Source organism: Helicobacter winghamensis ATCC BAA-430 (genome assembly GCF_028751035.1).
GTDB classification, from domain to species: Bacteria; Campylobacterota; Campylobacteria; order Campylobacterales; family Helicobacteraceae; genus Helicobacter_D; species Helicobacter_D winghamensis.
Genome location: NZ_CP063533.1, coordinates 1 through 230,686 on the forward strand (window position 1 = coordinate 1; position 230,686 = coordinate 230,686).

Consider the following 230,686-nt stretch of genomic DNA (forward strand, 5'->3'; position numbering starts at 1 on the left):
TTGCATTTAGTCCTTTTACAACTAAAAAATGAGCTTACGCCCTTTGAATTTGATAATTATATCAGTCAATTATCCTACAATGAAAAATATTCCCGCGATGATAGAGTTGTCTTAAACGCACCAAATGTTTTTGTAGCAAGTTGGGTAAAAACCAAGTATTCTAATAAAATTGCACATCTCTTTGAAATCCATAGTGGTTTCAAACCAGAAATTATCGTTGAAGTGTTAAATCCTAATAAAAAGAAAGATAATAAAGCTAATATCCGCAAACAAAACACTGCATCAAATCTCAATCCTTCTTTTACTTTTACATCCTTTATCGTTGGAAACTCTAACACTTTTGCCTTTAATGTCGCAAAAGCTGTGGCACAAAACCAAAGCACAAGTTATAATCCTCTTGTAATTTATGGAAATACAGGGCTTGGCAAAACACATTTACTAAACGCTATTGGAAATGCAAATATTATTGTAGGAAAAAATGTAATCTACACTACAAGTGAGCAATTTTTAAATGATTTTCTACTTCATATTCGCAATAATACTATGGATAGATTCCGCGAAAAATACAGAGCTTGTGATTATTTACTAATTGATGATATCCAATTCTTAAGTGGAAAAGATCAAATCCAAGAAGAATTTTTTCATACTTTCAATGAGCTTAAAGAAAATCATAAACAAATCGTGCTAACTTCAGATCGCCCTCCAAAAGATATGAATGGTTTAGAAGAACGATTAAAAACGCGTTTTACTTCAGGATTACTTGCAGATATCCAACCTCCAGAGCTTGAAACAAAAATTAATATTATCCGCGCTAAATGTGAATTAGATGGAATCCATTTAAGTGATTCCATTATTAATTTTATCGCCGCAAATATTAATGACAATATCCGTGAAATTGAAGGTGTTTTAGTTAAACTCAACTTCTCAATGAATGTTACAAATATCCAAGAAATTAGCCTTGATTTTGTTAAAGATATTTTAAAAGAATATATAAAAGAATCTAAAGAAAACATAGATATGGAAACCATCATTGAAACAGTTGCAAAATATTACAATCTTAAACCTTCTGATATTAAGAGTAAAAGTCGTTCAAAAAATATCGTAACAGCGCGTAAAATTGTAATTTATCTAGCACGCACACTTACACCAAATTCTATGCCCTATCTTGCAAACTATTTCGGAATGAAAGACCACAGCACCGTAAGTAAGGCAATGAAAAGTATCCAAAATGAAATCAACGAAAACCAAAATTTCAAAACCATTATAGAAGAAATTAAAAATAAGATAAAATAGCAATTTTTAAACACTATACAAACAAACTTTTGCTAAAATTGTGCCTTAATGTGAAATTCTAAACAACATTTAAACTAATTGAAAAAACCTATTTTAGAGGCTTGTAGAAGTTATTCAACAATTCAACCGCTCTACTAATACTTCTAAAATTTAATAAAGATTAAGGAGCTTTATATGAATATCACAATTTCAAATAGTGTCTTAGACAATATCTTCACTTCTTTACAACCTTTTTTAGATAAAAAAGATTCCAGCCAAATTACTTCACACATCTATTTAGAGACTAGAAACAACCAACTTATTGCGAAAGCAACAGATTTTGAAATGGGACTTTGTGCTATAACTGATTCTGTTAATATCTTAGAAGAGGGAATCGCAACAGTTAATGGTAAGCAAATCCTAGATATTATCAAACGCTTAAAAGAAGGTGATATTAATCTTTACACAAATAACGAAAACCTTCACATTAAACAAAATAAAAGCTCCTTTAAACTTCCTATGTTTAATGCACAAGAGTTTCCAACTTTCCCAGAATTTGAAAATTTACCTAAACTAGAAATTAATTCTTTAGAGCTTATCACTTCAATGAAAAAAATCTTTCCAGTTATTGATATGAATAACCAAAAGCGAGAATTAAATGGCGCACTCTTAGATATTAAAGAATATTCTTATAATTTTGTTGCCACCGATACAAAACGCCTTGCAATTATTAAATTTGACAAGCCATCAGGTAAAAATCTTTCTTTAATCTTTCCAAGAAGAGCTATTACAGAAATCCAAAGATTATTTTTTGATAATATAGAATTATTCTACAATGAAAAAAATGTTATCATTAAATCACAAAATTACATTTTCTTTTCTCATTTAATTAATGGAAAATTTCCAGATTATGAAAAGATTTTGCCAAAAGAAATGCAAACAGAACTTAATATTCCAAAAACTAATATTATTGAAGGAATCAAGGTTATTAACTCTGTAACAAATGATGTAAAAATTACATTTAAAGCACAAGAAATTTTATTTGAATCTCTAAGTCAAGATAATTCTGAAGCAAAAACACAAATTGAAATAGAACTTCCTATCAATGAAGAAATTGAAATTGGTATAAATTCCCGCCATATTTTAGATTTTTTAACACAAATTGATACAGCAACTTTCACTTGGGCTTTAAATGGTAAAAACGCACCATTTGTCCTAAAAAGTGAAAATTTTTCAACAGTTGTTATGCCAATTATACTTTAAGGGGATTTATGGAAGATTTAGAATACACCGGTCAAAGTATTAAAGTTTTAAAGGGCTTAGAAGCTGTTAGAAAACGCCCCGGAATGTATATAGGTGATACAAGCACAAATGGTTTGCATCATCTAATTTATGAAGTTGTGGATAATTGTATTGATGAAGCAATGGCAGGATATTGCACCAAAATTGATGTGATTTTAACTAAAAATGGGGGAGCAAAGATTACAGATAATGGGCGTGGAATCCCTGTTGATATACATCCCACAGAAAATATTCCAGCAGCAACCGTTGCTCTAACAATTTTACACGCTGGGGGAAAGTTTGACCAAAAGACTTATTCTGGAGGCTTGCATGGTGTTGGAGTTTCCGTTGTTAATGCACTTTCAACTTCTTTACAAATGACAATTTATAAGCATAATAAAATCTATCGTCAAGATTTTTCACAAGGGATTCCACAAAATGATTTAGAAATCATCGGTGAAACTAAAGAAAATGGAACAACTATTGAGTTTATCCCAGATTCTAGCATTTTTGAAGTGGTAGAATTTGACAAAGAGATTCTAAAAAAGCGCTTCAAAGAACTTGCTTATTTAAACCATCAAATTACAATCCATTTTAGCGATGAACGCGATGGATTTAGTGAGATTTACCACTTTGAAGGTGGCTTATCACAATTTATTACAGATATTAATAAAAAGCCAGCTATTGTAAGTATTTTAGGTTTTGAAGGTAAAGATGAAGGTGTAGAAGTAGAAGTTGCACTCACTTATAATGAAGGCTTTGATGAAAAAGTGTTAAGTTTTGTAAATAACATTAACACAAGTGAAGGTGGAACACACGAAGCAGGTTTTAGGGCAGGGCTTACAAGAACTATTATGAACTACATTGAAGCTAATGCCAATGCTAGAGAAAAGGATTCTAAAATCACAGGCGATGATATTAGAGAAGGGCTTGTTGCTATTGTTTCAGTTAGAGTGATTGATCCACAATTTGTAGGACAAACAAAAGGAAAGCTTGGAAGCACTTTTGTAAAACCTATTGTGCAAAAACTCACTTATGAAAAGATTTCAAAATATTTTGAAGAAAATCCTAATGAAGCAAAAGCAATTATGCAAAAAGCTTTGCTTGCGGCAAGAGGTAGAGAAGCAGCAAAAAAGGCAAGAGAGCTTACGCGCAAGAAAGAATCCTTTAGCGTAGGAACGCTTCCGGGAAAACTTGCGGATTGTCAAAGCAAAGATCCAAGCATTAGTGAATTGTATTTAGTAGAGGGAGATTCTGCAGGAGGTTCAGCAAAACAAGGAAGAGATAGGGTTTATCAAGCAATTTTGCCTTTACGGGGTAAAATTTTAAATGTGGAAAAATCGCGCCTTGATAAGATTTTAAAAAGTGAAGAGATTAAAAACCTTATCACCGCCCTTGGTTGTGGAATCGGAGAAGAGTTTGATATTGAAAAAGCAAGATATAACAAAATTATTATAATGACGGATGCCGATGTAGATGGTAGCCATATCCAAACACTTTTAATGACTTTCTTTTTCCGCTATTTAAAGGGTATTATTGAAGCGGGGTATTTATACATTGCCCAACCACCACTTTATCGCTTCAAAAAGGGCAAAAAAGAGATTTATCTTAAAGATGAAAAAGCTTTGAGTGAATATTTAATTGAAAATGGAATAGAAAACTTTGAATTTAGTGGAATTGGGAATAAAGATTTAATGGAATTTTTCAAAATCACAGCGCATTATCGCACAACGCTACAAAATCTTAAAAAACGCTTTTCTCTTATTGAAATTGTGAAGTTTTTAATTGAAAATCCAGATTTAATTGGTGCGAAAAATTCTGATTTAGTTCAAGCTATTAAAGAAAAAATTACTGCGCTACATTTTAATATTTTAAATGAAATGATTGATGAAGAAAAAATCCATTTGTATGTGCAAACTGATGCTGGATTGGTGGATATTAAAATTGATGATGAACTCTTTACTCACCCACTTTTTGAAGAAGCGCGTTATGTATATGAAAAAATGCAAGAAAGGGATTTAGATTTTTTAAATGGTGAAGATCCTATTGCAATGCTAGAAAAAATAGAAGATAGTAGCAAAAAAGGGGCATATATCCAACGCTATAAAGGTTTAGGAGAAATGAACCCTGAACAATTATGGGAAACAACAATGACTCCAGAAAATCGCCGATTAATCCGTGTGGAAATTAAAGATGATGGCACTGCAAGTGATGTGTTTTCTTTGTTTATGGGTGATGAGGTTGAGCCACGCCGTGAGTATATCCAAGCTCATGCAAAAGATGTTAAACATTTAGATGTTTAGGATATTTTAATGTATATTTTAGGTGGAATTATTGACTTTTTTACAAGTTTAAATGGAATCTTCTATACCCTTGCTTATTTAGTAGGTGGAATCCCTTTTGGGCTATTATATGGGAAGCTCTTAGGTGGTGTAGATATTAGAGAAGTAGGCAGTGGAAGTATAGGAGCTACAAATGTTTTGCGCGCATTAAAACAAAGCAATCCAAAGCTTGCTAAAAAAGTTGCAATTCTTACAATGCTAAGCGATGCATTAAAAGGTATGGTGGTTATTGCCATTGCAAAACTTGCAGGTTTAGACTATGAAGCACAATGGATGCTTGCATTTTTAGCTGTCCTTGGGCATTGCTTTAGCCCATTTCTAAAGTTTGAAGGGGGTAAAGGTGTGGCAACAACGGTTGGTGTGATTGCTGTATTTTTACCAATTGAAGCAATTTTAGGATTAATTGTTTGGTTTTTAGTAGGGAAGTTTTTAAAAATCTCTTCCCTTGCTTCTTTGTTGGGATTGCTTATTGGAATTAGTTCAAGCTTTATCATTCACCCAGAGGTTCCATATATTAGCACACATACGCCTTTGATTTTAATTTCTATAATTGTGATTTACAAGCATATTCCAAATATTGTGCGTTTAATTCAAAATAAAGAGCAAAAAATTATTTAATCCTATTAAAGCTTCTTTACTTTTGAGTAATTTTTGTCGCCCTTTCTTACTTCCTTGTTTCTTTTTGTGATAAAATCACATTCTAAATTTTCAAAAGGAGTTTCACACATGGATTTTTTAGTAAATCTTAGTGAAGGGTGGCAATTTACCATTCAACTAATTGTTGTTTTGATTTGTCTTTTTTATGGGGCGAAAAAGGGCGGAATTGCCTTAGGATTATTAGGTGGAATCGGACTTTTAGTCTTAGCATTTGGATTTAATGTTGCACCGGGTAAGCCGGCTGTTTCTGTTATGCTTACGATTTTGGCAGTAGTTGTTGCAAGTGCGACATTACAAGCAAGCGGTGGTTTAGATGTAATGCTACAAATTGCAGAAAAAATCTTGCGTAGAAACCCTAGATTTTTGACTATTTTAGCACCATTTGTTACTTGCTTTCTTACAATTTTATGTGGAACAGGGCATGTTGTTTATACAATGATGCCAATTATCTATGATATTGCAATTAAAAATGGAATTCGTCCAGAACGCCCAATGGCAGCTTCTTCTATTTCATCACAAATGGGGATTATCGCAAGCCCGGTGTCTGTTGCTGTGGTTTCACTCACCGCATTTTTGCTAAATGCGACAAGTCCATTAGCAGGATTTGATGGTTATGTGGATTTGCTTGCAATTACGATTCCATCTACATTATGTGGTGTTTTGATGGTTGGAATTTTTTCTTGGTTTAGGGGCAAAGATTTAGATAAAGATGAAGTTTTTCAAGAAAAATTAAAAGATCCAGAGTTTAAAAAATATGTCTATGGAGATGCAAAAACACTTTTAGGTGTTAAACTTCCTTTTAAAGATTGGCTTGCGATGTGGATTTTCTTAGGTGCAATTGCTATTGTTGCTATTCTTGGTGCTTTCCCAGAGCTTCGCCCAGCTTTTGAAGTAAAAGGCGCATTAAAGCCTATGAGTATGGTTGATACTATTCAAATGTTTATGCTTTTAGCGGGAGCGGCGTTGTTAATTTTTACAGATGTCGATGCAGGTAAAATTGGTAAAAATGAGATTTTCCGTTCTGGTATGATTGCGCTTGTTGCGGTGTTTGGAATCTCTTGGATGGCAGATACAATGTTTGCTGTGCATACGCCGATGATGAAAACAGCACTTGGTAGCGTGGTGCAAGAACATCCTTGGACTTATGCGATTATGCTTTTATTAATTTCTAAATTTGTTAATTCTCAAGCAGCAGCAATTGCAGCATTTGTGCCATTAGCATTAGGAATTGGTGTGCATCCAGCAATTATTGTAGCCTTTGCACCAGCTTGCTATGGATATTATATTTTACCAACCTATCCAAGTGACTTAGCAACAATTCAGTTTGACCGCTCAGGCACAACACATATTGGAAAATTTGTTATTAATCATAGCTTTATTTTGCCCGGATTAATTGGGGTTTTCTCATCTTGTGTGTTTGGTTATATCTTTGCAACATTTGCGGGGTATTTGTAAAATTAAAAGTTGGAATCTAATTTAAGATTCCAACTTTAAGCAGTTTCTTTTACTTCACATTATACACTTCCACATAAAATTACAAGGCAAAATGATGTGGATTAAAACAACTCTTTTTTCTCTTTTTGTTGCGCTTAGTTTTAGTGGTTGTTTTTATCAAAACTCTTGTGGAATTTCAAATTCTTATTGGGATGAGAAAAGTTATTATTATGATGCAGAGGGCAGATACCACGAAGTCTGCCCAGATAATATCATTTACAAAGATAAAGTTTTAAAAGAACAAGAGCAAGAAGAAGTTTGGTGATGCAGACTTTAGAGCAAGTAAGGATTGCACGCAATCGCGTATTGAGTTTCAAGCACATTTTGCCCTTACAAGAGAAGTTAGAATTACTAAATACTATTCCAAAGTCAGAATTATCAGATGTTAAGATTTTTTATAAAGATAGCATTTGTATTGAGATTCCACATATTAGCGTGCAATCTTTTAATTTAGTTTGTGAAGTGGCTAGAGCATTGATTCCTTGGCGCAAAGGTCCTTTTAAAATAAATGATTTAGAAATTCTTAGTGAGTGGGATAGTGCGATAAAGTATAATTTGCTAGAGTCTCACTTGGATTTAAAAGACAAAATTATCGGCGATATAGGCTGTAACAATGGTTATTATATGTTTAGAATGCTAGCGCAAAACCCTAAGCAAATTTTAGGTTTTGATCCTATGCCTTTATGTTTTTTGCAATACAAGTTTTTGCAGTTTTTTGCTAAGGAAGCGCGTTTAAACTTTGAGCTTTTAGGGATTGAAGAGTTAGGATTTTTTACAAATTCCTTTGATATAATGCTTTGTCTTGGTGTGTTATACCACAGAAAAAGCCCACTAGATTCCATAAAGTTGGTGTTTAATTCTCTTAAAAAAGGCGGTGAAGCGGTGTTTGATAGCTTAATTATTGATGGGGAAGGAGAAATTGCTCTTTGTCCAAAAGAGCGTTATGCAAAAATGCCAAATGTTTATTTTATTCCGACACTAAACACTTTTAGAAATTGGTTAGAATCTTGTGGATTTAAGGAAGTTCTGCATATTGCAACTCTAAAAACTGCTTTTGATGAGCAAAGGAAAACAGAATGGAGTAACGGAGAATCCCTAGAAGATTTTTTAGATTCCACAGGAGAGAGAACCATTGAAGGTTATCCTGCCCCTAAAAGAGCGTATTTAAAGGCTAAAAAAGTTTAGCTCTATTCTGCCATAAATTCTGTGCCAATCCCCGCACTTGTAAAAAGCTCTAAAAGCAAGGAATGTGGAATCCTACCATCAATAATATGCGCCTTTTCTACTCCATTTTTAACACAATCTAAGCACGCTTCAACCTTTGGAATCATACCACCATTAATTGTTCCATTTGCATAAAGTTCTTGTGTTTGGGAGATATTTAGCGATTCTATAATCTCCCCATTTTTATCTAGCACGCCCTTAGTGTCTGTTAGGAAAATCGCCCTTTTTGCGCCTGTTGCGATTGCAATGGCACTTGCAGCAGAGTCTGCATTTATGTTAAATCCGGGGTGTCCTGCCTCATCACCACAAGCAATAGGTGCGATAACAGGCACTAGATTTTGTTCTAAAAGATTATTGATAACTTTACCATTTGTTTGGATAATCTCACCAGTGTAGCCGTATTTGCCACTATCTTTTGGGATTGCTTGAAACAACGAAGCGTCTTTGCCGCTAATACCTAGGGCATTAACGCCGTGAAAGTTTAAAAAGGCTGTGATTTCTTTATTAATTTCGCCACTTAATACCATTTCAACGATTTTTAGCGCGTCAATACTTGTTACACGCAGTCCATTGACAAACTCACTTTGAATTTTTAACGCATCAAGGAGTTCATTAATGCGCTTGCCGCCGCCGTGAATGATGATTGGCTTAATCCCTAGCATATAAAGCATTACAATATCAATGGCAAATTGCTCCTTTAACTCAGGGTTAATTTGCGCCGCACCGCCGTATTTAATCACGATTTTAGAACCGCGAAAAAAACGGATATAGGGAAGAGAATCTAAAAGGATTGAAACGATTTTAGAATGGTTATGCATTTTACCTCTTTTGTGATAGAATGTAAAATTATAACTAAAAACAAGGCTCATCAATGCAAGAAAAAAATTTAAGAATCGTATTTTTAGATGCTTTAACGCTAGGACAAAACTCTTTAAAAGAGCAATTAATAGCAATTAATCCACATTTTAACTACAAAGAATATCCTATAACAATGCCAAATGAAGTGTTAGAACGATGTTTAGGAGCAGAGATTATTCTAACAAACAAAGTTGTATTAGATCGCACACTTTTAACAGCGTTAAAAGATACATTAAAACTTGTATGTATCACAGCAACAGGAATGAATAATATAGACTTAGAGGCTGCTAGTGAGTTTGGAATCGTAGTTAAAAATGTAGCAGGATATTCCACACAAAGCGTGGCGCAACACACGCTAATGCTAGTCTTAGCCTTAAGTGGCAAGTTATCTTTTTATGATTCTTATTGTAAAAGTGGAGAATATGCAAGAAATCCTTTATTTACAAATCTTGTGTATCCTTTGCGATTAATTGCAGGAAAAAAATGGGGAATCATCGGCTTAGGAAGTATAGGGGAGCGTGTAGCAGAGCTTGCAAGTGCATTTGGGGCAGAAGTTAGTTATTATTCTACAAGTGGTAAAAATAACAGCGCGAAATATCCTAAAAATAATTTGGAATCGCTTTTAAAGGAGTCGCAAATTATCTCTATCCACGCTCCACTAAATTCTAACACGCAAAATTTATTAAACGCTAGCAATTTAGGGCTTTTACAAAATAGTGCGATTTTGATTAATGTTGGTAGAGGTGGAATCGTAAATGAAGAAGATTTAGCAAAAGAGCTAAAAAAACGCGAAATTTACGCAGGCTTTGATGTATTCGCTAAAGAGCCTATGGAGCAAAATCACCCCTTGCTTGATAAAGAGTTTTCAAACAAACTTGTGCTAACACCGCATAATGCGTGGGGTTATGAAGAAAGTAAAGAGATTTTAATAGATGGAATTTTAAAAAATATTGTGGAGTTTATGCACTCTTAAAAAGTTGGAATCCTTTTTTAGATTCCACTTCATTAAATTTTTAACTTTTCATAAACAAACACAAAAACTTCTTAGAAATTTAAAAATTCTTCTAATTTTTCTCTAATTCGTTACTAAATGTAACTTTAAAAAATAAAATTTTTATAAATTTAAGATTTAATATAAATATTAATAAATCCCTATAATATGCAATTAATTTTTATATTTTTCTTTGTATTATAAAAATGATTTTTATTTCATTAAAAAAATAGTAACAATGTTACTTTTATTTTTAAATGATTTATTATATAATGCTTAATTTCCAATATTAAAATTAACATTAAAAAAAGGAGAAAATATGGAAAAATCATTAGACAATCATTCTAATATTCCTGCGGGGGGGGGGGCATTTAAGAGACATTTATTAGCCCCATTTACTAGCAAGGCAATTTATTATAGTGTTCTTGCAACTTCACTTTCTACTTTTATTTTTCACTCATCAGCTTATGCAAATGGATTTGGAATTAATGAAAAATTTAGTCTTGATAAAATTAATGCGTATCAGGATATAAGCAAGACTATGGTTAATGAAACTGGAAAACAAAATGCAGCGGATGCAACTAAAAAAGGGGAAGATGGCACCGATGGTGTTGGGCATATTAGCGAGGTTGAATTAATAAAATTGAGAAATAGACATTATATAAGTGGTTCTACAGACGATAAGACAAAAGACCCATATGTATATAAAGAAATTTATAAAGGTAATAAATTCTTAAAATATTTTACAGTAAAGCATAGACCTGAATTTGGGCAACAGCAGTATGATCATGTTTATGACGATGGAGTTATAAGGCTTGAAGGTGATACAGCAATTAAAAATGGTGGAAAATGGAATTCAAATTTTGATTATGCAGATAATGATCATGCGAGCTTAGATATTGACAAACGCATTGAAGGAAAACCTGGCAATTATGGAAAAAATGGCAACTCGGGTAGTTCTGGAGAAAATGGGGAGACAATTGTAGAAGAAAAACATATTAAACTCACTGGAATGGATGTAATTAATAGTGCTGGGCAGATGATTGCACTTAACCTTACGGGTGGTAATGGAGCCAAAGGAGGGAATGGAACAGAAGGAGGCAAAGGCGGAGATGGTGGAAATGCTATTAATAAAGTTGATAGCAATAAATATAATCCAAAAAAAGGAGTATCACAAGGTGGTTTTGGTGGAGATGCTGGTAGGGGTGGCAAAGGCGGACAAGCTGGTAAAGGTGGAGCAGGGGGAAATGCAGAATTAATCTTTGCTGATTTTAGTAAAAATACAAATAAAGATAAAGTTGTAAATATTAATATAGATTCCATTACTCTTAAAGCTGAAGGTGGTGATGATGGAGAAATGGGGCAACATGGAGAGAGTGGAGAGAGTGGAGAGGAAGGTAAAGCAGGAAAGCAGAATGCGTGTCCTACGAGCAATCAAAATTGTTCATATAGTAACATGCCAGGTGATATTAACACAGAAGCGGGGCGTGTGCCAACTCCCCCCTCCAAGCCTGATGATGTAGAATCCAATCCCAACAAAGCCATCGCCAATGCTTTTGTATTAAATAATCTCACTGCTAACATTGGTGCTTTAAATAACACTGGCACAATGAACATTAATACTTCTGCAACTAAAGCCAATGATTCTGAAAGCTTTGGGATTAAAGCAACAGGCTCTAATATTGTTTTAACTTCAAATGTTAGTGTTAATTCAACTGCTAAAAAATTCAATGACCCAAAAGATACAGGAGAATCAGAAGTTAATGATAAATCTGGAATCCTACTTGATAATTCCCATATTTCTTTTGCGCACACTAAAGATAATGATGGCTTTAAAACTTTAAAAACTTCTGCTTTAAATACCAAAGGAAACTCTAGCATTACCTTTGCAGTAAGTGCAGATGGCATACAATCTGATAAGCTTGAAATGACTGCTAAAGATAAAATAACAATTGAAAATAATAATAAAATTGGAATCAAAGTAGATGAGAGTAAATATTTTAATCATCTAGCTAGTGGTGGAAATGCTATGCTCGGTGTGCAAAGTGAATTAATCACAGGTATCTCAAAAGCAGACTCTGAAAAATTCCAATTAGGAAAAGAACAGGGAGTTGCTGATACAACTTTAGCTAATGGAGCTGATGTAGAAGATCACGCTAGATATAAGTTTTCTCAAGAAACTAAATTTGATAATGATAAAATCATCTATATAAGAGGCGATGCGATTAAATCTGAACAAGGAGCAGATAAAACAGGTGGTAAGTATGAGCTAGCTGATGGTAAAAGCTCCATTTTAGATTCTTTAGCAAGTAGTGGGAATCTAGGCTCTATCACTAATAAAAATCTAACTGCTTCTAATGGAGTTAATGCCACAGAAAATGGTGGAAATGCTTCTTTATTTGGTAAAGGTGGTGATGGGCAAAATGGTTCTAATGGTGAAAGTGTAGAAGCAAATGTGCTTAAAGAAAAAGCAAATGCTACTCTATCAGGCACTACAACAATCACAGCTCTTGCTGGTAATGGTGGTAAGGGTGCTAATGGTGGTAAAGCAGATGGAATTGATCACGATTATGCTGAAAAATATGGAATCTTTACAGGGACTGGTGGTAAAGGTGGTGATGGTGGAGATGCAACTCTAACAGGCTTTAAAGCAGATTCTAAAGTTGCTTTAAATAATGTCAATCTAACACTTGAAGCAACTGCTGGTAAGGGTGCTAATGGTGGTAAAGCTGGAGAAACAATTAATGATAATGCTGATCAATACAAAGGCTTTGATTTAACAGAAGAAACAAAGCAAGCAATTAAAGATGGCAAAATCAAACTAGAAGATTTACTTGCTAATGTTCAAAGTGGTGGAGATGGCTTAAATGGTAAAAATGGTAATGCTAAAGTTGTAGGAATTGATGGAGAAGCTTCTGAGATTTCTATTGATGGTCAAAGTTCTATTGTAGTAACAGCCAAAGCTAAAGCTTATGATAAAAATGCAAATTTAGGAGTTAATAGATTCTTTAGAAGTGCTACTGCAAATACTGGTGGTGTTATGGTAAGTGCAGTAGGAATTGATGCAAGCGGTTCTACATTAGATATTAATGAGAAATTAAATGTAAGTGCAAATGCTTTTGTGGATAAAGATAAAGCTGATGATAAAGCTGTAGTTGATGCAGCCTATGCTTATTCTATTTATGCAGATGGTTCAACAATAAATGTTGGGGCTGATGTTACGCTAGATTCTAAAATAGGTATCACTACAAATGGCAATGCTACCAATATAGAAGAGCTTGTTGTTGAAAATCAAGGAAGTGGTTTTATGATGAATAATTCTAGCTTGCTCTTTACTGCAATGCAAGGGGATAATACACTGCTTCCAGATGGCAACAGAAGCAATAAAGTAACTAGGGCAGAAAATGGAAGAACAACCTACCATACCTTTAGCACAGATCGCTATGAAGCAAGTGGGAAGAATAAATATGTCTTCTATACAGATTTAGATGATGTAAATAGTGATAAACAAACAGGGGATAGTCTAAAAGTTACAGATTCTGTAGATTTTACAAATCTTAGTGCAATGGATATTAAAATAGGACAAGATAAAACCTTTGATAATCTAAGAAAGATTCCACCAAGATCTACACAAAAGATTGAAGGAAAACATACTCTTATTGATCTCTCAGGAGTAAAAGATAAAAGCTCTGCTGATTTAACACAGGCTTTAGGATTAGATAGTGAGGGTAAAACACAAGCAAAATGGAATACAGATGTTGGAATTTTTAAATACAAATGGACTGCAGATATTCAACAAGATGCAATAAGTAAAGATGTTATTCTAACAGGACTAGCAGTTAATAATCAACTTCCTTCTAACTCTGTGTTGGTTTCACTAGATAATTCTTTCTTGGTAAATAGAATGTCCTTTTTAGCAGATTCTCAACTCTCTGAAAGATTTAGAATCTTAAAAAATGATGGATTAACACAAGGTAGAAGTGGTATGTGGCATCAAGTATATTCTTCAGATGTAGATTTTACAACTGGAGGAGATTTAAATCATAATATTAATACACACCATACAATTAATAAATTTGGATTTGATCATGTTGCAAATTTCAAAGGATATGATGTAATGCGCGGTGTTTATTTTGGATATGGTTTAGTGCAAGCAAAATATGATGATAACATTGGACATAATAAACTTAAAAACACTAGCTTAGGAATGTATGGGGCAATTGCTACACATTCTGGATTCTATTATGAAGCAGATATTGGATTTGATCTTTATAAATCAGAGCTTACAGCATACATTGATGGTGGAGATGATGAAATGAATGCTGATGCTAAAGCAAGATCTTTAGGAGTATCTCTAGCAGCTGGTAAGAAGTTTAATTTAAAAAATGATTGGTTGGTAGATACAAATGTTAAAGTAGATTATACTCTCTACCACGGCAATGACTTTACAACTTCTAATGATTTAAGAGTTAAACAAGGTGGTTATTATAGTCTTGGGGCTATTGGATCAATTTTAGTGGGTAAATATTTTAATAGCGGTAAAACCATTGCTTATAGTAAGTTTGATACAGGATATTATTATTATTCTTCACATAATGGAAAAGGTTTTATCACTGATCTTATCTCTCAAGGCTCATTTGACTTTGATACTCCAGAGTATAACTTGTATTATGGAAATATGGTTTTAGGGCTTAAACATAGAATTAATGATATGTTAGAACTCTCTTTGGAAGGCAATCGTTATTTCCTAAGAGGAGCTAATAATCTTAATATGGGAGTAAGAGGGGAGTTACGCTACTTATTCTAAGTTTTAGAATAAGATTAATTCCTTTGTCATTCTTGTATTAAAGCATTTGAAATCCAATAGCTGGATTTATTCTACTCTCTTTTATACCACTAGGGATATTCCTTGGTGGTATTTAGTTTTTGTATAATCTTAGCTTTAATTTATCTAAACTTAAAAAAACTTTCAGTAAAATCATGGGCTTTTATTTTATCAACTCACACACGCTAGTCCTAGTTAGGTTGCGCATTTGCGTTAAGGAGCGTGGAGGGAAAACCAAAACACAAATTAGGAGAAAATTATGGTAACAATGAAAGATCTTTTAGAATGTGGTGTGCATTTTGGACATCAAACAAGGCGTTGGAATCCAAAAATGAAAAAATACATTTTTGGTGTAAGAAAAAATATTCATATTATTGACTTGCAAAAAACTTTGCGTTACTTCCGCTACACTTATAATATTGTGCGTGATGCAGCAGCAGAGGGAAAAACAATTATGTTTGTAGGGACAAAAAAGCAAGCAAGTGAGACGCTAAAACAATATGCAGAAAGCGTGCAAGCTCCCTATGTTAATTACCGCTGGCTTGGTGGAATGCTAACAAACTTCTCAACAATTAAAAAATCTATCCGCAAGCTTGAAATCATTGAAGAAATGGAATCTAGCGGGCAAATTGATCTTTTAACAAAAAAAGAAAAATTAATGATTTTGCGTAAAAAAGAAAAATTAACACAATATCTTGGTGGTGTGCGTCATCTTAAAAAAGCTCCGGATATGATTTTTGTGATTGATGCGGCAAAAGAAAAAATCGCCGTTGCGGAAGCTAGAAGACTTGGAATCCCTGTTGTTGCACCACTTGATACAAATTGTGATCCAGATATGGTAGATTTTCCAATTCCGGGGAATGATGATGCGATTCGCTCCATTCAGCTTTTCTGTAAAGAAATGGCAGAGGCAATTACTGAAGGGCGTGCGATTGCTGGTGGTGAGGCAGTTGCTGGGGAAGTTTCTGAAGAAGTAGTGCCTGCAAGCGAAGAAGAAAAACAAGAAGTGATTCAAGAGGCAATGACTGAAGAAGACTTTACAAAAAGTGTAGAATAAGGAGAATTTTATGGCAGAAATTAGCGCGCAATTAGTAAAGCAGCTCCGCGATATGACAGATGCAGGAATGATGGATTGCAAAAAAGCTCTTGTAGAAGTTGGTGGCGATTTAGAAAAAGCTGTGGAATATTTAAGAGAAAAAGGCTTAAGTAAAGCTGCTAAAAAAGCAGATAGAGTTGCAGCTGAAGGTGCTATTAGCATTCAAGTTTCAAGTGATTTCAAAAAAGCAAGTATGGCAGAGATTAACTCTGAAACAGACTTTGTTGCAAAAAATGATGGTTTTAAAGAATTGAGCGCAAAAACCATTGCAATGGTACAAGATTCTAACATTTCAACTGCTGAAGAATTGCATTCTTTAGAGCTTGATGGTGCTAAGTTTGAAGAATATCTAAAAACACAAATTGCAAAAATTGGTGAAAATATCGTTGTTAGAAGAATTGCAAAAATAGAAGCACAAGGTAGCGGAATCGTAAATGCCTATGTGCATTCAAATGGGCGTGTGGGAGTTATTATTGCGCTTAAATGCCAAAATGAAGCAAATGCTGCGAAGTTGGCAGATCTTACAAAAAGTCTTTGTATGCACGCAGCAGCGATGAAGCCACAAGTAATTTCTTATCACTCTTTTGACAAAGGCTTTGTGGAAGCTGAAAAAACTGCAATTATTGCAGAACTTGAAAAAGAAAATGAGGAGCTAAAAAGACTTGGTAAGCCATTGCATAAGATTCCACAATACATTAGCCAATTAGAGCTAACAGATGAAATTTTGGCAAAGCAAGAAGAAGCTTTAAAAGCAGAGCTAAAAGCACAGGGTAAGCCAGAAGCAATTTGGGATAAAATCTTGCCAGGACAAATTGAACGCTTTAAAGCAGATTCTACGATTTTAGATCAAAGATTAACGCTACTTGGGCAATTCTTTGTAATGGACGATAAAAAAACAATCGCACAAGTGTTAGCAGAAAAATCAAAAGAATTAAACGATTCCATTGAAGTTGTAGAATATGTGCGCTTTGAGCTTGGCGAAGGTATCGAGAAGCAAGCTTGTAGTTTCGCAGATGAAGTTGCGGCACAACTTGGCTAATTAATTTATGCTAGTAGCTAAAAATCTTTCTTTTGGCTATGAGCAACAAATTTTAGAAAATGTTTCTTTGGAGTTAGGTGCTAAAGAGACGCTTTCTATTATGGGAGTTAGCGGAAGTGGTAAAAGCACGCTTTTGCATATCCTGTCAAGCTTTTTAAAACCACAAAGCGGTGAAATTAGAATATTTAATGATAATATTTACACGCTTCCTTCAGATAAACTTCTTGCTCTTCGCCGCAATGATATTGGAATTATTTTTCAATCCCATTATTTATTTTCTGGTTTTAGTGCGCAAGAAAATTTAGAAGTTGCCGCACTTTTAAGTGGCGAGAAAATCGATGGAGAAATTTTAAGCTTATTTGGTATTTCTGAGATTTTATCACAAAGTGTAGGCACGCTAAGTGGCGGACAGCAACAACGCCTATCTATTGCTAGAATTTTAACCAAGCGTCCCAAAATAATCTTTGCTGATGAGCCTACTGGAAATTTAGATAGAGAGACTGCATTTAGCGTAATGCAACTTCTTTTTGATTATGTAGAATTAACGCAATCTTTGTTAGTTTTTGCAACGCATGATCCTGTTTTGGCGAAAAAGGCAATGTATGCTTATAAGCTTGAAAACACTGCATTAAATACACTTAGTTAAGGTTATAACTTAGAACTTATGGAACTTTTAGCATACTTAACAGAGGGTAATGTTGCAAACTTCTTGCTTCTGCTTTTGCGCTTTGCTGGAATTATTGCATTCTTTCCCTTTTTTGAAAATCAACTCATTACTGCGCAATTAAAGGGTACTTTGATTTTCTTATTAACGATTTTTTTTATTCCACTGCTTGATGTTGTTCCACCATCAGAATGGACAATTTTGCGTTTTATTGTGGCTGGGCTTTCAGAGGTTATGTTAGGATTTCTTGCTTCAATGGCATTACAAATTGTTTTTGGCATGATTTCTTTTGGTGGGGAGCTAATTTCTTTTGCAATGGGTTTAACAATCGCAAATGCTTATGATCCTGTAACAGGGGCTCAAAAGCCTATTGTAGGACAGCTTTTAACGCTTCTTGCGCTTTTGATTATGCTAGGGCTTGATTATCATCATCTCTTTTTTTATTTTGTGAGCGAGAGTGTCAAAGAGATTCCATTAGGTGGTTTTATGTATTCTCAAAACTATATTGAATATATTATCAAGTCTTTTTCTCATATTTTTGTAATAGGGCTTACAATGTCCTTTCCTATTATTGCATTAATTTTATTAAGTGATATTATTTTTGGAATGATTATGAAAGCGCATCCACAATTTAACTTGCTAGCTATTGGGTTTCCTGTTAAGATTGCTATTGCATTTGCGGTGCTAATTGTGATTGTTCCAGCAATCATCTTGCATTTCAAAAGAGAGTTTTTAAGCGCATTTGACGCATTAACGATTCTTTTTCAAAACAGCTTTTAGACTATTTTAGAATAATCTTTCCTTTTTTTGTTTCAATTCTACCTTGTGTTTTTAGCTCTCTAATTGTACGCGAAAGAGATTCTGGACTTGTGTTTAGGTGTTTTGCAATTTCGCGTTGTGTGAGTGTATTTAGATTTTGTGTGTTTTCTTGTAAAAAGGACATTAATTTATCTTTTAGGCTTAAATGGGATTCCATAATTAGTGTTTCTAGGATTCTGATTTTTTGACAGAGTGAAGCAATAAGTTGTTGGCAGAAATGTGGATTTTCTGTGCATTGTTTTTGAAAAGCTTCAAGACTGATTTCTAAAACTTCGCAATCTTCGGTGCAAATTGCACTTGCAGGAAAAGGCTGCTTTAAGAGACTTGGCATTTCTGCTAGGAAGCTTGGAGAAGTAATATAATGTAGTGTTTTTTCTCTGGGCGCTATATCTTTAATGGGTTGTATGGACTTGTAGATTCTAACTTTTCCATTTAAAAGAATAAAAAGCTTTTTTGGATTTTCCCCTTCAAAAAATAAAATCTCATCTTTATTGAAAAATCTCTTGTAGCCTATGTTGTAAAGTAGTTTAAAATGTTCTTCCATATTGTTCCTTTTATGTGATTGCTTCATTTGGATCTATTTTATCTAAAAACTTAACTATTATCAACTTTTAAGCATTTAGGTTTAGATAATATTTCAGGATTTTATGCAAAGGTTGTAGATGGAATCTCTTTATCCTTATTTTTTGATTGTGCATTTAATGTGTGCGATTATTTTTTTAGGTTATATTTTCTGCGATGTAGTTTTTTTGAGTTTGATACGCAAGAAGTTAGGTGATGAAATTGCCAATAAAGTTTCAAGTGTTATTGGGGCGAGAAGTAAGTTTATGCCCTTGTGTTTTTTGCTTTTACTTTTAAGTGGTGGGGTAATGCTTTCTCAATATATTAATTTTGAAGTTGGATTTTTTAATACACAATTACAACAATTTTTAGTGATTAAAACAATCTTAGCATTTATAATCGGCGGAATGATTGTTATATCTTTGACTTATTTTTATTTGCTAAAAAAGCCAAATCCTTTAAAGAAGATTATACATCCTGTGGCACTTGTGCTTGGGGTTTTTATTATTTTATTGGCAAAATTAGCTTTTTATTAAGGAGATAGAATGCAAAGATTTGATGTGATTTGCAAAGAAGCTATTGATATTTTAATGGATATTTTTTATGCAAAGATTCGCAACAATAAGAATGGTGTGGGAGAGATTTTTAATAATGCTATTGGTAGAAGTGATGAAGCGTGGGAGATACATAAGCGTAAGATTTCTAATTTTTGGCAAGGAATGTTGCTTGGGGAAGGTAATTATTCTGGAGCGCCTTTAAAGACGCATTTGGATTTGCCGCCATTTCCTAGAGAGTATTTTGAAATATGGCTAGAATTGTTTGATGAGAGCTTAAGAGAGATTTTTAATGATACTATTGCAGAACAAATTTTAGGGCGTGCGCAAATGATAGCGCAACGCTTTAAATTTATGCTTTATGAAAGTAAGCACTAAAGGCGTGGAAGCCAAAATGGAATATTGTTTTGTTCTTGTAAAACGCTCGTAGCACTTCCGTGTCCGGGTAAGACAAGCATATTTTCTTGCAAGGTTAAAAACTTCTCTAAACTTGCTTTCATTGCTGTGTGTGATGAATAGGGGAAGTCGCTTCTGCCAATGGAGCGGTTAAAAATAAAATCCCCGCTAAACATTACTTTGTTCCCATTAGAAAGTGATTGTAAATCAGTGTTGGTCTGCGTGGAGTGATTTTTGCAATCTTTATGGGAGAGAATAACAATGCTACAACCGGGCGTATGCCCTGGATAGCAAACAAAAGTAATATTAAAATCTCCATGGGTAAAGGTGTTTTTACGCCCTAAATTGTCTGTATTGGAAGTTTTTTCACAGATTGTGTCCTTTTCTTTTGCGCCAATTAAAAGTGTGGGAATAGAGTTTGGTAGCCCTGTGCTAAAACAATCTTGTGCCAGCATAAAAGCATCTTCATAGGGGCAAAGCAAAGGAATATCTTTAAAATGCTTTAATAATTCTGCATTGCTCCATACATGATCAAAATGCCCGTGTGTGTTTAAAATTGCAAGAGGAGCAGTCTTTGTGCTTTCAAGTGCGTCAATCACCCAAGAGCTTGCGCCAATACCCGGATCAATGATTAAGGCTTCTTTTTTTGTTTTGCTAAAGGCTAGATAACAATTTGTTTGGTATTCCCCAAATGGCTTACAGAGAACATAAAAAAAATCGTTTTCAAAAACTTGCATAAAAATCCTTTTTTAAAGCATAAATAATTGTGGTAAAATCTTTGCAAATCTTAACGCAAAATTGCTAAAACAATACAAAAGGTAAAAAATGGAGTTTGTTGCACAACGCTTTTATCCGACAGAACCAGATTTTAGAAATCCCTTTAGCAGGGATAGAGATAGAATTATCCATAGTTCATATTTTAGGCGTTTGGAATATAAAACGCAGGTATTTTTAAATCATAGTGGAGATTATTTTCGCACGCGCTTAACGCATTCTTTGGAAGTAAGTCAGATTGCACGCACTTTAGCGGCGCATTTGGGATTGAATGCGGAGCTAGCAGAGGCAATAGCCTTAGCGCACGATTTAGGGCATACCCCATTTGGGCACGCAGGAGGAGATGAATTGGATAAAATTATGCGTAAATATGGATATAGCAATGGATTTGAGCATAATTTTCAATCTTTTCGTGTGGTAACAAAATTAGAAAAGCGCTACAAGGATTTTGATGGATTAAACCTTACTTTTGCCACACTAGAAGGGATTTTAAAGCATTCTTATCCTTATGAAAAACCCTTTTTAAACGCAAATCTTAAGGAGACTTTCAAGCTAGAGTTTCACCCAAGCCTAGAGGCGATTCTTGTAGATTTATCTGATGAAATTGCCTATCTTAGTCACGATATTGATGATGGAATTAAATACAGATTAATTACTTTTGATTCCCTAAGAGATAGTGCGCTTGTAAATAGAGCAAGAGAGTATGTAGAAAGGAAAGAAAAAATTGAAAAAAAGGATTCCATTTTTAGGCATCGCTTTACTTCACGATTAATTACTTTGCTTGTTTATGATATTGTAGAAAATAATGCAAAATTTCACCAAGAGACTCCACAATGCTTTCAATATGATGCAAAAATGCCTTTGCCAATTATTCGCACAAGAGAAATGGATAAAGAGATTAAAATTCTAAAAAAGATTTTGTTTAAATCGCTCTATCGCCACGAAGAAATCGCTAGAAAAATGTTTATGGGAAAACGCTGTGTACGAAAACTTTATGAATGTTTTAATGATGAAATTGCCTTGTTGCCAAAAGATTTGCAAGAGCGCATTGTTAGGGGAGAAAAAACACATCGTGTGTGTGCGGATTATATTGCATCTATGACAGATAGATATGCGGTTTCTTTGTATAAAGAGCTTGGTTTTTAAGGGAATTGCAATTAATCCCCTTAATTTAACTTGTTTTTTGGAATTTGTTTTTTAATAAGTTCTAATGGAGAGTTTTTGGTTTTTGTAAATTCTAAAAAGGCTTCAAATGGAATCTTAAGTGTAATCACTCCATAAGAATAAGGCATAAGTTCATAGGGCTGATAAAGAAATAAAACTTCCCCATAATCCAATAAAATAGAGTTGGAGATATTGAATTCTTCATATTTTATTAGTGGTTCGCTACGCATTTCTTTTGCAAATTTTTGATATTCTTTCCATAAAAAATCTTTGAGCGGTTTGTTGCTTGGCGTTAGAATATCAGCTAATGGAATGATATCCCCATTTTTTGATATTGTAATTCCACTTCTTGTGTGATTACCATGTGCTCCACCTGTGTATATGTAATTGTAAGTATCAAAACTTAAAAATTCCTCATCAAAATAATATAAAAAATCGCCACTTTGTTCTTCAAAAGCACTAGAAGAGAGAATTGTATCAATAGATTCTGTATCTTTTAGTAATGATTTTTTTGCTATTTTGTTAATCTCTGAAATTCCATTTTTGCAATTAAATTTTATACCATACATTTTTTCTAATATCTTTTGTATGGTTGGATCTTTAGAGCATTGAAATTTTGTTGTAATGGTTGCGCTATTATTGGATTTTCCCGTATAAGTAAAGTTTGCGACTTGTTCTTGTGTCTTGAAAGATTGTTCAAGTTTCAAATTTAAATGCTGAAATTTACCATTCTTTAGGATTCCAATAATTTCTGCATTTCTAACTTTTAAGGATATGTTTTTACATTTTAGTTCACCATTTTTTAATGGCTGTATAATTCCATCTTTTTTGTTTTCGCATCTCCCAAAATCAAATGAACCTGCATATAAAATACCTTTGTTATTTTTTGATACAAATAATTTTTGCTTTTCATTTTCTATTTTGTATGTATCGTAGGTAAAATCAATAGGTTTTGCATAAGAGCAAATGCCTAATACTAATGTGGTTGTTATAATTTTTTTCAAAAAAGTTTTTTCTGCCATTTTTTTGTTCCTTTCTTTAAAAAGAGATAGGGAATTTTACTATGATTTTAGAAGCAATGGCAGCAAAAGCTTATTTTTTATATGCATAATATAAAAATGCACCCATTCCTATAACAAACACAAATGCTAAAAACACCACCAAAATACTATCTAATACGCCCATTATTCTTCCTTTTGCGTGCTTGTTTGCTCTGTGATTTCACGCTCTCTTAGTTGTCCGCAAGCTGCGCTAATGTCTAATCCTTTAGATTCTCTAATGGTGCATAAAAGCCCTTTTTTGAGTAAAAATTCCCTAAAGGCTTCTACTTTTTCTGCGCTTGGTCTCTTGTAAATGCTGCCTTCGTGGGGATTAAAATAAATCAAATTTACTTTGGCTTTCAGTTTATTAAGTAAAGCTACAAGTTTTTTTGCACTATCTAATCCATCATTTAAGCCATCAATCACAAGATATTCAAACATCACTCTTTTGCGACTATCAATAGGGAATTGCACTACTTCATCAATCACGGCTTGGATATTGTAAGCCTTATTAATAGGCATTAGCTCGCTTCTTAGTTTATCATCAACAGCGTGCAAAGAAATTGCAAGTTGCACGCCAAGATTTAGTGTGCCTAGTTTTTTAATCTTTGGCGCGATTCCACTTGTGGAAATAGTTTGGCGGCGTGTAGAAATACTTAACCCATCAAGCTCGGCTAGGATTTTAATCGTATTTGTAACATTGTCTAAATTGTCTAATGGCTCTCCCATTCCCATATATACGATATTTATTGCTTTGTTGTGCGGAATGTTTTGCGCTTTTTTAATTGCTAAAACTTGATACACAATTTCTCCCGTGCTAAGATTTCTCACAAATCCGCCCTTAGCGGTTAAACAAAAACTACAGCCCACTTTGCAACCCACTTGGGAAGATAGACATAGGGTAAATTTATCTTCTTTCATTTTTAAAAACACCGCTTCATAGGTTAGATTATCTTGCGCTTGGAAGAGATATTTCACGCTTCCATCAAGGCTTTTTTCTTGCTTGCAAATTTGCGCACTTGTGGTGGTGAAAGTTTCTTTCAAATAGGTTTTTAACTCTTTTGGGAGATTATCCATTGCTTCAAAATCTTCTACATAACGGATATAAAGCCAGTGGTAAATTTGCTTTGCACGGAATTTTTGGAATCCTGCACTTTCAAGTTTTAAGCCTAGCGCATTAAGAGAGTAGCTAAAAATATTGTCTTTCATTGCTTGCCTAGTGTGGAATCTAATTTATCTTTGATATAGGATTCTAACTTTTGCATTGCCGTTTTGTGGTTGGCAAAAAATTCTTTTTGTGCGTCTTTGTGGATATAATTCGTGCTACAAAAGATTCCAATTGCTGGTAGTTCAAAGGTTTGTGCTACTTGCAATACGCTAAAAAACTCCATATTTTCATATAGGATCCCAAGTTTTACCATTTTTTCTGCAAGCTTAGAATCGGTACTAATGTAGTTGCTAGAGTTAATGATTTTTTGTGTTTTAGTTAAATTTTGCGTGAGCGGATTAGAATCTTTTGCCATCGTTTCACGTGAAACATTTGTTAAAAAATTATCCAAAGGTGTGTAGGATTGCCCTTGTAAAAACGAGAGTTCAATATTGCAAGCACTTGCTGTTTCAAAGACTTCTAATAAAGGTTGTACGCTAGAATAATTCCCGCAAGTGCCAACAAATACGATTTCATTGGGCTTATCGTATAGGATTGAGCGTGTAAGGTGGATAGCGGAGTCTATCAATCCCACGCCTATACTTTTTGCAAAAGCAAAGTTTTCTATTTTTCCTGCGCAATAAATCAACTTACACTTCCTTGTAATATAAATGCGATTCGTTTTTCTTAATGGTTTTTTGCTCTGGGATTTGTAAGACTTGATAGAATTTTGATTTTTCTAAAAAGGCAATTTCTATCACATCGCCCACTTTCACATCACGACTTGCTTTTACGCTTATGCCTGCAATTTTGACAACACCATTTTCAATCATATCTTGGGCGATTGCACGCCTTTTTACAATATTTACCGCATTTAAAAACTTATCCACTCGCATTGTTATCCTTATTATTTGTGGAATTCTAGCTAAAATAATATTAATTTGTCTAAGGGTATAATGCGATTGACATTTACACAGGAGATTTAAAATGCAAAAAAACTTCAAAAAAGTGGTTCTAGCATATAGTGGCGGATTAGACACAAGCGTGATTTTAAAGTGGCTTGGTGATACCTATGGTTGTGAGGTGGTAACATTTACAGCTGATATTGGGCAAGGTGAGGAAGTAGAGCCTGCAAGAGCAAAGGCGCAAAAACTTGGAATCAAGCCTGAAAATATCTTTATTGAGGATTTAAGAGAGGAATTTATCCGCGATTTTGTATTCCCTATGTTTAGAGCAAATACAATTTATGAGGGGGAGTATTTGCTTGGAACAAGCATTGCGCGCCCACTTATCGCAAAGCGTTTAGTGGAGATTGCTAAACAAGTTGGGGCTGATGCGATTTCGCACGGAGCAACAGGCAAAGGAAATGATCAAGTGCGCTTTGAAATTGGTGCATACGCATTAAACCCTGATATTAAAGTGATTGCCCCTTGGAGAGAGTGGGATTTAAATAGCCGTGAAAAGTTGCTTGCATATGCTGAAAACGCTGGAATTCCTATTGAAAAAAAGGCAAACAAATCGCCCTATTCAATGGATGCAAATCTTTTGCACATTAGCTATGAAGGACAGATTTTAGAAGATCCTAGCGTTGCGCCTGAAGAGGATATGTGGCGTTGGAGCGTTTCGCCCAAAAATGCTCCAGATACTCCAACAATTCTTACAATAGAGTTTAAAAACGGAGATGGAATCGCAATTAATGGAGAGAAACTAAGTCCTGCAAGCTTTTGGGAGAAACTTAACAAGCTTGCAGGAGAAAATGGAATAGGGCGTTTAGACTTGGTAGAAAATCGTTATGTGGGAATGAAATCACGCGGTTGTTATGAAACTCCGGGAGGGACAATTTATTTAAAGGCACACCGCGCCATAGAATCGCTATGCCTTGATAGAGAGGAAGCGCATTTAAAAGATGAGATTATGCCAAAATACGCAAGTTTAATTTACAATGGATATTGGTTTAGTCCAGAGAGAGAAGCCTTGCAAGCATTGATTGATAAAACACAAGAAAAAGTTGAGGGAATCGTGCGTTTGGAGCTTTATAAAGGTAATGTTACTATTTTAGGCAGAGAGTCTAAAAACTCACTCTTTAATGCAGCTTATAGCACTTTTGAAGAAGATTCTGTGTATAACCAAAAAGACGCTGGCGGTTTTATCAAACTTAATGCTCTAAGATTTATAATTGCTGGAAAAACACGCAAATAATGCAAGCTTAGTGAGTATGCAAAAGAGAAATATGGCGATTCTTTAGAGTTTTTGTGGAGAAATTCTAAGAATGCCATTTGTGCATTGTAGCACATCTGCCTAGATACTGCCCTAAATCAAGCCTATATATCTCCATCTAACTTGCACCCAAAGAGATATTCAAACTCTACGCTACCATCTGTTATCATCATCAAATAGCGTGAAAATAGTTCATTCACACGCATTTTTAAGAATCCTAGCCTTGCATTACTCGCATCAATGCTATATATCGTGCCACCGCCATTTATATCATAGATATGTGCGTGGTGTGTCTTTGTGTATGCCTCATAGCTATCGCGGAGTTTAAGCCACGCTCTTTGCTCTTCTAGCAGTGTGTCTTGCTCTTTTTTTCCACTTTGAATATTGGGCTCGTGGGAGAAAGCCCCTGTCGGTGTGGTTTTGCCTTTCTTTTTGAGTTCAGTGCGGTAGAGTTTGTAGTATTTGTTTAAAAGCTTGTCATACTCATTATAGCCATAATTAAGTGAAGCTAAAATGCCTTGTGTTGAGCCTAGCACTTCGCTTAAGGTTCGCATTTCACAATTAATTTGCGTTGTTTCAAAGAGATAGGTTTGCTCTTGCTTGTTTTTAGGATTGAAATCAAAATTAGCCATATCGCATTGCTTGTTGATATACTCTTGCTTGTCTTTGCTTACATTATATTCCTTAAACAACTTTTGCAAACTCTCATTAGCAAAAGTCGTATTTGCAAACGCCATAAACGCCAAAGGCACTAGAATCTTAGCCCTTGTGTAAGCCTTAAATAATTTTATAAAAACACTCATAAATCACCGTCTTTGTTAATTTTGTTAATTGAGATATTATGCAAGATTCCTGTAAAATGCCTTTTGTGTCAAATATTTAGTATAATTTGTGTTGCTTCTTTCAAATCTTTCGCCCTATGTGTTGCGTTTGGTGCTTCATTGCCCCCGACTAGAATGCGTGTTTTTACGCCCACTTTAAGTCCTGCTTGCATATCTGTATCTTTATCACCTAAAATATAGGAATTGTAATTTTCAAGGTTTAGATTGAAGTCTTTTAAGGCTTGTTCTAGCATTTTAGCATTAGGCTTGCGACAAGCACAATGCTCTTCTTTGGTGTGTGGGCAGAAATACACACCATCAAAGCCTATGTTTTTAGGTATAAAACCACTTTCACGCAAAGGAATCATAAGGCAAGATTTAATACAGCTTTGCATAAAAGAAGTAAGAATTTCAAAGTCTTTTTGTGTAAAAATTCCACGATTAATGCCCGATTGATTGGTAACCACAAAGCACAAAGCATCTTGCTTTTTAAGCTCTAAAAACAGCTCCATAAAAAAGGGCGCAAAATAAAAGGTATCAATCTTATATCCATAAGGCGCATCTTCAAGATTTATCACATCATCGCGGTCAAAAAACACAACTTTGCGCTTTTTAGGTTCCAAACTCATCGCGCAAATACCCCAAAAAGTTTTTGCATTTTAATGCCAAAAAGATAAAAAAGCGGAGTGTTTGCAAAAGCGAAAATAAACTTCATTAGGTAGTCTCCAAGCATTAGCATTAGTACATTTTGCCAAGGCATTACAAACAAAAACGCAATGTGAAAGAAGATCATCGTGTCAATAAACTGCGAAAATGCTGTGCTTCCAGCACTTCTTAGCCACCAAATTTTAGGAAGCTTAGATTTAATCCAGTAAAACGCATAAACATCGGCTTGTTGAGAGATGAAAAACGCGCTCACGCTTGCAATAGCGATTCTAAACTCTGCTAAAAACATTGAAGGGATAAAGGCAAAAAGGATTCCAAATCGCACGACCTTTAGCACTTCTTGCTTGGTGTAGCGTTCTGCTAGAATGTCGGCTAAAAGAAAGGTGAAAGGATAGGTAAGCGCTCCATAAGTGAAAAAGTCATTTAAAGGAAATTGCACAAGGTAGTTTGATGCAACAATAAGTGCGGTAAAAACAGCCACAGAGAAAATCATTACAGCATTTGACATTGGAATCCTTTTTGGAAATTCGTTGCGTATTGTATGGTTTTGGGCTTTAAGATTCCATAAGTCTTTAAAAGTTTGTAAATGCTACGCCAAAAAATCGCTCTCCAAAGGATCCCGGAGAGATAAGCGATCGGATCTTGCCGCTTTGGTACATATAGGTTTCTAAGCCAAATTTTTCAATATACCACGCACACATTTTATCTAGCCCCATTTCCACTAACGCTCGATTTTGACGATGGATAAATAAAGTTTTGCCAAAGCGCAAAAAAGCTTGCTCCCAAAGTGTAAAATTAACATCATAGGTTATATCCATAAGCGCGAAGTTTTTTAAAATTTCTTGGTTGTAGTTTTGTGTTGTGGAATCCAAAAAAAGATTTTCTGTTGTGTGGTTTTGATAAAAGCGTAAGGAAAAGGTGTTACGTGGCTCTAAACTGCCATAATCAAAGCTTAAAAAAAGCCATTTAGGTGCGGAATTTGCCAAGGATTCCACAAAACTAAAGGAGTGTAAAGGGATCTCACCCTTTGTAATATGAAACGCCCTTGCAATCTCAAGCGCTTCTTTGCTGGCTGGCTCAAAGGTAAGCTTTAGGCTGTCTTTATCAACAAAAGCCATTTTGTCATTCCAAACTAACTCGCAAGCAAAGGCGTCTAAAAGCTCATTGCTAACAAAAAGAATGCAGTCATATTGTGCGTCTTTTAGTGTTTTAAAATCACAAAAAGTATGAAATGCTAAATTAGGATTCCGCCTTTTAAAGGTGTCTTGTTGCAAGTTTTGCAAGGAAACTAGCGGTTCAAGCGTGGCAAAATCTAGTGTTTGTTTGGGATTAAAAGCATTAAAAAACTCTGCAATATCTGCGATTAAATCCCCTTTTTCACTACCAATTTCTACAAGCGCAATTTTGCCCTTTAGAGATTTTAGGATAGAGTGCAAATAAAAGCCTAAAGTATAGCCAAAAAACTTTCCTGTGCTAACGCTTGTATAAAAGTCTAAATCCTTGCCAACGCGCACTTGTTGATAGTAGCCTTTTTTACCAAAAATAGCCCCATTGCCATAGAGCCATTCTTGCATAAAATTACCAAAGGTTAATTTATTGGAATCTAGCATTATTGATAGAGTTTTTCATCTAATTTTACGATTCCATTCTCTCCACAAACGCGACAATTTGGATTGCGTTTAATGGTGATGGTTCTAAACTCTAGTGAGCGCACATCGCAAGTTAAAAGCTTGTTAAATAGAGGTTCGCCAACGCCTGTGATGATTTTTATCACTTCGCTTGCCTCAATACAGCCAAATAATCCAGCAGTTGCGCCTAGAATCCCAACGCTTGCACTTGTTGGCATTTCGCTTTTTGGGGGTTCGTTAAACAGACAAGCATAGCACGCACTCTCTTTTGGCTTCACACTCATTGCCTGTCCGCTAAAGGCAAGCGCACTTCCGCGCACTAAGATTTTATTTGCTAGCACGCACGCATCGTTGATTAAAAACTTTGCATTAAACACATCAGTGGCTTCCACTATAATATCGTAATTATTGATATATGTTAAGATATTTTGTGGTGTTAGGTATTCTCTAAAAACTTCTAAATTTAAGCTTGGATTGAGTAATCGCAATTTTTCAAAGGCGGAATCGGCTTTATTTTTGTTTAAGTCTTGTGTGTTGTGTAAAATTTGTCTTTGTAAATTACTAGTATCTAGCACATCTCCATCACAAATTCCTAAATTTCCCACGCCTGCTGCTGCAAGATAGTATAAAATCGGTGAGCCAAGTCCGCCAGCTCCAGCTACAAAGACGCGCGCATTCTTGAGTTTAAGCTGTCCTTCTTGCCCAATTCCAGCAAGTAAAATATTGCGTTTATAGCGTTCTAATTCCTCTTGTGTAAATTCCATTATAATCCTTTTTTGTATTTTTCATACCAAACTTCAAGCGCAAATAAGCTCCAAAGCATTTTTGCGCGCTTTTCTTTTGGATAAAGATGAGGTTTAAAACAAAGAGAATCTATTATATTTTTTTCTAAAAACTCTTGCGCGATTTTAGTGTGTGCGAGTGTGTCAAAAATAAGCGCTTGCAACTCCCCATCAATCCACATAGCTAAAGGCACTTCAAAGCCACGCTTTGGCGCATTGCAGACTGCTTTATTAAGGTGCTTTTCCGCAAGTTTTCTTAAGAGATATTTGGTAGTTTTTCCTTGCACTTTTAATCTGTCATCTAAGCGCGGAGCAAACTCTACAAGAGCTTTAGAGAGAAATGGAGAGCGCCCTTCTAGGGAATGAGCCATTGTCGCAATATCCATTTTAGGAAGCAAATCGCAAAGCAATAAATGTTTTGCGTCTAAAAGTAGCATTTTGGATAATGGGGATAAGTTACTTTTAAAAATGGATTCCACATTTTCTTTAAAACTAGAAAGGGTGGCAAAATTATAAAATCCTACAAAAATATCCGTTGTTGCACGCAAATAATATTCTGTTAAATCCCTTTTATATGCGTTTGCCATTTGTAAAAGGCGGTAAAAATAGTTATACAAAGATTGTTTATTGTTAGGGTTTGGGAGCAAGTTTGCAAGCGCACCAAAAGGGAGAATCTTATTAACTAGCAAATGTCCAACATAGCGACGATAACCGCCAAAGAGTTCATCTGCGCCATCGCCATTTAAAATCACGCTTAAATGCTCTTTTGCTGCCTTTGCCACATAATAGCTAGGGATTGCGGAGCTATCAAAAAAGGGACGACCATAGTTTTGTAAAATCTTTGGAGCATCATCTTTTAAATTTGTGCTGATTTTTAGCGTTGTATGTGCAGTATTGTAGCGTTTTGCAGTTGCTTCTGCAAGGTTGGACTCATCAAAGCTAGAGTTTTCAAAACTCACTGTGAAAGTGCGGAGCTTTGGTGTAATTTGTGAGCTTAATGCGACAATTAGTGAGCTATCAATCCCACCGCTTAAAAATGCGCCAACTTCTAAATCAGAAGATTCTATGCGATTTTTAATGCTTTGCTTAAGTAAGGCTTCACAGGTTTGCAAGGCTTCTAATTCGTCTGTGATTTTTGGGGCTTTGTAGCAAGCTTCTAAGTCAAAATAGGGCTTAATTTCTAAGGAATGCGTGTTTAAATCTAGGATTCCATAGTTTGCATTTGGAAGTGAAAAAGTGTTTTTATAAGGTGTGCCATCATGGTAGAAAAAGCCGCTTTTAAGATAAAAATTTAATGATTCAAAGTTGATTTCTAAGGGGCTTTCAACTAGAGCTTGGAGCGTGTTAAGTTCGCTCACAAAGGCAAATTGTTTGGAATCTTGATAGAAAAACAAGGGCTTTTTCCCCATTCTATCGCGCGCAAAATAGACTTTTTGTGCGGTTTTGTCATAAAGAGCAAATGCAAACATTCCATCAAAGGCGTTTAAATCTTGCAAAAATGCTTCACCATACTTTGCAAAAAGTGCCAAAATCGTTTCTGTATCACTATGTGTTTTAAAAGGAAAATCAAGGGTTTTTCTAAAATCTAAGTGATTATAAATTTCTCCATTAAACACTAGACATAGGTTGCCATATTGCATAGGCTGGTGAGCTAAGGGGCTTAAATCTTGGATGCTTAAGCGCGCGTGAAAAAATTGCAACAAGCCCCATTTTGTGGAATCATAAAATGCTCCTTTGGAGTCTGGTCCTCTATGGCGCATTAATGGGTAAATGCGTTCATTGGGAAGTTTTTGTCCATTTATTGAACCAGCGATTCCGCACATTTAGAGTCCTTTAAGTGATAGATGCGCACGCTATCTCCGCTAGCGCATACATTTTGGGGAAGTTTTTGGAAAATCATTAAAGAAATAATATTACTCTTTAGATAATCAACGCTTAATAATAGCGAATTTTGCCCTAAATTAATTTGTGTTAAGAGTGTATTTGTGCCGTTAATTGTCGTATTAAAATTTAACTTTGTGTTATCAAAAAAGACAAAAACACTAGTATTTTTTAAAGATTTGCCATTTTCTGGATTTAAATTTGCAAAAAGATTAATGTTTGCAAGAAGTGGTAAAACGCGCATGGGTAGCACCCAATACACTTGCGCATTATGCGCTAGAGAGATATTTTTATAACCTTGCGTTAAGGAATCTAAAAATTCTTTTGAATCTGCATTTTTTAGCATTAAAGAAAAAATACGATTCCACACTTTAGGATCAGTGTTTTGCAGATATTGAGCAAGTAGCATTGAAAAATTATAAAATAATTCTTTAGAATCACTTAACAAAATCTTGGCAATGGGGTAATTAACCGCCCCAGAGTGCCGTCCTCCGTCTAAAAAAACCTGTGCTTTTGTGAAATAACGTAACGCATAACCATAATCCCACCAAGAAAAGATAAAGTCATTTGTGCTAAGTTTGGAATCCAAAACTTTAAAGGCTTGGATTTCTTGTGCTGATAAAATAGGTTTTGGGATAGAATAAGTGATTGTTATGAGCGATAAGGGCAGAATAATAGAGCTTGTAAATATGCAAAGTTGTAAATAGCGGTAGCATTTCGCATAAAAAAAGAGCAAAGATAGCGCAACTCCAAGTGCTATAAGTGGCACTAAAAAGAAGCTAAAACGCACGCCAAGTTTAAGGGAGAAAAATCCCAAAAAACAAAAAGGAAGCAAAAAAAGGCTAAGATAAAGCAAGGGTTTATTAGGGTTTTGGCGCGAAATTAAAGCTTTAAAAAAGATAAAAATAGCATTATAAAGCAAAATCCCAAAGCCTAAAATTCCAAGTGTGAAAATCAAAATTCCACCACTTCGCGCAACTAGCACAGATAGCGTTGTGGGGCTTGTTTCTAAAATCGCATTAACAACAGAAGCAAACACAAGGTTGCTTGCGTGCTGAGTTGAACCAAAGATATAGGCGTTAATTTGCGCAATTAATGGGTTAAACAAACCAAAGGTAGTGGCATAAATAATAGCGATTCCAAAGTAGAACCAAATACCTTTTGGGTAGAGTCTAAAGGCAAGAAGCAAAATAATGAGTGTTAGCAGGCAAAAAGGCGATGGCGTTAAAATCACAAAGAAAACGCTAGCCAGCATTAAATGAGTTTTAGAAATCACGTGCAAACGCAATGCGCAAAGAATCTCCACACATAAAAATAGCAAAAATCCTAGCAAAAATAAATTTTGGATTCCATTGTGCCAATTAATTGCAAGAAAGCCAAAAAGCACGAATAAAACAAGGGATAAAAAGCGTTGAGTTTGTATAAAGCGTAGCAAAAAAAGCAATGCGCACAAAGGAAGCGTTAATAAAAGCATATCTGTATCAAAATACCCCGCGCCAACGCGCTGATAAAAGCTTGGCAAAAACAAGGCAATTAGGCTAGCAAGGAAAGCGATAAAGGCTAGGGAGTTTTTAGAAAAATAGCGTTTTTGCGCCAAGAGATTAAGGTTAAAATAAGTTAGAGCGTAAAGGGTGGGTGCAAGTGTCGCGCTAAAAATCACGCTTGAAAAACCTAGAGAGAAGCTCAAGGAAGTGCATTTTGCAAGGATTCCACCTAATAGGGACAAAAAAGGAAGCGTAGAGAGTGCGTGAAAAATTCTCTGAACGCTTGGAGCATTTAAAATCTCTAAAAACTCTCTTGTGCCTTTTGCGTAATGGTAGGCGTCAAAGGAGGTGAGAATTAGAGTATTGCTTATGAAGTTTTTAGGATTGTCTAAAAGAAGTTTAAAGTCTAAATAATGGAATCCAAAATGAATACTACAAAGAATAGTGATAAAAAGGAAGTGGATAGAGAATTTGTTTAGAATGTAAAAGTTGGAATAAGATTTTAGCATATTGTGAGAATTGCGTTAAAAATCTCTTTAAAGAGATAAGGCTCCCAAAGGAACCTTGCAAAAAAAGCCATTATCTTTTTGAGAATTGAGGGCTTCTTCTTGCCTTGCGCTTTCCGTATTTTTTACGCTCAACAACTCTAGAATCACGCGTTAATAAGCCTTTTGGCTTAAGGATTGCTCTAAAGTTTTTGTCGTAGAGCGCTAGAGCTTTAGAGATTCCGTGGCGTAATGCTTCAGCCTGCGCAGAGTAGCCACTACCTTGAGTTTGTGCAACGATATCTACGCTTTTTTCTTGTTTTGTTAGCAATAAAGGCTGCATAACTTTCATTTTGATAGCTTCGTGCCCGCCAAGCCAGTCGTTAAGATTTGTTTCATTAATGCTAAGTTTTCCAGTCCCCGGAGCTAGCCAAACTTTTGCGATTGCTGTTTTTCTTTTACCTGTTGCATAAATTTTTGCCATTCTTCAATCCTTATTTTGAAACTTGTGCGCTATGTGGGTGATTTGCATCACAATAAACTTTTAGCTTCTTAAGCATTGCGCGTCCTAATTTTGTCTTAGGAAGCATACCTCTAACTGCTAGCTTGTAAAGTTTTTCTGGGTGTTTTTCTAACATTTCTTTTAGTGTTTTAGATTTTGTGCTTCCAAAATAGCCAGAATGTGTAAAATACTCTTTGTCCTCTAGCTTCATACCGCTAAACTTAGCCTTTGGCGCATTAATAACAATAACAAAATCTCCACAATCTACATTTGGTGTATAGAGTGGCTTGTGCTTACCTCTAAGCAGTGTCGCGATTTCTGTTATAAGACGACCAAAAGTTTTTCCCTCTGCATCTAAAACAACCCATTCGCGCTTAATTTCATTGGCTTTTGCCATTTTGGTAATATTCATTGCGTTGCCTTTCCTAAAAATATTTTACTTAAAAAGTCCAAAAATCTCTTTTGGAATAAAGGCGGAATTATAACTTAAATACATAAAATATAGCTTAATTTAAGTTTTAATTAATTAGATGTTATTGCGTTATTTGATTATTTTCATCTGTGGAATCCTTTTTAAAAGGGGGTCCTTTTTGTAAAAGTGTGGTGAGTGTGGCAGCTTTTTGTGGGTCCATTTTTGAGAGAATCTTGCTTGTGATTTTTGTATCTAGCGCAAAAAGGATTGTGGCGGCTTCATCATCTGGCAGGCTCTGTAAAATCGCTGCGGATTTAGAATCCTTCATTGTGGTATAAGTTTCGCTAATTTTGCTCTGTGTGATGCCTTTTATCTCTTTTAAAATTTCTTCGTTGCGTTTTAGTAATCTTTCAATTTTTTCTTGGCGTTCTTGGATCTCTTTTTGAGTGTTGGCAATGGCCAATTCACGCTTTTTTAGATCTTGCTCTTTTTGATCAAGCACATTTTGAGTGGCACTTTGCAGGGCTTGTAAGGCTTGCTGTTGCTCATCAATCTTTTCAAGTTCTCTTAAAATTTCACTTTTGCGCTGTTCGAAGATAATATTGCAATCAATCACTCTATTGCCTTCATTTGCGCTAAGGTAAATGGGGGCAAATGCGCTTAAGAGAATAGAATAAAGGCGTTTCATTATAGATTCCTTTCGCGTTTGTTTGTGTGGAGCATTACGGAGATTTCATCTAGATCTTTACTCTCTTTAATGCGTGCTTTTTCAAGCAGTTTTTTAACTTCCAAGCCATCTAAATATTTTGCTTTTTCATATTCTATATTATGTAGCTTGAAATGTTCTTGCAACTCTCTTTTTTGTTGTCTTAATATCGCTAATTCTTGCATTTTAAAGTCAATACTAGAGCGATATTCTTCTTTATGGTGGGCAAAAGTTAAAAAAGCTTGGTAGATTCCACTTTGTGGTTCTTTTAGTGTGGCAAACTCTGCTACAAGTGCATCAATTTCACCTTGTTTTGCTAGGATTTGTTGTGCGTTTTTTTGTAGCATCAACTCTGCTTCATCTACCTTTCTTTTGCGCAAAAGTACAAGTTGTGTAAATTTTGTTTTCATTCTCTAAAAATTGTGTCGTTTCTGTCAGGGCTTGTGGAAATCATCGTAATTTTCACACCAATAAACTTTTCTAGGGCTAAAATATAATCTTGCGCGTCTTTTGGAAGATTTTCAAACTCCCTAACACCAGCGGTTTTATCCCAGCCTTTAAAGCTTGTATAAAGTGGCGTAACTTGTGATAAATCACTTGGAAAATCTTCTAAAATCTCGCCATTTTTGTCTTTATATCCTGTGCAAACTTGAATTGTCTCAAAGCCATCTAGCACATCAAGTTTCATCATTGCAAGCGCACTTACGCCATTAATGCGACAGGCATATTTAACCGCCATTGCATCAAGCCAACCACAACGCCTTGCGCGCCCAGTTGTTACACCAAACTCACCGCCTTTTGTGCGGAGTGTTTCGCCAATTTCACCTAACTCTTCTGTAGGAAAAGGACCATTGCCTACACGCGTGCAATAAGCTTTTGTAATGCCAATTACTTCGCCTAGTTCGCGTGGCGCAATCCCTGTGCCATTACAAGCTCCTGCTGCTGTGGTTGTAGAGCTTGTTACAAAGGGATAAGTTCCAAAGTCAATATCTAGCATACTGCCTTGCGCGCCTTCACATAGGATTTTTTCGTTATTATCCATTGCCTTCCATAGCATTGCAGTAGTGTTTGCAAGGTAAGGCAAAAGTGCCTTTGCATAGGAATCTAACTCATTCCTAATAGAATCAAGGCTAAAAGTTGGAATCGTATTTTCCTTTGCGTTTAGGGCTTGGAGCTTATCAAAGACTTTTTGCGCTAGAGTTTGCGTGTCTTTTAGCTCTTCAATGCGGATTCCATTGCGTGAGATTTTATCAGTGTATGCTGGTCCTATCCCTTTGCCTGTTGTGCCAATGGCAACTTTAGCCTTTTCTTCACTAAGTTTATCTAATAATTCGTGGTAAGAGAGAATCAAATGTGCCTTGGTACTAATAAATAATCTGCCCTTAAGTCCGCCGTGCATACTTTCAAATTGTGCCATTTCAGAAATTAATGCCTTTGGGCTAATAACAACTCCATTACCGATAATATTTTTACAGCTTGGATAAAGAATGCCAGAAGGAATTAAATGCAGGGCGTATTTTTTGCCATCAACTACAATTGTGTGTCCTGCATTATGTCCGCCTTGATAGCGCACAACAAAATCATAATTGCGTGCTAGCAAATCTACCATTTTGCCCTTGCCTTCATCGCCCCATTGAATTCCTACGATTAAATCTGCTTTACTCACCATCACTCCTTAATAAATATTGAATTAAATCATCTGTGTAAATTCCAAATCCACAAGCATTTTGCTCTAAAATCGCGTATTCCCCGCCTAAAATTAGTGTGGAATTTTCTGCAAAAAATCTAAAAAACAAACCTGTGTAATAGCTCATCGGTGCATAATATAAAGGGGAGATAATGCAATTTGCATAAGGAATTTCTTTTGCAAGCTCTAAGAGTTGTTCTAAGGCATATTTTAGATTCTGCTCTAGTGTGTTGTAGTGTTGTAAAAACTCTTGCAAGGATTGCTGATTATGCACATATAGAAGTTCTTGCATAATAGGGCTAGAATTGGAGATGGCTTCTACATCAATGTTTTTAAATGCAACAAGCGGAATCTTAAAAATTTCTGCACAAATTTGTGGAATGCGGACATTTGCGAGTTGCAAAAATGGCTTTTGTTTAGGATTTGGGTTGATAGAATTTAAAAAGTTAGAATCCAAAATATCCAAAGATATTTTAATAAATGGCGTGATGTCGCAATTTTCTAGATTTTCCACGCCAATTTGGTGGATTTCAGTTGTGGGATAAATAAAAATGGGCTGAATATAAAACCAACGCTTGCTTAAAGCATTTTCACGCAAATGTGGAGCTAAAAGGCGGATTGTATCAATAGTAGAATCATTGCGCAAGGCAATTTGATGATTATATTGATTATTGGTTCGCACAACTTCTCTGCTTTTTATATCGCGCTGGTATTCTAAATAAGCAAAGGCTGGAGTGATAATCTCTTCGTATCCATTTTTGTATAAAATTGTGCTAGCAAGGGTTTCAATCTCGCGCTTTAAGCGCGCACTTTTACCAAAGTAAAGCTTACAGCCCTGTGGAATCTCGTGGCTTAAAATCACAAATTTCCTTCAATATTAATCTAAAAGGGAGCATTGTAGCATATTTTAAATGAAACTTTTAGCTAATTTTTAAGGTTCTATCGCTAGAGCTAAAATAAAACTTCTTTTTGTAGAAAATTCTTGTAAAACTTCTTTGCTAGAGTCGTGGTAGATTCCAAAAACATCTACAAAATAATAGGTGATGGTTTTAGACTCCGTTGTTTGTGTAAGGGTTGGGTTAAATTGTTTAAGGATTGCAATGTAGCGATAATCTTCAATTTGTATGGAAAATTCTGTGAAATCTGCAGGAATCAATGTTTTGTCTATGAGCGCAGTCTTTAGGGCTTCTTTCACGCTTGCTAAATGCAAATCAAGCCACAAAATGCGTGGGTTTAGGCTCTCTAGTGTGTGGATTTTTTGCTCAGATTTTGTAGAAAGAATTAAAACAAATGCGCCTAAAATCACAAATAAAATTAAAGGAAGTAGAATAATTCCTTTACGCATCATAGCTCTACAACCACGCTACTAACACAATAAGCATCCTTTTGCAAACAAAGGCGCATATAAATCCCTAAAGCGTGAGATTTGAGGCTAAAGTGGCTTAGATTTTCCACAAGCGTAATGGAGCTTCCATTTTGTTCTAAAATAATAGAATCGCTAAAATGCAAGTGCGTAGGAGTCTTTAAAAAATAAAGTTGGGGAGAGAGTTTTGTAATAGGCTGTAATCTTAGCGCATTTGGAAGTTCTAGAATGATAGAATCTGCATTTAAATGTAAAATTCTGCCTTGAAAATTTGGGTTATAAAAATCTTGTGGAGCAATAAAGTTTTCTGTAACCAAAAGGGCAGTTTTTGGAAGTTTGAAATTGCAAGTGTTTGGTGTGTTGGAAAGTTTTAAAAAATCTAGAGTCAATGTGCTGTCTGTAATCTTTAAGCTTTTTGGATTGAAAACGCCGTGAAAACACGGAATTGCAAAATCTTCATGTAATGTAAAAGATTCCATTTTTTCATAGAAGACAAGAGTTTTTCCAATTAAATTTGTTGGAATTGTGGAGATTTTTGCGTTAGGCAGAATTTGTAAGCTTGTTAGATAGGTATTTTCAAGCAAGCGCTTAATTTGTAGAAGTGCATTTTGTGCTTCTAGTTGTTTTTGAAAGTTTTGATGGTTTAAATTATAATTTTTATAGACTCCTAGAAGTAATTTTGTGCTAAAAATTCCAAAAATTCCTAGTAAAATCATAGCAAGTAAAACTTCTAAAAGGGTAAAAGCATTCCTGTTTTTAAACATTAGTGTGCCTTTGTGGCATTGACTTCAAAAAGGGGAGTAAGTGTTGGAATGTTGGAATCCAAAATGCAATTTGGAGTTACTTTGTTACAAAAAGTTACAAATTCATAAGAAAAATCCTGTGTGTTTTGTGAGTTTTTACTAAAATTTTGTCTAAAATTTCCCAAGATTCCAACAATGATTACACTTAAAATTGCCATAAAAACCAAAAATTCTAAGAGTGCAAATGCTTTCATGAAAAAATTATATAGACTTGTGCTTAAAAAGTAAAATTTAGTTTAATTTATGCTAAGTTTAATTTCTAGAATCAAATAAATTTTCTAAGGAATTATCTTTTGAAATGCTTTAAGAGTGATTGTATAGTGTTTTACACGCTGTTTTTAGATGAAAAAGAAATGCAAAGTCAAGCAAATAGTGAAAATTTGCGTGACTTTTTAGAAGAGAAAATTTGTGTGGTGCTAAATCTACCAAGAGAAAAGGAATATTTTTTACGCTATGCTTTATCTGAGAGCGGCAATGCTTATCATTGCGTGCTATTGGATAAAGAAATTTTGGCAAGCTATGTAAGTGATGCGACAGAGTATTTAAGTCATCCTTGTTTTTTGTGTGGAATTCAGAATGGCTATGTTTTAATAAAAGATTGGAATCTAAATTGGGTATTTATAGGATTTAAAGAACAAAATATTGTAGATTTTTACGCGCTAGATAGTCTAGGGGAAATGTGCGAAAAGTTAGAGCTTTTGAGTTTAGATGGAATTTGGTTGTGGGAAGTTGGAGAGATTACAACTGACGAAAAAGAGAGTTTAAAAAAGTTAAAATTTAATCTACACTTTATGGTGCAAGATTTGGAAAATATGGAGTTGCCAGAGACTTGGAATTTCAATCCCATTGAAAAATCTTTGCCATTTTTAAAAATGCGTGTGGGAATGGCTTTGGGTTCTTTGGCGGCTGGGGTTACATTAGGATTAGTGTTATGGGGTATTTTAGCTTTTGTAGGATTGCTTGAGCAGAGAAAAAATGCAAATTTGAAAATGCAAATTAATGCACTACAAAATGAGCTTGAAATACTGGGAAAAAGTCGCACTCAAGCACAAAACACACTTATAAGTCTGCAAGAAAAATTACAAAATTTACAGGTAGTTTATCACGCAAATGTGGAATCATTAAAGAGCTTTAGAGAGACAGATTTTCAAGTGGCGCAATCTATCAGCGCGCTAAATCCTTATTTAGAAAAATTCAATGTCAAAATTGCATATTTTGGAGTTGAAAAAGATGGTGTTATGCTGCTTTTGATAGGGAAAAATGCGCTAAAGATTTTAGAGATAATAGAGGAGGAATCTTTGGGTAAAGTGCATACAATGGGGGAGTATGGCGAATTTGTGTGGAGCGTGATTAAGCAGTGAGAAGCTTTGGTTTGCAAATAGAATCCTTTTTACAACTTCGCTCAATGCGCGAAATGGTGTTGCTTTTAGTGCTGCTTTTTGTACTAGGGTTTGCATTTGTCGTGGTGATATTTTTTGAAAGAACACAAAACGCAATTACAGAAAAAAAGGCGTTAAATATGGAGTTAAACCATGCATTGTATGCCTTGCAAAATGAAATTACATCGCAGAAAAATTTAAATGTCCAAGATACGGAAACAATTCATAGAGAAATCACATCAATGGAACAAAAAATAGCGCAGCAAGAGGAGCGAAAAAGGCTTGCATTAGAAAAATTTGGTGTGTATTTTTTAAGAGAATTGACAGATGTTAATGCTCTTTATGGTGTAAAAATCGCGCAAGAAAATAGACAGATTAGCCTAGAAGCAATGGGAAAATATAGTGCCATGCTTGATTTTTTGAAAGCCTTACAAGCTCAACCTAAACTCTCGCTTTTTGCAATGCAACTCTATCCTAATTCAGTTTCAAGGGATTTAGTGCTGTATTTAGTCTTGCAAATTCAAGGTGGCTAATGCGTTTATTTGCGATGGTTTTGCTGACTCAAATGCTTTTTAGCGATCCATTTTATTATGGGGATATGGAATTTAGAAGAGGTCTAAAACTTTTTGGAATCTTGCATACTAAAGCAAATATTAATGGAGAGTGGGTGGAGATTAATGCAAGTTTTGCGCACGCAAATGAAAGTTTTAAACTCTTGGCATTGCAAGATTCTTGTGTGATTTTAGAAAATATGGAATCCAAAAAGAAACAAAAGCTTTGTAAGGATAAGCCTAAATTTATTAAAGAAAGAGGAAAGGGAAAGTGAAGCGGTTTTTGGTAATTTTTCTCTGTGTTTTTGGTGGGGAGCTTTTGGCGTGTAAAAATCGCGTGTTTAATTTAAGTGTGCAAGAATATGCAGTGAGTGTGCAAGAGATTTTAAGCGAGTTTTCAGGCGTTTGCCATTTTAGTGTGGTGTGGAATGAAGCAGAAGTAGAATCGCGTTTAAATCAAAAGTTATCAATGGTTAATATTAAAGATAAAGATTTAAATTTTATCTTAGAATTGCTTTTTAGTGCGGCAAATTTACATTATGATTTTAGTGGAGATGTTTTGCTTCTAAGTGTGCAAAAAACAAAGACTTTTAAAATCAACTATTTAAGCACAAATCGACAAGGGATCAGTAATACAGCAGTTTCTATTAATAATGAAGAAAGCCAAAGTGTTACAGAAAATGTGCAAGATAAAGTGAGTCAATCTGGAATTGTGATTAAAAGTGAGGATGGTTTTAACTTTTGGGAACATATTAATACAGAGATTTTGGCACTGCTTGGAGAGAGTGAAAACAATGGGAGAGTGATTATTAACAAAGGGGCTGGGCTAATTAGTGTAAAGGGAGATAAAAAGTCTCTTCAAAAGGTGGAATCGTATATTGAGGCTTTACATAAAAGATTGCAAAAACAAGTACTAATTGATGTGCAAATCCTAAGTGTGCGTCATAATAATGTTAAAACAATGGGAATAAATTGGGATTCTCTCTACAATCTCCAAAATCTTATGATTCCGCCATTTAGCGAGAGTGCGACACTTGGCGGAAATGGAGAGATTGGTAGCACAAGTGGAATAAGTATTACAGGTGGCAGCAAAGGAAGTAGCGTGCAATATGGGCTAAATATCTTTTCAGCCGGGCTTAGTTTGAACCGTATTGTGGAGTTTTTGAAAGGTTATGGGGAAGTGCAATCTATCTCAAATCCCAAGGTGCTAACGCTAAACAATCAACCAGCAATGATTAGTGTAGGTGATATTTTGCGCTACAAAAAGAGTAATATTTATCAAAACACAAACGCTCAAACCACGCTTACAAATACAAATAACGAATACCCTAGCATTTTTGCAGGCGTTTTGCTAGATATTACACCTTTGGTTTTTGAAGACTCCATAATGCTTAAGGTTAATCCATCTATTACAAAAACAAAGGATATGCAGACAAAAATTGCTGCAAGTGCATTTGATGCGCCTCCAAATCTTACTACAAATCAATTAAGCTCTATTGTAAAGGTTAAAAACAATCAAAAGGTAATTTTAGGTGGGCTTATCGCGCAAAATACAGCCAAAGAAAGTAATAAAATTCCACTTCTTGGAGATATTCCACTTATTAAACCACTCTTTTCTTACACGCACGATTCCATTAGCACAGAAGAGATTGTCTTTATTATCACACCACGCATTATTGAAGAAGAAGAGTTGAGTTTAGCAAAACTTGGATATACGCTAATAGGAGATGAATAATGTTGCGCTTTGCTATTTTTTGTATGAGTTTTGGAGCTTTGGTGCTGATGCTAGAGTATTTTTTTGGAGTTAAGAAGTTGGAATCTCAAATGATGAAGCAATCACAAATTCCGCAAGAAAAGCCTTGTTTTTATGTGAAAGTAAATACGCTTAATGTAAGGCAAGCTCCAAATATACAAGCACAAATCTTGCAAACCTTGTCAAAGGACACAAAAGTGTGTGAATATTTTGGCGTAGAAAATGGATTTTTGCGTCTTTCTAGCGGCTATGTTTCTGCAGAGTATTTAAGCCTTAAAAGAATGGAAAAATCAAAAGTTACAAATATTTCAATTCCTAAAAAAGAATCTAAAATCCTGCTGACAAGCACGCAAAAAATGCCCCAAAAAGATAATTTACAGCTTGCACGCCTTGCCATATCTAATCAGGATTATACAAAGGCTAAAACGCTTGCTCTAAAAATCAATCAAGAAAATCCCAAAAACATTGAAAGTTGGGAGATTTTTACTAAGGCTTTGTATTTGGAAGGAAACAAAAATGAAGCAATGTTGATTTTACAAAAAATCCTAGCGCAAAGCCCCAATAAAACACTTTTGGAATTATTAGAACAAATGCGCAAAGGAGAGAGAATTTGAAGCTAAATAGTGCGCAAATGCGCTATTTTGGCGCAATGATCTTAGAAGAAAACAAAGAATGCTTACGCGTAGCACTTCTAAAGCAAGAGAGTAATCCACACAAAGACACTTTAAGAAGCCTTTTTAAGCCATTAAATGTAGAATTTACAGAAATTAAGGAATCTAAATTTTTAGAACATTTAGAAGAGATAAAACAAAGAGAAACTTTAGAAAATTTATTAGATAAAATCAATCAAGAAATCAAATTTGATTCTAAAGGGCAAGGCTTAAATAGTGGAAAATCTAGCGTGCAAGAGTTGGTGCATTTTATCCTACAAAGGGCTGTGTTAGAGCGCGCAAGCGATGTGCATTTTGAGTTAGATTTACAAAATATGCGTATTAGATTCCGTATTGATGGAGTTTTGATAGAAAGATTTTGCTTAGAATCGTGGGTATTTGCGCCACTTAGCACTAGTATAAAACTTCTAGCACATTTAAATTTGACAGAGTCTAAACTCTCACAAGATGGACGTTTTAGCCTAAACTTAACAGATGATAACAATTTACAAAAAACTTTTGATTTTCGTGTTTCAACGCTTCCTTTGGTGCAAGGGGAATCTATAGTGCTTAGGATTTTAGATAAGCATAAAACGCTTATGCCATTAGAATCTTTAGGCTTTGGGGGGCAAGAATTAGAGCTTATTAAAAGCCTATCCACACTCCCCTTTGGATTAATTTTAATCACAGGTCCAACAGGAAGTGGAAAAAGCACAACAATGTATGGAATCTTAAATATTTTAAAAGGACGGAATCTAAAAATCATCACACTTGAAGATCCTGTGGAATACCGCTTGGAGCATATTAATCAAGTGGCAATGAGCAAAGAAGTGGAGTTTGTAAGTGTGCTACGCAATGTGTTAAGGCAAGATCCTGATGTGATAAGTTTAGGCGAAGTGCGGGATAAAGAGAGTTTGCAGCTTGCCATTCAAGCGGCTTTTACTGGGCATTTAGTCTTTGCGACATTGCATACAAATGACGCGTTAGATTCTATTGTGAGATTGTTAGATATGGGTGTGGAGGCGCATTTTATCACGCAAGCCTTAAGTGGAATCTTAGCGCAAAGATTGCTTAGAAAACTCTGTGATTGCAAGCAAAAAAAGGGGGAAGTTTGGACTCCAAAAGGTTGTGTGAAATGCAATTACACAGGCTATTTTGGGAGGATTGCTATTGTTGAGGTAGTGCGTGCTTCTAAGGAATTAGAAAGTTTTATAAAAGGTGGAATCCAAAAAGCAAAAATGCTAGAAATACTAGATTCCATTACGCCAAATTTTACTCTAGAACAAAAAGCTAGAGAGTTAGTGAAACTAGGAATTACCGATGAATGTGAAGTGTATCGTGTGGTGAAAAATGCGCTTTTTAGTTAAATATAAATCTCAAGGCAAGATTTATACAAAGGTTTTTAAAGCGCACTCGCAAGCGGAGCTAGAGCGGAATTTAAAAGGTATTATAGTATTAGAAATTACTCCAAAATCAAATCTTTTAGAGCTTCAAAGAAAGATTGGAGCAAAAGATTTATTGAGCGCATTTTATGAGTTTAAATTAGGCTTAAAAGCGCGTTTGCCCTTGCAAACTTTGCTAGAAAATCTCCAAAATCATTGCAAAAACAAAACACTTAAAATCCGATTCCAAAAAGCACTTTTGGCATTAAATTCTGGGAAAAATCTTGCACAAAGCTTTAAAGAAGCAGGATTTTCAGATTTTATTTGTGCGATGCTTTTAATTGGGCAAAAGGCAAATCTGCTCTTAGAAGTTGTAGAGCTTGTGATTTTACGCCTTAAAAATGATCAGAAAAATCAAAAAATCTTAACAAAGGTTATGTTATATCCTAGTGTGGTTTTTTGTGTGATGGTTTGCGTATTTTTAGGCGTTACACTATTTGTGCTTCCGCAATTTGAAGTGCTATTTAGTGGAGTGGATGCAGAGCTTCCTTTTGTGAGTCGGAGCTTGCTTTTTATGCGTGGATTGGTGCTTGACTTTGGTCTTTTGACTTCGGGCGTTTTTGTTCTATTGAGCGTGATATTTTTTTGGGCTTATAAAAATATGGAATCCTTAAGGTGGCGCGTGGATTTTTTACTTTTAAAGATTCCATTTTTAGGGTGGGTTTTAAAGGATTTTGAAAGAGTGCAATTTCTTTTAAGCTTCTTTTGGCTGTATCGCTCTAAAGTCCCATTGCAAGAAGTTTTAGAGATTTCTATTAAAGCATTGCACAATGCATATTTAAAGCATAAAGCAAGCGGAATCTTTAGTAAAGTTTCACAAGGAGTGGAAATAAAAGATGCGCTTGGCGTGATGTTTGATGGATTTGGTGTGCAACTTTTAAGTGCAACTCACAATGAAGCAGGATTTTTAGAAAGTCTTGAAGTGTTGCTGGAGTTGTATCAAGAAGAATTGCAAACGCATTCAGAAGCACTTTTAGGAGCGATTGAGCCTGTGATGATTCTTGTGCTTGGAGTGCTTGTTTTATGGCTTGCGCTTGGAATCTTTTTGCCGCTTTGGGAGCTTCCTTTGCAAATGCAAAGCCTATAAGAGTCTTTATAGTCTTGCGCTAACTTGCTCTTTTGGTAAAATTCCTTTTAGATCATACACAACAACTTTTCCACGATTGTTAAAATCTAGTGCTTTAAACTTATCGTGGGCTACGGCTAAAATCACAGCTTGATAATCTTGCAGGCTAAATTTGTTAAAATCGCTCAAGGTTAGTCCATACTCGTGCTTGACTTCTTCAGCGCTCGCCCAAGGGTCATACACATCAACTTGGCATTCAAAATCTTTAAGTTCTTTAACAATATCCACAACGCGCGAGTTGCGGATATCTGGGCAATTTTCTTTGAAGGTTACACCTAGAATTGCAACTTTTCCTTTAACAATTTGATGGGAGTTTTTCACCATCAGCTTAATCACCTTATTTGCAACTACAATCCCCATATTGTCGTTAATATGACGCCCTGCTAAAATCACTTGAGAGTGATAACCTAGCGATTCTGCCTTGTGTGTGAGATAGTAAGGATCAACGCTAATGCAATGCCCGCCAACAAGCCCCGGACGGAATGGTAAGAAATTCCACTTGCTCCCTGCTGCTTCTAAAACATCAAGCGTATCAATGCCAAGTCTATCAAAAATTAACGCAAGTTCATTAACAAATGCAATGTTAATATCGCGCTGGGAGTTTTCAATCACCTTTGCTGCTTCGGCAACTTTAATGCTAGAAGCCTTATGTGTGCCAGCGGTGATAATGCTAGAATATAGTGCATCTACTTCATCAGCAATAGACGGAGTTGAACCACTAGTTACTTTTTTGATATTTGGCAAGCGGTGTTGTTTATCACCCGGGTTAATGCGTTCTGGAGAATAACCACAAAAGAAATCTACATTAAATTTTAGCCCACTCTCTTTTTCTAAAATTGGCACGCAATCTTCTTCGGTGCAACCCGGATAAACTGTGCTTTCATAGATCACAATATCTCCTTTGCTTAGCACCTTTCCTACACTTTGGGAAGCCTTTTTAAGTGGTGTTAAGTCTGGTTTATTGTAGTTATCAATGGGAGTTGGCACAGTTACAATGTAAATTTGTGCTTCTTTTAAGTCGTCTAAATTTGTGGTAAATTGCAAATGTTTTGCTTCTTTTAACTCCTGTGCATCCACTTCTAGAGTGCGATCGTATCCACTTTTTAGCTCATCAATACGCTTTTGATAAATATCAAATCCTATCACTTTATAGGTTTTTCCAAATTCTACTGCTAAGGGAAGCCCAACATAGCCAAGTCCAATAATCGCAAGAGTTTTCATCTCAATCCTTTAAAATTTTTAAAATTTTATCTAGTTTTGATAAATAAAGGGTAAAGAGCATAAATTATAAACAATGAAATATGAGGCTTTAGAAAATGATTTATAAGTTGTGCTAGAATTTTACTTTTAGCATTTGCGCGGAAAATTTGAAATTCAAGGAAGTAAATATGAGAAAGTTAATTTTTGGATTCCTTAGTGTTTTAGTATTTAGTGGTTGCGTAACGACAACTTTACAGACAAAAGCAACAATGTCGCAAAGTGTCTTTATAGAACCTGTAAATGCAATACAAAAAGTTATTTTTGTATCTGTTAAAAATACAAGTGGGGAACAGATTAATTTGCAGCAGAGCATAGAAGCTAAACTTTCACAAAAGGGCTACAAAATCACGCAGAACCCTGATGAAGCAACCTTTATTTTGCAAGCAAATATTTTGTATTGCGATATTAAACAAGAAAACAATGCAAAGGATGCTGCGATTTTAGGAGGGGCTGCTGGAGCTGGAGTAGGTGTATATAATCATTCTAGTGCAACAGGTGGCGTTGTGGGTGGATTAGCTGGGGCTGCTGTTGGGGGATTGCTTGGAAAATTGACAGAAGATAAGATTTTTCAAATGCAAGTAGATATTAACATACGCCAAAAGAAACAAGAAGTCTTAGCAAACAGTGCGCAACGCGTAGGGCAATCTAGTGTTTCTAATCAACAAAGGGCAGGGTTTCTCAATAGTTTTGGCGGAAATGTGCGTGATACACAAGGTGGAGGAAGATTATACGATAACATAGACAATTATAATCAGCAAGTTTATGAACGCAATTATATAGAGCATCAAACAACACTTTTTGCCGAAGCAACAAAGCTAAATCTAACGCTTGAAGAAGCAATTCCGGTTTTAGAAGATAAAATTTCTAATCAAATCTCTGGAATTTTCTAGGCTTTTGCCTAGTAATTTTTAACTCTCAAAATTTAATTTTTAACACAAAAAATCTCAATCAAGCTTTATTGATTTTTAAGAAATTTAAGATTATCATATATGAACAAATGCTCATATATTAAAGAGTTAATTTTGGATCCCAAACCTTTAAGGATAAACAATGCCAGAGCTTGACCTAACAAGAAAAGAAGATTTAAGTAAAATTGCAAATAGCCTTCCTAAAGAGGAATTACTCTATGATTTAGCGGAGTTTTTTAAGATTTTTGGGGATTCCTCACGCATTAGGATCTTATCAATTTTACGCGAAGATAAACTTTGTGTGAATGAGATTTCCTATCTTTTGCAACTCTCTGCTAGTGCTGTTTCCCATCAGCTTAGAATCCTTAGACAAGCACGCCTTGTGCGTTATCAAAAAATCGGTAAAGAAGTGTTTTATAGCCTTGATGATGATCATATTGAAAAAATCCTAGATCAAGGGCTAGAGCATATAAAAGAGATGTAAGGGGGAAAAATGGAATGCTGTTGTAGTGGCTCTTGTGGAGTGAAGCCTGTTAATAAAAATACTGAAAAAGTCTTGTTTGGTGTGGGGATTTTTGGATTTCTTGTAGCATTTGCTAGTGAGTTTGAACTTTTAGAATTAGCGGAGTTTTTGCAGATTTTTCTTTATTTAGCAAGCTATTTTCTCTTAGGATATGGAATCTTAAAAAAGGCATTTTTTGGGCTTTTAAGGCGTGAATATTTTAACGAAAATAGCCTAATGGCAATTGCAAGTTTGGGAGCATTTTACATTGGTGAAGGTGCTGAAGCGGTGGCGATTTTGCTGTTTTACCGTGTGGGGGAATTTTTAGAAGATTTAATTGTAGAAAAATCCAAAAAGCAAATCCGCTCTCTTGCAGACTTAAAGGTAGAGAGTGCAAGGGTTTTACAAGATGGCAAACAAGTGCAAATCGCCCCAGAGAGTATTAAAAAAGGTGATGTTTTAATTGTTTTTGCAGGGGAAAGAATTTTAGCCGATGGTGTGGTAATAAAGGGTGATGGAAGTGTAGATAACTCCGCATTAAATGGAGAATGTGTTCCACAAAGTGTAGGCATTGGTGATAGGGTGTTATCAGGCGGAATTAATCTTGGTGGGGTCTTAGAGATTCAAGCAACACAGAGTTATGCAGATTCCACATTTAGCAAGGTTTTAAAACTTATTGAAGAAGGCAATGTGCAAAAAAGCAAGAGCGAAGAGTTTATCACAAAATTTGCGCGTTATTACACGCCTATTGTTACGCTACTAGCATTTTTAGTTGCCTTACTTCCGCCACTTTATTTTTGGGCTTTGGGTGGGAGCTTCACGCAAGAATTACAAACTTGGCTGTATCGTGGAATCATCTTTTTGGTGGTTTCTTGTCCTTGTGCGCTTGTGATTTCTATCCCTTTAACTCTATTTGCGGCACTTGGTAGAGCATCAAAAGAAGGGATTTTAATTAAAGGTTCAAGCTATTTAGAAGCGTTAAATAATGCAGGGGCGATTGTGTTTGACAAAACAGGCACACTTACAAAAGGCGCATTAACGCTTAAGGAAGTCCAAATAATAGGGGATTGCACGCAAGATTATGCTCTAAATCTAGCAGTCGCACTAGAGTCGCACTCTAATCACCCTATTGCAAAGGCGATTTTACAAGCTAGCACACAAGAGACTGCGCCTATTGTGCTAGACTCTATTAAAGAAAGTGCAGGAGGTGGGATTTTAGCAAGCTATCAAGGGCAAAGCTTAGCATTAGGTAATGCGCGGTTTATCACAGAGATGACGGGAATGCAAATTGTGGAATCCAAAAATGCAAAGTGTGAGATTTTTTTAAGTTTAGGAGAAAAAGTTCTTGCTTCTTTTGTGTTTGAAGATGTATTAAAAGATGAAGCTAAAGAGACGGTTGTAGAGTTAGAAGGGCTTAAGAAATTTATTTTAAGTGGTGATAGAGCAGAAGTTACACAGGTAGTGGCACAAGAAGTTGGAATCGCAAATTACTTTGCGCCCTTGTTGCCAGCGGATAAGGTCGCGCATTTAAAAGAAATTCTAGCAAGCAATAAGGAGTTTGGCAAAAAAGTAATTTTTGTCGGTGATGGGATTAATGATGCGCCATCTTTAGCATTAAGCGATATTGGAATTGCTATGGGAAATGGAAGTGATGTAGCATTAGATGGGGCAGATATTGTGATAATGCATAATGACTTAAAAAAGATTCCATTTATTTTACGGCTTGCAAAAAAAACTCGCTTAATTTTATGGCAGAATATCATCTTTGCTTTAGGTGTTAAGGTAGTGATTATGGTGCTTGGTGTGTTTGGAATCGCAAATTTATGGATCGCGCTTTTTGGTGATGTAGGTGTGGCGCTTTTAGCTCTGTTTAATGCAATGCGTGCAATCCGCTAATGAAATGTTAAGGTGGCAAATGTTTCCTAGAAAATATCATCGTTTTGTCTTTGCTTTTTTGATGTCTGTGTTTATGAGCTTTATAATGTCAGGGGTTATTACATTTCTAAACTTAGGATTCCACGAGGATTTTTTTACACAATGGCTTTTGGTGGCTTTTCCTAAGTCTTGGGTAGTGGCGTTTGGTGTGGCAATTTTTGTTGTGCCTTATGTTGCAAAACTTACAGAAGCACTAATGCGAAAGTAGAAAAAATGAAGTCGCCAAAATTAATCTTTGAAAAAGAAAATTTAGAAGAGAATCTAAATCCGCTATATTATAAGCAAAACATTGAGCAAGAAGAATTTGAAGCTTTTAAAGATAGTGTTTTAGAATATCTTACAAGGATTTATAATCACAAAGATACAAAGGCTGAAACTTGGCTTGTATCAAATGCTTTGTTACCATTTTTAGAGAATGTAGGCTTTAAAGGTTGTGTTGAAGCGCAATACCACCAAAATAAAACAAACAAAAATAGCACCATAGATTTAGTGCTTAAAAATAGCGATAATAGCGTAGAAGTGATTTTTGAAGTAAAAATACCAAATAATCGCAACGAAATGTTTAGCACGCAAAATACTACCGCTAAAGCAATGTGTGAAGCCATACTTTACTACATAAGAGAGCGCAAAAATGGCAATGTAGATTTAAAGTTTATTATTCTTACTGATTTTTTTAATTTTTATATTTTTAAAGCAAAAGAGTTTGAAAAACTTTTTTATAAAAATCCGCATATCAAAAAAATTTATAACAATAAAAATCTTATTTCTAACAATAAAGATTTCTATGATGAATTAGAAAAATTGCTGCATTCTGAAAAGTTTTTTAGTGGAATCACTCCGCCAGAAGATGATGATAAAGGATTATGGGGAAAATTTCTTTATGGCTTACACATTGATTTAAGACTCTTTGAAAACGATTCTAAAAAATATAAAAATATTTTTAAAGTTTTTCATAGGGATTATTTGCTTTCCGAGTATCGTCCAGATAGTAACCGCATAAATCAAAGATTCTTTGATGAGCTGCTTTTTGTGCTAGGACTTAAGCAAGATTCTAAAACAAACAAAATAGGAATCGACACAGCACAAAACATCTCTTTGATTAGAATAATCCAAGAAAAACTGACAGAAAAGCTAGGAGATTCCACAGAACTTTTTGATAAATCTATGGAGTTGTTGATTATATGGTTAAATAGAATCTTATTCTTAAAGCTGATTGAAACAAATTTAAGCCACTTTAATGGTGAAAATGGATTCCAACCTTTTTTAACTAAGGAGAAAATTAAAGATTTTAAAACTTTAGAGCATTTGTTTTTTGAAGTGCTAGCTAAAGATTATGCAACGCGCAAAGAAGATAAGGGCTTTAATTATATCCCCTATCTTAACTCATCTTTGTTTCTTAGAAAAGCATTAGAATCTCATTTCTCCATTAAAGACTTGGATAATTTTGACATAACGCCTTATAGAAACACTCAAGTGCGTGATATAAACACACATAAGAAAATCACAGAGAAGCTTCCATTTTTAGCATATCTTTTTGACTTCTTAAACGCTTTTGACTTTGGCAAAGACTTTGAAAAAAGTGAGCAAGAGAAGCAAACACAAGAAGCACAAGAAAAAGGGAAAATTAGTGATAGCGATAATGCTATGGATTCTAGGGTTTTAGGGCTTGTGTTTGAAAATTTAAATGGCTTTAAAGAAGGGAGTTTTTATACTCCGGGCTTTATCACAGAATATATGTGCAAAGAATCTTTAGAAAAAATCATTTTAGATAAGTTTAACAAACTCTTTAGCGCAAACGCGCAGGATTTAGAAAATGCTAGGGAATTTCTAAAGCTTGAGTTAAAAAGCGGCAACACACAAGCAAGGGATCAGCTAAAAGAAGCACTTCTTTCTATAAAAGTTTGCGATCCAAGCGTGGGAAGTGGGCATTTTCTAGCTTCTGCTTTAAACTATCTGTGTTATTACTTTGATTATTTTAATCTTGTAGATTTAGAAAATATCAATTTAAGCGTAGAAAACGACACACTAAAGCAAGGATTCCACTATAAACGCCCAAACGATGAAAAAGAGCAAAATCACAAAAACCAAAAAGCCCTTTTTAATCTTAAAAGGCAAATCATAGAATCCTGCCTTTTTGGCGTGGATATAAATCCTATTAGCTGTGAAATCACGCGTTTAAGATTGTGGATAGAGTTACTAAAAAATAGTTATTACATTTTTGAAAAGGGCAAATTAGATTCCAACATTCACAAGCTAGAAACCCTACCAAATATTGATATAAATATTAAATGTGGGAATAGCCTAGTAGCGATTCTTGACACAAATATTACTTTAGAAAACTTTACTGAAAAGCTAGATGAAAAATACAAAAAAGCACAAAAAAGTCAGAATTTATTTGTAACAAAGAGTTTAGAAAGCTACATTAACGACATTAAAAAGAAGGCAAGCATTAAATTTAGTGAGTTAAAAAATAGTGTAGAAAATTATAAAAATGAAACAGATAAAGAAAAGGCTTTATTTTATAAAAAAGAGTATGAGCGAGCATACTTTTATCTTAAGGAGCTTTTTAAGCGTAATTGCGATGAATATAGCAACTTTTATCGCGCGCTAAAGGATTTTTTCTATCAGTATGGTTATGTAAATTTTTTGAACTTAGATTTAGAAACAAAAATAACCTTAGAATCTTATGTAGAAAGCTTTGAATTTCATAAAAGCGTAGATTATGAAAGAGAAAATCATAGAAAAATTAAACAAAAGGAATTAGAAAATCTTTTAAATCTTTTAAAAGATTATGAGAATTTTCAGCAATTAGATTCTTTTGAATGGCGATTTGCATTCCCTGAAGTGCTAGATTCTAATGGCGACTTTCTAGGCTTTGATTTAGTCATCGGCAATCCGCCTTATATCCGCCAAGAAGAGATAAAGCACCTAAAGCCCCATCTTCAAAAATCCTTTAGAATCTACAAAGGCACAAGCGATATTTACACCTATTTCTACGAGCAAGGACACAAGATTCTAAAACATAATGGAATCTTAAGCTTTATCACAAGCAATAAATACTGCCGAGCAGGATATGGCGAGCCTTTGCGAGAGTTTCTACTTGAAGCTACAGCCCTGCTTTACTATATAGAATTAAATGGTATAAAAGTCTTTGACTCCGCCTCTGTTGATACAAGTATCCTAAGCTTTATCAAAACAACGCTAGATTCTAAGCATACATTCTACTACGCACACCCCAAAGACTACGATACTAAAGCTAATGTCCCACTACAAGAATACATCATACCACAAAGCCTTTTGCAATCTAGCTTAACTAAAGAAAGCTTTATTTTCCAAGACAGCACCAAAGCCGCCCTTAAAGCTAAAATTGAAGCAATCGGCACACCATTAAAAGAATGGGATATTTCTATAAATTATGGAATCAAAACAGGCTATAACGAAGCCTTTATCATAGATTCTAAGAAACGAGATGAGATTTTAAGCAATTGTAGTAATGAAAATGAAAGGCAAAGGACAAGTGAGCTTATAAAGCCTATTTTGCGTGGCAGGGATATTAAGCGGTATAGCTATGAGTGGGCAGGATTGTGGATAATCAATACGCACAATGGCTATACAACTTGTCATACAAACCCTACCACTTGTCATACTGAGCGTAGCGAAGTATCTAGCATAGAATCTAAAAAAGATTTTTCGCCTTTTTCAAAGGCTCAAAATGACAAAGTAAAAAAGACTAAAAACGGCAATAAAAACAAACAAAGTGAAGTTTCTTTAGAAAATGACAAAAAACAGAAAATCCCGCCCATTGATATAAACGATTATCCAGCCCTAAAGGCACATTTAGACACACATTGGGATAAAATCGCCAAAAGAGCTGACAAAGGCACAACGCCTTATAACCTTAGAAATTGTGCGTATTTAGAAGAGTTTGAAAAAGAAAAGATTGTGTGGAATCCTGTAAGTGGAGAGTATTTTTTCACCCATATTAAAGAAGTAATGTATTTTAACAACTCGCTTTTTATGATGACAGATTCTACTAACAATGCTAATTTGCAACCCACCCATAATAACAAATTGCTTTACATTCTAGGACTTATGAATAGCACATTATATAAATGGATTATCACACAAATGACAAATTTAGTAGAAACAGGAAAATACGCTTATGGTGCTAAAGATAAGATAGAAAAGCTACCAATTCCTAAAGTGGATTCTAAGACTGAAGCGGAGTTTATACAAATCGTGCAAGAGATATTAGAATCTAAAAAGCAAGGCATGGATACAAAAGGGCTAGAATCTACACTTGATACAATGGTTTGCAAACTCTATAACTTAAGCCAAACTGAAGCAGAATCTGTTCTCTCTCTCTCTCTCTCTCTCTCTTAGTAGCTTTATTATTCGTTGTTGCTTTGCAGAGCAAAGCGCGCAATCTTGCAAACTTTGTGCTTGATAATTTTGAGAAAGAGTTATGCGAAGCCTTTAGATTCTGCGAGGGGCTAAAACTCCCACAAAGGGTGTATCAAGGGAAGATTATCTATCCCGAGACTTCACAAGGTGTGTATTTTATGTATGATAATAAAGGAATATATATAGACAAAACTGCTTTTATGATAACAACCAATTCTAACCCAAAGTTTTTATTAGCCTTGCTTAATAGCAAAGCACTCACTTTTTATTATAAAAAATTTTGCGGTGGTTGTATCTTAGGCAATACGGCATATCAATACAACAAACACGCATTAGAAAGACTCCCTATACCACAAATCACAGAATCTAATAAGCCCCTGTGCGATGAGATTATAAAATGTGTAGATAAAATCCTAGAATCTAAAGCAAAAGATTCTACACTTGACACAAGCAAGCTAGAATCTAAAATCGACTCTCTGGTCTATAAACTCTACAACCTAAGCGATAATGAAATAAAGATTATAGAAAACTAATGCTAAAATTCTAAGAAACAATAGATGAAGAATAACGACAAGGATTTAGGAGTTTAATTTGGCTTGGTTATTAATTCTCTTTGGTGGGTTTGTGGAGATACTTTGGGTAAGTGGGCTTAAGCATTCTACGACTTTAATGGGATATTTTTTTACCATTGTTGGGATCTTAATTTCCTTTACTTGTATGATTTTAGCAATTAAGCGTGTGGAAGTTAGTGTCGCTTATGCTGTGTTTGTCGGGATTGGTGCGGCTGGAGTTGTGCTAAGTGAAATCTTTATCTTTGGTGCTAGTGTTTCAATGCTGCAACTTGTGTTAATCGTGCTTTTGCTAGTTGGCGTGGTTGGGCTAAAACTCGTGAGCAAAGAAAGCGATGCGCAAGATTCTAAAGCTATTGATGAGATTGCCGAAGCTTTGGGAATTGATGCGCTAGATGATCAAATTGAAGCAGGGCGGAATCTAAAATGAGTTGGGCGTTTTTAATGCTTGCTGGGTGTATAGAAGTGCTTGGTGTTATTATGATGAAAGCCTATGCTGTTACTGCTAAAAAGCTTTATCTCTTAGGTGTGGCATTCTTTTTTGTCCTAAGTCTTGGGAGCTTGTCTTTAGCCTTGCGCGAGATTCCTATGGGTATGGGGTATGCGATATGGACAGGAATTGGCACTGCTGGGGGTGTGCTAGTTGGAATTATTTTTTACAAAGAGTCGCGTAACTTTTGGAAGCTCTTTTTTGTAGCTCTTATTGCGGCTTGTAGTGTAGGGTTAAAGCTTGTTAGCTAAACGCAAAAAGGCGCGTGGTGTTTGCGTTAATCTGCGTGATTAATTGCTCTTTTGGAATTTCTAAAATCTCTTGCATTTTCTCTAACACTAAAGGAATATAGGAAGGCTCATTGCGCTTGCCTCTGTGTGGGTGGGGTGTGAGATAGGGAGCGTCAGTTTCAAGCAAAAGGGATTCTAAAGGAATTTTTGGCAGGATTTCTACTAATTTGCGTGCGTTTTTGAAGGTTAAAACTCCCCCGATTCCATAATAAAAATTAAATGGCGCAAGTTTTAAGAGTTGAAAATCTGCATTAAAGCAATGCAAAACACCGCCCACTAAGTCTTTTGCATAAGTTTGTAAAATCTCTAAGCTATCATTTGAAGCGTCTCTTATGTGCACAATTAAAGGTTTTTTAAACTTAATGGCAAGCTCAATTTGCTTTATAAACACGCGCTTTTGTATGGCTTTAATTGCTTCTGTGGAATCTGTGTTGAAGTCTTCTAGTTTTTCTTCTAAGCAGTAATAATCTAAGCCACATTCCCCGATAGCCACGCATTTTGGATTACTTAAAAAGGATTCCACAAATTTAGAATTATAATTGTATGCAAGGTCTGGATGCACACCGCTTGCAAAATACACATTTGTATGTGTGTTGGCTAGATTTTGTGCTTTTTCTAAGTCCTTTGGATCTGCTGCTGGGATAATAAAGTGTGAGATTCCAGCATTTTGTGCGCGTTCTAGCATTACATCAAAATCTGTATCAAAGCGCTCGTCATCTAAATGGCAATGTGTATCACAAAGTTGCATAATAATCCTTTTATGTTACAATTTGCACATTGTATTAGATTGTAGCTTAAAGGTTAGAGATGTTTACAGGGCTTGTGCGTGAGTTTGGCAGGGTGGAGAGTTTGCAAGGCTCAAGTTTGCGGATTTTAGCAAAGCATAAGCCTAACATTGGTGATTCCATAGCGGTAAATGGTGCGTGTTTAACGGCGATTGAAGTGTTTAATGGGGGCTTTGTGCTAGAGCTTAGCGAAGAAACTCAAAAGCACATCGCGCTAGAATCCTATCAAGATTTGGTGCATATTGAACCTGCAATGCGCTTAAGTGATAGGCTAGATGGGCATATTGTGCAAGGGCATATTGATGGAATCGGAACAATTACAAAAATCACTCCACACTCTATCGGAACAGATTTTTTTGTCAAAGTGGATTCTAAAGTTTTAGCTCTGTGCGTGCCTAAGGGAAGTATTGCTATTAATGGGATTAGCTTAACGATTAATGAAGTTTTGGATTCCATACTGCGCTTAACAATTATTCCACACACTTTGCAAACAACACTTTTTAAGAATTATAAGGCAGGAGAGAGAGTTAATATTGAAACAGATTGTTTAGCGCGAATGGTGCAACACTTTTTAGCTTATAAGCAAGATTCTAAATTAAGCTGGGAAGCAGTGGATAGAATCTTGGGGAGTTATTAATGCCACCAAAAATACCACTTAATCAAAAAGCCGTTGCCTTAGCTTATGAACAAAACAAACAGCGCGCACCAAAGGTGATTGCTAAGGGAGAAGGGTTTTTGGCTGAAAAAATCATTGAAAAGGCAAAAGAATTTGATATTCCACTCTTTCAAAGCAAGGCTTTAGTGGATTCTTTGATTCACTTAGAATTAGATGAAGAGATACCGCCAACTTTGTATAAAGCGGTTGTGGAAGTCTTTATTTGGTTGTATCAAACAGAGAAAAAGGCGCAAATGAGTAGCTAATTTTTTAAGCAAAAGTATTTTACAATGCGCAGTTTATTTTAATTAAAGGCTAGAAAGTTGTTTGGTGTTATTACAGAAAGTTTCCAAAATGCAATTAGTAAAATTAGATTCCAAGATGACGAAAAGGCGTTAAAGCGTGCATTAGATGAGCTAAAAAAGGCTCTCTTAAAATCTGATGTGCATTATAAAGTGCTAAAAGAGCTTCTAGCAGAAGTTGAGAAGAAAACAAAGTTAGCGGGAATTGGTAAGGATAGCTTTTTAAATGCGTTAAAAGAATCGCTAAATACGATTCTAACAGCACCGGGGAATTATGGATTTATTTTTGCACCAAAGCCACCAACGATTGTTTTAATGGCAGGCTTGCAAGGAAGTGGAAAAACAACAACAACAGCAAAACTAGCAAACTACCTAAAAGGTAAGCAGAAAAAAGTTTTGCTTGCCGCTTGTGATTTGCAAAGGCTTGCGGCAGTGGAGCAGTTGCGCCAGCTAGCAGCGCAGGTGGAAGTGGAGTTTTTTCACCTTGAGGGAAAAAGTGCGGTAGAAATTGCCACAGAAGCTAAAAAAAAGGCAATTGATGGCTTATATGATGTGCTATTGGTTGATACAGCAGGGCGTTTAGCGATTGATGAAGCATTAATGCGAGAACTTCAAAGCATTAAAAGTGCGATTAATCCAAATGAAGTGCTTTATGTGGTGGATAGTTTAAGCGGGCAAGATGGGGTAAAGAGTGCCGCAACATTCCACGAAAAAATGGATTTAAGTGGCGTGGTTTTAAGTAAATTTGATGGTGATAGTAAAGGTGGAATCGCACTATCTATTGCTCATCAACTTGGGATTCCATTGCGTTTTATCGGCGTTGGAGAAAAGATTGCAGATTTAGAAGTGTTTATTCCAGAGCGTATTGTGGGACGATTAATGGGGGCTGGAGATATTCACTCTCTAGCTGAAAAGACTGCTGCTGTGATTAGCGAAAAGGAAGCAAAAGATATTTCTAAAAAAATTAAAAAAGGAAAATTTACCTTTAATGATTTTATTGCACAACTTGATAATATTAAAAAAATTGGTTCAATGCAGTCCATTTTATCAATGCTTCCGGGTCTTGGAAATATGGCAAGTGCGCTTAAAGATGTGGATTTAGATAATTCTAAAGAGATTAAACAAATGCGTGCAATGGTTTCTTCTATGACGCCAAAAGAGCGTGATAATCCAGATTTGCTAAATGGAAGTCGCAAAAAACGCATTGCAATGGGAGCTGGATTAGATGTAAGTGATGTTAATCGCTTTTTAAAGCAGTTTGAGAATGCTGCAAAGATGGCAAAAAAGTTCTCAAATAAAGGTGGAATGGGCGATTTAATGGGCTTGATGAAAGATGCAAGAATGGGGCAATTAAGGAGATAACTCTCCTTATCCCAAAAACATTTAATTTTTAAGCGTAAGTTTGTGTAAAAGTGAGTAGAATTTCACTTTTACACAGATTTATCTGTAATTTTTAAGATTTATTTTAAGGAGCATATTTTGGCAACCGTTATCCGCTTAACAAAAATGGGGCGCAAAAAAAAGCCATTTTATAGAATCGTTGTAACTGACAGCAGAAAAAAACGCGATGGAGGTTGGATTGAGTCTATTGGATATTACAATCCTTTAACAGAGCCATCAACAGTTAAATACGATGCAGAGCGTTTAAAATATTGGGTTAGCGTTGGCGCAAAAATGAGCGATCGCGTGCAGGCAATCACGAAATAAATGGTAGAGAATTTTATAGAATCTTATGTTAAAAAAATCGTAGCAGAACCGGATAGAATCCGTGTGACTAAGCGTGAAGCTGATACGAATTTTTATGAAATTGAGATTCTGACTTCCTTGCAAGACGCTGGGAGATTGATTGGCAAAGATGGAAAAATGATTAGCGCAATCAAGACATTTATCTCTGGTGTTAAGGCAAAAGATGGAAGTTCTTATCGTATTATAGTTAAGCCACACTAATGCGAAAGATTCCAAAGGATTGGGTGGCTGTTGCAAAGATTGGACGCTCACTTGGCTTTAAAGGAGATGTTGTTTTGCATCTCTTAAGTGATTTTCCGGAATCTTTTAAAGCAGGAAATGTTTATCACTCACAGGTAGGGGATTTAACCTTAGAATCCTACTCTTTACAAAAATCCATCGCAAAATTTCAAGAAATTAATTCTAAAGAAGAAGCAAAACAAATCGTAAATTGCATTTTGTATTCTACACAAGAAGAAAGCAAAGAGCAGTGTAAGCTAGAAGATAATGCATTTTTTTGGTTTGAGCTTATAGGGGGATTAATTGTAGAAAGTGGCGAAGTTTTAGGGGAGATAGGTGAGATTGATCGTTTTTGCAATCAAGATTACTTGCATATAAAAACAAATTCTGTGCTTGTGGCACAAGGGCTTCCTAAAAGTTTTTTAATTCCTTATAATACGCGCTATATTCTAAAGGTGGAATCTAAAATGGATTCTGCTAAAGTTATCCATACGCAATTTTGCAAAGATATTTTAGAAAATAGCTAATGCGCTTTACTTTTGTAACACTATTTTCACAGCTTATTGAAGGCTACTTTAGTGATTCTATTTTGCGCCGTGCGATAGATGCGGAGTTAATAGAAGTAGAGTTTGTCAATCCGCGCGATTTTAGCACAAATAAGTTTTTAAAAGTTGATGATTATCAAGTAGGCGGTGGTGCTGGATTGGTGCTTGAGCCTTTAGCCTTGAGTTTGGCATTGGATTCTATAAAAAGACAGAACCCAAAAACGCATATCATTTTTCTAACGCCTTGTGCTAAAACATTTTTGCAAAATGATGCAAAACGCCTAAGCCAAAGAGAGCATATAACTCTTGTGTGTGGGCGCTATGAAGGATTTGATGAACGATTAATTGAGCTTTATGCTGATGAGGTTTTTAGCATAGGGGATTTTATCTTAACAGGTGGTGAGTTAGCAGCATTATGTTTATGCGATAGCATAGCTAGGCAAGTTGGTGGTGTGCTTGGAAATCAAGACTCTTTGTTGGGTGAGAGTTATGAAAAATATTTGCTTGAAGCTCCAAATTTTGTAAAACCACATAGATTTAAAAATTTAACAATTCCTTCAGAGTATTCAAAGGGAAATCACGCTAGAATTGCAGATTTAAAACTAAAAGCCGCAGAGGCAAAGACTAAGTTTCATAGACCAGACCTCTATGTGCGCTACAAACAAGGGTTAAACGATGAGAAATAAATATATTCAGCATTTTGAGGATGCACAAATTGCAGGTAAGGAAGTTCCTCAATTTAAAGCAGGAGACACGCTAAGAATAGGGATTAGAATCTCTGAAGGAGATAAAACAAGAATCCAAAACTTTGAAGGCGTGTGCATTTCTTTGCGTGGTGTTGGGACAGGCAAGACTTTTACGATTAGAAAAATCGGAGCAAATGGCGTTGGCGTAGAAAGAATTTTTCCAATCTACTCTGAAAGCATTGATAGCATTAAAGTGCTTAAAATTGGTCGCGTTAGACGGGCTAAACTTTACTACTTGCGCACAAGAAGTGGAAAATCTGCGAGAATTAAAGAGATTAGAAAATAATCTCTTGCTTTTCTTGCGCTTTGCAAGGCAAAACTCATAACTTTCTTTTTAATTTTTCAAAAACTTATTTTTTTGGCTGTCAAATCATTATTAAAATGTTTCAAATTGTAACCTATTATTAAAATTTTATAGATTTTTCTAATACAAAAAGTAAAAAAATTTTTAATTAGATACAATGAATTATCTTACATTTTAAGGAGAAAATATGAAAATTTTAATGGCGTTATTGCTGGCGGTTTCTTGGATATTTGCTGCAGTAGATTTAAATACCGCAAGCAAGCAGGAGTTAATGAGCGTAAAAGGGATTGGCGAGATTAAAGCGCAAGCAATCTTGGATTATCGTGCAAAACAGCCTTTCAAGTCTGTAGATGAGCTTGTGAATGTTAAGGGATTTGGAGATAAGAGTGTAGAAAAAATCAAAAATGAATTTAGTGTTTCTGAAGTAAAAACAGAAACAAGCGTGGAATCTAAAAAATAAGAATTTGTAAATTCTTTATAAAACGCAAAAGTTGGAATCCGATTTTAAGATTCCAACTTTGAATCTAAATTGATTTAGCGTAGGCTCTCTATATATGCACCAATATCGTCCATATCACGCTTTGTATAGCGTTGAGCGATTTGGTTTTTTACAAAACGCGATTGCCCTTCAAAACTTTGGTTTGCATAGGTTTTAATCTCATCTGCAATATCGCTAGCTTTCCAAGTGTTGATAGGTTTTTGGCTTGCAACAGAAATTTCCCCCTTTTCTCCATGGCAACTTGCACAATCTCTATCATAGAGTTTTTTTCCATTTTCTAAATTTGCTCCACGCTTGTTTTCACTCACTTCCCCTGTGCCTAGCATACTTGCTAAAAAACTGCGTTCTTGTGGTGTTAAATCCGCATCTTCGCGCACAACTTTGATATTATCATTCCCTAAATTTTTAGAATATTTTTTCATAATTGCCTTGATTTCTTCTCCAAATTCCCCTTTTAGTTCAAAACAAATGCATTCTCCAGCATACAAAGTCCCACTTAGTGCAAATGCGCAAGCTAGCGTTGAGAGTAATTTTTTCATCGCAAGATTCCTTAAAAATTAAAATGATTTGTGCAATTTTGCCTAAAATTTATTAATTTTTGGATTAAAGTTAAAAGCTGCTTTAGCTAGGATTGTCTATAATTGCATTTGCCTAAGTGGTTCGTGTTTCTTTCACTTTGGGGTCCAACATATTTGAGTGTTGCTGATTGCATAGTTGGTTCTGTGTGATGGCATTTTCGCTATGAGTTTCTTAAGTTGAGACGAGAATCTGCCGCCTAATGAGCTGCTTGTGGTTGGAATCGTTGCCTATTTCGGGCCGCACAAAAAAGTAACGGCTGCTTGGGTGTTTGATTTTTAAAGTTTTAATGGGAGTTTAAAATTTTAAAAATCAAAATATTAAGGCAAAAAATGGAAATAGTGATTGTAGGAAGTGGCGGAAGAGAGTATTCTATTGGGCTTGCGTTGCAGAATGAATGCAGAATAGATGGAATCTATTTTTATCCCGGAAATGGAGCTACTAGTAAGCTTGGTAAAAACATAGATTTTAAAACACAAAAAGAGTTTGTGGATTTTGCTTTAAAAGAGCGTATAGGGCTTGTTATTATCGGTCCTGAAGCTCCATTAGTGGAGGGCTTGGCAGATGTTTTAAGAGAGAATGGGATTGCAACTTTTGGTCCGAGCGCAAAAGCCGCTAGGCTAGAGGGATCAAAGGCTTATATGAAAGAATTTGCAAAGCGTTATGATATTCCAACGGCCAGTTTTATCCAAACGCAAGATTATGAGGAAGCCTGTGCGTTTATTGAAACGCTAAATACACCTATTGTAGTAAAAGCTGATGGTTTGTGCGCAGGCAAGGGTGTGATTATTGCTCAAAGCTATGAGGAAGCAAAACGCGCTGCAAAGGAAATGTTAAGCGGAAAGAGTTTTGGAGAGTCTGGCAAAACGATTGTTATTGAAGAGTTTTTAGATGGCTTTGAACTCTCTGTTTTTGCGATGTGCGATGGGAAAGATTTTATCATTTTGCCTGCCGCACAAGATCATAAGCGATTGTTAGATAATGATAAAGGTCCAAATACTGGAGGTATGGGAGCTTATGCTCCTTCGCCGTTGGCAAGTGAAGAAATTATCGCAGAAGTAAAACAAAGTATTATTATTCCAACACTTGATGGTATGGCAAAAGATGGAAATCCCTTTAGTGGGACTCTTTTTTGTGGAATTATGGTGGTAAAAAATAAACCTTATTTATTGGAATTTAATGTGCGTTTTGGTGATCCAGAATGTGAGGTGTTAATGCCACTTTTTAAAGAAGGATTATTGGATTGCTTCCTAGCTTGTGCTAATGGAGATTTAAAAAGCGTGCAATATGGACTAAGTGATGAGATTTGTGTAGGGGTTGTGGTAGCTTCTAGGGATTATCCTTATAAAAGCTCTAAAAAAGAAAAAATCCAGATTTTAGAGGCACAAAATACGCAAGCGCATATTAGTTTCGCGGGTGTTGGTAAAGAAAATAATGATTTATTGGCAACTGGTGGAAGGGTTCTTGTGTGTGTGGGCAAAGGGAGCAATGTGCAAGAGGCGGTTAAAAACGCATATAAATGCGTGGAATCTGTGAAGTTTGCAGGTATGCAATATCGCAAAGACATCGCTTATCAAGCATTAGGATACAAATGAATTCTGAAAAAATAGAAGCAATTCTAGCGCGCGAAGAGATACAAACGGCAGCACTATGGAAGCGTATAGTAGCGCACATTATTGATGATCTACTTGTAAGTATGGTGATTATTGGAATGTATTGGGATGGTATTGTTCAAAATGCTGGCAATCCAGAAGCAGTTTTAGGAATTATTTCTAATTCTTGGATGATTTTATATGTGGTGCGGATTGTGTATCATTGGCTTTTTGTGCGCTATTACGGAGCAACTATTGGAAAAATAGTAGTGAAAATTAAAGTGATTGAAGTAGGGCTTTTAGACAATCCTAGCACAAAACAAGCTCTTGTGCGATCATTGCTTAGAACATTGAGTGAATTCTTAATGTATTTGCCATTTTTGTATATTTTGACAAATGCTTTGCGGTTAGGATTGCACGATAAGATGGCAAACACCATTGTTGTAGAGTTAAAGAGTTATAATGTTTAAGAGTGCTAAAAAAATAGGAATTGTAATTTCTTTAGCAACAACTTTTGTGCTAAATTCCCTTGAAGCGCGCCCATCAATCAAGCAATTTGACGCCAAGCAAGAAGCTGTTTTTGAGTTTTTAGCTGATGATATGGAATATAATCAGTCTATTGTAGTAGGAAAAGGGCACGCAACGGTAATCAATCTAGATTACTACATTAGTGCAAATCAAGCAACTTATGATACAAAAATGCGAGAGATTATACTTAGTGGGGATGTCAATGCCTATAAAGGTAATGCTCTGTATTTAAAAGCGCAAGAAGTAAAAATCAAACTCCAAGAAGACTATTCTTTTTTAGAGCCTTTTTATCTGCAAGATTCTACAACAGGCTTATGGGTGGAAGCAAAAAACGCGGAGTATGATCAAGAAATTTACAAGATGCAAGATGCGTCAATCTCTACTTGTAGCGTGAATAATCCGATTTGGAAACTTAAAGCTAGTGAAGGCAAGTATGATATGAACAAAGAGTGGCTAACGCTTTGGAATCCGCGCTTGTGCGTGTATGATATACCTGTGCTTTACCTTCCTTATCTTTCTTTTTCGGCTGGTTATAAGCGAAAAAGTGGATTGCTTTATCCTGTGCTTGGAAACTCTAATGATGATGGAGTTATTTATTCTCAGCCCATTTATTTTGCTCCGCACGATTGGTGGGATATAACACTTACGCCAACGCTGCGCGCTAAAAGGGGTGGTGGTGTGTATGGAGAGTTTAGAGTCGTAGATGATAAAGATCAAATGTTGTGGGCAAACTTTGGATATTTTGGCGATTCTAATAGTTACCAAAATACTTATGATTTAGAAAATCAAGAGCATTTTGGATTCCAACTAGAATACACGCGCAAGGATTTATTAACAAATGTCCAAAATTACTTTTATGAAGATGGATTGTATGCGGATATTTCGCAAGTGTCTGATGTGGATTATTTTAGGCTAACCGATGATAAAGCAGAAAAGCGTGCAGACTTACAAGGGAGTCTTTTAACTTCAAGGTTAAATTATTTTTTAAAAAGTGATTCTGATTATGTTGGAATTTATGGGCGTTATTATTCGGATTTGGAATCAACAAGCAATACAAAAACGCTCCAAACCTTGCCGCAGGTGCAGTATCATCGCCAAATTGACAAGCTTTTTATTGATGATTTGTATTATAGTTTTGATTATCAAATCAAACATTTCACGCGCCCTATTGGTTATCGTGCAGTGCAGCAAGAAGCGCAATTACCAATTCTTTTTACTCAAAATCTAGCAAATGATTATTTAAATGTTTCACTTTCTCCGGTATTTTATGCAACGCAGGTAAATTACAATAATGTGGATAATGGACTAAACTTGAAAACAGGGCGTTATATCACGCAACATTATCAGTTTAAAGCAAACACAGATCTAGTAAAAGAGTATGAAAATTTTGGACACACTTTAAACTTAGAAGCACTTTATACAATGCCGGGATTTAAGGATAAAAAAGGAGATTTTACAACCTTTTTCACACTTCCGGGGGATTCTCAAGAACTAAGGCTTAGCGCTTCACAACATTTTTATGACACAAATAATATTTTAAAGCTTTCGCATCGTATGCGCCAGTATTTTTACTTAGAAGATGGGCATAAAGTTGGAGAGTTAGAAAATGAAGTGCAATATTTTTATGATTATGAATGGAGTTTTTTAAGTGATATTTTTTATGCACATTCAGAAAATAGAATTTCAGAAGCTACACACAAGATTAATTATGATGGGGAATATTTACAAGCATATTTTGGACATTTTTTCCGCGATTCTTTTGCTAAGGTAGATTGGAGCCGTGGGCGTTATGGTGAGGCAAGTTATATAATGGCTGGTGCTAGTAAGGAATTTGCAAATTTAAATCTTTTTGCAAGTTTGGGCTATGATTATAAAGAGGATTATTTTAAAACTTGGCAAGTAGGCTTTGAAACAAGCGTGCGGTGCTTCTCTTTTGGGCTAAAATATGTAAGTGAAGTTTATCCAATGCTAACAACTCGCGGAGCAGAAGCAAGAGATGATAAATATGTGCTTTTAACCATTAGATTTATCCCTCTCTTAAGCAGTGATGTTAAGGTGGGGCGTTAATGCAAAATTTACTCAATACAATTTCTAATAATCAATCAAATAATGCTATGCACTCCACAAGGCGAAAGATTTTGTTTGAAAACCGCGATGATGCACTTCAAAAGTTACTTAGCAATATGCCTCTTAGTTTTTTTGAGCGGCAAGATTGTATTGTAGTTGGAATCTCTTTTGAAGGCATTTACTTTGCTTATCGCCTAGCACAGACGCTTAAAGCTCCTTTGGCATTTCTCTTTACTTCCCCTATTTTAGCGCCAAATAACCTAGAGTGCGAAATTGCAATGGCAACAGAAACGCACGATGTTGTGATAAATGAACCGCTTGTGCGTTCTTTTGGAATCAGTTTGGATTACATTTATGGGGAAGTGCAAAGGCAGTATGAAGATAAAATGCTACCTTTAATTTATCAATATCGCAAAGGTAATCCCCTAATCTCTTTTAAGGGTAAGCGCGTTTTGATTGTAGATGAAGGTATTGATAGTGGATTGACAGCCTTTTCAGCAATTAAATCTGTGGTAACTTTGCAAGCAAAAACCGTGCATTTTGCTTGTCCTGTTGCCCCCTATGATGTTGCAGAAATTATGGAAGAAGCAACAGATGGAATCTTTTGTCTTTATAAATCAAAAGATTTTGTAGATATTGGATATTATTATAGGGATTATCCACCTATTGAAACAACGACTATTGAAGAGGTTTTTAATAAGATACAAGGAGAGTAAATGCGGGAAATTAACCTTTCGTTTTTAGATAAAGAAGAGCAATATATTTTTGATTATGTAGCAAAACAAGCCAGCGGAAGCGTGTATTACAAAAGCGGGAATAATGTGCTTTTAGCAACGCTTGCAGTGGATTGTGATTGTATTGTTGAAGAAGATTTTTTGCCTTTAACTGTGCAGTATATTGAAAAAGCTTATGCAGCAGGAAAGTTTCCGGGAGGTTATATTAAAAGAGAAGCAAAGCCCGGAGATTTTGAAACGCTTACAGCAAGAATTGTGGATAGAAGTTTGCGTCCATTATTTCCAAAAGATTATTGCTACCCCACACAAATTACGATTATGGTGTTAAGCGCAGATAATGATGCAGACTTGCAACTCTTAGCCTTAAATGCAGCAAGTGCAGCTTTATACACTTCAGAGATTCCATTAAATTTTGCTGTAAATGGCGTGCGTATAGGTAGAATCGGAAATGAATTTGTGGTAAATCCAAGCTTAAAAGAAATGGAGCAAAGCACGCTAGATTTGTTTGTAAGTGGTGTCAATGAAGATTTATTGATGATTGAAATGCGCACATTTGGTGGTGTGGATATACAAACTCCTAGTAATCCTTTAAGCTTAGTAACCACACTAATGGAAGATAAAAAGGCGGAATTTAGCGCAAATGAACTTACAGAAATAGAGTTAATGCAAGCTTTAGAGATTGCTAAAACACATATTAGCAAAAAAAGTAAGCTTGTAGAAGAGCATTTTAAAGCGTGCATAAAAGAGCCTTTAGAGCTAACGCAAGCACGCAAAAACTATATTTGTCAAAGTGTGCAAGAGTTTATCAAGCAAGGTTATTTAGGCGGGCTTAGAGAAATCCTTGCAGAACTCTCTAAAACAGAACGCCACAGCCGATTAAAAGCCTTTGCTAAACAAATCGTGCAAGATTATGCAAAGAGTAATCCACAAGATATAGAATTCCTAGAACAACGCGTTAATGAAACGCTAAATTTACAAAAACGCGCAATGCTGCGTGCAATGATTTTACAAGAGGGTATAAGGGCTGATGGGAGAGGGCTTAAGGAAGTGCGTCCTATTAGCATAGAAACAAACATTTTGCCAAAGGCACATTCTAGTGTGCTTTTCACGCGCGGACAAACTCAAGCACTTGTTGTATGCACGCTAGGTGGGGAGATGGACGCACAAAGCTATGAGCTACTCACGGATAAAGGCACTTCAAAAGAGCGTTTTATGGTGCATTATAATTTTCCACCCTTTAGTGTTGGAGAAGCAATCCCTATTGGAGCAACAGGTAGGCGCGAGCTAGGACACGGAAACCTAGCTAAAAGAGCGTTAGAATGTAGTGTGATAAATGGAGATCAAAAAACAATCCGCCTTGTATCAGAAATTTTAGAATCCAATGGTTCAAGCTCAATGGCTAGTGTTTGTGGTGGCTCTCTAGCACTAGCAGCAGCAGATATTGAATGCACTTCTTTAATTGCAGGTGTGGCAATGGGGCTTGTGTGCGAGGGTGAAAAATACGCTGTTTTAACTGATATTATGGGCTTAGAAGACCACGATGGGGATATGGATTTTAAAGTTGCTGGAAGCAAGAGTGGAATCACGGCTTTACAAATGGATATTAAGCTTGGGGGCTTAAGCACAGAGATTTTAGAATGCGCTTTGTTGCAAGCAAAAGAAGCGCGATTCCATATTTTAGAGATTATGGAAAGCGCAAAGGAAAAAATCGTGCTAAACACCGTGGCACTTCCTAGCTCACAGACTTTTGCAATTCATCCTAGCAAGATTGTAGAAGTGATTGGACAAGCAGGTAAAACCATTAAAGAAATCATAGAAAAATTTGAAGTAGCGATTGATTTAAATCGCGATAATGGAGAAGTTAAGGTAAGTGGTGGAAATAAAGAAAAAGTAGATGCGGCAAAAGAATATATCATAGGAATTACAAGCGCTAGTAGCGATAAGCCTAGCATTGCCGAGCTTTATAAAGTGGGTGATGTGTATGAGGGAAGAGTAAAAAAAGTCGTGGATTTTGGGGCATTTGTGGAGTTGCCACACAATTATGATGGGCTTTTGCATATTTCAAAAATCACAAGCAGTCGTGGTGCGCAAGCAAGTGATTATTTGAGTGTGGGGGATTTGTTGCGCGTTGAAGTGTTATCGCTTAATAAAAACAAAGTTGAGCTAGGATTGCAAGAGAAGTTGAGTAAATAAGTTGCATTTTTCACATTTGCTAGGCTTGTTTTGGGCTTAAATTAAAGCAAAATTTAGCTAAATGCGTTTATAATCACCCCTTACAAAGTGTTGAGTAGGGGACAGATCCGAAAAGACTTTGAAATTTTAAGGAGAAAGTTATGAAAAAATTACTTCTAGTGTTTTTTGCATTAGCTGGCGTGGCGTTTGCTGCAGAGGGAAATGAAATGTTGTTGTCGTATTCGGCAATTGCTGCTGGTATTGGCTTAGGTATCGCTGCTCTTGGTGGTGCTATTGGTATGGGAAGCACAGCTGCTGCTACAATCTCTGGTATGGCTAGAAATCCGGGCGTTGGTGGTAAATTAATGACAACAATGTTTATTGCATTAGCAATGATTGAAGCACAAGTTATTTATACGCTTGTTGTTGCATTAATTTTGCTTTATGCAAACCCATTTTTAGGCTAATTAATAGTTTATCCTTAGGCTTCTTGCCTAAGGCTTGCGCTGGTGGTGGAATGGTAGACACACCATCTTGAGGGGGTGGCGGGGCGACCCGTGCGAGTTCAAGTCTCGCTCAGCGCACCATTTATTACTTCTTTTTGTATTACGCTTTTATTCCTGTTTGGGTATTTGTAAAAATCAATAAAACTTTCTTAATATTTTTATTATCTGTTACCAAATGTAACTTCTAAATTAAATTTATAAAATATACTTAATCTTTTTTATAAAACTTAATAAATCCCTATAATATGGAATTAATCTTTATATTTTTCTTTACATAATAAAAATGATTTTTATTTCATTTAAAAAATAGTAACAATATCACTTAAATTTTAAAAGGATTTATTATAAAATGGTAAGGTTTAAAATCAAAATCACACTTCAAACAAAGGAGAAAAATAATGGAAAAAACATTGAATAATCATTCTAATATGATTGATATTCCTGCGGGGGGGGGGGCATTTAAGAGATATTTAGCTCCATTTACTAGCAAGGCAATTTATTATAGTGTTCTTGCAACTTCACTTTCTACTTTTATTTTTCACTCACCAGCTTATGCGGAATCTTTTTCAAATAATGAAAGTTCTATCCCACAGATTGTTGCATTAAATGTTACACAAAATCCTTTGGTAAATCCTGCTCAAAACCTTAAAAATTCTAAGGTTAAATTAGATTCTAATTTAAAAACAAATAGAAATAATACTGGACAACTTAGGACTTTTTCTTCTGTAAAAGCTACAGAAAATAAACTTGAGATTGACAATAATACTCAAAATATAACTTATACGGGTGAGACAAAATTAGATGAATTAAATTTCAATATAGGCGGTTTGCACGAAAGTAAAATAGAGAAGAAAGTTACTTTTGATAAATTGACAATTGATAGATTGACAACTGCGCAAGCTGGAATTCCGGGATTGGATCCAAACAAAAGCAAGGAAGAGAGAAAACAAATTATTGAAAGCTGGATAAACAATTTGCAGCCAAATCAATATGGGCAGTATCCAAGTATAGATAAGTTTGCGCAATTATCTCTTGAGGGAGAAAGTTTAACTATTAATAACAATATTGACAATCAAGGTGATGTGAATATTAAAACTAAACATTTAGATATTGCCGGAGATGTAGCAATAAATTATGGATATTTGAGCATAGAATTTGATGAAGGGAGTCTTGGAAGGATTAATGCAGGCAATAGAACAAAAATAGAATTTGGTAAAACAGATGTTTTTTTTGATAATTCCCCTAGTTTTTCAATTATTACCAAAAAAGGCGAAATTGTCTCAGATGTTATCAGTAAAAATGGTGGTTCTTTGAGTATATGGATTGGTGATGAAAAAAATGGTGGCGGTAAAATGACAGGGGATATAATATTTGAGGGTTATAAAGACTCTGATAGGTGGGTAATTTATAATAAGTTTGTCAATGTTGATTCTGCAAAACCATATTTAAAAGAATATGGAGAATGGGTAGGGAGTTATTATGGTATTGGTTCATTTTTGAATTTAATGACACTAGGAGCTTTAAACGGGAGTAGCATTGAAGGAAATATTGATTTAAAAGGTGATGTTTCAAGTTGGATAATGTTACATAAAAATGCGCTAATGAGTGGAGATTTAAAAGTTGCAACAACAGGCAGTCATAAAAGATCATATTTTGGTTATCCAATTCTTTATTTTACAGGCGATTCTGAAATATCAGGAGATATTACAGTTGAAAAAAATGCCACTTTGCAAATGACAACTAGTAGAGTTAATCCTATGATGCCACTTTTTGCAGGATTGGGAAGCAAAAATCTAGTCTCTGGAAAGATTACAAATAAGGGAGAAATGCGGCTTGATAGTGTTAGGGGAAGTAATTTTACAATTCAACAAACTATTGATAACATTGGTGGAGTTCTTGGTATTTATGATGATGTAGAAAATAGCTTTGCAGGAACTACCTTTAAATTCCTACGCGGAGATAGTGGCACTGATGCACACTTTAAAAACACAAATGGTGGAAAAATAGCAATAAATCGTTGGGATTTTAGAGAAGATGAAGGTAATGGCAGAATCATTATTGATACTGATGGGCAGAATAAGAGAGAAGAGAATCTTAAAAATGTAAAGTTTGGAGAGTTTCAGCATTGGAATAGTAGTTTTATTCCCCCTACTGCAGACAATCCAGTTATTCTCTTTGGCGATGATAAAATCTTCGCTAAAGGCTCTTATGTCCAATACCTTGTTTTAACCCCTGAAGAAGAAAAGGATCTTAAAGATGGAAAAATCAGTATCTATGATAAAGACGGCAGACATAATGTAGCAGGACATTTTATTGAAGGGGGAGCAGGAGCTAATGGAGAAAGTAACTTTGCAACCTTACTCCATGAAGGAAAAGTCATTAAACTTAGTGTTGGTGGTGGAGATACTATTGCACCTGTTGTTCAAGCAGATGGTTTAATTGGTGAATTAAAAGTTAATGATGATACTCCCGGCTCCACTATTGGTTCTAATCAAATTAATGCACTAAATACTAATATGACACAAACCTTTAACACCCTTAAAGAAATCTCTACTAAAACTTTTAGAACAGAGCATACTAATCTCTCAAGCTATAATACTCTAAAAGAACAAGTAGCTTATGCTCTTTATAATCATTCTAAAAATGCTTCAAAGAATAATTCTTTAGATAACAATCCTACAAACAAGAATCTTTCTAGTAATAATTTAAAAAATCATACCAATAATAATCTCTTGAGTTATAATGCAAAGAATTCTTTAAATGATAATATAAATCTATTGGATAATACTAGTAACCCAGGTAATACAAATATTGCTAGTAATGTAAGTAATATAAATGCTTTGACAAATCCTGCAAGCAACACTTCAGGGAATAACACTTTAAGCAATGTTTCAAATAACACTAACTTAGAAGCTTATGCCACAGATGAACAAATTACTACTTATGCTACTTATGCACAAGCTGGTGCATCTGATGCTTTACTCTATGATGAAATCAATAAAGGCTATACAGATTTAGATCTCTTAAGAGCCTTAGATGATATTTTTATTAAGCAAAATAAAAAAGAAAGTGATCTTTATACTTATGCAGTGCCTTATTATAATTACATTAAAGATAAATCTTTAGGATTAGGCACCACAAAAACAAATAGTTATGGATTGCTAGCTGGAGGACAATTAAATTCTAATTATGGAGTTTATGGCTTTTATATTAATTTAGAAAACTCTAAGAGAGAAAACAACACAACAAGCACAGATACAGATAGCACAAGTTATTTAGCAGGATTAACTTATTACAATGCCTTCCATAGATTTTCTAATAAAGAACTCTATGTTAGTCTTAATACAATGCTAGGAACTACAAAGAGTGATGTCTCTATGATAGATAGTGATTCTTATAAAGATGATTTTGACTTTGATTCATTAAATTATGGAGCAGAACTAAGAGCTGGAGTTAATATTTATAATGTCTTAACTAATAGTTATTGGACACCAGAGTTAGGTTTAATCTATACAGGAATGGCAGTAGATTCTTATGAGATTAAACATACAAAGCTTACAGAATATTATGATAAAACAACAATTAATCTCTTAGAAGGGGTTGCAGGATTAAGATTCCATCACGCTTATAATCAAACTACACGCTTTAATGCAGCACTAGGAGCTAAGTTTAGACTCTATGATGATGCAAAAAGTCAAATGAAAATTGCAGGAGAGACATTAGCAAATCCTTTGTTTGCTACAAGAGATATTAAACTTCCAGATACTTCTTATTATGTGCAATTTGGTCTTGTTAAACTTCTAGGAGATAATGTAGAGTTAAGTCTAAACTATCAAGGAAACTTTGCAAAAAGATATTCAAGGACATACTGCCTTTGCTAGAATTGGATATTGGTGGTAAGGAGAGAAAATGCAAAGAATAATACTAACTTTACAACAAGAGAAACAAATAAAACAAAACAAAAGTCTAAGCTATCAAATACAGCAGGCTTTACAACAAAATAAACAAAGCAAACAACAAATAAAACAAGTTAAACAAATCAACAAACAAAACAAAAAGACTTCCTATGAAGTCTTTAAAACAACACTAACTTCTTTTTTAGGATTATGTTTATTAGGAAGTTTAAATCTTGCACAAGCAAAAGACAATTTTAATCCTAGTAAAGAATATAAACAAAATTGTTCTATCTGTCATGGAGCAAATGGATTAAAAGCTCCACCTGGAGGTAGAGAAACACAACTTATTGGTGCAATGCTAAAAGATTATGTGTATCAAAGACTTATTGATTATGCAAGTGATAAAGGAGGAACACCGGGAAATAACTTTATTATGTTTGCAGTAATGGATGAATACCAATACACTAAAGAAGAAATCAAACAACTAGCAGAGTATATTACAGATTTAGGGCATAAGGAGATGGAGTAGGGGATAGCACCAAAAAGGTGCTATTGGAATTTAAATTAATATTTTAAGAAATATTCTTGGATTTTCTTAGTATCACTTGTTTTTGTAAGTGCAAGAGCTAAAAGGATTCTAGCTTTTTGTGGATTTAAATCTTCTGCACTAATAAATCCTAATTTTGCATCCGCATCACCTACTGCAACGCGTCCTGCAACAACCCTTGAGCTAACTATTACGCTAACATCTTGTTTTAAAAGCTCTTTTAGCACTTCTTTTTGGTTTTGGTGGATACTTCCAGCACCGCTTCCTGCAATTACTAAGCCCTTTGCGCCATCAGCAACAAGAGCCTTTGCAGCAGCACCGCTTCCGTCATTTGAGTAAGTATAAAGAATATCCACTTTTGGAAGTGATGTAAGCTTGCTTACATCAAAAGGAGATTTTTTGGTGTGTGCTTTTGCAGCATTGTTATAGAAGAAAACTTTACCATCTACAATGTAGCCCAAATCGCCAAAATCAGGAGATGAAAAGGCATCAACATTTAAGCTATGTGTTTTAACAACGCCCCTAGCACTTTGGATTTTGTCATTCATTGCAACCATTACGCCTTTGCCTTTGCTTTGCTTATCTGCTGCAAGTGCTACTGCGTTATAAAGGTTTTTAGGACCATCAGCACTTATTGCAGTTGATGGACGCATAGCGCCAACTAAAACAACAGGCTTATCGCTTTTGATTGTTAGATTTAGGAAATATGCAGTTTCTTCCATAGTATCCGTTCCGTGTGTGATAACAACGCCATCAATTCCACTTGCAAAAAGTTTGTTGATTTCTTTGGCAAGTTTTAGCTGAATTTCATCAGTCATATTTGAGCTATCAATATTTGCGATTTGCTGTCCAGAAATCTCTGCTAAATCTTTAATTTGTGGTACTGCTTGAATTAGCACATCAACACCAACAACACCAGCTGTGTATCCTGTGGTTGCAACAGAGCTATCAATTGAACCTGCGATTGTTCCACCTGTGGCAAGAATCGCGATTTTAGGCTTTGCATAAGCCATACCCACTCCTAAAAACAAAAAAGCCATCATACAAAGTAAAAGTTTCTTCATACGATCTCCTTATGAAAAATTTATCCAAATGGATTTTAGATTATACAACTAAAAGATTTTTTTGTCTGTTAATTTTAGGAATTTTGTTAAATCTTAAGAAACTTTCTTTAAGCAAAAAATGGCGATAAGTCTGCTAAAATGCCGACTCTTTTCGACCCTTTCATCTAGTGGCCAAGGATAATGCCCTTTCACGGCATAAACGGAAGTTCAAATCTTCCAAGGGTCGCCATTATTTCTTGTTTCCTGTGAATTTTTCCATTGTAACGCTTGTGTTTGAGCTAATATCTTTACGCTTAATTACCTTATAAAATGTCATATAAAAAATCTTACAATCTAACAAAAAACTAAGATTATCCACATACCAAACATCTAATTTAAACTTCTCTTCCCAAGAAATCGCATTGCGCCCATTTACTTGCGCCCAGCCTGTGATTCCGGGGCTAACTTCGTGGCGGCGTGCTTGCTCTTTAGAATAAAGTGGCAAATACTCCACAAGTAAAGGGCGTGGTCCTATAAAGCTCATCTCTCCCTTTAATACATTAAAAAGCTGTGGAAGCTCATCTAAGCTACTTTTGCGCACAAATTTGCCAAAGCCCTTTAAGCGTTGCTCATCAGGGAGCAGCTCACCTTTGCTATCGCGCTCATCGCTCATTGTGCGGAATTTGTAGATTTTAAAGATTTTGCCATTTTTTCCAGGTCGCTCTTGAGCAAAAAATACAGGGCTTCCTAGCTTTATGCGGATAAGCAAGCCAACAACACAAAGAATCGGCGAGAAAAGAAGCAACAAAATTAATGCTAAAGCTCTATCAAAAATAGGCTTTAAAATGCTTGCATAAAGGCTTTTATTTTTGGATTCCATATTTTTAGGGCTTAAAACCTCATCATAAAGGCAAAGATATTGTTGCACCACAGATTCCACGCTAAATTCTTTGCAAACTTTCTTGCGGCTTGCAATGCCAAATTTTTCTTGCAAATCCTTATCTTTGCAAAGTTTTTCTAAAGCTTGAGTTAGGGCTTGTGTGTTAGCAACTTCTACTAAAAACCCATTTTCACCATTGCTTACCACTTCGCGACAACCCACAGCATTTGTGGTAATAATAGGCTTTGCCATACTTCCAGCCTCCAAAAGTGTGCGAGGAATTCCCTCTCTATAACTTGGTAACACAAACACATCGCAAGCCCCGATTAACTCCCTAATATCCTTGCGTTCCCCTAGATAAATTACAGCATTTGAAGACTTCAAAAAACTTTCATCAATGGGGGCGACATTTCCCAAATCCACACCGCCAACATATAAAAAAATAAAATTTGGATTCCGTTTTTTTAAAATCTCAGCACTTGCATAATATTCTCTAACGCCCTTGTGTAAAATAGCGCGCGCTACCATTAACACAAGCACGCAATCTTTAGGAATGTTAGAATCTATGGAATCTAAAAGCTTCGCACGGATTGTATTGCGTTCATCAACACAATAGGGCAAAAAGGCTTGTGTATCAATACCAGAGCCTTTAATAAGCGTCGTTTTATCCGCACCAACTAAGCCCTTTTTGACAAATAAATTTAGGTCATCTTGGTTTTGAAAAAGCACTTTTTTAGCAATTTTAAAAGAAATGCGATTAAGTGTTTCAATAATGAAGCGGAAAATTTTAGCCTTAATATTGTCTTCTACATAGAAGCTTCCAAGTCCTGTAAGGCTGTTTATCACATAAGGAATTCCAGCAATCTTAGCAGCAAATGCGCCAAAAATATTTGGCTTTAGCATAAAAGTATGCACAATATTGGGGCGTAATTGCTTTAAAATTTCAGCAATCTCTTTAATGCTACTTAACGCGCTAAATGGGTTTAAACTACTGCGATTAATAGAATATTCTACGGCTTGAATGCCTAAAGGAGCGAAGCTATCAAAGCATTCCCCCCTTGGAATTAGGGCGATAACTTCGTGTCCTTGCTTTTTTAGGGCAAGCATTACAGGAAGGCGGAATCTAAAAAGATTAGAATCAGTGTGCGATAAAAATACGATTTTCATACAAAGCCTTTAAAATTTGCAAGCATTATAACATTAAAAAGACAATAAATTTAAGCGTGCAATTATGCTATAATGCGCCACTTTTAAAGGAGTGATATATGGAAGATGAACTCATAGAAGAGGAAGAGGATTTTTTAAATAAACCCGATAATGACGCGGTTATCCAAAAAACTTGCTTAAACATAAATCCTGCAAATGGTGTGATTAAAGAGCAAAGATATGGCAAGGCAAGCGTTTTGCTAGAAGTTACAAATAAAATGGTGCTAGATAAACAGGGGCTTGTGCATTCTGGATATTTGTTTTCAAGTGCCGCATATTGCGCGCTTTTAGCGGTAAATGAGCCAAATGGAATTATGATAGGAGCGGAAGTGAAGTTTTTAGCGCCCATTGAGCTTAGCAATGAAGTCTTATTTCGCGCTGAAACTTTGCAAGAAGATACCAAAAAGCGCGAAGTTAAGGTAGAAGGCTTTGTGCTCGATATTAAGATTTTTGATGCGATTTTTTATGTGGCTGTGTTTGATAAGCATGTGTTAAGCTTGCATATCACCAAAGAAATGGAAAAGAAAATGGGCTAAGGCTATGCGCATAGATTTACATAATCACACAAGCTTGTGTAACCACGCTACTGGCACAATGGAAGAGTATGTTTTAAAGGCGATTGAAGAAAATATTCAAGTTTTTGGCTTCTCTTGCCATAATCCTATGAAGTTTGACCCAAAATACAGAATGCGTTTTGAAGAATTACCTTTGTATTTGGAATCCGTTTTGTCTTTAAAGGAAAAATACGCTGGGCAAATTGAGATTTTAAGCGCGCTTGAAATTGACTTTTTGCCACCTTTTATGGAGGATTTTTTGTTTGAGATTCCACTAGATTATAGGATTGGGGCAGTGCATTTTCTGGGGGATTGGGGCTTTGATAATCCAGAGTTTATTAGAGAGTATGCAAGGCGTGATATCAATGATTGTTGGGTGGAGTATTTTAGGGCAATACAGGCTTTATCAAAAAGTGGAAAGTTTGATATTGTAGCACATATGGATTTATTAAAAGTGTTTAAATATTTTCCTACAAAGGATCTAAGAAAAGAGATAGAAAGCACGCTAAAATCGATAAAACAAGCAAATATGTGTGTGGAGATTAACGCCTCTGGTTTTCGCAAAGAGATAGGGGAGCAGTACCCTAGCAAAGAGATTTTAGAAGCTTGCTATGCCTTAGAAATTCCTATTACTTTTGGGAGCGATGCACACGCGTTAAGTCAAATCAACTTTAAACGCAAGGAAATTGAAGCATTAGCCAAAGAAGTTGGTTACACAAAATGTGCCGTGTATCGCCAAAGAGAAAGAGAGTTGATAGAGTTTTAATGCGTGTTAAAAATTGAAAATTAAGTAAATTTGCGCTAAATTCTTAACTCTCATTTGCGGAGGGTATATGTCACTGGTGGGCATCGTGGGCTTCAAACCCATTTGAGCGGATAGGTGTCTATTTGCTGGGGAGTTCGATTCTCTCACCCTCTCGCCACTTCATTTAAGGACTTTATCATAAAAAATTACAAGAAGATATTTTCACAATTCAATCAAATAAAAATGCTTGTTATAGGAGCATTGGTGCTTGTTGGAATCTTAACGCTTTTAGGGGAAGCTGTTGCGTTTTTAGGCTTTTTGCCGCACGCGCAATTTTGGCTTTTGGGATATTTTGGCTATGTTTGGGCATTTGGCGCGGCTTTTGTGCTTTATCAAACAAAAGCGATTCCAACTTTTCAAAATCCATTAGAAAAGGGATTAGGCTTAACCATTATAGCCTTTGCGCTTCTTGTGCTTCAAGGGCTTTTCTTTGAAAATGCTGGAATTTTAGGTGTTGCGTTTTATAATGTCTTAAAGCCTATTATCACTTCGCTTGGGGTTTTTATCTTAAGCCTTTTAATGCTTGGATTTGGTGTGGTTTTATACACAGAAAAATCGCCAAAAGAGCTTTATAGCGTTGCGCTAAATGCGCTTAAAGATGATTTAAAAAAAGACTTAAAGCACGCTAAAATTTCAAAAGATAAATTGCATAAAAACACAGAAAAGCTAAAGATTTTTTGGTTAAAAACAAAGGCATTTTTTGCACTGCCTGTTAAAAAAGATTCCATCGTAGAATCTAGTGATTTTAAGCTTATAAATGTAGAATCAAATATGGAATCTAAAAATTTACAAGAAAAAAAAGATGAGTTTATAGAAAATCAAAAAGAGATTTTAAAAGAAACACAAGAAGTAGCACAAATAGAGCAAGAATTGCGCTCATTAACGCTTGATGAGCTGATTGAGCAGAGTAAAAACAATCCACAGCCAAAAGAAAACATAGCTTTTAATTTTCAAGACAAAGAAGAACAAGATGATTATGCTGAATCCCAAGATGAATCTAAAGTTGAATTTGAAGAAGGGATTGATGAGTTGCGTCAAGATATAGAACTTCCTATGCGTGAAGATAATCCTTTAGAAGAGATTTCTAAAGAGCCAGAAGATGAGGAAATCCGTGTGATTAACGCGAAAAATCTCCCACAAGATAGTTTTGATGCAACGCAATTTCAAATACAATCTATGGCAAGCTTGGAAAACTTCAAGCGTTTTGAAAAAAGCTATTACAAAGAAGAAAAAGAGGAAGAACCCATAAAGCTCATTAAAAAAGAAAGTATTGGTGAACTTGGTGGAGAGTTAGAACAAACTCCGCCACCCAAGCAGGAATTTGCTCAACAAGAATCATTACAAAAGGAAAGCTCAAGAAAACAAGCTATTAAGTCTTATCCAAAAAATCTCTATGCCGCAACTCCTTTTAGCGCATATTATGACAAAGAGCCTGTTGGGACACACGATCGCCTTGTAGATGCAAGCAATTTTCAAAAGGAGTATCCAGACAAGAAAAACACACTCCCTAAAACAATTTTTTATTATGGAGATAAAGTAAGCACTCATCCTTTGTCGGAAAATTCAGAAAATATGGAATCTAAAAACGCTGAAGTTAAAAATACTGAAATTACAAATCAAACAGCGCAAACTTTAGAAAATACGAAATCTGAAAATATAATTCCACAGCAAGAAATACCGCAAGCCACTATTCAAACTCCACAAATCCAAGCAACGCCACAGATCCAAGAAATTGTGCCACAACCTGAAATAATCCCGCAATACAGCACAATTCCCAATACGATTCCAACTTTTGGCTATGGTTATGCGCATTATCAAGAGCCGATACAACAAATCACACAACCTATTGTGATAGAACAAACTATGGAATCTAAAATTCTAACCACAGCACCACAACAAGTTGCAAAGCCGCAAGAGCCACAAGTAACGGAATCCATACAAGCACAACAAGCCCCTATCCAAACTCCAAAACAAGAAATGCCACCCGCTCAAATACCACAGCTGCAAGAGATTGCACCGCAGCCTGTAATCCAAACACAATCTGTCCAAACACCGCAAGTGCGACAAGAGCCACAACAAAGCGTAGAAATTGTAAAAACACTAGAGGAAAATGCAGCTCTTTTGGAAACTTTAGAAATGGCACAAACTCCACAAATGTTAGAATCTAAAGATTATGAATTACCTAAATTAGAGTTTTTACAAGAGCCAAAAAGAGCGCATATTGAAATTGATGAGAGTGAAATTGATAGAAAAATCAATGATTTATTAAATAAAATGCGTGTGTTTAAGATCGAAGGCGATATTGTGCGCACTTATTCAGGTCCTATTGTAACAACTTTTGAGTTTCGCCCAAGCCCAAATGTCAAGGTTTCACGCATCCTAACTTTGCAAGATGATTTAGCGATGGCTTTGCGCGCTAAAACAATCCGTATCCAAGCACCAATTCCGGGAAAAGATGTTGTGGGGATTGAGATTCCAAATGCACAAGTTGAAACCATTTATTTGCGTGAAATTTTAGAAAATGATTTGTTTAAAAACTCTCTCTCGCCGCTAACTTTAGCATTAGGCAAGGATATTGTAGGTAATCCTTTTGTAACGGATTTAAAAAAGCTTCCCCATTTGCTAATTGCTGGAACAACAGGCAGTGGTAAGAGCGTGGGGATTAATGCGATGATTTTATCCTTGCTTTATAAAAATCCACCCGATAAGCTTAAATTGATTATGGTGGATCCTAAAATGGTGGAATTTAGCATTTACAATGATATTCCGCATCTCTTAACTCCCGTGATTACAAATCCTAAAAATGCGATTTTTGCCCTTGATGTCGCGGTTAAAGAAATGGAGCAACGCAATGCATTAATTAGTGAAGCAAGGGTTAAAAATATTGATAGCTATAATCAAAAAGCAGAGATTGAAGGCTTTGAACCATTTCCTTATATTGTGATTATTATTGATGAGTTAGCCGATTTAATGATGACAGGAGGCAAAGAAGCAGAGGCTTCTATCTCGCGCCTAACGCAAATGGCACGATCAAGTGGAATCCATTTAATCGTTGCTACACAACGCCCAAGTGTTGATGTAGTAACAGGACTTATTAAAGCAAATCTTCCTTCACGCATAAGCTATAAAGTGGGGCAAAAGATAGATTCTAAAGTGATTTTAGACTGCCATGGAGCAGAGTCGTTATTGGGCAATGGGGATATGCTTTTCGCGGTGGGCGGTGGAAATGTAACGCGCTTGCACGCCCCATTTAGCACAGAAGAAGAGATTGAACGCATTGTAGAATTTATTAAAGCGCAATGCTCTCCACAATATGATGAACGCTTTTTGCAAAAAGAAGAGCGCGCGCAAGTGCAATCTAACGGAGAAGCTGATGATCTTTATGAAGAGGCAAAGCGTATTATGTTAGCAGATGGTAAGACTTCTATTAGTTACATTCAACGCCGCCTAGGAATTGGATTTAATAAGGCAGCAAATATCGTAGAGCAAATGCAACAAAGGGGATTTTTAAGCAAAGAAAATTCTAAAGGAGTGCGTGAGATTATTGGAGAGTAAAATCATTATGAAATGGTTGTTTTAAGAAAAGTTTTGTTAGAATCAAAAATTGATTAAATTTTAAATTTGGAGCACAAAGAGAATGAAGGTCAATAAAGTAGATAGCGCAAATGTAATAGCACAGGCTACAATCCCAGCAGATTTGCTCAATAAAAAGCTGGATAAAGTTACAAAGGCGGCAAGCAAGAATTTAAAGCTAGATGGATTCCGCAAAGGAAAAGTTCCAGCAGTAGCAATTAAACAGCGTTATGGCAAGCAACTTGAAGAGGATGCACAAAGAGAGTGCGTGCAAGATTTACTGCAAGATATTTTAAAAGAGTTAAATGTTGAAGCGACTATGCTTCTTGGTGATCCGCGTATTACAAAATTTGAGAAAAAAGACAATGGAATCGAGCTTGAAGTGGAAATTAGTTTGGCTCCGACAATCAAGCTTGATGATATAGATTCTTGTATCCCAGAAGTAAAAATCCCAGAAGTAAAAGATTCTGATATTGAAGCGCGATTAGAAGAAATCGCAAGTGCTAGAGCACCATTGGTTAAAATTGAAGATGGTAGACGCAAACTAAAAGATGGAGAGTTTGCCAAAATTGACTTTGAAGGTTTTATTGATGGAAAACCATTTGAAGGTGGAAAATCAGAGGGATATTTGCTAAAAATTGGAAGCAAGTCTTTCATTGAAGGTTTTGAAGAGCAATTAATTGGAATGAAAAAAGGGGAAGAAAAAGAAATCAATGTAACTTTCCCAGAAAACTATCAAGCTAAAGATTTAGCAGGCAAGCCAGCAGTGTTTAAGGTAAAATTGCTTGAGATTCAAACTAAGGGCAAGATTGAAATTGATGATAATTTTGCAAAAACTCTATTCCCAGATGATAAAGAAGCAAGTGTAGAGAGCCTAAGAGCGAAAGTAAAAGAACAACTTCAAGATGAAAAAAAACATGAAGCCTATAATAATGAGCTTAAAGAAAAACTTGTGGATAATTTAAATGCCAAGATTATATTTGACTTGCCAAAATCCATTGTAGAACAAGAAATGGATTTATTGCTTAGAAATGCGTTTATGACGTTATCTAAAGAAGAGCAAGAAAAACTAGCAAAAGATAGAGAAGCAATGCAAGCAAAACGCGAAGAGCAAAGAGAAAATGCGCAAAAAAGCGTGCGTGTAACATTGCTAATTGATGCGATTGCAAAGCGTGATAATATTCAAATCCCAGATAATGAGGTGATTAATACAATTTATTATGAAGCAATGGCAATGCGTCAAGACCCTAAGGCAATGTTTGAATATTATAAAAACAATAATTTAATTCCAGCAGTTAAAATGGCAATGCTTGAAGATAGAGTTTTAACAGCACTCTTAGATAAAAAGGCGTAGTATGGGTTATTATGTGCCAACAGTGATTGAAAAAACTGGGCGCGGTGAAAGAGCGTATGATATTTATTCTAGGCTTTTAAAAGATAGAATTATTCTCTTAAGCGGACAGATTGATGATGGATTGGCATCATCTATCGTTGCTCAATTACTATTCTTAGAAGCCGAAGATCCAGAAAAAGATATTTATTTGTATATCAACTCCCCCGGTGGTGTAGTAACAAGTGGCTTAAGCATTTATGATACGATGAATTATGTCAAGCCCGATATTAGCACGATTTGCATAGGGCAAGCAGCAAGTATGGGGGCATTTTTGCTAAGTTGTGGCACAAAAGGTAAGCGGTATTCCCTGCCAAACTCTCGCATTATGATTCATCAGCCTTTAGGGGGAGCGCAAGGACAGGCGACAGAGATTGAAATCCAAGCAAAAGAAATTTTACGCTTAAAATCTAGTTTAAATGAAATTCTAGCAAGCAATACAAATCAGCCATTAGAAAAAATTGCAAAAGATACGGATAGAGATTTTTACTTAAGCGCAAAAGAAGCGCAGGAATATGGTTTGATTGATAGTGTTTTGGAAAAAAGTTTAAAATAAGGAGTGTGTCGTGAAAGATGATTTTGGTTCCTTTGATGGATTGCAAAGTTTTGAAGCTAATGGCATTGAGGAATCTAGTTTAGGGAGCGCAAGCTCCTTTTCATCTTTTGGAATGGATACTGAATCTTTGCAACCATCTATCTCAACTCAAAGCGCTGGAACGAGTGGCAATGCAAACTCTTTAGAAGAGTATGGTTTGCAAGTTATTCAAGAATTGAGTGCAAATGGGATTTTGCCCACACCTTATAATTATAGAATCTATTTTGAAAAACTTTTAGAAGACAAATCTCAAGCCTTTAGAGATGATGCTTTTCAGTATGTAGAAGTAGATCAACGCCCAGAAGAAAAGCAGGCTGCTTTGGAATCCAAAGTGCTAAAAACACAAAGTTATATGGCAAGCACTCTCAATCAAGTGGAAGCTTTGCTGAAAAATTTAAAATTGCTCCAAAATATCTTGAAAAAGCACGAAAAAGAAGTAGAAACCACAACTAATGCCATTGCTTTGCAAAACATTATTACAATTTTTCAAAAAGAGTTAGATAAACTTGGCGAAGTTGCCGGGCATCAACTCCAAGATATTAAAACAATGCACGAAAAAACACTTGCTTCTATTCAGGGAATTAGCGATGAGGTGATTTGCAATAGTGTATATGGAATCTATAATAAACGCTTTTTAGAAAAACGCGTGTTAGCTGAAGTAAATTCTGTAAATGTAGGTGGATATAAATCATCACTTTTGCTTGTGCGTGTATCAAAAAGTTTGCAAAGTCGCATTACTTCGGATAAAACAGCAGTGGTGATTAATCGCTCATTATCAAAAATGTTGCAAAAAGTTGCTAATCGTAGTGATATTGTTGCCTATTATGAAGCAGGGATTTTTGGAATTTTATTAAGTCATAGCGATAAAGATGCGGCAAAACGCTTTGCGAACCGCCTGATTGAAAAGGTTGTTGGAATCAATATTATTGTTAATGATGAAGAAATTCCTTTAAGTGTTTGCACTGGCATTGTTGAGATTAATGAATTTTCTAAACAAAAAGAAATTATAAAAAATGGGCTTGAGGCGTTAAAAAAGGCTTCAAGTGGCAATGTTTCTTTCATGGTTTTTGGGGAGAGTTAATGTTAGAAGTTATCACTTATCCCAATCCTTTGTTGCGTCAAATCTCTAAGTCTGTGGAAGTTTTTGATAAAGGATTGCACACGCTTTTAGATGAAATGTATGAAGTAATGCTTGCAAAAAATGGTGTTGGAATCTCTGCAATTCAAGTAGCAAAGCCTATCCGAGCGCTTTTAATTTGTATCCCAGATGAAGATGGCAATCAGCATAAAGAAGATTTACTAGAAGTGATTAATCCAAAAATCATAGAAAGAGACGGGGAAATTCTTTTTAATGAAGGTTGCTTAAGTGTGCCAGAATTTTATGAAGAAATCAAACGCGCTTCAAACATAAAAATCGCCTATCAAGATCGTTATGGAAATCCACAAGAAATTGTTGCGCAAGACTATCTAGCAGTTGCCTTTCAGCACGAAATTGATCATTTAAATGGGGTTTTATTTATTGATAAACTTTCCATTGTTAAGCGCAAAAAGTTTGAAAAAGAGCTAAAGCAAAGGCAAAAGCACTAAATCTCTTTTAATGCTGCACTTAAGTCAATATGGCAATATCCATTAGGATTCTTAGCAAGATATTTTTGATGGTAGGCTTCAGCGGAATAGAAGTTTTCTAACAGGCTTACTTCTGTAACAATTTTTTGAGAAAATTGCTTTTGTAAATTTTCCACAAAACCTTTAATTTCTTTTAGCATTTGTGTGTCTTGCGTATAAATACCGCTTCTATATTGTGTGCCAATATCGTTGCCTTGATAATTGAGTGCAAAGGGATTAATGATACTAAAAAAGCGTTTAAGCAACATTTCAAGGCTTAAAAGAGTAGAATCAAAAGAAATCTCTACTGCTTCTGTTGCCTGTGTTGCTCCGCTACAAACTTGTTGATAGCTAGGAGATTCCACCTTAGAATTTGCATAACCCACTTGTGAATTAAGCACACCCTTAAGCAAATCAAAATACCCTTGCACACCCCAAAAACATCCGCCTGCTAAATAAATTGTTTGTTGCATATGTTTTTCCTAAAAATTAAAAAAATAAAAATTTACTATTCTTTCATATTTTTTACAATATCAATAAGTGGTGTTATATCATAATCTTGTATTTTTTGCTCTAAGGTATCAAAATAGGATTCCATATTATCCAAGGTTAAGATATGTGTTTTATTTTGTATGGCACTAAGTTGTAAGGAGTTCATATCGTTGGCATAATGGATGGTATCACCAGCGTAATTTGCGATATTGTCTGCATAATCTAAAGTATCAAATCCATAGACTGTAACATTTTTTAAATCTTTTGTTTGGTGAAGTAGATAGTAAATAATTTTCTTGCGTTCTATAAATGCTTTGCTATTAATCTTAAAATGGAATCTTGAATAAGGTGGAAGAATTAAATGAAATTTTGTATACGGGTGTTCTTTTATAAAAGACAGAGTAAAAGAGTTTAAAAGTTTTTGTTGTTTGTTTGTATCAATTTTATCTGTATTAAATTCTACAGGTTTTGCTTGCGCAAAGCCTTTAAGATTCTCTTTGAAAATATCAGGGTTAAATTTTATCCAGTTTTCAAAACCGCCTAGTCTTTGGATATGTTTTTCTTCTTTAATCCATTGTAAAAGTGTTTCTAAATCTTTTTTTCCGATACATTTTTCCTTTCTGCTAAAAGTTAAAGCACAAATAATAAATCTATCGTTTAAATAGGCTTCAAAATCATTTAGCAAGGAATCATCATAAAGAAGCTGGAAATTTGGCTTAGTTGTGACTTCATCACTAAAGGCATCTAGGGAATAAATAATTGTTTGTGGATTCCTGTTTTGGAATAAATATTTTAAAATTATTGCTCTTTCTTTAATGCTGCTAGCTGCTGGTGAAATATTCACCCATTTGCCTCCTAGCTTCTCACTTGCTTCTTTAGCAGAAGTATTTTGTAGCATAGAGCTGCCTAAGATATAAGAATCAAAATCATAGTGTTTAATGATTCCCCTAGCCCCCACGCGCATTTCGCTAAAAAATCTTTCTTCTTTGAAATAGCTTTTGTGAAAAATTTGCAAAGGATCATAGAGATAAATTAATCCCAAAGATAAACAAGTTAATGTTATAAACAATATCAGTGTGTAAAAGACAAATTTAAAATTGCTCATAAAATCCCTAAAAATTAAAATAAATAAACTCTACATAAGGTGTTATGCTAAGAGTTACAATAGCAACATAAAACAAAACACTAACAAAAATGACATTTTTCCAAGACGGCTTAAAGTTATGTAGAAGCTCAATGCTGTTTTTGACGCACAAAACAATAATAAACGCAAAGATTAAAAAGAAAAGAGTTTCATTTCTTCCATCAAGATTTGCTAATAATTTTGGAATATGCCTTGCCTTCTCCGGCAACTCTACCCATACAATCCCAAACATTCCTGCTAAAAGATTAAAAGCTCCTTGGAGATTCTCTGCTCTAAAAAACACCCAAGTCATATTTAAAAAGTTAAAGGTAAGAATCCAGCATAACACTTTATACAAACGACTTTGTAAAAAAGTAGCCTTGTGTAAATTTAAAGATTCTAAGATATAACCATAAGCTCTATGCAAACACATCGCAAGTCCGTGTAATGCTCCCCAAATAATAAATCCAAAATGGAATATAGAGATACTCTTTTAAAAATCTCCCTAAAGTAATATGCCATTTTCTCCAAAACTCTGTAATGCTTAAAGACTTATAAGGGGAGTTAAAATTAATTGGCAAAAGGATTCCAAAAAGCAATCCTAATCCTATTGCCATATCACAATACCCACTAAAATCAAAATACAGCTGAAAGGTATAAGATAAAGAAGTCGCCCAAGACTCTGCAATATTTAAAAACCCACCCTTCTCTACAATGCTAAATCCATTATTAGCCCATTTTGCAAAACTATCTGCAATAAAAACTTTTTTAAATAAACCCATAGAGAAAATAAATACACCCTTAGCAATTTTATCCCATTGCACACTTTTAGATAAAGACTTAAATTGTGGCATCATTTCTTTATGATGCACAATAGGTCCTGCAATAAGCTGTGGAAAAAAGCTAACAAATAAGCAATAATCTAAAAAATCAATTTTAAAATGACTTGAAAAGATGGAATCGTAATTTTCTTCTAAGTCTTTAATATCAATTCTTTTATAACAATCCACCAAAAATGCAATTTGCTGAAAGGTAAAAAAGGAAATAGCTAAAGGCAAAAGAATATGGGGCAAAGGAATATTAAAATCTAAATGTAAAAGTTTAGAGAATAAATTAAAATTTTCTAAAAAGAAATCTGTGTATTTGAAAAATCCAAGTAAGGCAAGATTAAAAAAGATTCCAATATAAAGATAGAATTTATTATGCCCCCCCCCCCTATTATTTTTAGCAAAATTCTTTAGCATTAGTGAAGTGATTCCATAATTAATTAAAATGGATAATAACAAAAGCCCAAGATATTTAATTTCCCAAAAGGCATAGAAAAACAAACTTCCAAGCACTAAGAAAAGTTTAGCTAAAAAGTTTTGATTAAAATATCTTAGTCCATAAAAGCCTAAAAGCATAATAGGCAAAAAGGCAAAGATGAAGATATAGGAGCTAAAGAGCATAGGCTATCCTTAGAAAAATTTGGATTTTAACATATTTTACTTAAAGTATTAATAAAGTATTAAAGGATAAATCCACCACCAAGCACTTTAGAGCCATCATAAAGCACAAGAGCTTGTCCGCTTGCCACACCATAAACAGGCTCTTGCAAATGTGCTACAATCACTTCTTTTTGTGCTTCTTTAATCAATTCAATTCTAGCTTTTGCTTTGTGGCTTTTGTAGCGGATTTTTACTTCGCATTCTAGGGTATTGTTGTCTTTAAAATATTCTTTTGGCAAAGAGAAATTTGTCGCACGCACTTCCTTTGTAGCTAGAGCTTCCTTATTGCCCACAACAATAGTGTTATCTTGGGGATTGATTTTTAGTACATAATGTGGAGTTAGCGCACCCTTAATTTCAAAGCCTTTGCGCTTTCCAATGGTATATTGCATATAACCTTTATGTGTGCCAATCACATTCCCTTGCGCATCTAGGACATTGCCTTTAGATTCTGTTTTATAGTGCTTATTTAGCACATCAATATAAGAATTTTCTACAAAGCAAATCTCTTGAGAGTCTTTATAGGTTTCTAGTGTGCCAAGCCAAGAGAGTTCCTTTAAAGCGATAGGCTTAATTTCTTCTTTAATCTTATCCCCAAGTGGAAAAATAATTCGCGAAATCCACTCTTGCTTTAATCCAAAAAGAAAATAACTTTGATCCTTATGTATATCCGCCCCTTGTGCAACCTTACCATCTTTAATTTGCGCATAATGTCCTGTTGCTACATAATCAAACCCCATTTTATCGGCTAAATCAAATGCGATTCCAAATTTTACAAAGGGATTACACATCGCGCAAGGATTTGGCGTTAAGCCCTTTTTGTAAGATTCCACAAAATAATCATAAACTTTTTCTTTAAACAACTCCCTTTCATCAATGATAGAATATTCTATGTTTAAATGTTTTGCGCATTTTTCAATATTACGCACAAAATAGGCGTGCTTTTCCTCTTTATCGTGGAGTTTTAAATACACTCCATAGACCAAATAGCCTTGTTTTTGTAAAAGATAAGCACAATAGCTAGAATCCACACCACCGCTCATTAATAATAAAACTTTTTTCATTTTATTCCTTTGTGTATGTTAATTTTTTTTGCAATAAAAGTTGATTGTCTGTATATTTTGCAAAGTAAATATCAAGGGCAAAAATCTCTCCACTTCCAAGTCTTGCAAAAGGAAATTTTTTGTAATAAAAGCTCTGTTCTTGTCGTGTAGCATTACGGAAAGTTGCCTTGATTTGGACACCTTTTAGATGTGCTAGAGTGTTAGAATCTTTTGCAATTATTACTCCAACACTAGGATTAACATAGGCTAATTTTATATGTTTAGAGTTGGAATCGCTTTTAAAACACAGACTCAAATTTTCTTTAACAAACGCATAATAACAGCTTGCACCATAAACGCTCAAATGCGTATCCGTGCTATCAATCACGCTGAGAGTAAGTAAGTGTTGCTTTGCGATAAACGCTTTAATCCTATCGTCCATAAGCGGAATTTTAGCCAAAAAGGCTTAAGGGAGAGTCGCATTCGCCTTATCAATAAGTGGTGTTATATCATAATCTTGTATTTTTTGCTCTAAGGTATCAAAATAGGATTCCATATTATCCAAGGTTAAGATATGTGTTTTATTTTGTATGGCACTAAGTTGTAAGGAGTTCATATCGTTGGCATAATGGATGGTATCACCAGCGTAATTTGCGATATTGTCTGCATAATCTAAAGTATCAAATCCATAGACTGTAACATTTTTTAAATCTTTTGTTTGGTGAAGTAGATAGTAAATAATTTTCTTGCGTTCTATAAATGCTTTGCTATTAATCTTAAAATGGAATCTTGAATAAGGTGGAAGAATTAAATGAAATTTTGTATACGGGTGTTCTTTTATAAAAGACAGAGTAAAAGAGTTTAAAAGTTTTTGTTGTTTGTTTGTATCAATTTTATCTGTATTAAATTCTACAGGTTTTGCTTGCGCAAAGCCTTTAAGATTCTCTTTGAAAATATCAGGGTTAAATTTTATCCAGTTTTCAAAACCGCCTAGTCTTTGGATATGTTTTTCTTCTTTAATCCATTGTAAAAGTGTTTCTAAATCTTTTTTTCCGATACATTTTTCCTTTCTGCTAAAAGTTAAAGCACAAATAATAAATCTATCGTTTAAATAGGCTTCAAAATCATTTAGCAAGGAATCATCATAAAGAAGCTGGAAATTTGGCTTAGTTGTGACTTCATCACTAAAGGCATCTAGGGAATAAATAATTGTTTGTGGATTCCTGTTTTGGAATAAATATTTTAAAATTATTGCTCTTTCTTTAATGCTGCTAGCTGCTGGTGAAATATTCACCCATTTGCCTCCTAGCTTCTCACTTGCTTCTTTAGCAGAAGTATTTTGTAGCATAGAGCTGCCTAAGATATAAGAATCAAAATCATAGTGTTTAATGATTCCCCTAGCCCCCACGCGCATTTCGCTAAAAAATCTTTCTTCTTTGAAATAGCTTTTGTGAAAAATTTGCAAAGGATCATAGAGATAAATTAATCCCAAAGATAAACAAGTTAATGTTATAAACAATATCAGTGTGTAAAAGACAAATTTAAAATTGCTCATAAAATCCCTAAAAATTAAAATAAATAAACTCTACATAAGGTGTTATGCTAAGAGTTACAATAGCAACATAAAACAAAACACTAACAAAAATGACATTTTTCCAAGACGGCTTAAAGTTATGTAGAAGCTCAATGCTGTTTTTGACGCACAAAACAATAATAAACGCAAAGATTAAAAAGAAAAGAGTTTCATTTCTTCCATCAAGATTTGCTAATAATTTTGGAATATGCCTTGCCTTCTCCGGCAACTCTACCCATACAATCCCAAACATTCCTGCTAAAAGATTAAAAGCTCCTTGGAGATTCTCTGCTCTAAAAAACACCCAAGTCATATTTAAAAAGTTAAAGGTAAGAATCCAGCATAACACTTTATACAAACGACTTTGTAAAAAAGTAGCCTTGTGTAAATTTAAAGATTCTAAGATATAACCATAAGCTCTATGCAAACACATCGCAAGTCCGTGTAATGCTCCCCAAATAATAAATCCAAAATGGAATATAGAGATACTCTTTTAAAAATCTCCCTAAAGTAATATGCCATTTTCTCCAAAACTCTGTAATGCTTAAAGACTTATAAGGGGAGTTAAAATTAATTGGCAAAAGGATTCCAAAAAGCAATCCTAATCCTATTGCCATATCACAATACCCACTAAAATCAAAATACAGCTGAAAGGTATAAGATAAAGAAGTCGCCCAAGACTCTGCAATATTTAAAAACCCACCCTTCTCTACAATGCTAAATCCATTATTAGCCCATTTTGCAAAACTATCTGCAATAAAAACTTTTTTAAATAAACCCATAGAGAAAATAAATACACCCTTAGCAATTTTATCCCATTGCACACTTTTAGATAAAGACTTAAATTGTGGCATCATTTCTTTATGATGCACAATAGGTCCTGCAATAAGCTGTGGAAAAAAGCTAACAAATAAGCAATAATCTAAAAAATCAATTTTAAAATGACTTGAAAAGATGGAATCGTAATTTTCTTCTAAGTCTTTAATATCAATTCTTTTATAACAATCCACCAAAAATGCAATTTGCTGAAAGGTAAAAAAGGAAATAGCTAAAGGCAAAAGAATATGGGGCAAAGGAATATTAAAATCTAAATGTAAAAGTTTAGAGAATAAATTAAAATTTTCTAAAAAGAAATCTGTGTATTTGAAAAATCCAAGTAAGGCAAGATTAAAAAAGATTCCAATATAAAGATAGAATTTATTATGCCCCCCCCCCCTATTATTTTTAGCAAAATTCTTTAGCATTAGTGAAGTGATTCCATAATTAATTAAAATGGATAATAACAAAAGCCCAAGATATTTAATTTCCCAAAAGGCATAGAAAAACAAACTTCCAAGCACTAAGAAAAGTTTAGCTAAAAAGTTTTGATTAAAATATCTTAGTCCATAAAAGCCTAAAAGCATAATAGGCAAAAAGGCAAAGATGAAGATATAGGAGCTAAAGAGCATTTACGGAATATCCTTGTTTTGAGATTTTTACATTAATTGATCAAGCCTGTCTTTTTTCGGGGCAATTTCTGTAATTTGGATTCCAAAGTTTCCATCTACAATGACGACTTCCCCTTTTGCAATCACCTTATCATCTACAAGCACTTCTAAAGGGTCGTTTGCTAGTTGATTAAGTTCTACAACGCTTCCTATATCCATTGCAATCACATCTTTAAGTAACATTTTTTTCTGCCCGATCCTAACTTTTACTTGCAAACGCACATCTAAAAGCATTGCCATATTTTTCATTTCAGCATTATTTAGCTCCACTTTTGCCTGCGCTTCACCATTTCCTGTGCTACTTTCTTCTAGGGCTTGGTTTGCATTTGGGTTAAAGTGGTTTTCAAACGCGCTAGAAAATCCAAAATACAAATAATCTTGTACAGAGCCTATATTAAAAGAAAAAGTATAAAATCCGCTGTAATTTCCAAGTCCTAAATCTCCATCAGGGATAAAGTTAATATTGCTAATGCTAAAACTTAGCTTTGGAAGCTCTTTTTGCCCGCCAAGAGAAGTGGAAATAGCACCAAAGATATTAGAAGCAATCTCTTTTGTTGCGTCCAAATCGTCCGCTTCCATTGTTTCTTTGCTCTCTCCTTCTCCCCCTAACATCATATCAGCTAAAGCAGTTGCAACTTTGGGTGAGATGAAAAATGCTAGGCTTGAGCCATCATCAGTGCTTATATCAATCTTTGCCATAGGGGGATTTATGGAATCGCTTTTACCATCTTGTGCTTCTATGTGGCTAACTTCTGGCGTTTGTCCTAGTAAGCCTTCAATAGTAGCGGTTGTTTCTTGGATAATGAGTTTTAAAAAATCATTAAGCATTTTTACTCCTCTTCTAATTCGCTAGCGCGCGATTTTCTTTGCACTTCAAGCATTTCTAAAATTTCTTTAACTTGGTCTTTTTCTGTTTTTATCATCTCTTTAACTTCAATGGTTTTACGATAACGATGTAGCCCAATACTAGCTAAAAACTTTTCTCTACCATCAACATTGATAATTACTGTATCATCAGCAGGGCGATCTAGTCGCACAATATCACCCACTTCTAAATCAAGAATTTCGTGCATTGATAGCTTTGTTTCTCCAAGAACGGCAGCAACATTGACTTTTGCGCCCCCTAAGAGTGCTTGAAGCTCTTTATTTCTTGATTTTTTCGCACTGGTTTCACTTAGCATTATATCCCTGCTCGCAAGGCGTGATAGCACGGATTCTAGGGAGATAACAGGATAGCATAAGTTCATCATTCCGCTACTATGCCCGATGATAATCTCCATAACTACCATAATAACAATTTCATTTTGTGCAACAATTTGCACAACGTTTGGGCTAGATTCCTTTACATCAACGGTTGGAAAAATCTCTGTAATAGGCGCCCACGCTTCTTTAAGGTTTTGCATCATTTGGCGTAAAATTGTATCAAGTAAATTTAATTCAATATCACTAAATTCTCTTGTGGATTCATAAGGATCGCCTTTGCCGCCTAAGAGCCTATCAATCATAGGGAAGGCAATACTAGGGTTAATCTCTAAAACACCTGTGCCATCAAGGGGTTTCATAGAAAACACATTGAAGCTTGTAGGGCTTGGCAAGCTCATTAAAAATTCCCCATAAGTCATTTGATCCACGCTGTGAAGTTGAATCTCGACGATGGAACGCATAATTGCAGAAATTTGACTAGAGAGACTTCTTGCCATCTTATCGTGGATTCCGCGAAATGCTCGGAGTTGCTCTTTGCTAACGCGATTTGGGCGTTTAAAGTCATAAAGCGTGATTTGCCTTTGCTGAACAACAGCAGGTTTTTCTAGTGTTTCTGGCTCTCCGCCTTCATCATCTACAACTTCTAATAACGCATCAATCTCTTCTTGACTTAAAATATCAGCCATCTAACCCCCTTTCTTCAAGGTATTGTCTAACCCTTCTAATCACTGCTCTGTGGAGTTGAGAAACTCTAGCTTCACTCACTTCTAAGACTTGACTAATCTCTTTAAAGCTAAGTTCTTCATAATAGTAGAGTTGCACCACAAGCTGCTCATTAGGCGTTGCGTGCTCTAGGATTTGTAAAATTACAGAGATTAACTCTTCTTTTTCAATACTTTCAAGTGTGCCTTCCTTTTGTTCGCCAAGTTGATCATCAATAGGCAGGACACTATAAATTTCACTTGCCATTCTCGCTTCTTTGATTTTTTCTTCATTCTCACCTAAAAGCTTGCTTAAATACGCATTATCAGGTTCTTCTTGGTGTTCATTGTAATAAATGGCAATTTCTTTTTCAATGCGTTTAACTAAGGTGCGCATATTGCGCGAGAGTGGATCAAGAGAACGGAGATAATCTAGCATCGCCCCTTGCACGCGTGGTCTTGCATATCCCCAAAAGGAATCATTTAGGCTATTATCGTATTTGCGTGCAAGTTTGATTAACTCTTCTGTGCCTATGGAGATTAAATCAGAGAAATCTACACTTGCTGGCAAGCGTTCTTTTAAGCGGAAAGCCATTGTTTTAAGGGCTGGGAGATAATCTAGCGCCAAGGAATCTTGATTGCGTTTAAGTGCATCTTGATAACCATTAGAAGTCATCGGCATAGTCGTTTCTTTCTGCCTTGTTGGCTTTATTGCGCAAATCTTCTTGTTCCTCTTCGCGCATTGTTTTTTCCATTGTTCTTAGGAATCCGCGGATTTTGTTTGTAGCTTTTTCGCGTTTATCAAACTCGCTAATATATTCTTCTAAAAGTGTATTGTAGGTATTCTTTTTGCTAGTGCTTTCGTGCGTATTGATAAAGCTGACAAAGAGCGATACGCTAATAAGTGTAATTAAATAAAATCCCATTGTAGAAACAAGTGTGCCAGCTACAATCATTGCAGGATCGTCAAACTTTAAAAAGGATAATAAAAGCCCAATAAAAAATCCATTAACAATCGCGAAACTTAAAAAATTATCCATTTTCAAAGACATCTTGCTTCCTTACATTTCCTAAAAATGTCCCAAAATTTTTTTTAGGAATTTTCCAAATCTTTTATCCTCTTGCACTAGCACATTCCGTTCCATTTTTTTAGCTAATGCTCTTGCGATTTCTTCTATCTCCATTGAAGGCGTTGCGTTTGGCTCTTCTTTGACAAAAATACTACGATTTTTGCTGTAATGGTTAATCAAAGTTGCTTTTGTAATCTTGCCAATATATTCAAGGTTAATTTTGCTTATGTTACTTTGAGCAATTTTTTGCACCTTTTTAAAAATCATTTGTGCTTCATCATTATTTTTTGCCATATTAACAAGCATAAAAATGCGTTCTTTAAAGTTTGCAGCAAGTTTGATTGTCGCATACGCATCAGTAATTGCTGCTGGATCTGGAATTGTAATTACAATGGCTTCATCGCTATTTTTTAAAAAAGTCTGTGTGTATTCGCCAATGCCAGCCCCTGTGTCAATAATTACGAAATCAAGACTATCTAAAAGCGCGGAATCTTCAATAAGAGCTTCAAACATAAACTCACTTTTGTAACGAAAAATATCTGTCCCAGAATCTCCGGGTATTAAATATAATCCGTGTTCAATGGGGAGAATAATATCTCTTAAACTTGCTTGATTTTTAAGAACATGTAAAAGATTTTTTTCACAACGCACGCCAAACATAATATCTAAATTTGCAAGTCCAATATCTGCATCAAAGATTCCAACTTTAAAGCCAAGTTGCCATAGCTTATAGGCTAAATTTGCGCTAAATGTGGATTTGCCAACACCACCTTTTCCGCTTGTAATGGTGATAAACTTCGTGCTAGTTGCTTTTTTAGAATGGATTAAAAGCTCTAATTCTGCTGCTTGATTTTTCATTTAACGAGTCCATCTAACAAGCAATCAATCAAAAAATCACTTGTAGCAACGCTTAAATCATTTGGCACTTCTTGCCCTGTGGAGAAGTAGCTTACAGGTTTTTTGGTTTCATAAATAAGTGAAAACACATTGCCATAACTATGCGTTTCATCAAGTTTGGTAAAAACTAGAGTGTCAATTCCAAGTGTTGAAAATGTGTGGTAAATATCCTTTAAATCTTCGTATTTTGTGGTAGCACTCATTACTAAACTTACATCAATTTTTGTGTTTGGATCAGCATTAACAAAGCTCTTTAGCGATTCTAATTTTGCTCTATCGTGCTGAGAGCTTCCTACTGTGTCAATTAAAATATAATCACAATATTTTAAAGAATCTAGCGCGCTTACAAACTCTTCCGTATCAACCACTGTATCAATGCTCAACTTCATTTTCTTTGCATAAAACATTAGCTGATCCACTGCACCGATTCTGTAAGTATCAAGCGTTATGATTCCAACTTTGTAATTTTTATTTAATAATCTAGAATAACGCGCTGCAAGTTTGGCTAGAGTAGTGGTTTTTCCTACGCCTGTGGGACCTACTAACATTATAATGTTTTTTGCATTGCTGCTTAGTTTTTCTGATCTTGCAACTACCATTTTGCGTAAAACTTCCCTAAAATAGCGTTTGATTAGCACAGAGTTTTCACGCATTTTAATAGGCATTAGCTCTAGTGTTAATTGCATAATCTTTTCTAAATGTTCTTTTGCCATTCCGCTTGCTTTTGTGATTCTATAAATCTCTGCAAATTCATGTGGAATAATAAGCCCATCTCGCTTTGGTCCGCGTTCTTCCCAAAACATATTTTGTATAAGCTTTAACTTGTCATTTAAGCGATCAATTTCACCTTTAATAAGACGCAAATCATCAGTTTGAAGCTCTTTTTTATTTTGCGGGGTGGAATCTTTTGAATCTTCTTTTTTAAATTCTATTTGTTTGGGTTGTGAAGTTTGTATTTTTGTGGGAGCTTGATTTGTTTTTTGCTCTCCATAAGGGAATTTTGCTGGGATTTTTGATTCCACGCCCGCAATTTGTGAGATTTGACGCACCGCATCAGAGAGCTGCAAAGATACATCTTCTGGGAGTGGTGGCATATTTTGTGCAATGCGTTTTCGCTCAATTTCTTTTTGTGCGATTAACTCTAGGCGTTCGGCGATATTGTTTGTTTTTGGTTTTTGTTCATCTTGCCGTTTTGCTTTGGCTTGTTTTAAATCTTCTTCGCTAATGGCAACAGAAACTTCATAAGTGCCATCATTTAGCTTTTTTTGTGTGATGATTGAAAACTCATCACCTAACTCTTTTTTGGCTTCTGCTAGGGCTTGCGCTCCTGTTTCTGCGGTAAAAGTAAATAATTTCATAGCATTCTCCAAGCTTTAATTGCAATGTATGAGCGGAATCCAAACACTTTCTCGCTCACTCCAAGCCCTGTGTGGAATCTCTAAACTCCCCATAACAATGCGCTTATCCTTAAAAGCGATAATGTCTAAATCTAGCGTGCGTGGCGCATTTTTAAAAGGGCGTTTGCGTGCTCTCCCAAAATAGCGTTCTAAATATGCGCAAAAACTCCAAAAATCCGCTATTCCAAGCCTTGTTTTTATCCAAATTATCATATTATAAAAGTCTGGTTGTTGTGTGTAGCCAAAGGCTGGATTTTTTAGGATCGGTGAAGTGGAAATTATAACATTTTTACAAGAGAGTTTTTTAAGAAGCTTCCAAAAACGCACTAAAGTTTCCCCACAATTCCCTCCAACTCCTAAAATCACAAAATTTTTAAGTTCGCCATAAGTCTTAAAAATCCTATAAGGATTAGGCTTGCGGACTTGTGTAAAGCGCGGAGTTTTAGCGGTTTTAAATTTTGAATTCCAACTTTTTTTATGTGTTTTTGGAATAAATTCTATTAAATCTTTGCCTAGCGACTTTTGTATATAGGTTTTTACGCCATAATAATGTTTGCTTTGGGTATTTTGACTAGATTTTACAAGCATTACAAAGTCTTTCCTAAAACTCTTGCACCACAAGATTCTAGCACAACTAAATCTTCAATGCGCACGCCATAGTGCTCTGGGATATAAATGCCTGGCTCAATGGAAAACACCATTCCTTCTTGTAAGATGATTTTAGAGCGCGGCGAGATGTTTGGAAGCTCGTGAATATCAAGTCCAATTCCGTGTCCTGTGGAATGGACAAAGTATTTTCCAAAGCCTGCCTTTTCAATTACATTGCGTGCTAGCGCATCAACTTCACTGGCTAGCATTCCGGGCTTTGCGCCTTTGATAGCTGTTTCTTGTGCTTTTAGGACAATATCGTAAATCTTTTGAAGGTTGGAATCTAAAAAGTGTTGTTTCTTGCAAAAAGAGATTCCATCTTTGCCAAAAAATCCTGTGCGTGTCATATCTGAGCAATAACGCTTATATTTAAGCCCTGCATCAAAAAGTAGCAAATCTTTCTTTTTGAGCTTATCTAAACTAGGGAGAGCGTGTGGTTTAGCGGCATTGCCATTAATACCAACAATGGGATTAAAGCTTAAATCATATTTTCCTTTGTTACTTAAAAAGCCTTGTGCCTTGAAGTGCAAAAAGGATTCTGTGGAGTCTTTGCCCTTTTTGCTAAGGAATTTTGCAAACCTCTTAAAAGCCTTAAAATTTAGATGTTGTGAATGCTCTAAAAGTTCGATTTCATCAGCTGTTTTTACCATTCTTTTTTCTTGATGGAAATTTGGTTTTGGAGTAAAATTGATCTTAATATTGTGCTTTAAACGCTCAAAGACAAAGACAGAAAATTCTTGTGGATTATAAATTAGCGTTGATTTTTCGTGCTTTTTTAAGATTGTGCGTGCAGAGCGGATAAGATCGTGGGTAATAATAAGAGAGATTGCGTATTTTTCGTGCTTTAGATTTTCTTTTGCTTCTGTTGCATAACGCCCATCGGTAATAAAATATCCTTCATCGCCAAAGGCTATAAATAATGCATTATCACAGCTGTAACCCACTTCAAAATAAAGGGCATTTTCGTCTTTTATGATAAAGTTATCCATAATGCCCTCCTATATAGTTATTGTTGTTCTTGCGCAGTTTGAGCCTGTGCTACTGCTTGTTTGCGCGCATTTTTAACTGCATTTATTTCTCCTACAATTTGTGTTAGTCCATTAAGTGCTAAGTGGTAGCCTAGTGGTCCAAATCCCGCGATAACTCCAGCACAAACCGCTGCCGTTAAGCTTTCTTGACGGAATTTTTCCCTGGCGTGAATGTTGCTAATATGCACTTCAATAGTTGGAAGATTTACTGCTGCAATTGCATCGCGGATTGCAACAGAAGTGTGAGAATACGCTGCTGGATTAATGATGATTCCATCAAATTGCCCGAAGCATTCTTGGATTTTATCTACAATTTCACCTTCAAAATTGCTTTGAAAAAAGCTCACCTCTATGCCCATTTGTTGTGCTTGAGTTTGGATATTTTCGTGGATTGTTTCAAGTTTAACAGGTCCATAAATGCGTGGATCTCGCACGCCTAGCATATTTAGGTTTGGTCCTTGGATTACCATTACTTTCATTCTTTACTCCTAAGATAAAAATTGCTAGATTATAGCAAAAAGATTCTAAAATATGGAATCTTAGGGTAAAAGCTAGTAAAATAATAGAGTTAAATTTATTAAGGAAGTAAAATGAAAATTGCGTTAATTTGCGATTCCTTATTGCTAGATAGAAGTTTGGAAATGTATTTAAAAGAATATTTAACAAGCTATAAAATGTGTGATTTTGCGGTGGCAACGCAGCCTGTGGAATCTCAAAAGCCTGTCTTTTTAATTGGCAATATGGAAGGGGCGCATTTAAAGATTCCTTTCACAAAAGAGCTTTTATTAAAAGAGCTGGAATCTTTTTATTATGCGCTAAATGGAGAGAGTAAAAGTGCGATTTCTCCAAGATTAGAAAGAGAAATTGAAGAGATTAGGGCATTTAATCAAACAAGCGCAAGTATTGTAGAGCCTTTAAAAATACAGAAACAGACAGAAAATATGAATTTGGATTTCAATATTTTAGAGGATTTAAACATAAAGCTTGAAACGATTTTAAGGCGTTATGCAGAAGAGATTAAAGAAGTTATTTTGGAGCATTCAAAGGAAAAACGTGGCTAAGATTCCAACTTTAAGAGTGATTGGTGGAATCTACAAGGGGCGGAATTTGCAAATGGCGCCTTTGGAAATCACACGCTCTTCAAAGGCAATTTTAAAGGAATCGCTTTTTAACACGCTAAGTGCGGATATTGTGGGGGCGAATTTTGTGGAGTTTTTTGCTGGAAGTGGAAGCATAGGGATTGAAGCATTAAGTCGTGGTGCGAAGTTTGCGCTATTTTTTGAACAGAATAAAAAATCTTTTGCAGTGTTAGAATCTAATTTGGTAAATATTTGCAAAAACCCATCTTCTTATAAACTTGTTTTTGGAGATACTTTTAAGGAATATTTTGTGGCTTTAAAAACACTAGAAACGCCTAGTATTGCTTACATTGACCCACCTTTTGAAATGCGTGAGAATATGCAAGATATTTATGTAAAATGTTTTAAAATGATAGAAAATTTGGATTCTAATATTTTTAATTTGGTTGTTTTAGAGCATCATTCCACGCTCATAATCCCAGATAAAATAGGATCATTTGCGTATATTAAAACCAAAAAATTTGGCAAAAGTAGTTTAAGTTATTTTGGATAAGGTTGGATTCAAAATTAACTAGGCGAAAATTTGTATAGTTTATTGTGGTTTTAAGGCTTTAAAAAGAGATTTTTAAATAAAGAGAATATAAAATGCGCCACGGTATTTATCTAAAAATTTCAAGGAATAGTGTATGTATAAAAATTTATCGCTCAAAGCAAAAATAATGACACTAGTTGTTGGTATGTTGATTGGGCTTATCGTGGCTGTTGGAATTGTGATGTATTATGAAAAAAGTATGATTGCCGATACGCGTATTGCAATTCATGATGGCGTTAGTCAAGAGGTTGAGCAAAAGCTAAAGCTTGCTACGGATTCTTTAGCAAATACCTTGGGAGAGTTTGTGCGAGGTCTTGATGAAGCAACACAAATTCAAATCATTGCAACAGGTATTGAAAAATTCCGTTTTGAAAATGATAAAAGTGGATATTATTTTGCCTATAAAGAACATATTCCAGTAGCTCATCCAACGCGTAAAGATTTAATTGGAAAATCTTTGTATGAAGCAAAAGATGTTAATGGAGTGTATTATGTCCGTGAGCTTTTTGAAACCGCAAAAACACAGGATAGAGAAACAAAATTTGTGTATTTTACCTTTTCAAAACCTTTGCCAGATGGCACACACGGAACAGCACAAAAAATCGGTTACGCTGTGATGATTCCAAATACAAATAATATTTGGCTATCCACTGGAGTTTATACAGATACACTTGCAACCCATACAGAAGAGATTTCTAATAGTATCATTGATGATATTAATGCAACACTTTTTAAGGCATTTAGTATTGGAATAGTGTGCTTTTTTGTGATTGTAGTTCCACTCCTTTGGGCATTTTATGGTAATCTTGTTTCAAGTGTGCGTGTTTTGCAAATCAATTTGCGCAATTTCTTTAACTTCATTAATAATGATTCTACAAACACAACACTTGTGTCTTTGAATTCCAAAGACGAATTTGGCGCAATGGCAAAAGAAATCAACACAAATATCCAAAACATTGAAGCAGGGCTCAAACAAGACTCCCTAGCCATTGCACAATCTGCACAAACAGCAAAAGCAGTAGAAAGTGGAGATTTAACAGCTAGGATTATAGAAAATCCTCATAATCCACAATTAATAGAATTAAAAAATGTGCTCAATAATATGCTAGATGTTCTACAAGAAAAAGTAGGCTCTAATATGAATGAAATCCATAGAGTCTTTGAATCTTATAAATCCTTAGATTTCACAACAGAAGTGCAAAATGCTAAAGGAAGTGTAGAGGTTACTACAAATATTTTAGGTGAAGAGATTAGAAAAATGCTAGCTTCTTCTGAAAGCTATGCAAAAGAATTAGTAGAACAAACAGATGTTTTACAAGAATCTATGAATAAACTCTTAGATGGTAGCTCATCTCAAGCAAGCTCACTTCAACAATCAGCAGCAGCTATTGAAGAGATTAGCTCATCAATGCAAAATGTTAATGATAAAACTACAGAAGTAGCAAGACAAGCAGAAGATATTAAAAACATTGTAGGAGTCATTAAAGATATTGCAGATCAAACAAACTTGCTTGCTCTTAATGCTGCTATTGAAGCAGCAAGAGCAGGTGAGCACGGAAGAGGCTTTGCAGTTGTAGCAGATGAAGTAAGAAAACTAGCAGAGAGAACAGGAAAATCACTTAATGAAATTGAAGCTAATGTTAATGTGCTAGTGCAAGGTGTTAATGATATGAGTGAATCTATTAAAGAGCAAACTCAAGGTGTCAGTCAAATCAATGAAGCTATTGCTCAATTAGAATCTGTTACACAAGATAATGTAAGTGTTGCAAATCACACTAGTGATATTTCAACAAATGTTAATAAGATTGCAGATGATATTTTAGGAGATGTGAATAAGAAGAGGTTTTAGGGGAGTAAGGGAGTTTTTATAACTCCCATTTTTTGAAATTGATTGCATTAGAACCATAAATTATCTAGCAATCGCACGCCTTCGATGCGTGCTACAATTAGCACTAGTGTGGAATCTTTTTTAATCTTTGGTAATTCTTTTAATTCCCTATCTACAATCACTAAGTATTCTACTTCCACATTTTGTAAGACTTCTAGGGCGGCATTTTTTAGTATTTTAGAATCTGTAATTCCTTGCATTATTGCCCTTGTGATTGTATTTAAAGCACTAGAAATTTTTAGAGCTTCTTTTTTGCCGTTTGCGCTTAAATATGCATTGCGTGAGCTTAATGCTAGCCCATCTTGTGTCCTAATAATAGGGCAAGGTACGATAGCAATAGGTAAAAATAAATCCTCCACCATTTTTTGAATAATTAAGAGTTGCTGTGCATCTTTTTGCCCAAAAAACGCCTTTGTAGGTTGTGTAAGATTAAAAAGTTTTGACACCACTTGTAACACACCATCAAAATGCCCCGGACGCGTCGCTCCTTCTAACACGCTTGCCATATTTTTGGGTGCGTTAAATGTAGTTTGCAATGTGGAATCTAGCGGATACATTTGCGCAATTTCAGGCATAAAAACTAGCTCAACACCTGCTTTTTGGCAAACGCTTAAATCCGCTTCTTTTTTTCTAGGGTATTGCTCGAAGTCTTCGTTAGGGGCAAATTGTGTAGGGTTAATAAAGATTGAGACAATAGTGCAATCACATTGTTCTTTGCTTTTTGTAATGAGTGATAAATGTCCATTGTGTAATGCCCCCATTGTAGGGACTAAACCTATGGTTTTGTTTTTTGCTTTAATTTCTGTGATATATTGACGCAATTCTATTGTATTTGTGATGACTTGCATTTGCATTCCTTGATTTGGTGTTTGCAATAAAGGCGCAAATTATGCAAGTATAAAGTTAAAAAATAAATAAAACTTCGTGTAAATATGCTAGAATGTATTAAACAAGAGTGAATCAGTAGGGATAAAAATTAAGGAATGCTATGCAGGGATTGAAAGATTTAATAAAAGTTTCAGAAGCGGATTATTTAAGTATTTATGAAAAGGTAATTTTATCACAAACAAATGAGAGAGAAGAGATATTAGTGCCTTATATGTCAATGGGCAATTTTGCCTTTGAGGCGGCGATTAATGAGCGTAAATGTCTAGTTTATGATGATAATCCACTTATTAAAATTAACTTTGAATCGGAATTTTTTTATCCGAGTTTTGCAGGCATTAGGAATCGCTTAGGTGAAATTAAAATCAAGAGAAATTTTGCAGATTGTGGAGTGAGACGGTTTTTGGATCCCAAAACTTATGATGAGGTGATGAGCATTAGAGAGTTTTTAGATTCCTCTCCTAGAGATGCTGTGAATTTGTGGATTAAGCGTTTAGTTTCTGAAGTTTTAAAAATGCCACAAATTATAAACAATACCATTTCAACGCCAGAATATTTTGATGTTAAAGAGCGTGTTCTGCGCACATATAAGGCGGTTTTGTCTAATATTGATCCTATGAAAATTTTAATTTTGCATTATTGCATTCCGAGTTTTTTTGATAACGAAAGTGCAATAGAAGCAATGTTAAATGGTAAAAAAGTAAAAATGGCATATTATGCGCCTTATGTGTTTAATGCAGAAATTTACTTTGAGCAACATTTGCTAAAAATGTGGTTTTCAAATATTAGCAAAGAGCGTTTAAAGGCAGCGCAAGTGAGCAACGCTGAATATGAAAATAGAGAGAAAAAAGATTTTTTGTTTTTGCACAAAAAGTTAGAGAGTGGGGGAGTGATTTTTGTAGAAAAAGCAAAAGAGTATAACTTAGATGGATTTTTTAAGCTTGCATTATTCTATGGGTATGAGAATCTTAAAGCTTTTTGTGATACAAAAGGCAATGCAATTTACTTATTCCGCAAACTAGGTGCTTAAGCTTTGATTAAATGTTAAATGCTATAATTCTGATTCCTTTTTTTAAGGCTCGATAGCTCAGTCGGTAGAGCAGGAGACTGAAAATCTCCGTGTCGGTGGTTCGATTCCGCCTCGAGCCACCACTTTTGAACTCTCCCCTTTGAATATTATATCAGCAATTCTCAATAATAGTGTGTTAAATTTAAAGCTATTTTAGAATCTATTGAATATTATTTTGATAGCCACGATTACAAACAAGTCGCTAAAGGCTCCACAATAGGGCGTGAAAACTTTTATAAAAAGGTGAAAATATAAGTCATTTAAGAAAACACAGCTGGTTTTTATGTGTTAGAATTTATCGTAGATTTTTAAATGTGGCTTCTCGCTATAAATTTTGTTCTAATGTAAATTATAAATAATAAACAATGCTTTAAAAAACAGAAATTACAGAAATTTATGAGAAAAAACAATCTGCGCCACCGCCAAGAGATGAAGAGTTTTGGAATCTTTTAAAGTCTTGCAGGTTAAGTAACTAGAATTTATTGCGTTACTAAAAAATTTATGGGAAGATTAAGCAAGTAAAATTAAAAGAGAGTCTCCGCAGGGGAGACTGAAGCCTAGAAGCTTGGTAAAATCGCACCTTTATAAGTATCCATAATAAACTTTCTTACTTCTTCGCTTTGAAGCGCACTAATAAGCTTTTGGATATTTGGATTGTTTTCATTTCCAGCTTTTACTACAAGAATGTTTGCATAAGGAGAATCTTTGTCTTCAATAGCAATTGCGTCATTTAGAGGATTAAGTCCAGCAAGTAATGCAAAGTTTGTATTAATCACAGACGCACTAACATCCCCCAGTGCTCTTGCTAGCTGCGGAGCGTCCATTTCTTTAAACTTTAGTCCTTTTGAATTTTCTACAATATCCTGCACGCTCGCAAGTTCTACACCATCTTTAAGCTTGATTAATCCATTTTTTTCTAAGATTCTAAGTGCGCGTGCACCATTGCTAGGATCGTTTGGCAGTGAGATTAGATCCCCTTCTTTGAGTTCATCTAAATTTTTAATGTTTTTAGAGTATATACCCATAGGCTCAATGTGTATTCCAGCAACACTAACTAAATTTGTCTTATGCTCTTTATTAAAGGAATCTAAATAAGGCTTGTGTTGAAAGAAGTTTGCATCAAGTGAGCCATCATCTAGGGATTTGTTTGGCGTAACATAATCTGTAAATTCCTTAATTTCAATTTCGATTCCATCTTTTGCCAAAAGTGGTTTGATTTGTTCTAAAATCATTGCGTGTGGCTCTGGAGTTGCGCCTACGATGATTTTTTCTGTTCCTTGAGAGTTAGCACTAGTTTTAGATTCCATATTAGATTCTGTTTTAGAATCACAACCGCTAAAAATCGCTGCTACAAGCAACGCACCAAATGTTAATTTGCTAAATAATGCGAATTTAAACATATCTGCCCTTTTTTTGAAAAAATTAATGTTTTAACTTTCTGTATAAAAAATCTCCAAGACTTTGGATAATTTGCACTAAGAAAATTAAAACCAAAACAGTGTATAACATAATATCACTTTGAAAGCGATAATAGCCGTATTTAATTGCAATATCTCCAAGTCCTCCACCACCAACTGCTCCTGCCATCGCACTAAAACCTACAACTAAAATTAAAGCAAGCGTGATGCCGCTAATTATGCTAGGCAATGCTTCAATAAGCATAATGCGAAAAATAATTTGTAAGTTTGTTGCCCCAAAACTAAGGGCTGCTTCAATTACTCCTTTATCCACTTCCTTAAGTGCGTTTTCAATAATCCGCACAATAAAGGGAGCTGCTCCTATGCTTAAAGGTACAATTGCCGCTGTTGCTCCTATGCTTTTGCCTACAAGAATTTGCGTCAAAGGAAACAGAACCACCATTAAAATCAAAAAAGGAAAAGAGCGCAAAGTGTTTGTAATGCTATCTAGCACCCTAAATACAAGCGCATTAGGTGATAATCCATTAGGCGCACATAGCACAAGCAAAATGCTAGGAAGTATCGCTAAAGCCGTTGCAATCAGTGTTGCAACCACACTCATATACAAAGTATCAAAAGTCGCTTCTAAAAGTAAATAAAACATTTTGCTATCCATTTATAATCTCCCATTTTGCGCCTTGTGTGTCTAAATAGTTACAAACTCTCTCTTTTGCGCTTTGTCGAATATTAATCACAAGCACACCAAGCGCTACGCCATTAAAAGATTCTAAATTCCCCCACACAATGCTAAAGTCCATCTCTAACGCTCTTGCCATTTGCGTGATTATAGGGTTTTGCGCAATATTTTTAGGGAAGTAAATGCGGATATTTAGCCCACTTTGTGGCAAAATTTCATTTTCTCCTAAAAACTCTCGCATTTTAGGATCTGGCGATAAAAATAAATCTTCTATCGCTCCACTTTTTAAGACTTCTCCATTCTCCATAAATGCAGCTTCTTCACAGAGAGTTTTCACCACTTCCATTTCGTGTGTTACAAGCACGATGGTAACGCCTAATTCTTTATTAATGTTTTTAAGCAATTCTAAAATAGCCCCTGTAATGTTAGGATCTAGCGCACTTGTTGCTTCATCACTTAGCAAAAGCATAGGGTTTAAAACTAAGGCTCTTGCGATTGCCACGCGTTGTTTTTGACCACCACTTAGTGCGTTTGGATAGGCATTTGCCTTATCTTTTAAGCCCACAAGCTCTAAAAGATTCTTAATTTTTTGGTTGTCAATTTTAAGATTTGCACATTGCAAGGGTAAAATAACATTTTCCCATACACTTTTGCGCTGCAACAAAGAAAAATGTTGAAAAATCATTCCAATTTTTTGACGCAAGGCACGCAAATCTTTTACATTAAGTTTTGAAACCTCTAAACCATCAACCTCAATAGAGCCACTATTTATAGACTCTAGTCCATTAAAAGTCCTTAATAATGTGCTTTTTCCCGCCCCACTATGCCCCATAAGACCGAAGATTGAGCCTTTTTTAATGTTAAGATTAATATTTTTTAAAACTTCTAAATCCCCAAAGCGTTTATGGAGATTTTTCACCTTGATTAAATCCATTTTTTTCCTAAGTTTGATAAAATTTTGCAATTCTAGCAAAAAATAAGGATTTTTTGCTCTAAGTTCCCAAATGCTCAATGAGTTGATATAAATCTAATTGCTTTATATGCCTTAGCAAAATTTTTGTGATACTCACTAGGCTTAAAACTTTCCTCTGTGTTTTTTAAGCTATCTTGATGTTTAAAATAATAAGCTCTATCATTGCTATACACGCCATTTTTATCAATCCAAACAAGTGCATTAAAACCAAATTCCTTTTTTACACCCTTAGGCTTTGCTAGCATATCTCTCCCACCAAGACTAAGATACTTAACCCCACTTAAGCTTAAAGCATAAAGCGTAGGAAAAATATCTTTAGTGAGAACCCACTCTGTTTTTATCATAATACAGCCCATCGCGCAAATTCTGTGGCAAATAGAGATAAAAAGGCACGCTATAAGCAAAAGCTCTCTCAAAGTTGGAATCCATTTTTAAATCCCTGAAACGATGATCACTTGTGGCAGCAATGATGATTTTATCTCTTAGCGCGTCGCCTTTTATTTTGTCTAAAAACTTACCAAATTCATCATTTGCATACGCGTAGGTTTTTAAAGCATCTTTTGGATTTTCAACAATAAACTTTTCAAGAAAACTTGCTTCTAGCGCATTTTCATCAAAGAGATTTTTCCTTGCTTTTGTGAATATAAGGTCTATGTGTGGAAATGTTTAAAGAGAGAACTAAAGTTGGCTTTTAGCATTTTTAAACAGGGAATAAATTTTTTCATACATAAACTCATCAGCGATTCCATATTTATGCTTTGTAGCCCTAGAGTGCGGAAACTCCTGCATTAAGCTGTTTTCATCAATGACTCTATCAGCACCTTGAAGCTTGAAATAATTGCCCAAGTTATACCACGAAGCGTTACCACTATACACAAAAATAATCTCATACCCCGCATTTTTATAAAGCTGTAAAGGTGTGAAGCTTAAAACTTGCTTTTGATACAAGCCATTAGAAACAAGATTTGGGCTTAAAAACGCTAGCTGATTTAAACTTTCAATTGTAGAGTTTCCCGAAGATAAAAATCGCCTCCAAAGAAAATCCCCTTCAAAATGTCTTTGTAATCTTCCTAGAAAATTATGCTTTTCATTGCTAAATTCCAAAATATTTAAACCAAAACTCTCCATAAGATTGACATAAATATGATACTTGGCGTGATTTTTGTGGTTTTTAGTTGTATCAAAAATGCTAAAAAGTTTTTGCTCTAAACTCTCAATCGCACCCGAAGGGATTTTTGGTAGCTCCAAGCTTTCCTTGTATTCTTTATGTGCCCATAAAAAAGCCATCACAGGATTTGTTGAAATTTCATTAAAAGCCTTTGTAGTGCTGAATTCATAACTAGAAGCCCTTAGGGCGTTGTAAGTAAAATGTCCCCGTAAAGCCACAACATAAAGATAAACTAGCACAACATTTAAGCAAATAAGCAAAACTAAAGGAAGCTTGATAGGACGAAGCTCAAGGCGCATTATTTTAGCACTAAGCCAAAAACAAAAAATACCAAAAAGCACAGAAAAAATTAAAATCTTAACAACAGAGTAATCGGCAAATATGATAGAGAGAATAGCGTTTGTATCATCATCTTTTAAACCAAAGATAAAAATATCAATCTTATTCCCATACATTTGAAAATAGTAATAATGAATAAAGGTAAAAATAACAACAACAAAGGCTAAGAAAGCCACATAAAAACTAGAAAATAAGCATAAAGTTTGGCAACTAACTCATAATGCCCCCCCCCCCCACTAATTTGCTAAATATTCCTTTAAAATGTGTCAAAATCGCACATAAAAACAGGGGTAAAAAGCAGCACTAAAGGTTCTCATATCGTGCCCTAAACCATAGATATAAACCCCAAAAAAGTCTTGATTTTCACCGCTTAAACCTTGAAGTATAAAAAAGCGCGTTAGAGTCAAAATTCCCATAAAAATGAAGCTAAAAACAAAGAATTTGTAGTAAAATTTTTCTCATTTTTTAACTTTTTAAGATAGTATTTGTTCTTAAATTTGATAGAATTTTGAAATTCTAGCAAAAAAGAAATTAAAGGTAACCGCCGTGCGTAAAATGCTATTGAAAATCTTTGCTACAATTTTTGGATTAGCGTTGTGTGGAGTGAGTTTAAATGCACAACCTTGGGTAATGTTTAATGATATGGATGACACTTATTTATATGATCAAGCAAGCGGACAAGTGTATATTCGCGTGAAAAAAGGTGGCAAAAATTATGAAGATACTTTCGTAAAAATGGGTGTTTTAGATTCTATTAATGGCAAGAAAAATATTAACGAGAAAAAGTTTGCAACAGAGTCAAAAAATGTGGAATCCAAAATTGATACACAAGAAGAGCAAAAAAAGCTTTTAAAGCAAGCCCAAGAGTTACAAAGAAGCATTCAAGGCACACTTTTAGGCGGAGAATAGCCTTGATAACACACGCAAAATATAGCTTGCGTGTGTTAAAGCTTGTGTGCGGTGTGAGATTGCATTTTTTTCATTACTGCTAAGTTCAGCTAGAGTTTTGTTAAAGCCTTGTGGAATAAACATAGGATCATAGCCAAAGCCATTATTCCCCCTTGGCACACTAATTACATTCCCATACATAAAGCCGTGCGCGCTAAAATCCCCTTGCACACTAGAGATTCCAATGCACGCGCAATAATGCGCTTTTGAAGTTTTACTGGGAAGTTTTGCAACTTCAGCGCAAAGCAAGTTTAGATTATCCACCGCATTACCACCGCTATATCTTGCACTATGGATTCCAGGCTTGCCACAAAGCGCATCAACACAAATCCCACTATCATCAGATAGCACAATATCGTTAGGGCTTAAAATGCCATTTAGCGCGTTAAAAACTGCCCTAGATTTAATCAGTGCATTTTCCTTAAAACTCTCTCCATTTTCTATAATATCAAAGGGTGTTATTAGTCTATCCCACGCTAGAATCTCTAAGTCTAATTCTTTGCATAAGGGGCTATAAATTTCTTTAATTTCTCTAATTTTATCTGCATTTGAAGTTGCCAAAATTAAGCGCATATTGTTACCTTGTAAGTTTTTTAGCTAGAATTTCAATTTTAGAATTTTAGCAAAAGGATTAAAAAATGGCAAAAGACTCTTTGGTAAAACAAAGTTTGCCACTAAGTTTAATACTAGGGACGCGCTTTTTTGGGCTGTTTATCGTAATGCCTGTACTTTCACTATATGCGCTCTCTCTTCCGGGAGTTAGCCCCATTTTAGTTGGAATCGCAATGGGTGGATACGCGCTAACACAGGTGCTTTTTCAAATCCCTTTTGGATTTTTAAGTGATAAATTCGGGCGTAAAAGTATGATTGCGCTAGGGCTTGTGATTTTTGCGCTTGGTTCTGTAATTTGTGCTTTAAGCGAAGATATTTATATGCTAATTTTAGGGCGATTACTGCAAGGTGCTGGAGCGGTTGGTGGCGTGATTAGCGCGATGATTGCAGATTTAGTGAAAGAAGAGAATCGCACAAAGGCTATGGCGTTTATGGGGGCAACGATTTCTTTAAGTTTTACCGCTGCTTTAATCCTAGGACCAATTCTGGCGGTAAGTTTTGGTGAGCCTAGTTTGTTTTGGATTACTGCATTTTTGGCACTTTTTGGCTTAATTTTACTCTTTGTTGCTGTGCCAAATGCACCAAAAATCACTTATAGCTTCACGCATAAGAGTGGCGAATATAGTGCGATTTTGAAAAACAAAAATCTACAAATTATGAATTTAACAAATTTTTTACAAAAAGGTTTTATGACCTTAGCACTCTTGGTAATTCCTATCGCACTTGTAAAGGGCTTTGATATGCCCAAAGAAGACTTATGGCAAGTGTATATTCCAGCAAGTTTGCTAGGCTTTTTTGCGATGATTCCAGCGGCGATTATTGCGGAAAAAAAGGGCAAGTTTAAGGCGGTTATGATTGTTGGAATCTTATTTTTTGTGCTGTCTTATTTGCTAATGTTAAGCCACAGCAAAGCGGTGTTTATCTTTGGCGTGCTTGTGTTTTTTGCGGGGTTTTCTATCCACGAACCCATTATGCAAAGCCTTGCGAGTCGCTATTGTAAGGCTTATCAAAAGGGAAGTGCTATGGGGGTTTTTACCACCTTTGGTTATCTAGGCTCTTTTTTTGGTGCGCTTTTAGGTGGGCATTTGTATGAGTTTTTTAGCATTTTATCTATTGTAATTTTTGTAGTGATTGCCTGTTTTATGTGGATTTTAATTTTTGGGTTTTTAGCAAATCCAGCAATGCAAAAAAATCTTTATCTACCCCTTGCAGATTCTACCACAAATGCTTCTTTAGAATCTTTGGCACAACTTAGCGGGATTTTGGAATGGTATATTAATGAAAGTGAGCGTGTAGCGGTGATTAAATACGATAAGCATATTATTGATAAAGATGAGGTTTTAGAGTTTATTAACACACATTTAAATGAGCATTTTGCAAAAGGGGAGTGATGGCAAAGGAAAAAGCGGTAGAAATTAGCAAAAAAATCTTAAAAATCACAGGGCAGACCAACGCGCAACTAGGGCTTATTAAAGAAGGAGATAAAGTGCTTTTAGGTTTAAGCGGGGGTAAGGATTCCATATTGCTAGCCACTTTGCTTGCTAGGCTTAAAAGATATGCCCCATTTAACTTTGAGTTTAAAGCACTCACTGTGGATTATGGGCGTGGTGGCGAATATGAGTATATCTTTGAATATTGTGAGAAACACGGAATCCCTTATGAACTTTACCGCACAGATATTTATAAGATTTTAGAAGAGAATAAAAGAGAAGGGAGTGTGTATTGTAGCTTTTGCTCGCGTATGCGACGCGGAGCTTTATACACCAAAGCTCTAGAGGGCGGATATAACAAGCTAGCCCTAGCTCATCATTTAGATGATGCGGCAGAGAGTTTTATGATGAATTTAACTTATAATGGCGCATTGCGTTCTATGCCACCAATTTATAAGGCAGAAAATGGAATTTTTGTAATCCGTCCTTTGATTTTTGTAAGAGAGCGGCAAATTATAGATTTTATTGCAAAAAATAATATTTACATTGCCCCAGATTGCAACTGTCCGATAATGTGGCAAAAGGACGATAAGCGCCCATTTGCAAGAGAGAAAACAAAGCAAATGTTAAAGGAAATGGAGGAAGCAAATCCAGATTTTTTCACTTCCTTAAAGGTTGCATTAAGTAATGTGCATTTGAATAGTTTATTTGATATGAAATATTTAGATAAACAAGATTAAAATTGGGATTCCTTGTCAATTTGACGAATTGGCTTTTCAATTTCTTTTGTGTAAAAACCATCACAATTTATTTTTTGTAGTTTGAAACCTGTTTCAATCATTGCAAAAAGTTCAGGCTTTGGAGGCAATTCTATTGTGAATGTATTTATGGGTGGAAAGGTGCGCTTTATAAAGAAATTCTATGTGATGTTTGTGATAAATTGAAAGTAAATTACAATAAAACATCATCAATACAAATCGTTGAAGAAAATTTATTTGCAAAAATATTAGAAGATTATATAAATAATTTATCTCCAGAAGATATGAAAAAGATTGGAGAAGAGTTTAATGTTTCTTTTAGCACTAAAGCGTCCTTAACTGCTAGTTTGCAAGTAATAATGAAAGCAAAAGATTTTGCAGCTTATAAATTGATGGTTATTGTAGCCAATGCGTTTTGGAAATTTATTTTTGGGAAAGGCTTATCTTTTGCAACTAATGCAACATTGACTAAAACTTTATCTGTATTCTTAGGTCCTATTGGTTGGACTGCTACAGGAATTTGGACTGCTTTTGATATTGCTAGCCCTGCTTATAGGGTAACAATTTCAGTAGCGATTTAAGTAGCGTATTTAAGACAGGATTTAAATCAAAAGAAAAATGCAAATTAGTATATAATTCTTATTTGCCATTAGCTTATAAATTCCATAATCTCACACGCAAAAGATTCTGAAGTTTTTGGCAAATAGTGTAAAAATTGTTCTAAAAATTGCTTGTTTAAAAATATTTCTCCACAAAGGACGATACCTTGCGTGTGGTAGTTTTCATTCATATCGCGACTAAGATTTGCAAAAAACTCTGCTAAAGAATCTAAAATCCCAAAACAAAGTAGTGGAGTTTCAACACCCGCAAGCTTAAAGCTCATCACAGAGCGCAGAGTTTGAAGTGTGTTAAGATGGATTCTACCCTCACTATCGCGCTCTAGGCGAAAATCAATGCGCGGTCCCTTTTGCCCCATAAAGCTAGCAGCACTTTGTAAGACTTGCCTATAAGCGTGTTCTAAATCTGCTTCACTTCCTAAATCTAGCAAGATCCCCGCCATTCCCACTAAATCTAATAAATTTTGAGAGATTATGGAATCTTTGGGCAAAGATTTTAAATGCGTAATTAGGCTTTTATTTTCTTTTGTAAAGTTTTTAAGTAGGCTTTGCGTGGTTGCACTAAGTGTTTCTAAGGTGGCAATAATCTTGCTTAAATTAGATTCAAAGCTAAATTCTAAGGCTTCTTTGAAGCTTGTATCAAAATATACTAAAAAGCGCGTGTTTTGCTTGCCTAGATAGGCTGCGTTTGTGCGTTCTAAGTTATTGTTTGTGATAGTGTTTTTAAGCGCGTGTAAATTAGCATTTGGAGAAAATGCGCTAAAGGTGTGCGTTAGGATTAGCCCATTTTTTGCCACGCTAATGTGTAAGGGCTGTAAGCTGGATTCTACAAATTCGCAGATTCCATTCTCTGGCCTTTGTTGTGTTTTTTGCAAGGGTAAAAGATACACGCCTTGATACTCGTTTAAGAATTTACTTAAAAGCACCAAATATGGCTCAAAGGGCAAAATCACATTCACAAACACGCTAGGAAAAAACTCGGAAAAAACGCTTTTTGGATTAAGGGTTATTAAGGGTTTCTCTAGCGTGGCTAGGGCTTGTAAGTCCTGCTCTTGTGCTTTGAAAATGAGTTTTGTATTTTCTAAAGAAAAGGGCATAAAGATAAAATCATCTCTAAGTGTTACATTAAGGGCTTTGCGGTTTTCATCAAGCAAGATAACGGCATATTTACCAAAAAGAGTTTTTAAGAAAATTTGCTCCCCATTTTTTAGCAATTTCGCATTTTTTTCTAAGGCTTGCTTTAAGTCTGTAGAGCTGCTTAAATCATACTTTGTGGTATTTTCTAAAAGCGTGATTTTTTCTTGTTTGTAATAGATAAAATCCCTCCATAAATTACAAAAATCTTTAGAATCTTTGCTTGTGAGATTGTGGAGTTCTAAAGGAGTTAAAAAGTGGCTTTTAAAGTTGAAATCCTTTTTTAAAATTCCTTGCGTGCTAAAAGATTCCATTAACACAAGCCCTTTAAACGCCCATTGTAAGGACAAAGGAATATATTCTTCTAAAGTTTTGCTAAAGTCTAAAATCTCTTCTTGTGTGCCTTGTGCTTCAAGGCTAAAGGTAAAGGGTGCTCCTTGCACGCATTGCCCTTTTAATCCCTTATTTTCAAGGGCTGCATACAGAGAATTGATAAAAAAATCCTTTACAAGATTTGTATTTTTAAAATTTGCGATATTTTCAAAAACAAAGCTTGCAATCATTCATAGCCCCTATAAGAAAAGCGTGCAATCTCTTGCAAATCTCTGTTATCTATCTTTTGTGCCTTTACGCCAAGTGCTTCTAGGTGCTTGATTACTTGAGCTTCCATTAGTTTCGCACCTTGTAAAACTTCTTGCGTTAAATCAAAAGTTGTATTTTCACCAATGATAAAGGGCTTGATTCCTAGAATTTTTGTTGGTGGTAAATCGCCTAGCATTTCAATCATTTGTAAAGTTTGTAGCATTTCCACTTCGTGCGCACTTCCTGCCCAAGTAATGGCATTTGGAATAGCATTGAAGTCAAAAAAATATACATCGCCAACTTTGGCATCGTTTGCATCAATGGAATCTATAATAAGCACAGAATCGTATTCTGATATTAGAGGAATTAGGTGCTGTGCCATTGTTCCACCATCAATAATATCCACAGAATGTTCCCCACTAAACTTATAGTTAAGCTTTAAAAGATTGGATAAATGCACGCCTATTCCTTCATCGCCAAAGAGAATATTGCCTATGCCTAAGATTAGTATTTTCAAGGAATCCCTTATTAAAAAATTAAGGGATTCTAGCAAAAAATTAATAAAAAATTGAAGGGCTAAATACTTTTATGTGTTTGTATTACCATCCAAAATCAGCACCGCCTTTGCCTTCTTCTATTTTATAGTTTGCTTCTACTCCGACATTTTGGCGACCACTTGAATTTTGAATGGGTCTGCAAATATCACCAGTTTTTACGCTTCCGCTTGTTATTTTTGCGTAGCTTTGTTTGGGGTTAGTTCTTACGATGGTAATATCACCAGTTTTTGTTTCTATTGCGCCAGCACTTTCTTTTGTGTAGCTGTTTTTTACTTTTTGTCCGAGACTAAAGCATTCCAAGCTTAGACCTTCTGACATTTTTTGTGAAAACACTGCTTCATTACCAGCCATTGCAGCAATTTTTGGAGGATAAATTGCAAAGATAATATCATTTGTAATTTGGTCTGCAATATCTTGCATTGCGGCATTTGTCCTGCTTATGGAGCCATCTTTTAAATTTACTTTTAAAGCCAAAGTATTTGCAAATTTAACTTGTTTTGTTGCAAACATTAAAACTTGATATTCTACAAGTACTTCGCTTCTTATTTTTTCTTTTCCTGTTATTGTATCAATTCGCTTTTGACTTGCCGCATCCTTTACGCTGAATAATAGAATATAATCTGTTCCAAGAACATTTTTTAATTTTAAAATTTCATCACTAGCAGCATCCCCGCTTGATACAACAGCTTTCTCCATTTCGTAATAACCGCTATTTTGGCGATCAAGCACATTAAAGCTTCTAGAGTTTAGAATGTTTGCTGTGATTTTTTGTTGTAAATCATCCCCAATTGCTTTAAAGTTTGGGCTATTGCTAAAAATTGTTATACTTCGGCGATTCTTCGGATCTAAGCCGGGCACTTTATAGCTCTTTGTAGTTTTGGTGTCAATGAGTTTGACAACAATTTCATAGCGGTCGCCAATTTGATTTTCACTAACAATTTCGTAGCTTGAAAATTTCCCATTTGTGGCTACATTAATATCTTCTTCAAGGCTTTTATGAACGCTGCTAGCTCCATTAACGCTTTGGACGGTGGAGCTAGTGTTTTGGGAGCCACTTATTTTTCCGCCCCATTTACTCATTGCATTGAAGATTGCTTGTTGTAATGCTGATTGATGTGTTGTTGCTACGCCCTTTCCGGTCGCCGTTCTAGTGGTAGTTTTTGTGACAACTTGTGCATTGACAAAACTACAAGTGGTTAGAGTGATTAGAAATACTAATAAAAGCTTTTTCATTGAATACATACCCCTTTCTTAGTTAAAAATCGTCGACTTCAAGATTGGATGATTTTTTTATGCCACCTTGTAATTTGGTATTGTTTTTTGGTGTAGTTTCTGACTTAATTGATGCAGGTGGCTCACTGAATCTTTTAGTATTGCTATCAATACTATCTTGTGAATAGTATCTTATTACACCAACAATTCTTCTGTTTCCATCATCTACTTCCCAAATCCTAGAATCTTCAAGCCCTTTTAAGCTCATAGCCGTGTAGTTTTTGAAGTTTTCCGCCATTATTTTGGTGAGTTCAGTTGTTCTTTCGGTTGATTTTTTTGTGGTTTGGAAGTCATCGCTTGGATTTTTTGATATCTCTATCGCATTTTGGATAATTTTTTCTTGCAAGGTTGAATCTTTACTAAAAGCTGTCATATCTGATTTTAAAAAACTAGAAATGAGAATATCTGCTCTATTTCTTGCTCTAGTTTCAGAGGCAATTGCTAAATCGGTATTTAGTCCTTCTTGTTTCACAAAACTATCAAAGCCAAATGCCATAATGCTCTAGGTGTGCATTCTTCGTTATAAAAATATTTAATACCGAATTTAGATAGCAGCTCATTATTATCAAAAGAGTCCGATATGTCGTCCGGATTTTTACATTGTGCTGTATTGGCAGTCTTTTTGGATTGATAGCCTTGTTTTAAATCTCTAGCAAGCTGTTGAGATCTCTCTGTGGTGTAGGCAAGAACTCCAATTTGAATTTCTCCTTCTTTGCTATCTGTTAGTATGATATTTTCATAAGGAATTAAACCAGCAATGCTGTCTCCAGCCTGTTTAATAACATCTTGCGAAAGAGATTTTTTAAAGACAGTATCCTTTTCTTTGGCGGATAGTGTTTTGGTGTCCACTCCTGCTGCTTTTTTAGCATCATTGGCTAAATTTCCTGTGACATTTTCAGCTCCTAAATAGGTTTTAGCTGCAGCATCAACGAGATTTGCTGCTGTATCAATTAATCCAGCATAAAATGCTTCAGTGTTTGCTTCTTCTTGGAGTTCATCCATTTTGGCTTGCGCTTTGCTTAATAGTTCTTTGTCTTGTTTGTTTGCTGGCACTGTTTTTTGATAAAAACTCAATGCTTCTTGCGCTGCCATACTGCCAGATTTTGACAAAATAACATTTGCTTTTAGGCGTAATAATGCTTCCGAATAAGCATTGGCTAAATAGTCGTAATATTGCGGATCATCAGGTTTTGCATCAATGCTTGCTTTAGCGGTATATACTTCACCAACGATACCTTGTTTCTTTAATTTCTTTTTAAGATCTCTTTTAGAGCGAGTAAGCACTGTGGACATATCTTGCTGTTTGGGCTTTGTAACACTTTGCTCTGTTTTTGGGGCATCTATGATTTCTTCTTGCTTTGCACCTTCATTTTCGGCATACAATAATGACGCTGCGAGAATTGATGAAATGAAAATTTTTTTCATTCTTTTTTCCTTTGTTTGTTTTTTTGTGTTTTTAATTATTAGGGAGTTTAATGTTTTTGTTTTAGGCTTTTTAGCCTAAAACTTTATTTTTTGTTGTCTTTGCTGATTCTTTCGCGACCACTCCATACTTTCATGCCATTTGTAGCATCGACTAGTGTCATCATATAGGTATAATCTATATGTGTTTTCCCATTTTCTAGCTTTGTGTTGCGTGATAGAATGCGTCCTTGTAGAATGTAATCGCGTCCCTTGATTGTTCCGCTTTTTGCGATTGTTCTTTGATCAAATTCAGCATTATCGCGTAAATCTTCGCGCTCACTTGCAAGATCAATAGCATCTTGTCCTTCTGCTCCAGTTACTACAAAAAATCCACGATTAAGAACGGCTTCTTCAATGTAGCTAGTTAGTTCTCTTGTGTCAAGACGAATTGTTGTGTCATTTTTCACGCCATCAATTTTGATGGAATAACGGTTTTTAGGATTTAGAGATTTTATAAAAGGTGCGCTGTAAAGTTTGTCGAGCATTTTTTCTGCTGTGTTTTCAATATCAACAGCATCAATGCCTAAACTAAGACTTTGCCCTTTGCTAGGACTGCCTGTAACACCGCTTGAGTAATTGACGCCCCCGCTGCCTGTTGCGCAACCTGTTAAAACAATAGCTCCTGCTACACTAAGAGATAAGAAAAGTTTTTTCATTTTAATTTCCTTTAAGATAAATTTTTACACTCTTTGCTTTTTTGTGATTTGCTGAGTGTTTGATCTTGATAACATATCCATCATTTAATTGAATCATTTTGAAGTCATCTTGAATGTTGTTTAGACTAAAATCATCTTTATCTAGCCATTCCAACTTATACAAGAGTTGTTTTGTAGAAGTTGGAGAGATTTCTAAAAAAAATTCAATCAACCCACTAGTTGGGTTCTCTCTGATGGAAAATGCACTAATTTGACTGGTATCAAAATCTGTTGCATAAACATAATTCTGATATTTTTTCTTAAGAATAGCCTGCTGTGCTGATTGAGCACAGCCAAAAAACACAAGTGTTCCAAAAATTGGAAGAAGTATTCTTACAACAAAACGACTCAACATTGCCGTAATTATCTTTGTGTTGTGATTGTAATGGCTGGTTGATTTTGGTTAAGTGAGCGAACAATTACTAAGGCATTTTTGCCGCTATCCACTTCTTCTTTTGCGATGATTTTTCCATTTGCATCTTTTAATTCAACCAAGCCATTATTATCCATCATAACAGCATAGGCTTTTTTGGGAAGAGTGTCCCAGCTTCGCGTATCAATGGCAACTTCATCTGCCCCTAATGCGCTACTTGCTTTTCCAAACAATGTTCCGCCCAATCCCCCGCCTAAGCTAGAAGCTTTTTCGGCTGCTTGTCCTGTTAAGACGGATTTTAGGGCCGAACTAACAATATTTGTTACAATAATACTATGTTTATTATTGTTGAACTCTGCAGAGATTACACTATCAAAATTGCTAACCATTTCTAATTTCTGATCATTAACGCTAACATTTTCATAGCTTGACTGATTGTATTTAAGAACTGGAAAACCAATGGTAGGTTGTGTTGCAACTCCATTGATTGAAAAAGGAATCGCAACACCCATAGATTCCTTTGTTGCTCCGCGTCCATCCTCATAAACTACGAAAATCTTTTTGCTGCCTCTCATTCCTGTTTCAAAATATTGAAGTTGTTTTTTGAATTCTTTTGATTTTGGATAAGTTCTAACAAGTTCTTTTAGGTAATCTCTAGCGCGATTGTAATCGTTTGTTAGAAACCTGTTCATGGCTAACATATAAGTGGTATATGGATTTACAAAATCCTTATTTGCCTGATATTCAATGGCATTTGGATCTTGATTGTCATCATATGCTTGATTGACTTGTTCTAGCGCTCCATTTACTTGGGATTCTATGCCTGGAATTCTCTCCTTTGCTTTTTCTAGCAATCCTTTTGAAGTTTCAATTTGTTTTTTAAAGACATCTCTCGCTTTGTCTTGAAGTAAGCTAGCTTGGTTAAAGCTTACTCTAGCTTCTTCATCGTTGCCTAAATCTAAATAGTTTTGACCAATCATTGTGTCAATCATAATTGCTTCATAAAGACTTCCTTCATAATTACTAAAAGATTGTCCGCCAACTAATTGTTTCATTTTGTCGGCGACTATACTTGCAACGCTTCTGCTGGATAACTCTTCGTATTTATTCTTAGCGGCATTTAAAAATTCATTTGACAACTCATATTTTTTGCAAAATCTAGCAGTTGTCCCTGCGTTTATACCATTAAAAATGGTGTCGTCATCATTTTCAATTTTTTTCTTAAAATCATCAAAGTAAGAATTGTCGCAATATTTTGCATTAACTCCTAAATCCTTTGAATGCTGTGGTTGAGAACCGCCACAACCTATTAGAAAAACACTTGTCGCTAGCGTGCTTGTGCATACAAGAGACAGCGCAATTTTTTTCTTCAACAATGAAGTTTTAGAGATCATTATTGACTCCTTTTAAGATTATATAGCACATTATAGGTTTATAATGCCACACAACTATGAACGATTACATCCTTGGTTTCTCCTAAATGTTTGTAAAAGAAGCAATGAGCAACTTTATACATTCTTTTAAGATTTTCCTAATGCTAAATTATAGTGTGTTTTGAGTTATACTCAAAAAAAAAAAACAAGTGGCGACACAAAAAAGATTAGAAATTGAGAGATATTATAATCTTTTGAGAAAAGTTTAGTGGATTTTTATAATTTAAAATAATGTAAAGAATAGGAGAGATTCCTATTCTTTCTCAAACTTAACACCGCTTAAGATAGTGTCAATTCCGCTGCCGGGATAGCGTGTGGCGTTCCAAACTGCCATATAAATGTGAATGGGGATAAAAATCACAAACGCCCAAGTCAAAATATGATGGAGCAAACGCACATTTGCAAGTCCGCCACATAGCACTTCAATAGGGCGCATAAGTGGCATTATCATTCCGCCAAATCCTTCGTGATAAACGTGCGCATATAGCACTAGCCCTGTTAGAGAGATTGCAAGGATTAGCAATAGCACGATGATATAAGTTACAAATTGCAAAGGATTATAGGAGCCTTTTAGGTGCGGATGTCCCCCAAAAAGCATATATGCCTTAATCACGCCAAACCAAGTGAGTGGATTAATAAAGTCTAAAAATGATCTTCGCTCCATCACACATTCTTTGGTAAAAAGCAAATAAATGCGAAAAATCGTAACGGCAATTAGCACAAATCCAAAAATCAAATGCCAACTGCGCATTAGCGCATAAAGAAAACCTGTTGGCTCTCCGCTAAAATTGTTTGGGGCTAAAAAGGGATAGCCTAGATAAAAACCTGTGGCAATCAAGGCAAAAATTGCAATAGCTCTAACCCAGTGAAAAATCCTTGTGAGCTTTGAAAACTCCATTATGGGTTTGTATTTTGTTTCCATAATCGTCCCCTTTAGATGCTGCAATTCATTGCAATGGGATCAAGTTTATATTGACTAATTTCATTGCCTTTTGTGTCCATTAAATGCACTGCACACGCAATGCAAGGATCAAAAGAGTGTATAGTGCGGATAATTTCAAGTGGTTGTGTTAAATCTTGGATTTTTGTTCCAACAAGTGATGCTTCATAAGGTCCCATTTGGTTTTTAGCATCTTTTGGTCCTGCATTCCAAGTGCTAGGAACAACAGCTTGATAGTTTGAGACAACACCATCTTTGATTCTAACCCAGTGGCTTAGTGTTCCGCGTGGCACATTACCGATATAACGCCCTTTGTATTCTTTGTTATTATCAATGCTATAAGGCGCGCAAGTTGTTTGATCTCCTGTTTTTAGATTTTCCACCAAAGAATTAAAGGCTTCGATTCCATAATCTGCTGAGAGTTTGCACTCAAGCACCCTAGCTGCTGTTCTTCCTAGTGTGCTAAAGAGTGCTTCTAATGGCAAGCCTGTGTCTTCTAGGAATTGTGTTGCGATTTTTGTAATACGTGGATTTTTTGCAGCAAGTCCTACGACAATCGCCGCTAAAGGTCCCACTTCCATTGCTTCGCCATTGTAGCGTGGGGATTTAATCCAGCTGTATTTACCATCAGTGTCTAGAGCTTTTGTGCGGATAGGATTACCATCTGGTCCAATTGTGTCTTTATCGACAAAGCCTGTATAGTTTGGCTCTGTTTCTCCATCATAAGGGTGCAGTGGCTTGCTGTTGGCATACCAAGAATGTGTTGCTTCTTCTGTGATGAGATTTTCATCTAAGTCTAAGAGTTTTGAAATATCTCCATTTCGGACGATACCTGTGCTATAAAGTGTTTCGCTGTGATTTACTGGAATCTCGGCGTGGCATAGGAAATTACGCACTCCGCAACCTTTAAGCACGCTTGGTTCATTTTTATATACTTCAGCTGCCATTACAACATCGGCATAATATGCACGATTGACAAAATCTGCAACTTCTTTGTATTTGGTTAACCAATCCCCAAGCCTTGATGGATCTAAAATATCTGCTACACAAGTTACTCCACCAACGGTTAAACTCTGTGGATGTGGTTGTTTTGCTCCAAAGATTGCCATCATTTTTGCCGCAACTCTCTGCACTTCAAGGGCTTTTAAATAATGTGATAGCACAATTAAATTTTGCTCAGGAGAGAAACGATAAGTTTTATGCCCCCAATAAGCATTTGCAAATGGTCCTAAGCCTTGCTTCGCACTTGCAAATTTTTTGACTCTCTCTTGCACATTAGTAAGTTCATCGGTTCCTGCCACAATTGGATTTTTAGAGTATTTAAAGGCAAGTTCGGAAGCTTTTTTTGGATCTGCTTTGAGAGCAGAAGTAATATCACACCAATCAAGTCCGTGCAAGTGATAAAAATGCACCAAATGGTCATGTAAAACAAGAGAGATATTCATTAAAGAGCGCACCATTTCAGCATTAAATGGGATCTTGATTCCAAGAGCGTCTTCTACGGCAGTGATTCCAGCCTTATAGTGAGAGTATGTGCAAACTCCGCAAATTCTTTGTACCATAAAGCCCACATCCCTTGGATCACGATTTTTAACAATTACTTCTAGCCCGCGCCATAATGTAGAGCTAGAATACGCATCGGTAATTACATTGTTTTCATCAACAATAACTTCAATCCTTAAATGCCCTTCAATTCTTGTGATAGGATCTACAATGATTCGTTTTGTCATAAGCCCTCCTTTTATTCTTTATCTTTTTTAATATTACTTAATACTGCGTGTGCTGCCATACCAATAGCTGCAGCTCCTAGAAGCGTGATTCCAATAGTATCCGCTGTTCTATCTGCCCCACCTAGCATTGGCGTGTCATAAAGCTTGCTTGCAAGTGGTTCTTCAAATGGACCCATTGTATCCCAGAAGTTTGGTTCGCTACAACCTATGCAACCATGTCCTGCTTGAATAGGCCAGCTTGTGTGTGAGTTAAAGCGGAGTTTGGAGCAGTTGTTAAATGTATAAGGACCTTTACAGCCTACTTTATACAAGCAATAGCCATTTTTCGCTCCCTCATCGCCAAAAGTTTGCACAAATTCCCCTGCATCAAAATGTCCGCGTCTTTCACATAAATCGTGGATTCTAAGCCCATAAGCCCATTTTGGACGATTGTAAGCATCAAGACTTGGTAATGTTCCAAAGAGAATAAAGTGTAATACATTGCCTACAATGTTTTTTTCGCTTGGCGGACAGCCCGGGACATTAATCACTGGCTTATTTGTTATTGCACTTAGTGATTTAGAAGCTGTTGGGTTAGGATTTGCTGCTTGGATTCCGCCAAAGCTAGAACAGGTTCCGATGGCAAAAATCGCTGCTGCGTGTTCACTCGCTTCTTTTGCGCTCTCTAATCCTGTTTTTCCGTGCGCTCCGATTGTTAGATATTGTCCTTCTAATGCAGTTGGAACACCGCCTTCTACCATTAGCACATAGCGCCCCTTATAGCGTTCAATGGCAGATTCCAAGTTTTCTTCAGCTTGATAGCCCGCTGCTGCCATTAGTGTTTCGTGGTATTCTAAAGAAATGTAATCAAAAATAAGGCTATCAATCCCAGGTCCATCGCTTCTTAGTAAGCTTTCACTGCAACCTGTACATTCTGCTAAATGTAGCCAAATTACAGGTAGTCTATCAGCAACTTCTGCTGCCTTTGCTGTTAGTGGTGCAAAGCTTGCTGGCAATGATAGCATTGCAGTCATTGCTCCTGCCCACTTCATAAAATCTCTTCTTGAAACCCCTTTTTCTTTGAGCATTTTTTTAATGCTATTACCTTTTTTAAGTGCTGGAAACTTCGCAAGTTTTGCTAGTCTTTCCTCGGCTTGCTTAAGTAAAAGATTGTCTTTTTCTATCATCTTAACCTTCCTTCACATTGAGAGTTGAAAAATTGCTTAGAATTTACTCTTTTTTTTCTTAATTTATACTACAAAAAGTTAATAATTTTTTAAATTGAGAAAAGTTTAAGGCTTTAGTGTGATTTTATGTGTAAGAATGTGGTTTTCTAATGTCTCATCATCAAACACTTTATCATACAATTGTGTTGCGATTCGCCTTTTATCATTTGTCTGTATATCGCCATTTATCGTGTTAATAAACTCCCTAAAATCCGCATTTTTATTCACTAGCATATCAATAGTTCTAAAATCTAAGTTTCTTACCACAGAGGGCAAAAGCACTTGTGATTCCGTAGGCTCTAACTCTAGCTTTATAAGCCCAATGCCAAAGCTACTATGCAGCCGCCTTAGCTCATCAAACACTTCAGAATCTAGCTCTTCATACACCACTAAATACCCCTCATTTGCAAAGCTAGAGTTACTCACCGCTTGAAAGTAGCTCTCTTTCAAATTGCTAAAATCAAGTGAAACTTTTAGCTCAAAGGAGTAAATCTTAAAATCACGGCGGTTTAGATTCTGACTTAGCTCTAGCGTTTCTCTCTCACTATAATCATTAAATGGGAAATGCACACCCACAATATCAGGGTAGTTCCACTTATCCTGCCCACCTTGAGATTTTTTACTCTTTTCGTGCTTAATCGTCTTTGCATACACATCAAAATAATCTTTTGCAAACCGCACAAACAATGGGTGCAAATCCCGCTCGTGAAAGCCCCTGCCTTTTTGCTTTTCATAGTTTGTCTTGCTTGTCTGTATTATAGATTCTAATCCCTTTTGCAGTTCATTCTCTCTCGCCCTTAACCAAAAGGTTGTAGGCTTACTTGAAGCTTTCATAAATATAGAATCTTGTCTATCGCGTATATCTACATAAAGTTGTGCTGACATTGTCATTTCCGGCGTTTTACCAATACTTGCTAGATTTTTATCTAAGCCTTTTTCTACTGCTCTATCCCAAATTTGCGTAGCTTTAAGCGGAGCAGTCGCACTCTCTAGCACAGCCCTTGCCACTTCCAAGTATGTCATTTTCTTTTGCATTGTTATCCTTAAATAAGCATTGTTAAGAATAGTTACATTATAGCATTTTGAAAATTTATTTTTATATTTACCCTTCGTTATTTAAATAGGGACGATGATATTGGCGTAATTTATCACAAGGAGTTGGTTATGACAGAGTTTGACCCAATTGATGAAAAAGTCGTTTTTGAAAAGCTTAGTAATCTTATCAATGGTATGGATTGCTCTAAGCAGAGTTTAGAGCAGCATAAAGAGCAACAAGGCGTGATTTATGCTAAAGATAGGCAGAGTATCCAATCTTCTAGCACGGATAAAAGGATTTGCTTTGCAGATAGAATCCTAAATGGTGGAATCTTACAAAACGATGGGAGCTATATGAGTGATGATAAGCAGTTTGTATATAGCCTTGATGTTAGCGGGGCTGGGCTTTTGCGTATCACTTCTGTGTGTAAAAAGACAAGCTTTACCCTAGTAAATTTCTCGCAAAAAAATGGCGATTTTGGAATCTATTTGCGTGAAAAGCCTTATAAGGAAATGGGCTTTGTGTATTGCAACACTTTTAATGTGCATCCTTATATTAAGGCATTTAAGGAAATCGCCCCCTATATTGCAAAGCGAATTTATAAGCCTGATTTCTTCACAAAGGCAGTGGTGAATGACTATAAAAGTATGCTTGCAAACCTACTTGGACCATTTTATGAGCCAAAATCATTTGACAAAGCGGTGCAAGAGATTAGCCTAAATCCCCAATATCTTTATCTTCTTAATGTCGCTATGATTGAGAGTATGAAGTATTTCACTAAGGATAATGGGCTAGTAAAAGAGCTATATATCTTTGCGAGTAACCCAACACCTCCAGATAGCTTCCGCGCGCAAACACTTCTTAGCACGATGAAAAGTCTCAATCGCAACATCACGCAAGGAAAGCCAGAACTTGCTATCAATCAAGTGGTGTTTCATAGCTTTGCCTTGGGCGAAGAGGTGGGGTTTTTACAGGAATTAAGCAGGGATAGCGGTGGGAAATACTATAAAGTGGATTCTACTTTAGCGTTTAAAAGGGCGTTATTAAGCCACCTTGATAATGGCAGAATGCCAGAGCCAAAAGAGCTAGGCGATGATGCGAGTATAGTGCCTAGCAAGCCAGAAAAAATCCACGATGATAATCCACCAAAAGATGTGTGATGAAATATTAGAATCTAGCTAGATTCTAAGTCAAGTTACTTTGTAAAATTGTGTTTAAGAGCTTTAAATCGTTGATTTTAGATTCTATATCTTTAAATTTAGAATCTAACTCGCTCTTGCGTTTTATGCTTAAATCTATGAAGCTAGATTCTCTCTCAATGCCTATAAACTGCCTGTGTAAAAGATTTGCGGCAATGCCTGTGGTGCTAGAGCCTGAAAATGGATCGCAAATTATAGAATCTTCATTGCTTGCCATTAAAAGCAATCGCACCAAAAGGGCTAAGGGCTTTTGTGTGGGGTGTTTGCCAAAGGTCTTTTCCCAAGGAGCAATAGCTGGGAAGCTCCACACATCACGCATTTGCTTATCATTGTTTAGTTTTTTTAGAATCTCATAGTTAAAAATATGCTTATGTTTATGGCTTTTTCTAGCCCAAATGATTTGCTCAGTAGAGTGCGTGAGGTAGCGACAGCTAAAGTTTGGCGGGGGATTAGTCTTTTGCCAAGTAATGATATTTAAAATCTTAAAATCAAGCTTTTGTAATGCCCTGCCAAGTGAAAAAATATTATGATAAGTCCCACTTATCATAATGCTGCCTGTGGGCTTTAGGGCTATTTTTGCATTTGCAATCCACTCCGTATTAAACCTATCAATTTCATCAATATTTTCTCCCCTGTCCCATTCGCCTTTATTCACACTCACAATCTTGCCACTTTGGATACTTAAGCCACCATTTGAGAGAAAATAAGGTGGATCAGCAAAAATCACATCAAAACTCTCTTTCATCTGTGGCAAAAGGGCATTACAATCGCCTTGATAAAGACTAAATTTAGAATCTAGGCTTGTAAAAGTGGGGGTTAATGTGTGGGATTTAGCGGTCATTTTGTGCCTTTTTAATAAAATCTTTTACATTGCTAAGATTATACATCTCTACGCTTTTATAGGCTTCTTGCAATTTATTTTTGCTGCTGTGCCAACCTTGCCCATCAGTAATCCATACAAAGTTTTTATCAGCAAACCTATCAAATTTTGGGGCTAACTCTTGGTATGCCCTAGCTGTTTCATTAAGCTTACTACCGCCACTCGCATAGAAATTACACTCAATAAAATAGCTTATATTTTTACCAAAAATTACAAAGTCAAATCGCTTTTTATCATCTCCAAAGCTTCCCTGCAAATCGCTAAACTCTGCGATATTCACTTGTTCTTTAAAATGTAATTTAGCCTTTGTAAAAAGATCCCTTAAATAAGATTCCATAAAAGCACCACCACGATTTTTTCTTGCATTGCTATCTAACCCCACTTCAATGCCAAAAACAAAGTCATTTAAATCTTTCATCTTACTATTACCAAAGATAGAATCTAGCCCACTCTCACAGATAAATTCATAAATCCCCTTAGGGTTTTGCAAATACGCATTGATAGGTGTTTCATTGCTATTAGAATCTAATACAAGTTCTCTTTCATTGCGAATTGCTAAAATCAAAGGCAAAACATCAAAAGCCTTAGCATACTCATCAAAAAGCAAAGTAATCTTATCTTGCAAACTATCCTTTGGCACACCTAGCAAAAGATTTAAATGATTAAGGCTAATGCTTAACTTATCTTTATTTGCTAGGCACTTCTGCCAATCTACAAAAAAGCCCAAATCTCTATTTGTCGCTCTAAGCGTGCTTAGAAAAGTTTCAAATGCTAATGTGTTTTTCACAATTATTCCTTATGTGTTGTGCGTTTAGATTCATTCACCCAAACACTCTCTTAAAGATAGAATCCACATTTTTTGTGTAGTAGCTAAACTCAAAGCATTCGCGGATTGCCGCTTCGCCGATAAGCCCCACAAGTTCGCTATCTCCCAAAAGATATTGCAAATATAAGCTCTCGCCCTTATCATTTACCGCCGCTTTGCCTTCCTGCATAACACCATTTTGTAAGTCTTGCCATACCTTCATCGCATTTCTTTGCACGATTTTATAGGCATCTTCGCGAGATACACCCTTTTTAGGAAGCTCTAGCAAGATTCGCTGTGAGAATACAAGCCCGCCGGTGAGATTTAAATTTTTCATCATATTTTTTGGATACACCACTAGCTTTTCAAGTAGCCCCTTTAAACGCATTAGCATAAAATCCGTGGTGATAAAGCTATCTGGCAAAATAAATCGCTCCACGCTACTATGGCTAATATCCCGCTCGTGCCACAACGCGACATTCTCCATTGCCGGCATTGCATAAGAGCGGATCATTCTGCAAAGCCCTGTGATGTTTTCGCTTAAAACCGGGTTTCGCTTGTGGGGCATAGCAGAGCTTCCCTTTTGTCCGCTTTCAAAATACTCTTCTGCTTCATAGACTTCTGTGCGTTGCAGGTGTCGCACTTCCACAGCGATTTTCTCACAGCTACTAGCAAGCAGGGCTAAATCACTCATAAGCCTAGCGTATCTATCCCTTTGGATTACTTGATTACTCACAGGCGCAGGTTTTAGCCCTAGCTCTTTGCAAACTAGCGTTTCAAGCTCCATAGGTGTGTGGGCGAGATTGCCCATAGCCCCGCTGAGTTGCCCCACAGAGATGACTTCTAAAGTGGATTCTAACGCTTTCAGGTGCCGTCCTAGCTCATCATACCAAATCGCTAAAACTAGCCCAAAGGTGATAGGCTCTCCGTGAATTCCGTGGCTTCGCCCCACCATTAGCGTATCTTTATGCTCGTAAGCCCTTGTTTTTATCGCTTCTCTCACTTGAGCTATATCATCTAAAATAATCTTTAAGCTATCTCGCATTTGCAACGCCACTGCCGTGTCAATACAATCGCTAGAGGTTATCCCATAATGCACCCAGCGAGATTCTTCACCTAAAGATTCTGCCACAGAAGTGGTAAAGGCGATTAGATCGTGTTTGGTAACCGCTTCTATTTCATCAATCCTAGCAATGTCAAATTTCGCATTTTTACATATCTTTTCACAATCGCTATCAGGGATTAGCCCAAGCTTATTCCAGCCTCTAACTAACGCCTTTTCTACCTCAAGCCACGCGGAATACTTTGCATTTGTGTCCCATAATCTTTTCATCTGCTCTCTTGCGTATCTCTCTACCATTTCAAATCCTTCATTTTGTTTATGTTAAAATAATACTAACATAACCCCCCTTAAAAGTTAGAAAATGCCCTATATCTACAAAGAATTTAAAATAAATTCCCCAATAAAAGCCTATGCGTTTTTAATGCAAGCACTCAATCTCTCAATGTCTGATGCACAACGCTACATCAACAAAGGAAAGGTGCGTTATCAAGGTAAAGTGCTGCAAGAGAAGGCAAAGGTTTTGAATGATTGTGTGCAAGTGCTTATTTTTCAACCCGATTCCATAGGTTTAAAACCGCTTTTTGAAAATGAAGATTTTGCGATTTTTAACAAGCCCTCTAAAATGTTAATTCACCCAAAGGGGAGATTTGAACATCATAGTTTGATTGATGAAGTGCGTGCGTCTTTAGGTTTAAAAGCGAGCCTTGCGCATAGGATTGATAGGGAAACAAGCGGGCTGGTGCTTGTCGGCAAGCATAAAAAGAGCATATCTGAACTTGGGTTGATGTTTTTAAATAACAGCATAAAAAAGGAATATCTAGCCCTAACGCGCGCAAAAGTTGGAATCCAAAATGTAAATTTTAAAGATTTTTGTCTCTCTTTGCCTATTGCTATACAAGAAAAGGGTGGAGATTTATGCGTGCGTTCTGTGTCTTTAAAAAACGCTCAAATGTGCCAAAAATTTAGGAATCTAAAATTTAAAGAAGCTAAGAGTGAGTTTGAAATACTAGGAATTTTAGAAAATACCTATAAAAATGTTAAATTTTTGCTTTTTAAAGTCTTGCCAAAAACAGGAAGAACACATCAAATACGCGTGCATTTAGACGCTTTAGGATATCCTATTTTGGGCGATCCTTTGTATGGCGTAAAAGATGTGCATAGTAGGGAGTATTTAGACGGGGAATTTATCATGCAAAAGTTGGAATCTAAAAATGCATTAAGCAATGAAAAACGCCTGGAATACTTCGGTGCAACGCGTTTAATGCTCCACGCTTATGGTTTAAAGTTTGTTTATAAGGGTAAGGAATTTGCCTTTAGAAGCACTGAAAATTTTGAGATTACTCAAAGTGTTCTAGGTTAATGCGATTTATGCTATAATCTAACAAATTTCAATTTTAAAGGATATGTGATGATGCCAAGTGTTCAGCAATTACTGATTGTTTTGTTAATTATTGTCGTGCTTTTTGGTGCGAAAAAGATTCCAGATTTAGCAAAGGGCTTGGGTTCTGGAATTAAAAACTTCAAAAAAGCGGTGAAAGAAGATGATGAAGAAGTTGCGCAAAATACCAAGATTGAGCAAGACAAAGTAACAACAGTGCAAACAGATTCTAAGCCTAATGAAACTGCAAAAGTTTGATTAAAAGCAATGTATCACGCAATCAAAGAAATCATTGATGGCACGCTTGGGGTTTCTAGTGTGCTAGAAAAGCCACGAGATAAGAGTTTTGGACATTTTGCTTTGCCAACTTTTAGTTTTGCTAAGACATTGAAAAAAGCACCGCAAATCATTGCACAAGAGTTCGCGCAAAAGTTGGAATCGATCCCGCAAATTGCAAGTGTTAGTGTGGTTAATGGCTATGTTAATTTTAGTTTAAGCAACGCATTTTTGGGACAATGTGCGTGGGAGTTTTTACAAGATGATTTTAAGGAATCTAGCAAGCTAGAGTCCAAGAAGGTGGAATCTCGAAATGAAAAGGTTTTGCTAGAGTATGTCAGTGCAAATCCCACCGGTCCTTTACATATAGGACATGCTCGCGGGGCTGTGTTTGGCGATAGTTTGGCGCGCATTGGACGCTTTTTGGGCTATACAATCCACACAGAATATTATATTAATGATGCAGGCGCGCAAATCCAAAAGCTTGGGAAGTCCATTTATTACGCGGGGCGCGCTTTAGTTTTTAGTGAAAGTAGAGAGTTGCCTAGTGAGTGCTATCAGGGGGAATATGTTTTTGAACTTGCAGAATGTGCTAGAGCTGAGCTTGGGGAGAGTGTTTTTGAGAGTTTGGAATCTTTAGAAAAACTTAGTGTTTTTGGCAAGGATAAAATGCTTTTAGAAATAAAGAGCAATTTGGCACAAGTTGGAATCGTTTTTGATTCTTATGTGAGCGAAAGAGAGCTTTTCTCTCAATTAGATTCCACGCTAGAGTCACTAAAGGCACATAATGGAGTGTATGAGAGTGAAAATAAACTTTGGCTAAAATCCACAGAATTTGGTGATGAAAAAGATCGTGTGATTGTTAGAGAGAGTGGGGAAGCGACTTATTTAGCGGGAGATATTATTTATCATAAAAATAAATTTGAGCGTGGTTTTTCACATTATATTAACATTTGGGGTGCGGATCATCACGGCTATATCGCAAGAGTTAAAGCAGCTTTGGAGTATTTGGGATTTGATAGTCAGAAGTTGGAAGTGTTGCTTGCGCAAATGGTGGCACTTTTAAAGGATGGAATCCCATTTAAGATGAGCAAGCGCGCTGGCAATTTTATCTTAATGAAAGATGTTGTTGATGAGGTGGGTGCTGATGCGTTACGCCTTATGTTTTTAAGTAAAAAACCAGATACGCATTTAGAGTTTGATGTGGAATTGCTAAAAAAGCAAGACTCTAGCAATCCTGTGTATTATATCAATTATGCTCACGCTAGAATTCACACGCTATTTTCTAAGTCAAACTTTACTATGGAATCTCTTAAGGCACTTTCCTTAGAACAATACAAGGCATGGGATTTGCAAGAGAGTTTGCGTGATTTACTAGTTTTAGCACTTGGGATTGAAAAGGTTTTAAGTGATGCGTTTTCCCAGCGATTAATTAATAAGGTAGTGGATTATTTATACACACTATCTGCAGACTTCCATCGTTTTTATAATGAAACAAAAATTTTAAATACAGATCAAGAAGAACAGATTTTAAAAGTGCTTGTTGTAGTGGCGCATTCTCTTGCTTTGGGATTAGATTTGCTAGGCGTTAAAGCAAAAGTAAAAATGTAAAGGAGAATTTTTGAGTAAGGCGGTAATTTTTCCGGGTCAAGGAAGTCAAAGCGTTGGAATGGGTAAGGATTTGTTTGAAAATAGCGCGGAAGTTAGGGCGTTGTTTGAACAAGCAAGCGAGATTTTAAAAGAAGATATGCAAAAACTTTGCTTTGAGGAAAATACGAAATTAAATTTGACGCAATACACGCAACCTGCGATTTTGCTTGTAAGTTATAGTGTGTTTATGCTAGCAAAAGAAAAGTTGCAAAAAGATGGAATCGCTTTTGGGCTTGGGCATTCTTTAGGGGAGTTTAGCGCGTTATGTGCTAGCGGTGTGCTAGGGTTTGAAAAGGCGATTGCCCTTGTGCATAAACGCGGAATCTTAATGGAAGAAGCGTGCAAGATGAAAGCAGCTGGAATGATGGTTGTGCTAGGTTTAGAAGATGGAGTTTTAGAAGAGTTTTGTGAGAAAAAGCGCAATCTTGGGTTAAAGGTTTGGTGCGCAAATTACAATGGTGATGGACAAATGGTTTTAGGCGGAAGCAAAGAGGATTTGCAAAGCTTAGAAGTGGAGTTAAAAGGACTTGGTGCAAAGAGAGCTTTAATGCTTCCTATGTCTGTAGCAAGCCACTGCCCTGTGCTTGATAGTATGTGTGGGGAATTTAAAGTCCTGCTTGAAGATGCTCTTGGTGATTGCTTTGCTTTTCCTATTATTTCTAATGTGAGTGCAAAGCCATATCACACAAAGGAACAAGCATTAGAATTGCTAGCAAATCAGCTCATAGCACCTGTGCTTTATAAGCAATCTATCCGCGAAAATGATCGTATAATTAGTGGATTTGTAGAATGTGGTGGCAATGTGCTAAAAGGACTAAATAAGCGCCTAAGTCAAAAAGATACGATTTCTCTACAAACTTACGCTGAAATTCAAGATTTTTTACAAAAGGATTAAAATGATAATTGGAGTCATAGGAGCGATGCGTGAGGAAATCACACCACTTTTAGAGCATTATAAGGACTATGAAACTCTTGCATTTGGGGGTAATACTTTTTATAAAGTGGCATTAGGGAGTAAAACGCTAATTATCGCTTGTAGTCGTATTGGCAAGGTGCATTCAGCCTTAACTGCTAGCACGATGATTTTACATTTTGGTTGTGAGAGAATTATTTTTAATGGTGTTGCAGGTGGGATTAATCCTAGTTATAAAATTGGGGATTTAGTGCTTGCTAGCAAACTTTGTCAGCACGATGTGGATATTACGATTTTTGGGCATCCTTTTGGGTATTTTTCTGAAGGTAAGGTTTTTACAGAATCTGATTCTGTGCTAAATGGACTCGCAAAGGCTGTGGCAAAAGAGAATGGGATTAACCTTTATGAAGGGATTGTTGCAACAGGGGATCAGTTTATTGGCTCCAAAGAGCGTAAAGAGTGGATTAAAAAAGAATTTAACGCTGATGCTATTGAAATGGAGGGAGCAAGTGTGGCTGTGGTGTGTGATAATCTTAATACGCCTTTGTGTGTAATCCGCGCTATTTCGGATAATGCAGGCGATGAAGCTTTGGTGAGTTATGAAGAGTTTTTAGAATCTAGTGCTAGAGTTAGTGCTTCGCTTGTAATTAAGATGATAGAAAAACTATAAAGGAGCTGTGTTATGCGTTTAATTTTAGTGCGTCATGCAAAAGCGGAAGATAGGGAAAAATGGATTGATAAAGATGACTTAAAGCGACCTTTGACAAAAAAAGGCGTAAAACAAGCAAAAAGAATTGCAAAATATATTGGCAAAAAGTATCCAAATGTTGATGCGGTTATCTCATCTTTAGCGTTGCGTGCGTGCGATACAGCAAAATATATCACAAAAAAGCAAGCACATTGCACCTTTATTCCAACGCCAAATATCAACCCAGAAGAAGGGATTGAAGGCTTTTTGCGCAATAAAGATAAAATGGAAGAGGATTGGCAGACGCTTGTTGTGGTAGGACACGAGCCAAGTATTAGTGAGTTTGTGCGATTTATTTGCGCAAAAGGGACGCTAAATTTGCGCGTAAGCAAGGGTTGTGTGGTGGAGCTTGAACGCGAAAATGAAGATAATTGGGTGTTAGTTGGGTTAAATAATTTTTAAGGGTGTGAAATGTTTTTGGGGTATTTACCAGATTGTGCAAGTAAATTTAAGAAAAACGAAGTCTTAAGCAAGGTTTTTGGCTATCTTTTTGATGCGCTTGATACAGAAAGTGAGATGTATAAGCGCATTTGTTCTTTGGAAGCTGGAGCACAATTTGAAGTGCATTTTGATGGTGGAGCAAGGGCGATTGAGCAAGCTTATTACACAAAATCGCCAAAAGAAGCCTTTTATGAAAGCCATAGTCAAATGGTTGATTTTCAAATGGTTGTAGAAGGCAGAGAAATCTTTTTTGTCGCGCCAAATTCATTATGCGAGATTAAAACTCCTTTGGATTCCAAAAAAGATTTGATTGAGTATTATCCTAGTGCGTTTATTTCCAGTGTGCAGTTGTTTTCAGGGAATCTTGCGGTTTTTGAATCATTTGACACACACGCAGGTGGAATTGCAACAGATTCTAGTGTAACACTGGTTAAAAAAGTGGTTGTCAAAGTCCCAAAAGAATATGTAAAGCTAGGTTTTTAAGCCATTAAGATTTATTTTCTATGGCTTTGAGACTTCTCTTGCTCTCTCTTTGCATCTTCTACGCCCTTTTTCCATAGGCTGTGGCGATGTAGGACATATTTTGCGCTGATTTTGCCACTAAACATTCCACTAAGCAATGGGCGGTTTTCTTTAAAGATAAACGCTGCTAGGTGTCCAATGATTGCAAGAATCATTAAAAACATTCCTAGATTGTGGAGTTGTGTCGCCCAAAACATTACGCCTTCGCTTAGGTTTAGTCCGCTTAAATTTTTATAAGTTTTAATTAAGCCTGTAATAATAAGAAGCAAAATAACAAATGCGATTCCAACATACGCTAGGCGTTGCTCTGGTAAATACTTTTCGCTAGGTGGTTCTTTGGTTTTTAAAAGCATTGCTTTAATCACAGCGATACTTCTTGAAAAATCTCCCTTTTTTGGAAGAATATCAAATTCCTTGCGACCGCTATGAAAAACAATGTGAAATAATACAAAAAAACAAAGAATTGCTGCAAAAACATAATGAATGATTAAGGAAATGTGATAATCCCCACTCCAGCCCATAAGTGGAAGTTCGTTGAGCATATAGCGTTTTGCCACTGGCATTTGTAGGATTCCACTAAAAATTAACCCAAAAATACTTAAGGCAACACCCCAATGCACGATTCTATTTTGTAGGCTTTGTCGTTCAATTTTGGCATTATTTTGCATTTTTATCCCCTTTGTTTGATTTTGCTATGGCAATTCCCCCAGCAATCGCCCCAACAACAGGGGCTAAAAGCACACTTTTAATGAGTGCCGAATCGCTACTTACGAAGTTTTTAACTTCTAGGTTTAAATGTGGAATTCCAACTTTTTGTGGTTTTTCTTTGGTGAAGCTATACTTTTGATTAAGGGCATTATCTAGTATTTCAAAAGGGATTGGCGAAACATAAAGCGTTGAAGTTCCGCCATTTTGGGTATCTCCATAAATATAAGTGCCTTGCATTTGCGCTTTTTGCTTATAGGATTCTGCAATTTCTTGTGATTTTTTGAAAATTTCATCTCTTTTACCAAAGGTAATTGCACCTTTAGGGCAAGAAGTTTCACAAGCTGGTGCTTGATTTTTTGCAAGTAAGTCCGCGCAAGAATCACATTTATACATTGCTCCACCACCGGCTAATTTTGGGGCGATTTTTAAATAGATTCCAACTCCGGCTTGTCTTTGTGGAATCCCCCAAGGACAGACATCACGACATTTTGCGCCACCAAAGCAAAAGGTATCATCAATGCTAACTGCGCCATTCTCATCTTTACTAATCACTCCAAAAGGGCAGATTTTTTGACAAGTTGGGTCATCGCAATGCATACAACGCCTAGGGATAAAGACTTCTTGTTGGCCTTGTGGTGTATCTAGGATAAGATTTTCTATGTAAGTCCAATTATAAGGCGTCAAACGCGAGATATTATCGCGATTTTTAGAATAATCTTCATAGATTTTGCGCGGAAAATAATAGGGAATATTAGAAATAGGATTTGGGAAGTTTGGCAAATTTTTGTTTTGACAGGCTTGCACGCATTTTGGAGTGCCTAAATCCTTACAGCCATCGCAACGCCCTATATCAATAATAGAAGCAGTTTTATAGGTGGGCTTAGTGGAATCTGTATTTTGTGGAGTTTCTTTGGCATTAAGACTCATTGCGCCAACGCTTGCGATTCCTATAACTTTGAAAAAATGGCGGCGATTGATTTGTTGCATTGTTTTGCCTTTTGTTTAATTTTATGCAATTATATGTGGAGTTTAGATAGAATAAAGTAACAAAGTTACTCTATTAATTAAGGTTGATTTTGAACGCTACAATTAAGAAATTAATGGAATCTTGGGGAGTTTCATCAAACGACTGCGCGGTGTATGCGCAAAAGATTTATACAAAAAATTTTCCCAAAAATTACAAAATTTTTAGCGAAGATGATGAGTGTCGTGGGCTTGTTTATATTTTAGATGGTGCATTACGCGCTTATATTGTCTCGCCTAGTGGAAAAGAAATTAATCTATTTATTTTGCAAAAAGATGAGTATTGTATTCTCTCTGCTTCGTGTATGTTAAAAAACATTTGCTTTGATGTAAATTTGGAGTTTGTCAAAACTTCTAGTGTGATGATTTTGCCTAGCAAAACCTTTAATATTCTTTGTGAAAAATACCCAGTGGCTAGAAAGTTTCAAGTAGATTTGGTGAGTGAGCGTCTCTCACGCGTTGTATTTACTCTTGGTTCTTTAGCATTTGATACATTGGGCGATAGGATTTTAGAGTTTTTAAAGACACGCTTGAGTGAGAGTTTGCAACAAGAGTCTAAGACGCTCTATGTAACACACGAAGAGATTGCAAATGCACTAGGGAGTGCTAGAGAAGCTGTTTCAAGAATGTTAAAAGAGCTTGAAAAGCAAGGTAAGGTTAAAACAGGGCGTGGAATCGTAGAGTTGTTGTAAGTTATTTGATAATTTTTATTGACAAATAAAAATAATTTTTGTAGTATAAGCGACTTTTTTATAGGACAAAAATTTATAGCTTTTAAGGAAAATCAATGTTTGAAAAGTTATTAAAAGATAATAATTTAAAAATTACTCCCCAAAGACTTGCAATTTTAAAAGAGATTCAAAGGTTTGGACATATTGGTATTGATGAGATTTACGAAAACATTAAAGAGAGTAATCCATCAATGTCGCTAGCAACGGTGTATAAGAATCTCACCTTTATGCAAGAAGCTAAAATTATTGATGAAGTGAAGCTTCCTAATCAAAAGCAACGCTACGAACTTGTGAAAAATCCGCATATTCATCTTGTTTGTGAAAAATGTGGGAGTATCACAGATATGGAAATGAAAGATTCTTTAGAGGCATTTAAGAAAGAATGCGCAAAGCAATCGCATTATTCGATTAAGGATACTTCTGTTGCAATGCTCGGCGTTTGTCCGAAATGTCAAAACCTAGATTAAGATAAGTCTATGGATTTAGAATTTTATATTTTAACTCCGCAAGATTCCAATCTTCAAGCGTATCAATATCTTGAACACGCGATTGTGGCAGGATAAAACTCAAAGAGTTTTCAAAAATATTTTCTCTCTCTTTCCAAATTTTTGCCTCAGCAAAATAAAATTGTCCCGCATCGTGATAGACTTTTTCTAAGTCTTGGGAGCGTTTGTTAAAATGCTTTTTAAAAAGCATTGTATTTTTGCCCTGCGTAAGAGTAAAGGCGCGAAATGGGGAATAATCATACTCCACAGCGCTAAAGCAATAGCAATCTTGCGCATTTTCTTTTGCCTGTAAAAAAGCATTTTTAAGCGTGCTGGAATCTAAAAGTGGTGCAGTAGCGTATAAACAGCATACAAAGGATTCCGCCTTTAAGTCTAAAGCTTCTATGGTGTGTAAAATTACTTCTCTAGTGCCTGTGTAATCATTGCTTAAATATTTTGGGCGTTTTAGTGCAGTTACGCCTAGTGTTGTCGCATAATTTAAAATCTCTGTATCATCACTTGAAACAATAATTTGAGAAAAGATTCCACATTTTAGAGCGTTTTGAATGCTATAAGCAAGAATGGGCTTGCCACAAAACTCTTTTAAATTTTTACGCAAAATCCGCTTGCTCCCACCACGCGCTGGAATCACACAAACACAAGACATTTTATGTTCTTTTTTGAATGGAATCTTTTAAAAGATTAATCACTTTTTGTTGTTCTTGTTCGCTTAGAGTTGGGAAAAGTGGTAGCGTGATAGTATTTTTATAATAGGATTCCGCATTTTTAAAATCCCCTTTTTTAAATCCAAAGCGCGCATAAAAGGGCTGCAAATGGATAGGGATATAATGCACTTGCGCACCAATGCCCGCATTTGTGAGTCTTTTAAAAAGCTCTTTGCGCTTGATTCCACTTTTTTTATTTAGCACAATCACATAAAGATGAAATGCGCTGTAATTATAGGATTCTACAAAGGGTAAGGTTAGCTCTAAATCCCTTAAGTTTTCATCATAGATTTTAGCTAGAGTATTGCGCTTTGCAACATAGCTTTCAAGGCGTGTGAGTTGTGAGAGTCCAAGTGCGGCGTGAAGCTCACTTAAGCGGTAGTTAAAACCTATAATTTGTTGTTCATAATACCACGCCCCTTGCTTTTTGTGCTCAAAGTCATTGCAATCCTTTGTAATTCCGTGGCTTTTTAGCATTTGCATTTTCTTTGCATATTTTACATTATTTGTGGTTGCGATTCCACCTTCTGCTGCGGTAATGATTTTTACAGGGTGCAGGCTAAAAATGGTAATATCACTAAAGGCGCAAGAGCCAATGGGATAGGTGCGATAACTTCCACCAAGTGCGTGAGAGGCGTCTTCAATGATTTTAAAGCCATATTTTTTTGAAAGCTTAAAAATACTTTCCATATCACAGCTTTGCCCTGCAAAATGCACTACAACAAGCACTTTAGGAAGCTTGTGCTTTTTGGTGCGCTTAAGTTTAAGGCTCAAAGATTCTACGCTAAGATTGTAAGTTTTAGGGTCAATATCTACAAAATCCACTTTTGCTTCACAATAGATTCCACAATTTGCGCTTGCAACAAAGCTATTTGTGCTAGTCCATAGCCAATCTCCCTTTCTTAATCCAAGTGCAAGCGCGGCACAATGCAAGGCAGAAGTTGCGCTATTAAAACTTATGCTAAATCCCGCTTTGACTTTCTTTGCGATTTGTGTTTCAAACTCTTGTGCTTTTGGTCCTTGCGTGATGAAGGGAGATTTTAGCGTTTCTACAACTGCATTAATATCAGCTTCTAAAATTTCTTGTCTGCCATAGGGTATCATAGTAACTCCAAAAGTTCTTGTGGGCTTAACCATTGCGTGTTTGAGCCAGAATCATAGGAAAATCCGCGCGGGACAAGTTTGCCTATCTCACCTAGCGCATTTTTGCTAAAGTCTGTTAAGAAGCTAAATTGAATGGTTGGAGCTATCACATAATGATCGCTAAAAGCATAGGTAATATGGCTATCATCACTAGGACACATTGTTTCGTGGATTTTCTCACCCGGGCGGATTCCAATGATTTTATGTGGTAAATTTGGTGCTAGAGCTTTTGCCGCTTCTGTAATTTTCATTGAAGGAATCTTAGGCACAAAGGTCTCCCCGCCCTGCATTCTTTCAAAGTTTTTTAGCACAAAATCTACGCCTTGCTGCAAAGTAATCATAAAACGCGTCATTTCAGGGTCTGTGATGGGAAGCTCTTTTGCGCCTTCTTTAATGCACTTTTGAAAAAAGGGAATCACAGAACCACGCGAGCAAATCACATTCCCATAACGCACAACAGAAAAGCGTGTTTTACGCGTGCCTGCAATATTATTTGCCGCAACAAAGAGTTTATCGCTTGCAAGCTTTGTTGCACCATAGAGATTAATAGGGTTTGCTGCCTTATCGGTAGATAGTGCAATCACCTTATCTACTTCATTTGCAAGGGCAGCATTGATAACATTTTGTGCGCCATTGATATTTGTTTTAATGCATTCCATAGGATTATATTCAGCCGCTGGAACTTGTTTAAGGGCGGCAGCGTGGATAATATAATCAATCCCTATTGTAGCTTCTCTTAAGCGAGCTTCATCACGCACATCACCTAGAAAATAACGCATACAAGAAGCATTGTAAGTTTGCGCCATTTCATATTGTTTAAGTTCATCGCGAGAGAAAATTACAATTTTTTTAGGCTTATATCGTTCTAGCAAGGTTTTTGCATAACGCTTGCCAAAACTTCCTGTCCCCCCTGTGATAAGAATGCTTTTGTTATTAAACATCTCAATCCTTCTGTAAAAAATGGATTCTATTATAGCAAGTAATATCTTTATTAATTTAAGGTTTTGTAAAATAAAATTTGTATCAAGTTTTGCTAGGGAGTGTGATTTTGAAAAAATTCTGCGTTTTGTTGTTGGGCTTTTGTGCTTTTGTGCGTGCAGATAGTGTTTTGGATTCCATACATTTAAAAGCACTTTTGCAAAATGTGCGTGAAAATCCACTCATTGAAGCTAGAAATACGGAATCCAAAGCGTTAAGATCTGAGAAAAAGGCACTTTATGGGGAGTATTTGCCAAAGGTTGCGTTAGGCTATGCTTATCAAAACACGCTAAACCCTGATATTTTCTACCCAAAGCGTGTTGATGGAATGTTTTTAGAAGCGCAATGGTTGCTTTTTGATGGATTAAAGCGCGAAGGTAAGCTAGAAACAGCAGAATATAAAATCAAGGCTAAGGAAGCACAAGCAAAAAGCACAAAAGACAAGTTAGAATTAAAAATCATACAAGAATATTTTAATGCCTTAAGTGTAGAAGGCAAACTAAATGCGCTAAAACATCAGCAAAAAGAGCTTAAAGAGAGTATAGCAAAGTATGAAAAATTCTACGGAGTAGGGCTTGCAACACTGGATACGCTAGAGGCTATCAAGGCGCAAAGCTATCAAAATTCTTATGCGATAGAATCTCTAAAGCTTGCCTATAAAGCGCATTTAGAACAACTCTCGCTTTTAAGTGGTGTGCAAGTAACTTTGCTTAATGCAAGGGCAAAGTTACAAGAAGTTTCTTTGGAGATTCAAAAACAACAAAGAGAAGATTTGCAAGCAAATTTTTATGCAACAAAGGCAATGGAGAGTGCAAAGTCTCAATACACTTATTTTCCACAAATTGCGCTAACTAACCGCTACACGCGCTATAACTATCACAATCGCAATATTCCACTCTTGCCCTTTAATATCCCCTTAGAAGATCCAAGTTATCAAAATATTTTTGGAATCTCTATAAGCTTTACACTATTTGATAGCTTTGCAACTTTAAGGGCAAGAGAAAGTGCGAGACTAAATGCATTAGCAGCAAATCTTAAATACGCATATTTAAAAAACTCACAAGATAAAGAGTTAATCATTGCCAAAGAAGCATTAAAAAGCGCGAAAGAAAAAATCACTTGGGCAAAATCAGGCGTAAAGTCTGCTTCTATTGCATATTCTTATGCAAAAGAGAAGTTTAACGCACAACTTATTGATTATACGCAGTATTTAAATGCGTTAAGTACGCTTTTAAATGCGCAAAGCTTTTATGATGAAGCTCGATTTAATTATGAGATTAAAAAGGCGGAGTTTCTTTATAAAAATGGAAATGCTCTAGCGGAGTTTGTGGATTAAAAATATTTAACTTTTTTAAAGTTTCGCCGATTTTGCTTAAAAGAGATTTAGTTTTATCTAATCATAAGGGATTAGCAATGCAGATTGAAGCAAAACTTAGTGTGGATAATTCAAGTGCTTTGCAGTTAAGGAGCATGAGACTCACACCGCAAGAACTAGAAGAAATAATGAGGCAAGAACAAGAGCATTTAGAGCGTAGCAACGCTGCGGCAATGAATGCTAAGGTTAATCAGATTTTAGGAAGTGATTATGGGCTAGATGCGAATAAGCTTAATTATTTTACTTCAAACTTCTACTCACATAATGTATCGTACGATAAATTTGGGAACACAATCTTTGGCTCTGCTTATAATAGCTTCTTAAAAAACGGAATCTCAGGGTTTTATGGAGATGTTTTAAATACTGCTGGAAAGTCTAGTTATCTTGATACACCTATTGGGAAAATGGAAGTTTTTTGGACTTAGATAATATGAATGGCAAGTATAATGCCGGAAAAATTAGCAGTATGGGCAAGCTTATTAATTTAGATGTTAACCAAGATGGTTTCTTAGATGCTGATGATGAGTATTTTGACAAATTAAAGCTTAAGGGTTATAACTCTGAAGGCGAAGAAGTGGTGCTAAAGCTTAGTGATGTGTATAATGCGTTAGATTTGACAAGATTTGTTAATACGCAAAAGGATATAGACGCTGAGATTGCAAAATATGGACACAGTAAGCTAAAAAATGGAACAAGTTTGTTTCGCCCAGAAGAAAGTTATAAAAGAATAGATGAAAAGGGCATTAAGAATTTAAAGCTATTCTTTAAAAACAATGGCACAGAAGATGGCTGGATAGATTTAAGAGAGAGTTATAAAGACGAGTTTGGATTAGAACGCTTTGTGTATGCGGATATAATGGAATCCCTGAAGTTTTCCTATAAGAAAACAGGGGCAAATAAAAGGATGCATTTAGAAGAATTGCGCTTTAGTATTTATGATGGACGCAATGAAACTAACAAGGCAACCGCTTCTAGTCATCTTAGTGATATACGGAACCGTTTCAATGCAATGTATAACGACTATTACAGGCAGGATAATAAGCAATCTATGGATTTAAATGGCAGAGTTAATTTTAGAGAACCTGCTAATAAACTTGCCATTCAAAGAGAGTTTCAAGTAGTTACGGGGACGAAGTTTAGCGAAGCGAAGTTTAAAGAGTTTTATCAAGGCTTAAATGATCCAAAAACAGCAGAGCAATACGCGTATTCTCTAAAGGATACGGATTCTGTTGTGGCAATGAAGCTTCACGATAATGGAAAATTATCTTTTGTTTTTGATTCTGGGAGAAGTGTGAGTGTTGATATAAGGGATATTTTTGTAACTGATGGTGAGTTTAATCTCACAGAAAAGCAGCAGAGATCTAGTACAATGAGCGATGCAACAAGTCTAAATGAAGAGGAGCTAAACAAGCTTGACTTTACACAAGTTGGAGTGCAAACGGATAATGGAATCATATCTTTAGCAGATTTAGGCATACAATTTATCCAAAAAGATATGCTTGCAAATGGACAAACAGGCTTCACACTTGTAAAAGGCGATGGTTCTACGCTTGCTGCTTTGGATTTATATAGAATTAGAAGTGTAGAGAGTATGCTTTTATTTAGTGAGTTAAGCGAAAAAGACAAATTGCGTCCCAAGTTTGAAAAAGAAGCATAGGAAAGTTTTAAGAGAAAAGCATTACAATGCGTCAAAGAATAAGGGGGAATTTAGCATTGTAAGGAAGGCTTTTGAAAACTTGGATTTGTGGAATTTTGAGTGTTGTAGTATTTGCGCTTGGGCTAAAGGCAGAATCGCAAATACAAAAAGAAGTCTATGCAACTTTTGAAGTGCAAGCAACACAAAGTGCGCTTTTAGCTCTTAGTGCAAATGGAGTTGTGGATAGAATTTATGTAGAAATTGGGAGTGTTGTTAAAAAAGGTGATAAACTTTTAGAATTAAGGGCAAAAGATTTAAAAGAAAATGTGCAAGTGGCTAAGGCAGGCTTAGAAGCCTTAAGAGTAAAGCATAGTTTTCTATCTAAACAATTTAAGCGCTATGAAAAGTCTAAAGACGCGTTAGATTTAAACACATTTGAAAAAGTTCAAGCAGAATACAAGGCAAGTGTTTTTGAGCTTCAACGCGCAGAAGCAAACTATGCATTACAAAAAGAATTGCTAGAAAACACGATTCTTTATGCGCCCTTTAGTGGAGTGATTAGCCAAAAGTTTGTGGAAGTTGGTGATGGAGTTGGGGCTATTTCAAGCAAGGCATTTGCCCTAGAATCCTTAGAGAAAAAGGCAATTATCCATTTTGATTCACGCTATTTTGAAGTGGTGCAAGTGGGAGACAGCTTTGCCTATAAGATTGATGGAATCTTGCAAGATTCTAAACTCACACTTCACAAGATCTACCCTAGTGTGGATAAAAATACCAAAAAGGCAATAGCGGAAAGCTTAATAAAGGAATCCAAAATCCCATCAGGTATCTTTGGCGATGGAATGATTTATCTCTCGCCTAAAAAGTCTAATAAAAAGCCAAAAAGAGTGTTGTAATGTCAAAATTTGCTATCACGCATCCTATTAGTGCCTTAATGTTTGTATTAGCTCTTGTGTTTTTTGGGAGTGATGCACTAAGGCGTTTAAGCGTTTCGCTTTATCCTAATGTCGATGTGCCTGTAATTACAATCACTACCGTTTATCCCGGAGCAAATCCAGAGATTGTAGAAGGAAAGGTTACAGATAGGATAGAAGAAGCAGTTAGTGGAATAGAATCGCTTAAGAAAATCACTTCCACAAGTGCTGATAGTGTGAGCATTGTTGTAGTGGAGTTTGAGTTAGAAAAAGATATTAATATTGCCGCAAATGATGTGCGCGATAAGATTTCTACAATTAGTTTTGGAAGCGAAGTTAAATCTCCCATTGTGGAGAAGTTTGATGTAGGTGGTGCACCGATTGTTTCGCTCTTTATCACTCCCAAAAAGCCTATAAAAAACACGCAAGAGCTGTTGGAATTAAATTTGCACACAGATTTAAATGTTAAACCCTTAATTCAGCGGATTAAAGGTGTGGGGAAAGTCAATTTAGTTGGGTATTTAGAAAGAGAGATTAAAATTAGTCCAAATCCTAGCGCATTAAACAAATATAATCTTAGCTTTAGTGATATTGCACGCGCGATTAATGCGCAAAACATTGAAATTGATGGAGGTCGGCTAATCAATGAAAAAAGAGAGTGGAAAATCTTAACAAAAGCCGATGCTACAAGTGTGCAAGACTTAGGAAATATCCTTATCGCACAAGGGATTAAACTAAGCGATATTGCAGTTATTTTAGATTCCACAAAAGAACAAAGAAGCTTTTCAAATCTTGCAACACCACAAGGAAGTCATAGCGGAATCTTACTAGAAGTGCAAAAAATCACGGGGGCAAATGAGATTGAAATTGCTAATTCTTTAAAAGCCATTTTACCGGAGTTGCAAGCAATGGACGAGAAGTATGAATTACATCTTGTGCGTGATACGACAAATTATATTAAAGATACGATTGCTGCTGTGGAGTTTGATTTAATTTTAGGAGCGTTTTTAGCTGTGTTTGTGGTGTTCGTATTTTTGCGCAATTGGCGCATTACCTTTATTGCAAGCCTTAGTATTCCTACTTCTGTAATGGGTGTTTTTGCGCTGATGTATGCCTTTGGTATGACGCTAAACCTTGCAACAATGATTGCCATAACTCTTGCTATTGGAATTATTATTGATGATGCTATTGTTGTGATTGAAAATATTTATAAAAAAATTGAAAATGGAGAAGAGCGCAAAAAGGCAGCTTATGATGGGGTAAAAGAGATTGGATTTGCTCTTGTGGCGATTTCTTGTATGCTACTTGCCGTGTTTATTCCTATTGCAAATATGAGTGGGGTAACAGGGCGGTTTTTTACTTCTTTTGGGATTACACTTGCTGGTGCGATTGTAATTTCTTATTTAGTTGTGATTACCTTTATTCCAATGCTAAGTGCGCGTATTGTGGATACACAGGCAGTAAATAGTAGATTTTATCTTTGGAGTGAAAAATACTTTAAGGCTTTAGAGCAATTTTATCTATCTGTGTTAGGGTGGGTTTTAAGGCATAAAGCACTTGTAATAGGTGGAATCCTAAGCGTATTTGTGGCTTCTTTGTTTTTGGTTGCGCGTTTAGGGATTGAGTTTTTGCCATCAGAAGACAAGGCGGAGTTTGATATTAAGCTAGTTAGCAAGCCAGGAATTTCTTTGCAAGAAATGCAATACCAAACTTTAGAGATTCAAGAACATTTGCAAACTTTAAGTGAAGTGGAATATAGTATTTTAAATATTGGATTTACTGCGGAGCAAAAGGTGTATGAAGCCAAGATTTATGTGCGTCTTAGCCCTTATAACAAGCGCGAACGCTCGCTTAAAGAGATTATAGAGTCTTTAAGAGGAGATTATAAGCCTTTTTCTGAGAGGTTTAAAATGGAGATTGCTATTATTGAAATTCCACAAATTAGTTTGGGTGAAGATGATTCTCCTTTACAAATGGCAATTTTCTCACAAAATCCAAATGCGCTTGCAAGTAGCGTGCAAAAGATTCAAAACTTAATGGAGCAAAGTGGCAAATACCTCGATATTCACACAGATGTTAAAGCGCAAACACCTCAAATTCGCCTTAAAATTAATCGTATTTTAGCTGCACAATATGGCTTTAGTGCTAAAGAGATTGCCATTGCTTTAAATAGTGCTTTTAGTGGCGTGCAGGAAGTTTCATATTATAGGGAAAATGGGAAAGAGTATAACATTGTATTGTTGAGTCCTAAAAAGGATTCCATTGTTGATATTAGTTATCTTAGTTTAAGAAATGCACAAGGGCAAAATGTATTTTTAGATGGGCTTGTGGAGATTGAAGAAGTAGCGGCAGTTACAAATGTGAAGCGTTATGATAGGCAACGCAGTGTGATGGTGTATGCAAATTTAAGTGAAAATGTGAGTTTAGGGGAAGCTACAAATTATTTAGAGCAAAATAAAGCACAATGGCTAGAAGATGGTGTGCATTATAAAGTGGAAGGATATGCAAAATATATGCAAGAAACAAATGCCGCCTTTGTGGTAGCTATGGTTTCAGCTTTGTTTTTGATTTATTTCATTTTAGCCTCCTTGTATGAGTCGCTTTTAGAGCCTGTGATTATTATGATAACCTTGCCTTTGAGTTTTACAGGGGCTTTTTTGGCGTTGTTTTTAAGTGGAGCAAGTTTGAGTTTGTTTAGCATTATGGGGCTTATGCTTTTAATGGGGCTTGTAGGTAAGAATGCAACGCTTATCATTGATGTGGCAAATGAGAAGCGCGAAGAGGGGATGGATATTGATAATGCAATTTTACACGCAGGTGTGCTTAGATTGCGTCCAATTTTAATGACAACCATTGCAATGGTGTTTGGAATGTTACCTTTAGCGCTTGCTGGTGGAGCTGGAAGTGGGATAAAATCGCCAATGGGGATAGCGATGATTGGGGGATTGCTTGTTGCAATGGTGTTAAGCTTGCTAATTGTGCCAGCGTTTTATAAGATTTTAGCACCACTTGATACGCGTTTAAGAAAATGGTATGCATAAACCTAGAATCACTCTTAGGAGTAATGCATTCCTAAAGATATGTTATTAAATGTTATTATTGGGAAATGCTAAAAAGACTCTAAAATGCTAGCTTCTATGGAGTCAAAAATGGACTCTTGCTCTGTTTATTGCACATTCCACTTGACTTTACAAAAAAACGATACAATGCCCTCTCCAAATTCAAAATAAAGGAAAAAAATGACAAAAATGACAAACTAAACAGAATCTAATGATAAATCTAACAATGGGCGAGATTTTCTTAAAAATTCACTGCATTTAGCGGGTGGATTAGCATTTGTTGGTATGGGAGCAAATACACTTTTAGCACAAGATTCTAAAGCTTCTAAAATCGCTTCAATCCCATATCCTAGCGGAGCAAACCTTGCAAACAATCCCCGTTTTAATACAATCCCAAGTGTAAAGCTAAATAATGGAATCTTTATGCCAATTCTTGGGTTTGGCACACTCAAATTAGGTAATCAAAAAGAAACGCAAAAATATGTAGAACAAGCATTAGAAGTGGGATTTAGACTTTTTGATACCGCACAAAGCTATGGCAATGAAGAAGGCGTTGGAAGGGCGATTAAATCTAGTGGGATTAGAAGAGAAGAGAAGAGATATTTATCACTTCTAAGCTTTTTAAAGCCTATGCGACAGAGGATAAGGCAGGAAAAGCCTATGATGAGAGCTTAAAGAAATTGCAAATTGATTATGCGGATTTATATCTTATCCACCAGCCTGTAAATGACACTTATGGTGCGTATAGGGCGATGAGTGAGCTTTATAAACAAAAGAGAGTTAGGGCTATTGGCGTGAGTAACTTTAGCGATGCTAGACTAATGGATTTTGTGCAAAATTTTGAAATCACTCCGGCTGTAAATCAAATAGAGTGCCACCCACATTTTCAGCAGATACAAGCCCAGCTATTTTGCCAAAAACTTGGAGTGCAAATGGAAGCGTGGAGTCCCCTAAAACAAGCATGAGATAATATATTGCAGGATAAAACTTTGCGTGAAATAGGTAGCAAATACAACAAAACTCCCGCACAAGTGATTCTAAGATGGATAGTGCAAAGAGGCATTGTAACCATACCAGCTAGTAAAAATATAGCCCATATGAGAGAAAATTTTAATATTTTTGATTTTTCATTAGATAGGGCGGATTTGCTTAAGATAGCCGAGCTTGACACACCGCATAGAATGCTTGATCACGCCAATCCAGATACGATAAAATGGTTCAATGAAAGAGAAATCGGCACAACTTTGAAAAGATAAGAAAGATTGGAATATTAGAAACTAGATTAAAGAATCCCAAATGGGATTCTTTTAATTATTTTAGTGTGAAAAGAATGTTCTTGCCATCTTGATAACTTAAGATTTGGAAAGTTCCATTTTCTGAAATTAACAAGCTTCTAGCATTTGTAATTGTTTGTGGGTAGCTAATAGTTTTTGTTATGCTCTCACTTTGTGGATTAATCACAACAATCACATTGTGGTTTTTGCTAAGTGCATAAAGTTCTCCTTTGTGATACACCATAGAAGTAATGTATAAATCACCGAGTGTTTTGCCTTCTTTAAGTGTTGCATTTGGGATAAATTCTGCGGATAGGATTCTATCTTTTAGAGAGAATTTACTAATCACAAGTGTTTTGGCATTTTTGTTATTTGGTGTTGTTGCAAGATAGAAATACTTGCCATCACTTGCTATGCTTGCAGTGTGGAAAAACTTGGATCTTACCGTATCTAAACGACCTCTGCCTAAGCCTTCACCTTGTCCTTCAAATTTATCTGCACCTTTGATAAAGTCTGCGTATTGCTTAACTTCAGACGCATTTGGGTTTTGTTGGAATCGTAAAAAGGATTTGTTAGATCCCATTAAGATATATTTGTTATCCATATAAGGGATAATGCCGATGATTGGATCAATCGTTGCTGAAAAATAAGGATCTAGCTGGAAGCTTGATTTTTCTTTAAACGCATCATCTAAGAAAGCAACATCAAATTTTGAGCTCACAACATACTCACCATAAATGTAATTTAATGTATTAATAGGCTTTGAAAATTCAATGTCTTTGCTTGTTGCAACTTCTAATGCTTCATCAACATTTAAAGGAGCATTTTTGCTATCGTTGTCAAATACGATTCCAAGTTTTTGGCCTGCAGGAGCAAATGCGTAATCTGGTGCTTTAACATCTCTTGCGCCTAAAAATGAGAATCCCTTAAGCTTGCTATTCCAATAATCAGTAGACCAAATGATATATTTAGGATTTAAACTAAATCTTACTGGATCTCCTTGCCCTGCATAAGGTGGAATCCCGGTGCTTACAAAGGCTTGAAAAACATTTGAAGCAATGATAAATGTTGTAATAAGCACAGCAATAAATGAGAATTTTGTCCAATCTCTAATTTTTTTGCCAGCCATTTCTGTATCAAATTCTCCAAATTTTGGAGCAAATGCGAAAATTACACCTAGTAATAAAACAACTGCCCAAAACACAACTTCTGCCCAAAAATAAGTATGGATTCCAAAAACAGCTAGCCCAAACCCTTGATCCAAATCACGCATAGCGTGGTTTCCAAAGTGTGCAAGAGATTGATACAATCCAAATGCAGTAACAATTAATAGTGCAGAAACATATTTGCCTTTAATTCCATATCTAATGATAAAAAACGCAATCACACCGATATAAATCATTGCTTGGCGTTGTCCCCAGCATAGCGTGCAAGGGCTATCCCCTAGCATATAGCCAAACACAAGATTTGCAATACCCACAGGTAATAAAATAATTAAAAATCCTGCTAAACACATAAGTGTGTAGAAATTTTTTGCTTTTACATTTTCAGTCATTGTTCACCCTTTAAAGATTCATATTTGTAAGCAATGCACTTGATTTATGCGCAATGTAAAGCACAATCATAATTACCCACGAAATCATTACAAGATTAAAAGCCAGTTTTTCTTTTTCTGGTTTTTTGATGATTAAAATCATCGCAATTAAAACCATCAGAAGTTCTAAAAACTCCATAGCGACTCCTTGAAAAATAATGTTGATAAAGATCAAACGAGACGAAATTCTAGCAAAGAGTCCATTCTTGAAGTGTTAATTTTTTAAACTAAGAATGATAATTAAGAATGTTGTAATTTTAAAACACTTCATAAAGTGAGTTTGCTTTTTTCATCCACTCTTCTAGCTCTCCCCATTTCTTCTCTTGGATTAGGGCTTTTGCAAAGGCTAATTCTGCTTCAAAACAATCAAGGGATTTTAAAAGCTCTTCTCTGTTTTGCTTAGAAACATCGCTCCACATTCTAGGCGAGCTTTTTGCAATCCTTACCATACTCTTAAATCCTCCACCTGCAAGGGCTAGAATATCTGTTGGGTTTTGCTGGGATAACACAGTGTTTGCAAGTGCATAGCTAATAATGTGGGGTAAGTGGCTAATGAAGGCTGCGTGGTTATCGTGGGATTTGGAATCCATTTTGATAATGTGCATTTTTAAAGCGACAAAAATTTCCTTTGCCATCGCCACTTGCAGCTCTCCGCTTTGTTCTAAATCTGTTAAAACAATGATATGGTTGGGTAAAAGCTCTTTAAAAGCGGCTTTTGGTCCAAAATTTTCTGTGCCACTCATAGGATGGGCGCAAACAAAGTTTTTGCGAATCTCACTAGGAATGCTTGTTGCAATTAAATGCTTAGTGCTACCTAGATCGATGATTGTACAATGGGGTGCAACGCCAACAAGTTCTGGGAGTAAATGCAAGATTGCCTCCACGGGTGTGGCTAGAAAAATCACATCACAATGCTTGATTTCTTCTAAGCTTACGCCCTCATCAACAAGTCCCAAAGAGAGTGCTTGTTGTAAATGAATAGGATTATTATCTAATCCTACAATGCTTTTAAACATTTGTGTTTCTTTAAGTGCTAGCCCTAAAGAGCCACCAATTAGTCCTAGTCCAATGATACCTGCTTGCATAATTTACCCTAAAATAAAATTTTAGTTGCATTATAATATTGTTTTTATCTATAAAAGGTTAGAATCACAGGATTTTTTGATAAATTTTAAAGTAAGGCTTTTTGTAATGCTTTTTCCTAAAACTCTATTATCATTAACTCCCCTTTGTTTGTTTTTTTCTATAAGCGCGAATGCTATGAGTTTGCCAAAAATTAAAGAGGTGCATTATGAGGGATTAAATCATATTTCACCTTTGATTGCAAATGAAATTGCTAAGGTGCGTGTGGGAGAGCCATTGGATATTGATCGCATAGATGCTTCGGTGCGTGATTTTTATGCGCAGGGATATTTTAAGGATATTTGGGTAACGGAAGAAAATGGAATTTTAACTTACCATTTTGTGGAAAAACCAGTGATTGCAAGTTTGATTGTTAGTGGATATGGAGCTGGGAAGGAACAGCAACAACTTGATAAAGAAATTGGTCTAAAAAAGGGCGATGTGTATGATGAAAATAAAATTGCAAATGTGCGTCGTCAAATTGTTAGATTGCTTGAAGCGCAAGGCTTTTATGATAGTGTTGTTGAGGTTAAAACAGAAGAAATCTCAAAAAATGCATTAAAAGTTACACTTGAGATTAATAAAGGCGAGAATATTATTATCAGAGAGGCAAACTATTATGGAAGAGACAATTTGTCTGTATCGCGCATTGAAGCAGCAATAGCAAATAAGGAAAAAGATTTTATTGGCTGGATGTGGGGGTTTAATAATGGAAAATTACAAATTAATGAGTTGGAATCCGATCGCTTAAGAATTCGCGATTTGTATTTGCAAAAAGGATATTTAGATGCAGATGTTAGCGTTCCATTTCTAAAAACGGACTTTACAACTTACAATGCGATTTTAGATTATCATATTAATGAGGGTGAGCGTTATAGAGTATCTGAAGTGGAGATTATTCTGGAAGAAGATGTAATTGAAACAGAGAAGCTTTATGATGATCTCAAGCTTAAAAAAGGAAAAGTCTATAATATTGCAAAAATGCGTGATGATATGGAATCTATTCGTTATAGAATTGGAGATTTGGGCTATGCTTTTGTGCGTGTTACTCCAGATTTAGATAAGAATCAAGAGGAAGGAAAAGTTAGACTTGTTTATTATGTGCAACCAGGTAAAAAAGTGCGCGTGAAAGATGTTATTATCTCTGGGAATAATAAAACGCTTGATAGGGTTGTGCGCAGGAATGTTTTGTTGGCTCCAGGTGAAGAATATGAAATGAGTAAAATTCAACGATCCAAGAATGCTCTTATGCGTACAGGCAGTTTTGAGAGTGTTGATATTCAAGAAGAGCGTGTAGATGAAGAAAATGTTAATTTGCTTGTGAAAGTAAAAGAAGGTAAAACTGGGGAATTTGCATTTGGTTTGGGATATGGAAGTTACGATGGTTTGATGGGGAGTGTTTCTATCAAAGATCGTAATATTTTTGGAACAGGATTGACTGCTGGGGTATATTTGGATAAAAGTGAAGTCTCTACGGCATATCGTTTAAATCTTTACAATCCAGCAGTCTTAGATAGTGAATATTCCTTGGGGACAGATGTCTATCAAAATGACTATGAAAATTATGACTACACAGAGACTTCTACTGGATTTAGCGTTGTTGGAGGTAGGAGAATTTGGGAAGATTTGGAATTGACACTTGGATACACTTTTCAAGAGACTAAATTGAGTGATTTTGATAGCAAATCATTAGAAGAGCTTTATCGTAGGTATTATTATCCTGGAACCTATGTAAAATCCTCTATCATCCCTGGTTTTAGTTTTGATAATACCGATGCATATCTTTTTGCTAAAAATGGGATTAGGGCATCTGGAAATATAGAATATGCTGGAGTTGGAGGGGACGCAGAGTTTATTAAATACCAAGGAAGTTACAATTTTTACAAATCTATTGAAGAATGGGTGGATATTGATTTGATTTTTAGATATCGTGCAAGAGCTGGTTATGTGCAGAGTGAGGGATATTTGCCCATTAGTGAAAAGTTTTATTTGGGGGGTATAAATAGTGTGCGTGGATTTGAAAGTCGTTCTATTACCCCAAGGGATAAGTTTGGTTTAAGGATTGGTGGAAAGCAATATTTTTATAATACTGTTGAATTAAGTTATAACCCTTTTGAAACTATACAGATGCGTTTTACAGCATTTTATGATTATGGAATGATTGGAAATAAGAATATTAATGATATGCAGCGTAGCTCTGTCGGTGTTGGAATAGAATGGGTTTCTCCAATTGGTGTGATTAATTTCATTTTCCCAAGAGCATTGGATGACAAAAAAGGTGATGAGACTTCATCTTTTGAGTTTTCAATGGGACAGAGGTTTTAATGCCTGAATCTTTACAGGAAGTTTTTGCTAAAAACTCTAGGGAGCAAAATGCAGTTGTTAAGACGGAAATACCGCGTGTAAGCACAGATGAGATTCTGCGCTTAATGCAAAATGCTTCCTTAAAAGAACTTGGCAAAAAGGCTTTAGAAATTAAGCGTAAATTACATCCCGATAATTTAACCACTTTTGTTGTAGATAGAAATATTAATTACACAAATATTTGTTGGGTGGATTGTAAATTTTGTGCATTCAAGCGACGAATTAATGAAGAAGGCACTTATATTTTAAGTTTTGATGAGATTGATAAGAAAATAGAAGAGCTTTTAGCTATTGGCGGCACACAAATTCTCTTTCAAGGAGGTGTGCATCCAAGCTTAAAAATAGAATGGTATGAAGATTTAGTGCGCCACATTACTAAAAAATACCCACAAATTACAATCCACGGATTTTCCGCAATTGAGATTAATTATATTGCAAAAATTTCTAAAATCTCTATTTCTGAAGTGTTGCAAAGGCTTCAAAAATGCGGGCTTGCTTCAATCCCAGGAGCTGGAGCGGAGATTTTAAGTGATAGGGTGCGTGATGTGATAGCCCCCAAAAAGTTAGATTCTGATGAATGGATTGAAGTGCATAAAGAAGCACATAAGCTTGGAATCAAAAGCACAGCGACAATGATGTTTGGAAGCGTGGAGAGCGATGAAGATATTGTAGAACATTGGGAGAGGATCCGTAATCTTCAAGATGCAACAAATGGTTTTAGAGCATTTATTTTATGGAGTTTTCAGCCGGCATTTACGCCTTTGCAAAAAGAGATTCCAACTTTGCATAAAGCTTCTTCAAATCGCTATTTACGCCTGCTTGCTTGCAGTAGAATCTTTTTAGATAATTTTCAAAATATTCAAAGCAGTTGGGTTACACAAGGCTCTTATATTGGGCAACTTGCTCTATTGTTTGGAGCAAATGATTTAGGTAGCACAATGATGGAAGAAAATGTTGTGGCAGCTGCTGGGGCTAGAAACTCTATGAACCAGCAAGAAATGATTAGTTTAATCCGTGATGTAGGGGAGTTTCCGGCAAAGAGAGACACAGCTTATAATATTTTGGAGCGATTTTGAAAAAGATCTTTGTATTGTTTTTTAGTTTGTTTGTGATGAAAGGGGTTTTGATGGCAGTTGAGATGAAAAGTTTGCAGATTAATGGCGTGGAGATTCCTGTGGTTTTTGAGCAAAATACACAATTGCCGCTTTTTTATGTGCAGCTTGTTTTTAAGGGTGCCGGGGGCGTTAGTAATGGCAGAAATCTAGGATTAGCCGATGTTACAAGCTCCATTTTAAACGAAGGTACAAAAAAGCTTGGAGCAACAAAGTTTGCACAAAAGTTAGAAGAAAAAGCACTTTCTTTAAGTGTTGGAAGTGGCTTAGAGACGCTAAGTTTTACGCTTAGTGGAATGCAAAGTGCGCAAAAAGATGGAATCCTTTTTTTAAAAGATTTGCTAAAAGATCCTAATTTCACACAATCAACGCTAGATAAGGTTAAAGAAAACTCTTTAATTACAATTTTAGAAAAAGAAAATGACTATGATTATCAAGCGCACCGCCTATTACAATCGCTACTTTTTAAAGGAAGTGTGCTAGAGTATCCTTTAAGCGGAACGCAAGAGTCTATTGCAAAGATTACACTAAATGATGTGGAGAAGTTTTATAAAAATTATGTGAATTTGGAATCCTTAATCTTAGTTGTGGGTGGTGATGTAGATTTTAGCGCTCTTGCTAAGGAATTAGAAGGGGCATTAAGCAGTCTTCCAAAAGGTAAAAAGCAAGAAATTACAAAAAGAGAAGCAAGTCATTCTAAAGCCTATAAACGCGTATTAAAAGAAACACAGCAAGCCTATATTTATTTTGGCGCGCCTTTAAGAGTTGAAAACTTACAAAAAGAGTTGGCTTATATTAAAGTGGCTTCTTTTGTGCTTGGCGGAAGTGGCTTTGGTAGTCGTATGATGGAGGAAGTGCGTGTGAAAAGGGGTCTTGCCTACTCTGCTGTGATGCGTCTTAGCGCAACAAATAGACAGGCATACGCATTGGGATATTTGCAAACAAGTTTAAAAAATGAAAAAGAAGCACAAAAAATTGTCTCTGAAGTTGTGAGTGAGTTTGTAAAAAATGGAATCACACAGGCAGAATTAGACGAAGCAAAACGCTATTTGTTAGGAAGTGAGCCTTTGCGCAATGAAACGCTATCTCAACGCTTAAGCGTAGCATATACAAATTATTACGATGGGCTTCCATTGGATTTTAATGCGCAGGTTTTAAAAGAAATTTCCGCACTCAAACTTAGTGATGTGAATGCCTATATCAAGGCACATACAGAGATACAAAATCTAACCTTTGCTGTGGTGAGTGCTGATATAGAAGAATAATGGCGTTGGAGTTTTGGCAGAAGTATAGCAAGACGCCTTTTGGGGCGATGTTACAAGTCTTGCCAAAGGGCTATACAAACACCTTTTTAAGCGAAAGTTTAGAAGTAGCCCAAAATGTAGTGTTAGAAGTTGAAATTTTAAATTTTAAAATGACAAATCCAGCACGCGTGCTGTGTTATGCTCCAAAGTTTGAATGTGAATTAGAGTTAATTATTTTTCACGCAAAACCCTATCATAAAAGTCAATTTAAGCCTGCAAGCAAACTTATTGTTAGTGGAAAAGTCCAAAAATATGGAATCGCTTTTTCGCTTATCCAACCAAAAGTTTTAAAAGCAGTAAATTCTATCGTGCTAAATTTTGGTGCAGTAGGTGGCAGGGAACGCTCTCTTAGAGAGTTTGCAGAATCTGTTGCGCTAGAGCCTTTAAGGGAATTTTATCCTAATATTTCGCCTTTTATATTGGAATCTCTTTATAAAATTTATCATCCAGACTTTTATTTTTTAAAAGATTTTAATGCAAGTAGTGGTTATTTTGGTCAGTATTTAGAGGCAATAAAATTTATGGAAATCTATGAATATATGCGCCTTTTAAGGGAGAAAAAACTCTATTTTAAGGCTTTAAGACAATTAAATGGTGAGATTGAACATTGGATAAATTCTTTGCCTTTTGTGCTTACAAAAGGGCAGAAAGAAGCAATCAAAGATATACAAAATTCTTTAAAGGGGGAGTTTGCTGCAAGGCGTGTGATTGTAGGAGATGTGGGTTGTGGTAAAACAATGGTAATTTTAGCCTCTGTCCTTATTGCATATCCTAGCAAAAGTGTGTTAATGGCCCCAACTTCTGTGCTTGCAAAACAACTTTTCAATGAAGCTCAGAAGTTTTTGCCAAAGACACTCAAAGTGGGATTACTCACGCAACGCAACAAAATTAATGTGCAAGATTGTGATTTTTTAATTGGCACGCACGCTTTATTGTATCAAGATTTAAGCAATAGAGCTTTAGTGATGATTGATGAACAGCATCGCTTTGGGACAGCTCAAAGAAGCGCACTAGAGAAAATGTTTAACACAGAATCGCAAAAGGCGCATATTTTGCAATTTTCAGCAACTCCCATTCCGCGCACACAAGCAATGATTGCATCAAATTTTGTAGATTTTAGCTTTATTAAAGACATTCCTTTTAAGAAAGATATTACAACACAAATTATTCACGAAGAAGATTTTAAAGGGTTGCTGGAACATATTCAAAAAGAAATTCAAAAAGAAAATCAAATCATTATTGTTTATCCTTTTGTGGAAGAAAGTCAAATGCTAAATTACACGGCATTAAAAGATGGAGAGGAGTTTTGGAATAGGCATTTTAAAGCAGTATATAGCACACACGGCAAGGACAAATATAAAGAAAGTGTATTAGAGGAATTTAGGGAAAAGGGTAGCATTTTACTTGCTACAACAGTGATTGAAGTTGGAATCTCATTGCCCAAATTAAGCACGATTGTGATTGTGGGAGCAGAAAGATTGGGGCTTGCAACACTTCATCAATTACGCGGAAGAGTCAGTCGCAATGGCTTAAAAGGGTATTGCTTTTTATATACTAAACAAAAAACTACAGAGCGGTTAGAAAAATTTGCAAAAACACAAAATGGTTTTGAAATCGCGCAACTGGATTTAGAGTATCGCAACAGCGGAGATTTACTAAGTGGAATCCATCAAAGCGGAAAACAATTTAACTGGATAGATTTAAGTGAAGATGAAAAGATCATAAAAATGGCAAAAGAAGCGTTATTAATGCTATAATTTTTAAGAAAACACAAGGAAATATTAATGTATTTAGAAAACCCTGTTTTTATGCGTTGTTATATAGAGCCTAATATTTCAGGTATGTCAATTATTTTACGAGGGAATCGTGGAGTTGCTAGAGTGTGGAGAGAGCCGATAAGCTGGATTTAAAAAAATTTTCTAAAATCTTATTTTCAAAAAAAGTGCACAAGGCAAAGTGGATATGCCTTACCTAGAGCTTGTTTTAACTGCAAAATGCACTTTGCGCTGTGAATCTTGTAATAACTTAATGCAGTATTTTTCGTCTAAAAATCAATACACTTGCACGCTAGATGGGATTTTAGAGAGTTTGGATTGTTTGTTAGAGAATGTTGGGAGTATCCAACGCTTGCGCATTATCGGCGGAGAGCCTTTGATGTTTAAGGATTTACCACAATTAGTAGCCGAACTAGAGCAAAGGAAAAAGTGCGATCCTTTGATATATTAACAAATGCTACCATTGATTTTAAGAGGATTTACTGCAGGCAATCAAAAAGGCTAAAAAGTTCCGTAAAGTTAGCATTTCTGACTATTCTGCTGCTCCAAATTTGAAGATCCCATTGAAGCAAGAGAGCATTAAAACACTCAAAGCTTATAAAATTCCCTATTCCTTTTTGACAGGGGGTATTTGGTATAAGGTAGAAAAGGTTTATAAAAGAAATCGCACAAAAGAGGAGATCGTCGCAAATTTTCACGCTTGTGGAATGTCTTGCGTGAGTTTAATGAGTGGCGATACAAGAGAAAATGTAAGAACAAATGAGAGTAAAGCTTCTGCTGGGGGGAGAGCTATTTTTGTGTGTCCTGTTGCAAGCTCTTTGTCTAAGCTTAAAGGGATAGATGAGTTTAGCGGAGATTATATTGCTTTAGAAAATGGGAATTTAAGAGATAGAATTTTAGCTTTCTATGCACAAGATTTCTTTAAAGCCTGTGATTATTGTCAAGACTAGTCTAAGCCTAAAGGGAAAACCCAGCAACAATCCAGACAGATAATGCTCTAGCAGTTGGGCAAGATTAGGGACTAACCCCTATCTTTTAAGCCTAGCTTTTCAATTAAACCTGCATAGCGTTTGAAGTCTGTGCGTCTTAGGTAAGAAAGTAATCCTTTTCTTTGGGAAACGAGTTTTCTTAAACCTAAGCGGCTTGAATGATCTTTTTTGTTAATTTTTAAATGCTCTGTTAGAGATTTAATTCTATCGCTAAGTAGCGCAACTTGAACTTCTGTGGAACCTGTGTCTTTAGGATTTCTAGCAAAAGCAGAAACAATTTCTCTTTTTTTCGCCGAATCTTGAGCCATTTTGACCTCCTGATTGGTATAAAATTAAAAGTGGAAATTCTAGCATAAAAAAGTAAAAATCTGCTAAAATTTTGCAAATTGCTTGATTTTATTAGGCAAAAACTACTAGAATTACGGATTAATTCTTGCGCGTTTGGAGTAGATTTGGCAATAGCAGAAAAAAAACCTTCGCTTCTTAGTAAAATTACACCTTTTTTAAGCTTTTTAACAGGTTCAAAAGATTTAACGGTTGTCTTTTTTATTATTGCAATTTTAGCGATTATTATTGTTCCCCTTCCTAGCGCGTTGTTGGATTTTTTTCTTGCAATTTCTATCGCACTTTCTGCACTTATTATTTTAATTGCTTTGTATGTGAAAAAGCCCACAGATTTTTCGGCTTTTCCTACGCTTTTGCTAATTATTACGCTTTTTAGACTTTCTTTAAATATTGCCACAACAAGAATGATTTTAAGCAATGGGCATTTAGGACCTGAAGCGGTTAGTGATATTATCACAGCATTTGGACAATTTGTTGTGGGAGGCAACTATGTAATTGGAATCATTTTGTTTGTTATTTTGGTTATTATTAACTTTATGGTTGTAACAAATGGTTCTACAAGGGTTTCAGAAGTTAAAGCGAGATTTACCCTTGATGCAATGCCGGGTAAGCAAATGGCAATTGATGCGGATTTAAACTCGGGGGTTATTGGACAAGATGAAGCAAAGGCTAGGCGTGATGCACTAGCTGCTGAAGCAGATTTTTATGGTTCAATGGACGGAGCTAATAAGTTTGTTAAAGGCGATGCGATTGCTGGGATTATTATTACGCTTATTAATATTATTGGAGGATTTTTAATTGGCGTGTTTCAACGCGATATGACTTTAAGTGATGCGGCATCAACTTTTACGATTCTAACTATTGGCGATGGGCTTGTTTCACAACTTCCTGCATTAATTGTTTCTACTGCAACAGGTATTATTGTAACACGCTTTAGCAAAGAAGGGGATAATTTCGCTTCTGGGATTATTGATCAATTAATTAATGAGTCAAAAACGTTGTTAATTGTGGGTTGTATTTTGATTCTTTTTGCTATGGTTCCGGGTTTGCCAACGCTTTCTTTAGGTTTTGTAGGCTTGCTATTTTTGGGACTTTCTTTGCTTTTAAGCAAGCAAAAAGACGGAGAGGTTTGGCAATATGTGGAATCACTTTTGAAAAAAATCAAAAAAGAAAATAAAACAAAGCTTGAAGGTGGAGTTGATATAGAAAATCTACCACAACGCAAGGCGGCGCAAGAAGCGGCTGCAAGAGCTACCCAACAGCCTCCAAAAGAAAGTGAAGAAGAGCGTAGAAAGCGTGATGAGGCAGAGATTGATAATGCTCTAAAAGTTAAGATTTTGCGTGTAGGGCTTGGGTATCAGCTCATTAAATTTGCAGATCCTGCACAAGGTGGGGAGCTTGTTAATAAAATCCGTCAAATCCGTAAAGCAATGGCAACAGAATATGGAATCTTGGTGCCTATGGTGCATTTAAGAGATGATTTAAACTTGCCTCCTGATGAGTATCAAATCTTGCTAAAAGAAATTGAGATTGGACATGGCAAGATTATGGTAGATAAGTATCTAGCAATTGCTTCAAGCGGTTTTGCAGGAGAATTGCAAGATGGAGTGCCAACCAAAGAGCCAGTATTTGGGCTAGATGCTTATTGGATTGGTGAAGATAAGAAAGAAGATGCAATTATTGAGGGCTATACAATTATTGATGGCGCAACTGTGATTAGCACGCATATCCAAGAGCTTATCAAACGCCACGCTGAAGAGCTTTTAACACGCCAAGAAGTGCATAATTTATTAGGAAAGCTTGGGCAAGATTATCCTGTGTTAGCTGAAGAGATTAAAGGCGTAGGCGTAGGGACAATCCAGCACATCTTAAAAGAGTTGTTACACGAGCAGATTCCTATTAAGGATATGTTAAGCATTGCAGAAGCAATTGCTGATGGCTATCCCGCATATAAGGGAGATTTACCAACACTAACAGAATATGTAAGAGCGTGTTTGAAGCGTCTAATAACACATAATTTTCAAAGTGATGATGGGACTTTGCGCTATTTTATTCTTTCGCCAACGCTTGAGCAATTTTTGCTTGAGCGATTACCAGATGGGCAAAAAATGGGGCAACGCTTGCGTTTAAGCCCTACAGAGTCGCAAAGTTTGCTAGATGCGATTAATATTGCTCAGCAAAAGGGAGCATCTCTTGGGGCAGTGCCTACGATTATTGGCGGGATTCCAATGGTGCTAAGAAAACCTTTAGCAACCTTTATGGAGCAGTATGGTTTTGGGCGAAATATGATTGCTTTAAGCGTGGCAGAGATTGATTATCAAACAAAATATGAAGTCTTGGGTGCAGTAGATTTTCCAGTGTAAAGGTGTGAAATATGGAAGTGTATCATTTATCCCATATTGATTTAGATGGCTATGGTTGTCAAATGGTTAGTAGGGAGTTTTATAGGCAAGCTTTTAAAGAATGTAATTTGCATTTTTATAATGCAAATTATGGCAAGGAAGTGGCAGCGCGTTTAGAACAGATTTATAAGAGTATTAAAGCCCAAAGCATTGGAAGTAAAGCGCATATTTTAGTGAGTGATTTAAATTTAACGCTTGAAGAGTGTGAGCGATTAACACAGGTTGTGCTGGAGCTTAATCTTAGTGGTTTTAGCGTAACTTTTGAGCTATTAGATCATCATAAAAGCGGACAAGAATGCGCACAAAAATATGCTTGGTATGTGCTAGATACTAAACGTTGTGCGACAAAAATTGTATATGATACACTTTTAATGCGTTATGGACTAAGTGATTCTACAAGGGCGTGGTTAGAATCTATGGTGGCGATGATTAATAGTATTGATTTATGGCTTGAAAATGGGTTTGCCTTTGAGTTTGGCAAGGTGGCAATGCGCTTAATTGTGGAAGCAAAAGAGTTAAATCGTTTTATGTTTGATGATGAAGATAGGACTTATAAGCTTGCTTTACTTAGTGAGTCAGCAAGGTTTCTCTCACAAGATAATGGGCATATTTTGCTAGATAATGCGATTTTAGAGATGAAAAAATGCTTTTTGAAAGGAAGTTTGCTAAGTGATACGCTAGATAATTTAGCTTCAAGGTATCAATGCGAGCTTTTAGCACAAAAGGCGGAATCTTGTAGCGTGTATTGGGGAGGATATTGGGGGTTTTTGAGTTATAGCATTGGGAATATTTCAGTGTTGGCAAATTTGTTTTTAAAGAATAATCCACAATTTGATTTTTTTATAGATGTAAGCGCTAGGGGGAATGTGAGCTTGCGTGCAAATAACGCGTGTGATGTGAGTTTGCTAGCAAAGAAATGTTTTAATGGTGGCGGACACCCTAATGCAAGTGGTGGCAAGATTGAAGGCTTTAAAGAAAGCTTTGTGTATGCAGACATTAAAGAATGTGTGCAGAATATTTTAGAAACTTTGGAGTAGTAATGGAAAAGATTAAAGAATTAGAAGAAGAGATTGAAGAGTTATCCATTCAGCTTAGTGATATGCTTTGTGTGGCGTTGCTTTTAAGTGGTGCAAAGGAAGAGAATATTCAAGATGCATTAGATGCATATATTGATAACCTTGATGATGAGAGCATAGAGTATGGCGTTAAAGAGATTTTACAAAATATTGAGAATCTAAAAGCCACGCATCCAGCGTTATTTAACAAGGATAAGGTGTGCAAGTAAAGCGTATTGCGATTTTATTTAGTGGGAATGGGAGTAATTTAGAAGCATTGATTAGAGCCTTGCACAACAAGTATTTTTGCGCTAGAGATTTACAGGTTTTAGAAGCGCAAGAATTTTTAATAGGTGGAATCTCAAATGCGTTTATGGAATGTGAAGAGTGTAAGGGCGCATTTAAGATAGAAGTCGTGCTAGCACTAAGTAATAAAAAAGATGCTTATGGCTTAGTGCGTGCTAAAAATCTTGGGATTAAAACACAGGTTTTAGAAAGTGTGGCGTTTAAAGATAGAGCGGAGTTTGATAGAGAGCTTGTTGGGATTTTAAAGCCTTTAGAGTTAGATTTATGTGTGCTAGCTGGCTTTATGCGGATTTTAACTCCCATTTTTACAAGTTCTATTAAAGCGGTTAATATTCACCCCTCACTTTTGCCACTTTTTAAAGGCGCACACGGAATTACGGAATCCTATCAAAGTCCAATGCAGCTAGGAGGTGTTAGCGTGCATTATGTTAGCGATGAACTAGATGGTGGGGAGATAATCGCACAAGGCGTGCTTGTAAAGAAGCAAGGGGAGAGTTTGGAGTCCTATGAAGCTAGGATTCATAAACTAGAGCATTATCTCTATCCTTTAGCGGTGTTAGAGGCACTTTAGAGATTAAAATTGTGATAGAGTTTTAAGATATGGGCTTCATCTAGCATTTTTGGATCAATTTTTTGTGTATCAAAACCAGTCTTTTTAAATTCACTAAGCGGGATAAAATCTTTTGGCGGGGTAATTTGTTTTCTTGACTGCTTAATATAAGGAAAATGGTAATGGCAGAGTTCTGAACGATAATAGTTTGTGTTTTTGCCTCCCGCCACTCTTTCGTAGTATTTAATTTCACCACCTGTTTCTACTATCCAAGGAAGCCAAGAGATAAAGCGATTTCTTGCTAAAGATTGATCGCAAGCTTCATGCAATCTATTTACAAAAATTTCATCTTTGTAAATATGAAAATCTATCCTAGAGAGATGCAAGACATCATAAGCCTTTTTTGGGAGATAGAATTGCTTATAAAGTTTTTTTGCATCATAAATATGATCAACATCAATTTTAATAAACCACTCCCCTTTGGGTATAAAACTAAAGACATATTTGTAGTATTTATAGAGTTTGTTGTGTTCATTTTCTGGGTTTGTTATCTGCACTTCATAAGGATATTTTACTGGTATAAAAGAAGGGTATTTTTTGCAGAAATCTAAGATAATCTCCTCGCTTCCATCGGTGCAATCATTGTATCCAATAACTCCCCTTTGAATGGCTGGCAGGAGAGATTCAAGGCTAAATTGTAAAGTGCTTGCTTCATTTTTTACTCGGATGTAAGCCCAAGGATTTAAGCGTGATTTAGGATTTTTTGAGTTTTTATCAAAATCAAAATAGCCTTTGTGGGGGGGGGGGGATTTTCAGAGATATTTTTGTTGATTGTAATAAAATGTTGATTTTCTATTGCATTAATTTTTTCTAGGACATTGGCGGGTATATGAGAATCAAGTCTGTCTCTAGGGATAAAAATGTGGTTGTCGCAAATTTTTTTGCGCAATGCTCTCTTTTTTTCTCTGTCAAAAATGAAAGCACTAAGAAATTCTGCTAGGATTTTTCTAAAATAAAATTCAAACATTTGAAGCCCTTTATGAGATGTGGTAGAATAAAAATATAGATTATTATAGTATAGTATAGTATCACTTGGGCTTAAAAAGTCCTAAAGCAGGAGTATCAATGGGAATGACTGGGTTGAAGGTGCGACTCCCTAAAATTAGTGTTTGTATGATTGTCAAAAATGCGGAATCCACTTTAGAGGAATGTTTGGAATCCTTAAGGTGTTTTGATGAGATTATCCTACTGGATAATAAAAGCACAGATAACACACTGCAAATCGCACAAGAATTTAATAAAACTTATGGAAATCTTAAAGTCTTTGAGAGTGAGTTTATTGGGTTTGGAGCGTTAAAAAATCTAGCATTAAACAAGGCTAGCAATGCTTGGGTGTTTAGTATTGATGCTGATGAGGTGCTTGATAGGGCAGTATTAAAAGAGCTTGGGGGCTTGCAATGGAGCGAAAATTTAATCCTAGCAATGCCTAGAAAAAATCTGTATCGTGGAGAGTGGATTAAGGCTTGTGGTTGGTATCCGGATTTTGTTAATAGGATTTTTAATAAAACACACACACAATTTAACACAAATTTGGTGCATGAAAGTTTAGAGATTAAAAAAGACACGCAAATTACGCGTTTAAAAAATGGTCTTTTGCATTATGCTTATTATGATATGGAAACTTTGCTTACAAAAATGCAACACTACTCTATGTTGTGGGCAAAGCAAAATCTCCATAAAAAAAGTTCAATGTTTAAGGCGATTTTGCACGGGGGCTTTAAGTTTATGCGGGATTATTTTTTTAAAAAAGGATTCCTATATGGTTATAAAGGCTTTATAATTAGTGTTTGTAATGGGCTTGGAGCGTTTTTTAAATACGCAAAACTTTATGAATTGCAAAATGGAATCCCAAAAAGTGTTAGTTTAATTATCACAACTTACAACCAAAAAGAGCGTTTGGGGTTAGTTTTGGATTCCATTAAAGAGCTTGAAATATTGCCTAATGAAGTGCTTGTGGCAGATGATGGTAGCAAGGAGGACACAAAAGAGTTGATAGAATCTTATAGGGTGGATTTTCCTTGTATATTAAAGCATATTTGGCAAGAAGACAAGGGGTTTAGGCTAAGTGCTATAAGAAACAAAGCGATTTTAGCAGCAAGTGGAGAGTATATTATTATCGTTGATGGCGATATGGTGCTAGAATCGCATTTTATTAAAGATCATTTGCGTTTTGCCAAACCTAAGAGATTTTTACAAGGTTCAAGGGTGATTTTGGATTCTTTGCAGACAAAAGATATATTAGAGCAGGGGGGGGGGATTTATAAGGTTTATGGGCATAAAAGTTTCAAATCTAGGCGTTGTTGGTTGCTTTCTTATTTGGTGTATGCAAATTCGGCAATCTCAAAGGATTTTTTTAAAACGCGTGATTTTATTAAAGGAATTAGGGGCTGTAATATGAGTTTTTATAGGCAGGATTGCTTGGATATTGGCGGATTTAATGAGAGATTTATTGGCTGGGGGAGAGAGGATTCGGAGTTTGTCGCAAGGTTTTTGTTTAATGGGGGGGAGCTTAGGCGATTGAAGTTTGCAGGAATTGCTTATCATTTATATCATTTAGAGAATAATCGTGCAATGTTGGAATCTAATCACAAAATTTATATTCAAACTATCAAGGAGCAAAAAACGCAATGGGAGTAATTAAAAAGATTCTCTTAACCATTGGCGATATTACCATAAAAGGTGGGGCGGAACGGGTTGTTGTAAATCTTGCCAATGCCTTTGTGGAGTATGGATATGATGTTGAGATTTTAAGTTTTTATAAAGGTGGTAGCAAGGAATCTTACGCGCTAGATTCCAAAGTAAGGCTTAGATATTTAAACACAACTTCAATGGATAACAAGCGCAAAAGCCTTGTGTATAGGCTGTTTTACAAGATTTATGAGAGCTATTGGTTAAATAAGAATTATAGGGATAAGGATTTTATTCTTTTTAATAACTCTCCACATTTTCCCCTGTTTAAGCGCAAAAATACGCATTATGTAAAGATTATACATACTATTTCTAAAGGGAGATATTTAAGGCGATATAATTTTTTTGACACACTTGTGCTTGTATCTTCTAGAGAGCTTGAGTTTTGGCAGGGGAAGCATAAAAATGTGCTAACGATTCCAAATTTTTTGCCAAATATTCCAAGGGAAAACACAGATTATGCGCAAAAAGTTGTGCTTAGTGTGGGGAGAATGACGGACAATGATGAAAAAGGCTTTAAACGCCTTGTAGAAATATGGAATCTTATTGCACAAAAAGATTGGAAGTTGTGTATCGTGGGGCAGGGGGAGAGTAGAGATGAGATTGTAGAAAAGATTAGGGAATTTGATCTTTGGGATTCTGTGATTTTAGAGGATTTTACAGATAAAATTAGTGAGAAATATCTAAGCTCTAGCGTATATGCGATGACAAGTTATGTAGAGGGGCTTCCTATGGTGTTACTAGAAGCAAGCTCTTATGGATTGCCTTGTGTGGCGTTTGATATTAGCAGCGGACCTAGCGATATTATAGAGAATCAAAAAAGCGGATTTTTAATTGCTGATGGGGATTTGCAAGAATACGCAAGGCAATTGGCGCAATTAATGGAGAGTGAGAGTTTAAGGGGGAAAATGGGAGAGAGTGCAAAGCAAAGGGTGCAAAAGAAGTTTTCTAAAGAAGTGGTAATACAAGAGTGGGAGAAGTTTTTGGGTTTTTTAAAGATTTAAATAGTGTGTAGAGCTATGAAAAGAGTGTGGATATTTTGATAGATGGGATCTTGGGGTTTGTTATGGAATTTATTGTAAACTTAGTTTTGTTTAATTAAAATTCAGCAAAAAGCAGATCGGAGATGGTTTAATGATTTTTAGAAAAATAAAGAAGATTGTCAAAAATGAGTTAGATTTACTTAAAGCAAAATTAGATTTAAAATATAATGAAGATTCTGTCCTATCTTTTAGAGATTTTATTCTACAAAAAAAAGAAAAACTACCAATACAGAAACACTCTTTCTTGCTTTTTTCTTATGAGAAACACTTGCCAGTTTTTGGTGTTTCAAATTTAGGGGATTACATTCAAACAATAGCAACAAAAAAAGCTTTGGATTCTCTCTTTTTAGAATGTTCTTACAAATTTCACGATAGAGATTCCTTATTAAGCTATAGTGGGGGGGGGGGTAATTACTCCTGTTGTTATGCAAGGTTGGTTTGCGCATTCAACGCATTTTATTCCTAATAATGAAACTTTGCCAATTTTTGTTGGAACGCATTTTAGTCAAGAGATTTATAAATTTTTAGGATATTTTAATGCTTATTATCCTTGGTTTTTTGAAAACAAGACAATAGGTTGCAGAGATCTTTCAACTTTGGAGTTTTGTAAGAGTTTAGGGTTAAAGGCTTATTTATCGCGTTGCCTTACTTTAACATTGCCTAGGCGAAATCAAAGTATTGTGGGAAATACGATTTATTTGGTGGGTGTTCCTAAAGAAATGTTGCCATACTTGCCAAAACATTTAAGAGAAGATGCGCAGAAGGTAGAACAGCAAAACATAAAATGTGAGAACTCTTTAGATTGGAAAAATATTTATACGCAAAGTGAAAGTTTGTTAGAGGTTTATAAAACTCAAGCTAAACTAGTAATTACTTGTGCATTGCATTGTGCGGCACCATGTTTAGCTATGGGGATTCCTGTGGTTTTGATTGCAAAAGATAAAGAAAGCCTTGATCGTTTTTCTGCTGTTAAAGGGATTTTACCTATTTGGACATTTGAAGATTTAAAGGCTGGCTGTGTCAATTTTTCTCCTACAAGTTTAGATATAGAATCTTTGAAGAAAGATATGCTAGAGAACTTAAAGTTTAGCACGCAAAAGGAAATGGGAGAAAAAATTGATGAAGAAAATCTTTGTGCAATTAGAGAAAGAATAGCAAATTTTAAAGTTTCTAAAACTAGTGATTCTATGTCTTTTGTTGATGAGAGTGCGGGGGGGGGGGCATTTAGAGAAACAAGTATAAATACTTGGAAAAGTAGCTTTAATTATGATGTAGAGTTTAAGCAAAGATCACAGATATTATTAGATTTGCTATCTCAAGAAGAAAAGAAAAATTTAAGATCTGTTCTAGATTTAGGATGCGGGATACAATATTTTAAAGATGTTTTACGCGAAAATGGACTAGCTCCTATATATTGTGGGGTTGATTTATATCCACACAAAGAAGATAATATTCTTTGTGATTTCAATAAGGGTGAATTTCCAAATTTTTCTAAACAAGGTTTTGATTTAATTGTCTGTGCTGGATTGTTTGAATATATTGTAGATTTGCAGGGTTTGGTCAATAAGATTTGCGCTTTATCTCCCAATCATATTTTATGTAGTTATAATTTTGATGGCATCAGCTTACAGAATTCTATTTGGGTAAATCGTTTGGATCAGAAAAGTCTTTTCAATTTATTTTTTCTTAATGATTATTATTTAAATGATTACAAAACCCATAGAAGAAATAATCCTACGGGTTATTTTTTGTTTTGTAAAAAAGAAAAGATGGGAAGATAGTTGTTTTATCTCAAACAAGAAATTTTATTTTATTGGGTAAATAAACATTTAATAAACACGGAATGAAGTTTTTTAAAGCATTTGATTAAATTTTTGTGTGCTAAATTTCTCAAAGTTTTTTTTGATTTTAAGCGCCTTTAAAAACACGCTTAATGCTCCCTTTTTATGCTTTCTAGCAAAAAGGATTGTTTCCCCTAAAATACAGCATAGCCCGAAGAGATCTTGTGGAATCTCTTTTGTTAGATTTGTATCATTTTGTGGTGTGTGAATGAGAGAGTGCAGGGCAAAATAACCTGTTAGTTTTGTGGAGAGCTTAAAGACTTCAAAGCCTAAAGATGCGAAGTGTAAATACTCTTTAATAGAAGCTTTGGATTCTAATAATTGCGTGCTAAAGCTTGGAGTGATTTTAGCATAATGCCACCAAAGATCATTGATATTTTCCCCCTTGCTATTTACATAGCTTTGTAGGAATTTCCACGGCTTTTCGCCATAGTGGATAATCTTTGGATTCTTATAGCTTTCCATAAATTCCGCCCTAGTGCAGTTTAGGCGGTGCTTTTGCTCATCTTTACAAATCGCAATACAAAAGCTAATAGAAGAAAAATTATAGGCAATGGGGAGCTTTAAAAGCTTTTCTTTAGGAATGGTAGCATTTAGCAAATCTTGATCGGCAGCTTTTATGTAATAGCATTTTTTGGCAAGGTTTTCGCATTTTTCTTGGATTTTGTGTTGTTTGTAGTTTTGTGTGTTGATTAGCAAAAATCCGGAGTTAAAATAATTATCATTGAAGTTTAAAATCATTTTTTTGCCATTTTCTTTGTATTTGATTTTGCGCTTTTTGGTGCCCGGATCATTGATAGCCGCTACAACAAAGTCTTTTAAATCTATAGCAAAAAGCTCTCTTAAATCACAAAGGCAGAGCATATCGGAGTCTAAATAAAGGCATTTTGTAATGGAATCATCAAGGTAGGAATCTAATTTTAGGCGGTAATAGGGGAGATGATTGCTGTGAGCAGCACCTGAGATTGGGAAGTTTTCAAACTCTTTGTCGTTAATAATATGCGTTAGAATCTCGCAAGGATAGATTGTATTAAGGGTGTTTTGGAGTTCTGTGAGTTGGTTTTGAGTGGTGCTAGAGATGGAATCGCTTAGGATATGAAAAATATATCCCTCTTGGGCTTCTTGTTTGGAAAGCTTACTAAAATCAATGTTTTGATATGCGCTAAAATAGCTATTTTTGAGGGCTTTAAAGCCTTCTTTTTGACAGAAATCTTTAAAGGTGAGTTTGGGATTTGTGTTATAAATAACACTTGTGATTAATACAGAAGCATATTTGATATAGTTTTCATCAGCACTTAAAATAATATGAAACATTGGAATCCTTTTGTGAAAATTATAGCAAAATATGATAGGATTATGATTTTAAAGGCAGTTTGCGCCAAGTTAGTTTATAAAGTGAGCAAGATGAAAATCTTATTAGTTATTGATGATGTAAGCATTTTTGGGGGAGTAGAAAGAGTTGTTGCTAATCTTGCCAATGCGTTTTTGGAGCAAGGCGATGAAGTTTGCGTATATAGTCTATTTTGTAAGTCCCAGAGCTTACCTTATGAGTATCCTAATATTGTTTTCCACTCTCATACTTCAACTATTGACCTTAAAAAGCCTAAAAATAAAATGGGTAAAATTTTGCGTGAAATTTTACGCATTTTTGTTCAACCTGTTAATGCATTAATAGAATGTAAGAATGCTTGGAGTTTTAAAAAGTTTATCAATGAATATCAACCCAACTTTATTCTTTGTAATGAATGGACAAATGCACTTGTTAAAACATTGGCAAAAATGCCAAATAGCGTTAAAGTGGTGCATTGCTCTTTTGATGCTTATTTGCAATGCGGCTTAGAGTTAGCGGGTTTTAAAAATGTTGCTTTATTGACTTTTCAAGAGATAGAGCAATTTCAAGCAAAATACCCTTCAAGCAATTTTTATGTGATTCCTAACTTTTTGCCTAATATTCCAAACGCGCAAACAGATTATACACAAAAAGTTGTGCTTAGTGTGGGGAGAATGAGCCTTGATAACCAAAAAGGGTTTTTGCGTCTCTTGGAAATATGGAATCTTATAATGCGGGATTCCGCCTTTAAAGAGTGGAAACTTCATATTGTGGGGGGGGGGGAGTTAAAGCCACAAATTGAAGCGAGAATTAAAGAGCTAAAGCTTAGTGATTCTATAAAGCTTAAGCCTTTTACAAAAGAAGTGGAGAAAGAATATTTGAGTGCTAGTATTTATGCGATGAGTAGCCATTTTGAAGGCTTGCCTATGGTGTTATTGGAGGCTAGTTCTTATGGGCTTCCTTGTGTATCTTTTGATATTAAAACAGGTCCTAGAGATATAATAGAACATCAAAAAAGTGGATTTTTGATTACAGATAATGATTTAGAGGATTATGCAAAGCATTTAAAAATCTTAATGCAGGATAGCAATTTAAGAAAAAATATGGGTATGCAATCCCAAAGAATTGCGCGTGAGAAGTTTAGCAAGGAAGTGGTAAGGCGACAATGGGCGGAGCTGTTTGGCAAAATAGGATAAGAATATGCAAGCTAGAGTTTCTATTATTATTCCTGTTTATAATGTTGAAAAATATATTGCAAAATGTTTAGAGTCTTGTATTCATCAAACTTTAAAAGAGATTGAAATTATTATTGTGGATGATTGCGGAAATGATAGAAGTATAGAAATAGCAAGGGAATATGCAAGTAGGGATTCTAGGGTAAAGATAGTTTATAATAAAGAGAATTCCAAACCTTTTGCTTGTAGAAATCTTGGGGCAGAGATTGCTAGCGGAGAGTATTTGTGCTTTTTGGATTCTGATGATTTTTTGGATTTAAATGCATGTGAAATTGCCTATAACGCTTCTAAAGAAAGTTATTATGATTTGGTAAGTTTTGGGGCATATTATTTGAAAAATGGAAAGAAGACGCCTTTTATTGAGTATGATGAGATAAATTTTGAAAATGTGGGATCTTTTTGTAAATGGTATTATGGGTTGAAATATCCCGTGTGGAATCTTTGGGGCAGGTTAATCAAAAGGGAGAAGTATTGTTTGGCTGTGGAGCGATTAGAGGTTGATGGCGTTAAATTGATGATTGCTGAAGATGCGTTAGTAATGTTTGCTGTTTTTAATTTGTGTGATACCTTGGCTTTTATTTCTGAAGTTTTATATGGATATTGCTACAATGAAGAATCTCTCACAAATTGTGAATCTTTGGAAAATTTAAAGAATAAAAGCGATGGATTTTTTCATATTATAGAAATTATGGAAAATTTTATTGCAAATAATTATTGCGATAAAAGATTGGCGAAGTATTTTTTGTTACAAATGAAACAAGAACATAGAATCATAAAATATAGATTAAAAAAATATAATAAATCATTAACAATATTTGATATTATTTTTAATAAAATCAAAGGTAGATTTTATATTTTTAGAAGAAAGATGAGAGTTAAATTTATGATATAAATCTTTTATAAATATTATAAAATTTAATAATTTTTAAAGGAATTTTTATAGGGTGTCTAAAGCACTCTTTGATAAAAAGATATGGAATCCTTTTTTGAATTTCTTTATAAATATTTAATTCTTTTAGTTCATTAATAATATTGCCAAAATCTCTAGTAACAAAACTAGAATCAAAGTAATTATAAATAATATAATCTTGTAAATTGGCAGATATTTTCTTTTGTATTTCTAAATTATTTATAAGTATTTTAGAAGCCTTGTAAATATTGATTCCAACTTTAGCTTTACAATATGCTTTAAAGTATTCTTTTGTCGTTGGGAGATTTGGGATATATTCTTGGGTTGGATTGTCTGTTGCTGTGGTGATTGAGTTAGGGCGGATTCTGTAATGATAGCCTTGAGCATTGTGATAGTAAAACTTGCCTTGTAACATAAAAAGAATGCTTCCAAAATCCGTATCTTCAAAAAGGATTCCGTGATAAAAGCGAAGATGGTAGAGGTTTAGCATTTTTGCATTAAAAGTGCCTGACCAAGCAAACCAAATAGGATAGTGCTTTAAGAGCGATTTAAAGGTGTTTATTAGGGTGTCACAGGAATTGGTGGGCAAAGGTTTAAAAGTGTTAAATTTGGAATCGTAAATGTTTTGTTGTGTAGATTCTATATATTCTATTGGGGCATTTCCTATGATTGTGATTTCCGGGTTTTTAGTAAAAATATTGAGATTATTTTCAATATAATCTAGGGATAAAAAATCATCAGAATCTACAAATTGCACAAGCGTATCTGGCAACTCTTGAAGAATTAGGGAGTGAATATTTTGTAAATCTGTGGTGATAAAATTTGCTCCCCCATTATTATGTCTTGTAAAGTGTTTTTCAATCGTTTGAGTTGGGATTGTTTGAAAATCTGTGTGGGTTGTAAAAGCTTGCGTTAGGGACTTAAGGGAAGTGCTTTGTAAAGAGTTTTCTAAAAGTTGCCTTAGTGGAGTGTTTTTTAGAAGTTCTAATCCCATATTTCTAGCACTGCTTAAACCGCCATTAGGCTTTGAGATTACAAGTATTCTCTCATCTTTTGTCGCATAATTTAGGGCAATCTCTAGGCTGCCATCTGTGCTACCATCATCAACTAAAATAATGTCAAGATTTTTATAAGTTTGGTTGATAATAGAATTTAAGCATTTTTTTAAATAAGGCTCAACATTGTAAATAGGAACAATGATTGAAATGCAAGGATTGTATGTATTTGCCATCTATATGCTTACTCTGCCACGGCGCAAGCTCTAGTTTCGCGGATAACGCTAACCTTCACTTCGCCCGGATACTGCACGCTAGATTCTATATCCTTTGCGATGTCTTTAGCTAAGAGATAGGCTTCATCATCATTAATGTCTTCGGATTTTACAATCACGCGCACTTCACGCCCAGAGTTAATTGCATAAGCGTGCAAAACGCCCATTTTAGAAGTAGCGATTTTTTCAATTTCGCTCACGCGCCTTAGATAGTTTTCTAGCACTTCGCGCCTTGCTCCGGGACGTGCTGCTGATAGTGCATCTGCTGCACAGACAGCTGCTGCTTCAACACTTTTAATCTCTTCATTGCCGTGGTGAGAGAGAATTGCATTTAAAACCACAGAGGGTTCATTGTATCGTCGTGCAATTTCTGCTCCAAGCTCTACATGGGTGCCTTTAAATTCATGTGTGCGAGATTTGCCTATATCATGGAGCAATCCTGCCCTTGTTGCAAGCAAGCAATCCCCACCGAGCTCAGCAGCAATAATACCAGCAAGGTTGGCAACTTCTAAGGAATGTGCGAGTGCATTTTGTCCATAACTTGCGCGATAACGAAGCCTACCAATGAGTTTTTTGACTTCTGGATGGATTCCATTAATGCCTAGATCTAACACTACTTGTTCGCCTTCTTTGTAAATGCTTTCTTCAAATTCATTGAAGCATTTTTGATAAATTTCTTCAATGCGTGCAGGTTGGATTCTGCCATCTTCCAGCAAGCGATTTATTGTTTCTACTGCAATCGCGCGGCGGTAGAGATTGTGTGAGCTTACAATAATCACATTTGGCGTATCATCAATGATAATATCCACGCCACAAATCATTTCTAAAGTTTTAATATTGCGCCCTTCTTTTCCTATAATGCGTGCTTTTAGGTCATCGCTTGGCAAGACAATACTTTGGATTAAGCGCTCCGCTGCAAACTCTCCTGCAAAGCGTGAAGTTGCCATGGCTAAGATATAGTTTGCTTTTTCTTTGGCTTCTTGTTTTGCCTGTGTTTCTTGCTCTCTAATAATTCTTGCAGCTTCTAGTTTGGATTCTTCTTTTATGTGTTCTAAAAACATTTGTTTAGCTTCATTTTTGGTGAGATTTGCCACTTTTGAGAGAGTTTGTGTAAGTCCTTCAAGCTTAGTGTTATAAGCTGTCTTTAGTCTTTTAAGGGATTCTTGTTCTTCAAAAAGTGCATTGCGATCTTTGCTTAACAAATGTTTTTCATGTTCAATCTTGCATACTTCCTTTTCTAGGCGTTGAGATTGCGCCAACTTTTCTTTTTCAAAGAGCAAGAGATTTGCTTCGTGTTCTTTGAAAAGCCTATTGCTTTCTTTGTCAGCATTTAGCTTGGCTTCTAGCTCAATATCCTTTGCCTTAATTTTAGATTCTTGGAGTAATTTTTCTGCTTCATATTCTATTGCTTTTGCTTTAGCATTTGCTTGTTCTATTTGGACTTCTAGTTTTGCGCGTGAGAGTTTGCGTGAAATAAGATAGCTACCTCCGCCGGCGACTAGAGCGGAGAGAATAGAGCTTGTAAGAACCCATATTACCATTATTAATATCCTTAAATTTTAGGCTGGCAAAAGGAGAAATAAAACAATCTGCTTGTAAATCATAAGGCTGTGTAATTGCGCATTGCGCTAGATTTAATGCACGGCATATAAAAATTGTTTGTGGTTTTGTCTTTAAAGTGCTAAAAAATCTATCATACATTCCTTTGCCAAATCCTATGCGTTTAAATGTTTTATCAATTCCAATCACAGGGACAATTGCATAATCAAGTTTTGAGATTTTAAAGGATGAATTACTAGGTTCATAAACTCCAAAAGCCCTTTTTTGTATTGGAAGTCTGTATTTTACAATTTTAAAACTGATACCCTGCATAAAAGGTAAAAAAATTTGCACCTTTTTTTTTCTTTTGTAAATGTATAAAAGTTTTTTGCTGTTAAATTCTATGGGTAAAGGATAGTAAAACAAAAGATTAACAGGTTGTTTCCCTTTGTGTTTAGAAAGTAGGCGTTCAAGCTCTGTTTTTAGAGCATTTTGGATTCTGTAATCTAGCCGCAATGTGTTATTTTGGTGTGAAATTTTTGTAAGATTGTCTTTAAAAACTTTGCGATAATTTGCCTTTAAATCAGACATTTTTTCTCTTTGTAAAAGTGTAAAATAGCGTAAAAAACACGCCACATTGTAGCAAAAATAACAAAAAGTGCATAAGATAAATTTGCGATTCCTTTTGTGTGATATTGTTGGAATCTAAAATCGCATAAAACACAAAAGCCATTCCGAGTCCTATTAAATAGCCGATTTGTTTGCGTTTATCAAGCCAAGATAACACAGATTTTTTTGCAAAAATAAGTGTTTCAGCTCGTCCTAAATAATCCCCAAAAATAAAGGTGATTTGATACAGGCAATACACCAAAATCGCCCCAAAAAATGTGTTTGGAAAGAGCAAATACGCTAAAATATAGCAAAAAGGAATCAACTCAATGCCTAAGAGAATCACTTTATAGGGCTTTTCTTTTAGGATTTTTGCATAAAAAAAGGTCAAAATCCAAGCTCCAAGTGCAAGTGTGATTCCGCCCATGGAGTAGATTTTAGGATTTAAGGGAGCATAGATAATAAACACACTTCCCAAAGAACAGCCCAAAAACAGAGCATTTAAAAGCTTATATAAAAGATAGAATCGTAAATGTATCGTGCGCATTACCAAGTGTATTTCACGCCCCCACCAAAGGTGCGTTCAAACTCATAAGGATAATACGCACTACTTACAATAATAGCATTTTTGTGATTTGTAAGATTATTTACATACGCATACACTTCAAAATCTTTAAAGGTATAACTTGCACTAAGATTTAGACTTTGGTAATTTGGTGATTTGCCTTGTGTGTTGTCAAAGTCGTTGTAATCATACATTTTTGAGCCATATTTATAATGCACGCCTAGATTAAGGTTTGTTAGTGGCAAGTAATTTAGGCTTGCGGTAAATGTGTGTTTAGAAACGCCCGGAATTTCCTTGCCATCAAACTCGGCACTTTTAATTTTGGATTCCACATAGGCATAGCTTAGCTTAGAGTAGAGCAATGAGCTATATTGTGTAGTAAATTTCATCTCTCCGCCAATTCTTTGGGTTTTGCCTAAGCTTTGGTTTGCACTAACCCCTGTAAGTTTGCTAAATCCAAAAAAGGCTTCATCTTTACCTTGAATGATAAAAGCATTTGCGCCGATGGTATGGATTCCAAAGATTCCTTTTGTGCCAATTTGATAAGTATCAAAGGTGGCGACATCAAGGTAAGGATTAGCAACAGGCGTGAAGTTTATGGGGTCATAATACAATAGCCAATCCACATTTGGGACATTAAAACTTCGCGCATAGGACGCAAAAAGTGAGATTTGGCTATTAAGTGCGTAATTATAGCCTAGCTCTCCGCCAAAGAGATTGTGTTGCTTGCTATAAATATCGCTTTGCTTTGTGATAACGCGCTGTGTTGAAACGCCGGCATTAAAGGTGGAATCGCCAATGTATTTTTCGCCATTAAGATATAAAAGTAGCGATTCTACTTCTGCTTTTTGTCCTGAATTTTCGCGTTCATTTGCGCGCATTGCTCCGCCAAATTCTACAAAAAAGGAATCGTTTTTAAAATGTGAGTTAAAATCCCCAAAAACTCCCTTGCCCTCGTATTTGGAATCAAAATTGACATAACGGCTTGCGTTGCGACTTCCGCCAAGATTAACATCTGTTACAATACCCAAGTCACTAAAGCTTGTAAAGCCGGTAGAATAGGTTAAGTCCCAGCGTTTTTGGTGTGTGTGTCCATTGCCCGGAAGTGTCGGGTCGCTTTCAAAGGCTTCTTTAGAGATGGGGTTTGCGTATTTGATTCCGTATTTTGCGTAGCTTAGGTTTGCTTTTAAAAGCAAATCATTGCTAGGGTAGAAAAACGCTGTGATTCCACCATTTTTGTTATAGCTTCCGCTTTTTTCATCGCTAAGATCGTTTAGATAACGCTCCCCTTGTGTGTGTTGATATTGTCCATATGCTCCAATGTTCAAAGTATCTTTAACAGCGCGTGTGAAAAATTGTGAATTTAGCGTTCCATAGCTTCCATAGCTTAGGTTGAGCGTGCCACCACTTTTGCGCGTTGTTGTGATTTTTAAGATTCCACTTACCGCGCCACTTCCATACTTTGTTGTGCCTTTTCCGCGGATAATTTCTATTTTTTGGATAGAATCTAGCGGAATGCTACTAAGTGAAACAGCGGCGGAATCTATGTTTTCAAATAAGATTCCATCTACAACAATGGCAAGGTTCTTATGCCCGTTTTGCCCAAAGCCACGCAGATCAATGTTTTGTGTGTAAGGGTTGCCATAGTTAGAGCGGATTGTGAGTAGAGAATTTGTATTTAAGAAGTCGTAGATATTTTGAGCATTAGAGAGTGTAATGCTCTGTGCGTCAAACTCTTCTTTAAAATCCGTATTCTCCACAAACTCTTCGGCGTGGATTACAGAAAGTTTAAGATCCTTATTTATGGAATCTGATTTTTCAAACAATGCGGTATTTTGACTTTGCGCAAGTAATGCAGTATTAAGTGCCAAAATCGCCGCAAGGGAAAAATACTTCTTTCTAAATCCCTTTGGATAAAGATTTCTGTGGTTTTTTTTTTCATTTATAATAACTCCTTTCGTCAGTCTTCCAAACTAAATCCACAACAAAAGATTAGAATCCAAATTTAGATTCCAACTTTGATTGCCTATAACAATAAAGGATTAGGAATAGAGTCTCCAACAGAGCAAATTATATAACAAATTTTTAAAAAGTATTGACAATGTTAGCAAAAAAGAGTAGAATTCCAACTCATTTTTAATTTTTAAAAATGTGCTGGCGTAGCTCAGTTGGTAGAGCAGCTGCCTTGTAAGCAGCAGGCCGGGGGTTCGAGTCCCTTTGCCAGCTCCATAGAATTTACTAAATTTTTCAGTGTTTGACCAGTTTTAATAATTTTTGGGGTGAGATACTCAAGTGGCCAACGAGGGCAGACTGTAAATCTGCTGTTTCTGACTTCCGTGGTTCGAATCCACGTCTCACCACCATAGCCATGCGGGAGTAGCTCAGTTGGCTAGAGCATCAGCCTTCCAAGCTGAGGGTCGCGGGTTCGAGCCCCGTTTCCCGCTCCATACTGGGAGCTGATTCTACATTTTTCTTTATCAGCGAAACACTTCTTTATTTGGATAAATTTTTATATTTTTGGAATTTTTTTGCCCATATAGCTCAGTGGCAGAGCACTTCCTTGGTAAGGAAGAGGCCGGCGGTTCAATCCCGCTTATGGGCTCCAGTTTTTCAAGGGTTGCATAATTGTAAGTGTGTAAATTGTGCAAAAGTTATGATGGAATTGTAGAAAATGTACGATTCTTAATTTTAAAATTGGTAAAAATAGTGTAGAATATCTGCTATTTTAAACTTAAAATTTTAGGAGAGGCTTATGGCTAAGGAAAAATTTAACAGAGGAAACAAACCTCACGTAAATGTTGGGACAATTGGGCATGTTGACCATGGTAAAACAACTCTAAGTGCTGCAATTTCTGCTGTTCTATCGCAAAAAGGTTTGGCAGAGTTGAAAGACTATGATAACATTGATAATGCTCCAGAAGAAAAAGAGCGCGGTATTACAATTGCAACTTCTCACATTGAGTATGAAACAGAAAAAAGACACTATGCGCATGTAGATTGCCCTGGACACGCTGACTATGTTAAAAACATGATCACAGGTGCCGCACAAATGGATGGAGCAATTCTTGTTGTTTCAGCAGCAGATGGTCCTATGCCACAGACAAGAGAGCATATTCTACTTTCTCGTCAAGTTGGTGTTCCTTACATTGTAGTGTTTATGAATAAGCAAGATATGGTAGATGATCCTGAGTTATTGGAGCTTGTAGAAATGGAAATTAGAGAATTGCTATCAAGCTATGAATTCCCAGGTGATGATACTCCAATTGTTGCAGGTTCTGCGCTTAAAGCTTTAGAAGAAGCAAAAGCGGGTAATCTAGGTGAGTGGAGTGAAAAAATTATGAAACTCATGGATGCAGTTGATGAGTATATTCCAACTCCAGTGCGTGAAACAGACAAGACTTTCTTGATGCCAATTGAAGATGTATTCTCAATTGCTGGTCGTGGAACAGTTGTTACAGGAAGAATTGAAAGAGGTATCGTAAAAGTTGGTGATGAAATCGAAATCGTTGGAATTCGTGATACACAAAAAACAACAGTAACTGGCGTTGAGATGTTTAGAAAAGAACTTGATCAAGGGGAAGCTGGAGACAATGTGGGTGTACTTTTAAGAGGTACAAAGAAAGAAGAAGTAGAAAGAGGTATGGTTCTTTGTAAGCCAGGTTCAATTACTCCACACAGAAAGTTTGAAGGTGAAATCTATGTTCTTTCAAAAGACGAAGGTGGAAGACATACTCCATTCTTTAATGGATATAGACCACAATTCTATGTAAGAACAACAGATATCACAGGCTCTATCCAATTGCCAGATGGGGTAGAGATGGTAATGCCAGGTGATAACATTAAAATTACAGTTGAGCTAATCAACCCAATTGCACTTGAAGATGGAACACGCTTTGCGATTCGTGAAGGTGGTAGAACTGTTGGTGCGGGTGTTGTTACTAAGATTATTGAGTAGGCATAACAATGGCTAAAGGTAATCGTGTAAAAATTGGACTTAAATGTTCTGAGTGTGGTGATATTAATTATAGCACAATGAAAAATGCTAAAACCACAACAGAAAAACTGGAGCTTAAAAAGTTCTGCCCAAGACTAAACAAACATACAATTCACAAAGAAGTTAAATTGAAAAGCTAAGGGTTGCTCCCTTAGCTAACATTATATTTATAGGTCAGTAGCTCCAATGGTAGAGCGTCGGTCTCCAAAACCGAGTGATGGGGGTTCGAGTCCCTCCTGGCCTGCCATTTTGGAATAAAGAGAGACAAATTTAGCAATGAAAAGACTAATTACCTATTATAGACTATCCAAAGAAGAATTATCCAAAGTTATTTTTCCTACAAAAGAACAAGTAAGAAATGCTTTTATTTCCGTGATTCTTGTTGTAACGGTTATTGCTCTATTTTTGGCATTGGTAGATTTCATTCTTGGTAGTTTTGTTTCTAGTATTTTATAAGTTAGGATTTGTTTATGGCGTTGTATTGGTATGCGATTCAAACATATTTTGGCAGCGAACAAGCTGTGAAGCGTGGAATTGAGAATCTCGTAAGAGAGCACCACTTAGAGGAGAGAATTACAGATATTGTTGTTCCCACAGAAGATATTATTGAAGTCAAAAACAATAAGAAAAAAATCAGTGAGCGCAGTCTTTATCCCGGATATGTTTTTGTGAAAGTCGATTTAGATACAGCTTTGTGGCATACCATTCAATCTTTACCTAAGGTAAGCCGTTTTATTGGGGAATCCAAAAAACCGACACCATTAAGTGAGGCAGATATTAATCATATTATTGAAAAGGTGCAAAATCGTGCAGCTCCAAAGCCAAAAATTATTTTTGAGGCAGGAGAGGTTGTAAGAATTATTGAAGGTCCTTTTGCTAATTTTACAGGAATTGTTGAAGAATATGATATGGAACATAGAAAGTTAAAACTTAATGTTTCAATTTTTGGTCGTAGTACACCTATTGAGATACTTTATTCACAAGTGGAAAAAATAGTTTAATAACTAAAAACAAGGATAAGTTATGGCAAAGAAAATTATTGGCGAACTTAAGCTTCAAATCCCGGCAGGGAAAGCAAATCCATCTCCTCCTGTAGGTCCAGCGCTAGGTCAACGTGGTGTGAATATTATGGAATTTTGTAAAGCTTTCAATGAAAAAACAAAAGATATGGGAAATTTTAATATTCCAGTTATCATCACTGTTTATCAAGATAAGAGTTTTACATTTATTACAAAAAAACCGCCTGTAACAGATTTGATTAAAAAAGCTGCTGGAATTCAAAAAGGTTCAGATAATCCTTTGAAGAACAAAGTGGGTAAATTAACAAAAGCTCAAGTTTTAGATATCGTAAAAACTAAAATGGACGATTTGAACGCTAATACAGAAGAAGCGGCGATTAAGATTGTTGAGGGAAGTGCTCGTAGTATGGGCATTGAAGTTGTAGATTAAAAAGACGCGTTGGAGTATAGAAATGGCAAAAAAATTAACAAAAAGAATGCAAAATCTTCTTAATAAAGTAGATTGCACAAAAATATACGATATTACAACCGCTTCTGCAATGGTTAAGTCTTTAGCATCGGCTAAGTTTGACGAAACGGTTGAAGTTGCGTTAAGTTTAGGTGTAGATCCAAGACATGCCGATCAAATGATCCGTGGTGCTGTTGTGTTGCCAAATGGAACAGGGAAGAGTGTACGCGTAGCTGTTTTTGCAAAAGGAGCAAAAGCTGATGAAGCAAGAGCGGCAGGAGCTGATGTTGTTGGTGATGATGATTTGGCAGATCAAATCAAAAATGGTGATTTGAATTTTGATATGGTTATCGCTACACCGGATATGATGGCTTTGGTTGGTAAAGTTGGTAGAATCTTAGGTCCAAAGGGCTTAATGCCGAACCCAAAAACAGGCACTGTTACAATGGAAATTTCAAAAGCTGTAAGCAATGCTAAGAGTGGTCAAGTGAATTATCGTGTTGATAAAAAAGGTATTATCCATGCTCCAGTGGGCAAGGCAAGTTTTGATGCAAAAAAACTTGAAGAAAATATCATTGCACTTGTTAAAAATATCAATAAACAAAAACCAGCAAGTGCAAAAGGAAAATATATTAAAAATGCGACCTTAGCACTAACAATGAGCCCATCTTTAACATTAGATGCGCAAGAACTCATTGATATGAAATAATTTATTCTTGTTTTTATCTTAGACTAATGACTATAGGGGCTTTTAGCTTAAAATTTACCCTATATAAGTTTTTCGTCTGAAAGGAGGTTAATGATGACAAAAGCAGAAAAAACTGCTCTAATTGAGAATTTAACTGCTGAATTTAAAGCTTCAAATGCAATTATTGTTTGTGATTATAAGGGCTTGACTGTTAAAGAGTTGGAATCCTTAAGAGCAAACGCAAGAGAACAAAACGCAAAGGTTCAGGTTATTAAGAATACGCTTGCATCTATCGCGCTAAAAAATTCTAGCATCGAAGGATTAGAGTTAAAAGAAAATAATATTTTTGTTTGGAGTGAAGATCAAATCTCTCTAGCGAAAGTAATTAGTAAGTTTTCAAGTTCTGTGGGTGGCAAGTTGGTAATTAAAACAGGTTGCCTTGAAGGCGAAGTTGTGGATGCAAAACATATTGAAGCTGTTTCAAAACTTCCATCTAAAGAAGAGCTTATTGGTATGTTGTTGTCCGTTTGGACTGCTCCTGCTCGTTATTTTGTTACAGGGTTGGATAATTTACGCAAAGAAAAAGAAGCACAATAAAATTAGGAGAAAATTATGGCAATTTCAAAAGAAGATGTATTAGAGTATATCGGTAATCTTTCAGTTATGGAGCTTTCAGAGCTTGTAAAAGCTTTTGAAGAAAAATTTGGTGTATCTGCAGCTCCAACAGTTGTTGCAGGTGCTGTTGCTGGTGGTGGAGCGGCTGCTTCTGAAGAAAAAACTGAGTTTGATATTATTCTTACAGATAGCGGTGATAAGAAAATCAATGTTATTAAAGTCGTAAGAGAAGTAACAGGACTTGGGTTAAAAGAAGCAAAAGATGCAGTTGAAAAAACTCCATTTACAGTTAAAGAAGGCGTTAAGAAAGAAGACGCTGATGCAATCAAAGCAAAATTTGAAGAAGCTGGTGCAAAAGTCGATATTAAATAATTTTTGGGGGCTTTATGTCCCCATTTTCATTTTTCTTCCAAAATTCTACATTTATTATATGAGGTAAAATATGCCAGTGAGTTTAAAATCCGGAAATAGATTGAGAGTTGATTTTACAAAGATCCCTCAAAACATTGCAGTTCCAAATCTGCTTCAATTACAAAGAAATAGTTATGATAATTTTTTGATGACAAGTGATACGAATGAGTCTGGGCTTGAAAAAGTCTTTAAATCCATTTTCCCCATCCACGATGCACAAAATAGAATTAGCTTAGAATATGCAGGTTGTGAGTTTGGAAAACCACGCTACACGGTTAGAGAGGCAATGGAAAGAGGCTTAACCTATTCGATTCCACTTAAGATTAAAATCCGTTTAGTGCTTTGGGAGAGAGATGAGAAGACAGGTGAAAAGTTAGGTGTTAAGGATATTAAAGAGCAAAGCATTTTTGTGCGCGAGATTCCCTTAATGACGGATCGTACAAGTTTTATTATTAATGGTGTTGAGAGAGTTGTAGTTAATCAACTCCATAGAAGTCCTGGAGTAATCTTTAAAGAAGAAGAGTCAACCAGCACTTCCAATAAACTTGTTTATACAGGGCAGATTATTCCAGATCGTGGTTCTTGGCTTTACTTTGAGTACGACGCAAAAGATACTCTCTTTGTGCGTGTAAATAAGCGTAGAAAAGTGCCTGTTACTATTCTCTTTAGGGCGCTTGGTTACTCAAGGCAAGATATTTTGAAAATGTTTTATCCTCTTGTTAATATCAAATATAAAAATGGTAAATATTTGATTCCATTTAATCCAGAGGAATTTATAGGGCGCGTGGAATTTGATCTTAAGGATGCAAAAGGCAATTTAATTCTTGCAGCAGGTAAGAGATTGACTGCCAAAAAAGCAAAGGCTCTTGAAGAAGAAAAGCTAAATATGATCGAGTATCCCACAGAGATTTTAATGAATCGCTATTTAGCGGAGCCTATTATAGATAAAGCAAGTGGTGAAGTGCTTTTTGATGCGCTTACCTTAATGGATGAGAGTAAATTAAAGAAGCTTACTGAGCTTGGCGTCAATGATTTTGTGATTGCAAATGATTTAGCCTTAGGCGTTGATGCTTCTATTATTAACGCATTTATTGCAGATGCAGAATCGTTAAAGTTATTAAAGCAAACAGAAAAGATTGATAATGAAAATGACTTAGCGATGATTCGTATTTATAAGGTAATGCGCCCGGGTGAGCCAGTTACAAAAGAAGCAGCAAAACAATTTGTGCAACAACTTTTCTTTGATCCAGATCGTTATGATTTAACACGCGTTGGGCGTATGAAAATGAATCACAAATTAGATATTGGTGTGCCAGATTATGTAACTGTGTTAACACACGAGGATATTATTAAAACAGTGCGTTATCTAATGCGTGTAAAAAATGGACAAGGTAGAATTGACGATAGAGATCATTTAGGGAATCGTAGAATCCGCGCCATTGGAGAATTGCTAGCAAATGAGCTTCACACAGGGCTTGTGAAAATGCAAAAAGCAATCCGCGATAAACTTACAACCATTAGTGCAGGTTTAGAAGAATTAATGCCACATGATTTGGTTAATTCTAAGATGATTACAGGGACAATCTTAGAGTTTTTTACAGGAGGACAACTCTCACAATTTATGGATCAAACAAATCCACTCTCAGAAGTTACACACAAAAGAAGGCTATCTGCTCTTGGTGAAGGCGGCTTAGTTAAAGAGCGTGCAGGGTTTGAGGTGCGCGATGTGCATCCAACGCATTATGGAAGGATTTGTCCTATTGAAACACCAGAAGGGCAAAATATTGGTTTGATTAATACGCTTTCTACTTATGCGAAGGTTAATGAGTTAGGCTTTATTGAAGCCCCTTATCGTAAAGTTGTCGATGGAAGGGTAACTGATGAAATTGTGTATTTAACTGCAACACAAGAAGAAGGCGCAGTTATTGCCCCTGCAAGTACGATTCTAACAAGTAATCAAACCATTAAAGAAGAAATGATTGAAGTTAGAAAAGATGGTGAAATCATTTTGATGGAATCCAAAAAAGTAGATTTAATTGATCTTAGCCCAAGAATGATTGTTGGGGTTGCTGCAAGTTTGATTCCATTCTTAGAACACGATGATGCTAACCGCGCGCTTATGGGGTCAAATATGCAACGCCAAGCGGTACCATTGCTTAAGCCGGATGCACCGGTGGTTGGAACAGGGATTGAAAAAATTGTTTCACGTGATTCTTGGGAAGCAACAAAAGCTACACGCGGTGGAATTGTGGAAAAAGTGGATGCTAAAAATATTTATGTTTTAGGTGAAGATGAAAATGGTGCGTTCATTGATCACTATTCTTTGCAAAAAAACCTAAGAACTAACCAAAATACTTCGTTTTCGCAATGTCCAATTGTAAAGGCTGGAGAGCAAGTAGAAGCTGGGCAAGTTATTGCCGATGGTCCTAATATGGATCAAGGGGAATTAGCGCTTGGAAAAAATATTCGTGTAGCCTTTATGCCTTGGAATGGATATAACTTTGAAGATGCGATTGTTGTAAGTGAAAAATTAATCCGCAATGATGCTTTTACTTCTATCCATATCTATGAAAAAGAGATTGAAGCACGAGAGTTGAAGCATGGAGTTGAAGAAATTACGCGTGATATTCCAAATATTAGAGAGGAAGAGTTAGCTCACCTTGACGAGAGCGGAATCGTAAAAATTGGAACTTATGTAACAGGTGGAATGATTCTTGTTGGAAAAGCCTCCCCAAAAGGTGAGGTTAAACCAACTCCAGAGGAAAGATTGTTGCGTGCAATTTTTGGAGAAAAAGCAGGGCATGTTGTTAATAAGTCTCTTTATTGTCCTCCAAGTTTAGAAGGAACTGTTGTTGATGTAAAAATTTTTACGAAAAAAGGTTATGATAAAGATAAAAGAGCCATTGCTGCTTATGAAGAAGAAAAATCTCGTCTTGATTTAGAACACCACGATAAGCTTTTAATGTTGGATAGAGAGGAGTCTTTGCGTATTGGTTCTATTTTAGCCAAAGAAAAGTTAGTGAGTGTTGCAAAAATTGGCGATAAAGAGTATAAAAAAGGTAGTGTGATTCCAAAGGCAGATTTAGAAAATGTTAATCGTTTTGCAATGGGAACTCTTATTAAAAGCTATCCAAAAGAGATTCAAAGCTCTTATGACGCGCTCAAAGCAAATTTCCTAGAGCAAAAGAAAAATTTAAGCCAAGAGCACGAAGAGAAACTTTCTATTATTGAAAAAGATGATATTCTTCCAAGCGGTGTAGTAAAGTTGGTTAAAATTTATGTTGCAACTAAGCGTAAATTAAAAGTTGGGGATAAAATGGCAGGACGCCACGGAAATAAGGGGATTGTATCAAATATTGTTCCAGAAGTGGATATGCCTTATACAAAAGATGGTCGCCCAGTGGAAATTGTTCTTAATCCTTTGGGGGTTCCAAGTCGTATGAATATCGGACAAATCTTGGAGGTGCATTTAGGATTGGTCGGCAAGAATTTAGGGGAACAAATCGCAAATATTTTTGAACAAGAGAAGGATAAATGGGTTGGAGCATTGCGTTCTAAAATGTTAGAAATTGCCGAGAACTCCGGTATGAAATCTGCAAAAGGATTCTTAGAGAAGCTTGATGATGAATCTTTGTTAAACTTTGCCAGAGATTGGAGCAATGGAGTCAAATTTGCAACACCTGTGTTTGAAGGAGTAAATGCGCAAGAGTTTGAAAAGCTCTTTGCTTTGGCAAAAATTGATACAGATGGTAAAACAGAGCTTTATGATGGACGCACGGGTGAAAAAATGATGGAGCGTGTCAATGTAGGCTATATGTATATGTTAAAGCTTCACCATTTAGTGGATGAAAAAGTGCATGCAAGAAGCACAGGTCCTTACTCTTTAGTAACACAACAGCCAGTAGGAGGTAAGGCGCTCTTTGGTGGGCAGAGATTTGGAGAGATGGAAGTTTGGGCTCTAGAAGCTTATGGTGCAGCACATACTCTTAAAGAAATGCTAACTATTAAGTCTGATGATGTTGAAGGTAGGGTTAAGGCATATAAAGCTATCACTAGAGGTGAAGCAGTTAAAGAATCTGAGATTCCAGAAACTTTTTATGTTTTAACTAAAGAATTGCAGAGTTTAGCGCTTGATGTAAGTGTGTTTGCAAAAAATAAAGAGGGAGTGGATGAGGCAATAACCATTAGGGAAGAGAATCGCCCAAGTGATTTTAATGCCTTTCAACTTCTTCTTGCAAGCCCAGAAAAAATTAGAAGTTGGAGTCATGGAGAAGTTAAGAAGCCAGAAACTATCAATTATCGTACGCTTAAGCCAGAGAGAGATGGATTATTCTGTGCAAAAATCTTTGGTCCTGTTAGGGATTATGAATGCCTTTGTGGAAAATACAAAAAAATGCGTTATAAGGGTGTTGTATGTGAGAAATGTGGAGTTGAAGTTACAAGCTCTAAAGTGCGTCGTTCAAGAATGGGACACATTGAACTTGTAACACCTGTTGCTCACATTTGGTATGTGAATTCCTTACCTAGTAGAATCGGAACGCTTTTAGGCGTAAAAATGAAAGACTTAGAGCGTGTGCTTTATTATGAAGCTTATATCGTTAAGCAAGCTGGCGAAGCTTTCTATGATAATGAAGGAACAAAACCTGTTGTCAAATATGATGTGCTTAATGAAGAGCAATATCAAAGTTTAGCTCAAAGATTTGAACATACAGAATTTGTAGCTCAAATGGGCGGAGAAGCAGTAAAAGAGTTGCTTGAAAGTTTGGATTTGGTGGATTTGATTGCTGAGCTAAAAGAAGCAATTAAGGCAACAAATTCTGAAGCAAAGAAAAAAACTATTATTAAGCGTTTAAAAGTTGTTGAAAGTTTTGTGGTTTCTGGTGGTCAGAATCGTCCTGAGTGGATGATGCTAACAGTGCTTCCTGTACTTCCACCGGATCTTAGACCTCTTGTTGCTTTAGATGGTGGAAAGTTTGCCGTGAGTGATGTGAATGATTTATACCGCCGCGTGATTAATAGAAACCAGAGATTAAAGCGTTTAATTGAACTTGATGCCCCTGAAATTATTGTGCGCAATGAAAAAAGAATGTTACAAGAATCTGTTGATGCTCTCTTTGATAATGGTAGAAATGCAAATGCAGTGAAAGGTGCAAATAAACGCCCATTGAAGTCTCTCTCTGAAATTATTAAAGGAAAGCAAGGGCGATTCCGTCAAAACTTACTTGGAAAGCGCGTAGATTTTTCTGGGCGTTCTGTAATTGTTGTGGGACCAAATTTAAGAATGGATCAATGTGGATTGCCTAAAAATATGGCATTAGAACTCTTTAAGCCTCATATTCTAGCAAAACTTGAAGAAAAAGGTTATGCAACAACACTAAAGCAAGCTAAAAAGATGATTGAACATAAGCGCAATGAAGTGTGGGAGTGCTTACAAGAAATTGTTGCAGATTATCCTGTAATGCTAAATCGCGCACCAACATTGCATAAGCAATCCATTCAAGCATTCCATCCAAAACTTATTGATGGTAAGGCTATTCAGTTACATCCGCTTGTGTGTGCGGCATTTAATGCGGACTTTGATGGAGATCAAATGGCAGTGCATGTACCACTTTCACAAGAGGCAATCACAGAGTGCAAGCTTTTAATGTTAAGCTCTATGAATATTCTTTTGCCAGCAAGTGGTAAAGCTGTAACTGTTCCTAGTCAAGATATGGTTTTAGGTTTGTATTATCTTTCTTTGCAAAGAGATGATTCTAAAGGTGAGCATAAGCTTTTCTCTAATATTAACCAAATCCATATTGCACTTGAAGCAGGTGTGGTAGAAGTTAGCTCTAAAGTGCGTGCATATGTAGATGATAGAATCATAAATACAACTATTGGTAGAATGATTTTAAAATCAATTTTACCGGATTTTGTGCCGATGCATTTATGGAATAAAGTATTAAAGAAAAAGGATATTGCAGCACTCATTGACTATGTGTATAAAGAAGGTGGTGTTGGAATTACTGCAGGTTTCTTAGACGACCTTAAAAATCTAGGCTTCAAATATGCAACAAAAGCTGGAATCTCAATTTCAGCTGATGATATTATTGTTCCAGATAGCAAGAATAAAGTTGTAGAAGGTGCCAAGAAAAAGGTTAAAGACATTCAAGCACAATTTGGCGCAGGTTTATTGACAGAGCAAGAACGCTACAATAAAATTATTGATGTTTGGACGGACACTAATAACGCACTAGGCAACACAATGATGAAACTTATTGAAAATGATAAAGATGGTTTTAATTCCATTTATATGATGGCAGATTCTGGTGCTAGAGGTAGTGCAGGACAGATTAGACAGCTTTCTGCAATGCGTGGTTTGATGGCAAAACCTGATGGAACAATTATTGAAACGCCGATTACTTCGAATTTTAAAGAAGGCTTAAATGTATTGGAATACTTTATTTCCACACACGGCGCAAGAAAAGGTTTAGCTGATACTGCGCTTAAAACTGCAAATGCAGGATATTTGACGAGGAAGCTCATTGATGTGAGCCAAAATGTTAAAGTGGTAATGGATGATTGTGGAACAAATGAAGGTGTTGAGATAGCAGATATTACAGTGGGTAGCGAACTTATTGAACCATTAGAGGAAAGAATTTTTGGGCGTGTGATTGCTGAGAATATTATTGATCCTATTACAAATGAGGTTTTAATTAGTGATGGAACACTTATTGATGAAGAAAAAGCACGCAAGGTAAAAGAAGCTGGTGTAAAATCTGTGATTATCCGCACTCCTGTAACTTGTAAGGCGGAAAAAGGTGTATGTGCAAAATGCTATGGCTTAAATTTAGGAGAGTCAAAAATTTCTAAAATTGGAGAGGCGGTAGGTGTTGTGGCGGCGCAATCTATTGGAGAGCCCGGAACGCAGCTAACGCTTAGAACATTCCACATTGGTGGAACAGCAAGTAGAAGTCAAGAAGAACGCCAAGTTGTAGCAGATAAGGAAGGATTTATTCGCTATTACAATGTGAAAACTTATAAGAATAGAGAGGGTAAAACCATTGTTTCTAATCGTAGGAATGCGGCAATCTTGCTTGTTGAACCAAAGATTAAAGCACCATTTGAGGGCGAGTTAAAAGTTGATATTGTGCATGATGAAGTGATTGTATCTGTGGTTGGCAAAAAAGAAACAGCGAAATTTACGCTTAGAAAATCTGATGTTGCAAAGCCAAATGAACTTGCAGGGATTACAGGGAAAATTGAAGGCAAATTTTATATCCCATATCCAAGTGGACATTATGTGCGTGATGAAGGCAGTATTGTAGATATTATCAAAGACAGTTGGAATATCCCAAATCGTATTGCGTATGCAAGTGAGTTAAAGGTTGAAGATAATGCGCCTATTACGCAAAAAATCTTTGCCAAAGATGAAGGGATTGTAAAATATTACTATTTGCAAGGGGATCATTTAGAGCGTTATCATGGGATTAAAAAAGGCGATAAAGTAACTGAAAAGGGCTTGTTTGCTGTAATTGCTGATGAATATGATCAAGAAGCTGCACGCCATTATATTGCAAGAGATTCCATTATTGAAGCAGAAGATAACCAATCTGTTAGCAAAAATACTTTAATTGCTAAGCCGCAAAGCGATGAGCATATTGTTATTGCTGATTGGGATCCTTATTCTAATCCAATTATTGCAGAAGAAGCAGGAACAATTAAATTTGAGGATATTATCCCAGGAGTTACAGTTTCTGAGCAAACAGATGAGCTAACAGGGCAAACAAGATTAGTTGTAAATGAATATATTACAAGTACATTTAAGCCCATGCTTGTGTTATCCACTTCAAAGGGTGGATTAATTCGTTATGCGTTAGATCCAAAAACAGCGATTTTTGTAACAGATGGTGCAAAAGTGGAAATGGCAGACATTTTAGCAAAAACGCCAAAGGCACTTGTAAAATCTAAAGATATTACAGGAGGTCTTCCAAGGGTTTCTGAACTCTTTGAGGCAAGAAGACCAAAAGATCCGGCAGTGCTTGCAGAAATAGATGGAATTGTCAATTTTGGAAAACTTGTGCGTGGTAAAGAGAAAATCATTGTTACAGCAAATGATGGTAGAGTTGCAGAATATCTCATTGATAAATCTAAGCAGATTTTGGTGCATGAAGGGGAATTTGTTCACGCTGGGGAAGCAATTACTGATGGTGTTATAGCAAGTCAAGATATTTTACGCATTGGTGGGGAAAAAGAGCTTTATAAATACATTGTGAGTGAAGTACAACAAGTTTATCGCAGACAAGGTGTTAGCATCGCGGATAAACATATTGAGATTATTGTTTCTCAAATGTTGCGCCAAGTTAGAATTTATGATAGCGGTAATACCAAGTTTATTGAAGGTGATCTTGTGAGTAAGCGACATTTTAGAGAAGAAAATGCTCGTATTATTAAAATGGGTGGAATCCCAGCGATTGCAGAGCCTATGCTTCTAGGAATTACGCGTGCAGCTATCGGAAGTGATTCTGTGATTTCCGCAGCTTCATTCCAAGAGACAACAAAGGTTTTAACGGAAGCAAGTATTGCAGCTAAAATAGATTACCTAGAGGATCTCAAAGAAAATATTGTTTTAGGGCGTATGATTCCAGTTGGAACAGGGATCTACAAAGGCAAAAGAGTTAAGATTAAGGAAAATTAGCCCTTAGCGTTTCTGAAGAGTGTAAAGGATAGAGTTGTTAAGGTTATTTAAACCTTAATTTAAGTGAGAATAAAGAATGATTTGCATATAATCCGCTTCATTTTCTCTATTAAAATTTTTAGGAAGGAATAAAAGTGCCGACGATTAATCAGTTGATTAGAAAAGAGCGAAAAAAAGTTATTAAGAAGTCAAAGTCACCAGCTTTGGTAGTTTGCCCCCAAAGGAGAGGGGTTTGTACGCGTGTTTACACAACAACGCCTAAAAAGCCTAACTCAGCGTTAAGAAAAGTAGCAAAGGTTAGACTAACAAGTGGGTTTGAAGTGATTAGTTATATTCCAGGTGAAGGACATAACTTGCAAGAACACTCTATCGTATTAATTCGTGGCGGAAGGGTAAGAGATTTGCCTGGTGTTAAGTATCACATTATCCGCGGTGCGCTAGATACAGCAGGTGTTGCAAAACGCACGGTTTCACGCAGTAAATATGGTGCTAAAAAGGCAAAGGGTGATGCAGGAGGTAAAAAATAATGAGAAGAAGAAAAGCCCCACAAAGAGAAGTATTGGGAGATCCAATCTATAATAATATTGTTGTAACAAAATTCATCAATAAAATGATGTATGATGGGAAAAAGAGTGTTGCAGAGAAAATCATTTATGCAACATTTGATAAAATTGAAGAGAAAACAAAAGAAAAAGGCATTGAAACTTTTGAAAAAGCTTTAGAAAAGGTTAAGCCTCTTGTGGAAGTAAGAAGCAGAAGAGTAGGTGGTGCAACTTATCAAGTTCCTGTTGAAGTGCGCCCAGCAAGACAGCAATCTCTATCTATTCGCTGGCTGCTGGATTCTGCCAGAAAAAGAAATGAGCGCACAATGATTGAAAGATTAGCAAATGAGCTAATTGATGCTGCAAATGAGCGTGGAGCGGCATTTAAGAAAAAAGAAGATGTGCATAAAATGGCAGAAGCTAATAAAGCTTTTGCACACTATCGTTGGTAAAATTATGCTTTTAGGGATTTATCGAATTTTCCCTAAAATGCTCTCTACTCACAAAATCTCAAATTACTTATCCTAAAGGATTTAATTATGGCAAGAAAAACTCCATTAAATAAAATTAGAAATATAGGTATCGCAGCGCATATTGATGCAGGAAAAACAACAACTTCTGAACGAATTTTGTTTTATACAGGTGTGAGCCACAAAATTGGTGAAGTGCATGACGGTGCTGCAACAATGGACTGGATGGAACAAGAAAAAGAGCGTGGAATTACAATCACTTCTGCTGCGACAACTTGTTTTTGGAAAGATTATCAGATTAATCTCATTGACACTCCCGGGCATGTGGATTTTACCATAGAAGTTGAACGTTCAATGCGTGTTTTGGATGGTGCTGTCGCTGTGTTTTGTTCTGTAGGTGGTGTGCAACCACAGAGTGAAACGGTTTGGAGACAAGCAAACAAATATGGTGTTCCTAGAATTGTATTTGTTAATAAAATGGACAGAATTGGCGCAAACTTCTACAATGTAGAATCTCAAATTGCAACAAGATTAAAAGCAAAACCAGTGCCACTAGTGATTCCTATTGGTGCAGAAGATAATTTTAAAGGTGTTGTAGATCTTGTTAATATGAAAGCGTGTGTATGGAATGATGAATCTATGGGCGCTATGTATGATATTGAAGAAATTCCAGCAGAATTAATGGATAAAGCGCAGGAATATAGGGAAAAATTGTTGGAAGCTGTTGCAGAACAAGACGAAGCGATGATGGAAAAATACTTAGGTGGTGAAGAATTAAGTGTTGAAGAAATTAAAGCAGGAATCAAAAAGGCTTGTTTGGCAATGGAAATGGTTCCTATGTTGTGTGGCTCAAGTTTTAAAAACAAAGGCGTGCAAACACTTCTTGATGCAGTTGTTGAGTATTTGCCTGCCCCAACAGAGGTTGCAGATATTCGTGGCGTAGATCCAAAAGACGAAGAAAAAGAAGTGAGTGTAAAATCTACAGATAATGGCGAGTTTGCAGGACTTGCATTTAAGATTATGACAGATCCTTTTGTAGGACAGTTAACATTTGTTCGTGTGTATCGTGGGAGTTTGGAATCTGGAAGTTATGTGCTTAATTCCACAAAGGGTAAAAAAGAGCGCGTTGGAAGATTGCTTAAAATGCACTCTAATAAAAGAGAAGATATTAAAGAAGTTTATGCGGGAGAAATTTGTGCGTTTGTTGGCTTGAAAGAGACACTAACAGGAGATACACTATGTTCTGAAAAAGATCCCGTTATTTTAGAGAGAATGGAATTTCCAGACCCAGTTATTTCCATTGCAGTTGAACCAAAAACAAAAGCCGATCAAGAAAAAATGGCATTAGCTCTTGCAAAACTTGCTGAGGAAGATCCAAGTTTTAGAGTGCATACAGATGAGGAATCAGGACAAACAATTATTTCTGGTATGGGTGAGTTACACTTAGAAATTATCGTAGATAGATTAAAGCGTGAATTTAAGGTGGAAGCCGAAGTAGGACAGCCACAAGTTGCATTCCGTGAAACAATCCGTCAAAGCGTAGAACAAGAATGCAAATATGCAAAACAATCTGGTGGGCGCGGACAATATGGACATGTCTTTATTAAACTTGATCCACAAGAGCCAGGCAAGGGATATGAGTTTGTTAATAGCATTAGCGGGGGTGTGATTCCAAAAGAATATATCCCAGCAGTTGATAAAGGAATCCAAGAAGCAATGCAAAATGGTGTGCTTGCGGGTTATCCTGTTGTAGATTTTAAAGTTACGTTATTTGATGGAAGTTATCATGATGTAGATTCTTCAGAAATGGCGTTTAAAATTGCTGGTTCTATGGCTTTTAAGGATGCTTGTAGAAAAGCGGGCGCGGTTTTATTGGAGCCTATGATGAAAGTAGAAGTGGAAGTCCCTGAAGAATATATGGGTGATGTGATCGGAGATTTAAATAGAAGACGTGGACAAATCAACTCAATGGACGATAGAATGGGCTTAAAAATCGTTAATGCTTTCGTGCCTTTGGCGGAGATGTTTGGTTACTCCACAGATTTACGCTCTGCAACACAAGGGCGTGGAACTTATACAATGGAGTTTGACCACTATGGAGAAGTTCCAGGTAATATTTCTAAAGAAATTATGGAAAAGCGTAACGGCTAATTCTTGACTATGCCCTTCTATGCAATGAAGGGCATAGTTCTTCTGTATCTCTTTGTATTTTTTTCATACTAATTTTATTTTTTTAATATTCTAAATTAGAGTATTGTTGGCAATATTTTGGAAGTATCCTAACTGCACAACAGTTTGTACATTTTTTTAAAAGTGATAATAGTCTATTTTGGTATTTCTGCAAATGATTACTTTTAATCTTTTTTATCTTCTTCTTTGTATTTGAATTCCGTTTAGAAAATTTCGAGGTGTGATTGTTGGATTGTTATCAAGATTTTGGTATGGAATAACCGTATTTTTTAAAATAAACGAAGTCACCAAAGAGACAAAAAAAGAACAAGGCTCATTTTAAGTTTATTGTAGCTCAAATATTTTTGATTTTTCTATTTTTAAATTTTTCATATGAAGGGTTAATTTTTTAAGAAATGGAGAGTTTATTTTAATCTTCTTACACCACTTTTGGTTTGTTTTGGAGCACTCTAAAATGAATCTTTTAAAGGAATGCATAAAAATAAAGCCGAGTTTAAGTGTGTATAATTATAAATTTAGAAAAGAAAATAAGAAGTTGTGGCCGGGAGAGAGGGATTCGAACCCCCGGAGGTGTTACCCTCAACGGTTTTCAAGACCGCCGCTTTCGACCACTCAGCCATCTCCCGATATAATTAAATGGAGGCGACACCCAGATTTGAACTGGGGAATCAGAGCTTTGCAGGCTCCTGCCTTACCACTTGGCTATGTCGCCACCTAAATGGTGCCCGGGGCCGGACTTGAACCGGCACAGACATAATGTCCGAGGGATTTTAAGTCCCTTGTGTCTACCATTTCACCACCCGGGCTCGTTATTGAAGCTACTTTTATGATTTTTTTAATGGAGCGGGAGACGGGGATCGAACCCGCGGCCCCAACCTTGGCAAGGTTATGCTCTACCACTGAGCTACTCCCGCATAAAAGTGAGAGTGAGATTATAGCGTTGCTTGAATAAAAAATCAAGAGATTTTTAAAAATAATGTGCTAAAGATTTAAAATTTATAAAAATTTAAATTGATCTTAAATGATTTTCGTCATTTTTATTCGCTGTATTAGTAAAAATAGAATCTTAAAATAGGCTTTTGTGGCAATATTTGGTATAATCTATGCTTTTATTATTTTTAAGGAATAAGATGCGATTGATTTGGTTAGGAATGGTATTTAGCTTGTGTTTGTTAGTATTTATTGGCTGTGGGGAAAGCACGCAAGAGATAATAGAACCAGAGCAAAAAATTTTGAAAAGCTTGCCGTTGCAAGCAGATAATGGAGAGACTTTAATTGTTAGTCAAAAAGAACAAAAAGAAAATGATGAATTTGCATCTTTGGCTTCAAAGTCAAATATTTTTGAAAATTTAAGCGTTACAAGTGGAGGGAAAAATATCAAAATTTTAGTATTTTTTACAACATGGTGCGATCCTTGCAAGGGGATTTTACCGCATTTGGATAATCTTAAAAAACAATTTGGAGATAAGATTGCATTTTTTGGGATTCCTATTGATGATTTGGTAGGAGAAGTAGAGAATTTTAAGGGTTCAGTGCAAGTATTTAGTGAAGAAAATGCACTCAATATACCGCTTATATTAGATGGAAATCGTGGAGAACTTTTTAAAGTGCTTGGTGGAATTGAAGGTGTGCCACTAATTGTTTTATATGGAGAGAATGGAGAATATATTATGCACTATTTAGGTGCAATTCCAGAAGAGATGATTGAATTTGATTTGTCACAAAATTTGGTTCAAAAGGGGCAGTGATGTTTAAAGTCTTTAAAAAAACATTAGAAAAAACAACGCAAAATATTCGGGATTTGCTTCCAAAAGCACGGAAGAAGCTCTCTAAAGAGGTATTGGAAGAAATTTTAATTGCGACAGATATGGATTATGATTTGGTTGAGATGATTTTATCGCCTCTAGGTAATGAAATTAGCAAGAATGAGTTAGAAGTTGCTTTGTTGCGTTTGTTTCGAGGGGAGAGTTATTATGATAAAGTGCAAGCCAAGAAAGTGAGCGCAAAGCCTTGTGTGGATTTGATTGTGGGCGTTAATGGAGCAGGCAAAACAACAACCATTGCGAAACTTGCAAATGCATATAAAAAACAAGGGAAAAGTGTGATTTTAGGTGCCGGAGATACTTTTAGGGCGGCAGCAATTGAGCAAATTAAACTTTGGGGAGATCGTTTAGGTGTTCCTGTGGTTGCTTCGCAAATCGGACACGACCCATCAGCGGTGGCATTTGATGTGATAACTTCAGCGGTAGCAAAGAATTTAGATGTCGCAATTATTGACACAGCTGGGCGTTTGCATAATCAAAGTAATTTACAGCAAGAATTAGAAAAAATCGTGCGTATTTGTAATAAGGCAAAAGAAGGCGCGCCTCATCGCAAAATTTTAATTTTAGACGGCACGCAAGGAACTTCAAGTCTAGATCAAGCTAAGATTTTCAACCAAACACTTGGAGGTGTAGATGGAGTGATTATTACGAAGCTTGATGGCACAAGCAAAGGGGGAGCAATTTTTAGTATGATTTATGCGTTGCGCGTGCCAATTTTATATATTGGTGTTGGCGAAGGGGCAGAAGATTTAGTTGCTTTTGATGAAAATGCTTATATCCAAATGCTTTTAGATTCTATATTTAGCGAGTGAGATTGAGTTTTAGAAAAACTTTTATATTGTTTAGTGTAATTTTGGCAAGGTGATAGGGTGGCAAAGAAGAAGGCGCAAGTTTTTGAATGTCAGCATTGTGGGTTTCAAAGCTCAAAATGGCTTGGAAAGTGTTCTAATTGTGGGGCTTGGGAGAGTTTTTTAGAATTAAAAGAGAAGCAAATTCAAGCTTTTAAGGGCTTGGAATCTCAAAACCTAAAAGTTAAGCGCATTACAGAAGTGGAGAGAGAAGAGTTTGTGCGTTTTAGCTCTGAGGAAAGTGAGCTTGATATTGTGCTGGGTGGGGGGATTGTGCTTGGAGGAATGTATCTTGTTGGGGGGAGTCCGGGTGTTGGTAAATCTACGCTACTTTTAAAAATTGCAAGCAATGTAGCAAAAAGTGGCAAAGAGATTTTATATGTGAGTGGAGAAGAGAGTGCTTCACAAATTAAACTAAGGGCGGAGCGATTAAAAGCATTAGATGAGAATTTATATTTACTCAATGCTATTAAATTAGAAGAGATTTTAGCAGCAATTAGGGATAGGGAACATTCTTATAGTTTGGTTGTGATTGATAGTATTCAAACGCTTTATAGTGAGGCAATCAGCTCAAGTCCAGGGAGTGTTTCGCAAGTGCGCGAGGTAACATTTGAGCTAATGCGCCTTGCAAAAGAATATGGGATTTGTGTATTTATAATCGGACATATTACAAAAGAAGGGACGATTGCTGGACCTAGGATTTTAGAGCATATGGTGGATTGTGTGCTGTATTTTGAAGGGGATTCAAGTAGGGAGTTGCGCTTTTTGCGTGGATTTAAGAATCGTTTTGGAAATACAAGTGAGATTGGAATCTTTGAAATGCAAAGCAATGGTTTAGTGGGTGCAAAAGAAGCTTCTAAGATTTTTTTCTCACAAAAGACTTCGAACCCAGGAAGTGCGCTAAGTGTGGTAATGGAAGGGTCACGCGCACTTGTGCTTGAAGTGCAAGCTTTAGTTAGTGATTGCGCTTATGGCGTTCCAAAGCGTGCTTGCACGGGATTTGATCAAAGTCGTTTAAATATGATTTTAGCACTTTTAGAGCGTAAATTAGAGATTCCATTAAATCGCTATGATGTGTTTATTAATATTACAGGTGGGATTAAGATTGTTGAAACAGCGGCGGATTTAGCAGTTGTTGCAGCGATTTTATCGAGTTTTAGGAATCGTGCTTTGTCAAACTCTAGCGTATTTATTGGGGAGGTAAGTTTAGTGGGCGATGTGCGTGATGTGTCTAATGTAGAACAGAGATTAAAAGAGGCAATTTCGCTTGGAATCACGCATGCTATTGTGCCTAAGAAACCCAAGCAAAGCTTGGCGATTAAGTGTTATGAGGCGCAAGAAGTTACAAAAATTATTGATTGGATGTAGGGTTTGGGATAAAATCCTCTAAAATCTCTTCTTGCATAATATGCGTGATTTCTAGCGTGAAATCTGTGTTAAAGGCGTTTTCTACAATGACAATAGGCGAAGTGAAAAATCCATTAGGATAGAGTTTGTAACGCAAGGCAAGTTGTATCTCTTCGCTCAAGCCTTCTTTTAAAAGAGTATTAAAATCTTGTAAAAGCGTGCTCGAGTCTTGTGTTTTTAGCAAATCTTTAAAAGTGTTAAATTCTAAAAATACGATTCCATCTTTGCTTGCATATCCGATTCCATCTTGCCAAAATTCTATCTTTGCTTTTGTGGGTTTGTTTAGCATTGAGTAGTTGCAAATAAAGCTAGGGATTATGGAATCCTTTATGCTTAATAAGCCCTTTAATATGCGGTATTGCAGGACTTTGCGCTTGATGATTTGATAGGGTTTTTGAGTTTGTTCTAGTTGTGTGCGCGCTTGGAAGTTTTTAAGACGTAAGGAGGGGAGATTGCGCGATTGCTTTGGGAGATTAAGAGTGGAGAAAAGCTCTAATGAAGTTTTGTTGGACTTCTCGCGCTGGGCTTTTAGCGCATAAAGGCAACCACAATAATTTTGGCGGTAGAGATTTGCTTCTTTTGCAAGTTTGTTTTGGATTTGTGTGCCACCATTGCTTCGCACATCAATGGGCAAAAAGGTTAAGTTGTGCTTAGTAGCAATTGCTTCACCTTGTGTAAAAAGATCGTTTTGGGACTTCATAGGGCTTGCAAGCAAGGTGCTTGTAAATTCTACACAATGTGTATCTAGCGCAATTTGCGCGCTTTTTTCTAATCTAAAATCAAAGCAATAATTGCATCGCTCACCCTTTTCTGGAGCATCTTCTAAGCCCTTGCTGCCCTCTAGCCACTCTTTTAGATGATATTCTCCTTCAATAAGTGGAATCCCAAGCTGTGCGCAACTTCGCTTTACATCAAGTAAGCGCATTTGGTATTCTTCAAAGGGGTGAATGTTGGGATTGTAAAAATATCCACAAAAGTTTTTATGCGGGTATTTTTCTTTGAGTTGTGTTAAAAAATGGTGGCTATCCACGCTACAACAAATATGGACTAAAGTCGTGTTTTTATGCGTGAAATCATAGGGAATCTTAGACATTTTTTGCCTTTTTTGTGGAATTGTAACGCATTGTTGTGAAATAGCGCAAGGTTTTGGCTTGTTATTTTGCTTGAAAATATTGACAAATAAAGATAATCTATAGCATTGAAATGTTACATTAACGCTTAATTGTTATATAAAGGTGAAGTGTGGATTTTCAAAGAAATATTTTAATTACAGGTGGAGCAGGTTTTATCGGTTCTCATTTGGTGCGTTTTTTTGTAAAAAAGTATCCAAAATATCGTATAGTTAATTTAGATAAGCTAACTTATGCAGGCAATCTTGCAAATCTTTTAGAGATTAAAAAGAAACAAAATTATATTTTTGAGTATGCAGACATTTGTGATATTAAATCTGTGCGTAGTATTTTTGAAAAATATAAAATTGATGGTGTAATTCATCTTGCAGCAGAATCACATGTTGATCGTTCCATAGATGAACCTTTCGCTTTTGCAAAAACAAATATTCTTGGCACACTTTCTCTTCTTCAGACGTCTTATGAGTTTTGGAAAAATTTAAATATTTTGCGGGGGGGGGGGGGATTTTTTACCATATTTCAACAGATGAAGTTTATGGAACTTTAAAATTTGATAATACGCTTTTTACAGAAAATACAAAATATGATCCGCATTCTCCATACTCTGCAAGCAAAGCAAGTAGCGATCATTTTGTGCGCGCATTTTATGATACTTATGGATTGCCAATACTCATTACAAATTGTTCAAATAATTATGGACCATTTCAGTTTCCAGAAAAACTTATTCCAGTGGCCATTAGTAATCTTCTAAATGGGGAGTCTATTCCAATTTATGGAAAAGGGGAAAATGTGCGTGATTGGCTTTATGTGGAAGATCATGTGCGTGCGATTGATCTTGTTTTTCATTGCGGTAAGATTGGGGAAACTTACAATATAGGTGGCAACAATGAGAGAAAAAATATTGATATAATTTTTTTGATTACTCGTATTATTGATGAGCTTTTAGAAAATCCTATTGGAACATCAGAGAAGTTAATTTCATTTGTAGAAGATCGTGCAGGACATGATTTGCGTTATGCAATTGATGCTAGCAAAATACGGGAAGAGCTTGGTTGGATGCCATTAGTTGAGCTTGAAGAAGGCATAAAAAGAACTGCAATGTGGTATTTAGAGAATAGGCAATGGTTGGCAGTTGCTTTATCTAAGAAATTAGTGAATTGTTGTTAAGGAGTTTAGGATATATTATTTTTATTTGAAAATAAAATTTATTGAATAATTTGCACTTCTTCTTCTAAAGTGATTTTAGATTCCATATAGACCTTTTCTTTTGCCAAGTGGATTAAATCTAAGGCTTCATTAAAGCTAGAATTGCCAAGATTAACTAGAAAATTTGCGTGGATTTGACTAAACATCAAGCTTTTGTTTTTGCCAAATTTTATACCTTTTAAGCCTATTTGTTCGATTAATGCACCCGCAAAATTGCCACTAGGATTTTTAAAGCAACTCCCAAAACTTGGTTCTTTTGGCTGGTTTGCACGCATTTTAGCAAAGGTTTCTATAAGACTTGCTTTAAAGCCAAATTTCTTTTTAAAAATCCCTGCAAAGATTAGCTCTTTAATCGCGCTATTGCGGTATGTTAGCCCTAATGATTCCACACTTTTAAACTTAAGCTTAACATTGGAATCTAAAATTAAGATTCCATCTAAAATGTCTTTGATTTCATAAGTTTTTAGCCCTGCGTTCATTTTGATAATCCCACCTATGCTTCCAGGAAGTTTGGATAAAATCTCAAAACCGCTTAAATTATGGCGTTTTGCATAAGAAAAGATCTTGCCACTAGGCGTTGCCGCACCTATTTCTAGGCTATCACCTAAATCTCTAATATAATCAAACTTTTTGCTCAATGTGATAAGGTTTTTTGCATTTGGAGAGATTAGGAGATTATTTGCCTTGCCAATAATATTAATAGTCTCACCACTCTGTAAAAACCTATCGTAGTCCTCTGTGGATTCTATGAAGTTTAAAGGTTGGATTGATCCAATTTTAACACTTGTGTATTGTGAAAAGTCAATGAGTTTTTGAAACATTAAAAAAGAAAAGTTGGCATCATATTGAAAATGCGCGTTGTAAAATCTATCAGCATGTTTAGCATCCAAGGCATTGTAAAGATAATCACAACAATTACTGCTAGGATTTTTGGCACAAAGGTGAGTGTCATTTCGTTAATTTGTGTTGTGGCTTGAAAAATACTAATCATAAGCCCTACAACAAGCCCTACAAGAAGCATTGGAAGCGATAAAATTAATGTGATTTTGTAAGTTTCAATCGCAAGATTCATTAACTGCGCTTCCATAGACTGCCCCTATTTCACAGAATCCCAAACCATACTAGCCTTGCCATTCTTCTCTGTAACAGCTGCCATTCCCATAATATTATATCCACAATCTACATAGTGAATCTCACCTGTAACGGCACTAGCAAGTGGAGAGAGTAGATACATTGCAGAGTTTCCAACTTCTTCAATGCCGACATTTTTGCGCAATGGAGCATTTGCTTCATTCCATTTTAAAATAAATCTAAAATCCCCAATTCCACTTGCTGCAAGTGTCCTAATTGGTCCAGCCGAGATCGCATTTACACGGATTCCTTTTGGTCCTAAATCGTGTGCTAAGTAACGCACGCTAGATTCTAATGCAGCTTTTGCCACACCCATTACATTATAATGCGCTACATGTTTTACTGCTCCCAAGTAGCTAAGAGTTAAAATAGAAGCATTTTCATTTAGCACAGGCTCTAATTCGCGGCAAAGCTCAATAAGAGAATACACAGAAACTTCCATTGCAACATTAAATGCTTCTTTAGAAGTGCCTAAAAAGCTTCCATCTAAAGCTTCTTTTGGTGCAAATGCTACACTATGGACTAGAAAGTCAAGCTTGCCAAAGTCCTTTTGAATCTGCTCCCTTAAGGTGGCAAAATGTTCTTTTTTGCTCACATCAAGCTCATACACATATGAGCTACTGCCGATTTCATCAGCGATAGGACGCACACGCTTTTCTATTTGTTCGTTCATATAGGTTAAAGCAAGGGTTGCGCCTTGTTCCTTGCATGCTTTGGTGATTCCATAAGCAATGGATTTGTTATTCGCAACGCCTACGATTAGCCCTTTTTTGCCTTTCATAATCATAACTTAGCCTTTAAAATGAATTTTCTAAAATTTGACAAAAGCTTTCTATTTCCCAGCTTGCACTGCCTACAAGCACGCCATCTACGCCATTTAGGCTTAGGATTTCGCTTGTATTTTGGGGTTTCACACTTCCGCCATAAAGAAGTGGGATTTTACCTAATTTTTGCTTTAAGCGTGTGTGGACTTGTGTGATTTCATCTAAAGTTGCACTAACTCCGCTTCCAATTGCCCAAATTGGTTCATAAGCAACAATAAGTTTAGGATAACTTAAATCAATTCCTTGTAATTGCGATTCCAAAAAGGCTAATGTGGAATCTAAACCTTGATTTTTGGTATTCAAACTTTCTCCGATACAATAAAAAATTTCAAAATTTTGTTTAGCAAAATACGCAAATTTTTGCGCGCAAAACTCTTGGCATTCCCCTAAAAAGCGCCTTTCGCTATGTCCTATGAGTAAGGTTTGAATGCTAAACTCTTCTAATTGCTCTAAGCCTATCTCGCCTGTAAAAGAGCCATTTTGTACAAAATATGCATTTTGCGCTCCGATTGAAAAATGTTTAAATGCATTCTCTAAAAGTGCCGTTGAAGGTGGGAACACAGCGACTTTGTGCGGAATGCTTTTGTGTGATAAAAAGGACTCTAGCGCATCACAAAACTCTTGTGTGCTTTTTCTTGTGTGATTTGTTTTAAAATTGCTTGCAATGATTTTCATTTTGGATTCCTTTTTTAAAAAAGAATTATAGCAAAACCCTAAGAATCTTAAAAGTTAGCTATAATGCTTGAATTTAAACACAAGGCGTTTTATGCTTCAAGGGCTGAAAAAAGATTTTGGATTAATTTTTACTTGGAATCAAAGCGATAGATCTTGGCAAATGCCGTTTTTTGCAGGGCTTGGAGTGGCTGTGATTTTGTTTGTTGCTACATTGTTTGGACGCCCTGATTTTGGGCTTGTTTCTGTGATTGGAGCGATGATTTTTCTCTATGTGCCTGATACACCTATTTATCATAAGATGATTTTAAGTATGTCTTGTGCATTTGGGATTATCGTATCTTTCACGCTTGGGCTTGTTGGGCAGAGTTTCCCGCAACTTATTCCCTTAATCGTCTTTGGCGTAACGCTTGTAAGTGCGCAAGTTGTGCGATATTTTAGTATCGGGGCTCCGGGCTTTTTTTTCTTTACATTTGCTACGATTCTTGGGACTTATATTCCTTTTGAAGTAAGAGATTATCCTATGGCTATCGGACTTGTAGCACTTGGGACAATGGTAGCAAATGTGATGGTACTTTTGTATTCTCTTAGTGTAATTTATATCTTTAAACACGCAATTAAGCCTATTCCAAAGGTTGGGGAGTTTGGGTTTGGCGTGATTGTTGTTGATCCTATGATTATCGCGTTTTTTGTGGGATTTGCGATGTTTTTTCAAAGTCATTTGGAGCTGAATCGTGGGTATTGGGTGGGGATTAGTTGTGCTGCGGTGATGACGGCGGTAACTTTTAAGCAAATTTGGATTAAGCAACTCCAAAGGATTTTAGGTACGATTGTTGGGGTGAGTTTGGCATATTTTTTGTTGCATTTTACTTTTAGTGCGATGGAGTTTGCGCTTTTGATGATGGTTTTAATGTTTTTTGCGGAATACACAGTAGTGCGTAATTACGCACTATCAATGGTGTTTTTAACGCCTTATTCTACTTATTTAGCGGAAGTTAGTAATTTTATGCAATATAATCCTGATATAATTATTCAAGCTAGGGTTTTAGATATTATAGTGGGGAGTATTATAGGGTTAATTGGCGGAGCATTTATGCATTGGAGTGTGTTGCGTAGAGCTCTAGAACGCATTGCAAGAAAAATTGTGTTTAAATGGATTGGCGCAGAGTGAAGTTGGAATCCAAAATGCAAAAGCTAAAATCCGATTCCAACTTTTAGGAATTATTTTAAAATTCTAGGGAGTGTGATTCCTTTTTGGGCTTGGTATTTGCCTTGTTTATCTTTATAGCTTACTTCACAATCTCTATCGCCCTCTAAAAATAGCACTTGTGCAATACCTTCATTGGCATAAATTTTAGCAGGCAGAGGTGTTGTATTTGAAATTTCAATAGTAATATGCCCTTCAAATTCTGGCTCAAAAGGCGTAACATTAACGATGATTCCACATCTTGCATAAGTGCTTTTACCAAGACAAATGGCTAAAATATTGCGTGGAATTTTAAAATACTCTATTGTTCTAGCGAGTGCAAAAGAGTTTGGCGGAACAATGCAAACATCACCGACAAAATCCACAACATTTGCCGCGTCAAAATTTTTAGGATCTACAACCATTGCATTGATATTTGTAAAGATTTTAAACTCATTGCTCACACGAATATCATAGCCATAACTAGATAATCCATAGCTTACAACGCCTTTGCCCACTTGATTTTCGCAAAAGGGTTCAATCATGGCGCGTTCTATTGCCATTTTTCTGATCCAAGTATCTTCTTTCAAGCCCATTTTATTCCTTAACTAAGTAATTATTTTATGTAAATATGATATTATAACAGATTTAAATCGCAAGTTATCTCTAAAGCTATTAGAGTTTTAAGTAGCGAAATTAATTTTTCAATAAAGGCTTTTAAATGGATTTTAAGGATATTAAAGAGCTTATTAAAATTTTTGATGCAAGTGCTCTCAATCGTCTAAGCATTACGCAAGATACAACTAAAATCAAACTTGAAAAAGGTGTAAGTGGTGCAACATCTGTTGTGCAGGCAGCACCAGCTCCAGTCACACAAAGCCTTCCGCAAGTTTCTCCTGTGGCTTCTGTGCCAGCTCCAGTAACGCCTAGTGGAGATACAATCAATTCTCCTATGGTTGGAACATTTTATCGTTGTCCATCTCCAAATACTCCAGCTTATGTTAATGTGGGCGATAAAGTAAAAAAGGGGCAAACACTTGGAATTATTGAAGCTATGAAAATTATGAATGAAATTGAAGCAGAATTTGATTGTAAAATTTTAGAAATTATTCCAAATGATGCACAGCCTGTGGAGTATAACTCCCCTTTGTTTGTCGTGGAGAAACTCTAATGTCTTTGCAAAAAGAAATTAATACCATTTTAATTGCAAATCGTGGTGAAATTGCCTTAAGAGCTATCCGCACTATTAAGGAAATGGGTAAAAAGGCGATTGCTGTATATTCCACAGCCGATAAAGAAGCGCATTATTTAGATTTAGCAGATGCGAAAGTATGCATTGGTGGAGATAAATCTAGTGAGAGTTATCTAAATATTCCAGCAATTATTTCTGCAGCAGAACTCTTTAAGGTAGATGCAATTTTTCCTGGATATGGATTTTTAAGTGAAAATCAAAATTTTGTAGAGATTTGTAACCATCATGGCATTGAATTTATCGGTCCAACACCAGATGTTATGGTGCTAATGAGCGATAAAAGTAAAGCTAAAGAAGTAATGAAAAAAGCTGGTGTTCCGGTGGTTCCAGGAAGTGATGGTGCTGTGGAATCCAAAGAACAAGCCATTAAACTTGCCAAAGAGATTGGTTACCCTGTTATTTTAAAAGCTGCTGCAGGTGGTGGTGGGCGTGGAATGCGTATTGTAGAAAGTGAAGAAAATATGTTTAATGCTTATTTGGCAGCGGAATCTGAGGCAATTAGCGCATTTGGAGATGGCACAATTTATATGGAGAAGTTTATTGATAAACCAAAGCATATTGAGGTGCAAGTTATTGCGGATAAATGTGGTAATGTTTTGCATATTGGTGAGAGAGATTGCTCGCTTCAAAGACGCCACCAAAAGTTAATTGAGGAATCTCCTGCGCCCACATTAGAGCCAAAAACGCGCGAGAAGTTATTGCAAACTGCAATTACTGCTACAAAAGCAATTAAATATGTGGGTGCTGGGACTTATGAGTTTTTGTTAGATTCTAATCAAAATTTTTATTTTATGGAGATGAATACAAGATTGCAAGTTGAACATCCTGTAAGTGAACTTGTAAGTGGTTTGGATATTATTGAATTAATGATTAAGGTTGCGGAGGGGAAAGAGCTTCCAAAGCAAGATTCTATAAGTTTTAGTGGATGTGCGATGGAATGCAGAATTACAGCAGAAGATCCTGTAAAGTTTTATCCTTCTGCTGGTAAAATCACAAAATGGATCGCACCGGGTGGAAATAATGTTCGTATTGATAGCCACGCTTATGCAGGATATGTTGTGCCAATGTTTTATGATTCTATGATTGGTAAGCTCATTGTGTGGGGACGCAATCGTGATGAGGCGATTGCTAGAATGGCGCGTGCATTAGATGAGTTTTGTGTTGAAGGCATTAAAACAACGATTGCATTCCATAAAGAAATGATGAAAAATGACGATTTTAGAAGAGGAGTTATCCATACTAAGTATTTGGAGCAGAAAATGGCTAGTGATTCTGCAAAAAAGGCATAAAAGTGGAATGCAAAATGCTTATGTTTTTTAAAATCGCAAGGATGCAAATCAATCAATCTTAAGGAGATAAAAATGAAAATTGGAAATTCACAAAGCACTAACGAGAGCCTGATTAGCTTAAAAAAAGCAAAAGATGAAGAGAAAGATGCAATAAAAAAGCTTGCTTCCCCGCGTTCTCTTGAAGCTACAGATGGCGCAAGTTTAGCCATTGCAAATGCCCTTTTAGCGCAAGCAAACTCAATGAGTCAAGGCGTGCGAAATGCTAATGATGCGCTAGGTGTTATGCAGATCGCTGATGCGACACTTTCAAATATCACAAGTTCCGCAATTCGTATGAATGAGCTTTCTGTGGCACTTGGAAATCCTGCATTAAATAGTGATCAAAGGGCGATGATTGAAAGTGAAGCAAACGCACTAACACAATCAATGCAAGATGCAACAAGTCAAGCAATTTTTAATGGTAAAAATGTTTTTGGCGGACAAATGAGTTTTGTAACAGGTAATGGTACAGCTAGTATTAATATGCAAGCGCCAAATATTGCAGACTTGAGCGTAAATAATCAGCAAAGTATTTTGAATTTCATTGATCGCGTAAATATGGAGCGTGCAAATATTGGTTCTGCAATGAATGGAATCCAATCTGGGATTAATGCAAGTATGAATACGATTGTGAATTTAAAAGCTGCTGAAGGTGGTTTAATGAAAGATGATGTTGCAGAAAACTACAATCAATTAAATAGTGCAAAACTTAAAGAAAATGCAACACTTTATGCAAACTCTTTTAATACAAAATATCTCCAAAATCGCCTAGATGCACTTCTTGGCTAAATTTTTAGCTCTCGGCTAATCCCCTTTTTGGGCGATTTGTTTTTCTTATTGTTTTTAAAAGCTTTTCTAATAAAATCTTAGCTAAAAAAGGATTCTAATGTTTTTCAGTAAGTATTCTGCAAGTGGGAATGATTTTATTTTAACACATACTTTTAAGTTTAAAGAAGGCTCTTGGGCAGAACTTGCAAAGAGAATTTGCCACAGGCAAGAAGGGGTTGGAGCTGATGGGTTAATTGTTTTAAAGCCACACCTAACTTATGATTTTGAATGGGAATTTTACAATGCCGATGGAAGTGTCGCAAATATGTGTGGTAATGGAAGTAGGGCGGCTGCATTGTATGCAAAGGATTTGAATCTTGCGCCAAATAGGCAAGAATTTTTGACAGGGGCTGGAGTGATTAATGCAGAAATTTTTGCAGAGTTGGAATCTAAAATTTTAGTGGAAAGTGCATTAACTAAGGCAAAAGTTATACAAGAGAATATTCAAGAATTTGGCGTAAATTGGTGGCTGATTGATACTGGTGTGCCACATTTAGTGTGTGAAGGTGCAAATTTAAATAAGGAAGATTTGCGTGCTTTGCGTCATAAATACAATGCAAATATTAATATTGCAATGTTGGAGAAAGATTGTGTTAGAGCTAGAACTTTTGAGCGTGGTGTGGAAGATGAAACGCTAGCGTGTGGGACAGGAATGGCTGCGATGTTTTATTATCTTAAAGAGAAAGACAAGGTGTCCAATCCTTGCTGTTTTAAGCCTGCAAGTAATGAAGAATTGTTTTTAAGGGAAGAAGAAGGCAGAATCTTTTTAAAAGGAAATGTTAGAAAAATCTGTGATTTTGTGTATTAATCTAATCTGAAAGCGTTTCTTTCTGAAGGTTTTATCAACTTTACCATTTCCTTAATGGCGGATTCTAAGCCTGTGAATATGGAGCGAGCAATAATGCTTTGCCCTATATTTAATTCTATGATTTCTGGGATTTGTAAAATGGGTGCTAGATTGTGATAGTTTAATCCGTGTCCTGCGGCAACTTCAAGCCCTAACCATTTGGCTTCCTTTGCACCATCGCGTAAGCTGGAGATGGAATCTAAAAAGTGTGTTTTAAGTTCAGAGCGTGGGATTTTTAGCGATTCTATGGTATTGTGCGTGTAGGAGAGATTAGAATTTAACATCAAATGGAGATTTGCATAAGTGCCCGTGTGGAGTTCTACCATTTGCGCTCCAACTTCCTTAGAAGCGCAAATTTGATCAATTTGTGTGTCAATAAATAAAGAAACTTCTATGCAATGTTCCCTAAAAGTGCGTGTAATTTCTGCGATTCTCTCAAAATTTGCCACAACATCAAGTCCGCCTTCTGTGGTAACTTCTTGACGATTTTCTGGCACAAGGGTAATGCGATGGGGAGAGATTTTTAAAATAAATTCAAGAATTTCTGGGTTAATGGAGCATTCAATATTTAAAGGAAGGACGGAAGAGTTGCGGATTCTTAACACATCATCATCGTGGATATGGCGACGGTCTTCGCGCAAATGTAAAGTGATTTGGTCTGCGCCAGCTCTTTTTGCAATAAACACTGCTTCAAGTGGGTCAGGGTCGTTGATTTTCCTTGCTTCGCGCAAAGTTGCGATGTGGTCAATATTTACTCCAAGTAACATAATTAAAAGCCTTGTGTTTTTCTTGGATTCTAACTAAAATTACTTTAAAATACATAATTTTGTTTAGGAGAGTGTGCTTTGGTTGCGGTGTTTGATTGTGAAACAATTTTAGATGTGGAGTTGCTTAAAAAAGGTTTTAAACAAGCATTTATGGATCATGGAATTAACATAGCGCAATGCAATGATTTAGAGCTTAGCAAAAAGGCAATGGAGATTCAAAAAGAACAGAGTGGGAGTGAGTTTTTACCTATTTGTTATCATCAAGTTGTGAGTATTGCGGCTGTGCTTTGTGATGAGTATGGAAAATTTATTAAAGTGGGAAATTTTAAAGCAAAGGGTGATTCTAAAGAAGAAAGGGAAAAAAGTATTATTCAAGATTTCTTAAATTATCTTAACCATAAGCAACCTAAGCTTGTAAGCTACAATGGGCGGGGTTTTGATATGCCTATGCTACTTTTGCGTGCGATGAAATATCGCTTAAGCGCAAATGCGTATTTTGAAGAAAATAATCCAGAGTTTAATAAGAGTAAATGGGAGAATTATCGCCAAAGATATTGCGAGCGATTTCATTTAGATTTGCTAGAAGTTTTGGGGAATTATGGGGCTGTGCGGAATCTAAAATTAGATGTACTTGCTAATTTAGTAGGCTTTCCTGGCAAATACGATACAAGTGGCGATATGGTGCTTGATATGTATTATAATGGAGAGCTAGAAAAGATAGACACTTATTGCCAAAGTGATGTGCTAAACACTTATGGATTGTATTTAAACTATGAGCTTTTAAAGGGAAATTTGAGCAATGAAGATTATTTGACAATTTTACAAAAGTGGCGCGATAAACTTACAAAAGATGAGAACACAAAAAACAAAGAGTATTATCCTGTATTTTTTGATACAATTAGCGCACAATTAAATCAAGGATAACAATGCTTTCAAAAGAGATTTTGCAATTTAGTGAAATGCGTTATGAGATTAGGGCGTATTTATGTTTTTTACTTCAACGCAATATTAAAAATAATCTCCCCCATATAGAGTTAAATAAAATTATTGATGGATTGCATAAGATTGAACATGAAGTTGGGATTTTTGAGCTTTTGTATGTGCTTGATGCAAGCGGAAGTTTGGTAATAGATGGAATATCAAAGGATTCTACTTTGGAGTGCAAAAAGGGGGATAATCACAATGAGCGCGCGTATTTTTACCGTGCTGTTAAAGAGAAAAAGTGTATTTTGACTGATCCTTATCCTTCTCTTGCTAGTGGAAATCTTGTAGTTACAGTATCTTATCCATTGTATAACGATAAAGGTAAGTTAATATATGTGGTATGTATGGATATTCCCCTAGAGCAAACTTCGCTTCTTGTGCGACCAGCACCGCTTTTTGGATTCTTTTCTGGCTTTGGAAAGAGTGTGTATTTTGTGATGTCTTTGGCGTTGTTTTTAGTGAGTGCGTTGCTGTTAGTTAAAGGTGGGATTAGTATGTGGGAAGGGCTTTTGCGTTTTAATCGCTTGGATATTAAAGATGTCTTTGAAGCGACTATTTTAATTACGCTCTCTTTAGCGATTTTTGATTTGGTGCGTGCGATTTTTGAAGAAGAAGTGTTGGGAAGACAAAAATCGCAAGATTCTAAAATGGTGCATAAGACAATGACGCGCTTTTTAGGATCTATTGTGATAGCGCTTGCCATTGAAGCCTTAATGCTCGTGTTTAAATTTACTATTATTGAGCCTGAAAAACTCATTTATGCGGTGTATTTAATTGGTGCGGTTACTTGCTTACTGATTGGACTTGCAGTGTATATGCGCTTTACGGCAAAATTTAAAAGAGATTAAATGTTAGGGATTGTAAATTATCAAGTTGGCAATCTTGCAAGTGTTAAAAATGCAGTTTTAAGGCTTGGAGAAAAGGTAGAGATTGAGAGTAATCCGTATAATCTTAAAAACTATGATCGCCTGATTTTGCCCGGAGTTGGGGCATTTGGTGATGCAATGGAGCATTTGCGTAATTCTGGTATGCAAGAAGCAGTGCTAGAGTTTGTAAAAAGCGGTAAGCCTTTGCTTGGGATTTGCTTAGGAATGCAACTTCTTTTTCAAAAAAGTTATGAGTTTGGCGAACATTTTGGACTTGGGCTTTTAGAAGGGGAAGTGGTGAAATTTAATTTTGACAATAGTGTAAAAAAGATTCCGCATATGGGGTGGAATGTCGTGCATAAAAAGATGGAATCGCCTTTATTGCAAGATTTGGATTCTATTTTTTATTTGTATTTTGTGCATAGTTTTTATGTTAAAAATTTAGAAAATGCAGTTGGGGTTAGCAATTATGGAGTAGATTTTGCTTCTATTGTGCAAAAAGAGAATATTTTTGGAATCCAGCCTCATCCGGAAAAATCACACAATGTAGGGCTTAGGATTCTTAAAAATTTTATAGAGTTATAAGGGGAAATATGCAGATTATTCCAGCAATTGATTTAAAAGATGGTTGTGCTGTTCGGCTTAGTCAAGGCTTAATGGAGAGTGCAAAGATTTATGAAAAAGATCCTTTAGATTTAGCAAAACATTTTGAATATCTTGGGGCTAAGTATTTGCATATTGTGGATTTAGATGGTGCATTTGCAGGAGAGCCAAAAAATCATAGGGTAATTGAAAGAATTTGTAGGGATTCTAAGCTTAAAATTGAAGTTGGGGGTGGAATCCGTAATGAAGAGATTATTAAAAGTTATATTGATTTAGGTGTTACGCGCGTGATTTTAGGCTCTATCGCGCTTAAAAACCCAGAATTTGCGCTCAAAATGGCAGAAAAATATGCGGTAGTTATAGGCATTGATGCAAAAGATGGTAAGGTTGCAACAGAAGGTTGGGCGAAGAGTGGAAGCACTCTAGCTTGGGAGTTTGCAGAGATTTTTAAAGGTAGCAAAGTAGAGGCTATTATTTGCACAGACATTGCGCGTGATGGAATGCTAAATGGAATCAATGTGGATTTTGCAAAAACAATTCAACAAAAAAGCGAGCTTTTTACCATTGCTAGTGGTGGATTATCAAACCTAAGTGATTTTGAAAAGTTAGAAAATGCTAGAATCAGTGGTGTGATTGTAGGAAAAGCGTTTTATGAAGGGAAAATTGATTTAAAAGAAGTTTTTGAAAAATTTGGAGATAAGTAGATATAAAGCGCATAAAACTTTAGAATTTTATGTTTTCTTATAGGAAATTGTGCTAATATGCTCCGTTAATTTTTCTAATTAGAAGTTTTAATTTTACAAGGAGTTAGCTTTGAAAATGGTTGTTGTTGATGATAGCTCTACGATGCGTAGAATTATCAAAAATACCTTAGCAAGACTTGGTTATAACGATATTTTAGAAGGTGAAAATGGCGTTGAGGGTTGGGAAAAAATGAATGCTAACCCTGATGTCAAGGTTCTAATCACGGACTGGAATATGCCAGAAATGAATGGTTTGGATTTAGTTAAGAAAGTGCGTGCTGATGAGCGCTTTAAAGATATTCCTATTATTATGGTTACAACAGAGGGTGGGAAAGCAGAAGTTATTACAGCGTTAAAAGCAGGAGTAAATAATTATATTGTAAAGCCTTTCACGCCGCAAGTTTTAAAAGAAAAATTAGAAGTTGTTTTAGGTGTAAATGACTAAAGATGGAGTCTTGTTATTATTGCCTAAGCGTTACAGCAAGTGATTATTTATGGCTATTGCAAGATAAAGCACTTGAAATAACAGGTGAGGCGATTGAAGAGATTGAAAATGGATTCCTTATTCGCACGGAAAAATCTAAAGAATATATAGAATTTTTAAAGGCACAATTTGTTTCCTATGCAAAAGAGATAGAGCAAATCTTTGGTGAGACAGTTGGCTTAGAATTAAGTGTTAGTATTTGTGAGAATGAGGATTGGATTGCTAAATACCGCGATTCCATTACCCCTATTGAATGTGGAAGATATTATATCCACCCTTCTTGGTATGCTAAAAAAAATAACAAAATTAATGTTATTATAGATCCAGCACTTGCTTTTGGGAGCGGACATCACGCAAGTACTTTCGGCTGTTTGAAAGCTTTAGATGCATTGGAGCTTCAAAATAAGAAGGTTTTAGATGTGGGTTGCGGAAGTGGGATTTTAAGCATTTGCGCTAAAAAAAGTGGTGCGATTGTGTGGGCTTGTGATACTGATGAAGTGGCAGTAGATTCTACAAAAGAGAATATGCGAAAAAATGGTGTGGTTTTAGATCAAGTCTTTTTGGGGTCTTTACACGTAATTCCACAAAACAAGGAATCTTTTGATATTGTTTTAGCAAATCTTTTAGCCGATATCATTGTGGCACTGCCTTTACGGGATTTTGTAAAAAAAGAAGGATATTTGATTTTATCAGGAATTTTAGAGAAATATTTACAAAAAGTTCTTGATAAATTCAAAGATTTTAAAGTTATATCACAAGAAATTAATACAGAGTGGGTAACTTTAGTTTTACAAAAATAAAAGGATATAAATGCAAAATCTAAATAATAATCAAAATCCACAAGATAAAAAACCTAATGGATTTTTTAATCAAAATCCACTGATGGTTTTTGTGATTTTTGCAATCATTGCTATTGTAGCATTTAAGATGATGTCGCCTAGTGGAGAAGTCAGTAAGTTAAGTGGAGCAAGTACAACACGAACAATTAATTATTATGAGTTAAAAAAGCTTATTGAAAATAAGCAAGTGGATTTTGTTGCCATTGGTCAAACTAATATTAAGGCAACTTCTGAGAGTGGCGGAAGTAAGATAATTTATAACGCACAACGCGTAAATCCGGATAACACACTAATTCCTTTACTTGATGAAAAAGGTGTGGAATACACAGGTTATAGTGAGAATAATTGGTTAAGCGATATGCTTTTTGGTTGGGTTTTACCTGTGTTTATTTTCTTTGCAATTTGGATGTTTTTAGCAAATCGTATGCAAAAAAATATGGGGAATGGAATTTTGGGAATTGGAAGCTCAAAAAAACTTGTCAATGCAGAAAAGCCAAATGTGAAATTTGAAGATATGGCTGGAAATTCAGAAGCAAAAGATGAGGTTGTAGAGGTGGTAGATTTTTTGAAAAATCCTGAACGCTATGCAACTTTGGGAGCTAAGATTCCAAAAGGCGTGCTTTTAGTAGGACCTCCTGGAACTGGAAAAACGCTTTTAGCAAAAGCAGTGGCAGGGGAGGCGAATGTGCCGTTTTTTTCTGTGAGTGGAAGTAGCTTTATTGAAATGTTTGTGGGTGTGGGTGCTAGTCGTGTGCGTGATTTGTTTGAAAATGCAAAGAAGGAAGCCCCAAGTATCATCTTTATTGATGAGATTGATGCTATTGGAAAAAGTCGTGCGGCGGGAGGAATGATAAGTGGAAATGATGAAAGAGAGCAAACGCTAAATCAACTTTTGGCGGAAATGGATGGATTTAGCTCTGATGCCTCTCCAGTAATTGTTCTTGCTGCGACAAATCGTCCTGAAGTGCTTGATCCAGCACTTTTAAGACCGGGAAGATTTGATAGACAAGTGCTTGTAGATAAACCAGATTTTGAGGGGCGTGTGGAAATCTTAAAAGTGCATATTAAAAATATTAAGTTAGCGCGCAGTGTGGATTTATTTGAGGTAGCAAAACTAACAGCTGGGCTTGCAGGTGCAGATTTGGCAAATATAGTAAATGAAGCAGCGCTTCTTGCAGGGCGTAATAATAAAAAGGAGGTTGAACAAAGCGATTTCTTAGAAGCAGTAGAGAGGGGAATTGCAGGATTGGAGAAAAAATCTCGTAGAATTTCTCCAAAAGAGAAGAAAATTGTTGCTTATCATGAAAGTGGGCATGCTTTAATTGCAGAGATTACAAAGGGCGCAAAAAAGGTTACAAAGGTTTCTATAATTCCTCGCGGGCTTGCAGCGCTTGGTTATACACTAAATGCTCCTGAAGAAAATAAATATTTAATGCAAAAACATGAATTGCTGGCAGAAGTTGATGTCTTGCTTGGTGGAAGGGCTGCTGAAGAAGTATTTTTAGGAGAGATTTCAACGGGGGCTAGCAACGATTTAGAGAGAGCAACTGATATTATTAAGGCAATGGTAAGTTATTATGGAATGACAGAAGTTGCTGGTTTGATGGTACTTGAGAAGCAACGCAATGTGTTTTTAAATGGTGGTTTAAGTAGTGCTAGAGAATATAGCGAAGAAATGGCGCAAAAAATGGACACACATATCAAGGAAGTTTTAAATGAGCGCTTTACCGCGGTTAAGACTTCGTTAGAGACTTATAGGGAAGCTATTGAAAATATTGTAAAAGAATTATTTGAAAAAGAAAATATTGATGGCGAAAAAGTGCGCGAGATTATTAGAGACTATGAAGAAAAAAATAATATGGAATCGCGTCTTGTAGCATTAGAAAAAGAAGAAGCTTAAAGGAGAGTTATGAAAACAACCACAGAACTTATTGCAAAAGAAGGTTGGAAACCTTTAATCATTGCGCTATTTGGACTTTTACTTTCTGTGTTGTTAAATTGGAATTTTTTAGCCTTTGTGTTTTTGGCTGTTGTGCTATGTATGGCGTATTTCTATCGTAATTTAGAACGCATTGCTGAAGATATTGCTGATGATTGTGTGTTAGCACCCTTAGATGGCATAATTAAGAATATTCAGAATAAAGAAGATGGAATTCATTTAAGTATTAAAAAACCGATTTGTTTTTGTGGAATGCTTAGAATGCCGTTAGCTAAATTTGGTAAAGCCGGGGAAGCTATGGAGCTAGAGCGTGTTTTTGGACTTAAAAATGGTAAGAGTGCCACTGGGAAGCATATAAAGATTGCTTTTAAGCGCGATAGGGATAGTGAAACAATGCTCTATTTGACTTTGTATCCAAGAAATTTTTCACAACTTTTTTTGTATTTTTGGGATCTAGATTTTAAATTAGGTGAGCGTTTGGGATTTTTTTTAAGTGGCGATGCAGAGCTTGTAATTCCATTGGAAGCGGAATTAAAAGTAAATATTGAAGATAAGATTTACGCTGGGCAAACATTGATTGCAAGCTTCAAGGAATAGGCAATGCGTATTGATCCGCTTTATATTTTTCCAAACCTTTTTACGGGTGCTAGCATTTATCTAGGAATCTTGGCGATTTCCTATGCATTTATGGGGCGTTTTACTTTAGCATGTTGGCTTGTGCTTGTGAGTTTAATTTTTGATGGATTAGATGGGCGTGTGGCTAGATTAACAGGCACAACAAGCAAGTTTGGGGTGGAGTTTGACTCTTTAGCTGATGTTGTTGCTTTTGGTGTGGCGCCGGCGATGATTTTGTTTTTTTACACAGGATTCCATTATGGAAAATTTGGCGTTGTTGTGGCTGGATTGTATGTTGTGTTTGGAGCAATCCGTCTAGCACGCTTTAATATTACTACAACTCAAAATGAGCCAAATGTTTTTATAGGTCTCCCTATTCCTGCTGCTGCGGTGTTTGTGGTGAGTTGGCTGCTTTTTGAGATGTATTTAAGCAGGATTTATCCGCACTATTCTTATGAAATTTTGCTGTTTTTAATGGTTGCAAGTCTTGCTGTGTCGCTTCTAATGGTGAGTAATATCCGCTATCCCAGCTTTAAAAAGATGAATTTAGAGCGGTTTGGTTTTAAGAAAATCATTGTATTTTTAATGTTGGTGCTAGCAATTTTGTTTATCTATCCCATTTTTACGATTGTAACTTTGATTACTCTTTATGTATGTTTTGGTCCGAGTCGCGCGATGTATTACTTGCTAGCAAGACGCTTTAATAAGGATTAAAATGCGAACAAAATTTGTTTTTTGTTGTTGTAAAAATCTTTTAACGCTTTCTCTGTATTCCCCACTGGGTTTGTAGATTTTCTATTAAACATATATTTTAAGGATTTTTAAATGGAAATGATTAAGATTTTTGATACAACTTTAAGAGATGGTGAGCAAAGCCCAGGTGCTTCTATGAATACAGAAGAAAAAGTCAAACTTGCTTTACAATTAGAACGACTTGGTGTAGATATAATGGAAGCCGGGTTTGCAGCAGCAAGTCCGGGGGATTTTGAAGCCATCAGTAGAATTGCTGAAGTGGTGCAAAATAGCACAATTTGTTCTCTAGCGCGTGCGATTCCAAATGATATTGAACGCGCAGCAAAGGCATTAGATGGAGCCAAACAAAAGCGTATTCATACTTTTATTGCCACAAGCCCTATCCATATGGAATTTAAGCTAAAAATGCAACCTAATGAAGTGCTAAAACGCGCAGTTGAAGCAGTTAAGCTTGCTAGAAGCCTGTGTGAAGATGTGGAATTTAGTTGCGAAGATGCGTGTAGAAGCGATATAGGATTTTTAAAAGAAGTGGCTCTTGCCGTGATTGAAGCAGGTGCTAAGACTTTAAATTTACCTGATACAGTTGGCTATCGTCTGCCACAAGAATTAGGATATATTATAAAAGAGCTTAAATCTTGCGTTGGGGATTTGGCAATTTTATCTGTGCATTGTCATAATGATTTAGGATTAGCGGTTGCAAACTCGCTTGCTGGAATTCAAAATGGAGCAAGGCAATTAGAATGCACGATTAATGGGCTAGGCGAAAGAGCTGGAAATACCGCACTAGAAGAAGTTGTGATGATTTTGAAAACGCGTAAGGATATTTTTGGGGATTTAGAGACGCGTATTAACACCAAAGAAATTTACGCAGCAAGCAAGCTGGTTGCTGATATTACGGGAATTTGTCCGCAACCTAATAAGGCAATTGTAGGAAAAAATGCCTTTGCTCACGAGAGTGGAATCCATCAAGATGGAATGCTTAAACATAGGGAAACTTATGAAATTATGTCCGCAAGTGATATTGGGATTCCGCAAGATAAGGGCTTGGTACTTGGAAAGCATAGTGGAAGAGCGGCGTTTAAGGATAAATTAACAAGTTTAGGATTTAATGATTTAACCAAAGAAGCCCTTGATAACGCATTTGAGAAGTTTAAGGTGCTGTGCGATAAGAAAAAAGAAGTGTATGATGAGGATATTCGCGCACTTCTTACAGAAGAGGCAACAAAGATTCCACAAGTTTTTGAATTGCTTGCAATGCAAATTAGTAGTGATTCTAATGGCGTGCCTTATGCAGCAATTTCTATCTTAAAAGATGGGATTAGTCGTATTGACGCGGCAATTGGGAATGGGAGTGTGGATGCGATTTTAAAAACCATTGATAGAATTAGTGGATACAATGGAATCTTAAAAGATTATAAAGTAGAAGCCGTGAGTGAAGGTAAAGATGCGCTTGCAAAAGTTGTTGTAAAAGCAGAATTTGAACCTAATAAACCTGCATTTATCGGACATGGATTGCATTTGGATACTTTACAAGCCACAGCTAAAGCGTATCTTGGTGCGTTAAATAGTTATTTGTCAATGCGTTCTTTAATTGCTAAATAAGGGTATTTTGGGGAAAAGGATTTCTTGATTTGGATTTGAGATTTAGAGTGTCGATAGACTCTACAAATCCAAATAATGAAACAGACGAAAATTTTGTGGTTTTGTTTAGTTGTCTGTGTGATAAATACATAATCTTTGATATTTTAGGTTTAATAAAAAGTTTATTTTTAATCAAATATTTTTAGAAAAATATTTGATTATTTTAAGTAATATATTTTAGTAATATGTTTGTTTTTTGTCTTTTATCTTGATCTCTATTTTAGATATTTTACAATAAAGCTTAAGGGTCATAAGTAATGCTTCTATAGGCTTTATGTTTGCTGGAAAATTAGAGAGGAATAAAGCTTTTGTTTAAGTATGTTTAGATAAAATGCGCAGAATTTTTTTAAATCAAAAGGTAGATTATGAGTGGAATTTTGTTGATTTTGCAATTTGTGCTGGCAATTTTGATTACAATTGTTGTAATGATGCAAAAAAGCTCAAGTATGGGACTTGGAGCATATAGTGGTAGTAATGAGAGTTTATTTGGAGCAAAAGGTCCTGCTGGATTTTTAGTGAAGCTTACCTTTGCACTTGGCTTACTTTTTGTATTAAATACTATCGCGCTTGGTTATCTTTATATGCAAGATGCCAAGCGTTCAATTATCGATGGAGCGGAGATTCCAGCATCTTCCGTTCCTGCTGTGCCTGTTGCGCCGGCTCCTTTAGAATCAGGGATCCCTGCGCAAAATACAGAATCTAAATAAAGGAAGTCTAATGGAAGCAATTTATACGCATACAAAAGAAGCAATGGATAAAAGTATTGAAGCGATGAAAAAGGAATTTGGAACTTTGCGTAGCGGTAAGGTTTCTGTTTCTATTCTTGATCACATTCGCATTGATTATTATGATACTCCAACGCCGCTTAATCAAGTTGGCTCTGTTATCGCACAAGATGCTAGCACGATTGTAATCACACCCTGGGAAAAAAATTTACTAAAAGATATTGAAAGAGCAATTCAAGAAGCAAATATTGGTGTAAATCCCAATAATGATGGCGAGACAATTAAACTCTTTTTTCCTCCGATGACAAGTGAGCAAAGAAAAGAGATTGCTAAAGAAGCTAAGAATATAGGCGAAAAGGCAAAGGTTGCAATTCGCAATATCAGAAAAGATTCCAATGATAAGATTAAAAAGCTAGAAAAAGATAAGGAAATTAGCGAAGATGAGTCCAAAAAAGGTCAAGATGAGATTCAAAAATTTACCGATAATGCCACAAAAAAGATTGATGAGTTAGTTAAACACAAAGAAGAGGATTTGTTAAAAATCTAGTTGGAATCTAAATAAGGAATACCATGGATATCGCACAAATTTACAAGAATGCAAACGCGCTGTTAGAAGGGCATTTTTTATTAAGCAGTGGAAGACACTCGCCTTTTTATCTGCAATCTGCAAAGGTATTGGAAAATCCGAAAGTAGCTGAGAATTTAGCATATGAGCTTGCGTCTTTAATTCGCAAATCTGGGATCAAGGTGGATTGTATTTGTTCGCCTGCTCTTGGTGGGATCTTAGCGGGCTATGAGTTAGCGCGCACACTTGGAGTTCGCTTTATTTTCACAGAGCGTGTAGAGGGCGCAATGGCGTTAAGACGAGGCTTTGAAGTGAAGCCTAAAGAGAGAGTTATTGTTTGTGAAGATATTATTACTACAGGTGGTTCTGCAATGGAATCTGCAGGAGTTATTAAGGCTTTAGGGGCTGAAATTGTAGGTTTTGCAGCCTTAGCAAATCGAGGTATTTGTAATCGTTTTAATGCACCAAAGAATACGGAAGCTCCAGATTGCAAGCTAGACGTAAGTCTCCCCTTGTTTGCATTAGAAGATTTTATCTTTGAAACTTATGAAGCAAAAGATTGTCCATTGTGCAAGCAAGGATCGCAGGCTATTAAACCGGGAAGTCGTGGAAATTAGGAAGGATAGTGCGCTGGAGAAAGGTTAAACAAGGCAAAGAATTACTTAAAGAAAAGAATTTTAAAAAAGATTCTATAATTGCACTTTCAAAGCCTGTGCGGTTAGAGTCTAAAAATTTTAAAAATCTCCCTTTAAAATTGCACAAAGAGTTAGAGAGTAGTGGTTCTAAGGCGCTTTTTTATGCTGGGTTTTTAGAGCGCGGTAAGGCGCAAGTGATTGATACTTTTATGATTTATATGCCTCTTTTGTATGTTTTAACCTATGTTGTTATTGGCAGTGCGCAAGGATTCCGTGAGTCTAGTTGGGCTCCGGCTGTTGGGGTGTTGGTTTATGCAAGTATTGTGGCACTGCTTCTAGCACTCAAGGGGCAAACACCTGGAAAAAAGGCATATGATTTATGGATTGTGCGCGAAAATGGAAAAAAAGTTACATTTCTTTTTGCATTTTTTCGCTTTTTCGCTTTTTTGGTTTCTGGTACGAGCGTTATTGGAATCTTATTGCCGCTGTGGCGCAAGGATAAAAAAGCATTACACGATATATTGTTTCAAACAATTGTGCTAAGAAAAGGTTAATTATTAATTAAATTTACTTTTGGCATAATTACTAACTTTTAAATTATTGAGGGAGTCTTTTAAAATGGACGGAAGATTATTTACCTTTTTTGGAATGATTAGCCACGATCATGACTTTATTATCGCAATCCACACAGTGTTAGTTGCTGTAATTGCGATTGTTTTAGCAAAACTTGCAACTTCTAAGCTGCAAGTTGTTCCTGGCACTATACAGAATATTTTTGAAGCGTTTTTGGGTGGTGTAATTTTTATGGCAAAAGATGTTATTGGAGAGGAGAAGGCTCGTAAATATTTGCCTTTAACTGCTACAATTGCCCTTTTTGTTTTTTTGGCAAATTTAATCGGAATTATTCCGGGTTTTGAAGCGCCTTCATCAAGTTTGAGTTTTACACTAACGCTTGCTTTAGTTGTGTTTGTATTTTATAATTTTGAAGGAATTCGCACTTTTGGCGTTGTGAAATATTTTGCACACTTTGCTGGACCTATCAAGCCACTAGCGCCTTTAATGTTCCCTATTGAAATCATCTCACATTGTTCAAGATTAGTTTCTTTATCTTTCCGTCTTTTTGGAAATATCAAGGGAGATGATATGTTCTTGCTTGTAATGCTTATGCTTGCCCCTTGGGTTGCACCTCTTCCAGCATTTTTGCTTTTAACATTTATGGCATTTTTACAAGCATTTATTTTTATGATTCTAACTTATGTTTTCTTGGCAGGAGCGGTTTTAGAAAGTGAGGAAGCCCATTAAGGCTTACCTTATAACTGACCCTTTTCTCTATCCGCAATCTCCTTTAGAATTCTATAAATTTTATCAAAAAGTTTTAAAAAAACACCGCCCACAATTTGCTGCCTACCGCGATAAAACAATGTTATTTGACTCTAGATTATTAGAAATCTTTTTAGAGTTAAATTGTAAATTTAATGTAATAAGCTTGATAAATTCTAATGCCAATTTAGGTTTAAAATTAGGTTTTGATGGAGTGCATTGCAACGGAGCGCAATTAGATCAAATCCAAAATTATAAAAAAAGATTCCAATATGTTTTTTATAGTGCGCATAATTTGCAAGATTTAGATAAAGCAGATAAAATGGGAGCTAGTGGGATTACAATCAGCCCGATTTTCCAAAGCCCAAACAAAGGAATTCCGCTAGGCATTGAGTTTTTAAAACGCATTAATCCAAAGGATTATCAAGCAGAAATTTTTGCACTAGGTGGGATTGTTACAGAAATAGAAATTGATGTTCTAAAACAAACGCAAATCCATAACTTTGCCTCCATACGATATTTTTTAAATTAGATTGTTATTTGTAGAATATTTATGTATTAAAGTTGAAATTGATTTTAATCTTTTGATATATTTAATTTAAGTTTATTTTTATTTTATATGATTTTAAAATATAAAATAAAATATTTATTAAAATTCTTATTTAACTTTTTTGCACATTAAGCAAGCTTTATTGCTTGGATTAGAAAGTTATTTTTTAACTTTTTAAAAAGCATTAAAATATTTTTATTGCTAAATACTAACTCCGTTTCTTTAGGTATTATTTTTTATGCTTTTGATACAATTTAATTACATTTTTGTCTTAATATAGAGCATAAAACTTTATATTTGCCATAATAAACTTAGCAAAAAATGAAGGGATTTTATCGTGTTGAAATATAAAGATAATAAGAAAATTATCGCCGTTATTGTGTTATCAAATGTGTTGATAAGTGGGTTAAACGCACAGATTATCTATGCCGATAAGTTTTTCTATCGCGATTTTTTGGACTTAGGGCAGAATAAGGGGGCGTTTAGTGCTGGGGCGGAAAATGTCGTTATCCACTCTAGCAAAACCCCGGGTGTGTCTATGAGCTTTGAAGCTCCTATTATTGATCAATCTGCTAGAAGCAATAATGGCAACTCCACAGCTCTTGGGAGAAACTTCGTTATCACTGCTACGCATGTCGTAGGTAGTAGCGGAAGTAGTAATAACTCGCTTGCCAATGCTACAAATGCAGAGGTAAGACGCTGGGGGCAGACTTCTTACACCATAAATACAGATAATAAATCTAAAAATTATGGCTTTGATGTGTCTTTTGCACGATTTAATAAATATATTGTAGAGGGCGAAACAGAAATCTTTGATGCGGGATTGCAATCAGATACTAGCACCGCTACTAACCCTAATGCAAGCCTAGAAGCAGCGAATCTAGAAAAGCTAAAAGAGTATTTAAAAAATAATGCGACAGATTCTAATGGCAATCTTCTTGTGTTTCAAGCAGGTTCAGGGACATTAAGTCTTCTTAATGCTCCGGGCGGTGGATTTAGCAATGGTGGGATAGCCGCGATTACCGGGACTCGTGGTGGGAGCTTGAGTGGTGCGATTGACTTTAGTAAAATCACTTATCAAAACTCAAAAGCAAATGAAAATGTGGGGGCTAGGGGACTCCAAATAGTAGAACGCACCGATCTTACTTGGGTTAATTCCATAAGCCCGGGCGATAGCGGAAGTGGATTCTACATCTATGATAAAAGTAAGGGCAAGTGGCTACTGCTTGGTGTAACCGCTCAAGCGGATTTTGTGGGTGGTGGGACTTCTGCCATTGCTGTGGCGACTAAGGAAGATTTTGAGAAGTATAAAAAGCAAAATGAGCAAGAGATAGATTTAAAGGGGAGTGACTGGACTTACGATGGGCAAGGATTCCAGAATGGAGCTTGGATAGGTAAGCAAAACAATAAAGACTTGGTTTTTAGTAATGGCGGTAGCATAGAAACCCAAAAAGATATACGCCTACTAGACAGCGGACAGATAGGTGGTTTTGTCTTTAAAGCAAAAGATGGGGCAAATGCCACAAATCCAACAATCTATAAAATCACAAGTGGCACACAAAGTAACGGCAAACTTTTTGGCTTTGACGGAGCAGGGCTTGATATTGATGAAAATGTTAAGGTAGAGTGGGGGCTTGGCTTTATTAGTGGCAAAACAAGCGTAAATGATTCTTTGCATAAAGTTGGTAAAGGCACATTAGAGATTAAGACAGGTGCAAATGCCGAGCAGGGCTATCTCCGCGTGGGCGATGGAAAGGTAATTTTCAATACAGATTCTCAAGTGTTTAAAGGTGTGTATCTTACAAGCGGGCGTGGGACTTTGGAACTAACAAAGGATAAGGCGCAGGCTTTTGGTGCAGTGGCTGTGAAACCACCGCTAGATTCGCAGATTCAGCACCATTTTAAACTAGAGCAAAACGATGTAGATAACCTTGGAATCTATTTTGGTAATGGTGGTGGGAACTTGGACTTAAAAGGTAATAGTCTAACGCTTAATGCCATATCAAGCAATGATTCTCGTGCAAATATTATTAATACAGATTCTACTTTAAGCAATATGATTATTGAGGGCTTGGGGTATGAGAATAAAAAGAAAACACAAAATAAAGCTAATACCATTATTCACGCAAGTTTTGGGCAAAGCACAGATTCTAAAAATGATAATGCAGATAAAAATAACAATATAAACCTTATCTATAAAGGCGATGATAAAACTCCCATAAGTGATGATAAAAAGGTGGCGCTTGTCTTTGATGGGAATGTTGATGCTAAAGGGCTAGAAGTAGATAATGGCAAAGTTGTTTTACAAGGACATCCTACAACTCACGCATATATTAGAAATGAAAACATAACAACAAACCTTGGAGTGAAGAATTTTTTAGAGCTTGTGAAAAAAGCAGAGGGTAGCACTTTGCCTAGCTGGATGGATCTAAGTCGTCCTAGCACGCTAGAGCAGCCAGACTGGGATCATAGAGTGTTTAAAATCGGCACGATTGATTTGCAAAATTCTCGGCTTGATGTAGGGCGTGAGGCGACTTTGGAGGGTAAAATCAAGGCAGATTCTAACTCGGCGATTAACTTTGGCGGAGATATAGAGCATTATATTGATAAAAAGGATGGCGAAAACACCACAGGCAATGGATTTGAGTATCAGCAAATTGTGGAGAAAAATAAGCTAAAAGAAGAAACGCAGAAAATCGCAAATCAAACAATCCAATTTAAAGGCGAGATTGAAGCAGATGGCACAAAGATAAACTCAAGCATTTATGACTTTAATGCCAAGCTTGACTTAAAAAATCAAAGCAAGTTTAAAAGCAGACTTTTTAACACTTGATAGGGAAATGCACAAAAGCGGGGTAATAATTTCTCTAAATAACAGCACTGCGGAAATTAAGAATCTTATCTTTAAAGGAATTCAAAATAGTGATAGCAATATTGTTGATATACAAGGCACTTCAAAGCTTGAAATTGCACAATCACTAGGCTTTGAGAAATCTACTTTTGATTTAAGCAATCTCAATTCTATGGGAAATTTCACAAAGCCTACAAGTTATGATATTTTTGTTAAGGATAAATCAACCATTACTGGCACAAGCACAGCAATTACTGGCAATGTTGGAGTGATGAGCGAATCTAGTCTAAGCCTAAAATCCATAATGCTAAAAGATACAACAACGCAAGGGCAAGAGTCTAAACCCGAAA

219 protein-coding genes, 13 tRNA genes and 7 pseudogenes (1 of these 239 cut by a window edge) are annotated in these 230,686 nt (G+C 35.8%); 145 read left to right on the top strand and 94 right to left on the bottom strand.

The features are described 5' to 3' along the window. The 7 genes from dnaA to cmoB all read left to right on the top strand — a co-directional run bounded on the left by dnaA (position 1) and on the right by cmoB (position 8,231). Positions 1 to 1,293: a chromosomal replication initiator protein DnaA gene (gene dnaA, locus IP358_RS00005; protein WP_040498324.1), complete on the top strand. Its 1,293-nt coding sequence runs from the start codon at positions 1 to 3 to the stop codon at positions 1,291 to 1,293. A gap of 174 nt (positions 1,294 to 1,467) precedes the next feature. Beyond that, on the top strand, positions 1,468 to 2,535 hold the full coding sequence (gene dnaN / locus IP358_RS00010; protein ID WP_006802316.1) for a DNA polymerase III subunit beta: 1,068 nt from the start codon (positions 1,468 to 1,470) through the stop codon (positions 2,533 to 2,535). Positions 2,536 to 2,543: 8 nt separating this feature from the next. After that, complete coding sequence (gene gyrB, locus IP358_RS00015) at positions 2,544 to 4,856, top strand: DNA topoisomerase (ATP-hydrolyzing) subunit B (protein WP_006802315.1); 2,313 nt, start codon at positions 2,544 to 2,546, stop codon at positions 4,854 to 4,856. Positions 4,857 to 4,865: 9 nt separating this feature from the next. Further along, positions 4,866 to 5,513 (top strand): glycerol-3-phosphate 1-O-acyltransferase PlsY, encoded by a 648-nt coding sequence (plsY, locus tag IP358_RS00020; RefSeq protein ID WP_006802314.1) that lies wholly within the window; start codon positions 4,866 to 4,868, stop codon positions 5,511 to 5,513. A 108-nt stretch (positions 5,514 to 5,621) separates the two neighbouring features. Continuing rightward, positions 5,622 to 7,007 (top strand): anaerobic C4-dicarboxylate transporter, encoded by a 1,386-nt coding sequence (locus tag IP358_RS00025; RefSeq protein WP_006802313.1) that lies wholly within the window; start codon positions 5,622 to 5,624, stop codon positions 7,005 to 7,007. A 94-nt stretch (positions 7,008 to 7,101) separates the two neighbouring features. After that, the gene (locus tag IP358_RS00030; protein WP_101312949.1) at positions 7,102 to 7,311 is read left to right on the top strand and encodes a hypothetical protein; all 210 of its coding nucleotides are present in this window, start codon (positions 7,102 to 7,104) and stop codon (positions 7,309 to 7,311) included. Further along, positions 7,311 to 8,231, top strand: a complete 921-nt coding sequence (gene cmoB / locus IP358_RS00035; protein WP_006802311.1) for a tRNA 5-methoxyuridine(34)/uridine 5-oxyacetic acid(34) synthase CmoB — start codon at positions 7,311 to 7,313, stop codon at positions 8,229 to 8,231. Before IP358_RS00030 ends, cmoB begins: the two co-directional genes overlap by 1 nt. 2 nt (positions 8,232 to 8,233) lie before the next feature. Here cmoB and argB read toward each other — a convergent pair whose 3' ends face one another. After that, positions 8,234 to 9,088 carry an acetylglutamate kinase gene (argB, locus tag IP358_RS00040; RefSeq protein WP_006802310.1) on the bottom strand — a complete coding sequence of 285 codons (855 nt, stop codon included), beginning with the start codon at positions 9,086 to 9,088 and terminating at the stop codon, positions 8,234 to 8,236. 53 nt (positions 9,089 to 9,141) lie between these two features. On the opposite strand from argB, the gene IP358_RS00045 reads away from it, so the two are divergent. The 6 genes from IP358_RS00045 (at position 9,142) to fliR (ending at position 18,523) form a co-directional block, all read left to right on the top strand. Further along, complete coding sequence (locus tag IP358_RS00045) at positions 9,142 to 10,101, top strand: D-2-hydroxyacid dehydrogenase (protein ID WP_006802309.1); 960 nt, start codon at positions 9,142 to 9,144, stop codon at positions 10,099 to 10,101. 337 nt (positions 10,102 to 10,438) lie between these two features. Beyond that, positions 10,439 to 14,926: an autotransporter outer membrane beta-barrel domain-containing protein gene (locus IP358_RS00050; protein WP_006802308.1), complete on the top strand. Its 4,488-nt coding sequence runs from the start codon at positions 10,439 to 10,441 to the stop codon at positions 14,924 to 14,926. Positions 14,927 to 15,203: 277 nt separating this feature from the next. Beyond that, positions 15,204 to 16,001: a 30S ribosomal protein S2 gene (gene rpsB, locus IP358_RS00055; RefSeq protein WP_006802307.1), complete on the top strand. Its 798-nt coding sequence runs from the start codon at positions 15,204 to 15,206 to the stop codon at positions 15,999 to 16,001. Positions 16,002 to 16,011: 10 nt separating this feature from the next. Beyond that, positions 16,012 to 17,079: a translation elongation factor Ts gene (gene tsf / locus IP358_RS00060; RefSeq protein ID WP_006802306.1), complete on the top strand. Its 1,068-nt coding sequence runs from the start codon at positions 16,012 to 16,014 to the stop codon at positions 17,077 to 17,079. Positions 17,080 to 17,086: 7 nt separating this feature from the next. Continuing rightward, positions 17,087 to 17,725, top strand: a complete 639-nt coding sequence (locus IP358_RS00065) for an ABC transporter ATP-binding protein (RefSeq protein WP_006802305.1) — start codon at positions 17,087 to 17,089, stop codon at positions 17,723 to 17,725. An 18-nt stretch (positions 17,726 to 17,743) separates the two neighbouring features. Then, positions 17,744 to 18,523: a flagellar biosynthetic protein FliR gene (fliR, locus tag IP358_RS00070; RefSeq protein WP_006802304.1), complete on the top strand. Its 780-nt coding sequence runs from the start codon at positions 17,744 to 17,746 to the stop codon at positions 18,521 to 18,523. 1 nt (position 18,524) lies between these two features. On the opposite strand, the gene IP358_RS00075 is transcribed toward fliR, so the two are convergent. Next, positions 18,525 to 19,106, bottom strand: coding sequence for a Crp/Fnr family transcriptional regulator (locus IP358_RS00075; RefSeq protein ID WP_040498323.1), 582 nt, complete (start codon positions 19,104 to 19,106; stop codon positions 18,525 to 18,527). A 118-nt stretch (positions 19,107 to 19,224) separates the two neighbouring features. On the opposite strand from IP358_RS00075, the gene IP358_RS00080 reads away from it, so the two are divergent. After that, positions 19,225 to 19,659, top strand: coding sequence for a hypothetical protein (locus IP358_RS00080; RefSeq protein ID WP_006802302.1), 435 nt, complete (start codon positions 19,225 to 19,227; stop codon positions 19,657 to 19,659). Positions 19,660 to 19,668: 9 nt separating this feature from the next. Next, positions 19,669 to 20,055, top strand: a complete 387-nt coding sequence (locus tag IP358_RS00085; RefSeq protein WP_006802301.1) for a group III truncated hemoglobin — start codon at positions 19,669 to 19,671, stop codon at positions 20,053 to 20,055. On the opposite strand, the gene IP358_RS00090 is transcribed toward IP358_RS00085, so the two are convergent. Continuing rightward, positions 20,052 to 20,810, bottom strand: coding sequence for an MBL fold metallo-hydrolase (locus IP358_RS00090; RefSeq protein ID WP_006802300.1), 759 nt, complete (start codon positions 20,808 to 20,810; stop codon positions 20,052 to 20,054). The genes IP358_RS00085 and IP358_RS00090 overlap by 4 nt on opposite strands. Before the next feature lie 88 nt (positions 20,811 to 20,898). Here IP358_RS00090 and IP358_RS00095 point away from each other — a divergent pair, with 88 nt between their 5' ends. Continuing rightward, positions 20,899 to 21,993, top strand: coding sequence for a deoxyguanosinetriphosphate triphosphohydrolase (locus tag IP358_RS00095; RefSeq protein ID WP_006802299.1), 1,095 nt, complete (start codon positions 20,899 to 20,901; stop codon positions 21,991 to 21,993). A 20-nt stretch (positions 21,994 to 22,013) separates the two neighbouring features. Here IP358_RS00095 and IP358_RS00100 read toward each other — a convergent pair whose 3' ends face one another. The 4 genes from IP358_RS00100 to IP358_RS00115 all read right to left on the bottom strand — a co-directional run bounded on the left by IP358_RS00100 (position 22,014) and on the right by IP358_RS00115 (position 25,094). Then, positions 22,014 to 23,033: a DUF3298 and DUF4163 domain-containing protein gene (locus IP358_RS00100; protein WP_006802298.1), complete on the bottom strand. Its 1,020-nt coding sequence runs from the start codon at positions 23,031 to 23,033 to the stop codon at positions 22,014 to 22,016. Positions 23,034 to 23,195: 162 nt separating this feature from the next. Further along, complete coding sequence (gene rlmN / locus IP358_RS00105; protein ID WP_006802297.1) at positions 23,196 to 24,260, bottom strand: 23S rRNA (adenine(2503)-C(2))-methyltransferase RlmN; 1,065 nt, start codon at positions 24,258 to 24,260, stop codon at positions 23,196 to 23,198. After that, positions 24,257 to 24,847 carry a phosphorylase family protein gene (locus IP358_RS00110; RefSeq protein ID WP_040498322.1) on the bottom strand — a complete coding sequence of 197 codons (591 nt, stop codon included), beginning with the start codon at positions 24,845 to 24,847 and terminating at the stop codon, positions 24,257 to 24,259. Before IP358_RS00110 ends, rlmN begins: the two co-directional genes overlap by 4 nt. Position 24,848: 1 nt before the next feature. Next, positions 24,849 to 25,094 (bottom strand): RNA-binding S4 domain-containing protein, encoded by a 246-nt coding sequence (locus IP358_RS00115; RefSeq protein ID WP_006802295.1) that lies wholly within the window; start codon positions 25,092 to 25,094, stop codon positions 24,849 to 24,851. 91 nt (positions 25,095 to 25,185) lie between these two features. On the opposite strand from IP358_RS00115, the gene IP358_RS00120 reads away from it, so the two are divergent. After that, on the top strand, positions 25,186 to 26,397 hold the full coding sequence (locus IP358_RS00120; RefSeq protein WP_006802294.1) for an argininosuccinate synthase: 1,212 nt from the start codon (positions 25,186 to 25,188) through the stop codon (positions 26,395 to 26,397). Between the two features lie 122 nt (positions 26,398 to 26,519). Here the strand turns inward: IP358_RS00120 and IP358_RS00125 are convergent, their stop codons facing one another. From IP358_RS00125 to IP358_RS00200, 16 genes are all read right to left on the bottom strand, one after another. Beyond that, positions 26,520 to 27,218: a lysozyme inhibitor LprI family protein gene (locus IP358_RS00125; RefSeq protein ID WP_006802293.1), complete on the bottom strand. Its 699-nt coding sequence runs from the start codon at positions 27,216 to 27,218 to the stop codon at positions 26,520 to 26,522. A gap of 68 nt (positions 27,219 to 27,286) precedes the next feature. After that, positions 27,287 to 27,865, bottom strand: coding sequence for a D-glycero-alpha-D-manno-heptose-1,7-bisphosphate 7-phosphatase (locus IP358_RS00130; protein ID WP_006802292.1), 579 nt, complete (start codon positions 27,863 to 27,865; stop codon positions 27,287 to 27,289). Beyond that, positions 27,862 to 28,410 carry a queuosine precursor transporter gene (locus IP358_RS00135; RefSeq protein ID WP_006802291.1) on the bottom strand — a complete coding sequence of 183 codons (549 nt, stop codon included), beginning with the start codon at positions 28,408 to 28,410 and terminating at the stop codon, positions 27,862 to 27,864. Before IP358_RS00135 ends, IP358_RS00130 begins: the two co-directional genes overlap by 4 nt. Positions 28,411 to 28,474: 64 nt before the next feature. Then, positions 28,475 to 29,476: an SAM-dependent methyltransferase gene (locus IP358_RS00140; protein WP_169302234.1), complete on the bottom strand. Its 1,002-nt coding sequence runs from the start codon at positions 29,474 to 29,476 to the stop codon at positions 28,475 to 28,477. 35 nt (positions 29,477 to 29,511) lie between these two features. Beyond that, complete coding sequence (locus IP358_RS00145) at positions 29,512 to 30,294, bottom strand: HesA/MoeB/ThiF family protein (RefSeq protein WP_006802289.1); 783 nt, start codon at positions 30,292 to 30,294, stop codon at positions 29,512 to 29,514. After that, positions 30,294 to 32,135, bottom strand: coding sequence for an asparagine synthase (glutamine-hydrolyzing) (gene asnB, locus IP358_RS00150; RefSeq protein WP_006802288.1), 1,842 nt, complete (start codon positions 32,133 to 32,135; stop codon positions 30,294 to 30,296). Before asnB ends, IP358_RS00145 begins: the two co-directional genes overlap by 1 nt. Further along, positions 32,111 to 34,186, bottom strand: coding sequence for an STT3 domain-containing protein (locus IP358_RS00155; RefSeq protein WP_006802287.1), 2,076 nt, complete (start codon positions 34,184 to 34,186; stop codon positions 32,111 to 32,113). The genes asnB and IP358_RS00155 overlap by 25 nt, the downstream gene beginning before the upstream one ends. Positions 34,187 to 34,256: 70 nt before the next feature. Then, the gene (gene rpsI, locus IP358_RS00160; RefSeq protein WP_006802286.1) at positions 34,257 to 34,646 is read right to left on the bottom strand and encodes a 30S ribosomal protein S9; all 390 of its coding nucleotides are present in this window, start codon (positions 34,644 to 34,646) and stop codon (positions 34,257 to 34,259) included. Between the two features lie 10 nt (positions 34,647 to 34,656). Continuing rightward, a complete protein-coding gene (rplM, locus tag IP358_RS00165) occupies positions 34,657 to 35,070 on the bottom strand; it encodes a 50S ribosomal protein L13 (RefSeq protein WP_180322675.1) in 414 nt (137 codons plus the stop codon). A 127-nt stretch (positions 35,071 to 35,197) separates the two neighbouring features. Beyond that, the gene (locus IP358_RS00170) at positions 35,198 to 35,764 is read right to left on the bottom strand and encodes a MotE family protein (protein WP_006802284.1); all 567 of its coding nucleotides are present in this window, start codon (positions 35,762 to 35,764) and stop codon (positions 35,198 to 35,200) included. Beyond that, positions 35,764 to 36,192 carry a flagellar export protein FliJ gene (locus tag IP358_RS00175; RefSeq protein ID WP_006802283.1) on the bottom strand — a complete coding sequence of 143 codons (429 nt, stop codon included), beginning with the start codon at positions 36,190 to 36,192 and terminating at the stop codon, positions 35,764 to 35,766. Before IP358_RS00175 ends, IP358_RS00170 begins: the two co-directional genes overlap by 1 nt. Continuing rightward, positions 36,189 to 37,451: an adenylosuccinate synthase gene (locus tag IP358_RS00180; RefSeq protein ID WP_040498321.1), complete on the bottom strand. Its 1,263-nt coding sequence runs from the start codon at positions 37,449 to 37,451 to the stop codon at positions 36,189 to 36,191. Before IP358_RS00180 ends, IP358_RS00175 begins: the two co-directional genes overlap by 4 nt. After that, complete coding sequence (locus IP358_RS00185; RefSeq protein WP_006802281.1) at positions 37,441 to 38,331, bottom strand: ATP phosphoribosyltransferase regulatory subunit; 891 nt, start codon at positions 38,329 to 38,331, stop codon at positions 37,441 to 37,443. Before IP358_RS00185 ends, IP358_RS00180 begins: the two co-directional genes overlap by 11 nt. 69 nt (positions 38,332 to 38,400) lie before the next feature. Next, positions 38,401 to 38,814 carry a hypothetical protein gene (locus tag IP358_RS00190; protein ID WP_040498458.1) on the bottom strand — a complete coding sequence of 138 codons (414 nt, stop codon included), beginning with the start codon at positions 38,812 to 38,814 and terminating at the stop codon, positions 38,401 to 38,403. Continuing rightward, positions 38,814 to 39,596, bottom strand: coding sequence for a PulJ/GspJ family protein (locus IP358_RS00195; RefSeq protein WP_006802279.1), 783 nt, complete (start codon positions 39,594 to 39,596; stop codon positions 38,814 to 38,816). The genes IP358_RS00190 and IP358_RS00195 overlap by 1 nt, the downstream gene beginning before the upstream one ends. Then, positions 39,596 to 39,829 (bottom strand): type II secretion system protein, encoded by a 234-nt coding sequence (locus tag IP358_RS00200; RefSeq protein ID WP_006802278.1) that lies wholly within the window; start codon positions 39,827 to 39,829, stop codon positions 39,596 to 39,598. Before IP358_RS00200 ends, IP358_RS00195 begins: the two co-directional genes overlap by 1 nt. Positions 39,830 to 39,928: 99 nt before the next feature. Here IP358_RS00200 and IP358_RS00205 point away from each other — a divergent pair, with 99 nt between their 5' ends. Genes IP358_RS00205 through IP358_RS00235 form a run of 7 tightly spaced genes read left to right on the top strand, consistent with a single transcriptional unit; the run spans position 39,929 to position 46,497 of the window. Further along, positions 39,929 to 40,996, top strand: a complete 1,068-nt coding sequence (locus tag IP358_RS00205) for a hypothetical protein (protein ID WP_006802277.1) — start codon at positions 39,929 to 39,931, stop codon at positions 40,994 to 40,996. An 11-nt stretch (positions 40,997 to 41,007) separates the two neighbouring features. Next, complete coding sequence (locus IP358_RS00210; RefSeq protein ID WP_143440558.1) at positions 41,008 to 41,547, top strand: hypothetical protein; 540 nt, start codon at positions 41,008 to 41,010, stop codon at positions 41,545 to 41,547. Further along, on the top strand, positions 41,547 to 41,840 hold the full coding sequence (locus tag IP358_RS00215) for a hypothetical protein (protein WP_006802275.1): 294 nt from the start codon (positions 41,547 to 41,549) through the stop codon (positions 41,838 to 41,840). Before IP358_RS00210 ends, IP358_RS00215 begins: the two co-directional genes overlap by 1 nt. After that, on the top strand, positions 41,837 to 43,300 hold the full coding sequence (gene mshL, locus IP358_RS00220) for a pilus (MSHA type) biogenesis protein MshL (RefSeq protein ID WP_006802274.1): 1,464 nt from the start codon (positions 41,837 to 41,839) through the stop codon (positions 43,298 to 43,300). The genes IP358_RS00215 and mshL overlap by 4 nt, the downstream gene beginning before the upstream one ends. Continuing rightward, positions 43,300 to 43,932, top strand: coding sequence for an SH3 domain-containing protein (locus IP358_RS00225; protein ID WP_006802273.1), 633 nt, complete (start codon positions 43,300 to 43,302; stop codon positions 43,930 to 43,932). The genes mshL and IP358_RS00225 overlap by 1 nt, the downstream gene beginning before the upstream one ends. Next, a complete protein-coding gene (locus IP358_RS00230) occupies positions 43,929 to 45,335 on the top strand; it encodes a GspE/PulE family protein (RefSeq protein ID WP_006802272.1) in 1,407 nt (468 codons plus the stop codon). Before IP358_RS00225 ends, IP358_RS00230 begins: the two co-directional genes overlap by 4 nt. Further along, positions 45,319 to 46,497 (top strand): type II secretion system F family protein, encoded by a 1,179-nt coding sequence (locus tag IP358_RS00235; RefSeq protein ID WP_006802271.1) that lies wholly within the window; start codon positions 45,319 to 45,321, stop codon positions 46,495 to 46,497. Before IP358_RS00230 ends, IP358_RS00235 begins: the two co-directional genes overlap by 17 nt. A gap of 6 nt (positions 46,498 to 46,503) precedes the next feature. Here IP358_RS00235 and tviB read toward each other — a convergent pair whose 3' ends face one another. Beyond that, positions 46,504 to 47,757, bottom strand: a complete 1,254-nt coding sequence (tviB, locus tag IP358_RS00240; RefSeq protein ID WP_006802270.1) for a Vi polysaccharide biosynthesis UDP-N-acetylglucosamine C-6 dehydrogenase TviB — start codon at positions 47,755 to 47,757, stop codon at positions 46,504 to 46,506. Positions 47,758 to 47,924: 167 nt separating this feature from the next. Here tviB and IP358_RS00245 point away from each other — a divergent pair, with 167 nt between their 5' ends. From IP358_RS00245 to IP358_RS00280, 8 genes and pseudogenes are all read left to right on the top strand, one after another. Then, the gene (locus tag IP358_RS00245; protein ID WP_040498320.1) at positions 47,925 to 48,686 is read left to right on the top strand and encodes a complement resistance protein TraT; all 762 of its coding nucleotides are present in this window, start codon (positions 47,925 to 47,927) and stop codon (positions 48,684 to 48,686) included. A gap of 160 nt (positions 48,687 to 48,846) precedes the next feature. After that, positions 48,847 to 49,188: an ArsR/SmtB family transcription factor gene (locus tag IP358_RS00250; RefSeq protein WP_006802268.1), complete on the top strand. Its 342-nt coding sequence runs from the start codon at positions 48,847 to 48,849 to the stop codon at positions 49,186 to 49,188. 9 nt (positions 49,189 to 49,197) lie between these two features. After that, a complete protein-coding gene (locus tag IP358_RS00255; RefSeq protein ID WP_006802267.1) occupies positions 49,198 to 51,102 on the top strand; it encodes a heavy metal translocating P-type ATPase in 1,905 nt (634 codons plus the stop codon). Between the two features lie 19 nt (positions 51,103 to 51,121). Then, a complete protein-coding gene (locus IP358_RS00260) occupies positions 51,122 to 51,349 on the top strand; it encodes a DUF2798 domain-containing protein (RefSeq protein ID WP_006802266.1) in 228 nt (75 codons plus the stop codon). A 5-nt stretch (positions 51,350 to 51,354) separates the two neighbouring features. Further along, positions 51,355 to 55,524, top strand: coding sequence for a type IIG restriction enzyme/methyltransferase (locus IP358_RS00265; protein ID WP_006802265.1), 4,170 nt, complete (start codon positions 51,355 to 51,357; stop codon positions 55,522 to 55,524). A 140-nt stretch (positions 55,525 to 55,664) separates the two neighbouring features. After that, positions 55,665 to 56,078, top strand: a pseudogene (locus IP358_RS00270) (TaqI-like C-terminal specificity domain-containing protein); the annotation flags it as partial. Positions 56,079 to 56,136: 58 nt separating this feature from the next. Continuing rightward, positions 56,137 to 56,544 carry a DMT family transporter gene (locus IP358_RS00275; protein WP_006802263.1) on the top strand — a complete coding sequence of 136 codons (408 nt, stop codon included), beginning with the start codon at positions 56,137 to 56,139 and terminating at the stop codon, positions 56,542 to 56,544. Further along, the gene (locus tag IP358_RS00280) at positions 56,541 to 56,855 is read left to right on the top strand and encodes a DMT family transporter (protein WP_006802262.1); all 315 of its coding nucleotides are present in this window, start codon (positions 56,541 to 56,543) and stop codon (positions 56,853 to 56,855) included. The genes IP358_RS00275 and IP358_RS00280 overlap by 4 nt, the downstream gene beginning before the upstream one ends. Here IP358_RS00280 and IP358_RS00285 read toward each other — a convergent pair. Beyond that, positions 56,848 to 57,642 (bottom strand): TatD family hydrolase, encoded by a 795-nt coding sequence (locus IP358_RS00285; RefSeq protein WP_006802261.1) that lies wholly within the window; start codon positions 57,640 to 57,642, stop codon positions 56,848 to 56,850. The genes IP358_RS00280 and IP358_RS00285 overlap by 8 nt on opposite strands. A 59-nt stretch (positions 57,643 to 57,701) precedes the next feature. Here IP358_RS00285 and ribE point away from each other — a divergent pair, with 59 nt between their 5' ends. The 9 genes from ribE (at position 57,702) to IP358_RS00330 (ending at position 62,656) form a co-directional block, all read left to right on the top strand. After that, complete coding sequence (gene ribE, locus IP358_RS00290; RefSeq protein ID WP_006802260.1) at positions 57,702 to 58,316, top strand: riboflavin synthase; 615 nt, start codon at positions 57,702 to 57,704, stop codon at positions 58,314 to 58,316. Then, on the top strand, positions 58,316 to 58,600 hold the full coding sequence (locus IP358_RS00295; RefSeq protein ID WP_006802259.1) for an EscU/YscU/HrcU family type III secretion system export apparatus switch protein: 285 nt from the start codon (positions 58,316 to 58,318) through the stop codon (positions 58,598 to 58,600). The genes ribE and IP358_RS00295 overlap by 1 nt, the downstream gene beginning before the upstream one ends. 57 nt (positions 58,601 to 58,657) lie before the next feature. After that, the gene (gene ffh, locus IP358_RS00300) at positions 58,658 to 59,998 is read left to right on the top strand and encodes a signal recognition particle protein (protein WP_006802258.1); all 1,341 of its coding nucleotides are present in this window, start codon (positions 58,658 to 58,660) and stop codon (positions 59,996 to 59,998) included. Between the two features lie 117 nt (positions 59,999 to 60,115). Beyond that, positions 60,116 to 60,343, top strand: coding sequence for a 30S ribosomal protein S16 (gene rpsP, locus IP358_RS00305; protein WP_006802257.1), 228 nt, complete (start codon positions 60,116 to 60,118; stop codon positions 60,341 to 60,343). Next, complete coding sequence (locus IP358_RS00310) at positions 60,344 to 60,583, top strand: KH domain-containing protein (RefSeq protein WP_006802256.1); 240 nt, start codon at positions 60,344 to 60,346, stop codon at positions 60,581 to 60,583. Further along, positions 60,583 to 61,128, top strand: coding sequence for a ribosome maturation factor RimM (gene rimM / locus IP358_RS00315; protein ID WP_040498317.1), 546 nt, complete (start codon positions 60,583 to 60,585; stop codon positions 61,126 to 61,128). Before IP358_RS00310 ends, rimM begins: the two co-directional genes overlap by 1 nt. Continuing rightward, positions 61,128 to 61,832 carry a tRNA (guanosine(37)-N1)-methyltransferase TrmD gene (trmD, locus tag IP358_RS00320; RefSeq protein ID WP_006802254.1) on the top strand — a complete coding sequence of 235 codons (705 nt, stop codon included), beginning with the start codon at positions 61,128 to 61,130 and terminating at the stop codon, positions 61,830 to 61,832. Before rimM ends, trmD begins: the two co-directional genes overlap by 1 nt. Beyond that, a complete protein-coding gene (rplS, locus tag IP358_RS00325) occupies positions 61,822 to 62,178 on the top strand; it encodes a 50S ribosomal protein L19 (protein WP_006802253.1) in 357 nt (118 codons plus the stop codon). Before trmD ends, rplS begins: the two co-directional genes overlap by 11 nt. A gap of 205 nt (positions 62,179 to 62,383) precedes the next feature. Further along, positions 62,384 to 62,656 (top strand): ComEA family DNA-binding protein, encoded by a 273-nt coding sequence (locus IP358_RS00330; protein WP_006802252.1) that lies wholly within the window; start codon positions 62,384 to 62,386, stop codon positions 62,654 to 62,656. 74 nt (positions 62,657 to 62,730) lie between these two features. Here IP358_RS00330 and IP358_RS00335 read toward each other — a convergent pair whose 3' ends face one another. After that, a complete protein-coding gene (locus IP358_RS00335) occupies positions 62,731 to 63,234 on the bottom strand; it encodes a c-type cytochrome (protein ID WP_006802251.1) in 504 nt (167 codons plus the stop codon). 369 nt (positions 63,235 to 63,603) lie between these two features. Here IP358_RS00335 and purD point away from each other — a divergent pair, with 369 nt between their 5' ends. The 9 genes from purD (at position 63,604) to IP358_RS00380 (ending at position 75,295) form a co-directional block, all read left to right on the top strand. Next, entirely contained in the window at positions 63,604 to 64,866 is a 1,263-nt protein-coding gene (gene purD / locus IP358_RS00340; RefSeq protein WP_006802250.1) for a phosphoribosylamine--glycine ligase, read from the top strand. Beyond that, positions 64,863 to 65,333: an RDD family protein gene (locus tag IP358_RS00345; protein ID WP_006802249.1), complete on the top strand. Its 471-nt coding sequence runs from the start codon at positions 64,863 to 64,865 to the stop codon at positions 65,331 to 65,333. Before purD ends, IP358_RS00345 begins: the two co-directional genes overlap by 4 nt. Further along, positions 65,326 to 67,458: an LPS-assembly protein LptD gene (locus tag IP358_RS00350; protein WP_006802248.1), complete on the top strand. Its 2,133-nt coding sequence runs from the start codon at positions 65,326 to 65,328 to the stop codon at positions 67,456 to 67,458. The genes IP358_RS00345 and IP358_RS00350 overlap by 8 nt, the downstream gene beginning before the upstream one ends. After that, positions 67,458 to 68,174, top strand: coding sequence for a phosphoribosyltransferase (locus tag IP358_RS00355; protein ID WP_232086784.1), 717 nt, complete (start codon positions 67,458 to 67,460; stop codon positions 68,172 to 68,174). The genes IP358_RS00350 and IP358_RS00355 overlap by 1 nt, the downstream gene beginning before the upstream one ends. Further along, a complete protein-coding gene (locus IP358_RS00360) occupies positions 68,175 to 70,385 on the top strand; it encodes a polyribonucleotide nucleotidyltransferase (RefSeq protein ID WP_006802246.1) in 2,211 nt (736 codons plus the stop codon). A 140-nt stretch (positions 70,386 to 70,525) separates the two neighbouring features. Continuing rightward, entirely contained in the window at positions 70,526 to 70,831 is a 306-nt protein-coding gene (locus tag IP358_RS00365; RefSeq protein ID WP_006802245.1) for a F0F1 ATP synthase subunit C, read from the top strand. Between the two features lie 36 nt (positions 70,832 to 70,867). Beyond that, positions 70,868 to 70,951, top strand: a tRNA-Leu gene (locus IP358_RS00370). A 317-nt stretch (positions 70,952 to 71,268) separates the two neighbouring features. Beyond that, positions 71,269 to 74,751 (top strand): autotransporter outer membrane beta-barrel domain-containing protein, encoded by a 3,483-nt coding sequence (locus tag IP358_RS00375; RefSeq protein ID WP_370525618.1) that lies wholly within the window; start codon positions 71,269 to 71,271, stop codon positions 74,749 to 74,751. A gap of 28 nt (positions 74,752 to 74,779) precedes the next feature. Further along, the gene (locus IP358_RS00380; RefSeq protein WP_040498942.1) at positions 74,780 to 75,295 is read left to right on the top strand and encodes a c-type cytochrome; all 516 of its coding nucleotides are present in this window, start codon (positions 74,780 to 74,782) and stop codon (positions 75,293 to 75,295) included. Between the two features lie 35 nt (positions 75,296 to 75,330). Here the strand turns inward: IP358_RS00380 and IP358_RS00385 are convergent, their stop codons facing one another. After that, positions 75,331 to 76,326 carry a type II asparaginase gene (locus IP358_RS00385; protein WP_101357038.1) on the bottom strand — a complete coding sequence of 332 codons (996 nt, stop codon included), beginning with the start codon at positions 76,324 to 76,326 and terminating at the stop codon, positions 75,331 to 75,333. 204 nt (positions 76,327 to 76,530) lie between these two features. Here IP358_RS00385 and IP358_RS00390 point away from each other — a divergent pair. Then, a tRNA-Glu gene (locus IP358_RS00390) sits at positions 76,531 to 76,606 on the top strand. Here the strand turns inward: IP358_RS00390 and IP358_RS00395 are convergent. After that, positions 76,607 to 77,236, bottom strand: a complete 630-nt coding sequence (locus IP358_RS00395) for a sugar transferase (RefSeq protein WP_040498450.1) — start codon at positions 77,234 to 77,236, stop codon at positions 76,607 to 76,609. A 141-nt stretch (positions 77,237 to 77,377) separates the two neighbouring features. Continuing rightward, positions 77,378 to 78,403, bottom strand: a pseudogene (locus IP358_RS00400) (glycosyltransferase family 4 protein); the annotation flags it as partial. A gap of 98 nt (positions 78,404 to 78,501) precedes the next feature. Here IP358_RS00400 and IP358_RS00405 point away from each other — a divergent pair. The 8 genes from IP358_RS00405 (at position 78,502) to def (ending at position 86,946) form a co-directional block, all read left to right on the top strand. Beyond that, a complete protein-coding gene (locus IP358_RS00405; RefSeq protein ID WP_006802242.1) occupies positions 78,502 to 78,978 on the top strand; it encodes a hypothetical protein in 477 nt (158 codons plus the stop codon). 4 nt (positions 78,979 to 78,982) lie between these two features. Beyond that, positions 78,983 to 79,762 carry a histidinol-phosphatase gene (locus IP358_RS00410; protein WP_006802241.1) on the top strand — a complete coding sequence of 260 codons (780 nt, stop codon included), beginning with the start codon at positions 78,983 to 78,985 and terminating at the stop codon, positions 79,760 to 79,762. Between the two features lie 58 nt (positions 79,763 to 79,820). Beyond that, positions 79,821 to 79,919 (top strand) — tRNA-Sec (locus IP358_RS00415). A gap of 1,058 nt (positions 79,920 to 80,977) precedes the next feature. Continuing rightward, positions 80,978 to 83,356, top strand: coding sequence for a DNA translocase FtsK (locus IP358_RS00420; RefSeq protein WP_006802240.1), 2,379 nt, complete (start codon positions 80,978 to 80,980; stop codon positions 83,354 to 83,356). A gap of 82 nt (positions 83,357 to 83,438) precedes the next feature. Continuing rightward, positions 83,439 to 84,728, top strand: a complete 1,290-nt coding sequence (gene tig / locus IP358_RS00425) for a trigger factor (protein WP_006802239.1) — start codon at positions 83,439 to 83,441, stop codon at positions 84,726 to 84,728. Position 84,729: 1 nt separating this feature from the next. Then, a complete protein-coding gene (gene clpP, locus IP358_RS00430) occupies positions 84,730 to 85,320 on the top strand; it encodes an ATP-dependent Clp endopeptidase proteolytic subunit ClpP (protein WP_006802238.1) in 591 nt (196 codons plus the stop codon). A gap of 10 nt (positions 85,321 to 85,330) precedes the next feature. Next, entirely contained in the window at positions 85,331 to 86,440 is a 1,110-nt protein-coding gene (locus IP358_RS00435; RefSeq protein WP_006802237.1) for a GGDEF domain-containing protein, read from the top strand. After that, positions 86,440 to 86,946, top strand: a complete 507-nt coding sequence (def, locus tag IP358_RS00440; RefSeq protein WP_006802236.1) for a peptide deformylase — start codon at positions 86,440 to 86,442, stop codon at positions 86,944 to 86,946. The genes IP358_RS00435 and def overlap by 1 nt, the downstream gene beginning before the upstream one ends. On the opposite strand, the gene msrA is transcribed toward def, so the two are convergent. The 16 genes and pseudogenes from msrA to aroQ all read right to left on the bottom strand — a co-directional run bounded on the left by msrA (position 86,943) and on the right by aroQ (position 101,592). Then, positions 86,943 to 87,437, bottom strand: a complete 495-nt coding sequence (gene msrA, locus IP358_RS00445; RefSeq protein ID WP_006802235.1) for a peptide-methionine (S)-S-oxide reductase MsrA — start codon at positions 87,435 to 87,437, stop codon at positions 86,943 to 86,945. The genes def and msrA overlap by 4 nt on opposite strands. 35 nt (positions 87,438 to 87,472) lie before the next feature. Then, a complete protein-coding gene (locus tag IP358_RS00450; RefSeq protein ID WP_101357037.1) occupies positions 87,473 to 88,561 on the bottom strand; it encodes a hypothetical protein in 1,089 nt (362 codons plus the stop codon). A 7-nt stretch (positions 88,562 to 88,568) separates the two neighbouring features. Then, positions 88,569 to 90,027, bottom strand: a pseudogene (locus IP358_RS00455) (MBOAT family O-acyltransferase). 59 nt (positions 90,028 to 90,086) lie between these two features. Next, complete coding sequence (mnmA, locus tag IP358_RS00460; RefSeq protein ID WP_006802234.1) at positions 90,087 to 91,130, bottom strand: tRNA 2-thiouridine(34) synthase MnmA; 1,044 nt, start codon at positions 91,128 to 91,130, stop codon at positions 90,087 to 90,089. A 1-nt stretch (position 91,131) separates the two neighbouring features. Then, positions 91,132 to 91,569 carry a hypothetical protein gene (locus tag IP358_RS00465; RefSeq protein ID WP_232086783.1) on the bottom strand — a complete coding sequence of 146 codons (438 nt, stop codon included), beginning with the start codon at positions 91,567 to 91,569 and terminating at the stop codon, positions 91,132 to 91,134. Between the two features lie 6 nt (positions 91,570 to 91,575). Next, positions 91,576 to 92,664: a hypothetical protein gene (locus IP358_RS00470; protein ID WP_101357036.1), complete on the bottom strand. Its 1,089-nt coding sequence runs from the start codon at positions 92,662 to 92,664 to the stop codon at positions 91,576 to 91,578. A gap of 7 nt (positions 92,665 to 92,671) precedes the next feature. Continuing rightward, positions 92,672 to 94,130: pseudogene (locus IP358_RS00475) on the bottom strand (MBOAT family O-acyltransferase). Positions 94,131 to 94,157: 27 nt separating this feature from the next. Then, positions 94,158 to 94,997 carry a flagellar motor switch protein FliY gene (fliY, locus tag IP358_RS00480; protein WP_006802232.1) on the bottom strand — a complete coding sequence of 280 codons (840 nt, stop codon included), beginning with the start codon at positions 94,995 to 94,997 and terminating at the stop codon, positions 94,158 to 94,160. A gap of 2 nt (positions 94,998 to 94,999) precedes the next feature. Further along, positions 95,000 to 96,058: a flagellar motor switch protein FliM gene (gene fliM, locus IP358_RS00485; RefSeq protein ID WP_006802231.1), complete on the bottom strand. Its 1,059-nt coding sequence runs from the start codon at positions 96,056 to 96,058 to the stop codon at positions 95,000 to 95,002. Then, positions 96,051 to 96,755, bottom strand: a complete 705-nt coding sequence (locus IP358_RS00490) for an RNA polymerase sigma factor FliA (protein ID WP_006802230.1) — start codon at positions 96,753 to 96,755, stop codon at positions 96,051 to 96,053. Before IP358_RS00490 ends, fliM begins: the two co-directional genes overlap by 8 nt. Next, the gene (locus IP358_RS00495) at positions 96,739 to 97,125 is read right to left on the bottom strand and encodes a hypothetical protein (RefSeq protein ID WP_006802229.1); all 387 of its coding nucleotides are present in this window, start codon (positions 97,123 to 97,125) and stop codon (positions 96,739 to 96,741) included. The genes IP358_RS00490 and IP358_RS00495 overlap by 17 nt, the downstream gene beginning before the upstream one ends. 18 nt (positions 97,126 to 97,143) lie before the next feature. Continuing rightward, positions 97,144 to 98,001 carry a P-loop NTPase gene (locus IP358_RS00500; protein ID WP_006802228.1) on the bottom strand — a complete coding sequence of 286 codons (858 nt, stop codon included), beginning with the start codon at positions 97,999 to 98,001 and terminating at the stop codon, positions 97,144 to 97,146. Continuing rightward, complete coding sequence (flhF, locus tag IP358_RS00505) at positions 97,998 to 99,398, bottom strand: flagellar biosynthesis protein FlhF (RefSeq protein WP_006802227.1); 1,401 nt, start codon at positions 99,396 to 99,398, stop codon at positions 97,998 to 98,000. Before flhF ends, IP358_RS00500 begins: the two co-directional genes overlap by 4 nt. 15 nt (positions 99,399 to 99,413) lie before the next feature. Then, positions 99,414 to 100,025, bottom strand: coding sequence for a 2-amino-4-hydroxy-6-hydroxymethyldihydropteridine diphosphokinase (gene folK, locus IP358_RS00510; RefSeq protein ID WP_006802226.1), 612 nt, complete (start codon positions 100,023 to 100,025; stop codon positions 99,414 to 99,416). Then, a complete protein-coding gene (locus tag IP358_RS00515) occupies positions 100,025 to 101,074 on the bottom strand; it encodes a M24 family metallopeptidase (RefSeq protein ID WP_006802225.1) in 1,050 nt (349 codons plus the stop codon). Before IP358_RS00515 ends, folK begins: the two co-directional genes overlap by 1 nt. A gap of 17 nt (positions 101,075 to 101,091) precedes the next feature. Then, a complete protein-coding gene (gene aroQ, locus IP358_RS00520) occupies positions 101,092 to 101,592 on the bottom strand; it encodes a type II 3-dehydroquinate dehydratase (protein ID WP_006802224.1) in 501 nt (166 codons plus the stop codon). Positions 101,593 to 101,703: 111 nt separating this feature from the next. Between aroQ and IP358_RS00525 the strand changes: the two genes are divergently transcribed. The 3 genes from IP358_RS00525 to IP358_RS00535 all read left to right on the top strand — a co-directional run bounded on the left by IP358_RS00525 (position 101,704) and on the right by IP358_RS00535 (position 104,633). Beyond that, positions 101,704 to 102,174, top strand: coding sequence for a hypothetical protein (locus IP358_RS00525; protein ID WP_006802223.1), 471 nt, complete (start codon positions 101,704 to 101,706; stop codon positions 102,172 to 102,174). Then, the gene (gene rsmD, locus IP358_RS00530) at positions 102,167 to 102,745 is read left to right on the top strand and encodes a 16S rRNA (guanine(966)-N(2))-methyltransferase RsmD (protein WP_006802222.1); all 579 of its coding nucleotides are present in this window, start codon (positions 102,167 to 102,169) and stop codon (positions 102,743 to 102,745) included. The genes IP358_RS00525 and rsmD overlap by 8 nt, the downstream gene beginning before the upstream one ends. 133 nt (positions 102,746 to 102,878) lie before the next feature. After that, positions 102,879 to 104,633, top strand: coding sequence for a methyl-accepting chemotaxis protein (locus tag IP358_RS00535; RefSeq protein ID WP_370521316.1), 1,755 nt, complete (start codon positions 102,879 to 102,881; stop codon positions 104,631 to 104,633). A gap of 47 nt (positions 104,634 to 104,680) precedes the next feature. Here IP358_RS00535 and panC read toward each other — a convergent pair whose 3' ends face one another. Beyond that, positions 104,681 to 105,520, bottom strand: coding sequence for a pantoate--beta-alanine ligase (panC, locus tag IP358_RS00540; RefSeq protein WP_006802220.1), 840 nt, complete (start codon positions 105,518 to 105,520; stop codon positions 104,681 to 104,683). A gap of 140 nt (positions 105,521 to 105,660) precedes the next feature. Here panC and IP358_RS00545 point away from each other — a divergent pair, with 140 nt between their 5' ends. Next, positions 105,661 to 106,587 carry a hypothetical protein gene (locus IP358_RS00545; protein WP_006802219.1) on the top strand — a complete coding sequence of 309 codons (927 nt, stop codon included), beginning with the start codon at positions 105,661 to 105,663 and terminating at the stop codon, positions 106,585 to 106,587. A gap of 46 nt (positions 106,588 to 106,633) precedes the next feature. Continuing rightward, a tRNA-Phe gene (locus tag IP358_RS00550) sits at positions 106,634 to 106,709 on the top strand. A 474-nt stretch (positions 106,710 to 107,183) separates the two neighbouring features. Here IP358_RS00550 and IP358_RS00555 read toward each other — a convergent pair. The 5 genes from IP358_RS00555 to IP358_RS00575 form a co-directional block, all read right to left on the bottom strand. Next, positions 107,184 to 108,026, bottom strand: coding sequence for a MetQ/NlpA family ABC transporter substrate-binding protein (locus IP358_RS00555; RefSeq protein ID WP_006802218.1), 843 nt, complete (start codon positions 108,024 to 108,026; stop codon positions 107,184 to 107,186). Between the two features lie 22 nt (positions 108,027 to 108,048). Then, positions 108,049 to 108,699 (bottom strand): methionine ABC transporter permease, encoded by a 651-nt coding sequence (locus IP358_RS00560; RefSeq protein WP_006802217.1) that lies wholly within the window; start codon positions 108,697 to 108,699, stop codon positions 108,049 to 108,051. Continuing rightward, complete coding sequence (locus tag IP358_RS00565) at positions 108,692 to 109,654, bottom strand: methionine ABC transporter ATP-binding protein (protein ID WP_006802216.1); 963 nt, start codon at positions 109,652 to 109,654, stop codon at positions 108,692 to 108,694. Before IP358_RS00565 ends, IP358_RS00560 begins: the two co-directional genes overlap by 8 nt. A 74-nt stretch (positions 109,655 to 109,728) precedes the next feature. Beyond that, positions 109,729 to 110,037: a hypothetical protein gene (locus tag IP358_RS00570; protein ID WP_248613363.1), complete on the bottom strand. Its 309-nt coding sequence runs from the start codon at positions 110,035 to 110,037 to the stop codon at positions 109,729 to 109,731. Between the two features lie 334 nt (positions 110,038 to 110,371). Then, positions 110,372 to 111,376, bottom strand: coding sequence for a sulfatase-like hydrolase/transferase (locus IP358_RS00575; protein ID WP_232086781.1), 1,005 nt, complete (start codon positions 111,374 to 111,376; stop codon positions 110,372 to 110,374). 379 nt (positions 111,377 to 111,755) lie between these two features. Between IP358_RS00575 and IP358_RS00580 the strand changes: the two genes are divergently transcribed. Beyond that, complete coding sequence (locus tag IP358_RS00580) at positions 111,756 to 112,109, top strand: hypothetical protein (protein WP_040498440.1); 354 nt, start codon at positions 111,756 to 111,758, stop codon at positions 112,107 to 112,109. Here IP358_RS00580 and IP358_RS00585 read toward each other — a convergent pair. Continuing rightward, on the bottom strand, positions 112,095 to 112,721 hold the full coding sequence (locus IP358_RS00585; RefSeq protein ID WP_006802213.1) for a non-canonical purine NTP pyrophosphatase: 627 nt from the start codon (positions 112,719 to 112,721) through the stop codon (positions 112,095 to 112,097). The genes IP358_RS00580 and IP358_RS00585 overlap by 15 nt on opposite strands. Positions 112,722 to 112,786: 65 nt before the next feature. Here IP358_RS00585 and IP358_RS00590 point away from each other — a divergent pair, with 65 nt between their 5' ends. From IP358_RS00590 to IP358_RS00600, 3 genes are all read left to right on the top strand, one after another. Beyond that, positions 112,787 to 114,151, top strand: coding sequence for an MFS transporter (locus IP358_RS00590; RefSeq protein ID WP_040498297.1), 1,365 nt, complete (start codon positions 112,787 to 112,789; stop codon positions 114,149 to 114,151). After that, the gene (locus IP358_RS00595) at positions 114,151 to 114,930 is read left to right on the top strand and encodes a tRNA 2-thiocytidine(32) synthetase TtcA (RefSeq protein ID WP_006802211.1); all 780 of its coding nucleotides are present in this window, start codon (positions 114,151 to 114,153) and stop codon (positions 114,928 to 114,930) included. Before IP358_RS00590 ends, IP358_RS00595 begins: the two co-directional genes overlap by 1 nt. A 200-nt stretch (positions 114,931 to 115,130) precedes the next feature. Beyond that, positions 115,131 to 115,529: a ubiquinol-cytochrome C chaperone family protein gene (locus IP358_RS00600; protein ID WP_050754803.1), complete on the top strand. Its 399-nt coding sequence runs from the start codon at positions 115,131 to 115,133 to the stop codon at positions 115,527 to 115,529. A 68-nt stretch (positions 115,530 to 115,597) separates the two neighbouring features. Here the strand turns inward: IP358_RS00600 and IP358_RS00605 are convergent, their stop codons facing one another. The 12 genes from IP358_RS00605 to IP358_RS00660 all read right to left on the bottom strand — a co-directional run bounded on the left by IP358_RS00605 (position 115,598) and on the right by IP358_RS00660 (position 127,985). Continuing rightward, positions 115,598 to 117,262: a hypothetical protein gene (locus IP358_RS00605; RefSeq protein WP_006802210.1), complete on the bottom strand. Its 1,665-nt coding sequence runs from the start codon at positions 117,260 to 117,262 to the stop codon at positions 115,598 to 115,600. Continuing rightward, on the bottom strand, positions 117,259 to 117,798 hold the full coding sequence (locus tag IP358_RS00610) for a HyaD/HybD family hydrogenase maturation endopeptidase (protein ID WP_006802209.1): 540 nt from the start codon (positions 117,796 to 117,798) through the stop codon (positions 117,259 to 117,261). The genes IP358_RS00605 and IP358_RS00610 overlap by 4 nt, the downstream gene beginning before the upstream one ends. An 82-nt stretch (positions 117,799 to 117,880) precedes the next feature. Next, positions 117,881 to 119,071, bottom strand: a complete 1,191-nt coding sequence (locus IP358_RS00615; RefSeq protein WP_040498295.1) for a hypothetical protein — start codon at positions 119,069 to 119,071, stop codon at positions 117,881 to 117,883. Positions 119,072 to 119,093: 22 nt separating this feature from the next. Further along, a complete protein-coding gene (locus tag IP358_RS00620) occupies positions 119,094 to 119,606 on the bottom strand; it encodes a hypothetical protein (protein WP_006802207.1) in 513 nt (170 codons plus the stop codon). Further along, on the bottom strand, positions 119,579 to 120,535 hold the full coding sequence (locus tag IP358_RS00625; protein ID WP_006802206.1) for a DUF6844 domain-containing protein: 957 nt from the start codon (positions 120,533 to 120,535) through the stop codon (positions 119,579 to 119,581). The genes IP358_RS00620 and IP358_RS00625 overlap by 28 nt, the downstream gene beginning before the upstream one ends. Before the next feature lie 83 nt (positions 120,536 to 120,618). Next, complete coding sequence (gene lpoB / locus IP358_RS00630) at positions 120,619 to 121,230, bottom strand: penicillin-binding protein activator LpoB (protein WP_006802205.1); 612 nt, start codon at positions 121,228 to 121,230, stop codon at positions 120,619 to 120,621. Between the two features lies 1 nt (position 121,231). Continuing rightward, complete coding sequence (locus tag IP358_RS00635; protein ID WP_006802204.1) at positions 121,232 to 121,624, bottom strand: YcfL family protein; 393 nt, start codon at positions 121,622 to 121,624, stop codon at positions 121,232 to 121,234. 8 nt (positions 121,625 to 121,632) lie between these two features. Continuing rightward, positions 121,633 to 123,036, bottom strand: coding sequence for a tetratricopeptide repeat protein (locus IP358_RS00640; RefSeq protein WP_006802203.1), 1,404 nt, complete (start codon positions 123,034 to 123,036; stop codon positions 121,633 to 121,635). 292 nt (positions 123,037 to 123,328) lie between these two features. After that, positions 123,329 to 123,997, bottom strand: a complete 669-nt coding sequence (cybH, locus tag IP358_RS00645; RefSeq protein ID WP_040498291.1) for a Ni/Fe-hydrogenase, b-type cytochrome subunit — start codon at positions 123,995 to 123,997, stop codon at positions 123,329 to 123,331. Between the two features lie 11 nt (positions 123,998 to 124,008). Then, entirely contained in the window at positions 124,009 to 125,745 is a 1,737-nt protein-coding gene (locus IP358_RS00650; protein WP_006802201.1) for a nickel-dependent hydrogenase large subunit, read from the bottom strand. A gap of 11 nt (positions 125,746 to 125,756) precedes the next feature. Further along, complete coding sequence (locus IP358_RS00655) at positions 125,757 to 126,911, bottom strand: hydrogenase small subunit (protein WP_006802200.1); 1,155 nt, start codon at positions 126,909 to 126,911, stop codon at positions 125,757 to 125,759. Between the two features lie 105 nt (positions 126,912 to 127,016). Then, entirely contained in the window at positions 127,017 to 127,985 is a 969-nt protein-coding gene (locus IP358_RS00660; protein WP_006802198.1) for an HTH domain-containing protein, read from the bottom strand. 129 nt (positions 127,986 to 128,114) lie between these two features. On the opposite strand from IP358_RS00660, the gene IP358_RS00665 reads away from it, so the two are divergent. Then, positions 128,115 to 129,146 (top strand): hypothetical protein, encoded by a 1,032-nt coding sequence (locus IP358_RS00665; RefSeq protein ID WP_006802197.1) that lies wholly within the window; start codon positions 128,115 to 128,117, stop codon positions 129,144 to 129,146. A 25-nt stretch (positions 129,147 to 129,171) separates the two neighbouring features. On the opposite strand, the gene IP358_RS00670 is transcribed toward IP358_RS00665, so the two are convergent. The 3 genes from IP358_RS00670 to purB are packed head-to-tail and all read right to left on the bottom strand — an operon-like array spanning position 129,172 to position 132,230. Further along, positions 129,172 to 130,026: a DNA-methyltransferase gene (locus IP358_RS00670; RefSeq protein ID WP_006802196.1), complete on the bottom strand. Its 855-nt coding sequence runs from the start codon at positions 130,024 to 130,026 to the stop codon at positions 129,172 to 129,174. Beyond that, on the bottom strand, positions 130,016 to 130,852 hold the full coding sequence (locus IP358_RS00675) for a type II restriction endonuclease (RefSeq protein WP_006802195.1): 837 nt from the start codon (positions 130,850 to 130,852) through the stop codon (positions 130,016 to 130,018). Before IP358_RS00675 ends, IP358_RS00670 begins: the two co-directional genes overlap by 11 nt. Before the next feature lie 34 nt (positions 130,853 to 130,886). Further along, on the bottom strand, positions 130,887 to 132,230 hold the full coding sequence (gene purB / locus IP358_RS00680; RefSeq protein ID WP_006802194.1) for an adenylosuccinate lyase: 1,344 nt from the start codon (positions 132,228 to 132,230) through the stop codon (positions 130,887 to 130,889). Positions 132,231 to 132,294: 64 nt separating this feature from the next. On the opposite strand from purB, the gene IP358_RS00685 reads away from it, so the two are divergent. From IP358_RS00685 to IP358_RS00715, 7 genes are read left to right on the top strand one after another with little or no spacing between them, the layout of a single operon-like run. Next, positions 132,295 to 133,293 carry an RluA family pseudouridine synthase gene (locus tag IP358_RS00685; protein ID WP_101357097.1) on the top strand — a complete coding sequence of 333 codons (999 nt, stop codon included), beginning with the start codon at positions 132,295 to 132,297 and terminating at the stop codon, positions 133,291 to 133,293. 48 nt (positions 133,294 to 133,341) lie between these two features. Beyond that, positions 133,342 to 133,569: a twin-arginine translocase TatA/TatE family subunit gene (gene tatA / locus IP358_RS00690; RefSeq protein WP_040498288.1), complete on the top strand. Its 228-nt coding sequence runs from the start codon at positions 133,342 to 133,344 to the stop codon at positions 133,567 to 133,569. Between the two features lie 9 nt (positions 133,570 to 133,578). Continuing rightward, positions 133,579 to 135,198 carry an arginine--tRNA ligase gene (argS, locus tag IP358_RS00695; protein WP_006802191.1) on the top strand — a complete coding sequence of 540 codons (1,620 nt, stop codon included), beginning with the start codon at positions 133,579 to 133,581 and terminating at the stop codon, positions 135,196 to 135,198. Between the two features lie 10 nt (positions 135,199 to 135,208). Beyond that, entirely contained in the window at positions 135,209 to 136,132 is a 924-nt protein-coding gene (fabD, locus tag IP358_RS00700; protein ID WP_006802190.1) for an ACP S-malonyltransferase, read from the top strand. A gap of 1 nt (position 136,133) precedes the next feature. Further along, the gene (locus IP358_RS00705; RefSeq protein ID WP_006802189.1) at positions 136,134 to 136,820 is read left to right on the top strand and encodes a 5'-methylthioadenosine/adenosylhomocysteine nucleosidase; all 687 of its coding nucleotides are present in this window, start codon (positions 136,134 to 136,136) and stop codon (positions 136,818 to 136,820) included. A 12-nt stretch (positions 136,821 to 136,832) separates the two neighbouring features. Further along, entirely contained in the window at positions 136,833 to 137,300 is a 468-nt protein-coding gene (locus IP358_RS00710; RefSeq protein ID WP_006802188.1) for a SixA phosphatase family protein, read from the top strand. Positions 137,301 to 137,309: 9 nt separating this feature from the next. Further along, positions 137,310 to 137,822: a YhcH/YjgK/YiaL family protein gene (locus IP358_RS00715; RefSeq protein WP_006802187.1), complete on the top strand. Its 513-nt coding sequence runs from the start codon at positions 137,310 to 137,312 to the stop codon at positions 137,820 to 137,822. An 11-nt stretch (positions 137,823 to 137,833) separates the two neighbouring features. On the opposite strand, the gene IP358_RS00720 is transcribed toward IP358_RS00715, so the two are convergent. Beyond that, positions 137,834 to 138,529: a formate dehydrogenase subunit gamma gene (locus IP358_RS00720; RefSeq protein WP_006802186.1), complete on the bottom strand. Its 696-nt coding sequence runs from the start codon at positions 138,527 to 138,529 to the stop codon at positions 137,834 to 137,836. Beyond that, positions 138,519 to 139,556 carry a 4Fe-4S dicluster domain-containing protein gene (locus IP358_RS00725; protein ID WP_006802185.1) on the bottom strand — a complete coding sequence of 346 codons (1,038 nt, stop codon included), beginning with the start codon at positions 139,554 to 139,556 and terminating at the stop codon, positions 138,519 to 138,521. Before IP358_RS00725 ends, IP358_RS00720 begins: the two co-directional genes overlap by 11 nt. An 89-nt stretch (positions 139,557 to 139,645) precedes the next feature. Here IP358_RS00725 and IP358_RS00730 point away from each other — a divergent pair, with 89 nt between their 5' ends. Then, entirely contained in the window at positions 139,646 to 140,284 is a 639-nt protein-coding gene (locus IP358_RS00730; protein WP_006802184.1) for a Crp/Fnr family transcriptional regulator, read from the top strand. Positions 140,285 to 140,379: 95 nt separating this feature from the next. Continuing rightward, complete coding sequence (locus IP358_RS00735; RefSeq protein WP_006802183.1) at positions 140,380 to 140,790, top strand: Fur family transcriptional regulator; 411 nt, start codon at positions 140,380 to 140,382, stop codon at positions 140,788 to 140,790. Between the two features lie 7 nt (positions 140,791 to 140,797). Here IP358_RS00735 and pseF read toward each other — a convergent pair whose 3' ends face one another. Genes pseF through pseB form a run of 3 tightly spaced genes read right to left on the bottom strand, consistent with a single transcriptional unit; the run spans position 140,798 to position 143,617 of the window. Then, positions 140,798 to 141,475, bottom strand: coding sequence for a pseudaminic acid cytidylyltransferase (pseF, locus tag IP358_RS00740; RefSeq protein ID WP_006802182.1), 678 nt, complete (start codon positions 141,473 to 141,475; stop codon positions 140,798 to 140,800). A 1-nt stretch (position 141,476) separates the two neighbouring features. After that, on the bottom strand, positions 141,477 to 142,637 hold the full coding sequence (gene pseC / locus IP358_RS00745) for a UDP-4-amino-4,6-dideoxy-N-acetyl-beta-L-altrosamine transaminase (RefSeq protein WP_006802181.1): 1,161 nt from the start codon (positions 142,635 to 142,637) through the stop codon (positions 141,477 to 141,479). Continuing rightward, the gene (gene pseB / locus IP358_RS00750; protein WP_006802180.1) at positions 142,634 to 143,617 is read right to left on the bottom strand and encodes a UDP-N-acetylglucosamine 4,6-dehydratase (inverting); all 984 of its coding nucleotides are present in this window, start codon (positions 143,615 to 143,617) and stop codon (positions 142,634 to 142,636) included. The genes pseC and pseB overlap by 4 nt, the downstream gene beginning before the upstream one ends. A 101-nt stretch (positions 143,618 to 143,718) precedes the next feature. On the opposite strand from pseB, the gene IP358_RS00755 reads away from it, so the two are divergent. From IP358_RS00755 to IP358_RS00780, 6 genes and pseudogenes are all read left to right on the top strand, one after another. Further along, complete coding sequence (locus IP358_RS00755; RefSeq protein WP_370523595.1) at positions 143,719 to 144,990, top strand: TolC family protein; 1,272 nt, start codon at positions 143,719 to 143,721, stop codon at positions 144,988 to 144,990. 77 nt (positions 144,991 to 145,067) lie between these two features. Then, complete coding sequence (locus tag IP358_RS00760) at positions 145,068 to 145,454, top strand: hypothetical protein (protein WP_040498286.1); 387 nt, start codon at positions 145,068 to 145,070, stop codon at positions 145,452 to 145,454. Next, positions 145,445 to 146,686, top strand: a complete 1,242-nt coding sequence (locus IP358_RS00765) for a hypothetical protein (protein ID WP_006802177.1) — start codon at positions 145,445 to 145,447, stop codon at positions 146,684 to 146,686. The genes IP358_RS00760 and IP358_RS00765 overlap by 10 nt, the downstream gene beginning before the upstream one ends. A 71-nt stretch (positions 146,687 to 146,757) precedes the next feature. Further along, the gene (locus tag IP358_RS00770) at positions 146,758 to 147,561 is read left to right on the top strand and encodes an efflux RND transporter periplasmic adaptor subunit (protein ID WP_232086779.1); all 804 of its coding nucleotides are present in this window, start codon (positions 146,758 to 146,760) and stop codon (positions 147,559 to 147,561) included. Beyond that, the gene (locus IP358_RS00775) at positions 147,561 to 150,620 is read left to right on the top strand and encodes an efflux RND transporter permease subunit (protein WP_006802175.1); all 3,060 of its coding nucleotides are present in this window, start codon (positions 147,561 to 147,563) and stop codon (positions 150,618 to 150,620) included. Before IP358_RS00770 ends, IP358_RS00775 begins: the two co-directional genes overlap by 1 nt. 441 nt (positions 150,621 to 151,061) lie before the next feature. Continuing rightward, positions 151,062 to 151,894: pseudogene (locus tag IP358_RS00780) on the top strand (aldo/keto reductase). Between the two features lie 55 nt (positions 151,895 to 151,949). Here IP358_RS00780 and dsbI read toward each other — a convergent pair. The 3 genes from dsbI to IP358_RS00795 form a co-directional block, all read right to left on the bottom strand. Next, positions 151,950 to 153,467 (bottom strand): disulfide bond formation protein DsbI, encoded by a 1,518-nt coding sequence (dsbI, locus tag IP358_RS00785; RefSeq protein WP_006802173.1) that lies wholly within the window; start codon positions 153,465 to 153,467, stop codon positions 151,950 to 151,952. A 10-nt stretch (positions 153,468 to 153,477) separates the two neighbouring features. Next, positions 153,478 to 153,645: a disulfide bond formation protein Dba gene (dba, locus tag IP358_RS00790; protein ID WP_006802172.1), complete on the bottom strand. Its 168-nt coding sequence runs from the start codon at positions 153,643 to 153,645 to the stop codon at positions 153,478 to 153,480. Positions 153,646 to 153,763: 118 nt separating this feature from the next. After that, positions 153,764 to 154,591, bottom strand: coding sequence for a prephenate dehydrogenase (locus IP358_RS00795; protein ID WP_006802171.1), 828 nt, complete (start codon positions 154,589 to 154,591; stop codon positions 153,764 to 153,766). A 175-nt stretch (positions 154,592 to 154,766) separates the two neighbouring features. On the opposite strand from IP358_RS00795, the gene bamA reads away from it, so the two are divergent. From bamA to IP358_RS00830, 7 genes are all read left to right on the top strand, one after another. After that, positions 154,767 to 156,953 (top strand): outer membrane protein assembly factor BamA, encoded by a 2,187-nt coding sequence (bamA, locus tag IP358_RS00800; protein WP_232086777.1) that lies wholly within the window; start codon positions 154,767 to 154,769, stop codon positions 156,951 to 156,953. A gap of 104 nt (positions 156,954 to 157,057) precedes the next feature. After that, a complete protein-coding gene (locus IP358_RS00805; protein WP_232086844.1) occupies positions 157,058 to 158,068 on the top strand; it encodes a dehypoxanthine futalosine cyclase in 1,011 nt (336 codons plus the stop codon). Further along, complete coding sequence (locus IP358_RS00810; protein ID WP_040498284.1) at positions 158,065 to 159,369, top strand: M16 family metallopeptidase; 1,305 nt, start codon at positions 158,065 to 158,067, stop codon at positions 159,367 to 159,369. The genes IP358_RS00805 and IP358_RS00810 overlap by 4 nt, the downstream gene beginning before the upstream one ends. Beyond that, positions 159,369 to 161,165: an ATP-dependent DNA helicase RecG gene (gene recG, locus IP358_RS00815; RefSeq protein ID WP_006802167.1), complete on the top strand. Its 1,797-nt coding sequence runs from the start codon at positions 159,369 to 159,371 to the stop codon at positions 161,163 to 161,165. The genes IP358_RS00810 and recG overlap by 1 nt, the downstream gene beginning before the upstream one ends. 27 nt (positions 161,166 to 161,192) lie before the next feature. Next, complete coding sequence (locus IP358_RS00820; RefSeq protein WP_257534879.1) at positions 161,193 to 161,318, top strand: hypothetical protein; 126 nt, start codon at positions 161,193 to 161,195, stop codon at positions 161,316 to 161,318. Between the two features lie 52 nt (positions 161,319 to 161,370). Next, entirely contained in the window at positions 161,371 to 161,634 is a 264-nt protein-coding gene (locus tag IP358_RS00825) for a 4Fe-4S cluster-binding domain-containing protein (RefSeq protein ID WP_232086775.1), read from the top strand. 112 nt (positions 161,635 to 161,746) lie between these two features. Further along, entirely contained in the window at positions 161,747 to 162,133 is a 387-nt protein-coding gene (locus IP358_RS00830; protein ID WP_232086774.1) for a hypothetical protein, read from the top strand. A 71-nt stretch (positions 162,134 to 162,204) separates the two neighbouring features. Here IP358_RS00830 and rpsO read toward each other — a convergent pair whose 3' ends face one another. Further along, entirely contained in the window at positions 162,205 to 162,480 is a 276-nt protein-coding gene (gene rpsO, locus IP358_RS00835) for a 30S ribosomal protein S15 (protein WP_006802165.1), read from the bottom strand. Positions 162,481 to 162,624: 144 nt separating this feature from the next. On the opposite strand from rpsO, the gene flhA reads away from it, so the two are divergent. From flhA to purN, 4 genes are read left to right on the top strand one after another with little or no spacing between them, the layout of a single operon-like run. After that, complete coding sequence (gene flhA / locus IP358_RS00840) at positions 162,625 to 164,880, top strand: flagellar biosynthesis protein FlhA (protein WP_006802164.1); 2,256 nt, start codon at positions 162,625 to 162,627, stop codon at positions 164,878 to 164,880. An 11-nt stretch (positions 164,881 to 164,891) separates the two neighbouring features. After that, entirely contained in the window at positions 164,892 to 165,956 is a 1,065-nt protein-coding gene (locus IP358_RS00845; protein WP_006802163.1) for a DHH family phosphoesterase, read from the top strand. A gap of 2 nt (positions 165,957 to 165,958) precedes the next feature. Next, complete coding sequence (locus IP358_RS00850) at positions 165,959 to 166,204, top strand: hypothetical protein (protein WP_040498282.1); 246 nt, start codon at positions 165,959 to 165,961, stop codon at positions 166,202 to 166,204. Beyond that, positions 166,195 to 166,851, top strand: coding sequence for a phosphoribosylglycinamide formyltransferase (gene purN, locus IP358_RS00855; protein ID WP_040498280.1), 657 nt, complete (start codon positions 166,195 to 166,197; stop codon positions 166,849 to 166,851). Before IP358_RS00850 ends, purN begins: the two co-directional genes overlap by 10 nt. On the opposite strand, the pseudogene IP358_RS00860 reads toward purN, so the two are convergent. Then, positions 166,848 to 167,857 (bottom strand): annotated as a pseudogene (locus IP358_RS00860) (hypothetical protein). The gene purN and the pseudogene IP358_RS00860 sit on opposite strands and share 4 nt — an antisense overlap. A 119-nt stretch (positions 167,858 to 167,976) precedes the next feature. Here IP358_RS00860 and IP358_RS00870 point away from each other — a divergent pair. The 4 genes from IP358_RS00870 (at position 167,977) to IP358_RS00885 (ending at position 172,402) form a co-directional block, all read left to right on the top strand. Continuing rightward, positions 167,977 to 169,527 carry a glycosyltransferase family 2 protein gene (locus IP358_RS00870; protein ID WP_006802159.1) on the top strand — a complete coding sequence of 517 codons (1,551 nt, stop codon included), beginning with the start codon at positions 167,977 to 167,979 and terminating at the stop codon, positions 169,525 to 169,527. Next, positions 169,518 to 170,582 (top strand): glycosyltransferase family 4 protein, encoded by a 1,065-nt coding sequence (locus IP358_RS00875; RefSeq protein ID WP_006802158.1) that lies wholly within the window; start codon positions 169,518 to 169,520, stop codon positions 170,580 to 170,582. Before IP358_RS00870 ends, IP358_RS00875 begins: the two co-directional genes overlap by 10 nt. Positions 170,583 to 170,712: 130 nt before the next feature. Further along, positions 170,713 to 171,087, top strand: a complete 375-nt coding sequence (locus IP358_RS00880) for a hypothetical protein (protein WP_370523596.1) — start codon at positions 170,713 to 170,715, stop codon at positions 171,085 to 171,087. Then, positions 171,017 to 172,402 (top strand): methyltransferase domain-containing protein, encoded by a 1,386-nt coding sequence (locus IP358_RS00885; protein WP_370525619.1) that lies wholly within the window; start codon positions 171,017 to 171,019, stop codon positions 172,400 to 172,402. The genes IP358_RS00880 and IP358_RS00885 overlap by 71 nt, the downstream gene beginning before the upstream one ends. A 72-nt stretch (positions 172,403 to 172,474) precedes the next feature. Here the strand turns inward: IP358_RS00885 and IP358_RS00890 are convergent, their stop codons facing one another. Continuing rightward, positions 172,475 to 173,776, bottom strand: coding sequence for a glycosyltransferase family 8 protein (locus tag IP358_RS00890; RefSeq protein WP_006802154.1), 1,302 nt, complete (start codon positions 173,774 to 173,776; stop codon positions 172,475 to 172,477). 12 nt (positions 173,777 to 173,788) lie between these two features. Here IP358_RS00890 and IP358_RS00895 point away from each other — a divergent pair, with 12 nt between their 5' ends. Next, the gene (locus tag IP358_RS00895; RefSeq protein WP_180322703.1) at positions 173,789 to 174,988 is read left to right on the top strand and encodes a glycosyltransferase family 4 protein; all 1,200 of its coding nucleotides are present in this window, start codon (positions 173,789 to 173,791) and stop codon (positions 174,986 to 174,988) included. A 4-nt stretch (positions 174,989 to 174,992) separates the two neighbouring features. Beyond that, positions 174,993 to 175,919, top strand: coding sequence for a glycosyltransferase family 2 protein (locus IP358_RS00900; protein ID WP_006802152.1), 927 nt, complete (start codon positions 174,993 to 174,995; stop codon positions 175,917 to 175,919). Here the strand turns inward: IP358_RS00900 and IP358_RS00905 are convergent. Genes IP358_RS00905 through IP358_RS00925 form a run of 5 tightly spaced genes read right to left on the bottom strand, consistent with a single transcriptional unit; the run spans position 175,909 to position 181,791 of the window. After that, on the bottom strand, positions 175,909 to 177,168 hold the full coding sequence (locus tag IP358_RS00905) for a glycosyltransferase family 2 protein (protein WP_006802151.1): 1,260 nt from the start codon (positions 177,166 to 177,168) through the stop codon (positions 175,909 to 175,911). The two genes, IP358_RS00900 and IP358_RS00905, sit on opposite strands and share 11 nt — an antisense overlap. Positions 177,169 to 177,176: 8 nt before the next feature. Continuing rightward, positions 177,177 to 178,748, bottom strand: a complete 1,572-nt coding sequence (rny, locus tag IP358_RS00910; RefSeq protein WP_006802150.1) for a ribonuclease Y — start codon at positions 178,746 to 178,748, stop codon at positions 177,177 to 177,179. Next, positions 178,690 to 179,337, bottom strand: a complete 648-nt coding sequence (locus IP358_RS00915) for a 5-formyltetrahydrofolate cyclo-ligase (protein ID WP_083781374.1) — start codon at positions 179,335 to 179,337, stop codon at positions 178,690 to 178,692. Before IP358_RS00915 ends, rny begins: the two co-directional genes overlap by 59 nt. Further along, entirely contained in the window at positions 179,330 to 179,902 is a 573-nt protein-coding gene (locus IP358_RS00920; RefSeq protein WP_006802148.1) for a hypothetical protein, read from the bottom strand. Before IP358_RS00920 ends, IP358_RS00915 begins: the two co-directional genes overlap by 8 nt. Then, complete coding sequence (locus IP358_RS00925) at positions 179,902 to 181,791, bottom strand: TonB-dependent receptor (RefSeq protein WP_248613358.1); 1,890 nt, start codon at positions 181,789 to 181,791, stop codon at positions 179,902 to 179,904. The genes IP358_RS00920 and IP358_RS00925 overlap by 1 nt, the downstream gene beginning before the upstream one ends. Positions 181,792 to 182,073: 282 nt before the next feature. On the opposite strand from IP358_RS00925, the gene IP358_RS00930 reads away from it, so the two are divergent. The 17 genes from IP358_RS00930 (at position 182,074) to fusA (ending at position 198,935) form a co-directional block, all read left to right on the top strand. Beyond that, positions 182,074 to 182,149 (top strand) — tRNA-Thr (locus IP358_RS00930). A 49-nt stretch (positions 182,150 to 182,198) separates the two neighbouring features. Then, positions 182,199 to 182,283: transfer RNA gene (locus IP358_RS00935), tRNA-Tyr, on the top strand. Between the two features lie 7 nt (positions 182,284 to 182,290). Next, a tRNA-Gly gene (locus IP358_RS00940) sits at positions 182,291 to 182,367 on the top strand. An 83-nt stretch (positions 182,368 to 182,450) separates the two neighbouring features. Beyond that, a tRNA-Thr gene (locus IP358_RS00945) sits at positions 182,451 to 182,525 on the top strand. A 147-nt stretch (positions 182,526 to 182,672) separates the two neighbouring features. Further along, complete coding sequence (gene tuf / locus IP358_RS00950) at positions 182,673 to 183,875, top strand: elongation factor Tu (protein ID WP_006802146.1); 1,203 nt, start codon at positions 182,673 to 182,675, stop codon at positions 183,873 to 183,875. Positions 183,876 to 183,883: 8 nt separating this feature from the next. Then, positions 183,884 to 184,054, top strand: coding sequence for a 50S ribosomal protein L33 (rpmG, locus tag IP358_RS00955; protein ID WP_006802145.1), 171 nt, complete (start codon positions 183,884 to 183,886; stop codon positions 184,052 to 184,054). 31 nt (positions 184,055 to 184,085) lie between these two features. Beyond that, positions 184,086 to 184,161, top strand: a tRNA-Trp gene (locus IP358_RS00960). 29 nt (positions 184,162 to 184,190) lie between these two features. Beyond that, a complete protein-coding gene (gene secE / locus IP358_RS00965) occupies positions 184,191 to 184,370 on the top strand; it encodes a preprotein translocase subunit SecE (protein WP_006802144.1) in 180 nt (59 codons plus the stop codon). Positions 184,371 to 184,390: 20 nt separating this feature from the next. Next, complete coding sequence (gene nusG, locus IP358_RS00970) at positions 184,391 to 184,915, top strand: transcription termination/antitermination protein NusG (RefSeq protein ID WP_180322705.1); 525 nt, start codon at positions 184,391 to 184,393, stop codon at positions 184,913 to 184,915. Between the two features lie 22 nt (positions 184,916 to 184,937). Then, positions 184,938 to 185,363 carry a 50S ribosomal protein L11 gene (rplK, locus tag IP358_RS00975; RefSeq protein WP_006802142.1) on the top strand — a complete coding sequence of 142 codons (426 nt, stop codon included), beginning with the start codon at positions 184,938 to 184,940 and terminating at the stop codon, positions 185,361 to 185,363. 22 nt (positions 185,364 to 185,385) lie between these two features. Beyond that, entirely contained in the window at positions 185,386 to 186,090 is a 705-nt protein-coding gene (gene rplA, locus IP358_RS00980) for a 50S ribosomal protein L1 (RefSeq protein ID WP_006802141.1), read from the top strand. 93 nt (positions 186,091 to 186,183) lie between these two features. Further along, on the top strand, positions 186,184 to 186,666 hold the full coding sequence (gene rplJ / locus IP358_RS00985) for a 50S ribosomal protein L10 (protein ID WP_006802140.1): 483 nt from the start codon (positions 186,184 to 186,186) through the stop codon (positions 186,664 to 186,666). A 15-nt stretch (positions 186,667 to 186,681) separates the two neighbouring features. Continuing rightward, positions 186,682 to 187,056 carry a 50S ribosomal protein L7/L12 gene (gene rplL, locus IP358_RS00990; protein WP_006802139.1) on the top strand — a complete coding sequence of 125 codons (375 nt, stop codon included), beginning with the start codon at positions 186,682 to 186,684 and terminating at the stop codon, positions 187,054 to 187,056. 70 nt (positions 187,057 to 187,126) lie between these two features. After that, a complete protein-coding gene (locus IP358_RS00995; RefSeq protein WP_370525620.1) occupies positions 187,127 to 195,772 on the top strand; it encodes a DNA-directed RNA polymerase subunit beta/beta' in 8,646 nt (2,881 codons plus the stop codon). A gap of 134 nt (positions 195,773 to 195,906) precedes the next feature. Further along, on the top strand, positions 195,907 to 196,299 hold the full coding sequence (gene rpsL, locus IP358_RS01000) for a 30S ribosomal protein S12 (RefSeq protein ID WP_006802136.1): 393 nt from the start codon (positions 195,907 to 195,909) through the stop codon (positions 196,297 to 196,299). Beyond that, positions 196,299 to 196,766: a 30S ribosomal protein S7 gene (gene rpsG, locus IP358_RS01005; RefSeq protein WP_006655945.1), complete on the top strand. Its 468-nt coding sequence runs from the start codon at positions 196,299 to 196,301 to the stop codon at positions 196,764 to 196,766. Before rpsL ends, rpsG begins: the two co-directional genes overlap by 1 nt. A gap of 87 nt (positions 196,767 to 196,853) precedes the next feature. Continuing rightward, positions 196,854 to 198,935: an elongation factor G gene (gene fusA, locus IP358_RS01010; RefSeq protein WP_006802135.1), complete on the top strand. Its 2,082-nt coding sequence runs from the start codon at positions 196,854 to 196,856 to the stop codon at positions 198,933 to 198,935. A gap of 577 nt (positions 198,936 to 199,512) precedes the next feature. Here fusA and IP358_RS01015 read toward each other — a convergent pair. From IP358_RS01015 to IP358_RS01030, 4 genes are all read right to left on the bottom strand, one after another. Continuing rightward, positions 199,513 to 199,600, bottom strand: a tRNA-Ser gene (locus tag IP358_RS01015). An 11-nt stretch (positions 199,601 to 199,611) separates the two neighbouring features. After that, positions 199,612 to 199,686, bottom strand: a tRNA-Cys gene (locus tag IP358_RS01020). Between the two features lie 7 nt (positions 199,687 to 199,693). Continuing rightward, positions 199,694 to 199,780: transfer RNA gene (locus IP358_RS01025), tRNA-Leu, on the bottom strand. Positions 199,781 to 199,813: 33 nt separating this feature from the next. Continuing rightward, positions 199,814 to 199,888 (bottom strand) — tRNA-Gly (locus tag IP358_RS01030). 216 nt (positions 199,889 to 200,104) lie between these two features. On the opposite strand from IP358_RS01030, the gene IP358_RS01035 reads away from it, so the two are divergent. From IP358_RS01035 to radA, 3 genes are read left to right on the top strand one after another with little or no spacing between them, the layout of a single operon-like run. Further along, complete coding sequence (locus tag IP358_RS01035) at positions 200,105 to 200,722, top strand: TlpA family protein disulfide reductase (protein ID WP_040498273.1); 618 nt, start codon at positions 200,105 to 200,107, stop codon at positions 200,720 to 200,722. Further along, positions 200,722 to 201,609, top strand: coding sequence for a signal recognition particle-docking protein FtsY (ftsY, locus tag IP358_RS01040; RefSeq protein ID WP_040498272.1), 888 nt, complete (start codon positions 200,722 to 200,724; stop codon positions 201,607 to 201,609). The genes IP358_RS01035 and ftsY overlap by 1 nt, the downstream gene beginning before the upstream one ends. 57 nt (positions 201,610 to 201,666) lie before the next feature. Further along, on the top strand, positions 201,667 to 203,013 hold the full coding sequence (gene radA, locus IP358_RS01045) for a DNA repair protein RadA (protein WP_006802132.1): 1,347 nt from the start codon (positions 201,667 to 201,669) through the stop codon (positions 203,011 to 203,013). Here the strand turns inward: radA and IP358_RS01050 are convergent. Continuing rightward, positions 202,997 to 204,145, bottom strand: coding sequence for an epoxyqueuosine reductase QueH (locus IP358_RS01050; RefSeq protein WP_006802131.1), 1,149 nt, complete (start codon positions 204,143 to 204,145; stop codon positions 202,997 to 202,999). The genes radA and IP358_RS01050 overlap by 17 nt on opposite strands. A 149-nt stretch (positions 204,146 to 204,294) precedes the next feature. Between IP358_RS01050 and rfbB the strand changes: the two are divergent. Continuing rightward, a pseudogene (gene rfbB / locus IP358_RS01055) lies at positions 204,295 to 205,349 on the top strand (dTDP-glucose 4,6-dehydratase). Between the two features lie 38 nt (positions 205,350 to 205,387). Here rfbB and IP358_RS01060 read toward each other — a convergent pair. Genes IP358_RS01060 through IP358_RS01075 form a run of 4 tightly spaced genes read right to left on the bottom strand, consistent with a single transcriptional unit; the run spans position 205,388 to position 208,018 of the window. Then, positions 205,388 to 206,209, bottom strand: a complete 822-nt coding sequence (locus IP358_RS01060; protein ID WP_006802129.1) for a UDP-N-acetylmuramate dehydrogenase — start codon at positions 206,207 to 206,209, stop codon at positions 205,388 to 205,390. Next, positions 206,209 to 206,475 (bottom strand): flagellar biosynthesis protein FliQ, encoded by a 267-nt coding sequence (gene fliQ / locus IP358_RS01065; RefSeq protein WP_006802128.1) that lies wholly within the window; start codon positions 206,473 to 206,475, stop codon positions 206,209 to 206,211. Before fliQ ends, IP358_RS01060 begins: the two co-directional genes overlap by 1 nt. A gap of 9 nt (positions 206,476 to 206,484) precedes the next feature. Continuing rightward, on the bottom strand, positions 206,485 to 207,306 hold the full coding sequence (gene fabI / locus IP358_RS01070; protein ID WP_006802127.1) for an enoyl-ACP reductase FabI: 822 nt from the start codon (positions 207,304 to 207,306) through the stop codon (positions 206,485 to 206,487). A 10-nt stretch (positions 207,307 to 207,316) separates the two neighbouring features. Further along, entirely contained in the window at positions 207,317 to 208,018 is a 702-nt protein-coding gene (locus IP358_RS01075; RefSeq protein ID WP_006802126.1) for a triose-phosphate isomerase, read from the bottom strand. Between the two features lie 91 nt (positions 208,019 to 208,109). On the opposite strand from IP358_RS01075, the gene IP358_RS01080 reads away from it, so the two are divergent. Then, on the top strand, positions 208,110 to 209,186 hold the full coding sequence (locus IP358_RS01080) for an FUSC family protein (RefSeq protein ID WP_006802125.1): 1,077 nt from the start codon (positions 208,110 to 208,112) through the stop codon (positions 209,184 to 209,186). Between the two features lie 50 nt (positions 209,187 to 209,236). Here IP358_RS01080 and dcd read toward each other — a convergent pair whose 3' ends face one another. After that, positions 209,237 to 209,797 carry a dCTP deaminase gene (gene dcd, locus IP358_RS01085; protein WP_006802124.1) on the bottom strand — a complete coding sequence of 187 codons (561 nt, stop codon included), beginning with the start codon at positions 209,795 to 209,797 and terminating at the stop codon, positions 209,237 to 209,239. Positions 209,798 to 209,922: 125 nt separating this feature from the next. On the opposite strand from dcd, the gene accB reads away from it, so the two are divergent. From accB to dapF, 4 genes are all read left to right on the top strand, one after another. After that, entirely contained in the window at positions 209,923 to 210,372 is a 450-nt protein-coding gene (gene accB, locus IP358_RS01090; protein WP_006802123.1) for an acetyl-CoA carboxylase biotin carboxyl carrier protein, read from the top strand. After that, positions 210,372 to 211,742 (top strand): acetyl-CoA carboxylase biotin carboxylase subunit, encoded by a 1,371-nt coding sequence (locus IP358_RS01095; protein ID WP_006802122.1) that lies wholly within the window; start codon positions 210,372 to 210,374, stop codon positions 211,740 to 211,742. The genes accB and IP358_RS01095 overlap by 1 nt, the downstream gene beginning before the upstream one ends. 72 nt (positions 211,743 to 211,814) lie before the next feature. Then, on the top strand, positions 211,815 to 212,570 hold the full coding sequence (locus IP358_RS01100; protein WP_006802121.1) for a flagellin: 756 nt from the start codon (positions 211,815 to 211,817) through the stop codon (positions 212,568 to 212,570). Positions 212,571 to 212,667: 97 nt separating this feature from the next. Then, positions 212,668 to 213,417, top strand: a complete 750-nt coding sequence (dapF, locus tag IP358_RS01105) for a diaminopimelate epimerase (protein ID WP_006802120.1) — start codon at positions 212,668 to 212,670, stop codon at positions 213,415 to 213,417. Here the strand turns inward: dapF and IP358_RS01110 are convergent. Next, a complete protein-coding gene (locus IP358_RS01110; RefSeq protein WP_006802119.1) occupies positions 213,414 to 214,223 on the bottom strand; it encodes a pyridoxine 5'-phosphate synthase in 810 nt (269 codons plus the stop codon). The genes dapF and IP358_RS01110 overlap by 4 nt on opposite strands. Positions 214,224 to 214,301: 78 nt before the next feature. Between IP358_RS01110 and IP358_RS01115 the strand changes: the two genes are divergently transcribed. From IP358_RS01115 to IP358_RS01200, 18 genes are all read left to right on the top strand, one after another. Continuing rightward, positions 214,302 to 215,147: a 3'-5' exonuclease gene (locus IP358_RS01115; RefSeq protein ID WP_006802118.1), complete on the top strand. Its 846-nt coding sequence runs from the start codon at positions 214,302 to 214,304 to the stop codon at positions 215,145 to 215,147. A gap of 2 nt (positions 215,148 to 215,149) precedes the next feature. Next, the gene (locus IP358_RS01120; RefSeq protein ID WP_006802117.1) at positions 215,150 to 216,055 is read left to right on the top strand and encodes a PDC sensor domain-containing protein; all 906 of its coding nucleotides are present in this window, start codon (positions 215,150 to 215,152) and stop codon (positions 216,053 to 216,055) included. Beyond that, a complete protein-coding gene (gene hisH / locus IP358_RS01125; RefSeq protein ID WP_006802116.1) occupies positions 216,056 to 216,658 on the top strand; it encodes an imidazole glycerol phosphate synthase subunit HisH in 603 nt (200 codons plus the stop codon). Between the two features lie 8 nt (positions 216,659 to 216,666). After that, positions 216,667 to 217,380 carry a 1-(5-phosphoribosyl)-5-[(5-phosphoribosylamino)methylideneamino]imidazole-4-carboxamide isomerase gene (gene hisA / locus IP358_RS01130; protein WP_006802115.1) on the top strand — a complete coding sequence of 238 codons (714 nt, stop codon included), beginning with the start codon at positions 216,667 to 216,669 and terminating at the stop codon, positions 217,378 to 217,380. 109 nt (positions 217,381 to 217,489) lie between these two features. Next, a complete protein-coding gene (locus tag IP358_RS01135; RefSeq protein ID WP_006802114.1) occupies positions 217,490 to 217,864 on the top strand; it encodes a chemotaxis response regulator CheY in 375 nt (124 codons plus the stop codon). Positions 217,865 to 217,866: 2 nt separating this feature from the next. Then, positions 217,867 to 218,703 carry a 50S ribosomal protein L11 methyltransferase gene (gene prmA, locus IP358_RS01140; protein ID WP_006802113.1) on the top strand — a complete coding sequence of 279 codons (837 nt, stop codon included), beginning with the start codon at positions 217,867 to 217,869 and terminating at the stop codon, positions 218,701 to 218,703. A 10-nt stretch (positions 218,704 to 218,713) separates the two neighbouring features. Beyond that, positions 218,714 to 220,642, top strand: coding sequence for an ATP-dependent zinc metalloprotease FtsH (gene ftsH / locus IP358_RS01145; RefSeq protein WP_006802112.1), 1,929 nt, complete (start codon positions 218,714 to 218,716; stop codon positions 220,640 to 220,642). Between the two features lie 9 nt (positions 220,643 to 220,651). After that, complete coding sequence (locus tag IP358_RS01150) at positions 220,652 to 221,278, top strand: phosphatidylserine decarboxylase (RefSeq protein WP_006802111.1); 627 nt, start codon at positions 220,652 to 220,654, stop codon at positions 221,276 to 221,278. 3 nt (positions 221,279 to 221,281) lie between these two features. Next, the gene (gene pssA / locus IP358_RS01155) at positions 221,282 to 222,010 is read left to right on the top strand and encodes a CDP-diacylglycerol--serine O-phosphatidyltransferase (RefSeq protein ID WP_006802110.1); all 729 of its coding nucleotides are present in this window, start codon (positions 221,282 to 221,284) and stop codon (positions 222,008 to 222,010) included. Between the two features lie 111 nt (positions 222,011 to 222,121). After that, complete coding sequence (locus IP358_RS01160) at positions 222,122 to 223,651, top strand: 2-isopropylmalate synthase (protein WP_006802109.1); 1,530 nt, start codon at positions 222,122 to 222,124, stop codon at positions 223,649 to 223,651. Between the two features lie 404 nt (positions 223,652 to 224,055). Then, entirely contained in the window at positions 224,056 to 224,397 is a 342-nt protein-coding gene (gene secG, locus IP358_RS01165) for a preprotein translocase subunit SecG (protein WP_006802108.1), read from the top strand. A 10-nt stretch (positions 224,398 to 224,407) separates the two neighbouring features. After that, positions 224,408 to 224,962, top strand: a complete 555-nt coding sequence (gene frr / locus IP358_RS01170; RefSeq protein WP_006802107.1) for a ribosome recycling factor — start codon at positions 224,408 to 224,410, stop codon at positions 224,960 to 224,962. Between the two features lie 23 nt (positions 224,963 to 224,985). Further along, positions 224,986 to 225,597, top strand: a complete 612-nt coding sequence (gene pyrE, locus IP358_RS01175) for an orotate phosphoribosyltransferase (RefSeq protein ID WP_006802106.1) — start codon at positions 224,986 to 224,988, stop codon at positions 225,595 to 225,597. An 8-nt stretch (positions 225,598 to 225,605) separates the two neighbouring features. Then, entirely contained in the window at positions 225,606 to 226,169 is a 564-nt protein-coding gene (locus IP358_RS01180) for an RDD family protein (protein WP_248613356.1), read from the top strand. 64 nt (positions 226,170 to 226,233) lie between these two features. Next, positions 226,234 to 226,917, top strand: coding sequence for a F0F1 ATP synthase subunit A (locus tag IP358_RS01185; protein ID WP_006802104.1), 684 nt, complete (start codon positions 226,234 to 226,236; stop codon positions 226,915 to 226,917). Next, complete coding sequence (locus tag IP358_RS01190; RefSeq protein ID WP_040498271.1) at positions 226,901 to 227,467, top strand: thiamine phosphate synthase; 567 nt, start codon at positions 226,901 to 226,903, stop codon at positions 227,465 to 227,467. Before IP358_RS01185 ends, IP358_RS01190 begins: the two co-directional genes overlap by 17 nt. A 358-nt stretch (positions 227,468 to 227,825) precedes the next feature. Then, positions 227,826 to 230,318 (top strand): S6 family peptidase, encoded by a 2,493-nt coding sequence (locus tag IP358_RS01195; RefSeq protein WP_169302232.1) that lies wholly within the window; start codon positions 227,826 to 227,828, stop codon positions 230,316 to 230,318. A gap of 7 nt (positions 230,319 to 230,325) precedes the next feature. Continuing rightward, a protein-coding gene (locus IP358_RS01200) for an autotransporter outer membrane beta-barrel domain-containing protein (RefSeq protein ID WP_006802101.1) crosses the window boundary here: on the top strand, positions 230,326 to 230,686 show its 5' portion. Its footprint extends 3,041 nt past the window's final position; only the first 361 of its 3,402 coding nucleotides appear in the window; its start codon is at positions 230,326 to 230,328; its stop codon lies beyond the right edge, outside the window.

Bases quoted from the DNA above. Each gene is read 5' to 3' on its own strand.
- IP358_RS00565 (WP_006802216.1), bottom strand. From the start codon at position 109,654: ATGGATTTAATCAAGGTGAAAAATCTCCATAAACGCTTTGGGGATTTA.
- IP358_RS00560 (WP_006802217.1), bottom strand. From the start codon at position 108,699: ATGGATAGCAAAATGTTTTATTTACTTTTAGAAGCGACTTTTGATACT.
- rimM (WP_040498317.1), top strand. From the start codon at position 60,583: ATGCGAAAGATTCCAAAGGATTGGGTGGCTGTTGCAAAGATTGGACGC.
- IP358_RS00330 (WP_006802252.1), top strand. From the start codon at position 62,384: ATGAAAATTTTAATGGCGTTATTGCTGGCGGTTTCTTGGATATTTGCT.
- IP358_RS00375 (WP_370525618.1), top strand. From the start codon at position 71,269: ATGGAAAAAACATTGAATAATCATTCTAATATGATTGATATTCCTGCG.
- secG (WP_006802108.1), top strand. From the start codon at position 224,056: ATGAGTGGAATTTTGTTGATTTTGCAATTTGTGCTGGCAATTTTGATT.
- IP358_RS00025 (WP_006802313.1), top strand. From the start codon at position 5,622: ATGGATTTTTTAGTAAATCTTAGTGAAGGGTGGCAATTTACCATTCAA.
- fliQ (WP_006802128.1), bottom strand. From the start codon at position 206,475: ATGGAAGCGCAGTTAATGAATCTTGCGATTGAAACTTACAAAATCACA.
- IP358_RS01060 (WP_006802129.1), bottom strand. From the start codon at position 206,209: ATGTTTCAAAAACTCATTGACTTTTCACAATACACAAGTGTTAAAATT.
- IP358_RS00360 (WP_006802246.1), top strand. From the start codon at position 68,175: ATGCGGGAAATTAACCTTTCGTTTTTAGATAAAGAAGAGCAATATATT.
- IP358_RS00130 (WP_006802292.1), bottom strand. From the start codon at position 27,865: ATGAGTTTGGAACCTAAAAAGCGCAAAGTTGTGTTTTTTGACCGCGAT.
- prmA (WP_006802113.1), top strand. From the start codon at position 217,867: ATGGAGTCTTGTTATTATTGCCTAAGCGTTACAGCAAGTGATTATTTA.
- fliY (WP_006802232.1), bottom strand. From the start codon at position 94,997: ATGCTTAATGATTTTTTAAAACTCATTATCCAAGAAACAACCGCTACT.
- IP358_RS00075 (WP_040498323.1), bottom strand. From the start codon at position 19,106: ATGGAAGAACATTTTAAACTACTTTACAACATAGGCTACAAGAGATTT.
- ftsY (WP_040498272.1), top strand. From the start codon at position 200,722: ATGTTTAAAGTCTTTAAAAAAACATTAGAAAAAACAACGCAAAATATT.
- gyrB (WP_006802315.1), top strand. From the start codon at position 2,544: ATGGAAGATTTAGAATACACCGGTCAAAGTATTAAAGTTTTAAAGGGC.
- pseC (WP_006802181.1), bottom strand. From the start codon at position 142,637: ATGATACCCTATGGCAGACAAGAAATTTTAGAAGCTGATATTAATGCA.
- recG (WP_006802167.1), top strand. From the start codon at position 159,369: ATGGCGTTGGAGTTTTGGCAGAAGTATAGCAAGACGCCTTTTGGGGCG.
- pseF (WP_006802182.1), bottom strand. From the start codon at position 141,475: ATGTCTTGTGTTTGTGTGATTCCAGCGCGTGGTGGGAGCAAGCGGATT.
- IP358_RS00190 (WP_040498458.1), bottom strand. From the start codon at position 38,814: ATGCGTAAAGGAATTATTCTACTTCCTTTAATTTTATTTGTGATTTTA.
- IP358_RS00265 (WP_006802265.1), top strand. From the start codon at position 51,355: ATGAAGTCGCCAAAATTAATCTTTGAAAAAGAAAATTTAGAAGAGAAT.
- IP358_RS00515 (WP_006802225.1), bottom strand. From the start codon at position 101,074: ATGGATAACTTTATCATAAAAGACGAAAATGCCCTTTATTTTGAAGTG.
- tig (WP_006802239.1), top strand. From the start codon at position 83,439: ATGAAGGTCAATAAAGTAGATAGCGCAAATGTAATAGCACAGGCTACA.
- IP358_RS00915 (WP_083781374.1), bottom strand. From the start codon at position 179,337: ATGTCTGATTTAAAGGCAAATTATCGCAAAGTTTTTAAAGACAATCTT.
- dapF (WP_006802120.1), top strand. From the start codon at position 212,668: ATGTTTTTCAGTAAGTATTCTGCAAGTGGGAATGATTTTATTTTAACA.
- IP358_RS00705 (WP_006802189.1), top strand. From the start codon at position 136,134: ATGATAATTGGAGTCATAGGAGCGATGCGTGAGGAAATCACACCACTT.
- dnaN (WP_006802316.1), top strand. From the start codon at position 1,468: ATGAATATCACAATTTCAAATAGTGTCTTAGACAATATCTTCACTTCT.
- IP358_RS00880 (WP_370523596.1), top strand. From the start codon at position 170,713: ATGATTTTTAGAAAAATAAAGAAGATTGTCAAAAATGAGTTAGATTTA.
- argB (WP_006802310.1), bottom strand. From the start codon at position 9,088: ATGCATAACCATTCTAAAATCGTTTCAATCCTTTTAGATTCTCTTCCC.
- IP358_RS00670 (WP_006802196.1), bottom strand. From the start codon at position 130,026: ATGACCGCTAAATCCCACACATTAACCCCCACTTTTACAAGCCTAGAT.
- IP358_RS01160 (WP_006802109.1), top strand. From the start codon at position 222,122: ATGGAAATGATTAAGATTTTTGATACAACTTTAAGAGATGGTGAGCAA.
- IP358_RS00310 (WP_006802256.1), top strand. From the start codon at position 60,344: ATGGTAGAGAATTTTATAGAATCTTATGTTAAAAAAATCGTAGCAGAA.
- IP358_RS00545 (WP_006802219.1), top strand. From the start codon at position 105,661: ATGCAGGGATTGAAAGATTTAATAAAAGTTTCAGAAGCGGATTATTTA.
- IP358_RS00335 (WP_006802251.1), bottom strand. From the start codon at position 63,234: ATGAAAAAATTACTCTCAACGCTAGCTTGCGCATTTGCACTAAGTGGG.
- IP358_RS00385 (WP_101357038.1), bottom strand. From the start codon at position 76,326: ATGGCTTATGCAAAGCCTAAAATCGCGATTCTTGCCACAGGTGGAACA.
- IP358_RS00180 (WP_040498321.1), bottom strand. From the start codon at position 37,451: ATGGTGAGTAAAGCAGATTTAATCGTAGGAATTCAATGGGGCGATGAA.
- IP358_RS00350 (WP_006802248.1), top strand. From the start codon at position 65,326: ATGTTTAAGAGTGCTAAAAAAATAGGAATTGTAATTTCTTTAGCAACA.
- ribE (WP_006802260.1), top strand. From the start codon at position 57,702: ATGTTTACAGGGCTTGTGCGTGAGTTTGGCAGGGTGGAGAGTTTGCAA.
- IP358_RS00535 (WP_370521316.1), top strand. From the start codon at position 102,879: ATGTATAAAAATTTATCGCTCAAAGCAAAAATAATGACACTAGTTGTT.
- panC (WP_006802220.1), bottom strand. From the start codon at position 105,520: ATGCAAGTCATCACAAATACAATAGAATTGCGTCAATATATCACAGAA.
- IP358_RS00365 (WP_006802245.1), top strand. From the start codon at position 70,526: ATGAAAAAATTACTTCTAGTGTTTTTTGCATTAGCTGGCGTGGCGTTT.
- IP358_RS00245 (WP_040498320.1), top strand. From the start codon at position 47,925: ATGAGAAAGTTAATTTTTGGATTCCTTAGTGTTTTAGTATTTAGTGGT.
- rplL (WP_006802139.1), top strand. From the start codon at position 186,682: ATGGCAATTTCAAAAGAAGATGTATTAGAGTATATCGGTAATCTTTCA.
- IP358_RS00090 (WP_006802300.1), bottom strand. From the start codon at position 20,810: ATGCAAGTTTTTGAAAACGATTTTTTTTATGTTCTCTGTAAGCCATTT.
- IP358_RS00920 (WP_006802148.1), bottom strand. From the start codon at position 179,902: ATGCGCACGATACATTTACGATTCTATCTTTTATATAAGCTTTTAAAT.
- IP358_RS00890 (WP_006802154.1), bottom strand. From the start codon at position 173,776: ATGTTTCATATTATTTTAAGTGCTGATGAAAACTATATCAAATATGCT.
- IP358_RS00775 (WP_006802175.1), top strand. From the start codon at position 147,561: ATGTCAAAATTTGCTATCACGCATCCTATTAGTGCCTTAATGTTTGTA.
- IP358_RS00900 (WP_006802152.1), top strand. From the start codon at position 174,993: ATGCAAGCTAGAGTTTCTATTATTATTCCTGTTTATAATGTTGAAAAA.
- IP358_RS00905 (WP_006802151.1), bottom strand. From the start codon at position 177,168: ATGGCAAATACATACAATCCTTGCATTTCAATCATTGTTCCTATTTAC.
- IP358_RS01050 (WP_006802131.1), bottom strand. From the start codon at position 204,145: ATGTCTAAGATTCCCTATGATTTCACGCATAAAAACACGACTTTAGTC.
- IP358_RS01100 (WP_006802121.1), top strand. From the start codon at position 211,815: ATGAAAATTGGAAATTCACAAAGCACTAACGAGAGCCTGATTAGCTTA.
- rplS (WP_006802253.1), top strand. From the start codon at position 61,822: ATGAGAAATAAATATATTCAGCATTTTGAGGATGCACAAATTGCAGGT.
- IP358_RS00620 (WP_006802207.1), bottom strand. From the start codon at position 119,606: ATGGCATTTGGCTTTGATAGTTTTGTGAAACAAGAAGGACTAAATACC.
- IP358_RS00145 (WP_006802289.1), bottom strand. From the start codon at position 30,294: ATGGAATTTACACAAGAGGAATTAGAACGCTATAAACGCAATATTTTA.
- IP358_RS00355 (WP_232086784.1), top strand. From the start codon at position 67,458: ATGCAAAATTTACTCAATACAATTTCTAATAATCAATCAAATAATGCT.
- IP358_RS00235 (WP_006802271.1), top strand. From the start codon at position 45,319: ATGCGCTTTTTAGTTAAATATAAATCTCAAGGCAAGATTTATACAAAG.
- pyrE (WP_006802106.1), top strand. From the start codon at position 224,986: ATGGATATCGCACAAATTTACAAGAATGCAAACGCGCTGTTAGAAGGG.
- aroQ (WP_006802224.1), bottom strand. From the start codon at position 101,592: ATGAAAGTAATGGTAATCCAAGGACCAAACCTAAATATGCTAGGCGTG.
- fliM (WP_006802231.1), bottom strand. From the start codon at position 96,058: ATGGCTGATATTTTAAGTCAAGAAGAGATTGATGCGTTATTAGAAGTT.
- secE (WP_006802144.1), top strand. From the start codon at position 184,191: ATGAAAAGACTAATTACCTATTATAGACTATCCAAAGAAGAATTATCC.
- IP358_RS00420 (WP_006802240.1), top strand. From the start codon at position 80,978: ATGGCAAGCTTGGAAAACTTCAAGCGTTTTGAAAAAAGCTATTACAAA.
- trmD (WP_006802254.1), top strand. From the start codon at position 61,128: ATGCGCTTTACTTTTGTAACACTATTTTCACAGCTTATTGAAGGCTAC.
- plsY (WP_006802314.1), top strand. From the start codon at position 4,866: ATGTATATTTTAGGTGGAATTATTGACTTTTTTACAAGTTTAAATGGA.
- IP358_RS00655 (WP_006802200.1), bottom strand. From the start codon at position 126,911: ATGATAGAAAAAGACAATCTTTTACTTAAGCAAGCCGAGGAAAGACTA.
- IP358_RS01150 (WP_006802111.1), top strand. From the start codon at position 220,652: ATGAAAACAACCACAGAACTTATTGCAAAAGAAGGTTGGAAACCTTTA.
- bamA (WP_232086777.1), top strand. From the start codon at position 154,767: ATGAGTTTGCCAAAAATTAAAGAGGTGCATTATGAGGGATTAAATCAT.
- IP358_RS00500 (WP_006802228.1), bottom strand. From the start codon at position 98,001: ATGAAAAATCAAGCAGCAGAATTAGAGCTTTTAATCCATTCTAAAAAA.
- cmoB (WP_006802311.1), top strand. From the start codon at position 7,311: ATGCAGACTTTAGAGCAAGTAAGGATTGCACGCAATCGCGTATTGAGT.
- IP358_RS00735 (WP_006802183.1), top strand. From the start codon at position 140,380: ATGTTTGAAAAGTTATTAAAAGATAATAATTTAAAAATTACTCCCCAA.
- IP358_RS00285 (WP_006802261.1), bottom strand. From the start codon at position 57,642: ATGCAACTTTGTGATACACATTGCCATTTAGATGACGAGCGCTTTGAT.
- flhF (WP_006802227.1), bottom strand. From the start codon at position 99,398: ATGAAATTATTTACTTTTACCGCAGAAACAGGAGCGCAAGCCCTAGCA.
- IP358_RS00260 (WP_006802266.1), top strand. From the start codon at position 51,122: ATGTTTCCTAGAAAATATCATCGTTTTGTCTTTGCTTTTTTGATGTCT.
- IP358_RS00650 (WP_006802201.1), bottom strand. From the start codon at position 125,745: ATGACAAAACGAATCATTGTAGATCCTATCACAAGAATTGAAGGGCAT.
- IP358_RS00045 (WP_006802309.1), top strand. From the start codon at position 9,142: ATGCAAGAAAAAAATTTAAGAATCGTATTTTTAGATGCTTTAACGCTA.
- tatA (WP_040498288.1), top strand. From the start codon at position 133,342: ATGATGCCAAGTGTTCAGCAATTACTGATTGTTTTGTTAATTATTGTC.
- IP358_RS00825 (WP_232086775.1), top strand. From the start codon at position 161,371: ATGCCTTACCTAGAGCTTGTTTTAACTGCAAAATGCACTTTGCGCTGT.
- IP358_RS00085 (WP_006802301.1), top strand. From the start codon at position 19,669: ATGCAAAGATTTGATGTGATTTGCAAAGAAGCTATTGATATTTTAATG.
- IP358_RS00640 (WP_006802203.1), bottom strand. From the start codon at position 123,036: ATGATCTCTAAAACTTCATTGTTGAAGAAAAAAATTGCGCTGTCTCTT.
- IP358_RS00280 (WP_006802262.1), top strand. From the start codon at position 56,541: ATGAGTTGGGCGTTTTTAATGCTTGCTGGGTGTATAGAAGTGCTTGGT.
- IP358_RS00135 (WP_006802291.1), bottom strand. From the start codon at position 28,410: ATGTCAAATGCTGTAATGATTTTCTCTGTGGCTGTTTTTACCGCACTT.
- IP358_RS00255 (WP_006802267.1), top strand. From the start codon at position 49,198: ATGGAATGCTGTTGTAGTGGCTCTTGTGGAGTGAAGCCTGTTAATAAA.
- IP358_RS01185 (WP_006802104.1), top strand. From the start codon at position 226,234: ATGGACGGAAGATTATTTACCTTTTTTGGAATGATTAGCCACGATCAT.
- IP358_RS00170 (WP_006802284.1), bottom strand. From the start codon at position 35,764: ATGAAACGCCTTTATTCTATTCTCTTAAGCGCATTTGCCCCCATTTAC.
- rplK (WP_006802142.1), top strand. From the start codon at position 184,938: ATGGCAAAGAAAATTATTGGCGAACTTAAGCTTCAAATCCCGGCAGGG.
- IP358_RS00450 (WP_101357037.1), bottom strand. From the start codon at position 88,561: ATGAGCAATTTTAAATTTGTCTTTTACACACTGATATTGTTTATAACA.
- purB (WP_006802194.1), bottom strand. From the start codon at position 132,230: ATGGTAGAGAGATACGCAAGAGAGCAGATGAAAAGATTATGGGACACA.
- IP358_RS00525 (WP_006802223.1), top strand. From the start codon at position 101,704: ATGAAAATTGCGTTAATTTGCGATTCCTTATTGCTAGATAGAAGTTTG.
- frr (WP_006802107.1), top strand. From the start codon at position 224,408: ATGGAAGCAATTTATACGCATACAAAAGAAGCAATGGATAAAAGTATT.
- IP358_RS00250 (WP_006802268.1), top strand. From the start codon at position 48,847: ATGCCAGAGCTTGACCTAACAAGAAAAGAAGATTTAAGTAAAATTGCA.
- IP358_RS00685 (WP_101357097.1), top strand. From the start codon at position 132,295: ATGCCCTATATCTACAAAGAATTTAAAATAAATTCCCCAATAAAAGCC.
- rpsB (WP_006802307.1), top strand. From the start codon at position 15,204: ATGGTAACAATGAAAGATCTTTTAGAATGTGGTGTGCATTTTGGACAT.
- purD (WP_006802250.1), top strand. From the start codon at position 63,604: ATGGAAATAGTGATTGTAGGAAGTGGCGGAAGAGAGTATTCTATTGGG.
- hisH (WP_006802116.1), top strand. From the start codon at position 216,056: ATGTTAGGGATTGTAAATTATCAAGTTGGCAATCTTGCAAGTGTTAAA.
- IP358_RS00295 (WP_006802259.1), top strand. From the start codon at position 58,316: ATGCCACCAAAAATACCACTTAATCAAAAAGCCGTTGCCTTAGCTTAT.
- IP358_RS00875 (WP_006802158.1), top strand. From the start codon at position 169,518: ATGGGAGTAATTAAAAAGATTCTCTTAACCATTGGCGATATTACCATA.
- IP358_RS00065 (WP_006802305.1), top strand. From the start codon at position 17,087: ATGCTAGTAGCTAAAAATCTTTCTTTTGGCTATGAGCAACAAATTTTA.
- IP358_RS00200 (WP_006802278.1), bottom strand. From the start codon at position 39,829: ATGAAAGCATTTGCACTCTTAGAATTTTTGGTTTTTATGGCAATTTTA.
- IP358_RS00050 (WP_006802308.1), top strand. From the start codon at position 10,439: ATGGAAAAATCATTAGACAATCATTCTAATATTCCTGCGGGGGGGGGG.
- mnmA (WP_006802234.1), bottom strand. From the start codon at position 91,130: ATGAAAAAAGTTTTATTATTAATGAGCGGTGGTGTGGATTCTAGCTAT.
- fusA (WP_006802135.1), top strand. From the start codon at position 196,854: ATGGCAAGAAAAACTCCATTAAATAAAATTAGAAATATAGGTATCGCA.
- IP358_RS00665 (WP_006802197.1), top strand. From the start codon at position 128,115: ATGACAGAGTTTGACCCAATTGATGAAAAAGTCGTTTTTGAAAAGCTT.
- IP358_RS00995 (WP_370525620.1), top strand. From the start codon at position 187,127: ATGCCAGTGAGTTTAAAATCCGGAAATAGATTGAGAGTTGATTTTACA.
- IP358_RS00495 (WP_006802229.1), bottom strand. From the start codon at position 97,125: ATGTCTTTGAAAATGGATAATTTTTTAAGTTTCGCGATTGTTAATGGA.
- IP358_RS00410 (WP_006802241.1), top strand. From the start codon at position 78,983: ATGCGCATAGATTTACATAATCACACAAGCTTGTGTAACCACGCTACT.
- IP358_RS00725 (WP_006802185.1), bottom strand. From the start codon at position 139,556: ATGCAACAAATCAATCGCCGCCATTTTTTCAAAGTTATAGGAATCGCA.
- rplA (WP_006802141.1), top strand. From the start codon at position 185,386: ATGGCAAAAAAATTAACAAAAAGAATGCAAAATCTTCTTAATAAAGTA.
- IP358_RS00215 (WP_006802275.1), top strand. From the start codon at position 41,547: ATGCGTTTATTTGCGATGGTTTTGCTGACTCAAATGCTTTTTAGCGAT.
- IP358_RS00605 (WP_006802210.1), bottom strand. From the start codon at position 117,262: ATGATTGCAAGCTTTGTTTTTGAAAATATCGCAAATTTTAAAAATACA.
- IP358_RS00625 (WP_006802206.1), bottom strand. From the start codon at position 120,535: ATGAAAAAAATTTTCATTTCATCAATTCTCGCAGCGTCATTATTGTAT.
- hisA (WP_006802115.1), top strand. From the start codon at position 216,667: ATGCAGATTATTCCAGCAATTGATTTAAAAGATGGTTGTGCTGTTCGG.
- folK (WP_006802226.1), bottom strand. From the start codon at position 100,025: ATGCTTGTAAAATCTAGTCAAAATACCCAAAGCAAACATTATTATGGC.
- IP358_RS00100 (WP_006802298.1), bottom strand. From the start codon at position 23,033: ATGGCAGAAAAAACTTTTTTGAAAAAAATTATAACAACCACATTAGTA.
- pseB (WP_006802180.1), bottom strand. From the start codon at position 143,617: ATGTTTAATAACAAAAGCATTCTTATCACAGGGGGGACAGGAAGTTTT.
- IP358_RS00845 (WP_006802163.1), top strand. From the start codon at position 164,892: ATGGAAGTGTATCATTTATCCCATATTGATTTAGATGGCTATGGTTGT.
- msrA (WP_006802235.1), bottom strand. From the start codon at position 87,437: ATGCAACAAACAATTTATTTAGCAGGCGGATGTTTTTGGGGTGTGCAA.
- IP358_RS00030 (WP_101312949.1), top strand. From the start codon at position 7,102: ATGTGGATTAAAACAACTCTTTTTTCTCTTTTTGTTGCGCTTAGTTTT.
- IP358_RS00570 (WP_248613363.1), bottom strand. From the start codon at position 110,037: ATGATAAAAACAGAGTGGGTTCTCACTAAAGATATTTTTCCTACGCTT.
- rpsI (WP_006802286.1), bottom strand. From the start codon at position 34,646: ATGGCAAAAATTTATGCAACAGGTAAAAGAAAAACAGCAATCGCAAAA.
- dsbI (WP_006802173.1), bottom strand. From the start codon at position 153,467: ATGACTGAAAATGTAAAAGCAAAAAATTTCTACACACTTATGTGTTTA.
- rpsO (WP_006802165.1), bottom strand. From the start codon at position 162,480: ATGGCTCAAGATTCGGCGAAAAAAAGAGAAATTGTTTCTGCTTTTGCT.
- IP358_RS00345 (WP_006802249.1), top strand. From the start codon at position 64,863: ATGAATTCTGAAAAAATAGAAGCAATTCTAGCGCGCGAAGAGATACAA.
- IP358_RS01095 (WP_006802122.1), top strand. From the start codon at position 210,372: ATGTCTTTGCAAAAAGAAATTAATACCATTTTAATTGCAAATCGTGGT.
- tsf (WP_006802306.1), top strand. From the start codon at position 16,012: ATGGCAGAAATTAGCGCGCAATTAGTAAAGCAGCTCCGCGATATGACA.
- dcd (WP_006802124.1), bottom strand. From the start codon at position 209,797: ATGGGCTTGAAAGAAGATACTTGGATCAGAAAAATGGCAATAGAACGC.
- IP358_RS00555 (WP_006802218.1), bottom strand. From the start codon at position 108,026: ATGTTTAAATTCGCATTATTTAGCAAATTAACATTTGGTGCGTTGCTT.
- fliR (WP_006802304.1), top strand. From the start codon at position 17,744: ATGGAACTTTTAGCATACTTAACAGAGGGTAATGTTGCAAACTTCTTG.
- IP358_RS00095 (WP_006802299.1), top strand. From the start codon at position 20,899: ATGGAGTTTGTTGCACAACGCTTTTATCCGACAGAACCAGATTTTAGA.
- IP358_RS00660 (WP_006802198.1), bottom strand. From the start codon at position 127,985: ATGCAAAAGAAAATGACATACTTGGAAGTGGCAAGGGCTGTGCTAGAG.
- rpsG (WP_006655945.1), top strand. From the start codon at position 196,299: ATGAGAAGAAGAAAAGCCCCACAAAGAGAAGTATTGGGAGATCCAATC.
- IP358_RS00635 (WP_006802204.1), bottom strand. From the start codon at position 121,624: ATGTTGAGTCGTTTTGTTGTAAGAATACTTCTTCCAATTTTTGGAACA.
- lpoB (WP_006802205.1), bottom strand. From the start codon at position 121,230: ATGAAAAAACTTTTCTTATCTCTTAGTGTAGCAGGAGCTATTGTTTTA.
- IP358_RS00820 (WP_257534879.1), top strand. From the start codon at position 161,193: ATGTATTTAGAAAACCCTGTTTTTATGCGTTGTTATATAGAGCCTAAT.
- IP358_RS00805 (WP_232086844.1), top strand. From the start codon at position 157,058: ATGCAAAATGCTTCCTTAAAAGAACTTGGCAAAAAGGCTTTAGAAATT.
- fabI (WP_006802127.1), bottom strand. From the start codon at position 207,306: ATGATTATGAAAGGCAAAAAAGGGCTAATCGTAGGCGTTGCGAATAAC.
- IP358_RS00225 (WP_006802273.1), top strand. From the start codon at position 43,300: ATGTTGCGCTTTGCTATTTTTTGTATGAGTTTTGGAGCTTTGGTGCTG.
- pssA (WP_006802110.1), top strand. From the start codon at position 221,282: ATGCGTATTGATCCGCTTTATATTTTTCCAAACCTTTTTACGGGTGCT.
- dba (WP_006802172.1), bottom strand. From the start codon at position 153,645: ATGGAGTTTTTAGAACTTCTGATGGTTTTAATTGCGATGATTTTAATC.
- IP358_RS00125 (WP_006802293.1), bottom strand. From the start codon at position 27,218: ATGAGTGTTTTTATAAAATTATTTAAGGCTTACACAAGGGCTAAGATT.
- IP358_RS01080 (WP_006802125.1), top strand. From the start codon at position 208,110: ATGCTTCAAGGGCTGAAAAAAGATTTTGGATTAATTTTTACTTGGAAT.
- IP358_RS00710 (WP_006802188.1), top strand. From the start codon at position 136,833: ATGCGTTTAATTTTAGTGCGTCATGCAAAAGCGGAAGATAGGGAAAAA.
- IP358_RS00115 (WP_006802295.1), bottom strand. From the start codon at position 25,094: ATGCGAGTGGATAAGTTTTTAAATGCGGTAAATATTGTAAAAAGGCGT.
- argS (WP_006802191.1), top strand. From the start codon at position 133,579: ATGTATCACGCAATCAAAGAAATCATTGATGGCACGCTTGGGGTTTCT.
- cybH (WP_040498291.1), bottom strand. From the start codon at position 123,997: ATGGAAACAAAATACAAACCCATAATGGAGTTTTCAAAGCTCACAAGG.
- ftsH (WP_006802112.1), top strand. From the start codon at position 218,714: ATGCAAAATCTAAATAATAATCAAAATCCACAAGATAAAAAACCTAAT.
- IP358_RS00395 (WP_040498450.1), bottom strand. From the start codon at position 77,236: ATGGAATCCAAAAATAAAAGCCTTTATGCAAGCATTTTAAAGCCTATT.
- IP358_RS00720 (WP_006802186.1), bottom strand. From the start codon at position 138,529: ATGCAAAATAATGCCAAAATTGAACGACAAAGCCTACAAAATAGAATC.
- asnB (WP_006802288.1), bottom strand. From the start codon at position 32,135: ATGTGCGGAATCGCTGGTTCAATAAATGGACAAAAACTTCCCAATGAA.
- IP358_RS01035 (WP_040498273.1), top strand. From the start codon at position 200,105: ATGCGATTGATTTGGTTAGGAATGGTATTTAGCTTGTGTTTGTTAGTA.
- IP358_RS00595 (WP_006802211.1), top strand. From the start codon at position 114,151: ATGGCAAAGGAAAAAGCGGTAGAAATTAGCAAAAAAATCTTAAAAATC.
- accB (WP_006802123.1), top strand. From the start codon at position 209,923: ATGGATTTTAAGGATATTAAAGAGCTTATTAAAATTTTTGATGCAAGT.
- IP358_RS00760 (WP_040498286.1), top strand. From the start codon at position 145,068: ATGCAGATTGAAGCAAAACTTAGTGTGGATAATTCAAGTGCTTTGCAG.
- IP358_RS00155 (WP_006802287.1), bottom strand. From the start codon at position 34,186: ATGCTAAAATCTTATTCCAACTTTTACATTCTAAACAAATTCTCTATC.
- IP358_RS00580 (WP_040498440.1), top strand. From the start codon at position 111,756: ATGCTATTGAAAATCTTTGCTACAATTTTTGGATTAGCGTTGTGTGGA.
- IP358_RS00405 (WP_006802242.1), top strand. From the start codon at position 78,502: ATGGAAGATGAACTCATAGAAGAGGAAGAGGATTTTTTAAATAAACCC.
- IP358_RS00175 (WP_006802283.1), bottom strand. From the start codon at position 36,192: ATGAAAACAAAATTTACACAACTTGTACTTTTGCGCAAAAGAAAGGTA.
- IP358_RS00590 (WP_040498297.1), top strand. From the start codon at position 112,787: ATGGCAAAAGACTCTTTGGTAAAACAAAGTTTGCCACTAAGTTTAATA.
- rplJ (WP_006802140.1), top strand. From the start codon at position 186,184: ATGACAAAAGCAGAAAAAACTGCTCTAATTGAGAATTTAACTGCTGAA.
- IP358_RS01110 (WP_006802119.1), bottom strand. From the start codon at position 214,223: ATGTTACTTGGAGTAAATATTGACCACATCGCAACTTTGCGCGAAGCA.
- IP358_RS00490 (WP_006802230.1), bottom strand. From the start codon at position 96,755: ATGCCGATGACTTCTAATGGTTATCAAGATGCACTTAAACGCAATCAA.
- IP358_RS00615 (WP_040498295.1), bottom strand. From the start codon at position 119,071: ATGAAAAAGCTTTTATTAGTATTTCTAATCACTCTAACCACTTGTAGT.
- IP358_RS00470 (WP_101357036.1), bottom strand. From the start codon at position 92,664: ATGAGCAATTTTAAATTTGTCTTTTACACACTGATATTGTTTATAACA.
- rny (WP_006802150.1), bottom strand. From the start codon at position 178,748: ATGGTAATATGGGTTCTTACAAGCTCTATTCTCTCCGCTCTAGTCGCC.
- rpmG (WP_006802145.1), top strand. From the start codon at position 183,884: ATGGCTAAAGGTAATCGTGTAAAAATTGGACTTAAATGTTCTGAGTGT.
- IP358_RS00380 (WP_040498942.1), top strand. From the start codon at position 74,780: ATGCAAAGAATAATACTAACTTTACAACAAGAGAAACAAATAAAACAA.
- IP358_RS01120 (WP_006802117.1), top strand. From the start codon at position 215,150: ATGCTTTCAAAAGAGATTTTGCAATTTAGTGAAATGCGTTATGAGATT.
- clpP (WP_006802238.1), top strand. From the start codon at position 84,730: ATGGGTTATTATGTGCCAACAGTGATTGAAAAAACTGGGCGCGGTGAA.
- IP358_RS00080 (WP_006802302.1), top strand. From the start codon at position 19,225: ATGGAATCTCTTTATCCTTATTTTTTGATTGTGCATTTAATGTGTGCG.
- tviB (WP_006802270.1), bottom strand. From the start codon at position 47,757: ATGAAAACTCTTGCGATTATTGGACTTGGCTATGTTGGGCTTCCCTTA.
- def (WP_006802236.1), top strand. From the start codon at position 86,440: ATGTTAGAAGTTATCACTTATCCCAATCCTTTGTTGCGTCAAATCTCT.
- IP358_RS01075 (WP_006802126.1), bottom strand. From the start codon at position 208,018: ATGAAAATCATTGCAAGCAATTTTAAAACAAATCACACAAGAAAAAGC.
- rlmN (WP_006802297.1), bottom strand. From the start codon at position 24,260: ATGAAAGACAATATTTTTAGCTACTCTCTTAATGCGCTAGGCTTAAAA.
- IP358_RS00140 (WP_169302234.1), bottom strand. From the start codon at position 29,476: ATGCAAGAATGGCTCTATGGCAATGGGGCTATTTTTGGTAAAAAAGGC.
- IP358_RS00795 (WP_006802171.1), bottom strand. From the start codon at position 154,591: ATGCAAGCAGGTATCATTGGACTAGGACTAATTGGTGGCTCTTTAGGG.
- IP358_RS00585 (WP_006802213.1), bottom strand. From the start codon at position 112,721: ATGCGCTTAATTTTGGCAACTTCAAATGCAGATAAAATTAGAGAAATT.
- IP358_RS00850 (WP_040498282.1), top strand. From the start codon at position 165,959: ATGGAAAAGATTAAAGAATTAGAAGAAGAGATTGAAGAGTTATCCATT.
- IP358_RS00195 (WP_006802279.1), bottom strand. From the start codon at position 39,596: ATGTTTAAAAACAGGAATGCTTTTACCCTTTTAGAAGTTTTACTTGCT.
- tuf (WP_006802146.1), top strand. From the start codon at position 182,673: ATGGCTAAGGAAAAATTTAACAGAGGAAACAAACCTCACGTAAATGTT.
- IP358_RS00120 (WP_006802294.1), top strand. From the start codon at position 25,186: ATGCAAAAAAACTTCAAAAAAGTGGTTCTAGCATATAGTGGCGGATTA.
- IP358_RS00715 (WP_006802187.1), top strand. From the start codon at position 137,310: ATGTTTTTGGGGTATTTACCAGATTGTGCAAGTAAATTTAAGAAAAAC.